The following is a 230,686-nucleotide window of genomic DNA, read 5'->3' as shown; positions in this document are numbered from 1 at the left end:
AACATTCATTTGGTCCCAAAATCACAAGATGCGAGATGCAACCGTCAATATCCGCGATCAAGGGTATGAGCGTGCACCAGTAGTCATTGAAGACGATGTTTGGATCGCAGCTCGATGTGTTGTCTTGCCAGGTGTTCGGCTTGCCAAAGGAACGGTCGTTGCTGCGGGTGCGGTAGTGACTCGATCGACTGAGCCCTATTCGATTGTTGCTGGTGTACCAGCAAAACAAATCGGCAGCCGTGTTCCATCCTAAGATCGTGGTACATCCAAGAGTGCATTCCTTTATCAACATCCTTGAACGAAAAATGACGAACAGTAAACAAATTGAAATCAATAATTCATAGCCTGGGTAGATCCTATCTCAAACGTGTCTGCCGCTCCGAATGGGAAGATCAGTCATTCTTCCGAGTCAACGAGCGTCCAGTTGAATTCTCGTTTGTATTCCGAAAGCTTGCAGAAATCAATCCGCAAACGGTGTTGGATGTTGGAACTGGCAGGACTGCTCTTCCTCATTTGATGCGTACCTGCGGATTCATCGTGACAGCGACCGACAACATCGTTGACTATTGGCCGCGTGGGATGGTGAATCGTCACTTCCACATAATTGATGATGACATCACAAAGACTAGAATTGACAAACGCTTCGACTTGATCACGTGCATCAGCGTTCTCGAACATTTCGAGTATCACGACGCTGGAATTGAATCAATGATCAAGTTGCTCAATCCAGGCGGTCATCTTCTGGTCACGTTCCCCTATTGTGAATCAGAACACGTCGAAAATGTTTATGACCTCGATGGATCTAGCTACGGGAAAAATGCGACCTATAAGACACGAGCATATTGCCGATCCGATCTCGATCGTTGGTTCAAGGCTGGCGAAAGCACCATCGTCGATCAGGAATATTGGCGGTACTGGGACTGCAAATTCTGGACAGTCGGAAACCAGATTTTGCCACCCGAAAAATCATCGGTTCAGGGTTTACATCAACATACCTGCCTACACGTGCAAAAAGCAAAATAGGGGATGTGTGGATGCTTTTCCATCGCACCTTCTCACTTTGATTCTCACTCGACAGATTCGCAAATCCCTCCGCCATACAAGATTCACGTTGCCCTGCTAGTGGTTCGTTATGACGTCGGTGGTATGGAACGCTACGTGGCAAAAGTTGCAAATGGTTTGGATCGCGAATTTTTTCACGTGAGTCTGATTTGTCTCGACAGAGTCGGTAACGCAAAAAGCTGGATTTCTAAAACTGACGTGGAAATTGTCGAACTCGGAATAAGAAGTGGAAATAGTTGGCGAGCAGTAAAGGCAATCGCCGGTGCGTTGAAAAGACTAGAGCCAGACATTGTTCATTCGCACAACTGGGGGACGCTGCTGGAAACCTATCTCGCTGTCAAACGCTATGGCAAAGCAGTGCACGTGCATGGTGAACGAGGATCTGTGCTGGGGTCCGATCGCTGTAGCCCCATCAAACGAAGGATGCGGGCAATGGTCATGCGTTGGATTTGCCGGCGGATCACTGTCACAACTAATTCGCACTGTGTCGCCAAGAAGGTTTGCTCCATCGTCGGAATAGATTCGTCAGCAGTTCATATAATCCCCAACGGTTTGGAGCGAAAGTTTCCGCCGCAGGAGTTGGCTAGGTTTCGCGAGGAAGTGCGGCTGCAGTTCGGGATGAGTGAGGGTAGCTACGTAATCGGCATAGTCGCTCGACTTTCCAGAGTAAAGAACCTGGGGTTAGTAATTCACGCCTTCAACGAATTACCTGAAGAGATGCAGCGAGCAACGCACCTTCTGATGGTAGGTGACGGGCCCTGTAGGAGCGAATTGGAAACCTTGGTCGAGCAACTCGACCTTCGTGATCGCGTACATTTCGCTGGTCATCAATCCAACACTTGGCGTTTCATGGCTGCCATGGACGTTTTTGTCAACTGCAGCGACAGCGAAGGCATGAGTCAATCGATGCTCGAAGCGATGGCGGCGGGATTGCCGATCATTGCGACGGACGTCGGAGATGCTGCGAGGACGCTGTTGACGCCAAATCCAGGCGGAATTGTGATCGCACCCAACGATTGCTGCTCGTTGACCGATGCTCTCGTCAAAATGTCGACAACTGAAGTCCGTCGGGCTTACGCTGCCGCTGCCTTAGCATGTCAAGGCGAACGGTATGGGCTCGACACGATGATTCGAGGTTACGAGAAGCTGTACCATGAACTCGCCTCATCCAGCCTAAAGAGTTAACGCAATTGCGCGGCCCAGATGATTGACAATAAAGTTCTTTTCCTTGCCTACAACTTCCCACCCGCGGCGAACGTGGGTGTGTTTCGTGCGTTGCGTTTCGTCAAGTATCTTCCAGCAGCGGGCTGGGAGCCGATCGTTCTTACCAGTGAACCTGAATCGCATCAGCGACTCGATCCATCACTCGAATCACAAATACCGGATGGGATCGTTGTGAAACGTATAGCCATTGCACGAATCGAGGATGTGGCTAAGCAGCGAATTCGCGGCGCATTGTCGATTTTCGGTTCGAATGCTCGGAACTCTCGAGACGATTCGACGTCCGTTGCCACGTCCAATACGAGTAAAACTAAGGAATCTGAGCACTCATTTTGCGATCAGATAAAAGAAGCCCTTTTTGCGATTCCCGATCGCAACATTGGCTGGAAACGCCCCGCAGTAGCGGCCGCGCTCGAACTCGTACAAAAACACAAGCCTGCCGTCATTTATGCCACTGCACCACCGTTTTCCACCTTGGTAACCGCTGCCGAAGTTGCAAAACGCACGTCGCTGCCCCTGGTGTTGGATTTTCGCGATCCTTGGACACGTGTGCCGTGGGGTCCAAGGAATAAATCGCGGTTCACGCAGGGCCGTGTGATTCAGCTTGAGAAGAAGTGCGTAAGTCAGGCCTCCCGAGTGATTCTAAACACAAGTGCGTTGGAATGCGATTTCGTTAATCACTATGGCGAGATTCCGCCGTCGCGATTCACGACGATTACAAATGGTTATGACAATGAGCTCAAGAAACAAGTCGAGAAAATACTGAGTGAAGCCTCGTCCGGTTCAAGTGAGCAGGATTTGACAGTACTCCATCCAGGAGGTCTTTACCGGCGTCGAGACCCCCGGCCAATTCTTCATGCGATTGCGCTGTTAAAGGACCGTGGCAAGCCCGTCGTATTCGAGCAGTTGGGACACTGCGACGCCGAATTTGGCGTTTCGGAGCTTGCGGCGGAACTGGGTATTACCGAGTCTTTTCGGCTCGACGCCGCGGTCAGTCACAATGAAATGCTTCATCGCATGGCAAGTGTCGATGCGTTTCTACTGGTTCAGCCCGACACGGCAGTGCAGGTCCCTGGCAAATTGTTTGAAATGATGCTTTTTCAGAAGCCGATCATCGCGCTGACGGGGGACGGAGCATTGGCTGACATTGTTCGCAATTACTCGCTCGGCTGCGTGGCCGATCCAAACGATCCCGCTTCGATCGCAACCGCTTTGGAAGAGCTACAAAAGACTCAGGGATCAGCAATGCACTTCGAAAAAGCTCTTCATGAGTTTGATGGCGAAAAACTCACGCACCGTTTGGCCGAACAGTTGTCAAGTGTTGTCACAACTGTCATTCCCTCCCGTCAAAAATGACGAATGTCGAATATGGAAAAAGTCAAATACCTGCATGTCTTCGCCGCCTTTAACCAAGGTGGAGCGGAACTGCGCGTTGCGAACATTATCAATCACACACCGCCTGGTTCGGGCCACGCCGTACTTTCCCTCAGCGGGCAAAGCAAAGCGGCCCACAAACTCGATAGGACCAACGGAACCCAGCTATTCGATGGACCACCCAGGACCAATTTTGTTCAGTGGCCCTTTGCAGTTTGGCGCCGGATTCGTCAGATCAATCCCAAAGTGTTGATCACGTATAACTGGGGTGCCACCGATGCAATCATTGGCGCAAAGCTGCATCGCTTTCGACCCGTGATTCACAACGAATGCGGATTGTCCAATGAAATTGACGGCAAAGCCTGGCGAAGGCGGACTGTCCGCCGCCTGGTGGTACCCGGCTGTTACCGGACGGTTGTCACTTCCGCCTCGATGCGTGCAGTAGCGATGGAGAGTTTCGGTGTACCGGAGAGCAAGATTGCGTACATCAAGACGGGAGTAGACGGAGAGCGATTTCAGCCGCAGAGAAATGACGAATTGCGATCGCAGATTTCACCAGGCACAAATGGCGTCATTTTCGGGTACGTCGGCAGTTTGAGGCCCAGCAAGAATATCCCCATGTTGCTAAGAGCCTACGCAAAGGCTTGTCGGCCAGAAGACCGCTTGGCGATTTTCGGCCAGGGTTCAGAACGCGCATCTCTGGAGGCACTGGGGAAGGAGCTCGGCATTCTGGATTCAATGAAGTTCATGGGGCACATGGAAGATGTTGCCCCCGCATACGGAGCGTTCGACGTGTACGTTACAACTTCAAAGTCAGAAGCCGCGTCGAATTCGCTTTTGGAAGCCATGGCGACCGGGTGTCCGGCGGTTTCGGCGGATATCGCAGACAATAAGCTACTCCTTTCCAAAGTCAACCGACAGTTTGTCTTCTCACATTCGGATCTGTCAGGATATGCCGCCGGCCTCAGAACAATGGCGGAGGACTCGCAATTGCGAGAACGGGTCGGACAAGCGAATCGCCACCGAGCCCTCGTTGAGTATCCACTGGATCGCATGATCAATGAATACATTCAGCTATGGGACGAAGCCGCACGCCATAGCGTGTAATAGCGGTTGCAATTTCGTTTAGTTCATCGAGAAAAGTAATATGTCGATAGCTTCAAAACCGAGTCATTTAGAATCACTTCACCGCTTGAAAGAAGGATTCCAAGCAGAGGATGGGCATTGTAATCCGCCCGGATATCAGCACTATCTAGAAGGGATTTTTCATGGAATCAATTTGCAGGGCCGACGTGTATTGGAAATTGGCAGCGGTCGTGGGTTGATTAGTTTGCACTGCGGTTTGTCCGGAGCCGAACGAGTCGTCAGTATCGAACCGGAAATGGAAGGCTCGACGTCAGGTGTCGTCGCAACTCAAGCAAAGCGAATCGAGCAGATGGGCTTGAGCAATATCGAACTGCGGAACGATGATTTTAACAAGATGGATTTTGGCGACCAGAAATTCGACGTCATTGTCATGATCGCGGTTCTCAATCATCTCTACGAGACACCATTGAATGCAATGAAAGACTCCGAGGTTTTTGACACCTATGTCGGCATCGGAGAAAAACTTCACGGCTTGTTGGCAAGCGGAGGCGTCGTCATTGCGACCGATGCAACTCGCTATTGCCTTTGGACTCAATTGCGTCGAATCGGCTATCCACGACAGTTCTGCTTGAGTCAACGAACGATCAATTGGAGAATTCATCAGCAACCGTCGGTCTGGAAAAAGATCTTTTCCAAGTCGGGGTTTGACAAAGTCGATATCGATTATCCGATTCCATATCGGTTTCGCCATTTTGGGTCAATAGTTGCAACGCCAGCAATTGACTTCTTCTTGTCAGGCGAGTTCATTCTACGCGCCTACAAATCATGACAACTTCATAACGCGACTCATCTTCGCAAAGAGTACAGCAGCACATGTTTCTACTTAAGCAAACAACGCACCGAATGTTGATGCAATACGACCAAGAGGTCGGGCATCGATTCGTTCCCAATTTACGCGCCAGGATTCCCAACGAAGACGGTGGCTATTATGTCGTCACGAATTCTCTTGGCTTTCGATCGGATTGGGAATTCCCGGAAAAGAAGAGTGATAAGACTCGTATCCTGATGTACGGGGATTCCTACACCGCCGGCGATAATGTTTCGAACTGCGACCGCTATTCGGATTTGTTGGCTGAAATGACCGGCGCCGAGGTATTTAACTTCGGAGTATCGGGCAGTGGCACCGACCAACACTTGTTAACCCATCGCAAGTTTGGCCGCCATATCGATGCCGATCTGGTTGTCATTTGCGTCCAGGTCGACAGCTTCAATCGAATCAAGGCGGAAAGTCGGCCATCGATCGATCGGGTGACCGGACGTAAAGTAGTCGTACCGAAGCCGTATTTCTCGCTGACGCAATCCGGTTTGGAGCTCAATAATGTCCCCGTACCGCGCGACCGACCCTTTGCAAGTGAGTCGGATGAAAAAAACGGCGACGAATTACTAGAGTGGGCGCACGACTTGTACGAGAAAGTGCCAGGTCTGAAAGAAATCCGAAATTCGTCGATGCTCAAAGACGTTGGCTCACGACTGATCACCGAATATAAAAAACTGCGCGGACATCATCCCTATCCCGATATCGTCTCGGACGATACTCAGGGGTGGCGATTAATGGAAGCGATTCTATTGCAATTCATTTCAGAAGTGAAACCGTTGCCGGTCGTTATCTTTCCAATTCCGACACAAGACTTTTATGTCGTGGGGATGGAACCGATTTATCAACCGCTGTTCGAAAAACTCGAAAAGAAGGTTGACAGTCTCCACGTCGGGGACGTTTCGACGCCCTTGGTGGAAATGCCGTTTGCAACGCGTCAGAAGCTAACCTACGAAGTTGGTGGTCACTTCACACCGTTGGCAAATCGTTTGGTCGCTGAAACAATGCACAAGTTCTTAGAGCAGCGAAACCTCGTTCCGAAGACGCCGCAGGTATCACGTCCAGTCACGACAAGCAAGATCCGCACCGATGCCGAAAAACACTATGTACTCGGTGTTTCATGCTTTTATCACAATTCTTCCGCGGCACTCATTTGCGACGGTAAGATCGTCGCCGCAGCGGACGAAGAGCGTTTCACTCGAGTGAAAAACGATCGCCGATTTCCTCAGCAAGCGATCAATTATTGCATGGAAGAAGCGGGCATCTCGCAACATGATTTGGCAGCGGTTGCGTTCTACGACAATTCGGGAATGACCTTTGAGCGAATTCTTCAAGGGATCATGGCCGTTGATCATGACTCAGCGAGTCGAATGTGGGCGAAAGCGGTTCCGGAATGGATTCGGATGAAGCTGCACTTTCCTAAGATCGTTCGGAAATTTTTAAATTATGACGGACCTGTGGTGTACGGTAACCACCATCGTTCGCATGCTGCGAGTAGTTTCTATCCTTCGCCTTTCGAATCTGCAGCCATTTTGACATTGGACGGAGTCGGCGAGTGGGCAACCGCTTCGATAGGTGTTGGGCGTGGGAACCGCACCGACTTAGTTCGCGAAATGCACTTTCCAAACTCGCTGGGACTGCTTTACTCGGCTTTCACGCACTTCACGGGATTCAAAGTCAACTCCGGTGAATACAAAATGATGGGTTTGGCGCCCTACGGGCGTCCGATCTACGTGCAGCAGATTTTGGACCATATCGTCGACGTAAAGGAAGACGGTTCTCTGCAGCTCAACATGGAGTATTTCTCATTCCTTCACGACTTAAGTACAACCTCGCCGAAATTTGACGAATTGTTTGGCGGGCCTCGCCGCGATCCTGAAAGCCGTATCACGCGCCGCGAGATGGACTTGGCTCGTTCGATCCAGGAGGTGACTGAAATCATCATTCTGCGGATGGCCAAGACGGCGCGCGAACTGACTGGCGAAAAACATTTGTGCATCGCCGGCGGCGTAGCATTGAATTGCGTAGCCAACGGACGATTGCTTCGCGAAGGCATCTTCGACGACATCTGGATTCAACCTGCCGCAGGGGATTCGGGCTGCGCATTGGGTGTTGCACTGGACGTTTGGCACACCTACTTGGGCAAACCTCGCTCTGGGCCGAATAGTAGCGAACAAGGCGGTTCCTACCTTGGGCCAGGTTATTCGTCAGACGAGATTCAGGCCTACTTAGACACGCATGGGTATCCATACCGTCACATGTCATCGGTGGAACGAAATAAGTTTCTGAGTGAGAAGCTGCAAGAGGGAAAGGTGGTGGGACATTTTTCAGGACGTTTGGAATACGGCCCGCGTTCGCTCGGGGCACGTTCAATTATTGGCGATCCACGGAACGTGGAAATGCAAGTCAATTTGAATTTGCGGATTAAGTACCGCGAGTCGTTCCGACCGTTTGCGCCCGCAGTCTTAAGCGAACGAGTTTCCGACTACTTTGAGCTCGACCGAGAAAGCCCATACATGCTGCTAGTGGCGCCGGTGAGTGAAGATCGCCGCATTCCATTCTCGCTTGAAAAACTGGATAGCGACGACGACATGCTGGCATTGGTGCGTCAGATGCGATCCGACTTGCCTGCGATCACTCATGTGGACTACTCGGCTCGCGTTCAATCGGTCAAACGCGAGCATCACGCGGAATTCTACGACCTGATCAAACAATTCGAGAGCGACACAGGGTGTGGCGTGGTCGTCAATACGTCCTTCAATGTCCGCGGTGAACCAATCGTCAACGAACCGCAAGACGCGTATCGTTGTTTCATGCGGACGGAAATGGATGTATTGGCGCTGGGTGATTATGTACTCGTCAAAGGTGAGCAACCGGAGTGGCCTGAGGGGAAAGGAGAAGGCTTAGAGAATGAAGACATTACCAAAGTTGCTCCAGTGGAAGCTGAGAACGAATTGAGTCGAATTCTGGCACAGTCATTTGAACGATCATTCTGGCCCCAGGCTGAGCAATTAAAGAATGAGAATGCGTTGCGGATCAACCTGCAAGAACCAAAACGGAGCACGACATGGCTCGAAGTCAAAAGCCTATCGGACGCTGATGAACGTTTTGTTACTGGCACAACTTCGGATCCAAGCTCCGCTCCGACCGCGAAGCAATTGACCGCAAGTATCCTTGGTACGTGGATGTCACGTGATGTTGCGGAAAAGCTCACTCCAGTCATCGAAGCAATTATCGGAGAGGGCTTAAAGCAAAGTCGATTGATGGATGTTGATGAACCAATTTCCGAATCGGTGTACGTGATGTTTTGATCCGAGGATCGGTGCAAACTCAAAGAAAAGTTCTACACACAATAATCGAAACCAATACATAAGTGAAAATACTCCATTTCTTGAGCCATTCCGTCCCACACTTGGATGGTTTTTGTGTCCGTAGTGCAAATATCGTCAAATTTCAAAAATCGTTTGGATGGGAGCCAGCAGTAGTTACGTCTACTCGCCAGGAACCAGTCCCAAGCGTGCCTGAAGAAGTCATTGACGGAATCAAGTACTATAGGACAATACCCAGGCGATCATTGCTTCCACTTTGGTGCAAAATACAGCCTTTTTGGCAAACAGAGCGGCGAATAGAACAAGTGTTGCGAGACTTTAGACCCCAAGTAATTCACGCACATTCACCAAGTATTTGGGCTCGCATTGCAGCCCGAGCAGCCCGACGATTTAACATCCCGTTCGTCTATGAAGTTCGGTGGATTTGGGAGGATGGCGCGGTCGACCAGAAGAGGATTCATCAACGAAGCCTGAAGTATCGGTTAGCGAAGTCATTAGAGAGTTCTGTAGCACGTAGCGCCGAAGCCTTGGTAACAATTTCGGATGGTCTGAAGCGAGATTTTTGTCAACGCGGTATTAAGGACATATTCGTGGTTCCGAATGGAGTAGATACCTGTCGTTTCCGGGACCCAGAGGATTCGCGGGTCAAGGATTCTCCAAACATAACGATAGGATACGTTGGATCGCTCTATTCCTGGGAGGGTGTTGAGGACTTGGTCAGTGCTGCGGCAATCGTGAGCCGATCATGTGAACATGTCTGTTTTCAGATTGTCGGTGATGGTGAAGCAATGCAGCGAATTGCGAGTCTTGTTGAAACGCTCTCATTGAGTAGTGTCGTGCAATTGGTTGGGCGCGTCCCACATAGTGAAATTGAACGCATTTACAATGAAATTGATATTTTGGTCTATCCAAGGCGCAGCAGCAGAACAACGGAACTTGTCACGCCATTAAAGCCGTTGGAAGCGATGGCCCTTGGAAAGCCGATAATCATTTCCGATGTCGGAGGGCACCTAGAATTAGCTAGCCCTGAGACTGCGGCGATCTACTCGGCTGGCAATTCAGAAGAGTTGGCCGAACAGTGTATCCGACTAGTTCAGGATCGCTTATTGCGGAATCGACTTGGTTCTGACGCACAACGACATGTACAAGAAAATAGAGACTGGGAGAGAATCATACAAAGGTACGAACCCGTATACGCTCATGCAGTCGCGAGGAGAAACATATGAAACCGTTAACGCATCTACGGGACCGCAAAGGAAAAATATGAGTAGCGAGGAACAAACGTCACGAATCGAATCGCAAGTAGCAGAGTTTTGGGATCGCGAATCGAGTAGTTGGGGCGATAAGTATGGCGTCAAGTCTTCATACTTCTTTCGGTGTCAGACCATTCATAAGTTCTTCACAGAAGTCGCCGATGAAGGTTCACGGGTGCTAGATTATGGATGTGGAGCTGGGGATATTACCTTTCCTCTACTACAATTAGGCCATCAAGTCGTCGGTGTTGATATAGCTGAAAAAATGGTCGAGAAATCGGCATTGCGCGCGAGGCAATCTGGATTCGAAGACACCAGCGAATACTTGCACATCAACGACGATACAATGAAGCATCTGAGAAATCGTGAATTTGACTTTGTGGTTTGCAGTAGCGTCATCGAGTACGTATTGGACGATTCCGCATTGCTGGATTTCTTTTATTCCATTTTGCGTCCCGGCGGTAGACTCATTATTTCGGTCCCTGACGTTAAGAGCTTGTTTTGTCAACTCGATCGTTTTTTGCATCGACACAGCGATTTTTTTGGCCGAATTATTCCCGTTGAGAAACTGGCGTACTTGGATATCCAACAACGCCAGTACAAAATTGGAAATTTTGTATCGCAGCTTTCTGAGCTCGGATTTGAACGAGAAAAAAGAAAATACAACAGCATCACAAAGCAGCGAGGAATACTGATGGAGAAGATCTCAAATGTGCCTGGTTTGGGGATGCTTTGCATTATGAGATTCAAGAAACGTTCATAGATTGAGCATGTGCAGTTGAAGCACTCGCCAATCTAGTTGCGATGGCAATTTCCGTGCTTTCGTTCGTTTACTCTTATCGATTTGGCAGTAGAGCGGTCACAAGATTTTTGATTCGTGCTATTTAATTCACTTCAGTATCTCGTCTTCTTGCCGTTGGTGTTTGCGATTGTTTTGGCGGTGCCCAAGTCGATTCGCTGGCTACCGCTCGTCGTTGCTAGTTACTACTTTTACATGTGCTGGCGGGCCGAATATGTCGTACTGATTTTGGCCTCGACGGTTATCAACTATTCTTCGGGCCTGATCCTCGCTCGTCCGGAGGATCCGATTGCGGCGAAGACTGTATGGCAGCCACGGCCATCGCATCAAAATCACGCTCCGAATAGGAGTTTTTCGAGAAAGTCGGTGTTCCAGCCGGCTGCTTTTCGCTTGCTCTTCAAACTCGACTTCGACGTGTCCTGCTTCAGCAGTGTAATTACAAACCGTCTGGTGAAGCTCAGGTTTTCAATTGCGTGACCTTCGCGAATCCGACTTGCATCTTCGTGAAACACCACGTCCAGCACCCAGTGCATACTCTCGATCGACCAATGACTTCGAACCGATTTTGCAAACTCATTTACCTTGGCGGATCGACTGCTCAGGAAGTAACGCACTTCACTCGACCAGGATTCGCCATTTTCGATACTCGTGACCGCTTGTCCGATGCTCTTGGCACCCATCCATTGGTCCGTTAACGCTCGAAGTGACGCTGGTATTTCAGTTATCCCGTAGAAGCGTTCTTCGTTTCGCCCTCGTGATTTTTCCTTGATGGCCTTGGAGCGAACATCTGACTCGACGAGGCCCTGTTCATGGCACGCCAGAAAGTGTTGCTCGATTGCCGCGCAGAGTGTGGGGTGATTGCCTTTGACTGCAAAAATGTAGTCACCCCCTGCTTCGATGATCTTCTTTGCAATCGACTTTTGGCATCCCAAGGCATCGAGTGTCACGATCGAATCACGTATATCGATCAAGTCGATCAACTCAGGAATGACGGTGATTTCGTTCGTTTTGGAGTCCACTGCGACCTGCCCCATGGCGAGGCCTTCTTCGGAAGCCCAAGCACCTACAATGTGCAGAGCATCGCTTTTGTCTCGTTCGGTGTAAGAGCCTCGTGAAGTCTTGCCGTCAATTTGCACTAACCGTGGACTGCCATCGTTCGATCGTCCTGCCCGAAGTTGATTGGTCCATTCGACGAGAGCTTGTTGAAACTGAATCGGTTTAATAACTGCAAGCACTCTGCCAATCGTATCGTGAGATGGGATTCCGTCTTCAATGTCAATAAACCTTTCAAGCCAATCCCGTTTTTGGATTGCGAATTCTTCGATCTCTGCGGGACCATCGGCATCGGCAATTGTTGCGCAGACAACAATAAAGAGAATGGAGTGGAGTGAGTGCGTGATTCGACCTTCGACTCTCGGGTCTTCGACGTGTTGGAAGCAATCGTGAAACTTACCAGCGACTTGATATGGCATTTGGAAATCCGTTTGTGCGTGCAGTGGTTTTGAAATCCGTCAAATGAAATCTTTCGCACCGACACTGGACTTAGGCAAGTCTGAAACGAATACTTGGTTAACTTTTGATGCGATGGCCGTGGTATGGCAGCGGCGAGCTATTTTATTTGCTTGCGTAACTAGCAATCTTGCAATTCTATTCACGTTCAAGTATTGGGATTTCTTCAGCGACAGCGTCAATTCAGCGTTCCAACTGGTCGACATTCCTGCGCAGTTTCCGGAACTAAATCTACTCCTTCCAATGGGGATCTCGTTTTATACGTTCCAGTCACTTAGTTACACCGTTGATGTTTACAAACGAGCAATCCCAGCTGAAAAGCACTTTGGGTATTTCGCGTTATATGTCGTGTACTTCCCGCAGCTGGTTGCCGGCCCAATCGAGCGTGCGGGCCATTTGCTGCCGCAATTGCGAAATCCGATCGCGTTTGACTACGACCGTTTCAGTTCTGGTATACAGCGAATCGTGTGGGGGATGTTCAAGAAGATTTTCATTGCGGATCGGTTGGGCAATTATGTAGATGTGGTTTACTCGTCCCCCGACGACTTTCATGGCACTGCAATTGCTGCGGCGACCTATTTCTTCGCGTTCCAAATCTACGCAGATTTTTCCGCATACTCGGATATTGCGATCGGGAGCGCTAGGATTATTGGGGTCGATCTGATGGAGAACTTTCGGCAACCATACCTGTCGGAAGATGTGGGTGAGTTCTGGCGGAGGTGGCATATTTCACTCTCGCAGTTTTTTCGTGACTACGTCTATATTCCGCTCGGTGGTGGACGTGATGGAGCACTGTGGCGAGCTCGTAATCTAGTCGTTGTGTTCTTACTAAGCGGGTTGTGGCATGGTGCGGCCTGGACCTACGTGATTTGGGGCTTGCTACACGGCTTGTTAGTGATCGGCAGCAGGCATCGGAATGCTGATAGCCGTTGGAGCATACAGCGATTGTTCCGAGTAGCGGTGACATTTCATTTGGTTTTGGCAACCTGGGTTTTGTTTCGAGCATCATCCTTCAACGACGCTACGATTGCCTTTCAAAAAATGTTCGTCGACTGTAGTCAGTCTCTTTACAACCTCGCGAATTTCCAACCTCGTTTTTATTACTGGGAAATGGTACTGCGCATTGGCATCGACAAGGAAGAGTTTTTGCTGTGTCTCGTTGCGATTGGCGTGCTTTTATTGAGCGACATGTTGTGCAATTCCAAGGGTTGGTTCGCAGCACTACAACGCCCCCGTTGGCGATTCGCGCGTTTGGCTGCATTTGATGCGATGATCGCCATCACGCTTTTGCTGGGTGCTTTCGGCAAAACTCAATTCATTTACTTTCAATTTTGATGAATCAGACTCGCTCTCGAGGAAGCAATTCGCTGCAACGATTTTTGCGAGAGTTCAGCATGCTTGACCGGCTTAACGCAGTGGGAGTATTTGTGTTTGTTGCTGGCATAGGTGTGTTCAACTTCCTGGTTGATCCCTACAACCTGCGAGGATCGCAAGACATTCCTCTGCGGCAACAGACGCTCGCCTTGGCTGAAAATCAGCGACTGTGGAAGCTTGCCGAGTTTCGACACGAACCGTGCCAGAACATCTTGATTGGTGATTCGCGAATGCGCTCGATTGGCGATGAAGTCGTGCGGCAAGTTACGGATGAACGCTACTACAACTTTGCATACGGCGGTGCGACCCTCGCCGATTCCATAGAAACTTTTTGGTTTGCGACTAAACAGACTCAATTGCAAAACGTCGTCATTGGAGTGAATTTTGACTCTGTGGACGCGGGGAAACAGTGGAACTTGGTGAAGCAGGAAGCAAACCGACTCGGTTCACCAGCGAAATACTACCTGAATCCCTCGATCACGATGGCTAGTTGGAATTTGGTTGCAGAAAGTGATTCTAAATCCGAGCGTCCACCTCTGGATCGAGATATTTTTTGGCGTGAAAAGCTGGCGGAGGGAGAGAGGACTTTTCATGATTTCGTGTTTGCCAAGCAGTTGATGGATCAACTCAGAGAAATTGGGAAGTTCTGTGGTGAAAACAGTATTCGATTGAATTTCGTGATCTTTCCCACGCATCAAGAGTATCATGATCTGATTGACACTGCGAACTTATCGCGTGAGTTCGATTCTTTCGTTTCGGGACTGAGACAGATTGCGCCCACCCGTAATTGGGACGTGCCTAGCGAGGTGACGAGCGACCGGGCAAACTTTCGCGATCCAGTTCATTTTATTACGTCGATTGGCAAAGAGGTGTTGGCGTCCGTCATTTGTTCGACCAAGCCGTTAACACCGAAGTCTGACTGAACGCTCCGAATCGTCCCATGATGGTTATCCTTTGGTTTTGTTGTTTCCTGTTTGCGTGTGTGATGCTTTTTCGCAGGCCAGTTTGGGGCATTGCGTTGTACATGCAGACATTCTTCGCTTTTCCTCCAATGTGGTGGTGGGGTGAATCTTTTGGCGATTACCGCTGGAACCTCATAGGCGGTATCGGACTGCTGATCGCTGCGTTGGTTTCCGGAACCATTTTCAGTCTTCCATCTCGATGCAAAGGGCTATCAAAAAACTCCTTTTGGCTGCTTGTCGCTATTGTCATCAATGCCACTCTGGTCCATTACTTATTGTCCGCCCAACCTGAGACCAGCGAACAACCGTATAACAACTTGCTGAAGTTCAGTCTTTTGCAGTTGTTGATTGCTGCAGTCATTCGCACACGAAATGATTTCATGATAGCGTTGGTAATCCTGGCAATTGCTGCCGGATACATTGGCTACGAAGTCACGATCAATGACCGCGGAAGTTTTCGCGAAGGTCGTTTGGAAGGAGTTGGAGCTCCCGGTGCGGCAAATGCTAACGAACTTGCATCGCTGATGATCACCGTGCTGCCATTGGCCGGAGCAATAATCATCGGTGTGAAGGGTTGGAAGCGTTTGGTGGGCATCGTAATGTCGCCGCTGATACTTAATGTCATTGTCGAATGCAGTAGTCGCGGTGCCATGTTGGGTGGCGTTCTCGCTTCCGGCGTGATGGTATTCCTAAGTCCTCGCGCAATTCGCAAACAAATCATCGGTGCCCTTGTGTTGGGCTGTTTAGCACTGGCCGTGCTAGCCGGAAACACTAGGTTAGTGGAACGATTCAATTCGATTTTCGTGGGCGAAGATGAACGGGACGCTTCGGCGTCAAATCGTCTGATTTTTTGGCGTGCCGGCTTGTATGTGTTAGCAGATCACCCGTTGGGGTCAGGCGGGGCGGCGTTCAAGAACGTTCATGGACGCTCGTATATCTACGACATCGAAGGAGAAGACTTCGGTAACAGGGCAATCCACAATGGTTACATTAACGAATCAGTTGAATGGGGGATCCAAGGCCTTACTTTGCATTTGGCAATGATCGGTATATGCGCGGTAATGGTGCGCAGGCAAATCCGAAGTTTTCAAGAGGCAGGTGATGTTCAGATGGGTATCCTTGGTTCCGCCCTGTTGGGCGCGATTGCGGCGTTCATGGTCACATCCATGTTTGGCGATAAGTTTGATGCGGAATGGGGCTACTGGTGTTGCGGATTAGCGATGGCTTACGGCAATCTGCCGACGGAGGGCGGTGAGGGACAGCAAGATGGTGTGCTGCAATGAGTCTTTCCGCGAAGCTTCGAAAGCTACGACGGGCAAGTCCCTTTGAAATAGCCTTTCGAACGCGTGAATTCACACACACAGTACGAGAGCGTATCCAGTCACGGCGTGCTAATACGTGTCTGTCGATCGCGGATAGTGCGTCAACATTGGCAAGTTGCCGAGATATCCTTTTCAAAGGAGACTTGAACCCGCTTATTATTGATTCAACTGAATGTGATCGAGTTTTGGAAAGTGCCGAACAGACCCTCAACGGCAAAGCTACCTTGTTGGGGATCGAATGGGATTTCACAGGCAAAGTGGACTGGCACCGTGCAGCCAACTATCAGGAAACATGGCCGCAAGTTTTCTATGCCGACGTTTTCAAGAGTAAGAACCGCCCCGCAACCGATGTTAAATTCGTTTGGGAAGCGTCACGACATCAGTTCTTGTTCGAATTGGGTAAGGCCAGTCGTCTGACAGGGAATACTGCGTTCTCTAACCGCGGGCGAGAGCTAATTCTGGATTGGATTGCCCACAACCCGCCATACATCGGCGTACATTGGACCAGCTCGCTGGAATTGGCGATGCGAGCAATCTCCTGGATGTTGTTTGTCGGTCTTTCAAATGAAGTGGACCATTGGGAACCACAGGACTGCGACGCGATTTGTCGCTCGTTATCAGAACACGCAGAGTATCTTTCACATCATTTGTCATTTTTCTCGAGTCCCTACAACCATTTAATTGGTGAAGCAACAGGACTCTATTTGATTTCGCTTTTGCTGGATGGTGTCGTTGCGAAAAGCAATCGGTGGAAAGACTTGGCTCTGTATGTTTTGCGCTCCCACGGGCCGAAACAGTTCTACGATGACGGATTCTGCGTCGAGCAAGCCATCAGCTATCACTTTTTCACACTCGGTTTTCTTTCCCTTGCCACATTGGCAGCGCGAAATAGAGGTAACGACCTGTCGATCTTGGCAAGTTCCGTAAAGAATGCGTTTCTTGCTGGAATGAGCTTTCAGACAACCGACGGAACATGGCCAGCGATTGGCGACCTCGATTCAGCGCGTGCAATTCCGTCATCGGTATCCGCTACATGGGATTTCGGTTCGCTTTGCAACTTCGCTGCAGTCTTGTTCGAAGAACCAAAGCTGAAGTGCGGTCAGATAGCAGGGGAAGAAGTCACTTGGTTCCTGGGCGATGCAGGGATAGCAAAATGGCGAACACTGAACCGTAAGGGCGAACTTCCGCAATCAGTCTTGCTTCGTGAGAGTGGTTACGCGATTGCTTCAATCAAAGACCACTGGTTGCTATTCGATGCGGGACCAATTGCAGCAGGTGTTCATTCCGACGCAACGCCGTCGGTCGCACACGGTCATGCCGACACGTTGCAGCTGCTGTACTGGTTCAAGGGACGCCCGCTCTTGCAGGACAGCGGCATCCCGTCTTATTACGCACCCCAGGACTGGGTCGAATATTTCCGCAGTTCGGCAGCTCACAACACGATCGAAGTGGAGGGTGCCGGGCCAGTTCGTTCGACTGGCAAATTGTCCTGGTCTTTTGCAGCGCCCGCTCCACAACTTGACGCATACTTTGCAACCGATTTTACCATGCTTTGTGGCTCGGCGAACTGGGGAAATGGGGTGCAAGTGGAACGCCATGTTTTATTGACTGAGAATTTTGGCCTGTGGATTGCTGACTATGTTAAGTGTGATGAGCCACGAAAGGTGAGCTGTTACTGGCAATTGGCCAGCGTGAATCTTGACGCTGCGACCCTGGAATCGGACGGACTGCATTTGCCTGAGGCGAGTGGTCGGTTCTACGGGAACTCGCCTTTCTCCCTTCGCTGGATTCGTGCCACCGAACGGGAACCATTTGCCAAACGCGCCCTTGAGTACAACTCTCTCGTTGACGCGGCAACTTTGGTCGTTGAATCGTCACGATCACCCGAGCACTTAATTGCACACCACTGGCATGATCGTGAGATCGATTTTGATTTTTCCATGGGAATGGGAGCGAGTTTGAGCTCGCAGTCCGTAGTACAATCGTCAACGATACATTTACAGCCGCAACAAGTAGGTTGGCGTTTGTTCGCCGATGATGCTGAACGGGTCTATATCGGCGTTGAGAATTCGAACTGAGATGATGATGCCGAGCGAGAATGTCACAGAAGAACGAGTACCAGACGGCACGCCATCTAGGCGGCTACGGGTGCTGGTGTTCACAACGTCGTTTCCGTCAAAGGTTCAACCTGAATTTGGGGTTCATGTTAAGGAACGTCTGCGTATTCTAGCCCAAACGTCAAACATTGAACTGCACATCGTCGCCCCGGCTCCCTACTTTCCGCCACTGAAGACGTTCAAGCGTTGGTACGCTTGGTCGCAAGTTCCTAACGACGAAATTGTTGATGGCCTCGTCGTGCATCGACCTCGATATCCGATGATCCCCAGAATCGGTGGATTAGTTCAGTCAAAGTTAATCTATCTCGCGTCGCTAAAGTACATCCGACAACTAAAAAAACGATTCGATTTTGACCTAATCGATTCGCACTTTGTCTATCCCAACGGCGTCGCCGCTGTTGACCTAGGAAAACGATTTAACAGACCGGTTGTCATCACGTGCCGAGGTGCCGATATCGCGGTCTATCCCCAACAGGCGTTCGTGGGAAAGCGGATTCGACAGGCACTGCGTTCGGCAGACCAGTTGATCGCACTTAGCGAGGAGATGCGTGGTCGAATGGTTCAGTTGGGAGCCGATGACAACCGTATTAATTCTATTCCAAATGGTGTTGATCTGGCAAAGTTTGAAATGCTGTCGCGAGACGATGCGAGAAAACAACTAGACTTGCCGCTCGATCGTCCGCTGATTCTATCGGTCGGTTATCGTCTGGAGCTAAAAGGGTTTCATTTGCTTGTTGATGCACTTGCCCAGGTCCGTCGCACCCATCCGCATGCCATGTGCGCGATTGTGGGTGGACAAACCCGTTGGGGGGCACCTGATTATTTGCCGGAGATTCAACGGCGAATTGATCAGCATCAACTCGCTGAACATGTCGTTATTGCGGGGACTCGGCCTCAGGAAGAACTGAAACTCTGGTACAGCGCCGCGAACCTTTCGTGCATCATGTCGTCGCGTGAGGGTTCGCCAAATGTAATGATGGAAGCGTTGGCTTGTGGTGCGCCCTTGGTATCGACTCGCGTTGGAAACGTTCCCGAGGTATTGGCAAACCCAGTCCTGGGTAGCATGATCGACAATCGTTCTGCGGAAGCAGCGGCGCCGGTATTGTCTGCTGCTCTGTCAAAGCAATGGGATCGAAACGCAATTCGCCAATTCGCCATCAGTCACAGTTGGGTAGCAGTCGCCTCGCGAGTGCGTGAAGTCTTTGATCGTGCTATTGAGGAACGTGAATAATCGCATTTTTTGGACCGTTCATAGCGACATCTACCAAGGTTTTCGGTTATTGATCCTGCGGACCGAAACGCCTGCGATGTCAGCTAAACGTCACTCGTGCCCACTACCTTTCTTTCCGCAGACCTGCCGTCCACTTACCAAACGATTTAGAGTAGCTACGTGAAACAAGTATTTATGCAAAAGAATGTGCTGCGTGCAGCTGCGGTTCACGCGGAGGAAGTTCCCGCTCCGCGATGTAATTCCAGCAGTGTGCTGGTCGCCAATTGTCACTCGATCATTAGCCCAGGAACCGAATCAACAGCTGTTGGAAGCAGCAAGCGAGATATGGTGGTGAAAGCTATTGGCGACAAAGAGATTCGCGATAGCGTGGTCGATATGCTTGTGCAAGATGGAGTTCAAAAGACATCGGAACGTGTGCAATATGAAATGACCAAGTGGACCCCGCTGGGATACAGTGGTGCTGGTATCGCAATTGAAGTTGGAAGCGATATCTCAGGGATTCGCCAGGGTGATCTGGTCGCGTATGCGGGGCAAGGGCATGCAGAGATCATTCACGCGTCGAAGCGACTTTGTGTGCCGGTGCCGCCGGGCGTAACTTCACGTGAAGCTTGCCTAGTTGCGATTGGCAGTATTGCCCTGCAAGCGGTGCGTCGGTCCCAGGTCAGTGTGGGTGATACGGTAGCTCTGATTGGCTTGGGGTTGGTGGGGCAGTTAGTTGCTCAGCTGCTTCAAAATGCGGGGGTAAGGGTGTTTGCGACCGACCTACTTCAATCTCGAGTCGATATTGCAAAGCAATGCGGCGTCGAAGATGCACGCATTGGAAGTGAATCTGCGACACGTGCCATCCTAGACGCGACGCGCGGAATGGGGGTCGATGGTGTTGTTATCTGTGCCGCAACCAGCAACCCATTGCTTCAGCTTGCTTGTAAAATGGCGCGTGAGCGAGGACGTATTACCATCGTTGGTGGGGGGCCGATCGAGGTTCCGCGGCACGATTTTTACATGAAGGAACTTGACCTAGTAATTAGTCGGTCTTACGGACCAGGCCGATACGATACGTCATACGAAGAATCGGGGATCGACTACCCTTACGCATATGTCCGATGGACGGAACAACGCAATATGGAAGAGTTTTTGCGTTTAATTCAAACGGGGAAAGTGAAGGCGGCTCCGCTGATCACACACGAATTTGAGCTGGAAGAGGCGAATGCTGGTTATGCGTTATTAATGGAACGGCCAAATGACTGTCTTGGAATCGCCCTCAAATACGATGGTCACCAACCGGTCGAGTCACCACCATACATCGGCTTGACACCTGCAACTGATACCGTAAGTGGATCAAGACTTCGTGTTGCAGCGATTGGTTGTGGTGCCTTTGCCCGTCAGTTCCATTTGCCCAACATTAAGGCAAGCAACCAGTATTCGCTGGAGGCATTGGTTGCCTCGACGGCTCAGAGCGCAAAGGAATTTGGCAATCTTTACGGTGCCTCAAAGTGTTCAACCGATGCCTCTAGCGTCTGGCAAGACGAACGCGTCGATGCGGCCATGATCTTCACACGCGATCTAACGCACGCAACCTTTGCGGAAGCTGCTTTAGTATCGGGAAAGCATGTTTTTTGTGAAAAACCATTGGCTGTTAACCGCGACGAGTGTCTCAGACTGCTGGCCACACCAAGTAACCTCGTCTGTATGACTGGGTTCAATCGTCGGTTTGCACCTATGATGCAGACGGTCAAATCGTTGCTTGAAGACAAACAGGGACCAAAACAAATCACGTATCGAGTTAATGCAGGTTCACTGCCAGCTACAAGCTGGGTGCTAGATCCAGGACAGTCCGCTGGCAGAATTGTGGGGGAAGCTTGCCATTTCGTTGATCTGTTTCGATGGCTGGTTGGCTGCGATCCGACCCGTGTATCGGCGATAACGACCGGAACCGCTGAAGCGGTTCATGCAATCCAAGATGTCACGGCAACTTTTGAATTTCCTGATGGGTCGACTGCGGTGTTGGTCTATAGCAGTCTTGGCACATCCAAGTTTGGGAAAGAAAGGCTTGAAGTGTTTGCGGGAGGTACCGCGATAGCGATCGATGATTTCCGAAGTTTAACGGTGCGAGGCGGCAGTGATAAAGATGTCAAGCACCGACGAATTGATAAGGGGCACGGACAGGAACTCAAGCATTTCGCAGATGTGGTCCAGGGCAAATCGAAGCCATCGATCCAATTACGAGATGGAATCCAAGCGACGATGTGCTGCCTCGCGATCCTAGAAAGCATACGAACTCGAACACCTATTGATGTCGAATTCTTAGTGACTTAGCAATTTCAGTTTCATAGTGCGGCGAAGCCGCAATGTGGGATAGGCTTCCAGCCTGTCGACAGCATGGATTGACAGGCTGGAAGCCTATCCCACATGAAATCACCGCGAAATAACATCAAACGCGGCGATCACTGATATAGGGCGGCAATGGAGCAGGGATTCCTTCACGGTTTGCAGTTCGTTTGATACCAGTTCTTCGGTGAATTTCACGTCTTCAATATAAAAATGGATAAGTCACATGCAGAAAGCCATCTTGTTTGGATGTTGGTGCATCATCGAAGGGATTTGTGCCGTCAGTAGTGCTCAGATCCCATGTTTCCCGGGTGCGGAAGGATTTGGCACGGATACTGTCCATGCCAGGGGAAAACAAGTTTTCCACGTTACGCGACTGGATGATGAGGACAAGCTACAGAAGCTGCATTATCTAAAACCGGGCCAACTACGGTATGCTTTGGCGCAAGCAGCCGAAGCGGGAGGTGGCTACATCGTTTTTGATGTTGCGGGCTCGATTAAGCTACATCGAATGGCGGAGATCCCATCACACACTTATGTGGCCGGACAAACTGCCCCAGGTAGTGGAATTGCCATCGAAGGTGGAGCATTGTGGATTGGAACCTGGAAGCAAGACCCCGCGGTCTATACTGCACATGATGTTGTCGTTCGGCACGTGAGGTATCGTGGCAGAGCCAAAGCGGGAAGCGATGCCTTCAACATAATCGGAGTGGGGACCAAGAATGTAGTGTTGGACCACGTGTCCGTTTCCTTCTTTCAAGACGGAGCGGCGGATATTGTCGATGGTGCAACGGACGTAACGCTTCAGTGGTGTCATTTTGGCGATGCAGCTGATAGTGGCACGGATGAGAGATACCATGGTCAACCTAATCTGATCACAAAAGATGCGAATAGAGTGTCGATCCATCACAACCTTTACACCCACACGCACTCACGCACACCGTGGGCAACATCATTCTTTCGCATCGAGGACTTTCAAATTGAGTTTTCAAATAACCTGGTGTACGACTACCGAAAGTACCCATCTGGATTCGATGCACCAAAAGGAATCGGAAATGTAGTTGGTAATTTGTATGTCCCAGGATCGTTCAGCCATGCTGATCAAGGAGGGCCAAGGCCCGTGATCGTCGGAGACAATGGTTTTCGCATTTATCTACGCGATAATTTGGCTCTAAGCGGAACTGGACACAATAATAAGGGAAGTGACGGCCAGAGTTTTCGGGGCAATGACCAGCACACACAGCGTGGAAGCCCCGGCGAGATTGTCGGCACTCGCCAAACGAGCGAGGAAGCGGAATCTGCACTCATGGGCAAGGGTCCAACCACTGGACCAATACGGGGTGTATTCGAGACTCACGACGAGCGATTTTCTAGCATCCCAATCGTTTCATACACTCCCGTGAAGAAAAACCTCAACCAAGTTGCCACCTACTTTGGCGCGTTACCACGGGACAATACAGACAAACGTGTACTTCGCGAGCTCAGCACTCGATCAGGTGGCTGGAAACTTGAGATTCCAGACGACAAAAATGTCTATGCGGGCGACGTACGACCCGATGCCGATCTGGATGGTATCGATGACCGCTGGGAAGCCAAAAAAGGCGGCGACCTCAATCCGCATGGGCACGAACTCGATCCGAACTACGAGAACATGGAAGTCTATCTCAATGATCTCGCTCAATCGTTGGTTGCCGATTGCGTCCCCGTCGATCTCCAGAATGCTGAGTTTTTTAAAGTCACAGCTAAACCCAGTTCAAAACCGCTTGACGTACGCCCATTCTTTCTGGGTTTCCTAGGCCTTGGAGCCGTATTTTTGGTATTTGGCTATAAGTACATCTATTCGCTTTGGCAAGCCAGAGCTTCTTTTTTGGCTAAGATTTATCATTCATGAATGTGTTGAGCGTCTGTCGAGATTTGCCAACAGATTCATCTCCGCAATGTGGATTATTTGTGTTTCGCCGTTTGGACGCGATGGCGGAACTCGCGAACGTTCGTGCTTTCAATCCACAGCCTTGGTTTCCATTCATTCGACCGCACAAAGCGCAGTCACCGCTACCCGCCTCTAAATTCAAGATCGATAGCGCTGGCATGTTTTATATCCCTGGCGTAGCGAAACGATTTGACAGCCTATGGATGCAGCGTTGTGTCGACCGTTGGCTTGACAGCCTTCCTGCTTCATTAGTCTCCGGCTCGATTTTAGATGCACACTTCGGATATCCTGAAGGCGTCGGCTGCTGTAATGTCGCAAAGAGACGGGGCATCCCTGTCTTCGTGACTTTGCGTGGATTGGAAGTAGATCTGTTTCAAGATTCAACGCGTGGTCCACAGCTGATTAAGGCACTAAGAACGACGACAGGTGTCATCGCTGTCAGCCATTCATTGAAGCATCTGGCGGTTAAATCGGGAGTTCCAGCGGAAATCATTACAGTTATTCCGAATGGCGTTGATTCTGAAACTTTTTGCCCGGGTGAGCAGTCGCTGGCTCGCCAATTGGTGGGCTACCGTTCGCAGAAGAAATTGGTGGTCTCCGTTGGGAATTTGAAACGCGTTAAGGGACACGACCTGCTAATTCGCGCCATTGCATCGATCAGGTGCCGCGTTGATCTGAATTTGGTTTGCATCGGCAGTGGTGTGACGTCTAGTTGGGGGGTTAAGTTACGAAGATTGGCTCAGGAACTTGGCGTCGCCGAACAGATCATTTTCCTTGGATCGAAGTCCCCAGCCGACGTAGCGAACTGGCTGCGATCGGCTGACCTTTTCGCCTTAGCCAGCCGCCGTGAGGGCTGTTGCAACGCCGTACTAGAGGCACTATCAACCGGACTTCCGGTCGTAGTTACCAATGCTGGGGACAACGGGCTGATCGTCAAAGATCCAGATTGTGGCCGCGTCGTAGCGATTGAAGACGCAATTGCTCTTGGCGAAGCCATTTCTGATAGTCTGAATTCGATCTTCGATCGTTCTAATATTAGCGTTACTATGCTTGGCCGAACTTGGTCAGATGTTGGAAAGCGAGTAGTTGATACTATTGTGGCGAAAACGGGCGTAGCTGACTACCGAATTGATCCGTGATAATACGTATAATAAACCAAGCATGAGTGTCCTGGAAACTATCTTCTGGCTAGCGGTGTTGGCGGTCGCGACTCCATTTGTACTATATCCTGCAGTGCTTTGCATGCTGTCGCGATTTCGATCAATAAGAGAGACCGGGACAGCAATACCAACAGTAACTTTGGTCATTAGTGCGTTCAACGAAGAAGCTGTTATCGGTGAAAAACTGGATAATGCCCTGGCTCTTGATTATCCCGCCGACAAGTTTGAAATCATGGTGATTTCCGATGGATCGGATGATCGTACGGACGGCATCGTTGCTGCATGTGATGATCCGCGAGTTCGTCTTTGTCGTCAGGTTCCTCGACTTGGGAAATCCGCCGGACTGTCTCGCTTTTGTCCCGAGGCGAATGGCGACATTCTAGTATTTACCGATGCCAATTCCATATTCCAACCCGATGTGCTTTGCAAACTTCTGCGACATTTCGATGACCCCACGATCGGGTATTCGGTAGGCCGGCAAAGCTACGCCCACGTCGATCAGTCGGCTTCGGCGGATTCCGAAAATCTGTATTGGTCGATGGAATTGTTGATGAAGGCATGGGAGAGTCGATTAAGCAGTGTCGTGGGGGCCGATGGTGCTATCTATGCTCTCCGAAAAGAATTCTTCGAGCCGTTGGCCGCTGAAGATATCAATGACTTTCTGCTTCCCTTGAAGGTCGTTGCCAAGGGATATCGCGGTATTTTCGACCCCGAGGCGGTTTGCTTTGAAGACGCCGCGCCCGATTTCAATGGTGAGTTCCGCCGTAAACGTCGAATTGTTAACCGTAGCCTTCGCGCCGTGCTTAAAGTACCCTCCGCCATGAATCCACTACGTGTTGGCTGGTTTGCGCCGCAACTTCTGGCGCACAAAGTCCTTCGCTGGTTCTGTCCCGTTTTCTTGATCATTATGCTTGTCAGCTCGTTTGTTCTGGCGCTTCGTGAAGCTTCCGGTTCCGGCTCGGTAAAAACCTACACGACCATTCTTTTTCTTCAGCTGGCCGGATATTCGATCGCTGCTCTTTACGTGATTCCGTTCTTTCGCAGCTTCCGAATCGTTTATGTCGCATACTATTTCTTGCTCGTGAACGTTGCTTCGGCTCTGGGATTGGGGCTATTGCTTTCAGGTCGTGCGATCGGCGTCTGGAAGCCGGAACGATGATCATCGTCTTTTGGGGCTCTCTGCTGCTGCTGTTTCACGCCCATTTTCTTTATCCCATGCTGGCCGTTTTGGCTCGCCGAAACCGAACATGCACGGAACCCGATTTCTCTCCGTCAATCAGTATGCTGGTCCCCGCGCACAACGAATGCGATGTGATCGCGGAAAAGATTGATAATTTTGAAGCCTTGGATTATCCCGCCGACAAATTAGAGCTTGTTATTTTCGACGACGGGAGCGATGACGAGACCTATGACGTCGCACGCAATCGGGCCACGAATCGCATTCGAGTCATCCGTGGTGACGTTCGTGCGGGCAAGGCGACTGCGGTGAATCAATTGGTTCGCCTTGCGACGCATCCCGTGCTGCTGTTGACGGATGCGAACGTGACCCTTGAAGCCGACGCGGTTGCGAAACTGGTCATGCACCTAACCGATGCGAGTGTTGGGGCGGTTACCGGGGAAGTGCGACTCGTTGGCAGCGACGAAGAGTTTCGCTCGGGCGAGTCGTTGTATTACCGAATGGAGCGCCAGATCCAACGAGCGGAGTCGAATGTTAGCAGTGTCATGGGAGTTGATGGCGCGATGTATGTCCTGCGACGTGAACTCTACAAGCCGCTTCCAACCGATACGATTCTGGATGATTTCTTAATTTCAATGAACGTCTTACGGTCACGCCGACGGATCGTCTACGAGCAAGCCGCAACGGCAATCGAGACGGGAACGCTTTCAGCACGCCAAGAATTCAATCGTCGCGTGCGAATTGCGGCCGGAGCGGTTCAATTGTTACGTCGTGGGATCGTTCCACACTGGGGCCAATGGGCGGTGTGGTTCCAGTTTGTATCTCACAAATTGCTGCGTTGGTGTTCTCCCATTCTGATTGCAACGCTGATTATCAGTAGTATCGCTTTGACTTCGGCGGCTACAATTTACATAGCTTTTGCCTTGTTCTTGACGCTGCTCGCGTCGGGTGTTCTGTTGACTCTTCTATTTCCCCGATTACGTCGTAGTTCCAGCGTTGCCAGTGTTCTTTTCTACTTTGGAATGAGCCAGATTGCGATGAGCGTTGGAATCGTTCGCGGTCTATTGAACCGGCAACCGCCGCAGTGGGAAAAGGTCAAGCGAACCGAAGAAGGCATTGAAAGCAATAGTACGGCAACGGGAAAGTGAGGTTGAAAATGGGTGGGCGGGTTGCCTATTGGTTTTTGAGTCATTTTTTTCCGCGAAGTCGAACCGTTTCGGATTCTCGCGGCGCACATTTGATCCGTTATCCACAACGGCTAAGAAAAATCATCGGTGACCGCCAATGGGATTTGTTGAAGTCCCAAAGGGTTGTTGACTTTGGCTGTGGCCATGGTGATGGTGCGATTGACCTTGCCATGGAAGGATGCCAAAACGTCGTGGGAATTGATATCCGTCATTCCGTTCTCGACCATGCCCTCCAGCGAGCTTCGGAAGCAGGCGTCTTGGATCGGTGTCAATTTGTAACGCACTTGCCAGCCGGCAGCGCGGATGTCGTGATCTCGATGGATGCGTTCGAGCATTTCGACGATCCCAAAGAAATCTTGCAAACGATCGCAAATTTACTCCCCTCCGGTGGTCAAGTGATCGTTTCTTTTGGCCCGACCTGGTACCATCCTCGTGGTGGACATCTTTTCTCTCCGTTTCCTTGGGCACACCTGCTGTTCTCCGAATCGTCTTTGTGTCGATGGCGGCGTGACTTCCGCGACGATGGTGCAATCACGTTCGCTGACGTGGACGGTGGACTGAACCAAATGACGATTGCACGATTTGAACAAATGGTTCATAACGGCCCGTTTGACGTTGAGCTGATGATCGCTCGTCCAATTCATCTACTTCGTCGATTGCATTGTCGATCGACACGGGAGTTTCTAACGTCCGTCGTTGATTGCATCCTCGTCAAACGATAGTTCTATGCGTCTCTCGTCTCTTTACGGCCAAGCTTTCCAATCCATCGCCCTTCCGGCCATGCTTGCGCCGACGCAAAGCAAGGCGACCTCGTTGGCTCGCCAGATGCGAAGACAACAAAGATGGCCCATCGCTCGGATCAAGGAATATCAGCTGAGCCGATTGACGGAACTGATGCGTTTGGCAGAGCAGGAATCGCAATTCTATCGCCAGCGGTGGCATCAACTGGGTTTGTCCGCTGACCGACTTCGCTGCCTAGATGACATTCGGCAATTCCCGATCACAAGTAAGGAAGATTTGGAATCACATTTTCCGGATGGGATTGCCGTGCAATCGCGCCGAAACGCCGACTGGCAGTATGTTGGCACACGCGGAACCACGCGCCGCGTCATGGTCATCCATGACTTCGAAAGACGCGATTACGAACGGGCTGCAATTATGGTCGCTCTTACCGAAGACAGCCCTTACCGCTATGGCACGCGGGAAGTATCGATCCCGCCTGATGCTTGCAGTGTTCATTGTGGAATCGAAAGCGACCGCGCTGTATCGGTATCGCGACAATTGCTGGCCTTAGCGACTCGGCGCGTCGCCTGGAATCGCGAATCAATCAGTGATCTGCGCGGCTTGGTCATGGACACCTGGATTTGCGCAAAAACAGTTTTACCGCCGTTGCCACTTGATGGTGACGATTCGGTACTACGTGACTGCGTTAGGAAACTGCGAGAGCAGCGTCCGATGCAATTGACGGCGCTGCCGGAATACTTGCGGGCGTTGGCCGACTACGTTCGCATTAGCGATGACCAACCGCCGCCGATCCCGGTCATTCGACCGATGGGAGCAAACTTCCCGACGTCCTGGAAGACCAGCATTGAATCGGCATTGCGTGGCTCGCTGCGTGAACACTATGGAAGTCGAGAAATGGGGCCGATGGCTTTTGATTGTCATCAAACCAATGGGATGCACCTGTTGATGAGCCAACATCTGATTGAAATCGTTCATGATGGGCAACCTGTTTTGGAGGGTGAGGTCGGCCGCGTGTTGGTTACGGATCTTCACAACCTTGCAATGCCGATTATCCGATACGACATTGGCGACCTTGCCCGAATTGATACTTCGCCTTGTCCATGCGGTCGCACCACCGCTCGGATCTTCCTGGAAGGTCGTGTCGATGACGCATTGGTTACAGATAGCGGGGAATTACTGACAGCGGAGGCCGTATCAAACTTTTTCTATGAACAGCCTGAAATCAAGGATTTCCAACTGACAGAGGGACGTGGTGGAAAGTTGACGTTGCGGATTGTTCCCGCAACCAAAACGGACTTCAACGAACGAGCAATTGAAGAACGTTTTTTGTCTTGGATGGGACAGTCCCGGTCAATCTCGGTACGCACGACCCAAGCAATTCGACCCGAGGAATCGGGAAAATTCCGTCACTGCAAGGCCCAGCCCTGGACTACTTAAGAGTTTGGGGTTGCATTGATTTTGTGTTTGCGTAAGTTTTCTTCCACCTCTCCCAACCGCAGAGGTCGTGTGGCGTTGCTTCACCCTCTTTTTTAAGGAGGGTCGAGCCTAAGCAAGGGGAGGTTCCGGTACTCAGCCCTCTCCTCGCTTAGGCTCGACTCTCCCAGAGAGGCTGTGAGTTTTTGTAGCGGAACTCGTCAAGAGCTTCGGCAGCGGTCAGATAGCCGCCAAAAAGCCGAAAGTCTTGGCGACTTCCGCTACGGTAATGCCCGATTTCTTCCCCGGTTTCTAAAAACTGCACGACCTCCGCAGAGGGAGAGTGAAGCTAAATGTGGTCGAAGAATAATGGATACTGAACAAATACGCCACGAATTTCCGATTCTGGATCGACAGATTGGCGGGGAGCCGCTTGTCTATTTGGATTCCGCAGCAACGTATTTAAAACCTCGTGCTGTTATTGATGCCGTCTGCGATTGTTACCGCCAAACGGCTGGCACGATCGGTCGCGGCGTCCATGTCTTGGCCGAAGATGCGGTGTCTCGGTTTGACGATGCTCGAGAAACGATTGCTGACTTCATCAATGCCGATGCCGACGAAATCGTTTTTGTCCGCAATGCCACCGAGGCGATCAATTTAGTCGCGTCCAGTCTGCCAGCAGGAACCAGCGTCTTAGGGTCGGCGGGCGAACATCATAGCAATCTCTTGCCGTGGCGACGTGGTCTGCGATTTCATGGGATTCCGCTTGCGGATGATGGGCACGTCAACTTGGAATCGGTCGAACCCTTGTTGCAGGCGGTAAATCCCAAACTGCTGACGACAAGCACGATCAGCAACGCGTTTGGGAATCTTCATCCGGTCGACCCATTGACGAGGATTGCTCATGCGGCAGGATGTGATGTCTTGTTGGATGCGAATCAGTCCGTTGCTCACCACCGAATGGACGTCCGTGCTTTGGACTGCGAGTATCTTTGCTTCTCCGGACACAAGCTAGGCGGACCAACCGGGATTGGCGTCTTGTACGCAAAACGAGATCGGCTGGAATTGCTTCAACCACGTTTGTTTGGTGGCGGTATGGTAGAAAGTGTCGATTCCGATGGATACGAATTGGCGGACCTGCCAATGCGACTCGAATCGGGAACGGCATCCTTCGAAGGAGTCATCGGATTGTCAGCTGCATGTGAATTTTTTGAAGCCATCGGACTTGAATCGCTTGCCGAACACGAGCGACAATTGACAAGGCAATTGCACGAAGGATTGACTTCGATTCCACGTGTGACCGTTCGTGGTCCAAAGCTGGGGACCGAGCGAGGTGCAATTGTATCCTTTCACATCCAGGGTCTCGAGGCACACGGTGCAGCCCGCATGCTATCCAATCGAGCCAATATTTGTGTTCGCAGCGGTTTTCATTGTGCGCAACTGGCACATGAATCTCGGGGGTGGCGACCAACGGTGCGGGCCAGCTTTGGTGTTTACAATACCAGCGATGAAGTCGACGTTCTGCTTAACGCTTTGCGTCAAATCACGCTCAATCTAGGCTAATGCTCGATGCGAATTCTTTATCATCACCGCACACTTGGCGACGGTGCCGAAGGCATTCACATTAATGAGATGGTTCGCGTTTTTCGCGAACTGGGGCATCAGGTTGAGGTGGTAGCATTGGTCGGCGACCAAACTTGTTCCACTGAGCACGCGTCATCGAGTCCTCAGTCTCGTCGCTGGTCGAGCGTCGGTCGTTTCCTGCCAGGCATTACCTACGAGTTGGCGGAAATCGGCTACAACGTGATCGGCAAGCGAACCGTGACTCGCGCTATCAACGGTTTCAAGCCAGATCTAATTTACGATCGGTACAACAGCTTTAGTACAGCGGCGATTGATGCTGCACGAGAAGCTAACATTCCAGTCTTTCTGGAGGTGAATGCGCCGGTCTCGTTTGAGCGAACCGCATACGAACGCCGCCCGCTTCGTCTAGCTCGACTGGCGACAAGATTTGAGCGTCGCATCTGTAATCAGGCTGATCACGTATTTGTAGTTTCGACACCGCTAAAAGAATTCCTGGTGTCGCAGCGAGGTATTCTGCCGTCGCGTGTGACGGTCATCCCCAATGGTGTTGACCCGGAAAAGTTTTCACCCACGCCGCCCGGTTCCCCAGCTAGGCGTCGGCAAAGGAAAAAGCTTGGAATTGATTCGGAAACCGTAATTGGGTTTGTGGGTATCCTGCGTCCCTGGCATGGGCTTAATCTACTGCTAGATGCGTTCGCCTCTTTGGTGCCGCAGCAACCGAACCTTCGCTTGCTGATTGTTGGAGATGGAGTGATTGAAGGCTCGCTTCGCGAAAAAGTCCTAGAACTTGGGCTAGAAAACCTCGTCACGTTTACCGGTCGTGTCGCTCATGAGCAAATGAAAGATTATCTTTCCGCGATCGACATTGCGGTCAGCCCGCAGGCGACATTCTATGCATCGCCGATGAAAATTCTGGAATACTTGGCAATGGGCATTCCAACGATCGCGCCCGACATGGCGAACATACGTGACATCATCCGCGATCATGAAAATGGAATTTTGTTTGAGCCAGAGAATGCGTCCGCGCTTCACGCCACGATCGAAGAGCTTTTGCATTCGCCCGAACTATCAACGAAAATTGGCCGAAATGGTCGGCTCTCGGTGGAACGCGAGCGAAATTGGCTAAACATCGCTCGGCAAGTTGTCCAAGCGGCAGAGAAATTGACAGTCGGATAGTTCGACTGTTCCATTTTGTGAGCCGACGGCACTAGCCGCGGGTATCGGTCGACAAAACATTAGAAACAAAAACCCGCGGCTAGCGCCGTCGGCTCACTCATTCGGAAAAACCAGCAAAATGGGACAGTCGAAATAGCAGACCTTAAGCGATCCGCTGCAAGAGTGTAGGACAATTGTCCTACCGCCTGTTCCGGCGTCCCCAGATAGGACAATTGAGACAATTGTCCTACACTCAGCACCAATCATAAAACTAAACTGTCAGAGCGTTTCAGAAAAGCGTGGTATGCCCCAGGCCACCATTAATGACCCAGTCGCTTGGGTCAGCGACGAGCGTGTCGTCATCGTCGCCGCCCCAAAGTTTATCGTGGCCATTATCTCCTTGCAGCCAATCGTTTCCACTTCCGCCCGACAGAACGTCATTACCCAAACCGCCAAACAGTTGATCATGCCCATCGCCACCGCCGACGAAATCATCGCCGTCACCACCTGAGCCGAAGTCATTGCCTGATCCGCCAACAATCACATCATCACCTTGGTCACCAAAGAGTTCATCATTGCCATCACCACCATCAATGATGGGATCGGAACCAAGACCACCCCAAATCTGATCATTACCTGACTCACCTCGCAACTTGTCCGCGCCTTCACCGCCAAGAATGACATCGTTCCCGCTGCCACCATAAAGCCGGTCGTCACCTCCTCTTCCTTCGATTCGATCGTCCCCTGCTTCGCCGAAAAGCGAATCGGCTCTTGAACCGCCAACAAGGCGATCATTACCGCCGCCGCCAAATGCCATCAGCTTGACTTGGGAATTGTTGACGAAAGCATCATTGCCTCCGGCGCCCCAGAAAATAACTATTGAAATAGCGTTGCTTGGGATACTGAACGCATGGGCACCATCGAAACGAAATTCGACCGTACCATCCGCTTCGTACACCTCTACCGATTCATCGCCATCGCCTCCCCGCAGGATAAGCCTTCCATCACTCTCACGATATTGAGTCGTCAGCGGCAAATTGGATGGCACCCCTGGAGGAGCGTCACTGGAAGTCGATCCGGGAAGGATCACGCCAGTTTCGGCATGCCAAACATTGGCGACCTGTTCGGGGAATGAGTTCGCGATCCGACCCACGTAGCTCGGTAAGAAGTCGATGTTTTCGTATCGAACTTTAATAGCATCACTGTCTTTGGGCATCGCGATGTTGATGTAATTACGTAACTTCGCACCAATGATTTGCGTGCCCTCAATACCCGATTTTAACGGCACGACGATTCCCGTGTTGACGCCTTCGACTTGGATGTTTTCCAAACGCAAATTGTGGTTTTCGTAGCTTGGGCTTCCAAACCACAGTCCCGTGGTGGATCTTGCGTCAAAGATCGTATTGCTACCCTCATTCCTATTTGACACTTGGGAATTTCCAATCACCGTCACTCCTGTGAACGTCAAATTGGCTTCGTGGTAGGCCTTGACGCCTTCGTGGGATACGTGCCAAGCCAAAAAGTCTGAAACTGTTTGCCGCTGATAGTTTTGAATTTGCGATTGCCCCTGAGACCACGTAAACCATAGCCCGCCTTTGCTGGATACGGTTTCGTTATTTGAGAATTCATCCAACTGACGAAACTCGAATTCTGAGTCGGCTGTCCGATAATACCCATTGAAATTAAAGCCGTAGCTGGCGGAATCATAGACCGTATTGCCAATGAAAGTGCCTGCACTGGCACGCAACCAAAACCCCGATCCATCGGCTCCGATCTCAATGAATCGATTGCCCTGTAAGTCACGCGCCTCGACCGCGCCAGCGCGAGCATCGAACGCTTGATGACCCCCGTCAACTTTCATCACGAGATTGTTGATGAATCGATTGTCGACTTCATTCCCATTCTCGGTAACGACCCCTGCTCCGTCGACGTCATAGACGATGCTATTTTGTAGCAGGCCATTGTTGGTATCGTGAATCGCGATCCCCCATTTCAGTCCGTCGTTGATGACTACCCCTTCAATCAAAAACGGGTTAGAAAGATGATGCAAATGGATTGGATAACGCCCCACTTGGTTCTCGCCAATCACGAATACAGAACCGTCAGTTTCGAAGAGGGTATCAGCAACTTGACTATCGGCGCTCGTGCGACCAAGCGAACGAAATTCGGCGTTGGCGATGTTGAAAGTGGCATTGCCGGTCGCTTGGACATGCCCCCGGACGCCGTCCGGATTCTCGCTCCTCAACACAACGTTGCGTGTTAGATTGGCAACGTGAGCTGATCGCTCAATGCCAAAGGAATTTTCGGTGATGCCAAAGTGGTTGTGCTTGAGTGGCGTCGACAAAGTGAGTTCACTGCCTGAAACATTCACAATCCGAGAGGTTTCAGTTTCATTCAAAATTACAGGCGTCTTTCGAATAACTGTTTGTGATGTTTCCGGCACCACAATCAAGTCTTCAGCCAGCCAGCCCACTGGTGTTCCATCAAGATTGACTATTACGCCCCCCCCCCTGATGTCTCCCACAGCCCGTACAAAGTCCGTCTTGTCACTGCCAACGACGTTTAGTGTACCTAGGACGATCAACCCGTTTCCGTATTGCGATGGATCGATCCCAGGTGCTGTGATGGATCCTGTTTTAAAATGGTGGCCCTCTGAACCTGGCGTGTCGGTGAATACGATCTCGGCCGTGACGCTGCCAGCGATGGGGGACTCGGCGGTCCCAATGGTAAGTGTGCCAGATGGCATCACGATCAATTCGTTTAGCCACAACGATGTGTCGACACTTTGGTCAAACTCCAGCTGGCCGCTGACTTCAATTACGTCCAGGCGGACATTGCTGTCAATGTTGTAGATGACCTCTACGCCATGCGGGATACTGGTGATTTCATCGGCATGCGGAACTCGATTTTCGCTCCAAGTCGTGGAGTTGGACCATAGCCCATTCGCGACTGCGATGTTAGTGGGGTTCGCACCGAAACGAGGGATCGTGTCGTGATGTGTAATAATCTGGGACTCGGTAACCTGAACGGCATGGTGTTGCATCAAGTCAGCGCTCAACAAACGGCGCCCTTCGAGTGTTTCTACCCGAAGCATTCGTCTTTGGATTTTACGGTGATGTGTGTGCGGGGGGGAGACGTTTGGTCGAACCATTGGAGCATTTGCCCTTCAGCAAGAGATGTTTGGATGAGTTGAAAAGATTGGTGAAAAGAAGTCCGTCGCAATTGGTCGCTTACTGCCCCGAAAGCAGGAACAGTAGGGGACGCAAGTGCGCCAATGCACGGTTGCCGAATGTATTATGGGGATGATGCTGAATGCGACAAGCGGATTTGAGGTCGCCCATCTTTTCCGGATCCATTCCCCCGGTATATCACCGCTCTTGGTCACTCTTCAGTTCAACAAGGTCGTGTTGCACGCTGATTCTGCTTTGTTCAATGCTATTTGATTGGGTTTCTTGGAATTCTCCTCGAAGGAAGTCAATGCTTTCACCCTGATGATCCAAAATCCGAACATTGCCCTTGGTCAAGAAAACAATTGTGGCGCTGGGGATCTTTGCTAGGCTCAGTGGTGTGCTATTTCGTTGTACAGTTCAAACCAGCCAGAAACCGATCCAACAACACTCCGATTCAATGGCGAAAAGGCGTCGTTTGTGTTCTTTTACGCCGTAGTGTTATGTGCTTTGCTCAGGACGTATCGGTATTGGAATGGCTATCGCTCATGAAAATTCGCCTCTAAGAATTCTAAGGAGTTTCGTATGATTCGCTGCACCAACTGTGTTTTGCCTAGTTGCTTCCCACAAATCGAAATTGACGACGAAGGAGTCTGCAACTACTGTCGTTCAGGTTATAAAAGCATGGCCCATCGGTACACCGACGGATTGGATGGACTCGTAAAGCGTCTTGAACGCTTGCGGCTTCAATACGTTCAAAACGACGACTACGATTGTGTTGTTGCGTTAAGCGGGGGGCGAGACAGTTCCTATGTGGCCTACTATGTGTCACGCGTTTTGAAACTGAGGCCTTTGCTGTTCGTTAACGACAACGGCTTCATGCCACCTCAGACGAGAGAAAATATTCAACGCATTGCCGAGACGCTTGATACCGAAGTCGTCGTGAAGTCCCATGACATGAGGCAGTTAGCAGGTAAGGCGATCGCCTGCTGGGTCAAAAAACCATCTGCCGCGATGATTGGAACTTTTTGCACTGGGTGTATGGTCGGCATCCATGGCGGGTTGATGAAGGTAGTTCGAGAATATAACGTTCGACTTGTGCTGCACGGAGGCGGCGGAGAATTGGCATCGCTTGGAACGACCTTTCCCCTTCAACTTCTAACTTCTTCAATGGAGTTTTCGAAAAGACGACTGCTCTTGGGATTTGCTCGTAATCTGGCTTCTAATCCTCGGTACGCGATGAGCCCCAAGTTGCTAGGCGGAGCGATACAAGAAGCCTACTATCGTTACTATTTTAGAAGTTTCAACAGAAAGGAATTGAAGATGGTATCTCTATACAATTTCGTCGATTGGAACGAAAAGGAAGTGACGGAGACCATCAAAAGAGAGTTTGGTTGGGAACGGCCTGAGTACTGTACGAACGATTGGCGAACGGATTGTCGTCTACACCGTGTCAAGGAATATTTGTATCTTGAGTCGTGCGGGTTTACGAAGAACGACGTCATGTTAAGTACCATGATTCGCAGGGGCGAGATTACACGCGACGCTGCACTGGAACGGCTTGAAAAGGAAAATGATGTCTCGGCCAAGTACGTGGCAATGATCTGTGACGACCTGGGGGTCGAGTTTGGCGATGTTCACGCTGCAGTGGAGAAACTCAAGCATCAGTCGGCACCCGAGCTTGTCCAAATCCAGGCTGATGAGCTAGAAAATTAGCTTGGCAGCGCAAACTGGTGAGCTGCAAGACGCTATCCCAATGCCCTGTAAGTTACAAAGCTTAATACATGTTAGCCGCAGCCATTGTGCCTTGATCTCCATCAATACCGTAGGGACCGGGTGCGAACGCACATCGACTGATAAGATTTGCCACTGGAATGGGTGTCAAAGAAACCGGATGAGAGTTAACACTCGGCGACCGGTAACCGTGTTTGAGTAACATATTTGCCAAAAGCTCAGCCCAGAAAGGGGCAATAGTCAGAAAAACGAACCAGTTAACGAACGTACTTTCTATTTACAGTTTTCCAATTCACCCATCAATCTTCTATCCATGTCTAACGCCGTCAAAACAATTACAACTCACCCGACAATCTGCGTCATCGGTCTCGGCTACGTTGGATTGCCGTTAGCGGTCGAGTTCGGCAAAAAGTTCCCCACGATCGGCTTTGACATTAACACCACGCGAGTCGACGAGTTGCGCACCGGCGTCGACGGCACTTTGGAAGTCGACGCCGCCGAACTGGCCAGTGCCAAGAAGCTCAACTTCACCAGCGAACTCAAAGACATCGCCGCGGCGAACGTCTACATCGTCACCGTTCCCACTCCCATCGACCGTCACAAACGCCCTGACCTTACACCGCTGGTCAAAGCCAGTCAGATGCTTGGCGGAGTCATCAAGGCGGGCGATACGGTAATCTATGAATCAACCGTCTATCCCGGAGCGACCGAAGAGGTTTGTATCCCGCTGATCGAGCAGGGATCGGGACTGACGTTCAACGTTGATTTCTTTGCCGGATACAGCCCCGAACGAATCAACCCCGGCGACAAACTGCACCGCCTAACCACGATCACCAAAGTCACCTCCGGATCCACGCCTCAAACCGCTCAATTCGTAGACGATCTTTACCAATCGATCGTCACCGCTGGCACGCATCGAGCCAGTTCAATCCGAGTGGCCGAGGCCGCCAAGGTGATTGAAAACACCCAGCGTGACCTTAACATCGCCCTGGTCAACGAATTGGCGTTGATCTTCAACCGCATGGGCATCGATACGCTCGAAGTCCTTGAGGCGGCCGGGACGAAGTGGAATTTCTTGCCATTCCGGCCCGGATTAGTCGGCGGTCATTGCATCGGCGTCGACCCTTATTATCTGACCCACAAAGCACAAGAACTCGGCTACACGCCCGAAGTCATCCTGGCGGGCCGCCGAATCAACGACTCGATGGGCCAATATGTCGTCGCGCAAGTCGTCAAGCGGATGCTCAAGCGGCGGATTCATGTCGAAGACGCAAACGTACTCGTCATGGGACTGACGTTCAAAGAAGATTGTCCAGATATTCGCAACACGCGAGTCGTTGATATTGTGCACGAGTTCCAAGATTATGGAGCCAACGTGGATGTTTATGACCCCTGGGTCAACGCCGCCGAATCGAAGCATGAGTATGGCATTGTGCCGGTCCCCGAGCCCGCCGCCGGTAAATACGACGCCATCCTCATCGCAGTAGGGCATCGGCAATTCAAAGAGCTTGGGATCGACGCCATCCGTCACCTCGGCCGCCGCGAATGCGTCCTCTACGACATTAAATCGGTCCTCCCAGCTGACCAAGTCGACGGCCGCCTTTAGTGCTTCGTCAGAATTTAAGGTTCGGTTGCTCGAGACACCAGAAACTGAGCCGATGGCACTAGCTGCGGATTGATGCAATTCCAGTTTTTTGTGTTAGCCGTTTGGTCGCTTAATCTTTGGTATTGACGCGGATTTTCTGTTTGCAGGTTTTATTCCGCACGATCCGCTTCTATCCCGAAGGGATCTAAGCCATTAGCCGGTGGTAAGCGAAACGCCACCACCGGGCCGCAATCCCTCGCGTTACCGCTGATCCCGATAGGGATCAAAGACTACGATCGTTAATCCAGATATTTCGGATTGTATTTAATACCTGCGACCTCCAACATTTGGATCAGTTCTTCACGATACGATCGTTTTCGATGGTGTTTGTATTGATTCGCAATATACTTTGCAACGGAGGGGCAGACGGTGGGACTTACCGAAAAAATTGCGTAGCCCTCTTGCCATTGGAACGGAGGAAACGTGATTTCCTCATGCACCCACTTACTTGTAGATTTTTTTAGCTCACGCATAAAGTCGGCGATCTTATGTACCGGCTTCAAGCCAATTAACAAGTGAATATGGTCCTCAACTCCGGCAATTTTTAGCGCACGCCCGTCAAGTTCATTCACGGTTCCACCAAGATAGGCATGCAATCGGTCGATCCTGTTTTGTTTGATCCACGGAGTGCGATGCTTCGTGGAAAACGTTACGTGATAGTTGAGACAATGGAATGTCGACATGTTTTATCCTTGCGTGGAGGATCGGTGTCGGTCTGTGATCCCTATCGGGATCAGCAACGGTTTGCCGTTTATTATCCGGTGGTGACGCTTCGCTTACCACCGGCTAATCTCTTTAATCCCTATCGGGATGAAAACTTGCGCAAATGCAGTCTGTCACAACCCCAAATATTTAGCGGCCCGGGCTAGCGCCTAATCGGCTAACTTAACCGACAGCCCGCGTGCCGACGCGGGCCACCCAACTCCAGAATTACCAAATTCGAAATCAGCTATGACAAAAACTATAAACCTTGCCTGCGTCGTTGGCGCTCGCCCGAATTTCATGAAAATGGCACCTTTGCTTCGTGCTTTAAAAGCGACGGGGCGGGCGAAATGCACGCTGATCCATACCGGCCAGCATTATGATAAGACTCTATCAGATATCTTCTTCGAGCAACTGGATATTCCCAAACCTGACGTATCGCTCGATGTCGGCTCGGGCACTCAAGCAAGCCAAACGGCCAAAATTCTTGAACGTATCGAACCGGTCCTCCAGGCGGGTTGTGGTGGCCAGCCGTTCGACTACCTAGTGGTCGTTGGCGATGTCAATTCAACAATGGCTGCCGCGATTGCCGCGGCTAAATTGGGCATCAAGGTCGCTCATGTTGAGGCGGGACTACGCAGCTTCGATCGGGCGATGCCGGAAGAGATCAATCGCATCGTGACCGATTCGATCTCAGATCTGCTGTTGGTGTCCGATCCCATCGGGATCGAGCATCTGAAGCGCGAAGGGCACCCTGATTCGGCAATTCATCTTGTCGGCAATCTGATGATTGATACGTTGTTCCACTCGCTAACCAAAGCCAAGGCGACGTCAACGTTGGCCGATTCAGGACTTGATAAAGGCGGCTACGGGGTCGTGACACTGCACCGACCATCGAATGTGGACGACAAAAATACGCTGACGGGTATTCTGCAGGTCCTACATCAAGTCAGTGACCAATTGCCGATGGTCTTTCCGATCCATCCTCGTACGCTAGCTCGAATCGAGAGCTTTGGGCTTCGGCCGCTGATTGACAATGCATCGGGGATCAAGGTAATGCCGCCGCTTGGTTATCTGGAGTTCCTGTCTTTGACCAGCAGTGCGAAAGTGATCGTCACTGACTCCGGTGGGTTGCAGGAAGAGTCGACAGTCTTGTCGGTTCCCTGTTTAACGATGCGAGAAAACACCGAGCGACCGATCACTGTCACGCAAGGCAGCAGCACGTTGGTCGGAAACGACGCCAAGTTGCTCGAGGAGCAATTACAACTTGTTTTAGAAGGCAAATATGACGTCGGAAAATGTCCTGAAGAGTGGGACGGAAAAGCGGCGGGGCGAATCGCCGCGATTCTAATTCAATCGCCGTAGGGGAAGTCGCAGGAACCTTGCTTTGTGTTTGTTCTTTTATGCTCGCAGGGAGTTTGTTTTGAGTTCACTACCGGCATTGATTTGCCAGGGAGTGAACATTCACGTGAGTGCGTTACTGCAGCGAAGTGGTTGTAAGGCAGTTTGAGGCGTTTTGCCATGACACAATCGCAGTGTCAAATGGAAGGTTACACATTTTGACGTACCAATCCGAAAATGCTCGCTTTTAGAGATATCTTCAATCGTTCAAAAAGTCTGAGAAGGATCTCCTGCTGTGATTAGCGTTAATTGCCGCAGATTAGTGTCCTCAAAATTCACGCTCCAAGCTGCCGTTTTCTCCAATGCCTAGGAAAATTAGGATTCTATTGAAGGCAAGTGTCCGGATGTTCATTTCGAGGAAGGTTTTTTATGTTTTTCTTCTTCAGAAGCTTGCAATCCCCCCGCACGACTCGTATATTTGATTTTATGCGACCTCAATTCCTTCTCGCCGTTCTTGTGGTTTTCGTGGCTTTCCGCTGCGCGGATGCTGGCGTGATTGTGGGTGAGTCGCCAGCGGAAAAGAACTTGGGTGCTTGTTCGGCGCAGATGCTTGCCGATTTAAAGGCAGCTCAAGAACAAGAGCTAGAGCGTGGCAGCATTGATCAGGGTGATGGTTCCGGAATGTCGGGCATTGCTGTCAGCGTCAATTGCTCGTTCAGTTCAACCGCACTTCTATTTGACGGGTTGGTTGCTGTACCAACTCCAATACCTCTGTGGGCAGTTGAGATTGCAAATGCAAACCTACCGCCCTGTCCAGATTTGGACGGTCTCCTGAAACCTTCTTAGGCCAATACGCACGCAAGTGTCTAAACGTGTGTTTTGTTTTAAGAATAACAGGTTTTTAGGAATAAGAAAAATGTTAAAAAAGTTTTTTGCCGTGATGGCAATTTTGGTATTGGCTGCGCCGGCACAGGCTGGAGTTCTCGGAAATTATCTCACCTTTGATGGATTCCGGGATACTGTGAAGGATCAGAGCGTTGGTATGGTGATTGATTCCGGCTTAGGTAACATTGGGGTGCTTGGCGTGGGTGATTTGGTGCAGGGTATGTATAGAATTGATACTGTTGCTGCATCGGGGAAACCTGAGGCCAATCTTGGATCGACTGATCCATCCATTTATGGTGTTTACTCGTTCGAGGTGAAAGCTGTTGGAAGCAGTGGTACAGACTCAATTTTGAAGTTCGGAACCGTCAGCGCTGCAAACGTCTCAAATTCGCTCAGCTCGATGCTTAATGCGTCGGGGCTTGCTGGCAGTGTCGCTGGTTTGACTGACAATCCTGCTAGCAGCTTGGTCGCCACCGATGCAACGTTTGCTATCGTCGAGAACTTAGCGAATGTCCCAGTGAGTGCTATGCAGACTGGGGCGGGGACGATGTTGAACGTCGGAGCAATTGGTGGGCAAATTTCTTCTGGAAATGGTTGGAATGTAGGAATGTTGATGGGTTTCGATGCGACAGACGATTTCCATGAAATCCGCTTCCAAACTGTGTCTGTTCTTGATGTTATCACTAACCCATTGAGTCCGTCACTTGTTTCGTTTACCGGAACCGAACTGCTTGACTTGACCAAATTGGCACAGGTTAATGTACTTGATGATGCGGCTGGAACTTCAACCAATTACGGTGATTTCAAGGGTGTTTATAGTGTAATTTCCCACAATTTTGGCAATGGAACCATTTTCTTGCCTCAAGTTGAAACGACTCTCAGTAATCCTATAGGTCTTGGATACGGAGATGTCTCCACAACCAGTCCTACCTCGGTGGGAACCGCTACTGCCGCCGAAACGGCAAACGGCTGGTTGTTTGCTGACACCGCGAATTTCAAAATCAACGCTGTGCCTGAACCTGCTTCGATCATTGGATTCGCTTGCTTAAGCGCGATTTTAGCAACTTCTCGCAAACGCAAATCCATTACCGCTTAGCCAGTTAGCCGCCTTTCTGGTTTTGGTGAAACGTGCAACGGGTGTTCTAGGACACCCGTTTTTTATTGAATGGAAATGTAGCGTCCAGGGCTTATCAGGTTCTTAGGGTCGAATGTTCGTTTCAACTGCTGTAACAGGCTTGCGTGGTTTGCAAGATTTGCATTAAATAAACGGCTCATCGTAAGAGTCCCCAAGCGGTATGGCAGACACCCAATTTGCTCGCCCTGTTTCCAAAGGGCTTCATAACAAGCTTGCGCCCGCTCGGTGGCACCGGGCTGTTCGGGGCGGAATAGGATGGGGACGGTCGAATCGAATAGTCGCTCGGATAGACTTGTGAGTGTGATGAGTGGTTCGATTCCATGCTCGGCACAGACTCTTTCGACCATGGCGACGTATTGGTGAACATCGGCAGATTTCATGGGGACTAAGGGACTGTACCAAATCAATCCGCAATTGTCTTGCGCTGGGTTCAGGTCTTCTTTGGTGGTGATCGCGTCGCCGCGAAGCCAATAGGCTAACGGTAATGCTACTCGTTGCGGGATCCCGTCGGCTAAGTCTAAGAGCGCTTCGATGGAATCAATCTGTTGCATAATTGATTGCTGGCCAATAGGCATTAGTCTGGTCGCGGCTTTGGCCCAGTGAACTCTCCAGCGATTCATATGGATGGGGCGTGAGAGTGATCTTGGCAATAAACGCTTCAGTTCTCGGCGAACGCTCTTTCGCATTCGGTACGGGCAATGGATCACACCGGCAGCGGTCCACGCCGTGATTCCGGCATTCTTAGTCATCTTTGCACAAAGCGCATCTGAAATAATCTCGCCCGGCCCGACTTGATCAACCGGGTAGCGACGCGACATCGACAGCACACGACGATCGTTCATCAGATTCACTCCCGCTACGGTCGCTCCGAGCGCGGACAAGACCGTTGGCAATTGATCGACCAGTTCGCCAAGTTGAGCTTCATCACGAATGCGAATAAAGAACGCCTCGACATGTTCGGGGCGTCGTTGGAGTGTAAAGGTCGCTTCCGTGACGATCCCGAAATTACCTTGACTGAAAAGTCCTTCGACATAAGGGCCGATCCCCCAGCGATGCGCCGACCCGAGCGTTTCCGCTCCCATGGCATGAAAGGGGGATTCGTACATCGATCCGTCCGCCAACACGGCGCGTAGTGATGTTAATGCGGCAAAGTGATCGGTCGTTGGTGTCAGCCCATAGCCTCGTTCCAGTGCGTTACCGAGGATGCTGCACGTTGGCCCACCGCCATGAACCGGAACCATCCAATCAAGTTGTTGCTGGGCGACAAATTCGGCTAGCATTCCCTGCGTCACCCCAGGTTGCAGCGACACAATTCCAAGTTCGGCGTCGACCACCCGGATTTTATGCAGTTGTGAAAGATCGACGACGGCACAGCCCTCGGTGACTGGCGATGCGGCACCGTACCCCCAGTTGCGTCCCGTGCTAATCGGATACAGTGGCACTCCATACTTACCTGCTATATCAACGATACGTTGAACATCGCTTTCGCTTTGTGGGCGCAGAATTGCGACTGATCGGATGGGGGATCCATATGCATTACGGCCATGGTCGGCTAAAGCCGATGGCTCGATTTCCACGGCCGATTCACCTAACACAGTGCGCCATGCTGCCGCTGCTTGCATTACTGAATCGGAGGAAGTGTTTTTGTTCATCGCTTCAGCCTGGATCACGATAGGGTTCGATGTGGATGGCGACGTGCTGAGAGCAGGCGATTGATTTGTCATGGTCAGAATTCAGAGGCAGGCGTGAACGCGAGAGTTAAGCCGGTAACGACGGTCGCTGAAAAAGGCTAGGTCACTCTGATTCGTCTGGGCGAGAAGATGTTCATGGCGAAGCCACTCGCATCAAGATAGCCCCTCCGATTGTTGCGATGATTACGATTGAGACAACCCTTCGCATAGTCCCGTTTCGAGAGGTTTTGCGATTTACCTCGTATGAATGGATTTTCGCGTCCCCTTGCCCAGCTCAGTTGCTGGCTGATTTGGGATTTTGATTCCCACGTGATTCCGTTACGTGTTTCGCGAAAAAATGTCTATCCGCTGCGGGAATTTGCGTCCGCGAGAGGTCGTTGTCGCTGTACGGGTTAGTGAAGTACCAATGGTGCCAACTGCTGATGACGAGGTCGGGATCGTCAATCGGTGCTGCGATCAGGACGGCGGGTTGGCCTAGAACTCCGCCGTGCGCCGCAACGTCACTGATCGTTCGAAAGCCCATCACTCGCTCGTAAATGCGGGCATGTCTGGGGTGGACCGTTGCCAGCAATTCATCCACTCCATGATGCCGAGCAAACGCGACCGCGATCGAAGTCAACTTAGCGAATGCTTCCGGTTTACAATGCGAGTTTGTTGGCGAGATCGCCAAGGATGACAACTCAGCGATTCGATGACCTGCGACTCGTTTCTGCTTGGCCTCGTCCGCAAAAACTTTCGCCAGCGGCATTCCCTCTCCTTCGTCCAAGACGATCGAAATGGTTCCGCATACGTTTCCCCCTTGCTCACAAACAAAGACCTGCGTTTCAGGACGTAAATGGAAGGGCAAGATCCGCATTTTTGATTGATGGTGAAGACACAGATCGCTGCGATGAAAACATTCATAAAGAGTGGCAAAACTCGCGGCGTAATCTTTCCTGCATCGAGCGGTTCGACACTGAGGTGAATCGTCACTCCGAGGATCGGTCGATTGACCAATGGGGCTGTTTGACTCCTGAGCGGCCGGCGGTAAAGCGGTGGTGGAGATGGGAAATGGCGTAGAGGAAGAATGAGACGTGAAGAGCATGAAAAGCCTCGCGGTATCATCACCACAGGAGATGCGGTGAATCTCTTATCTTCTCGGAAGCACTAGAGACTTCCGTTGGGTTGCCGCCTGGGTGTTCTGAGTCGCTACGGATTCCACCGAACACGACTCCCCGTTGATAGCGGCAAAAGCGAATATCGAAAGGACTTTCGCTTTGTGATCGCTAAATGGACCATCGCACTCGTAGGAAAACAACCGAGTACCACCAGTCCCCCCAGTTCGCGTAGTTGGGGCATTTGACCAGATGAGGAAAGTCACAGAGTGACGCGAGTGATCGCCGTACAAAAACGGATGGAAATCACGGCGTTCGGCCCACTATCGAATGCATCAGCCCGCTTGCTTGAATGCGGTGTACGTTTGAGCGGCGAAGTATTGGCGGTCCTGGTCGCTGATCGGATGTGCTGTTATGTCCTTGGACGTAAACTTTGCTTCGCATGCGAAGTTCGGTAAGCGAGAACGGTACCGCAATGAATCGTTGACCTTGATCGCCACGACAACTCCCGCGTTGCCCCGAACGGTTGAGCATCGAGCAATGTTGCTGATTTGCTCGGCACCTAAAGCCTTGCGGTAGAACTTGGCATGACGTGGATGGACCACTGCCGTTAAATAGTCCAATCCTTTCTCCATCGCGAAATGGCCCATCAGTCGATTTAATTGAGCAAAAATTTCGCCACGCGGTGCCTCTGAGGGTTCGATCGCTAATGACGTGATTTCGCCAACTCGCTCAGACCGATAACATAGAGAGTCAATCGCCTCGGGATAGTCCGCCGCCAACGGAAGCTTTGCAGCGGCATCCCAAACCAACGTTACCGTTCCTACGACTCGGTTGAACTTCACGGCGAGAAACACTTGCGAAACATGCGACAGATGATACGGCATGATTCGAAGTGCCGAATCCGCTGGGGATGCCAAACCTGCATCGGTATATCGCTGCTGTAAGAGCCGAAACGCACGCTCAAAATCATCACGTGATCGAGCGGTTCGGTAGTGAAGCAGGTCCAGCCGCGTGAACAAAACCTTTCGGCGCTTCGAACTGGAACTTGTATCGTTAACCGCTGTTTTTGACGCACGCAGGCGAAAAGACTTGGAGCTTTCCATCACACTATTGATAGCGAATTGATTAGGTTTGCTCCCCGAAGGAGCTTGTATTTCGACGTGTCATGATGGGAAATCTCGTACAACCTATATCATCGTTTTCACCCGCGTTGCTTGACAAAAATGCGGTTTAATTGATTTTGATTGGGGAAAAAGACAATGGGCGGGTGGCGTGTTATCGCCATGCTTTGCTTGTGTTTTCTCTGTTAGTGGGGGCGTTCTTGTTGCTGGTCGTACTCGGCTTGATGCCGGAACTTCCTTTGGTCGGTCCGGCCTACCATTAGCCGATCGGTTGGCGGTGGGGTTTTAGGATGGGACGAGTTTTTACGAGTCCCGGCATTACCGCAGCCGGTGGGAAATGACAAGTTGGGAACCGGTCCTGCCACTAATGGCCGGCACCCCATTCCGGGTTAAAAATCCGTTCTGTTTTCAACAGTCATGAGCCTTAACGATTAAAATCTACCAGGAACCCCATTTTCGGGTTTCGTTTAGTCTTCGCCCAACTCTCTTGCCCCTGGAGTTCCAATGCTGGCTAGATTGCCAGTTTTGCAATCGTGAATCAACTTGAACTACTCGATTGGCCTGCTCCATGGCCAAGTATTTCCAACGCATCGTTGCCGCAGCTCAATGGACACCGTGAGCCCTGGGTTGGCAGTGTCACGGAGGGGCTTGGCCATCGAGCGTATTTGTTGCGGATTAGCGATGGCGATGATGTAACGGGGGTCTTGCCGCTGGTTTTGGTGTCGGGGCCGATTTTTGGCCGCTTCCTGGTCAGCCTTCCTTACCTGAATACCGGTGGGGTTTGGGCTCGAGACCCTGACGTTGCAGGGCTATTGATTGACGGGGCCTGTGAGTTGGCAGATCAATTGAATGTGAAATACCTGGAACTTCGGCATGAAATCCCTGTTGACCATCCGCGACTGAATTACCAACGCACGGACAAGGTTCATATGCGACTTGAATTACCCGAGTCGGCTGAGGCGTTGATGAAGTCGTTCAAGTCCAAACTACGCAGCCAAATAAAAAAAACGGGCGAGTATGGCTTGGCCGTCCAGTTTGGTGGTGCGGAGTTGCTAGATGATTTCTATACGGTTTTCGCCCATAACATGCGTGACCTCGGTACGCCCGTTTTTTCTCGTTCACTTTTTTCGAGCATTCTTCAGCACTTCGAGGCTGATGCGGAGTTGTGTATCGTTCGCAAGGAATCGCGTCCAATCGCGTGTGGATTGCTAGTTCACTATGGCGGAGTGACTGAAGTGCCCAGTGCTAGTAGTTTGCGAGAATTCAATCGGACGGGTGCGAACATGTTGTTGTACAGGAATCTTTTGGAGCGCGCGATTGAGCGTGGTAGCCATACGTTTGATTTTGGCCGCAGCAGTGAAGGGAGCGGGACTTACAAATTCAAGGCTCAGTGGGGTGCCCAGCCGCATCCGGCCGTGTGGCAGTATTACGTCCGCAAGGGATCGCCCGATGAAATGCGCCCCGATGCGTCGGGCAACCAGCGAATGGTAAAGATTTGGCAACGATTGCCGGTTTGGCTGACGAAGGTCATCGGTCCATCGATCGTTCGTGGGATTCCATAGGCTGGCCTTTGTGTCCATGAAGCGGTTTGCACGATTCCTACTTCGAAGCTCTTGGCAAGTAACGCTACGAAAATGCGTTCTCGATAACGTCAAACGTTGTGACAACTGATACGCTAGCATTGCCAAAGATGACACTTTTTACAAACCCGAAACCGAGTCATTTATGAATCGATCAATCCCCTTTGTCGCCCTCCTCTTCCTTGCTGTGCTGACCGGAACTCAACTCGATGCGTTGACTCGTGGACAGGTCAGTGAATTGCGTTCCTCTGGCAATGATTCCGCTGTTGAAGTCGACAAGGGAGTGCCCGCTGAAGCGTTGAAGACCGAGGAGGGGATGGCCTTGGTGCAGCGACTTAGAATGCTGCGTCTTTCCGAATCCAAGCTTGGCAAAGCACACCCTTCGGTAAAGTCAATTCAGGCGGAAATCTCGGCAGTATTGAAACAGATTAAGTCCCTCGCACCCACCGCTGAAGAGAGTGCAGGACAATCGCGTCCACAGAAAGAGATCATGGCAATGAGTGAACGTGAGCTGCGTGAGTTGGTGCTACGGATGGCCGCGAGAATCGAAGCCCTCGATGCGAGAGTCGTTGTTTTGGAACGGCACCTGAGCTCTTTGCGTTAAAAGATAGCAATGGCTGGCGTTCGTAGCGTTCCGTAGGTGCCGCTACACTCAACCCACGGCTAACGGCTTTAACATTCTTCAATGTTGTAGTCTTGATCATCACCTGTCTGCATGCTCACTAAGCCCGCGAAGACTGATTTTGATGTGGGTTTTGGCTCGCGTTTTTTTTCCCTGGAGCCTCACCCCACTTCTTGTCGATAACAGCGAAATACGTTTTTAGGAGATCATTGGCCTTCCGATCCGTTAGAGTGAGCGGACAATATGCTTTGGAATATCGCTCTTCGAACGCTGCTGTGCGACCGCGGGAAGCTGCTTGCGGGCTTGATCGGTGTCATCTTTTCCGTGGTGTTGGTCAACATCCAAGGCGGGCTCTTTATTGGATTGATCAACAAGGCTAGCCTTTTGGTGGACCGCAGTGGTGCCGATATTTGGGTCGGTCATCGCGGAATGCACAACGTCGATTTCCCCCATAATATTCCTGAACGTTGGATCCATCGAATTCGTAGTGTTCCGGGGGTCCAATCCGCCGAACCCTTGCGTATTTGCTTTTCTGAAATTAGTCTGCCCGACGGCAATTTCGAGGGGGTGATGTTAGTGGGTGTCACCGAGGGGTCGGACCTGGGGCGGGCTTATGATATTGTCGATGGTCCCGCTGATGCGCTATCGTACGCCGACGGGGTGATTGTCGATCAATGCGACGATGACAAGCTTTTCGATCCCACCATCGGAGAGATTCGCGAGATTGGCGGTCGGCGTGCCAGGATCTCCGCAAAGTCTTATGGTGTTTTAAGTTTCTTGGTTACGCCATACGTCTTCACACACTACGACCGTGCCGTTGACTTTGCGGGGGCCGATCCCACGATGGCTTCTTACTTTCTGATTCGTGTAAAACCAGGGGTGGACTGCGATCAAGTGTGTGCCGCGATCGTCAATCGATTGGAGGATGTGACCGCAGTGCCAGCGGAGGACTATGCGGCAACAAGCATCAATTTTTGGATGACTCGCACAGGCATTGGGCTAAGTTTCGGCGCAGCGACTTTCTTGGGGCTTCTGGTTGGGTTAGTCATGGTCGCACAAACGTTATACGCGATGGTGCTTGACCGGATAAGCGAGTTCGCAACGCTGAAAGCAATCGGCTCGACCGAGCGAGAGATTATATTGCTTTTGGGTGCGCAGTCGACGGTCGTTGCAGTCGTCGGCATCAGTATAGGCATTGTCTTGTCGTTCGTGATCCAGGCGATATTTAGTACGCCTCGTGCAGCGATTACGATTCCGCTAGGACTCTATATTGCCAGTGCAGCATTGGTCTTTACGATCTGCTTAGCCGCTTCTGCGCTTCCGTATTTGCGAGTGCGTCGCGTTGATCCTCATTCCGTTTTGCAGGGCTAAAGCGAATGACTCACGATATTTCACTCGGCAATGCCGCTGTCCCTCCACCGCTTAGTACGAACGCCTTGGTGTATCCTGCGTTGCAAACTGGGGGAATCGCCAATTGCGTAAACGACAACGGGGCGGTTAACCAAGCGAGCAATGAAAATGGCAACAAAACGGGCAACCCGAAAACAAACATTGTTTTGTCTGCCACCCAAGTGCGTAAGTCGTACAACATTGGTGGGGAACGGCGCTGGGTCCTTGATGGAGTTGATTTTCAGGCCGCTTCGGGAGAATGTGTTTTTCTATCGGGACCGTCCGGCAGCGGCAAGAGTACGTTGCTATCCATATTGGGATGTCTGCTCGAAGCTGACTCCGGCGAAGTTGTCATTGCTGATCGCCGAGTCGACACATTAAGTGTTGCAGAGCGAACGTCGGTGCGACGGGACTCTATTGGCTTTGTGTTTCAGCGATTTCAGCTGATTCGCGGATTGTCGGCCGAAGACAACGTGGCTGTACCTCTCACACTGCAAGGTGCGACTTTGGCGGACGCCCGTGCGCAAGCCGGTGAGTTGCTCGGACGTGTTGGGTTAGCGATGCACCGCAACCATTTGCCGACTGCGATGAGTCCCGGTCAGTGCCAACGTGTGGCGTTGGCTCGTGCGGTGATCACATCGCCCAAACTACTGTTAGCCGATGAACCGACCGCTGCACTCGATGGCAAGTCTGGTATGGAGGTGATGGAACTTCTAAAGGAATTGGTCGGGGCAACGGATTCGGCAACGGTTGTGGTGACTCACGATCCCCGTATCTCAAAGTATGCTGACCGAATTTGTGAGATTGAAAACGGGCAATTCAAGTGAAAACGATCCTAACTACTGTCATCACGATTGCAATTTTCGGAAGTGTTTTGATCGTGCACGAACATCAACGACAATCACACTCCGTTGGCGCTCCGCCATTGGATGCGGTAAGTCTAACAGACGTTCTGAATAAAGAAACGATTCGCGCCGCAGGTCGAATCGAAGGGCGTACAGACGCGGTCGAAATTCGCGCTCGAATTGCCGAGCAAATTCATGAAATCCTTGTTGCAAGAGGTCAATGGGTATCCGCCGGCGATGTGTTACTCGTGCTGGATGCCGATCGGTTCGTCAAGGAATGCGACTTGGCAAATGCGTTGCTAGGCGAGGCCCTTGCGAAGAAAGAGCGGCTCGAGAACGGCTTTCGAGACAGCGAAATTGAAACAGCACGACAGGAATTCAATGCGACAATGGCAAGGTTAGCAGGTGCCGAGAAAACGTATACGCGTGCGATCAAACTACACGAGAAAGGTGCTGGAAGCCAGCAAGCACTCGACGATCTCTATTCGCAACTGACTTCGTTTCGTGCAATGACGGCTGCGGCAAAAGGCCGACTTGAAACTTTGGAACTGCCTGCGCGAGACGACGATCTATTGGCTGCCAGTGCTGCGGTGCGGGCAGCAGAGGCAAGGCATGAAATCGCGAAAATTAATTTGGATCGTACGAGGATCGTGGCCCCCATCGACGGCCAAATATTAGCGATTGAAGCCGAAGTTGGTGAGTTGACTGGGCCCGATATGCCCGGGGCACTAATTGTTTTATCTGATACCAAACGCCTTAAGGCGGTTGCGGAGGTCGACGAGTTCGATGCCTTGAAAGTGGAACTGGGCCAAATTTGTCAGGTCACTTGCGATGCTTCGGATCGAGTGCTTGCGACCGGTAAAGTCATCGAGATTGAACCGCAGATGAATCCCAAGCGGATGTACGGGCAATGGGCGGGCGAGAGAACGGATACCTATAACCGTCGCATTTGGGTTGACTTGCAACAGGAAACGGATTTGCCCGTCGGCTTACCGGTCGATGTATTTATCCAAGCGAATTAGAATACTGAATCAGTAGTATCTACCCTGTCCTTTGTCGTCTCTATCCAATGCTCTGAATGTGCCCATGAGCAAAACCACGCTCACACCAAAATTTTCAAGGCGACGAAGCCGTTGGCGGCGTCGTTGTTTTGCCGTGATCGGTCTATGGCTATTGTCGATGGTTCTGTTGTCGTTTCATAGTATTCGTGGTTTCGTTGCTTATCCACTTGTCGTACATGATCCCGAAGCATCGGGTGATGCCGCTTATGTGATGGCGGACGGGCACGCTTATTGGGAACGTCTTCATGCGGCTTCAGATCTTTTCCACATGAGGAAAGTGCCGCGACTGATCATTTTGGCCGAGAGCGAGACAGCTGGTTACAACTTTGTCCAGCAACGTTCCGAAACTCGACTAGAGAAAGCAATCGCCTATTTGGAGTGGCTTGGCGTCCCCGCCGAAAAGGTCTCGACCGTTTCCGTTGAGACTCCCGTGATGTTTGGATCGCTTAGTGAGGCACGCGCGGTTGCCGAGCAGCAACCGGGCCTCAAGAGCATTGTGGTGGTTACCTCTGCTCCGCATACACGGCGAAGTCGCCTTTGTTTTCGACGTTCGCTGTCAAAGCAAGTTAACGTGCAAGTCTATTCCGCGTCCGACGTTGGTGAGGGTTCCGAAATTGATTCACCGCTCTGGATCGAATACATCAAATTGCTTATTTATCTCTTTGTGGCGTAGGTTTTGCCTGCTTTTTTTGATTGATTGCTGTTTTCATCGGACGAATGATTTTTGAAACGTGATTGGCTTTGGTTGGACATGAATCGTCAATGTGATCCTTCGTTCAAGTATCCGACCTGAGTGTTTGCAACCGCTTCGTTGCTCTTCTTTTGCACTGGTCGTCCCGTTGCGTTTGAATACCCGACTTCGCCATTGTGTTCGGCGTTTCATAGCCAACCCTCGTATTGTTGAGCAGCAGTGTATGCTTCCCAAGCGTCACGTTGAGCAACGAGCGAAGTGAGCTCCCTGTCGAGTCCTTCTTCGTTCGCTTGCGACCGCCAGCCGATGCGGCAAATCGGATGCTGTTTGTAGTGGCTTCCGCATTCTTCGCCATAACCCTGTTCGCACCGCTTCTGTAACTCCACGGTTTTCAAATCGGATAATTCCTCACCGCCATCGTTCTGTTTCGTCTTTTGTAACGCCCGGCGACAATCACCACGCCAAGAGTGTAGAGACGTTCTGTGTCCGTATTTGATTTGTCTGTTTCATCCCGCAGCGATTCTGGTTTCAATCTGAAACCTGCGGTTTCAAAGACGTTCCTGACAGAGAGCGGTGGCGTGGCGAGACCATTAAGTCGCTTGCGTAAGCAATCAACGAAAATTTCGGAGACTCATACAGATGCCCCCAAGACTCGATTGGTTGCTTTGTGAAGACAAATGATCCCGCGAACAAGAATGGCGTCCACTCATGGCAACGGTGTCGACGGCGGGGCAACCGGCGAGCCCAAAGAAGATTGCCAACTTAAGAGAGTATCAGTCGCAAGGAAGGAATCACGGATGACGCAACCATTGCCACCTCCCGGAACTAACTATGCGAGAGCGATCACGCCTCCCATAACCGGAGCGGCAAAGTTTGTTCTCCGTTCGTCTTGACCGAAACCAACTAGGCAAGAAAGGAATCCCGAGCGAGCCAGATGCGAGAAAACCCAGATGCGAGAAAACCCAGATGCGAGAAAAAGTCGCCCCAAATTTCGAGATCTTAATAGCGATAGAGAGTGGCGAGACAATCTCACACCAAACCGGCGCCCTCCATCCGCCGGAATCACCGTTTGGAGCGTCACCGTTTGGAGCGTCACCGTTTGGAGCGTCACCGTTTGGAGCGTCACCGTTTGGAGCGTCACCGAGAAGATTCTCAAAACGCATCTCCATTTCGAGCCCGAAAGTTGATCCTGCGGGTCAGGAATCAAAGTGGGGGCAAGGTAAAGTTTAAACAGCTGTTCTCGGCAGATTGCCGGAATGGTTCTTACTTTTGAAATGGATGCCTAGCGGAGGTAAGATCCGAGAGAGCGGATGCCTTTTCGATTCTTTGTACATCAGTTTTCACAAGGTTGTGTGTACAAAGCCGAGTGCCGCAAGTCCTTTTAGCATATGGACTTAGAGTCGGGCCGAGAGGATTCGAACCTCCGATCTCCACACCCCCAGTGTGGCGCGATAACCAGGCTTCGCTACGGCCCGCGAGGTTGCTTTTGAGCATTCCTTCACGATTTCACGCAATGCTAATGCAATCGACGTTTCCTGGCTAGTGCGGGAGGCTGGGACACAAAGAAAAGACTATTTGCGGAGGATCGGTTTTGCTGAATCGAACGATTCGATAATGTATGGAGCTGAAATTCTATGTTTTCAAACCCGAACCCCCTCGATCCTACCCATGCTCGTCTCCTGGAAATGGCTTTCTCGCTACCTCGATTTGCCGATGAAACATGAAGACTTGGCCCTGCGGCTAAGTCTTTCGGGCCTTAATCACGAGGAAACGACTACCGTTGATGATGGTTCCTCGAACGGGGATGTTGTCATTGATCTCGAAGTGACCAGCAATCGCGGCGATTGCTTGGGGCACCTCGGCGTGGCTCGCGAGATCGGTGTGCTTTACGATTTGCCTGTCAACACACCCTCGATCGATTTGACGCCATCGTCAACCGATGTCCAGTCACTACTGCAAGTGGAAAACCAATTCATCGAGGCCTGTCCGCGCTACACGGCTCGCGTGATTGAAGGCATCAAGGTTGGTCCGAGTCCGGATTGGATGGCCGAATCACTTGCAGCGGTCGGAATCGGCGTGGTCAACAATGTCGTCGATGCAACCAATTACGTGATGTTGGAATGTGGCCAACCGTTGCATGCGTTTGACTATTCCAAGTTGGCGGGTGAGAAAATCATTGTCCGGCCTGCCAATAAAGGCGAAACAATCCAAGCGATCGACCACCGCAGCTATGCACTTGAGCCTGCGATGTGCGTGATCGCCGACGCGAAAGAGGCCAATGCCGTCGCGGGCGTGATGGGCGGTGCCGTCTCGGAAGTCGACGAAGCAACGACCAATCTCGTCGTCGAAGCGGCCATCTTCACTCCGCTATCGGTGCGGCGAACGGCGCGGAAGTTGAAACTTCATAGCCCATCGTCTTATCGGTTTGAGCGCCGTGTTGATCCCGTGGGCGTCGATTGGGCAAGCCGGCGCGTGTGCCAATTGATTCTGGAATCGGCGGGCGGAAAATTGGCGAGCGGTGTCATCGATACCGCACCCAACATTGAACTGCGCGAGCCCGTGGTGCTTCGGCTAAGTCAACTCGAACGAATCCTTGGCATTTCGATTCCTCGCGAAGAGGTCGAGCGGATTCTAGTGACGCTCGGCTGCGATTCCAAACCGGGCACCGATTCTTACGTTCCTCCCACGTGGCGGCATGACTTGACTCGTGAAGCGGACCTGATCGAAGAAGTCGCTAGGATTCACGGTTACGAAGAAATCCCCGAGGACTCGCCCATTCCGGTTGCACCAAGCAGCAAGCGTCCGTTCGATGTCGCGATGGAACGGGTTCGTTCCGTGATGATCACTGCCGGCATTTCGGAAGCGATGACACCAAGCTTGGTCACCAAACAAATCGATGCGTTGGTGAGCCCGTGGAGCGAACGCAAGCCGCTAAAAACGGAAACACCGATGCTAAAGGGAGCCCGTTGTTTGCGCCGGTCGTTGATCCCCAGTTTGCTTGAAGGACGCGGAAACAATTGGGCGATGGCAAGTATTCATGCGGACTTGTTCGAGATCGCCCATGTGTATTTACCTGGCGAAACCGATGCTGCGTTGCCGGACGAACAATACACGTTGGCGTTAGTTTCAGGCCAAGACTATTTGGAGGTCAAAGGAGTCATCGAGACATTGTGTGTTTCGATGGGAATTGCCGACCCGATACGAGTCGAAACCGTCGAGCGTCCCGGTTTGGCCAAGGGGGCGGCATTGGCTGTTCATTGTGGCGAAAGGCATCTTGGCTACATGGGAATTATCGATCCGAAGGTGCTCAAGACGTGGAAGTTGCCTTCGCCAGTGGTTGCGGCGGAATTGTCGCTTGTGAAACTGCTAGAGGCAGCACGTTTGGTGCCTCAACAGCAAAGCGTCAGCGTGTTCCCTTCGGTCCAACGTGATTTGAATTTCGTCGTTGCCGAGTCTGTCCGTTGGAGTGAGCTTGAGCAAGTTGTCCGATCCGCCGTGGGCGAGGAACTAGCTGGGGTCGCATACCGCGAAACCTATCGTGATCCGAAAAAGGACGGGGCAAACCGCAAAAGGATTCTGCTTTCGGTCGAATTGCAGCGACATGACGGAACACTCAGTGGCGAGCAAGCGGACTCGTTGATCCAAAAAGTAATCGGTGCATGCGGCAAGGAACTTTCGGCGGTATTGTTGTCCTAAGCGGGCGGCATGAACTTGGCTGCTGATTTTTGTGGTCGCCAAGACACGGATTGGGTATGCTGGTTGCATGCCCAGTACGATTCTGCTGGGTGAGTTCGTTTCGTTTGGTCCGTTTTTCTTTAACGGCTTGACCCTCCGCAGTTTCTTGTTCAATGGTGTTCGTGGTGAAGCAGCTTTCGATCGCGATTGTCATTGTTGTTGCTAACGCTTTGTCCAGTGCTTTTGCTGATGAGCAAGCCGTCAATTTCAATTCGGATGTACGTCCGATTCTGACGCGGTATTGCACGTCATGCCACGGCGGTGTGAAAGCAATTTCGGACGTGTCGTTTGTTAACGGCGCAAGCGTGCTGCCGCCCCACGGGTGGGTAATCCAACCCGGAGACGCTCAAGCATCCTTGATGATCGAGCGGATCGTATCGGACGACCCCGACATGCGGATGCCACCGCCCGAAGAGCACCCCGATCCAGTGCCGACCGAAGATGTCGATACGCTGCGCCGCTGGATCAACCAAGGAGCAATATGGGATCCAATTTGGTCGATTGGGTCGCTGCAACCGGGAACGCTCGATTCCGTGGCTCAAAGCGATTGGGCCAAACAGCCACTCGACCGATTCGTTGCGGCTCGGCATCGTCTCGATGGTATCAAGCCATCCGATGAAGCTCCGCCACGGCAGTGGTTGCGCCGCACGGCGTTCGATTTAACAGGCTTGCCTCCGACGAAAGAGCAAGCATCACGATTCGTTGATCAATTGCAATCGTTTGCGAACAACGCATCTGATTGTGAAGCGGCGTACGCTGACATGGTCGATGAATTGTTGGCTAGTCCTGCGTTTGGTGAGCGGTGGGCTTCGTTGTGGATGGATCTAGCCCGCTATGCGGATTCAAAAGGGTTCGAGAAGGATCCGCACCGTGACGCGTGGCCTTATCGCGATTGGTTGGTTGACGCCTTCAATGCCGACATGCCGTACGATGAATTTACAGTGGCCCAATTGGCAGGCGATTTGTGGTTGCAACAAAATCCCGACAAAGTTGACTCGGACGTTCTGATCGCAACCGCGATGCATCGCAATACGCTGACCAATACCGAAGGTGGAACCGATGACGAAGAGTATCGTATTGCCGCGATCATTGACCGGGTCAATACGACATGGACCGTGTGGCAAGGGTTCACGTTAGGCTGCGTGCAGTGTCACTCGCATCCGTATGACGCTATCGACCATGAAGAATACTACCGTGTCATGTCGCTGTTCAACAACACTCTCGATTGTGACTTGGATAACGATTTCCCGACGCTCGTCATCCCGAATGGGCCTGCGAAAGTGGATGCGATTGATAGTCAATTGCAATGGATCGAGAGCCGCAAACAGCGAAACGATTTGGGAGTCGAGGTTGCGGAGCATGCTCGTTGGCAAGCTCTCACACCCGAGAAGGCTGAATCGACCGAAGGCAGATTGAAGATCGAAGGAAACGAGATCGTGGCCGCTGGCGGAACCTTCCCCGTTGGTGTGCGATACACGTTGGACTATTCCACGAAACTCAACGCCATAACCGCACTGCGCACCCATTTGCTTCCCCTGTCAGACGACCCCACGGAATGGCCTGAACAGGGGTCGGTCATTTCAATGATGAAGGTGTTTGTGAAAAGCGAAGGCGGGGATTCCCGAACCGTTACTCCACAAACCGTCTTTGTGGATGCAATGACGGAGCCGAACAATCCCGAGGATGCGTTACAAGGGAATGCGGCAGGGGTTGGTCCCTACCCGAAAATGCACGGGCCTCGATGGGCCGTTTTCGCCTTCGACGCGCCTATCGAATTGGCCGATGGCGAATCGATCCAATTGGAAATCCATCAAAAGCAATCGACTTCAGGACAAATTTCGACACCAATCCGGCGGATGCGATGTGAAGTCAGTGACGATGTGAAGTGGTGCGAGCGGCTTGCATCGGACCAGTACAAAGACGCTGTGGCTAAACTCGCAGAGACATCGAAGAACGCCAAACTTATTCAAGGCGGAAAGCTGCCGGTGGTTGCATCGCGACCGCTGAGGCAAAGCCGCGAAACACGAGAGTTCATCCGGGGCAATTGGCTCGATAAGGGGGGTGTTGTTCCGCCAGGCGTCCCAAAACTGTTCAGCGCGTCGGGTGATCCGCCAAGCATTGTCAATCGTTTGGAATTGGCCGAGTGGTTGGTCAGTGATGATAATGCATTGACCGCTCGAGTTTGGGCAAATCGAATATGGGAGCAATTGTTCGGTATTGGGATTGTCGAAACTTTAGAAGATTTCGGCTCTAGCGGAGCGTCACCCTCTCACGCCGAGTTGCTGGAGCATTTGGCGATTAGATTAAAAGCGACACACCGTTGGCATTTGAAGCCGCTGCTTCGGGAAATCGTGTTGTCGGCGACGTACCGCCAAGATAACCGCGCCGACGAATCGCTCTACGAAAACGATCGAGCCAATCGATCGCTCGCCCGTGGTCCGCGAACCCGATTGACGGCTGAAATGGTGCGTGACCAAGCTCTAGCGGCGTCCGGGCTACTCAACCGGTCGATGGGCGGTCCGTCGGTTATGCCTCCTCAACCAGACGGCTTGTGGCAAACGGTCTACAGTAGCCAAAAGTGGAAGACGTCAGCGGGTGATGAAAAATATCGCCGAGCGATCTACACGTATTGGAAACGAACGAGTCCCTATCCAAGTTTTTTGACGTTTGACGCGCCAACACGCGAGGGGTGTTCGCCACGTCGAACGGTCACGAACACTCCGCTGCAAGCCCTGGTGACGCTGAATGATCCGGTCTTTGTCGAATGTGGTGAAGCGTTAGCACGATCGGCGATCGAGCACCATGCAAGCCAAAAAGACCGAGCGGAATCGATCGATTCGCCTGATGTAGAAGCCGTTATCGCGACTATGGTCGAAAACGTAACGCAGCAACCGGTCAGCGAAACCGATGCGTCCGAGTTGCGGTCGCTATACGATCAGTTGTGCGGCAACGATAAAACTGGGATTGATTTCGATGCGATGGCGATCATCGGCAACACCCTGCTCAATTGGGAAAGAGCCTTAACCAAATGAATGTTCCAATTCAACAAGCATTGATGCGGCAAGTTTTGCGCGGAGTCACGCGGCGGCATTTCCTGAGAGACGGTTCGTTAGGGCTCGCCGGGATGGCGATGGCCGACGATATGGGATTTGGCAAAAGTTTATTGGCCAGCGAGCAGACGGGCAAGATTCCTGCGAAAGCCAAACGTGTCATCTTTTTGCATATGGCTGGCGCACCGAGCCAATTGGAGTTGTTCGACTACAAACCTGACCTGAAAACGCTCGATGGACAGGATTGCCCCGATAGCTTTCTAAAGGGAAAGCGGTTTGCGTTCATTCAAGGGGTGCCGAAGATGCTCGGACCACAATTCGATTTTGAGCAAGTTGGCGACAGCGGTGCGTGGGTGTCCGACCGTTTTCCCCATTTCAAATCGGTTGTCGACAAGGTTTGCTTCGTCAAGTCAATGCAAACGACTCAGTTTAACCACGCGCCGGCGCAACTCTTGTTGCATACAGGAAACTCCAATTTTGGCGCGGCTTCGTTTGGAGCGTGGTCGATGTATGGATTGGGCAGCGAGAACAACAATTTGCCCGGATTCATCGTGCTGGTGTCCGGCGGCAAAACGCCGTCGGCCGGCAAGAGTGTTTGGGGATCGGGCTTCTTGCCTTCGGTTTATCAAGGCGTCCAGTGCCGATCGAAGGGGGATCCGGTACTGTACCTATCGAATCCCGAGAACGTGACGACGCAAAAACGGCGTTTGGCTCTGGATGCCCTCAAACGACTTAACCAAACTGTTTACTCCGAAGTCGGGGATCCAGAAACTTTGTCGCGAATTTCACAATACGAGATGGCGTTTCAGATGCAAACGGCTGCTTCAGAGGCGTTCGATCTGAAACAAGAATCCGCCGCGACTCACGAAGCGTACGGTACCGAACCAGGAAAAGAATCGTTCGCGAACAATTGCCTGCTTGCCCGACGATTGGCTGAACGCGATGTGCGGTTTATTCAATTATTTCACTGGGGTTGGGACTCGCATGGCGCTAGTGGCAGTGAAGCGATTAATGTTGGCTTCAGCGATCGTTGCCGCGAAGTCGATCAACCAATGACGGCACTCTTGAAGGACTTAGAGCGACGAGGTTTACTAGACGAAACCTTGGTCATTTGGGGAGGTGAATTTGGCCGCACGCCGATGCGTGAAAACCGTGGCGGTCGCGAAATGAAATTTATCGGCCGCGACCACAACCCGGCGGCTTTCACCATGTGGTTCGCTGGTGGTGGTGTGAAGCCGGGAACGACGATCGGCGCGACCGACGAAATCGGCTACGAAGCCGTCGAGGAACCAGTCAGTCCGCACGATTTGCACGCGACGCTGTTGCATGTGATGGGAATTGACCACAAACAACTCACCTTTATGAGCCAAGGGTTGCCGCAGCGTTTGTCCAACGTAACCAAGCCATCGCGAGTTATTCATGCGATGTTAGGTTGATCATGGGAACTCATTGAATCAATCGACCATTGCCGAATTTTTCCACGGCGGCATCCCTTTCGGACTCGTCCGTCACTTCGAAACGAAGCGTCACGAGACCCGCCTTTCAATTCCATATCTGCTTCGAGGAGTTGCCCGCAGATTGGCGATTGCTTTTGCGTTATGATGGCGGCACCCTTTTCCTTTTTTCTTTTTGGATTCACCGATGACTTACGCAGAGACAATTCTTCCAGAGTTTGACCAAGAGATGGCGAGCACTCGCAAAGTGCTCGAATCATTGTCCGATGATAAATTCGATTGGAAGCCGCATCCAAAATCAAACACAATCGGATGGAATGCGAATCACCTAGCTGAAATCCCAGGTTGGGTTGAAGGAACACTGAGCCAAGCGGAATGGGATATCGAAGGCTACGAAACGCCCACGCTGACTTCGCGAGACGAAATCCTTGCAGCGTTTGACAAGAACGTCGCATCCGCACACGCGGCGATAGAAAAAGTCGACGATGATGCAATGGCGTTTGTATGGTCGCTGACGAAGAGCGGCGTACCGTTAATGACGATGCCTCGTTCGGTGGTTATTCGATCGTTCGTGATGAATCACTTAATCCACCATCGCGCGATCCTTTGCGTCTATTTGCGACTCAACGACATTCCGGTCCCTGGTATGTACGGACCATCGGGCGATGAACCGCCGATGCAGGCGTAACGAAGAGCGTATTCAATATGCACTTTCTGTTTATCGAACCTTATTACGGCGGAAGCCATCGCGTTTTCGCCGATTCTGTGGTCCGGCATAGCCAACACCAATGGACATTGATGACGGGAAAGCCGGTACATTGGAAATGGCGAATGCGTTCATCGGCATTGGACTTTGCGAAGCAGGCGGATCGGGGTGCGAGTGAGGAGAGTCCTTGGGATGCCCTGGTTTGTTCGTCGATGCTCGATTTGCCAACATGGCGTGGTTTAACGAAACGAGTTGAGCTGAGTTGCTTGCCGACGGCGGTATATTTTCATGAGAACCAATGGATGTATCCCGATTCCCCCGATGCAAGAAGCGATCATCATTACGGTTACACTAACTTGCTAACTGCCATTGCCGCGGATGGTTGTCTTTTCAATTCGCGTTTTCACCTCGACGGGTTTCTCGACGCGGCGAAGTCCTTTGTTCGTCGGATGCCCGATTCAGTCGCGATTCATGATTTCGATTCTCTGAAAGAAAAAAGTCAGGTGATCGCACCTGGGTTCGATCCATGGACGATCAAGCGACAACAAGCGAATCAAGCTGGAACGACGCTGCGCATCGGCTGGGTGGCCCGCTGGGAATACGACAAACGCCCCGACCGATTTGTTGAATTTTTGAGGCTTTTGGATCGCGCCGGTGTGGAATTTAACCTCGTTTTACTCGGCAAACGTGGCAACCATGATGCGCCCGCGTTAACACAAATTCGCCAACATTTTGGTAACCGAATACTGTTTGACGACTTTGTCGAATCGGTGGACGAATACCGCAGTTGGCTTGAGCAAGTCGATTTCGTTGTTTCCACCGCAGACCACGAATTCTTTGGCATCGCCGTTTGTGAAGCAATCTGGGCCGGTGCCGTACCTGTCCTGCCGAATCGATTGAGTTACCTCGATTGGGCCGATGACGAATTTCGCTATGAGACGCTCGGCGAGGCTGTCAGTATCGTTCAGCGCTTAGCCGATTGGCAACAACGCGAACAGGCCGCGCAAAGAGCTCGCCAACGAATCGCTACTTTACAGACTCCCAATATCGTGACCATGTTCGATAAGTCGATGGAGGTGATGGCAGGGAAGCCAAACAAACCGTAGGGCCGTGCTACTTTGCGGCCGTCCGATGGTACATGTTTTGGATCGGTGGATCGAAAAGCCCAACTTGGTTGATAGGTTGGATCGTCATGCGAATCGTCTCAATGAAGGATTCGATTACCGAATGGTCTTTGATGCGGTCGCTTGCTTGGATCGAACGCAACTCATCCGTAAGCCCGCCCACTCGATCGCGAATGTCGGTTTGATCAGCTCCCAGGAAACCGGTGGGACGATCCGCCGATTGTGAGAAAAGTCGCTCGTAAGTCGTCACGACGGCAAAGTAGATCATGCTCCACGCATTGAACAATCGGAAATCTCGAAGCCCGACATAGCACCCCCATACCAAACGGTCGATCGTTTCAAATTCTTGCAGCACCGTATCGGAGTAGTGTCGAAGTGAGTCGCCCCGACTTTCGTTTGTTTCATTCAGCAAGATCTGGGCGATACGTTCGACTCCGCTTAGCGAGTGGGCAATCCCCGTGCTGTGCATCGGATCAATAAACCCGGTCGTGAACGGCATCGCTACCCAATCCTCACCCGCAGCAACGGAGGCTAGTCGCTGCAATCGTGGTGTGCGAAAGACTTTCCCTGGGAACGCACAGATGTTTGCATCGCTCATCCATTCATTGATGACAGGATGATCTCTCAACACTCCCTGCCAATCCGTTTGTTGAGCAATCGAAACGTCCCTATCCGATTCGGATTCGTCGAATACAAAACCAACACTGGTGCGACCATTTGCGAATTGCAAATGCCATAGCCAACCATCGCGGAACAAATGGTGTACCGCCGAATCCTCGGCTCGATACGGATAGTCATTGAGTGCTGCACCGCGGGCAGCAAGCCAATCGGTTAGTGGAGTCAAGTTTTCCCAGTGGCTGTAGATCGCCGATGATTTCGTCATGAACCGATCCGAAATATCCTGGATCCCTAGTCTCTTTGCTAGGCAACGTCCACTACCGGTTGCATCGACAATCATCGGCGCCGCAAGCTGACTCGTTCCCTGTTCACTTTGGATGTTCACTCGCCAATCATTCGGTGCGGCACGGCGAATCGATTCAATCTCGGTTTGCTCCATCATCGTGACACCGTATTTTCGAGCCACATCAGCGAAAAACTGATCGACATCGGCTCGATACCATTGGGTGTCAGCGACTTCATTCGACACACTGGCGGCAACCAGCAATTCATCACGATGATTACTTGTCGCTTCAAAGCCGCCGCTACGACCATGATCGAAATAGCTGAATCCCCGTTTACAACCGCACAGGATCTCGGGATGCGTTTTTCGCCATGAACCGAATCGAACCAAGGGTTGCAATTCCTCGATTCCGAATTGTGTCACGATGTGCTGAAGCAAAAAATCGGCTGCGGGAGTTGATGATTCGCCGATCGTGAACCGTGGATGTTTGTCACGATCGACAACCGCGATGCTCATTCCGCGTTTGGATAATAGCGTCCCCAAAAGACTACCGGCAAAGCCAGCACCGAGAATGATGACGTCAAAAACTTTAGATTGCGAACTCATTGTGTTCATCACTGCAACGTTAACAATGCGGGCACTCGATCGGTTCGAGTACCGTTTGTGTAAGATTCATTTGCCGCAGTCTCTCGACGCGTCGACTTCGGCAGTGGTCGCAGAGAAAGAAACGCTCGCAATCCCACAAGTCGATAAAGACGCGACCTGATTTTCGTTGAAGTCCCAACTCGGCGACCGTTTCAAGAGAAGCACTCGTTGGAAGCGAGAACTTGCCTTGCGAGACCAATGTTTCCATCATTCCGTTACCCGATCGAGTGGGGATCACCGAACAGCAACTGACTCCTCGATCCAGTGCATAATCGATTGAACGCAACGTCCAGTCGATCGCTTCATCCTTAGTCAAGTAAGGCAAGCTTTGCAGCAGAAACACGCGAGTGCGAATGTCGAGGTCGTGCAGTCGCCTGAGTGCTGAGTCAAAATCACTCAGTTGCATGCCTTTATTGAGGGTCTGCAACAATTCCGGGTGACATGTTTCGAGGCCGATTGCTATTTCCAGTTGTGCAGGGGCAATAAGATCGCGAAAGGTTTCGCAGGCATCGGAGCACAGTTTGGGGTGATTCTCGACAATCACCGTATCAAAGCCACGAACCAATGTTGCTATCTCTGCATAATCTTCTGGGGGAATCGCCTTTCGGTCAAAGAAGCTGCCACTGTTGTAGAGTTTGACCTCGCGAGCAGCCGGTAATTGATCCAATGCAAATTGGATTTGTCCGGGGATATCACCCTCCGCAACCGTTTCGGTGAGCGTGTTTTTCCAGAGATCGCACATCAAACAACGAAAAGGGCATTCTCGATTCGTTAGAAAGATGGTCGCAACATCGATCACTTCACCCGATGCGTTGCGTTCGGGTTCAACCAGCATCGCGTAAGGCTGCTTTGGCGATACGTCGATGCGATCGCCGCGCAAGCTAGCGATCTCGCTATCTGTGAATTGGGGAAACTGATCCGTCATGGAATTGATCAACCATACAATCGTGTGAATTCAGCCCGATATTCCGATTCGGATTGGGGAAACAGAGACTCGAAATCTTGTTTCGATGTGATTCCGTGTTGAAATCGACGTTTGGGGAATACGGGCATATCGATTTCCGTGACTGCCTTGATGCCTCGCCCTACGATTTCACCTTTTAATGCGTAAAGTTTGTCGTGTTGCCAATCCGTCAATTCGATAAAAGGGATACTTTCGGCGACTTCGATCACACTTGGCAGCGCGTAAGGACTAAAGCCAACGAATCCAAAATGGTGCCCCGGTGCGTAAGTGCGAACATGCCCGCGGCTTTGGCCGCCCGAATAGGTTTTAGAATGCTTGACCGCATCGACGCCCCAACCTTCTTGGTACAACATCAAGTTGTTCAAAACGCTACGGATCGTTAGTTCTGGATTGTCTTCGATCGGGTAGTCCTTCAAATTTTCGTCCCCACCGTCTCCGTCAACTAAATATTTCCAATCTGGATAACGCTCGCGGATTGCTTCGCACAATGCGTAACCCATCGTTGCGGATTGAATGTCGAGCGGCTTGTAATCTTCCACCGCCGCAATCGCTTTGCGATAGTCGATCGCCGAAACAGGTACATCTATCGTTTCGAGGAATATTTCCAGCCCCAATTTCTTGAGAAACTCGCGTGATTGTTCCGCATCCGCTCCGTCGCCATCGACTGCGAGCGTAAACGCTTTGAGCCGGCTTGGTGATTCCCCTCGCTGCAATAGTAAATGGTACAACACCAAGAAAACTGACCCGCTATCGATCCCGCCCGAAAACATCACTCCGATCGGTTCTTTGGGGTCAATTGTGTCGAGCCAACGATCGCATTGCTGAGCCAATTTGCTGATATAAGTGGTGCCGATCACATCCAAATCGGGCGGCAAGCTATTTTGCTTCGGAGTTAAGAAACGTTGGTAGCCTGGGTTGGGGTCAGGGCAACCGATTAGATGCAGTTCGAAAAGGTAGTGGGCGGGAACCATCCGTGTGTACGAGGGATGGAATTGGTCATCGAGCCCCTCTGATTCGAGGAACGCTTTGATTTCGTCAATCCGCTCTGCCACCACAAGACAGGGACCTTCGCTTCGTTTGGCGAGAAAAAATCGCATCGGGCGAGCGATCGACCGCGCCATCCGTACCACTTTGTCCTTTTTATGGATCAGTGCAAATTGGCCTTCGATTTGAGCAATTTGTTGGGGGTCGCCACTACCCACCGCCTCGGTGGCATCCTCGACGGACATGTTGAAAACTTGGTTCGCTTCGGGATCGAGCAAATTGACTAGGCGATCGATGTATTGGTGATTCGTCATGGCAAAAATCTTAGCTGCGAGAAACGAAGAAGATCAACGATGGGAGTATCGCACAGCCGAGGCGAAAGAAAAAGCCTTGCTCATTCCGATGTGGAATGCCCGTCAAATAATTCGGGTTTTTGCTCGTGAAGGATTTCAAGGATTGCTTGCCGCGTTTCGGGCGGTATGTGCGAGTAGGCATCCGGCGCATCCCGGTTTTCAAGAATGCTGCGCAGCTTCACAATCGTTTTTGTGCGTACCGCAGCGGGCAATTGATCAAACGCATCGCTGTCAATTAAAAAACTACAGGGATACCGAAACAGCCTTGTTCGCAGATCAAGATCGCGAAGCGAGCGTCCTTTGGAATCGCGTTTACCCGACTCGGAAAACTGATTCGCAAATGTACTTGTACCGTTGACAGAGCTCGTCAATGGAAACTCGCCGAGCATCAATAAATGCTTCACGACATTTTCAGCTGCTCGGTCGAGCCGCCGCTTCGTTGACTCGCTCTGGTAGTCAGCGGGACGCTCTAACAATTCGTTCATTTGCTTCGCTTGCTCTAGTGCCGTTCGCGTTTCGAAGCTGGCGGCTGCGATCGCGTTATGCATTTGGGTTTGGTGTTCAAGCACCATCAATGCGACCACATCACTGTGTTGACTTAGGTAAGGCTTGACATTGAACCGCCCGGAAAGGTCATGGTTGTTTGCTCCCGCTTCTCGGTCAACTTTGGCGTCGGAATCTTTGCCGGTGGCGATCTCGTTACCCATGTGTCTCATCTCGCCGTGCGAGCCGGTCACGTACCAACCGCCCCAGCGATCTTCGAATTTGCTGGTGTAATCGGTCAAAAACGTGCCGCTTCCGAATTTTGGATAGCCACGTTCGTCGACAAACATACTCCGTACGAGATATCCTGGCACATCTTGCGTCCGGCTGGATGCATGGCACGTCAGGCACTGCCCGCGATCACGGACTAATCGTGGTGATTCGTTTGGCGATTGCTCGATGGTGTAGAAAATCGCACCTTGTTGTGGATCGGTCGCCGCGATTTCTATGACATCGCCTTCTTGGCACCATCCCACGTATGTATCGTCGTTGAAATACAAAGCGCGAGGCGTTTTGGGAGAGATTCGATGCAATTGAAGGCTGGTTTTGGAAAACACCAACGTTTGTGAACTGACGGGAATCGCCAACGCCTCGAGCACGGATCTCAAGTAGCCATGACTGTCTTCCCAAACCAACGATGCTTCGTTGGCACGTAGTTTTTTGCTCAATAGAGCAGCGCGATCGTGCACCGGAGTGTCGTTGTAAAGAATCGGCGCCTTTTCAAAATTCATTGATTGGGCATAGGCAGAAACATCTGCAATCAACAAGCAAAGGCAAGCGAACAAGCACGCCAAACCGGCCATGCGGAATGCCGGCTGGTGAAAACCAAGTACGTTCGCAGTATGCGGATGACAGATTCCAAATGGAATCCTTCTCTTGGAATCATGTCTTGAAATACGCAAATCCTCTATTCCAATCACGCTTGTTGAAAAATCGTGGTTTGACAACCAATGATACCCTTTGACTTTCAACCGCGTGCTGCTTAGTTGCGGCCCACATCATTCAAACACGTCATTACTCGCACAGGTTGGCAATCGAAGACGCACTAATCAAAGACATCGGCGACAATCGAGGATGACTCATTATCGCTCGAAGACGCGGTCTGTCCAGTCAAGTGGTAGCGTTCAAGCAAGCGATAGAGTTTTCGACGATGAATTCCAAGCACTCTCGCACTCTTGGCTTTGTTGCCGTTCTCTCGATCGAGAATATACAAGATGTGGTCTTTGGCAATGTCATCGAGGCGATCGCTTGTGTCATCGCCTACCCCATGCCGATGTGAAATGCCTTCACCGTCATGCTTTCGGTCGTGATGAGTCAATTCACGTGGCAAATCGTCGAGCGTGATTTCATCGTTGTCCGCTAGAATCGTCGCGCGTTGGATGACATTGATTAGCTCGCGTACGTTGCCTGGCCAAGGATGTTCGTTCATCGCATGGCGCGCCGCAGCATCAATCGACCAACCGTCGGGCATAAAGTAATCAATCAATTGATCCACATCACTGACATGGTTGCGCAGTGGTGGCAAGTCGATTGGCAACACATTGACGCGATAGAAAAGATCTTCGCGGAATGAACCGTTTTGCACATCCTCGGACAAGTCACGGTTGGTCGCGGCGATTACTCGCACATTCACCTTGCGTTCCTTATGAGAGCCAATTCGCCGCATCGAACCATCTTCGAGCACTCGGAGCAATTTCGGCTGAAGCGACAACGGCATCTCACCGAGTTCATCAATAAACAACGTGCCACCGCTAGCCACTTCGAATAGTCCTGGTTTGTCGGCTGTCGCGCCGGTGAAGGAGCCTTTTTGGTGGCCGAACAATTCGCTTTCCACAAGCGTCTCGGGCAACGCGGCACAATTGATTGTGACGAACGGATTGTGCGACAAGTGACTTGCCCGCCAAATCGACTTGGCAACAACCTCTTTGCCCGTCCCACTTTCGCCTGTAATCAAGACTGGCTTATCGGTTGGGGCAATCCGTTCGATCCATTTCGCGACCCGTTTCATTTCCGGTGAATCGCCGACAAGCCTTGCTACGGTCTGGTTTCGCGACAAAATCGCTTTGAGTTGTTGGTTTTCTCGACGCAGCAAGCTGCGTTCGTGCGCCAACGCGCAATGGTGTTCAAGCTCTCCCAGTGGGCATGGCTTGGTCAAGTAATCACTTGCCCCCATTTTCATCGCTTGGACCGCCGATTCGATCGTTCCTTGGCCCGTCAAAATGACCACTTCTAAATCAATGTTGTCGCCTCGGATTCGTTGAAGCAATTCGATTCCCGACATCCCGGGCATATTCAAGTCGATCACTCCGACATCGAAATCATGTCGTTGGCAAATCGCTAATGCTTCTGCACCGCTGGCCGCAGCAACCACATGGTGACCTTTGCGTTGCATCCACCTTGCGCAGGAATCACGAAAGTCGTGGTCGTCTTCAACTAGCAGAATCGAGATCGGTTTTTCCATCACATTCGCCTCATAGTTACCCACGTTTGTCCAACGGGACATGACAGGCAGTGATTGGGATGCAGACCGAGTGCCAAAGTCACGTTAATCCTATAATAACCAATTTCCAGGTGTCCACGCATTGATAAACGGGCAAATCCGCACACCAAAGCTCGCTAATGCGTGCGGAACGGCGCGCCGGTAGCGTTTAAGTATCGGAAGTAGGGTTATCTTCGAATGTCGGATCTTCTTCGAATGTTGGATTAAACGTGCGAAGCATTTTGCGTCCTTTGTATAGATTGAACGCATCACCGGGCGTCAACGGTCGCATTCGACCTGCGGTGGGTTGGTCGATCGTTTCGAGCGCATCGGTGACAACGATGCAAGCGGTCCCATCACGGACCGCCGTCAACACACCCGCTTGTTCGTCGAGGAAAAAGCCTAACAGTTCCGGTTTGATCTCTTCGTATCCCAATTGATCGAGGTGCTTTTCGTAAATCGCCATTGCTCTTTTTTGTGCGACGTTGAACTGGTCTGCTGCAACCGTGAAAATTTCAGAATGCTCGGCATGCCATCCCGCGTAGATTGCGTAGATATCTTCGACTGGCAAATCGGCGACATCGGTGGACAATGCAAAGACAACCGGCCCGGTGATGCCGACGTTGCTATATTTTTTGTCGCCAAAGCTGTATTCGAACCGAACCAAGTGGACATCGATTCGGTCATTGAAGCTAGGCCAAAGCATCCGCCGCGATTCGATCACTTCGACTGCGGTTGGTGGAACCCCCATTTGTTGTGGTTGGGTTAACCAAAGGGCCATTTCCGCTTCGGCAGTCGCGGTGTCACTTCGCATCGCTTCATCAACTGAATCGCCCAACCCAAGTTCATCGGCATAGTGAATCGCCCGAAGCCGAGCCGCGGGATCAGCCGTTAGTTCAAGCAGACGTTTCTTGCCCAGATCATCATCCAATTTTGCCAATGCACCGGCTGCTTCGCATTGCACTCGGCGGTGTTTCAAATCAACGGTTTGGTTTAATTTTCCAATCGACGAAGGATCTCCGATCAATCCAACTGTATCACACAACGATACCGCTAATGCGACAGCCTCGCCTAACATGGCCTGGACAGTTTCCACATCGTCGCCAAATTCTCGCGGGTTTTCTTCAAATTTTCCAAGCCGGTTACTTACTTCACCAAGCAACATGTTCAGCATGTCAAGCTTTTCGGCAGCCGGATGTGGTGAGATGCCCCGGCTACGGACCAAATAGTTTGCGAGGTCTAACGTGGAAGCTGCGAGAGAAGGGTGCTGTAATGATTCGAGTAAACGAGGGAAGACCCAACCCATTTGCCAATCGGCGTGTTGCATCAGGGGGCTGATCGCTTGGGCTGCCTCCATCCACTTTTGCGGAGGCGACTCGATCAATCGCTGTACCATGATGGACAACGACACGTCGGATCGAATCATGGCCAAAAGATGCAGCAGCAGATAGGCGTTTGGCGTTTCGCTAGGCAAGCATTGGAGCAGTTTATCGATCTGAGTTGAATCGAGTTTCAGAAGCGATTGGCCTTCGGACTCTACCGCCTGGTCCATGATTAACTTATGAATTAGATGTAGCAGACCTCCCAAAATCGCTCTGTCGGATCGGCCAACGATGCCGGGGCCCTTGCAGAGTTCGTCAATGAGGTCGGCGCCGGTGTGTTGACCACTTTCGGCGATCTCGCGAAGCCGCCAACCTGCTGCAACGGGATCCGCGTCTGGGCCTAACAAGGAGGCGAGTGTGTCGTTTTCCAAGGGATTGGCCCATTCGTTAGGGAGTTTTTAGTTGGTTCAAAAGGAAACTTTAACGGCAATTCACGATTTTTGACACACCCAAAGCGAACCCGTGGGCGGCTGCAAAGCGTCGGGTTGTGAATCTTTCTACCGGATCGTCCAATTTCGAATTCAAGGCTACAATTCCCCTTTTGCGGGCCGATCCGGCCGTGTTTTTGGACACATACTGAGTTCCTTTACGCCAAATTACCCCCTGATTATCTAGATGACACGTCGAATTCTCGTCACCAGCGCCCTGCCATACGCCAATGGTCCGATCCATATTGGCCACTTGGTCGAGTACATCCAGACTGACATTTGGGTCCGGTTCCAAAAATTGCGTGGCAATCGCTGTATCTACGTTTGTGCCGACGATACTCACGGCACGGCAATCATGATCCGCGCTCGCAAAGAAGGCCGCAGCGAGGAAGCGTTGATCGCGGCAATGAGTGAGTCCCACCAACGCGATTTTGACGGTTTTGGAATCCAATTTGACAATTACGGCAGCACCCACAGCGACGAGAACCGCACCATCTGTGCCAAGATTTGGCAATCGCTGCGCGACAAGGATCTGATCGCTGAGCGTCCGGTAGAGCAATTGTATGACCCCGAAGCGGAAACCTTCTTGGCTGACCGTTTTGTTCGCGGGACCTGTCCTAAATGCGGCCGCACCGATCAACCGGGTGACAATTGCGTTTGCGGACATACCTATAGCCCCACCGATTTGATCGATCCCAAAAGTACGCTTAGCGGTGCAACGCCAATCCTGCGTGAATCGACACACCTGTTTGTCGAACTTGAAAAGCTGCATGGCTTTCTGGCCGATTGGATTGACACCAGTGATGCGCTTCAAAGCGAGACGGCTAATTATTTGAAAGGCCATTTCTTGGCCAACGAGCTTCGCGATTGGGACATTAGTCGACCGGGACCGTACTTTGGTTTCGAAATTCCCGATTCACCCGGCAATTTTTGGTACGTCTGGTTCGACGCGCCGATTGGCTACATCGCAAGCACTCAACAATGGTGCGATTCGAACGGTGAAAAGCTTGAAGATTGGTGGAACAGTGATTCGTGTGAAATCCACCACTTCATTGGCAAAGACATCACTTACTTCCACACTTTGTTTTGGCCGGGGATGCTCGAGTCAGCCGGGTTCCGTTTGCCAACCAAAGTCCGCATTCACGGTTTCTTGACCGTTGCCGGTGAAAAGATGAGCAAGTCGACCGGCACACTGGTTTCTGCTGAAACGTACTTGAAGTATTCAAATCCATCTTATTTGCGGTATTTCTACGCAACGAAGTTAACACCACGCGTCGAAGACTTGGATTTGGGGATCGACGAGTTTACGGAAAAGGTCAACAGTGATTTGGTCGGCAAAGTCGTCAATTTAGCAAGCCGCGTGGGCAAATTTGCGAGCACGACTGGATTGTCCAAACAGTACCCTGACGACGGTGGTTTGTTCGCAGCGGCAGCCAAAGCCGGAGACGAAATCGCGGCTGCCTACGAAGCGTGTGACTTCAGCCGGGCGATGCGGCGAATCATGGAGCTTGCCGACGCAGCAAATCCGTTTGTCGAACACGCCAAACCGTGGGAAATGAAGAAAGATGCTGAGAGACAAGGCGAGTTGCAAGACGTTTGCACTGTAGCTCTTAATTTGTTCCGCCAACTCGCGATTTACATTGCACCGGTTTTGCCTGATTTGGCAAAACAATGCGGGGATCTATTGGGTTCCCCGATTACTTCGTGGGATCAAAGTAAAACGCCCCTTGTCGGTATTCCTGTTGCAAAATTTCAACGTATGATGGACCGAGTTCAATCCAAGGATTTAAAGAAGATGATCGACGAAAGCAAAGAATTAGCCGCAGCCGATGCGGCGCAAGATAACGCGTCCCCAACGAACGATGCCGCGTTCAACGACAGCGACCAACCGCTGAAGGATGAGCCGATCGCAGATGAAATTTCAATCGACGAATTCGCGAAAGTCGACTTGCGAGTCGCACGCGTGGTATCGGCTGAGCATGTTCCCGAAGCGAACAAATTACTGAAATTGACACTGAGTCTCGGTGGTGACGAGCGGCGGCAAGTTTTTGCTGGAATCAAGGCGGCTTACGATCCTGAGAAATTGGTTGGCCGATTGGTAGTGATGGCCGCCAACTTGAAACCTCGCAAAATGCGGTTTGGTTTGAGCGAAGGGATGGTCACTGCAGCTGGACCGGGTGGCGAGGAAGTGTTTATCCTTGGCGTCGATGAAGGTGCACAGCCGGGACAACGGGTTCACTAGGGAATCATGCCTCGCCGACCTATCCATCGTTTTCGAAGCTATCTGCTCGACCGACTTGTGCTGCGTCCTTCGCGTGATCCACTTGATTGTGGAATACAGCGTCGGGTGATGATGACGTCGAAGCAAGGACCGCTGGAAACCTTCTTTCGTCAAAGTGATCCGACGAGAGAGCGGCCTGATTTATTGGTCCTCAAATTCCCCGGAACGGCAGGCCGCGCCGAGCGTGCGACTGCATTCCCGACCGAATACCTTAGCCCCGCTCAGAATGTTCATCTTTGGACATGGAACCCACCCGGTTATGGACGAAGCGCCGGGCGAGCGACCCTAAGAGGAATCGCAAAGGCAGCACTCGAATTTCATCGCCAAGTCACCGAGAAATATGCGGAAGAACAAGGCGAAGGAGTGCCGCCAATTTGGCTCAGCGGAAATAGCCTGGGGTGCGTCACGGCGCTACATGTCGCGGCGGCATCCGATCAAAAAGCATACGGGTTGCTGTTGCGAAATCCGCCACCCATCGATCTCGTCGTTCGCCGGATTGCAAAAAACTATCCGCTAGGCGCGTTGGTCAATCCGGTTACGGACCAATTGACCCCCGCGATGAACGCAATCCATACGGCCGAGAAAGTAACGGGGCCTGGATTGTTCCTGCAAAGCGAACGTGACACCTTGGTGCCTCCCGCGATGCAGCAATTGATCCGTAATGTCTATGCTGGGCCGCAGCGAATGGTCGAACTTAGGGGGCTCAGTCACGACGGATTGATTGATGAAGAGCACCAAGCCAGTGTGCGCGAGGCTGTTGAGTGGCTATGGAAACGAACAAGGGTAACGGGGCAATGCCACTCTCGTAGTGGTGCCTAGCCCATTCATGCATTAATGGAAACGCGATGCAAACTACCAATTCGCAAACCGCTGAACCGGCGATTCAAATTCGGCAAGCAACACCACAAGATGGCGAACAGGTTGCGGCGATCTACAATCATTACATTGAAATTGGCAGTGCGACGTTTGATGGTGCACATCAAACGACGAGTGCAATTTCAGCAAGGATCAAGGCACCCGTTCCTGATGGGTGGTACGTCGCCGAACGCGTGAAGGCGCTCGGCGACGCGATCGATGGATGGGCTTGTGCGCGCCGCTATAGCGAGCGGTACGGGTACCGGTTTTCATGCGAAACGGCAATTTATCTGCGGCCCGAAGCGGTTGCGCGTGGGGCTGCGGATTTATTGCAGGCAAGAATCGATCGCCATTGCCGTACCTGCAATCTGCATCACGCGGTCGCAAGGATTATCGCTACCAACGATCGCAGTATGCGATTCCATTATCGGCACGGATACGAAATGGTCGGTATCCAAAAGGAAATCGGCCGAATGAACGGGCGCTGGGTTGATGTGGCGATTCTGCAAAAAGTATTTTAGTTAACTCTTCTTCTTGGCTCGGTTATAAACGGTCGCTCCGCCGGAGAGATTCTTGACGCTGAAACCCCTCTGATGCAAAATCCGTGTGGCAATATGACCGCGAACTCCAACGGCGCATGCCACGACGGTTTCGGCGCTCTCGTCCAATTCACTCATCCGGTCTCGAAGTTCGTCCACCGGAATGTGGATCGCATCTTTCACCCCGGTAAGCGGTGCTTTTTCAATTTCGCCGCTAGTACGAACATCGACCACTTGCTTGCCGGTTAGGTCCGCGTCGAACTCGTAGAAATCACTGATACCGTCAAGTTGGTTGCAGGCTGCAAACGCTGCCATATGAACGGGGTCTTTCGCTGATCCAAAAGGCGGTGCGTAACACAAATCGATTCCCGTCAATTGGCGAACCGTTCCACCGAAATGCATCGCCGTTGCGATAATGTCAATCCGCTTGTCAACACCTTCGCCACCGACTGCTTGAGCACCAAGAATCTTCTCGGTCTTGGGATCGTAAACTAATTTCAAGGTCATCATTTCGGCGCCTGGGAAATAGCCGGCATGATTCTTAGCGATGATCGTTACGCTGTTGGCCGCCATCCCAAGGCGTTTGGCAAAGCTACGCGTTAAACCGGTGCTCGCTGCACTGCATCCAAAGACTCGTACAACGGAAGTACCCTGCACTGCGGGCATGGGATCGGATTCATCGGTTGCCGCATGCTGGCCAGCCAATCGACCCGCTCGGTTCGCGGGTCCGGCCAATGCAACTCGCATTCTTTTTCCAGTCGGCCCGTAAACGTATTCGCAAGCGTCTCCGGCTGCATAAATATCAGGATCGCTAGTCTGCATGTAGTCATTCGTCACAATCCCACCGGTTTCGCCAATCTTAAGGCCGGCGTCAGCGGCCAATTTTGTGTTCGGGCGAACGCCAATGCCTAAGATGACCAAATCCGTGTCGATCTTCGTTCGGTCACCTAAAACGACCGCGGTCGCACGGTTGTTTTCATCGGTGACAATCTCGGTCACCCCACGTCCTAAAAACAGCGACACTCCTTTGGCGACCGATTCAGCAGCGATTGGCTCAGCCATTTCCGAATCCAGAAGCGGTAGTACTTGCGGCTGCAATTCCACCAATGACGTTTCAATGTCACGCAAAACCAGCTGCTCGACCATTTCAAGGCCAACGTACCCGGCACCGACGACGACCGTTTTTGATGTCGACTCGGCATCGACAATTCTCTTGATCCGATCCATGTCGTCGAGGTTGCGCAAGGTCAGCACATTCGATGCGTTCGCACCCGGAATCGGTGGATGAATCGGCGATGCACCAGGGGCAAGGATCAATTTATCGTATTGGATCCAAAGCGTTTCTTTGGAGTCTCCGCGACGCACTTCCACGCGTTTGTTTGGCCGGTCAACCGCGATCACTTCATGATGGGTTCGCACATCGAGGCGAAAGCGGCGACGGAGAAATTCCGACGATGCTACCACCAAAGCAGACCGATCGGCGATTTCGCCACCAATATGGTAGGGCAGCCCACAATTGGCGAACGAGACATCCCCGTCCTTTTCCAGCAGGATAATCTCGGCCTCTTCATTCATCCGCCGTGCCCGTGTGGCAGCCGAAGCCCCACCGGCGACGCCACCCACTACCACAATTGTCCGTCGATCACTTTTTTGTGTAACCATTTTTGCTCGTCCTGTAGTTATTTGAATCTGCCTTGTGGCATCTTCGGTGCTTAATCTTAAACAAACGAAGGCCTTTGGCCGATATATCGCTATGTTTTGATATATCGATCCAATCGCTTTTTGGGAATCCCACCCGCCAAGAATTCGGTGGCGGTGCAATGTTTTGTCCCGGCCGAAGTTGGGCCTGCGCGTATCCTCTCACTATCGAGGCTTTTGGGTGTCGGGTCGTCCGTGATCGCGTGGGTCCTTCGCCAAAAATCGACTGTCACATCAGCAACATCCCCTCGGTGGTTTGTCTTGGGTGGTTTGTCTTGGGGGAAAGATGGCAAACCGCAGGCTAGCGTGGTTTGGACCGCAAGATGTCACGAGTGTCCCAAACCAATTGCATTACTTGTTCGGGACGAGGATCCGGTGCGACGTAGGTGAAGTAGTCATTGTCGATGCCCAACAATCGTCGTCGTTGGTTCGACACGCCGGGGTCGACGTCCAAGAAACTCTCGGCTAACTCATAATCACGGTCCCATAGAACCGCATCGGTTAAGCTTTCGATGAGTCTTTCCCAATGTTCCAAATCGTCCGAATCGATGGCTGGCAATCCGAACGGTTCCGAGTCCATATCATCTTCGGAGATATCGTTGAACTCCAATTGATTCCGTTCCGTTTGCTCTTCATTGTCAGGGATCTGATTGAGCGAAAGATAGGCGGCTAAGACCAGCATTCGCCATCGCAGCGAGTCGGTCTGCAGGCCTTCAATGGGGTTTTCACTATACAAATCAATCTCGATTGCCAATTGGTCGCGAACCTCAATATAGAGCGCCGCTATGGCCGCTTCCGTGGCCGCCGATAAGGACAATGTCTTTTCAGTTTCGGTCAACAAGTATCGTGCCACATCGTGTAGCAACCCAACGCGTTGCGACGCGGTTAAAACGTCGTACACGGCGATGCCCGATTGGCACTCTGGTGGCATGATCGATTCATCCTCTTCGTCTAGATGAACCAACAACGCATCAATCATTGTGTCAATTGCCAAACTGACCAACGATGCTTCACTCGAGATTAAAGTGCGATCCCCTCGGCTGGTGTGCCACATACCGCGACTACCTCCTTCGTCGGATGTTGCCTACGGTGCTTCAAAAAGAATAAACGAAGCAGCCATGAAGCGAAAAAAAAGATGACGACAATTTTTTAGATCGTCGCCATCTTAATCGCTAATGAAGTCGCTAGGTTGTTGGTTTTTCAAAAAAACTGAGCCAGCAATCGTAAGTCGTTTGCTGCGTGAGACCTAAGTTGATTTCGTAACGTTTTTTGGCTTGGTAAATCAGGAGACTTGGGAGAGTGATTCGGGATCCGTGCCACTGCGTATTGGACGAATCCGAGGACGTTGGAACAGAGCTTCATCTGTGGCGTCGGCGCGACGCAAATGAACGTCCATTTGTGGGTAGGGAATTCCAATATCCGCAGCGTCAAGTTGCATTTTGACTTCACGAATCAAACCTTCTTTTAGCCGGAAAAAGTCCTTCGATGGAACCCACATTCGCACCAACCAATCGACGCTACTGGCACCGAGGTTGCTAAGGACCACTGCCGAACCTCGGCCTTCACCTTGGACCATTTCTTGATCGAATTGATGGACGGCTGCTTCAAGTGTCGCACGAGTCGCATCGATCGAAGCAGCGTAGTCAACACCCACTGGTACTTCGACGCGTCGATGCGGATGGTGGCTGATGTTTTCAATGGTGCCGCCTGATATGGAACTGTTAGGAACAATGATGCGGCGATTGTCAGGCGTATCGAGCGTCGTTGTGAATAGATCGATTTCGTTGACTTTCCCAACGACACCTGCTGCATTGACCACGTCGCCAACTTTGAAGGGGCGGAAAACCAACATCAAGACACCCGATGCAAAATTGCTGAGCGTGCCTTGGAAAGCAAGACCAACTGCAAAGCCCGCCGCAGCCAACATCGCTGCAAGTCCACCAAGGGGGGCGCCCATCTTGGATAAAACGGCACCGACGACAGCGAACATGATGCAGTAGAAAACAATCTTGCCGACAAATTTGCCAAGCGTCTCGTCAACGCGGCGACAGACCGGTTTGCTGATCACGCGAGACAAGTAGCTGGCGACCAAATAGCCAATGAAAATGATGCCAAGGCCGAGCGCTGCTAGCAACAGCTGAGGGACCAAATGCAACGTTGCATAATTGGCGATACTTGCCACGTCGCCTTCGCCGTTGGTGAATTGATTGATCAACTGCTGGGTTGCATCACCGAACGACGTCATTGGTGTATCTGGGTTGCTTGGTGCAGTACTGGATGCTGCGTTGATTATGGGTTGGGTGCTATCAGCCACAAAGGAATCCTTTCACGAATTTGAATGTCAAACTTCAAAATGCCACAAACTGTGATCAACCACATGGGTGCGACAATTGTGTGGTATAGAAAACGACACTACCACGAGTAAAGGGGAACTTGTGAGACAACGAAAATGATGTCGTGAAACACGTCGATGTATCCACTTGAATGCCTATTCAGCTGCTGGCTTGGGCAACGACGGCTTTTGATTTTTCGAGACCTTCACGGGCGACATCCAAAGCGGCACGTTCCCAGTACTCGGGATTGAATAGTTCCAAAGAAAACGTGCCACAAAAACCGTTGTTCAACAGCTGGCGAATGATTGGCACCAATGGGCAAACGCCGTCGCCGGGGAAGACGCGGTCCTTGTCGTTGATTTGGCTTGGCGGCATCTCAGGATAGTCATTGATATGAAAGCAGTGCATCCGTGATGCTTCGATCATGCCCAAGGCGGCGAAGTCGTTTCCACCTTTGTAGATATGATAAAAATCGGGTAGTACGCAGGCGCTGGGGTGTTCGGTCGCAGTGGCAACGTAAACCAATTCTGCAAGCTTGCTAATCGTTGGCGAGAATCCCCAAAGTTCTAGCTGAGGCACGACGCCCGTTTCATCGCTGAGTTCAAGTAGTGCGCGAAGTCGACGTGCAATGGTCGCAAGTGGAGGTGAGGTTGCGCCACTCATGTGAGCGCCGATAGGTGGTGCAGCGATGAGGTTTCCGCCGATTTCCTTGACCATCTCCATGTCGCGACGAGCCTCCTTCAGACCTTCTGCGCGCTGGTCTTCATCGTCGACAATCCATTTAGCGAAACCGATAGCGCTTGAGACCTTCAATCCAGAGTCTTCAATTTGTTTGCGCAGGTCGGATAAGTCACCACCAGCCTGTACATAGCTGACCAGATCGCGAATCCAAGGCTCGATCCCATCGTAACCCGCTTGGGAGGCAACATCGATCTGCTCGGTGATCGACAAGTTTTGTCCGCGAATGGTCGACGCGTTCAACGAAAACTGAACCGGGAAGGATGACGGAATCCCCGCGGCTTCGGCATCGATTTCGGTCACCAGCGCAAGGCCCATCGAAGAGGCACAGCCGAGCCCCAGAAATTGGCGACGATTTGTCATGAGACACCTAAGTTGAGAAAAATGGATGGATAATCGAGGAATTCGACAGCCTAGCATGAAATGCTGGGAGCCATCAATTCACACAAACCAGCCAATATTTTAGTTGCCAAGTCTCAAATATTCCGCACAATAGGCAAAGTAGATTTTTGTCCATCGACCAATTGTCTCAGGAAACAATGACACGCGATTCTCTCGAATCGAAATTGTCGGATGCCAAAGCCAGCCTCGATGCTGGTGTCGGTGACGGTCTGCAATCAGGATCGTCCGAAGAGAGAATGCAAAGCATTCTGGACGAACGATCGGCACTTGAGCTTGAGTTGGTTCGCGTCCGTCGCGCCGGCGATGCCGCTCGGCTCGACGCGCAGGCGGCGGAGTTGGAATTGCGAATCCGCACGCTGACAACCCGGATTGCCGCTAAAGATAGCAGCGTTCGGTTGGATCCGAAGGTTCGGGCGGAAATTCAAAACGACGCCTTTACCGCATTGCGAATTGACTCGGCGCATGGACAAACGGGGGCACCACGTCGTTTTAGTGATTGGGACGAACTTCGCACGCTCCAACAGAGATTGGCTGAGACGCAGCAGCGAACTTCCGAATTCCAAGCGGAGGTTGGTAGCGACGTTGGCATACAGGAACGCGTTACCCGATTCGACTCGTCACAACCCTCGGTAGCGTCCCCCCATTTTGCGGCGTTTGAATCGACGGATTCACCGTCGATTGCCACGTCCGCACAAGACGGGCCAGTGAACGATGGGCCAGTGAACGACGGGCCAGTGAACGACGGGCCAGTGAACGACGGGCCTGTGAACGACGGGCCAGAAGTTCACGATCAGCTTTCTGTCGCGACCAAGGAATCATGCGAGGAGCCATCCGAGACGCCTGCTGATGAGACACCCGATGAAAGGGAACCAGCGTTCGAACTTTTTGCGCCGCGCACTGTTCCCGAAGAGGTCGGCGAAGTCGAGCTAGCGGTTCCAGAGGAGAACGCTGAAAACGATGATCGACCCAAGCGGCGGCCAGCTGCATGGATCGCTAGCGCAATCGTTCATGTGGGCATTCTTCTTGTGTTGGGACTCATTACCTTACAGACGCAAAGTCCACGGGATCAGGTTGCATTATCAGCATCCGCAACGTCGGAATCAGACATGTCGATGGAAACCTTCTCGATCGAATCGACGGAGCCGGAAACCGAACAAACTGAACCAACCGAGAGTGTTGTCGAGAATGAACTGACGCCCCTTGGTGAAGTCGTTGTTGCCTACGCTGATACGGCTGCATCGAACCCGCCGCCGAGTCCGCTCAGTTCGATGATGCGTAAGTCATCCGATGCGGCGTCGACGCTAATGAGTAAACCATCGAACTCCGATGCAAAGATGCAATTTTGTGGCGTCGATGGTGGTGGCAACCATTTTGTCTATCTGGTCGACAGCAGTCAAAGCATGGGCGACGCCTTCCAATCCGCTCGGTTGGAATTGTTGCGATCAATCAACCAGTTGAAGCCGGATCAAAAGTTCTACGTTATTTTCTATGACTCGAATCCCGACTACATGCGTCTGAGCAGTCCTGACAAGGATGAACAGAGAAGTGTTTATGCGACACCGCAGAACAAAGCGGCTCTGCAGCGTTGGGCGATGAGCATTAAGCCAAACCGCGGAAAGAACCCGAACGTGCTATTGGAGTTTGCGTTACAACTAAAGGCCGACGCGATTTTCTTGTTGTCCGACGGCGAATTTCCACAGTCAACCGAGGACCTTTTGAAGGAAAGGAACCGCAAACGCAATCTGTTTGGCGAAGGTGGCATCATCAGCATCATCCACACGATTGCATACTACAGCCGCGATGGCGAAACTCGAATGAAGCGAATCGCCGCTCAAAACCAAGGCCAATATCGCTATATTGCCAAGCCATAGAAATCACAAAAAAACGTGCCGTTCTATTGGGAACGACACGTTTGGATTGATCAACTAATTTGGCTCGCTATCAGTCGCGGTAACGACCTCCGCCGCCTCCGCCACTTGAGCGGCCGCCACGATCTCCTCCTCGGTCACCGCCGCGACCTCGGCCTCCTCGGTCGCCACCGCCACCGCCACCGCCACCACGACGTCGGCGTGGGCGATCATCGCCATCGCCTCCCTCTCGGTCGCCGCCACGGTCATCGCCGTCGCCTTCCACTGCGGCCGCCATTTCGTCTTCAACGCCTAACTCTTCAAGTGCTCGGCGGCGACTTAGTTTAACGCGATCATGTTCGTCGACGTCGATCACTAAGACCTTCATTGGATCGCCAACGGCAACCACTTTGTCGATGCTGCTGATGTAACCGCTGCTCAATTCGCTAATGTGACAAAGTCCATCGCGACCGGGAAGAATTTCAACAAACGCACCAAAGTCCTTGATGCTGCTGACAACGCCGTCGTAGATCTTTCCGATTTGAACCGTTGCGGTGCAAGCTTCGACTTGACGCATCGCTTCGGCAGCGGCTTCCTTGTTGGTGCTGGCGACCAAAACGGTGCCGTCGTCATCCACTTCGATCACGCAACCGGTCGTTTCTTGGATACTGCGAATGTTCTTTCCGCCTGGTCCGATCAACGCACCGATCTTATCGGCGGCGATCTTCGTACGAAGCAGTCGTGGTGCCGATGGTGCGGTTTCGCGACGTGGACGTTGGATTGTCGTCAACATCTTGCGAAGGATCTCGATACGAGCTTCACGCGATTGTTGAAGCGTTGCGCGAATCACTTCGTCGCTGATGCCGGTGACCTTCAAGTCCAATTGGATGCCGGTAATCCCGTTTTGGGTTCCTGCAATCTTAAAGTCCATGTCGCCGAAGTGATCTTCGGTCCCCAGAATGTCAGTCAACAAGGTGAAATTTTCACCGCTGGCATCTTGAACCAAACCGACCGAGATACCGGCAACAGGGTTGCTAATCGGAACGCCAGCGGCCATCAAGCCCAAGGTCGCACCGCAAACCGAAGCCATCGAGCTACTGCCGTTGGATTCCAAGATGTCACTGATCACACGGATCGTGTAGGGGAAATCTTCCGCAGCAGGCAGCACGGGTGCAACGCTTCGTTCGGCCAAACAGCCGTGACCGATTTCGCGACGTCCAGGGCCACGGATCGGACGACATTCACCAACCGAGAACGAGGGGAAGTTGTAATCGAGCATGAACTTCTTGCTGTACTCTTCTTGAAGTCCGTCGACGCGTTGCTCGTCACGTGCGGTTCCCAGCGTGACGGTGATCAATGCTTGGGTCTCACCACGTTGGAACAAAGCCGAACCGTGAACGCGTGGCAATAGGTCGGTTTCGCAGTAGATCGATCGCAGGCTCTTGCCATCGCGGCCGTCCGGACGAGTACCGGCGAGGATCAAGTCGCGAATGACTTTTTCTTCCAAGTCGTGCCAAACGCTCTTAAAGCGATTCACTTCAATTGCGCCGTCAGCGTTCGGATCAGGGATCACGTCGCCCATTGCGCGATCACGAAGGGCTCGAACAGCGTCAGCCCGATCTTGTTTCCCAGCAGTTTGCTGGGCATCGCGGAATTGATCGTAGTAGGCGTCGTTAAGACGCTGCATCAATCCATCGTCAGGAGCAGCAACATATTCCTTTTTCTGCGGTTGAACTTTTTGATAGAGTTCATCTTGCAGGTCGATGATTTCGCGAATCGTTTGATGGGCAAAATGAATCGCATCCATCATGTCATCTTCGGTCATCTCGTTGGCAAAGCCTTCGATCATTGCGACCTTTTCACGCGAACCACTGACAATCATGTCGAGTTCGCTTTCTTCGAGGTCTTCGAAAGTCGGGAATGCGATCAATTCGCCATTAACCTTGCCGACTCGAACCGAGGCAACCGGACCGTGGAACGGCATCGAGCTAATGTGCAATGCTGCACCCGCACCGTTCATGGCCAAAATGTCGCCGTCGTTTTGCATGTCGCTTGCCATGACAAACGCTTGCACTTGCACTTCGTCTTTGAAACCGGTTGGGAACAATGGACGAATCGGGCGATCCATCAATCGAGCGCTGAGGGTTTCCTTGGTGCTCGGCCGGCCTTCTCGCTTAAGAAAACCGCCGGGGAATTTACCTGCTGCCGCTAGACGCTCGCGGTAATCACATGTCAGCGGGAAAAAATCGAGTCCTGGTCTTGGGTCACTCGTTGCGGTGGCGACCAACACGGTCGTTTCACCATACTGCACAATTACCGAACCGGCAGCTTGTTTGGCCAATTGGCCTGTTTCGAACGACAATACGCTGCGTCCGATTTGTTTTTCAACACGAATTTTGTTTACGGTCACTTTTAAATTACCTTCCTTCAACCAACTACATTATCAATTACAACACAAAGAAATCACGCGAATCCCAAAAACTGCGTGGGAATAAGACGCGGGATAGACACACTACAAGCAAGGCAGCTTGCCGATTGAGAAGAGAGAGAAACGGTGCTGGGCGCGGGCATAAAGCCAACATTTTTGGCCCAAACAATCACGCGTTTCTCGTCAGCGCACGGCATACCGCCGTCTGCCACAAAGAGGTGCAAGAGAGAAGCAATGCTTGGTAACCGCCCCGTTGGGCGATTCTGAGCAAATTGCTAACTGTTCGCACCGATGTGGCGTCCAACCATGGGCTATTTTCGGATGCCCAATTTACCAATGATATCGAGATATCGTTGCGGGTCCTCACTCCGCACATAGTCCAGCAACCGTCGGCGACGGCTTACTAAGCCCAAAAGCCCACGTCGCGAAGCATAATCTTTGCGGTGAGTCCGCATATGTTCCGTAAGACCGTTGATGCGTTCGGTCAAGATCGCAATTTGAACTTCAGGGCTTCCAGTATCGCCAGAGGCCTTGGCGTGTTCATCAATGACTGCGGCTTTACGCTCTTTCGAGATCGTCATTCTTGTTTCTTTTCGTTTCTTTTCGTTTACTTTTTGTCTTTTCCGACAGCCTTCACAATATCGTTCATCTGTCCTCGGTTGGGGGTAGTTTACCGGCAGTTGACAATCACGCAACGGCAAATAGCCCTCCAATCCACCCCGAAACCGCGAAAACCTTCTGTGGGGGGTCAGTTAAAAGCAGGTCTACCGCCATTCTCAGAGGGATTCTGATCTCCCGCAGCCATCACCAATGGAGGGCTTTGTGCCTATCCTGTCGGCGGACGACCGTTCCTATCGATCCGCCGGGTAATCGCAGCCTTGCCAATTTGAGCAACTCCGGAGACGATTTCGGGCATGGATCAATCACACCAAGACGGCTGGGAAATCATCGTTCGGACACCTCGCCGTGAGGTGTGCCGCGAATTGCATGTGGTGCTCGAAGCCGTGGGATTCCACCATGAGATGATCCATCGCGATGGTCAATGGCACTTGATCGTTCCTCAGGATAACGCCGATGCGGCGATTGCCGAGATCGAAGCCTATCAACGAGACAACGCCGGAGAAGCGAATACCGAAGACCGCCGCGTCCCCATTTTTGGTGGAGCCTTTGTGGGTGTCGTGGCGTACATCGGTATCCTGGTTTCGATCGCCGTCGTTTCTTGGTCGCCCGAATCGGGGGCATTGTGGATGTCCGCTGGTGACATGGATGCGGGCGATGTCATGCGGGGGCAGTGGTGGCGGACCTTCACAGCGTTAACTTTGCATGCCGATCTCGCGCACTTGTTGTCCAATTTTGTGTTTGGCAGCGTGTTCGGTTTCATGGTGGGGCGGATTCTCGGTGGTGGAGTCGCGTGGTTGACGATCGTCGTCTCTGGGGCGTTAGGGAATTTCTTCAACGCGTTGATTCGCGAACCCGAGCACTCATCGATTGGCGCGTCGACCGCCGTCTTTGCAGCACTTGGCATGATGGTCGCGCATGCTTTGCGGCCTCGTTCGGCAATGCCGCCTAAACCGATGAGGCGGTGGAGTCCGCTTGTGGGGGGCGTCCTGATGTTGGCATTCACCGGTCTCGGTGGCGAACGGACTGATGTTGGTGCTCATGTGGCCGGCTTTATCGCCGGTACGATGCTTGGGTATCTCGCATGTCGAATGCCCGATCGCGTTTTAGCGAACGCTCGTGTTCAGGCGGTGTCGGGCGTGGTCGCAGCAACGTTGGTCGTGGTTGCATGGACAATCGCAATCGCAAAGTAGATGACGGTCGTGACCACGGCTGGCCAATTCAGCAGACGCCCTTGTTTGCAAAAAAAACGGCCAACCAAACGGTCGGTTCGTCGTCGCTGGTCGATTCAACACGATGCTTCGTGTGTGCAGTAATCAAAATGTGATCGCCCGGTCCCATCGGGGTCTGCTTTCCAGCTTCGAATTCCAACGTCGCGTGACCTTTCAAAACAATGACCCATTCAAGTTCTGGTTGGTCATACCAATACTCAGGCGGACTGCGGTGCCCCGTGGAAACAATTCGTTCGATACGAACGTGGTCGCCTTGCGCTATCGTGGTAACGAGTTCTTCAGCAAGCGATGCAGGTAAATCCGCATAGAGATTCGGCATGATGAGTTGCATGTAAGGCGGTGGAGCGTTGGGGAATGGTTCTCCCGATTGGTTTGACGCTGTTGGGCTTACAGGAACACTTTTCGCTCGATCAACGCCTGTAGCACTTCGGCGGCTTGATCCGAGGGAGTTGTTCCATCGCGATATTGCAAATGGATTTCGGCGTGCTTGGGTGCTTCGTACGGGTCGCTGATACCGGTGAAGTTCTTGATCTCGCCCGCTCTTGCTTTCTTGTAAAGACCCTTTGGGTCACGCGTTTCGCACACTTCGAGTGGTGTATCGACAAAGACTTCAAGAAAATCGCCGCTCTGACCTGCCGCTTCGACAATGGTTCGTACGCGGTCGCGGTCGGCCCGGTAGGGACTGACAAACGCGGTGAGGGTGATTAGGCCAGCGGACGCCATCAAAGCGGCGACCGATCCAATGCGGCGGATATTTTCTTCTCGATCCATCGCTCCGAATCCTAACCCAAATCGTTCGGCGAATGCTTCGTTATGCTCGGTCTTGAGTCGTTCGGGCGGAGCACATAATCCGTGGCGAATGTTGTCACCATCGAGCAACATCGTTGCACGGGATCGTTGATTCAATTGATGGTCAAGCTCGTTGGCAATCGTGCTTTTGCCGCATCCGCTCAGCCCCGTGAACCAAACAACCAAGCCCCGCTGTGCGAGATTTTTTTCGCGCGTCGCACGGTCCACGGTGTGGTCGTGCCAAACAATATCAGAAGGGTTTGTCATGGAATAATTGGGCTTGGGAAAGAAACGCTAAGGCCAATTGGGCGTTCGACGCTCAAGGAACGCCGCGACGCCCTCTTGCGCTGACTCAGTGGAACACGCCGTGGCGCTATCGGCAATTCCTGCTGCGATCTGAGTCAAAAGCATCTCACCAATCGTTTCATTCAAGATTCGCTTGGTCGCTTGGACCGCTTCGCGCGGGGCGTGCGAACAACGTGTGGCCAAGTCGGATGCGGCGACCCAAATTTGCTCTGTGGGGACTGGTTTTTCGCAAACTCCTCGACGGTATGCTTCGTCAGCATCCATCGTCTCGCCTGTTAACAACATTTTAGCGGCCGTCGCTGCGCCAGCTCGGAAGGAGAGTAGCGCCGCGGTCGCACCGCCAACCAATCCTCGCCGAACCGCTTCGGCCGACAAGGACGCTCGGTCCGAAACGATCATTATGTCAGCGGCCAGTGCTAACGCCAATCCGGCGCCCACTGCTGATCCGTCGACTGCTGCGATCACCGGCTTAGGGAACCGCAAAATGGTTTCGAGTAAGTCCGCGTAACGTCGCCATGCATTGAAGAATTCGTCGAAAGCCTGCGGGCTTGGCATCTTCGCTATCGCGTCAAGAACTGCTAAGTCGATGCCTGCACAAAAATGGTCACCTGCACCGGACAGGATAACTGCACGGACACGTTTCTCCTGATGGACGTCCCCAAACGCTGTTTGCAGGTCTTCGATCAAACGAGGACTTAACGTGTTGCGGCGATCCGCATGGTTCATCAATACGGTCGCGACGGGACCGTGAATTTTGACATCAACGTATTGCACGAAACTTTAGGTTCACTCGACTTTAGGTTCGCTAGGCTATTGGTTTTGTTGGATCGGTTGACCGGTTCCAAGCTGGGCCAGCACCTGCAAAACACCGTTTAGATGAGCCAACCGAGGCCCGAAGCGATCAACGAATTCGTTGAGCATGAATTCGCCTTCCATTAAATGCTCGTCGTTTTCCAGGATGTCTTCGGTCATCGTATCGAGGAACCGCGTCTGAACTCGACTCAGCGTTTCGGCTGCTTCTCGGCAAGCTCGCGACAATTCGGGGTTCGAGTCTTTCCATTGCTGCAATTCGCCGGCGCGTTGTTTTTGCATCGCCGCATTCTGCTGCATCAATTCCTGAAGCAGTCGGTTTTGCTGGCTTTGCCCCGTGACCAATTGCTGCAACAGTTCGACCACGACGCGGCTTTCCGGTGCATCCGACTCGGCGCTGGCTTGGGGGGAAACATCGATGCGAAACATGGGGGAGACGGATTCGTTGTCGTAAGACATGGTGATTTTTTTCCTGCACAGAACAAATGCGAAACAAAAAAGGACGTGAAACAGAGGGGAGACCTGCTTCACCGCTGGAACGTGATCCGTCAACCGATCCGAGCCCTGAGTATAACCGGCAAAAAACGAAGTTGTCGAACAAAGATGCGTTGCCAGCAAAATTTCCTAGTTGGCTACCCAATTTAACCATTTTACCGCTGGTTTTTGCCTTCCTTCTATCGCCCGATTGACCGCTAAAGTCGGAACAACCCGAACGCCGAATAGACCCAGTATGTCGGAATGCGTCCACGAACGGGCGTCATTTCGTTTTGCCAGCATTCGAACCTCCCCCGCATTGCTTTCTGAATGGCCCAAACGACCGAATTGACGATAGGTTACTTTACTGTGATTTTCGACGAGCACACCGGTTGGACCGGCGGGCTGTTGGTACTCAACCGTGGCGGTCGCCCGGTCGAATTCCAATGCACGCTTCCAGTCCGCCCCTCGCGAGCTCACGAAATTCTATTTGGCACGACGCTTCGCGATCACCTGATTGGCGAGGTGATCGGGCCAATTCTGATCAAAAAATGCCGCACGCCGTTATCGATGGTCTGTTGTGACCAAGCCGAATCGTTGTCGCTCAGTGCATCGGGTGGCGTCCCCGTTGCCTTGGTCGGCGAAGCAGCGGAAAACGACGAGGGGCCGATCACCAATGATATGCTCGTTGGCGCATCGCGAGTAAAGCTCGCTGGTGCGACGCTGCATGTTCCGATCGAGCATACCGAAACCGTGGAAGGGATCGCCGGCCGGTTTGTCGATTTGGTCGACGCAGTGGAGCCGTTCGAGAGGATTCGCGAAGCAATCAAAGAGGCACAGTCGCAAATCTCACGAGCAAGTTAATCGCATGTTTAATGTCCAAATTGATGAAGCGAACGCTTGGCATGTCGACGACTTGACGCCTTCGGGAACTTACGAATTGACGTTGCAGCGGATCGAACCGCGATCGCTGCCGATCCGTGTCTCGCCGTTGAAAGCTCGCGTTACCGGTTTCCTATTCCCCGAATCAAACAATTGGAAACCCGCCCCAACGGCCGCTCCGGCGAACTCACTTGCCATCGCCGAAGAACCTGAAGCCAAAAAGGTTCGCAAGCGTCCCGAGAGTCGGCATCGCATCAAACCACCGAGCGATGTCGTCAAGCTGCAGGACCGACTGTACTACCTCCTTCAACCGCCATTGGATCTTCTCGTTGGCGGCGGCCAATTGAATTTTCCGTTCGAACCGTTTCCCTATCAGCTTGATGGGATCGCGTACATGTTCCCTCGCTATGCATGCGTCTTGGCCGATGAAATGGGGCTCGGGAAAACAATGCAAGCGATCAGTACCACGCGGCTGCTTCTATGCAGTGGTGAAGTGCGCAGCATTTTGCTGGTATGCCCAAAACCCCTCGTTTCGAATTGGCTTCGTGAATTCAAAGTATGGGCACCCGAAATCCCCGTCGCTGCGATTGAAGGCAACGCGGCTAAACGAGAATTCCAGTGGCGATCTCCTAACATTCCCGTCAAGATTGCCAACTACGAACTTTTGATGCGTGACAAGGAAACGGTGCTCGAGAGTGGTTTGCATTTCGACCTCGTCGTGCTCGATGAAGCACAGCGAATTAAAAATCGCAACAGCACGACGAGCGAAATTGTTCGCGCGATTCCAAGGACGCGATCATGGGCGTTAACGGGAACACCTGTAGAAAATTCTCCGGATGACTTGGTCGGTATCTTTGATTTTCTGTCGCCCGGTTATTTACAGGTTGGCATGCCATTGGCCCAGATGGCGTCGGCAGCACGCGAGTATATTTTGCGTCGCACCAAAGACATGGTGCTCGAAGACATGCCACCGAAGCTCTATCGCGATGCTGAATTGGATTTAACTCCCGAGCAATGGGCGACTTACGAATCGGCTGAATCCGAAGGGGTGATTCAACTCGAAGAACTCGAAGAGATGTTGACGATCCAGCACGTCTTTGAGTTGGTGTTACGGTTGAAGCAGATCTGCAACTTTGATCCGGTGACCGGCACGAGTGCGAAGCTTGAGCGACTCGTTGCGGATCTTGAAGAGGTGGCGGCCAGTGGCAAAAAAGCGATCGTGTTCAGTCAATGGGTCAATAGTATTGATCAAATGCGTCCGGCACTTGAGCGGTTTGGTCCCGTCGAATACCACGGACGAATCCCACATAAAAAGCGGGAAGGCGTGATCGACAGGTTCAAGAACGATCCCAATAGCCACGTTATTCTAATGAGCTATGGCGCCGGTAGCGTCGGGCTCAATTTGCAGTTCTGTGAATACGTGTTCTTGTTCGATCGTTGGTGGAACCCCGCGGTCGAGGATCAAGCGATCAATCGAGCGCATCGTATTGGTGCTGCTGGTGCCGTGACCGTGACACGGATGTTGGCGATGAACACGATTGAGCAACGGATCGCCGATGTGTTGGCACAGAAACGCCAGATGTTCGATACGCTGTTCAGCGATCAAGCCGCGCCGGTGGGCGGTGGCAGCCTCAGCCGCGAAGAAATTTTCGGGCTGTTTGATCTGCGTGCGCCGTGCGGCAAAAAGGTCGCGTAGGGAAGTCGCGTAGGGAACCTGTGCAAATCGTTGCTTAACGCTGCACGCGAGCACTGCCACCTTTGGCGAACGCTTCGACTTCAGCGAGCGACGCGCGCGAAACATCGCCGGGGAATGTCGTCAACAACGCCCCGTGTGCCCAGCCCAGTCGCAGCGATTGTTCGGGAGTACGGCCGTTGAGTAATCCATAGACCAATCCCGAAGCAAAGCCATCACCACCGCCGATCCGGTCGATGACATCGAGTTTGGCGGTGGGAGCGACGTACTGTTTTCCGTCGTACCACAATACTGCACTCCACGAGTGACGGTTGGTGGAGTGGACTTCACGTAGCGTTGTGGCGACCGCTTTGATATTCGGGAACTTCTTGACCGCAGCATCGATCATGTTGAAGAAGTTGTCGGTGTTGAGCTTGCTGTCGTCCTTGTTTTCAACATCGGGGCCTTTCACTCCAAGACCTTTTTGAAGATCTTCTTCGTTGCCGATCAGCACGTCGACATGTTCGGCAATTTGAGCGATCATTTTTTGGCCTTGTGCCAAACCACCGATCGAATCCCACAATTTGGCTCGGTAGTTCAAATCGAACGAACGAATTGCGCCCGCTTCACCAGCCGCCTTCATTCCTTCGACGACCAATTCGGATGTCGTCTCGGACAAAGCTGCAAAGATGCCGCCGCTATGGAACCAGCGACAACCACCGGCGAAAATCGCTTTCCAATCAAAATCTCCGGGCTTCAGCATCGCGCCCGCTTCGTTGGCTCGGTTATAGAAGACCACCGGTGGACGGACACCTTGACCTCGGTCGCTGTAGACCGTTGCCATGTTTGGCCCGCGGACACCGTCATGTTCGAACGGTTTGTAGAAAGGTCGGACGCCCATGGCACGAACTTGCCGGCTGATCAATTCGCCAATGCCGTTGTCGACCATGGCGGTGGCGACACCGGTTTTCAGGCCAAAGCACGAGGCAAGATTCGCGGCACAATTGTATTCGCCACCTGAAACGTGGACGTCAAACGAGGCAGCCGTTCGAAAGGGGATTACACCCGGGTCAAGTCGATGAACCAGAGCACCGAGGGAAAGGAAATCAAGTTCAGCACCAGGGTTTGGGATAGGCAGCGATGTCATTAGTAGTTTCCGTAGTCGCAGGGGACCTCGTCAAGAGTTCCCTTGCAGTTGATTCAATCAATTCTTAAATGGTGACCGATGCAAAACCGCCGTCGATAGCGATGTTTTGGCCGGTGACAAACGAGGATGCTTTTCGAGAGGCAAGCCATACGACCGCGCCGGCCAGTTCTTCGGCTGTTCCAAACCGAGCCATCGGCGTGTGGCCGATAATTTGGCCACCTCGTTCTGTATAACTGCCGTCTTCGTTAAAAAGCAGTTTGCGGTTTTGTTCCGCGGGGAAGAATCCTGGACTGATCGCGTTCACGCGGACACCTGTGGTTGCCCATTCACGCGATAGCCATAGGGTCAAGTTGATAACGGCAGCCTTTGCAGCAGAATAGGCGACCACTCGCGACAGCGGAATCATGCCTGACATTGACGCGATGTTGATGATGCTGCCGACTCCCGACTCGATCATGTCGGGCGCGAATACTTGGCAAGGCAACAACGATCCGCCGACTAGGTTCAAGTCGAACACGTCTTTCCAGGCATCGAGAGGCAGTTTGCAGAAATCGCCTCCCGGTGGGATCGTCGCTTCGGGACGGTTGCCGCCCGCTGCATTTACCAAAACGGACGCGGGCGATCCGGCCCATGCTTTGATTGTGTCACGTGTTTCGGCAAGCGAATCAGCGTTAAGACTATCGGCAGCGAAAAACTTGGCCTCTCCACCAGCGTCGGAAATCGCTTTAGCTCGCGATTGTCCTCGCTCGGCATTGCGGCCAACCACGGCGACTTTCGCCCCGAAATTGCCCAGAGATTCGGCCATTAAGCCGCCAAGTTCGCCTGTTCCGCCAATCACGACGGCCACGTCATCATTGAGATCAAAAATTTTATTGTTCATAGTGCAAGACAATTTAATCGGTCACTGGCCGGCAGGCTAGGTGCGGCACAAAAGCCCCAGAACATCCTGATCGGCTCTTTCAATTCTGCATCTTCGCTCTAACCTTTACGGAACAAGTCCCCGCAGGAACCCTCGTGTCGAAATCCCATCACAAACCTGATTTTTCGTGTCCCCACTGTGGCGGCGATGTCCCCGGCCGCGCTAAGGCGTGTCCCCATTGTGGCAGTAGCGACGCGGATGGATGGCGAGACAGCACCGAGGGGTTCGGCGAAGAGGATTTGGATGACGCGTTTGACTACGATGACTACATCGCCAATGAATTCGGCGACAAACATGTGATTTCGCGAAAGCTGAAGCCGTGGCAAATCATCGTTACCGTGCTTATCCTGTTATCTTTTGTCCTCCTGCTTTTCTGATCGATGATTCAAACCACTGGCTCGCTCGACCCTACCGGATTGTTGGTCGCTGAACACATTCTGGAACAGCGTCTATGCGGATCCGTGTCCTATTGCGAGGAGTCCGCATCGACCAATTCGGATGCACTTGGCGATTTGCGGAAACAAGCGATTTCGAATGACCAATTGCCCCGGCTGTATTTGGCGGACCGTCAAACCAGCGGACGCGGACGACAAGGTAATTCGTGGTTAAGCGGCGCCGATTCATTGACATTCTCGTTGACCATCGATTTTGATTCGGTGCGTGAACCGAGTGCGAAGCTACTTTCCTTGGCTGCAGGCGTTGCCACAGCACGAGCGATTGAGTTCGAATTTGCCCCCGTCAAAACGATGTTGAAATGGCCAAACGATGTTTACCTCAGCGGCGGAAAACTGGCGGGGATCTTGATCGAAACTAGCCAAGCTTTTTCGGATCGTTTGGTGATTGGGATTGGCATGAATGTGAATGATTCGCCCACGCTCGATTCCTATGAAGTGGGTGCGAAACCCAACTCGCTTTATGCCGTAACCGGACGTCGATCGACCCGTTACTCATTGCTCGAACCGATCGTTGCGAGTCTTGTCAAAACCGTCGACCAGCTTCGCCAATCGCCGTCGATCATTTTGGGGGAATTTCGCCAGAGGTGCTTTTTGACCGGAAAGCAGATCCGGTTCAATCAATTAGGACAAGATTGCCAAGGCTACTGTCGAGGGATAGCCGACGACGGGGAGTTGATGATCCAAACGAGTCAGGGGCTTCGGCTTTGTGACAGTGGTGCGATTCGCATGGTGCGAGTGCAGTAGTATTCAGGTGTGCACGAAACGCCCATGGAGCGAGCCGCCACGCACGCTTTTTAAGTAGAGCGTGCGTATTCGCTCGGTAATCGCAGCTCGATATTGGTCGATAGCGTGAATTTCGCACGAAGATAGCTTGGCATAAGGAATGCACATTTTTGCGGATGTCGGATAGGATAGAAGACATTCGTTTACTGGAAGAAAGCGATCACCATGGACCAATCTTCAGACTCAATCCCCAGGAGTGCTTCGGGTCAGCCTTCGGTTTTGTGTGCAACCGACTTTTCGGCTGCCAGCGAGGAAGCGGTTCGGGTTGCAGTCGAAGAGGTAAAACGGCGTGACGCGATGCTTGATTTGATTCATGTTTGGTATCCGGTTGACCCGATCGCTGCGGATATTTCCTCAGTGGGTTTGCCAATCTGCAATACTGACACGCCCATGCAGTTGCGCCAGATGCTCGAAAAAATTCCGGTTCCTTTGCCGGAGGATCGCGTTCGACGGTACCTTGAAGTTGGAATCGCGAGCGAAAAAATTGTGGTGAAGGCGAAAGAGCTTGCGAGCGAAGTGTTAGTCGTGGGAACCCATTCGCGAGGTTCGATTATGCGATGGTTTGTCGGTAGCGTCGTGAGTGAAGTGTTGCGTCATTCACCGTGCCCCGTGTTGGTTTGTCGAACACCACCCAAAGCGGCATCGAGCGAAAACGAATCGGTTGATGAACGTGTGCTTCGCGACAGTCATGGTATGGCTCGTGAAGTGGAATCGTAGTCTCTATTAAGTAAAGGCGATGTAATCATGACAAGCGTGATTTTGGCAATTGACGGTTCTGAACAAGCGGAACAGGGAGCACATTTTCTGAGCCAACTTCCTCTTTCGTCGCCTCTTGAAGTAACGTTGGTGACCAACGTTTTTGTTCCGTCGCACGATTCCGAAACAGTCGATCCGCTGCTAAAGGATTTTCGAGATCATCAAGAGGCCGAAGCCAAAGGGTTCATGGGCAAGATTGAGGGAATCCTGTCGGAAAAAACCACTTCGGTGACTCAAAAGATCGTCCATGGTCATGTCGGGCATAGTATCGTCGAAGTTGCTGAAGAGACGAAAAGCAGTCTGATTGTGATGGGTGCCAAGGGACATTCACAAATCGCTCGAGTGTTGCTTGGTAGTACAAGTGATTACGTCGCCACGCATGCTCCATGCAGTGTGTTGGTCGTGCGCGATGCTCCGGTTAGTCCGTTGGATATCATGGTCGCCTATAATGATACCCCTGACTCCGAGCATGCATGCAACGAAATTGCGGAACTCGATTGGGATGAAGCCACGAAGATGCAGTTGTTGGGGATCGTTCCATTGTTGCAGACTTTTAGCCAGGATTTGATGCCAAATGTTGTTCAGTACCGCACCGAACAACGCGTCGCAGCGATGCATCACTTGAAACAAGGCCGCGACAAGTTTCCAAAATTGGCGGACAATATTTCGCTTGAAATCATCGAGTCGCCACATGTGGGTGAAGCGATCGTGAATGAGTGCACCAAGCGGCAATCCGATTTGATTGTCGTTGGCGATTCCGAGCGTGGGTCGATCAGCCGAATGTTGCTTGGAAGTGTTTCGCGGTTCGTCCTGCGCCATGCCCATTGCAGCGTTTGGGTATCTCGGTCGGCAAGCTAAACACGTTGCATGATGAGCGTGTTCGCGAACGGAATCATTTATCCGTCCTATTCCCAACGCCACAAAAGCTTGGCATCTTCTTGGGATGACTTGGATTGGACTTTCGGCGGTTTCCGCGATTCTGCTTGGCTTTTATGATGTCACGAAAAAAATGGCGGTGCGAAAAAACGCCGTTCCCATCGTGCTGCTCATCAGCGTTTCGGTGGGTTGCGTGTTGTGGTTGCCGTTTATCGCTTGGTCAGCAATCTCGCCTGAGACGGTGCCTCATCGGTTGCTGCGAGTCGATTCGCTTTCGATGGGTAAACATGTATTGCTGATCGCAAAAAGCATCCTGGTTGGCGCGTCATGGACGCTTGCCTTCTTTTCGCTCAAGCGACTTCCTCTTTCCATCGCCGCGCCAATCCGATCGACGAGTCCGGTGTGGACGATTGCCATTGCCGCGTTGTTTCTGCGTGAACGTCCGTCGGTGTCCCAGTGGATTGGGATCGTGATTGTCTTGATCGCGTTTTGGAGTTTCTCCGCTGTGGGGTTGCGCGAAGGGGTTTCGTTCCGCCGTGACCGTGGGGTGGCGATGATGATTGTGGCAACTATTTTAGGTGCCCTAAGCTCGATCTATGACAAATTCCTTCTCCAATCAGTCGGAATCACTCCGTCTACGGTCCAGGCGTGGTTTTCGGTTTACTTGGTTCCAGTGATGATTCCGATGGCCGTTTCTTGGTCACGCAACCATCGTGAACGGACGCCCTTTCAGTGGCGATGGATCAATTTGGCGATCTGCCCGCTGCTGTTGGTTGCTGACATATTCTACTTTACGGCCTTGGCGGACCCCGAAGCACTCGTCTCGATCGTCTCAGTCGTAAGACGCTGTAGCGTGGTAATTTCGTTCTCGTTTGGGATTCGAGCGTTGGGAGAAGCTAACTTTTGGCCCAAAGCAGCGTGTATACTCGGAATTTTGGTGGGAGTCGCCGTGTTGGCGTTGGGTGGATGAGGTTCGACGGAGGCTCTACCCCCAGCTTGAGTGTCTGACTAATACCTCTGGCGCGAAAGCTGGGCAAGGCTCATAATATGGGGAAAGTTCAATTCTCTTTTTGTGAGGTACCGGTTCGATGGAAAGTTCAAAAATTGATCGCGATGCTTTGAGAGCGAAGTTGCAGGTGGAGTTTGAAGCAACGCTCAACGCAGTCGCCGATTCCGTTGACAATGCGCGCGATGGCGTTTGGATCGAAGACAGCGAAGGCATCAGTCGTCAAGTACTTGATCGCTTCAGACAACAGGTTTACGAAGCAACCATGCAAGCGAAAATCGATGCGGCGGAAGCCGCTTTTTCCCCCTCCGAAGAGCACGACGGGAGTTCGCGCTCGGAATAAGGGTAGGCAACTTCGCAGCGTGTTGACCGAAAACGGTCGTGTACAATTCAAGCGAGTCCGATGGGCAATAGAAGATCAAGGATGTTCCGTTCCGATCGATGCTTTGCTTGATGAAGCTGAGAAAAGTTTTACACGCGGTGTGCGTGAGATGCTCTGTCGGTTGAATCAAAGTTCGTCAAGCTTTGCCAAGACGGCGGAGAATATGTTTCGTTTAGCATCGATCGACATCAGCGGAGAAAGTGTGCGTCAGATCGTGGAGTACGAGGGACGTATGATTACCAATCAACTGACCAGTGGCCGCATCGATCCTGGTTGGTCCTCGGCAGATTGTGTGATTGACGACAAGCCACTTTCTGACTTGGCCGTCGACGCATCAGAACGGGCAGAACAATCGGAAGCCCCCGGAAAACCTCGGAAAACTCGCGTCTATATTGGATGTGATGGTGTTAAAGTCCCCGTCGTGACTGACGCGGAAAAGAGAAAACGACGTGCAACAATCAAATTCAAACGAAAACGCAGTGGCAAGAAATGCCGCCCGCTACCAAAGCTTCGTAACGGATCGGATCAACAATACAAAGAAGCAAGAATTGTTGTTGCGTACGACGAACAACAGACGCATCGTCTTGTAATCTCGACGCGAGGTGACTGCGAAGTCACCGGGCGATTGCTGCAAACGTTGTCGACGACGATCGGACTGAATCAGGCCACTGAATCGATTGCCAATATCGATGGAGCTCCTTGGATACGCAATCAACTTGAGTTTCATCACCTTGTCGACGAGATCAACCTGGACTACTACCACTTGAAGGATAACGCCCAGAAGGCGCGTCGTGAAATGTACGGCGACGACGAGGCAGGAGCGAAGTGGCTTGACTCGTTGATGGACGTATTGATGAATCGAGGGATCGACTCGCTGCTGAGTGAGTTAGTCGCTCAGAAAGGTGACTGCCGCGGTCGCAAGCTCGAAGCGTTGGAACACCTAATCGGCTACGCTGCGGAGCGTCGAGCCATCATTCGTTACCGAGAGTTTCGCGAGCGGGGGATCCAAATTGGAAGTGGTCCTACTGAGGCACAGTGCAAAACGACGACTCAGCGAATCAAAGGTCGCGGTCGCCGCTGGGACTTTGCGAATGCCGAGTATCTGATGAACATTGCCGCCCTCGATGCGAGTGACCTATGGGAAAAGTATTGGGAAATACCTGCAAAAATCGCTGCTTAGAATCGTCCAGAAAGTTTGGTCAGACACCAGCTTGACGGCGTGCTTTTCAGTGAACGCGAATCACCGTATCCTATAGCGTGTGTTTTTTCCCTTTTTTCTCAAGTGGCGTGAAAGCGAGCGGCAACGAACGTTGCTTTTAGTTGATGAGCGAAATTCTGCTCTATTACAAACGTCCTGACCCAACCACTTGGGTTTACTTGTCGTCGTTTCTTACGATCGGCTTGTTCTTTGTCTTTCATCGTTTTTGGAGCATTCGCAATCTCGACATCATCCTCTTGATCTTGCTCGCGCCTGGATTGTTGATGGTCCATGAAGGTTGGCGCCGCCAGATCGACGAGATCGAATCGGAAGTCGTCGCCCAACGGCACCCCGAACCGGTGTTCCCTGACACCTCGCCACCACAAGACACGAATGAGAATGCGTCGGGTGAGAATAATGCCCCGATACCTAATCCGCTTAGCAGCGATGCGGCGTTGGGTGAATCGACACACGATTCAACGGTCCAACAATCCGAAATGTTTGTTTCGTTGTTGGGGATGATTCCGCAAGAGATCGGGCTTTCCCAAGAGCAAAAAATCGGGGCCGATTTGCCCGATACCGAAGGTTCAATACCGGTGGCAAATGCGAATCCTGGGGGCGATCACGATGATTCCCAACCGCACCGAACGGCGGTCGACCCGCAATCGATTCGCCGATTCGGATTCATCTATTTGTTCTTTGTCCAATTCTTGATTCTGATTCGCTTACTGCTCGACCCGTTAATGGTCCGCCGGCCACAACTCGATCCAAACTTAACGAGCGGTGGGTTGACCTTTATCGGCGTTTCGTTGTTCATCTTCATGATGGCCAATATTGTCTATAGCACTCCACGAATCCAAATCGAACAGGGACCCAAATTGGGGCCCGGTTATGCCTTGATGAACATGTTGCCGGCCATTCCGACTCGGCCCGTCACCGATGCTTTGGCTGCTGGGTCGCCAACCGAAGAAGCAAAGCTTTCCGAATCGCAAGCACATTTAGCAACCCTTGCGAAAGTGTTAGCGATTTTTGCCCACGGGGCGATTGTCGTTGGCATCGTTCTGATTGGAAACTGGCACTTTAGCAACATGAAAGCCGGTGTAGGCTGCGCGACGCTTTACTTGATGCTGCCTTATACCGCCCAGATGACTGGCCGAGTCGACCATGCGCTCCCTGCTGCGTTGCTGCTTTGGGCCGTCCTTTCGTATCGCAAACCGTTGCTGGCGGGCATCTTTTTTGGACTCGCATCAGGGCTCGTCTACTATCCGCTATTCCTGTTGCCGCTATGGATCAGTTTCTATTGGCGCCGCGGCGTATGGCGGTTTGTTCTTGGCGTCGGCGCGATGCTAGGTCTGTTGATGATTCTGCTTTCCTTTGCCGGTACCGAATCGATTATTGATCATTTGCGAGCGATGTTTGGTCTGTTCTTGCCTGAGCGAAAAGCAGACAACCTTGGCGGGATTTGGGGGCTTGGTTGGAACCCCATCTGGCGATTGCCGGTGATTGTTGCTTTTGTGATTCTCTGTTCGTTTTTGGCCGCGTGGCCGGCACAAAAGAATCTTGGCACGCTGATTGGTTGCTCTGCTGCCGTGATGGTGGGAGCCCAATTTTGGCATGGTTACGGTGGCGGCTTGTACATCGCATGGTTCCTGCCGCTTCTGCTGCTGACGATTTTCCGTCCCAACTTACAAGATCGGATTGCCACGAAAGTGGTTTCAGATACATCCATTTTGCCGTTTCGAAGATCGCCGATTGTACCGTCTTCGATTGCCCCCTCGCCAATTGAAGGTGAACCCGCTTGATCGACTCCAATGCCAATTCACCCACGGACGTCGGCAGCTCAAGCGAAGCCCACTCACGATATCGCTCACACCTTGCACGGATTGAAACGGATCGCGGCGAACTGAAACGACGTGATCGCACGTTTGGAACGATCCGCGTTGCGTTGTTCCTTTTGGCCCTCGTTTTTTTTGTCGTGGGTTATGCGGGCGACCTCCCTGCGGCAGGACCGATTGGATGGGTCACTTTTGCAGGTTTTATCTTGGCGGTCATCCTCAACGAACCACTTCGCGACCGTCTCGAATCGCTTCGCCGTGAACGATCCGTTGTTCGGCGTTTGATCGCGAGAGTCGAGCGAGATTGGGATCGATTGGCAACCGCCACGTTGTCTCGGAAACTTGCTGAGGTTGATCTTTCCGAAGATCAGCGTGACGTCGCGGGCGACTTGGATTTGCTTGGCAAGGCATCGCTATTCCATTTGGTATCGATGACCGCAACGACCCCAGGCATCCGTACGTTGGCATCCTGGTTAACCGGCGGTGCAATCGCTGCGGAGGCCACCCAACGGACTCGAGCAATCGATGCATTGGCCCCGCTTCGTGACGAACGTCTGCGATTTTACATGCTCTCACGAAAGGTCGCCGAAAGTAGCGGCGATCCCGATCGATTTGCCCAATGGGCGTCGGGGGATCGTTGGCTCGAGTCGCGAGCTTGGCTTTCCATATGGTCGAACGTCTCCGCCATCGCAGCGAGTGTCTTTGTGATTGGAATCGCTGGAGGTGCGTTGCACATGATTGCTGGGGACCTAGCCAGGGCAAGTTTGATGGGACTGGTCGCTTTGGGGTTTATCAACCTGATTGTCACCAGTGTCGTGCTAGGTCCAGCACATGGCATTTTTTCAATCGCAATGGCTAGCCGTAGCGCCGTGGCCGACTATGCCGAATTGTTTACCGCAGCGGATTGGTTGCCGACCGATTCGGGGCATAGTTCTGTGTCAATGCTTGGTCAAATTCGCAATACATTGCTTTCCGGTGAACGTTCCGCTGCCGAAGGAATGCGGGCGTTGCAAAAGGTTGCATCCGCAGGAGGGCTTCGTCAATCGGCCGCAACGTTCCTGCTGTATTTGCCCCTGCAAGCGTTTGGGTTATGGGATGTGCGGGTGCTTGGTCGACTTGAGCAATGGCAATCGCAATATGGTGATGCCGTCACAGGTTGGTTCGAGGCACTCGGCCAATTCGAAGCCCTTGTTTCGCTCGCAGCCGTGCGAGATGAAAATCCAAATTGGACGAAGCCTGATTGGCAACCGGTCAGTGAAGGTCATGCAAACCTAATCGCCACGGCGATCGGTCATCCGCTGCTTGGCGATGAAGTCCGCGTTGCCAATGACGTTTCGGTCGGTCCATCAGGGACGCTATTATTGGTCACGGGAAGCAATATGTCTGGCAAAAGCACGATGCTTCGCAGTATTGGCTTGAATGTTGCGCTCGCGGGTACGGGAGCCCCCGTTTGTGCCGAGGCCTTTTCGCTTCCCTCAATGGAATTGGCCACCAGTATCCGAGTTAGCGACAACCTGAGTGAGGGTGTGTCGTTTTACATGGCGGAATTGCATCAGCTCAAACAAGTGGTCGACCACGCACGCCGGTTGTCAACAAAGCCTGATCGTGTGCTGCTATTTTTGCTTGATGAGATTCTTCAGGGTACCAATAGTCGCGAACGCCAAATCGCGGTGGTTCAAGTGCTTCGCCATCTAGTGAATTTGAATGCGATCGGTGCGATTAGCACACATGATTTGGAACTGGCCGATGAGCCGGAGCTGAGTGCGATCGCCCAAACGGTGCATTTCCGCGAAACGATCATCAAAGATGACGCGGGCAACGACACGATGACGTTCGACTACAAGATGCGCCATGGCGTCTCCCCCACGACCAATGCCCTGCGGCTTCTCGAAATGGTCGGTCTGTAAGTATCAGGCTTTTCTCCAATGGTGCCCGTTTATAAAGCGGGTATCCATTCAATATGGCAATCGAACAATATGCAATCGAAGCCTTTTCGCGATTCCTGCCTGCGCACCGAGAACCACGCGATTGGACCCCGTGCTCTTTGCTAGGATGGGTACGGGTGAACACTTGGGTGACTGGTTTCTTTCATATTTAGCTCGATAATTGATTAAAATCTTCCAAAAATGAGTGTTTGCGATTGCTTTCTTCCAAAAATGACGGAAAACTATCATTATTGGAATTTGTGTGACTTAGGTAAATTCGGGGTTCGTTGGTGGGGAAACCACCGGCAATGATGAAATGGTGAAGACCAAATCGCGTCGCGAACGACTTCGAAGCCTGATCCAAACGCGTGGTTTTGTGGCGCTTGGCGAATTAGCCGAGTCGCTCCAAGTTAGCGAATCAACGATCCGGCGAGATTTAGAGCAATTGGAACATTCCGGCGACGCCCGCCGAACGCACGGGGGCGTTTTTTGGACCGGTAGTCCGTCGACGATGCGTGTGTTCGGTAATCGCCGTGACACGATGTGGGCAGCGAAAAGTTCGATTGGGCGAATCGCATCGGAATTGGTTGAAGATCACGACACGATTCTACTCGACGGCGGTAGTACGACATACGAATTGGCACGCCACTTGGTCAAACGACCGTTGCAAGTGGTGACGAACAGTTTGCCAGTCGCGCATTTGCTCAGTTCGAGTGAGTCGATCGATTTGATCATGATCGGAGGAAGTGTTCGTGGGCGGACTGCCGTTGCAATCGGTCCGATGGCGGACACTATGCTCCGCACGTTGAGTGTAGGAAAGCTATTTTTGTCCGTCGCGGGAATTACTGAGCGAGGTTGTTTTAACAGCGACATGATGTTGGTGGAAAGCGAAAAGGCGATGATCGCTGCCGCTGATCAAGTGATTGTTGTGAGCGACAGCAATAAGTTCGGAAAAGTCAGCTTGAGTCGGATTTGCGGATTGGGTGATGTGAACGCCCTCGTCACCGACTCAGGTATCCATTCTGAGTGGAAACAGCGATTGGAAACGGCAGGGGTCGGACTAGTCTTGGCAAAGGTCCCCGATGCGTCCAATCGAGAACAGCCAACCAAACCAGAACAGAAAACAAGAGACCAAAACTAAGATGACGCAAACTATTGACCGCAGTCAAATCGAAGCACTCGTGCGTAATGTGATTCGCGGAACGCGTGACGCGGCACCCGCGAAGGTTGCCGACTCGCTTTCGGGTTTTAGCCCTCCAGGATGGGTCGACGGCCAACCAAATTTGCGAGTGAGTATTTCCGCTCGGCACGTGCATTTAACCGATGAGCATGTGGAAATGCTCTTTGGTGCAGGCAGCAAACTTGAACCGGACAAAGATCTTTACCAAGACGGATTTTATGCGGCTAAGCAAACGGTCATGGTTGTTGGTCCTCGTCGGCGAATGCTGCCCAATGTGCGAGTCCTAGGGCCGACACGTCCCTTTAGCCAGGTTGAGTTGGCGTTAACCGATTCGATTTCGCTCGGTATTGATGCACCGGTTCGCCACAGTGGTCACATTCATGACACCCCTGGTTGTGTCCTGGTGGGGCCTGCCGGGACGGTGAAGCTTGATCATGGAGTGATTCGAGCCGCCCGTCACGTTCACATGAATTTCGCTGACGCCGATCACTACGGCGTTAAGAACAGCGAGAAAATGCAATTGGTGGTCAAGAGCAAAGAGTGCGGCGTCATTTTTGAGGACGTTTTGGTCCGAGCAGACAAAGACGCCAAGCTTGAAGTTCACATCGACACTGATGAAGGCAACGCATGTAACTTAGAAGCCGCGACGGAGATTCTCCTTCGCAAAGACTCATGCGGCTGCAAGAAAAAGTAGAAACCAACGGAAGCTCCTTGTGAGTTCCAGATAGCAAAATTTTGAATTCTCTCTTTTCCCTCTTTCCCTAAGGCAAAAATCCTATGGCAAAAGTAAGTGAAGCGCTCGGCATGATCGAAACGAAGGGCTTTATCGCTCTCGTGGAAGCTTCCGATGCAATGATGAAGGCCGCCAACGTCCAGTTCCTTGGTTGGGACAAAGTTGGCAGCGGACTGGTTAGCGCGTTTGTGACCGGTGACGTTGCTGCTGTCAAAGCAGCGACCGATGCAGGTGCTGCGGCTGCGGGTCGTCTCGGCGAAGTGATGTCGGTGCAAGTGATCCCACGACCTCACGACGACCTCGGCAAGGTTCTCAAAGTCGCTGCAGCGGCAGCAAAGAAATAAGCTGTTTCTCCCCTCCGAGTTCGAACTACCTCGATTACAACTTTTTTAATAGAAGATTTTTACTATGAACGATGCAATTGGTTTGATTGAAACCAAAGGATTGTTGGCACTGGTCGAAGCAACTGACGCGATGGCGAAGGCTGCGAATGTTCAAATCGTGAAGCGAGTCGACATTGGCGGCGCTTACGTAACAACGATTGTCAGCGGAGACGTCGGAAGCGTTCGTGCTGCGGTCGAAGCGGGCGCTAATGCGGCGGCCCAAGTCGGTGAACTTGTGGGAAGCCACATCATTGCACGGCCTGCTGAAGGTTTGTCACCTGCTTTTTTGGCATAACGCCGATTTCCGCTCCGGCGGATGTCACTCGTGATGATGCTGAAAAACAAACGGATTCCACGACTCAAACCCCAAGCGAAAACGACGTGCTTGTTCTCGTAGCCAACCTCGGTTCGACCAGCTTTAAGTATCGGTTATTCGACATGACGGATGAACGCTGCTTGGCGCGCGGTTCAGTCGAGAGGATTGGAGATGCGGAAAGCAAATGCAAGGCGACGATTGGCGATTGGTCCGATGAGCGAACGATGTCGATCCCGGATCATGGGGTCGCGGTTGAGGCTTGCTTGGCCCAGTTAACCGATCCTGAGCATGGTGTGATCCGTGATGCCTCGGAAGTAGCCGCGATCGGATTTAAAGCGGTTCATGGAGGACGGTTGTCGGGCGTTTTTCGTATCGACGACAATGTGCTTGAAGCGATGGCGGAAATGAATGCCGCCGCGCCAGCGCACAACCCGCCTTACATTGCCGCGATGAAAGCGATGCAGAGTCGATTTGATTTGCCACTTGTTGCGGCATTCGAAACCGATTTCCATCAAACGATTCCCAAGGCCCGCAAGGAATATGCGATCCCTCGGAAATTTGCCGATGAGTTCCACATTCGCAAATGGGGATTCCATGGTGCAAGCCATCGGTACATCGCCACGCGAAGTGCAGAAATGCTTGGACGTGATGATGCACGCGTGATCTCGTGTCACCTCGGTGGCAGTAGTTCCCTTACCGCGATTCACAACGGCGAAAGCGTGATGACAACCATGGGGATGACGCCGCAAACGGGGTTGCCGCAAAACAACCGTGTCGGTGACTTCGACCCATTCGCATTACCGCTGATCATGGAACGAACCGGGAAGACGCTCGATGAAACCCTTTCGCTGTTGGCGAGCCAAGGGGGACTATTGGGATTAAGTAACCGTAGTGGTGACATCCGTGATTTGCGTGAAGCCGCGGAAGCGGGTGATGCAAATTGCCAACTGGCTCTTGATGTGTTCGTCGAAGAGATTCGTCGACATCTCGGAGGCATGATGGTGGCTCTGGGGGGGCTCGATGCAATTGTCTTTACGGCGGGGATCGGCGAAAACGATGCACCGATTCGTGAAGCGGTTTGTGCGAATTTGGAAGAGTTTGGCATTGTGGTCGATTCGGCAGCGAATCAAGCATTGCAGGGTGAAGCTTCTTTCCATGACGACGTTAGTCGTGTGCAGTTGTGGGTCATTCCGACGAATGAGGAGATCGTAGTCGCTCGCCAAACCGTGTCTGTGTTGCAGAGTTAGGTCCTTAACCGTTACGCCAAAGAACAGCAGGCAAGCACATGTTTATCGCTCGAGTCACCGGATCGGTCGTCAGCACTCAAAAGGTGCAAACGATGACTGGCCATAAATTACTTGTTGTTGAGCCATATCGGCTCGACAACGTCCAGCGCCAATCGCTCGAATCAACCGGACGCACCTTTGTCGCCGTCGACACGATCGGTGCTGGCGAAGGCGAATACGTTTTGATTACGCAAGGAAGCAGCGCACGATTGACACCGGAAACGAAAAGTCTACCAATCGACGCAGTCATTATCGGAATCGTCGACACCGTACACATCGATAAAACCAGCGTATACAACCGAAATAATTAACCATGCAATTTGATGAATCTCTAATTCGTAGCGTTGTCGCCCAGGTTTTGGCCGAAGTGGGCCCACCTCCGTCGACGCCCAATGTTGACCCTAGTTGTGGTTGCCCGCTTCCAAGTGGTAACGCTGCATCGGCGTCGGACGCCGGTGGTCAATTTGGCATTTTCTATGATGCACCATCGGCTGTGGCTGCAGCTCGCAAAGCATTCGAAGAACTTCGCACGCGGACGATCGAAGAACGCAAAAAGATCATCAGCATTATTCGAAGTATTGCAATCGAAAATTGCGAAGAGCTTGGTTTGATGGAAATGCATGAAACCAAGATCGGGCGTCCAGCTCATAAAATAGAAAAACTGAAAACGCTTGGTGAGCTATCTCCCGGTGTCGAGTTCCTACAGTCACAGTGTTTCAGTGGTGACTACGGCTTGGCCGTGATCGAACGCGCCCCATTTGGTGTGATCGCAGCCATCACGCCATCGACGCACAGTTTACCGACCCTAACGGGCAACGCCGTCAGCATGATTGCAGGTGGAAATTCAGTTGTATGCAACCCGCATCCATCCGGTAAGAAAGTCGCTGTCGAAGGTGCTCGCCGATATAATCAAGCCATTTTTGAAGAAACGGGGATCGACAACTTAATCTGTGTGATCGCAGAACCAACGCTTGAAAGTGCTGATCAATTGTTCGCCGATCGCAATGTCGCGTTGATTTGTGTCACGGGCGGTCCCGCCGTAGGGCGTGCGGCGCTACGAAGTGGTAAACGAGCGATCGTCGCTGGTCCAGGCAACCCGCCGGTTGTGGTGGATGAAACCGCCGACCTCGACAATGCTGCACGTTGTATCATCCAAGGCGCAGCGTACGACAACAACTTGTTGTGTATCGCCGAAAAGGAAGTCTTCGTCGTCGAAAGTGTCTTTGATAAAATGATGACGGCAATGAAACGAGCTGGCGCGGTTCAGCTCAATTGCGAACAAATTGCGACTTTGACCAGCAAAGCCATCGATCAGGTGGGCGACGATAAACATGATGCGGCAGCAAAGGATTTTATCGGAAAAGACGCTAAGGTGCTTGCCGAGGCAGCGGGTGTTGCCGTCCCCGATGATTGCGAATTGATTTTCGGAGAAACCGACGAAAGCCATCCATTCGTTTCAGTCGAACAGATGATGCCATTCGTTCCGTTCGTTCGTGCTCGTGATGTGGACCACGCCATTGCAATGGCAAAAGAAGCTGAGCATGGTTTCCGGCACACTGCAATCATCCACTCACGCAATGTCAGCAACATGACCAAAATGGGCCGCGAGCTGGACACGACTTTGTATATCAAGAACGGACCCTGCATGGCGGGACTCGGACTCGGCGGAGAAGGTTACTTGTCGTTTTCGATCGCTGGGCCAACGGGTGAAGGTGTTACAAGTCCAGCCACTTTCACTCGCGAACGCCGCTGCAGTATGGTCGGCGAGTTACGAGTAGTTTAACCAATATGCAATCAGCCATTGTCCTCGGGTCAGCTCGCGCCACCATCAAGCATGAAAGCTTATCGGGCCAGCGTTTGGTGGTGATCCAACCGATCGGAATCGATGATGCACCAGACGGGCCACCCCTGATTGCCGTCGATGGCGTGGGGTGCAGAAAAGGTGACCGAATCATCGCAACGAGTGATGGGTCATACGCACGAGAAGTTACCAACCACACGAACACCCCGGCACGATGGAGTGTCGTTGGGATCATTGACTAACCAAATCATGAATCACCACGAAACCTTATCGCAGATCGACCCGGCCTTTGTGGCTCGGATTGTCCGTGATGTGGTTGCGCGAGTGAAGCAGGCAAACGCAAAACCGGCAGAGCTAGACGAAACCGCTGTGGAAAAGCTAATCACGGTCGCTTCGGTTGAACAAACCATCGCGGCTGGCAAGAAGGAAATTAGGATTGGAAGCAAAGCGATTGTAACACCTGCGGCACGCGACGAAGCAAAGCATGCCGGTGTCACGATCGTACGGACCGCCGGTCTGTGCACTAACGAAAACGCAGCCATCACAAAAACAAACCAATTCCAAGTCGCTGACACGCAAAATGCAGGACGAGACGTCCTGTTGTCGGAGCAGCTTGCCCGACGCAATGTCATCGGTTCGGCAACGATCGTGGTCAGCGATACGCCGGCTGCGGACGTCTATCGGCTTTGCTGTGAACAGCGCCGAGCAGTGATGGTTGCCGATGTCGCCTCGGTCGGCCGATTTGAAGCGGAACTGTCACCGGATATTTGGGTGCTCGACATGGCGAAATTGAATTTGATCGCTGCCGTGAACGTCGCGGCCCAGATTTTGAGACGGAACAAAGCAAACTCATGAAAATGGCTCGCACGATCGGCACTGTCACCTTGTCGCGATTCCATCCTTCGATGGGGGCGTCAAAGTTGCGCTGTGTTGAAATCGTCGAGTCAATCGACAAACTTGACACCTGTCCGATGGGTGGTGAAACGGTTGTCGCCTGGGATTTGTGCGGCACCGGCATGGGCGACTTAGTCGCGCTTGCAGAAGGCCCCGAAGCAGCACAGCCGTTTGCACCGGAAACGAAAGTCATCGACGCCACGATTGTTGCGTTAATCGACAATGTGGATCTTACATAAATCAACTAACCAATTTTAGAGGAAAGGGAATCATGCAGAATCTACATAAAATCAAACAAGAGATGTGCGACATCGGTCGTCGTATCTACAACCGCCAATTCGCCGCTGCTAATGATGGTAACATCACGGTCCGAGTAAGCGACAACGAGTTGCTATGCACACCGACGCTCCACTGCAAAGGCTTCCTTAAGCCCGATGATATTTCCCTTGTCGATATGACTGGGAAACAACTATCCGGTAGCAAACCGCGAAGTAGCGAAGCACTGCTGCACATTGAAATCTTCAAACAACGTCCCGATGTCAAGAGTGTCGTTCATTGTCATCCGCCCCATGCCACCGCATTCGCGATCGCTCGCGAAGCTATCCCGCAATGCGTTTTGCCGGAAGTGGAAGTGTTTCTTGGTGACGTGCCGATCACGCAATACGAGACGCCCGGCGGCCAAGCGTTTGCGGATACGATTTTGCCGTTTGTAGAGAAAACGAACGTCATTGTTTTGGCAAACCACGGGACGGTTAGTTACGGTGAAACGGTTGAGAAAGCCTATTGGTGGACAGAGATTCTCGATGCGTATTGCCGTATGTTGATGCTCGCAAAGCAACTCGGCAACGTCTCCTATTTGGGGCACGACAAGTCGCAAGAGTTGTTAGATTTGAAGCAGAAGTGGGGTTACAATGATCCACGCAATACGCCGGAGTACAAGAATTGCGACATCTGTGCGAATGATATCTTTCGACCATCGTGGGCCGATGCTGAAGTCGATCGTCGCGCGTTCCCCTCACCGCCCAGTCCAAACGCAGCGCCAACACCGAGTGCTCCCGAGAGTAACGGTGCTTCTACAGCGAATGCCGGCGGCATCAATGAAGAACAATTGGTCAAACTAATCACGGATGAAGTGGTCCGCCAAATGCAAAAGCAAGCGTAGCGAACGACGCATTGCTGTTCGGGGCGAGCAAACATATTCACCGTACGACAACTCTCTAAGAAGACAAACAATCGATTTCATGAAAGTATCAATTATTGGTGGTGGCGGACTCGTGGGTTCGTGTGCTGCTTTTGCTCTGCAATGCGGCGGTTTGACTCGTGAGATTGCGTTGTTAGATGTCAACCAAGAATTGGCGGTTGGCCAAGCCCTCGATTTACAGCATGGTGGTCCCAGCGTGGCTGACCAGACAATCGTCGGCGGTGGGTACGAGCACATTCCTGATAGCGACGTGATCTGTATCACTGCGGGACTTCGTCGCAAGCCTGACGAATCGCGGTTAGACCTGATCAATCGCAATACGGATTTGTTCGTGCAAATCCTTCAAGACATCAAAGCGGCCGGGCCAAAATCATCAGCGATCGTTTTGGTTGTCAGCAATCCTGTCGATATTTTGACCTATGTTGCCGCGAAGATGCTTGATTTGCCAGTGGACCAAATCATCGGGTTGGGAACACAACTCGATTCAATCCGGTTCTGCTCGCTGATTGCAGAACACCTGAATGCTCCTCCGACGCAAACGCGAGCATTGATTCTAGGCGAGCATGGCGAGTCAATGGTTCCGATTTGGAGCAGCGCGACCGTAGGTGGCTTGCCACTCGACAAGTTTTCAGGATGGAATCATGGCGTCGCGAACAAAATCTTCACTCGTACCCGTGGGAGCGGTGCAGAGGTGATCAAACGCAAAGGTGGCGCTGGTTTTGCCGTCGGGATTGCGATTCGCGATTGCATCGACGCGATAGCCCTTGACCGTCGCTGTATCTTGCCGGTGAGTTCGGTCCAGAGTGGATGTTATGGGATTCGTGATGTCGCTTTATCGGTCCCTACGGTCGTCGGTCGAACGGGGATTATGCAGCGAATTGAGCTCGATTTGTGGCCAAAAGAAATTCAAGGAATTCGGGCAAGCGGGTCTGCTCTAAGAAATACGCTTAATATGGTAATGGACCGGATTAAGTAGTCTAGAATCAAACCACAAACGCGATTCTAGCTCTATCGAATGTCTCGGGACGGGGTGATCAGGGTTAGTTGAGAAACGCGTGTAACGGCTGCGAATTCTTGTTACCTGTCACTCCTTCCCGGGACATTCACGGTGTTCCCGGGACATTCACGGTGTTCCAAAGGCGTCCACGGTACGGTTCCATCGTCGTACCAGGACTTTCCATGGATTGCGCAAGGTGTTCCTTCATCCGCCAATGCAATGCCAGTTCGGGTTGCAAGCGATTGGCAAAATGCAAGCACCTTCTTCTGCGTTGATTCCAAGGTTTTGGCATGGTCGCCGCTGGTGGCCAAGTACAACCGATAGCCCACCAGTCCAAAGTCGCTGCTGATAGCCAACAGCTTTCGTCCCACCATCCGATTTTGACTATCCAGTAGCACGAGCAATTGCTTGTTCGCGTCGAGGAAGTTGGGGACGACCGATTCGCAATAGATGCCACCGCGAAGGTCAAGACAGCTGTCAAATGGACGCCCCATCCACAAAACATGTTCTGCCAATGATGTAATCCCGATCGTCATCGGTTGGGCTGTCTCCTTGCCATCTTCGACCCAAGGGAGATTGATCGGCATCGATACAGGTTGGAGCCATTGCCCGACATCGACGTTGGATCGAGATGCCGTCTGAATCCATTGGGCATTGGCTTGGCCGATTGTTTTGTACCCTGTCTTTTTTCCGAAAGAAGCTCGAAGTCCAACGAGCAATAATTGGCGACTTGATTCGGGCAGCGTTGCGAATAGCTTGATAAGCTCAGCGGCTTTTTCGTGGCTGGAAAAGACTTGTTCGGAGGCGCCGAGTTTTCGCAAACACTCTCGGCGACGCTGGATTGTCCACTTTCGTGATGTCGTGTGTGATGCTTCGAGGGCAGCGACTTCGATGCGTTTGCGCAGTGGTTTTAGTGCCGGCAGTTTTGGCGCCGTTTGATGGCGCAAATATTCCAGACGAGCCTTGGATCGCTCGGTAAGTTGTTGAGCTTGCTCACAGGCTTCAAGGTACTGCAGTTCCTGTTGCCATTTTTCTTTTCGCTCAAGTCGCTGGCGAATTTGCTTGGGCCATTTGGTTTTCTCACGGCCGATGCGTCGAAAAACAAGTAGCGAATGGGCCACTCGTTTCGTTCGATGATCAGTGCGACACAGGGGGTTAATGTCAAGCGAATATTTTCGAGTGGCCCCATCGAGCGAACCGAGCCATCCAGACCATCGCTGCGACAGTCCCTTATCAAGACTTGCTAGATCGTGGATTTCGGACAGCAATCCGCTCCACGCGTCAACGCTTTCTTTGCTCCAAATCGAACGTGGCCATTGCTTGGCCCATTTACACCAAGCCCTATAGACAAGCGATTCTTGTTGGTCGTAACGACCCATCGATTGCCCCGTAATCCGGCGAGCTTTTTCCTGAATCTCGCTTCGTCGTGAACGAGGGCTAAGGTCATAGTAGTAGCCGCCCTGCAATCGTTTGAGCAGCTTTGGCATCGGTAGCCGGCTTCGGGCGATGTCGTACCAGCAATGAGTAGGAATTTCTTTGAACGTTTCGCAAACAGCAATCAATTTGGATTGTTGGTTCTCGGACAGGCCACCGATGACGCGAAAGAATCGATCAACGTGTTCGATCTTCCCATCCTCAAGCCAAGAATGAATCAGCCGCTCCGAAGATCGATTTGCGGTTTTGAGCGTGACCCAACATGCCAATGCCGCAGGTATGCAATGCTCGGTCGTATGCTCGACCAATTCCATCTTTTGGGTGATTGACTTGCGAAGTCGCTTGCCCCATTTCTTAGCCGTACGCCCCCCGTTCGTCAAATCGGGATACGTTGTGTCAATATCTAAGTGATAAGGGCTTTGAGCCAATTCAATGGCGTGCACGAAAACTCCGTGAGCTCGTTCTGCACGCTCGAATATTGAATACTTTGTTCGATCCTGGATGAATTGATCCAGCAAGGCAACACTTCGTCGGGCGTGATTCCACCATGTGGGGCGTTGCAACGTTTGGTGCAGTGATTCCATCCCCGCACGCCACTGAGTGATTGCCTGATCCCCGCCGAGCCATTGAACAAGTGGTCCCCACGGACTCGCGTTAGGCGATGTGTCCCAGCAGAGCAATTCCCACGCTCCGTTTTTCTGCGAATTGGTTTGCGAGTGCTCGAGATACGTTCGAAGTTGTCCGAGACGTTCGAGGCATTGCTCAGCCGTTAGCGAAGTAAGGCGATTCCATTCGCGACGTGCCATCGTGCAAACAGCACTAATCGCAAGATGCAACTCTTGGTTTGTCACACGCACCAAAGCCCCCGTTGGCACAGGAGACAAGCTGTTGGAGAAGTTTCGCGGTTTGCCTGATTTGCTCCAACGCAGCATCATGCGGTACAATCGATGCGCGTCGACCAACCGAGTTGCTGCATAGATATTGCCGTTGGAAGAGCGAACTAAACGTCCACACAACAACTCGATCAGTTTCGCACCACGTGGTTGTACGGGCGTCGGTTTTCGGATCGGTTCATATGTTGGTTTCATCATCCACATGGGACACGGAATCGGCGACCGGGTTCGCACGTTCGGTTTCACCGAAGAATTGAGTAGAGGATTTTTAAATGCCAGAGACCACTCCTGATGCTCCGGTGAAAGAGCCAGAGACGATTCCCCATCCACAAAAACCACGCCCGCAAACGCCGCAAAAACCAGAGCCATTTGAACCCGCGTGGCCCAAAACACGTCCTGAACCACAACCCAAAGCGGGTGTTGAGACGATTGTCAATTTTTAGCGTTGCCATTTGCAGCGGGAAACGTAACGGAAGCTGGCTCGCGAAATTTTCAGAAGCCGATGCATCACCATGACGCCATTGGAAGCCCAAATCAACAAGCGATTAACGTTGAATCTGTTGATTCAGGGTGCAGCTGCGCATGCCTTTGTCTCTGCTAGCCATTTGGTGCGTGATGAATTGGAAAGGATTCGCCCTGGTCTGACGGAATTGTATGACCGTTTTGCGATCAGTGGCCAATTGAACTATTGCATCGGTGATAACGCACTGTTTTTTGGTCGACCGAACCGGTGGTGGGGGCTCTCAGAGTCAAGTCAGAAACCCCTTCGCAACCATCGGCTGCTCGACAAATACGGCAATCAATTGGTGATCGAAGAGACCGCACATCTGCGAACACTGGCAAAGACAAAAAATGTCATCGGAGTTCCGTTTCTTCATTGGCTGCAATTTATGCCAATGGTTTTCCAAGTGTTGCGAGTCGAAAAAGGGCATGAACATGAGTTGACGGAGCTCGCGATCAAGACCGTCTCGGAGATCTGGGATATCCCCCAAGCACGACTCGACGGTTCGCTCACGCGTGAAACCGCGTTTGGGAATTTACACACCCCCAAAACCGCCCTTGGTCGAATTGCTCGCAATGGCGTGCTCGGATATGGTGGCGTCGAACTTCGAGGCGATCGATTTTTCGTCGTTGCGAAGGCGTGGGTCTATCCGCTTTTGGTTCATGAATTGGTGAAAGGAACGGTCGAGTTGATCTGTTTGCATGGGCTCAATGAACTCGATGATGCTACCTACGATGCCGTGACACGCGAGGCCGACCAGCTTGAGTACGAAGCATGGCTATTGCAGGCGGGACCGGCAATGTGGCGCAAGTTTATCGCCGTCACGCCGCGTGATATTTCGCTCGCCCATACCATTATGCATGTTGCGAGATTGAACCCCAAGCCGCTTGAAGAATTGATGATGCAAGTCATCGAGTCGCCTGATCACGCTCGTGACAATCTTGCTGAACTGATCCGGTCGAAAGAAAACGCCGCGAACGAAGCCGATGAGTTGTAAGCCTCGTCTCGGCATGGGCTCTGTGGCGTCAAAACCAGCCGTAACGCGTTTGCATCCGGTTTGCTTTGCGAGACGTGTACGTCGATTCGATATCAGCTATTTCCATACTCATCGACTGCACGAATTACTGGTACGAGCATGGCCACCGGTGAAATTATGCTTCCACGCTGGTTGCCGACGCGATGACTTGGGTTGGCGATTCCAATAAATATTCCTTCGCAACTCGACCAATCATCTGTTCGTCGATCGATTTGAATCGTTCGAGCAGTTCGTCGGTGCTGACGTAATTTTGTTGCGTCAAATAGCGGCTGCCGACACTAAACAATCGATTGCTTGGCCGTTCGCTTTGCATAATGCATCTGGCCATTGCTTTGTTCTTGGCTTGCTCGAGCTCTTCGGTGGTCACACCGTCGTTGGCGGTTCGCGTCATCACGCCTTCCATCAACTTCGCGTTGGATTTTAGTTTCTCCGGTTCACAAACGAGATAACTAAACCACGCTCCGCTATCGGCGAATTCTTGAGGCCAGGCGGTCGCCGTTTCGGCTCGGCCGGTATCGATCAATTCCCAAAACAATCGACTGCCACCTTCGTCGCCAAGAATTGAAGCGAGGATGCGCGAAGCATAGCGATCCTCACTGGCCATGCTTGGGCCACGATGGATGCGGACCAAGTAGGCTTGCGAGGCATCTTCGATTTCCAAATTCGCATCAATCGCGATTCCCTCGGGAAGCGAGCTTGGATCGTCTGATGGTGGTGCCGCAGGTTTGGGACGATCTGGCCATGATTGGGTCAATGTTTCCAACGATGCAATCAATCCATCGAAGTCGACATTGCCAGTCGCCGCCATAACTATGTTCTCAGGGCGATAGCGGCGATTAAAAAAATCTTGCATCGCTTCCACACGCATCGACTCGATCGACTCTTTTGTGCCGAGCACACGACGGCCCAAGCCGCGTGGCCCATAGTAGATTTCCATCACTCGTTCAAAGGCACCAAACGGTGGTTGGTCCTCGTATTTGGCGATCTCTTCCAAAATCACTTGCCGTTCGGTATCAAAATCGTCTTTGGCAAGACTGGGGCTGAGCATGTCGGTGAGCAGATCCACCAGGCGATCTTGGAACTTTGGTAACACCGTCGCGTAGTAAACCGTCTGCTCCTCGCTCGTATAGGCGTTGCTGTTTCCACCGAGTTCATCGAGTTGGCGATTGACATCTGCCGCAGTCCGGGTCGCGGTGCCCTTGAACATCATGTGTTCGAGAAAATGACTTAGCCCCGATTCCCTGTCGGTTTCATTTCTTGCGCCGGCGTGAACAAAATAGCCAATTGCTGTTGAATAGCATCGATGGTCAATTTCCGCTGCAACGCGAAGCCCGTTTGAAAGTGTGTGCGTTCTAAATTGTGCCATAGTGTCGTTGGATAGGGTTTGACTTTTAGCCGGATGGACTTGGAACCGCTTGGACTTTTAGCCGAATGGACTTGGAGCCGAATGTGCGAGTGGTGCAATGGACTCACTTACGCTTTGAGCGGATCAGGGCCGAGCGTGACGATTCGAAAATCTTTCGGTTGATGCGAATTCCAATAGTCGGCAATTTCCGACAGCGTCAACGATTCGATGATATTCTCTAATTCGACCATGCTATAGACGCGTCCAATTTGAAAAAAGTCCGATACGATTGACGAGGATCGCGACGCGCTCGATTCCTGCTCCATGATCAGATTGCTTTGGATTCGTACTTTCCATCGATCGAGTTCATCGACGGTCAAATCTTCGGTGAGGCGAGCGAATTCGCCAAGCGTGACGTCAAGCGTTTGCTGAGCCCGTTCGGGGGTCGTCCCTGCGTAACCGAACACCGCGCCCACTTTTTCGAGTGATTGGCAACCGGCCGATACCGTGTAGCAAAGGCCGCGTTGTTCGCGAACGCGGTCGAACAATCGGCTACTCATGCCATCACTCAGGATGCCGACAGCCGCACGCATTTTAAAATAGTCCGGGTGGCCAAAGGGAATCGCGTTAAACGAAAAACCGATGTGGGTTTGGCTCGATGGGGATTCGATGTGTTCGTACGATGGCTTACCTGTCATTTCAGCCGCAGGAACGACTTGGCCCATTTTCCAGTCCCCAAATTGTTCCGCAGCCCACGAGAACACATCGTCGGGGTTTAGTTTTCCTGCGACGGCTAAGATTGCACCACCCGCGTGGTAGTGCTCGGTGTAGAACTCTCGGACATCGTCTTGCGTGATCGCCATGATGCTCGGTTGCGTGCCTTGTTGGCTTCGTCCGAGTCGTTCGCCATATTGCAATTTACGTAGCCGAAGCATGACCCGTTGTGTCGGTTCATCTTCGATTGCACGCAATTCTTGCATCGCCATTAACCGCGCGTCTTCGAGTTGGTCGCTGGGTAAGTGGGGTCGACGTACAATGTCCGCGTAGATGGCGAGTGCCGGTTGCAAGGATTCGGCTGGCATCGCTGCGCCGAAGGAAACCGTCGAGGTCGCGACATTCGAAGACCGGTCCATGCCAAGGTTGTCTTGGACGGCAACCAAGTCACGGCTGCTGTACTCGCCGGCTCCACGTTCGACCATTTCGCAAACCATGGATGCCAAACCGGCATTGGACTGGGATTCGGCGTTGACGCCGCCGCGAAGGCATAGCGAAAACGCGGCAGTTCGCAACCATGGCATCGATTGGACCGCGACGACGATGCCATTATCAAGTGTTCGGATGCGGATGTCTTCGGTAGTAGAAGTCGTTGTACTCAATGTTGTTAATCCAGGGGGAATCGCTTTGAAGCTAATCGGTTGCTCAGGAATTAACTGAGCGCAGGGGCACCGATCGAGACGACGTCAACGGTTTGGACGCGTCCAATTAGCGTGTGGCAACTAGCGTCATCCACTTTCACGTTCAAAAATTGGCCTGCTTGGCGACGATTGCCGTCAAATGCAACGATGCGATCGCATTTCGTTCGCCCGGTCATTTGAACGACATGTGCATTGGGATCTGATTTTTTACCCACTTTGCTGGGGCCTTCGACGAGAACTTCGACGACGCTGCCGACCATTTTCAGGTTGTCTTCTTTGGCAAGCCGGTCTTGAACTTCGAGCAGTTCGTTATTGCGGCGCAGTTTGACTTCGCGTGGCACGTCGTCGGGGTATCGCTTCGCAGCGGTCGTCCCAGGACGCTCGCTGTATTGGAAGATAAAGCTGTTCTTGAAGCGGCATCGCTCAACCAAGCGAACCGACATTTGGAACTCTTCTTCGGTCTCACCACAAAAGCCTACGATGAAGTCGCTACTGACGGATGCTTCGGGCAAGATTCGCTCTATTCGCTCGAACATTTCCATGTAATCGCCGACCGTGTAGCCGCGTTTCATGCGTTTGAGCACTGCATCGCTGCCACTTTGTAGTGGCACATGCAGGTAGGGCGAACACTTTGGTAGATCACGTACGGTCGTCAACAATCGCTCGGTCATATCCTTGGGATAGTTGGTGACAAATTTGATTCGATCGATGCCGTCGATTTCATGTAGCTGTTCAAGCAGCCCGGAAAAGTCGGTCGTGCGATCGTCTTGCTTGAACCGATAGCTGTTGACGGTTTGGCCAAGAAGCGTAATTTCGCGGCATCCTTGTTCGGCCAAAATGCGAGCTTCCGAGATCACTTGTTCTGGTGGACGCCCTTGTTCGGGGCCTCGTGTGTTCGGGACGACGCAGTAAGTACAGAACTTGTCGCAACCGATTTGGATTCTTAAGTACGCTTGGAACGGTGTTGGTCGCATCGCGGGATCCCGCAGAGGATCGAAGGTCTCGTGGCTCCTCGCGATCACCGTTTGGGATCCGTCGGTGCGCGACAGCGAAACGGCCATTTGCCGACCTTCACCTTTTTCGATCTTCTGCAGTAGATTCGGAATCGTGTGCAATTGGCCTGGGCCGACGACCAAATCGACATAGGGAGCTCGCTTGAAAACGATCTCTTGATCCTTCTGGGCCATGCATCCCATCACGCCGATCGTCTTTTGTGGATTCCGTTCTTTGGCTTGACGCAATTTCCCAAGCGAGCTGTAGACCTTTTCTTCGGCGTGTTCGCGGATGCTGCATGTGTTGTACAACACGCAGTCAGCATTCTTGGGGGAATCGACGACCGAGTAGCCATGGCGTTTTAGGTCGGCGATGACCATCTCGCTGTCCAGTACGTTCATCTGGCAGCCAACGGTATGAATATAGACTCGTTTTGACATGCGTCGCTTGCTTAGGAAGAGGAGTTTTCGTGGGAGGATTCGGTTTCGCTATCCGATTGGATCGATGCCGTCTCCTCGGCAAGTGTTGGCCCCGTTTTCATTTTCGACCGCTCGGCTTCATCGTGCCGTGAAACGAATCCCTTCAACGCGTCGGTCAGTGCCGATCGGCGGCGATTGAGTGCGGAAAACAGTAGAATTGCAGCAAACGCCGAGAAGACCAACCACAACAGGCTGGTTGGCGAAAAGATCAATTGGCTGGTTTGGGCAATCATGCCCCTAGGATACCCGCACAGGGGTGGATTGCGGTAGTCATCTTTGGAAACGTGTGGGAAGTAAGTTCTGGTACCAATTTTGGGCTTCATCCGGTCTGAACGGTATCCGCAAAGCGTAAGACAGAACGCCCTAAATGCCCCCAGAAGGCTGGGGCAAAAAATTCTCCCTGCCGATCTCCTAATCGGGAGAACCCGAACAATCCGTAGCATCGACGTTTCTTTCTCAATCACGCTGGTTTATCGGTTCCTTTGCCGCCGCCACGAGATTAGTGGTGATCAACAATTCTGCGGAGCCCCTATCTATAGGTGGGGTGCGCTGTTTTCGTCTTGATTGCCCCAGAAAGCGAACCGCCGGTTTTGTTAAGAGAGTTCATCGCATCGTTGAGATTAGCCTTCGCACTTGTGTGCGTGGGCGTGAGTCTCATATTGGGTGGACAGTGGCTCGGATTAATTCCCGATGCGGACCAAATCAAGTCTCAGGGTCGGCAATCGTTGTGTGAATCGATCGCGATTAATGCGTCGGCTCATGTTCGCCACCAACAATGGGTCGATCTGACCACCATTCTGCGTACTCAAGTGGATCGCAACGAGGATCTGCTTTCCATTGGTCTCCGCAGCGACATGGGAACGCTCCGGCTCGACACCGGTCATCATGCGGAAATGTGGACAACGGAATCCGCCCCCGAACCTCGTGTCGAGGTGGTCCATGTTCCCATCACGCTCAACCGCCGTTTATGGGGAAACGTGGAATTTTGTTTCCAGCGTCCCGAACAATCGGCGTTGACGCCGCTTACCGAACATTCGATCTATCGCCTCGTCGGCTTTTTTGTGATCGCCGGATTGGCCTCCTATACGCTGTTTGTTGCCCGGATCATGGGCGTATTTAGCAAAACGCAAGTGGTCCCGGATCGCGTCCGGCAAGCACTCGACACGCTTGCCGAAGGCTTGTTGGTTCTCGACGAAAAAGGTCGTATTGTGTTGGCCAATCGTGCGTTCGCCGAAACCGTTGGAATGGCCTCCGAGGACCTTGCCTTTAAGACCGCGTCGGAATTAGCGTGGTCATCGCTTGAGGCCAACGAGACCGATCCGACTTATCCATGGATGAATGCGATCGAAGACGGTCAATTACAGAGCGAACAAATGTTGCGTTATCGTTTGTCCGATGGACGTAGCCGAATTTTCTCTGTCAACGCGGCCCCCCTCGGTGGCGAAGATCAACATCGTGGGGCACTGGCCACCTTCCGCGACGTAACGCATGTGGAAGAGCATCGTGAAGAACTCGAAAAAATGCTCGGAATGCTTCGCAGCAGTCGCGACGAAATTGAACGGAAGAACGGCGAACTCGAAATTCTGGCGACACAAGACGCATTAACAGGATGCTTGAACCGACGCGCATTCTTCGAACGGTTCGACAAGTTATGGAATCAATCGAAGGCGGATCATACGCCACTTGCTTGTGTCATGATCGATAACGACCATTTCAAAAACGTCAATGACACCTATGGACACCATATTGGTGACGAGGTGTTGCGTCGTGTATCAAAGACCATTCGTGAAATGCACGAAAACCATGGCTTGGTTTGTCGTTATGGCGGCGAAGAGTTCTGTGTCGTTTTACCGGGACTGAGCCTGCGTCAGGCTCTTGCTGAAGCGGAACGAACACGCGCAGCGATCGCAGGGATCACGTTTGAAGACCCTAAAGAATTGCGATTAACGGCTAGCCTTGGGGTTTCCGAAATGCGGTTTGACGCTGCCGACACGCAAGAGCTAATCAACCAAGCCGACGCCTGTTTGTATGTTGCAAAACGCGAGGGACGAAACCGTGTCATCTCATACAATGTCAATATGGCGAACGTTACTGAAGAAACAGAAAAAGAAGAAAAAGAAAAGAAGACGAAACGGCTGGAGATATCCTACCAAGCGGTTACCGCACTGATGTCTGCGTTGTCCTACCGCGATGCGAAGACCGCTGAACATAGTCGCCGCGTCGCCGATTTGTGTGCTCGCGTTGCCGCAAACCAATTCGATCCTGCCAAAATCTATCTACTCGAAATCGCGGCACTGCTTCACGACATTGGCAAGATCGGAGTCCCCGACAATATTCTGCTCAAACCCGGTGCGTTAACCGAGCAAGAATGGGAGGTGATGGATCGACACGATCGAATCGGTGTCGAAATCGTTACTGGTGCATTCGATTGTACGGAACTAACGAATATCATTGCGACCCATCAGAAACTGGGCCGAAAGCGGACCGCTGATGTTTCTGATATGCCGACCGACGAGTATACACTTTGGTGTGCGAAAATCTTGACGATCGCGGATAGCTATGACGCGATGTTCTCGGATACGGTGTACCGCAGAGGTCGTTCACACGCCGAAGCGATTGCCGAACTACGACGCTGCGCGGGAACCCAATTTGACGCTGATTTAGTAGAGCGATTTACGGCGGTAATTGATGAGCGCGCACCATTGGTAGCATCGGGTGCATTCGCTCTGGGCAAACAGGCGGCCATTCAAATTGGGCTCGACGTCGAACGATTGGCTGAGGCGGTCGAGAAACAAGATCTCGAAGGGCTTAAGCTGCATGTTGAATGCCTCGCAAAAACCGCTAACAGTGTTGGGGTCGATTCCATCGTTCGGGTTGCAAACCAAATCCAATCGTTCGCTTGCAGCGAGGAGATGCAGTGGAAGGCACTGTTGAGCGAGACCCACGAACTGCTCGATGTCGCCCGCGCCGCCCAATCCGATTTTCTACGAGAGTCGTTAGAGCTCGAGAACCACATTTCGTTTACCGAGTAACGCAGCACAGGTTTGTCAACCTTGCGCCCAGCAGCGGAACGACTAGCTCAACATCCAGGCAGCTTTATAACGCAATCCATGGTTCAAGATTTTTTGCAGCAGCATCTCATAAGTGATCCCGATCGTTTCCGCGGATTCGGAGAAGTCCTCGCCGTATTCAATATTTGGATTGGCGTTCGCTTCGATCACGAAAATCTCACCCTGGTCGGTCATCCGTAAATCCATTCTCGCATAGCCACTCATGTTGAGTGCTCGGTAGACACGCTTGCACAGCTTCGAAATCTTTTGCTCGGTCTGTTTGTCCAAACCTTTTGCTAGGCAGGTCGTAATGCCATGTTTCTCTTGGTACTTATGATTCCACTTGACTTGGCGAGTGGCAATTCTAGCAATGTCTTCTGGTAAACTACCAAAGTCCATCTCCCAAGCGGGAAACGTTTGTAGACGCTTGTTTCCGATGACGCCCACATACAGCTCGCGGCCTTCGACATACTGCTCAGCAATCACGTCGTCTTTCGTTTTCTCATGCAAGAACCGGACACGTTCCGCAAGTGCGTCATCATCGTGCACGATGGACGCTTGGGCGATTCCAAACGAAGCGTCTTCGATCACCGACTTAACAAATAGCGGAAACGACAGCTTCTTTGGTCGATGCACCGTCCGACCATACGGAAACACGGCGAAACGAGGCGTCGGAATCCGGTGATACGTCAGTACCTTTTTCGATAACGCCTTGTCTTTGCTGAGCAGCAACCCTCGTGGGTTGCATCCGGTATAGGGTTGTTGCATTAATTCCAAGTAACTAATGATCGCAAAGTCATAGGTCACCACGCCATGGAATTCCTCTAACATCATGAACGTGATATCAGGTTGGAATTCACCGAGGGCCGCCCGTATCGGAGCCAAGTCATCATAGACGCCTAATGGCAACACCTCATGGCCGAGAATCCGCAATGTCTCGCAGACATCGAACTCCGCCTTCCAATTGTCCAGCTCTTTTTCGGCAACCCCTTCAAGCGTCAATGGCGGAACATGGCCATCGCGTACTAAAACCATCACACGCAACGCGTTCATCGTCCGACTCCAACTCGTCCGATTCCAACATGAAACGCTAAAAACTTACATTGCAACACGGTGTCGCCCTTGGTGCAAAAAGTTGGTCGTTCGGACAGCCACTAAAATCATCGAATCCCGCTTCGCCTCTTCGGCCGAGCAAATCAGACGTAGGTTCAATTCGCGACATCGTTCGATCATTTCTTGGATCACTTGGTCAATCGTGTATGAGTACTCGCCCGTCCATCGCGCGACCGCAGTTCGCAACTCGTTCCGAATTCTGCTCAAAAACGCGGCCGCGGATTGATTCCGTCGATGTTCGAGTTCAGCAGAGAACAATTTCCGCAAATCAGCATCGTAGATGCTAGGATATTCGACGCCGTAATGCTCGCGTTTTCGTTGGTAGTGGGTTCGCAGCGTTTTTCGCAATCGATTCAGCGGGTCAACTTTTCGGCGACTCGTAACGATCGGTCGTTTTCCCTGAATCGACTTCATGAACTCATCCACGAACTCAAGTTTTTCGATCGCTGGCCAATCGCGGTAACGTGTCCGCCAACGCGATCCCGGTCGAAGCCATACCGCAAACGTCTCGGCAAAATCTTCAAGCGGATGCGCCTGAGCATACCACATATCGAGATGCAATACATAGTCTCGGCTCGACGGCGTTGGCTGATAAAATTCCCGATATGGCTTCGATGGCCGCCCAAAAAGCTTGTGGTAACGGGCTTTTCGGCGGATCCGGAATGCGGTGTCGATGGCATGGCCCGCCTCATGTCGCAGGATTTTCATGCACCACGGCTGGGTCCCACCTTCGACTTCCATCAATTGTTTTCGCTCCAGCCGCATCAGCCGCGAATGAGCCAAATAGAACGGAATTGCGATTCCCGGGATGTCGTCCGGCGAATACCAATCGTCGCTGAGCCAGCAATGAGGCCGGAATTTCAGCCCGCGAGTCGCAAGTTCATCGCTAAGTTGCTCAATTCGTGCGTGCAGCGGCGTCGACTCAATCGTCAAATTCAAGTCGCACATTCGCATGTCGAGCAATTGATCGTCGGTCGTCTTGGACAAATCAGAAGGCATCGATGTCTTGTTTTTTGGCTTTCGCTTTGTCATGTCGTCGTGGTGGACACGAGAAGAGGAATCTAAAAAGTTTAACAAGGACGTTGCGTTAGTCTATTCAACTTGCCAAATTTGTTACCCCTGAAACAGTCGTCTTCGTGAAAAAAGTACATCCTCGCAAACTGAGTTCGCAAGATCAAAGCGAATTCGATAAGCAATCGAGTCAATGAAAATGGATTCGCATCATTCGCCGCTCCGCAACCGGACAACTCGTCATGCTACTGTCTGCTCACGTCTTACAGGCGTGGGACGATCCGCTGTTGCCGTGATTGGTGTTCGTGGCTCCACTGCGATCGATGTGGTGATCGAGTGTTTTACCGCCGCTGGCACTCGCCAAATAAAGAGCGGCGAAATCCGCTATGGTGTTTGGCATGGCGGCGAAGCGGACTCAGGTATGGCGGGAGAATCAGTCGTCGTGATCCCTCGGGACAGCGAGAACATCGAAGTGCATTGCCATGGCGGAACCGCCGCAATTGAGCGAATTGTCAACGATTTGCAGCATTTAAGCGTTGAAGTGATCGACAGTGGCTCATCCCAAATTCGGTGGCATTCGTCATCTGGCGAAAGTCTTCTACAACGCGAATCACGCGAAGTTTTATCTTGTTGCCAAACCGCGCGGACTGCCGCAGTGGCTTTGGACCAAGTTCGTGGTGCTCTGTTGGATTGGGCAAATCGATGGCGAGAGACGTTTGACTCAGCAATTTCGGTAGCCGACGCGGACCCGGTAGCCGATTTGGAGTGGTTTCAAGCGGAGGTCCATCAAATGATCGACCGAGCGACATTTACGATGAGGTTGAGCAAGCCATTTCGCATTGTCCTATCAGGACGACCGAATGTCGGGAAAAGCAGCTTGATCAATGCGATCGTTGGCTTCGACCGGAGTATCGCCGCGCCGATCCCAGGAACCACTCGCGACATCCTTCATGCCGACACCGTTATTGACGGCATCCCGGTTCGATTAAGCGACACAGCCGGGATACATGAAAGTGATGAGCCGATCGAGCAAAAGGGAATTGAACGAGCCATGACCGAGGCGGCGCGAGCCGATTTGATCCTTTCGATTCGGGACCCTCACAATAAACCGATCAAAAACACGACACCGAACGTCCCTCGCATCGAAATTTTCAACAAGGTAGATCTGTACGACGAAGCAACCCCCGCTCCTTCTCTGGGATCCAAGTCGATCCAAACCGTTGCCACCACGGGGGAGGGAATCGAGCAGTTGTTTACCCGAATCACGGAGGTTCTTTGTGAGTACTTTCCGCCCAAGGGTTCTCCGGCAATCTTGACTCAACGCCAGTTCGTTGAACTTAGCCAATTAGCTAACAAGACAAGAATTGAGGAAATCGTTGACTTATTGACTCGTATTGTCTGTGACGATTAGTCAAGGATTGTTGAGTCAAGCCATTGTTTTATTTTGTCAAATTCAGCATTGCCCCAAACTTTTGGTGCCATCCTTTAGAGGGATTAACTACCTCTGTGGGTAGATTTAGCACTACGATTGAACGAACGGGGCAAAATCAATGTTGCAAGACACATCGAGTAAATCATTGGCCGAAAAAGTGGCCTTTCACTTAGAATCGCCCGCCGCCGCATCAACAAAAAATGCGGAACAAGATTCGGAACACGATCATCTTCAAATGATGGCGATTCTTCGTGAAGAACATGACCATCTAAAGCAATGCTTGACCAATATCCAAACGGATGTTGTCACGTCGGTCGATGTGAGCGAGTCAAATTTGCGCCTGATTGCCGACAGCAAAACGAAATGCAATCTACTATCCGAAGAATCGCACAAACTCAATCGCGATTCGCAGTTGCTTTGCGAAACCATATCGGTATCACGTGAGAAGATCGAAGAAACGGATAGCCGGCTAGCGGGCATCGCTGACATGGTCCGATTGATCGAAGATATTTCGGATCAAACCAATTTGTTGGCCCTCAACGCGACTATCGAAGCGGCGCGTGCTGGCGATGCGGGTAAAGGATTCGCGGTAGTCGCTCACGAAGTGAAAGAGCTCTCACATGCCACTCGAAAAGCAGTTGGAGACATTCGGCAACGAACCGCTGAAGTGACTGAAAGCTCCCAGGTTGCGACCGAGCAGTTACTGAAGACCGAATCGCAGGCCAAGGAAATGGGGCAAACGGTTACCAACCACATCGAGATTCTGGAACAGGTCGACGAGCTTTCGAACGAAATTGCTCACAGCGCCGATGATGCCAATTCGCAGCTTTTTTTGACTCTTGCGAAATTGGATCATGTCATTTGGAAGGTTTGTACCTACCACAGCCTGCTCGAAGACCGTCGGATGTGTAACTATGTCGACTCATCCAATTGTCGACTCGGTAAGTGGCATAGCGAGGGAGAAGGGCATCATCGATTTTCGCACACGCCATCGTTCAAAACGCTCAATGCCCCTCACGCCGTTGTTCACGACTCCGTCTTGGACGTATTCGAATGTATCGATCAATCGGATGAAGCGTCGCGAGATTACGACAAGGTAAAAGTTGCACTGGAACGCATGGAATCGGCCAGTTACGAAGTGTTCGATGCCTTGGACAATATGATGCGAGAAAAGAAGGTCTCGTAGGCGTCGTCCGAAGTCTTGGGTATAAAGAGCGGACTGCGGTGCTTGCATGTCGGCACGCCAACGCGTGTAATGGGGGCGGTTCCTGCATCCGTTTTTGCGGATTGCCCATTGCCTTAAACACTTCGGGTCGCCTTGATGAACGCTTATCGCCAAGTATGCCCTTCTTGCAGAAGAGAACTTGAATTGCCTGCCGATTCGGTTGGGCGGCTCGCGAAATGCCCTGCATGCGAAACCACGTTTCGCGTCGGGGAATCATCGTCGGCATCGGGCCAATCCGACTTGGGCCAATCCGACTCGGGCCAATCCGACTCGGGCCAATCCGACAGTGCCTCGTCTGCCGAACTGTCACCGACAAACCCGTTCGCAAAGCCGGTCGAGGAAAATCCAATGGGCGGAACGAGTGGGCCTGCACAACCATCGGGCCAGCCGCGGTCTGCAGGTGACCCATCCGTTTCGAACCCTTATCAGCCGGCGACTGCATTACCGCATCCGGTAAAGACAGTCGGCGCAATTGAAATTGTCCAACGACCGATCGAGGATATCTTTTCGCCTTCTTGGTCGATTTTCAAAGAACGTTGGTCTCCGCTGATCCTCAGCACGTTGATTATCATCGTCGCGGTTGGCGTTCTTACACTCGTCCCATTTGTCTTGTTGGGGATCCTGGCCAATGGTGGGAACGAGGTGTTGGGTGCGGCTTTCGTTTTGATCTTTATGCCGATCGCATTATTGATCGGTGCTTACACAACCGTCGGATTAGCCCGCGTTGCGTTGGCAGTTGCACGGAACGAGCCCGAACCAATGTCACAACTCATGCCGCCAATGAACCTAGTCGTTCGGTTGATTGTCGGTGGTGCCGCGATGATCGGTGCAACCATGCTTCTCTTCGGAGTGTTCGCTGCATTGGCGGTAGCACTTGCCGCCATCACCAACAACGAGGGTATCGCGTTTGGGGTTGGAATCCTTGGTGTCGGGGTAATGGTGATTTTGTCCTTCCTTGCGCAATGGTTGCTTTGGCCATGGGTCTTTGTCGTGAGCGATGGCAAAGGGACCGCACTGGGGTCGATCAACGCCGCGGTTCAGATTTCGTTGAACAACAAATTGACTTCCGTGATCGTCGTGGTTATCTCCGTTGTCCTTTCCATGGTTGGTTCGTCGCTTTGTTATGTCGGCCAACTGGTCACGACGCCGTTTACACTGTTGATTTTTGCAGTTGGTTATCTCGTGTTAACGAATCAACCGGTCAGCGATCCTGCTGCCTACCAACCTCCTGCAAACCAACCACCAGCCTCGCCATCATCACATTTGGCTTAATAAAGTTGCCTTTGGAGCATTTCTTATTGCGAAGGCCGGGTGCCTTGATCAATTCTCAGACTGCTTCTAGCTCTGCAATCCAGTTGTGCGAGACAATTTTCGCGAGTGTCGTTGCTGATCTCGAGTGAATTCTCTGCGTCTGTTATGGATGATCTGCGCAAATCACTTGTCCACCGCGAAACGTGTAGCTTGTCCCCGTCACGGGGCACGTGGGGAGCGTTCCGCCCGTGTACTGCGGCGTGGCGATCTCGCGGAGGCTCGGCGTTGGCATCTCGCCCGTGTCGTCGATGTAGGTTTCGACGTAGTGCTGAAGCATTTCGCAAGTCAATTCGCAACTTCGCCTCTGAGAACCTTGGCCGGATTGCATTAAATGCTTAATCCCTATCATCGCAAAGATTGACGAGATGACGAGAACCAACATCACTTCCAATAGTGTCATCGCATGACGTTGCATTTGGTTACTCGTTTGTTGCCGGCTCTGTTGGCGGCAGAAGTGTTGATCATAGGGACGCATTATTCGAGTACCTCAAACATGTGGAACATCGGCGTGTAAATCGATAACACGATGCCACCGATCGCGACCGCTAATAAGATCGTAAGCGTCGGTTCGAGTAATCCAACGGATGCATCGATTCGAGTTTCTAATCGCTCACGCAAATGTTCGCAGGCGCCATGAAGTGACTTCGCGAAGTCGCCGGATTGTTCGCCAACGGCTACAAGTTGGCACAACGTATTGGAGAAGAATTGGTCGTGCTCACCGAGTTGTGTGCTCAACCGCTCTCCTCGATTCACGTTTTTGCGGATTTGATCCACTGCTGCACGAACTTCTCGGTTGCGAACGCAATCGACCGCAACTTGGACTGCATCAACCGGCGTGTATCCGCATTCGACCATGGACGACATTGCTTCAATGAACTGCAAAATCGCGACATCCCGAAGCCACGGCCCGATGATTGGCAATTTCAATAACAACGAATCTGCAAGTCGAGCAAGTCGCGGGCGTGATCGAATAAACGAGATGAGTATCACAGCTAGAATTCCGAGCGGGAACACGAGCCACCCGTTTCGGATCACTTGGCGACTGATCCCTGTAACCACTTGAGTTACGAACGGCAAATCGACGCCGCTGCTGCCGTAGACCTTTTCGAATTCTGGCACGACGACAACGCACATGAAAATCATCAAGCCTGCACCAGCGACGGAGATCAGCACCGGATAGCTGACCTTTTTAATGATTCGTTTCCTCAGTGCGACGCTTCGTTCGAGTTGTTCGCAGACACGACGAAGCGCTTTTTCGAGTGTTCCGCTCTTTTCACCGATGCGAATTTGCTGCACTTGCATAGGGGTAAATGTCCGCGGGTAATTTTTCATCGCATCACTGAGCAACCCACCCGCTTCGATCGTCATCCGAAGTCGTGTTAGAACAGGCCGATAGCGTGCCGCAGACCGATCCGCCGCGAGCGACCCGAGTGCCTTGGGAAGCGATAAACCGTTTTCCAGCAGCATCAGCAGGAGTCGCAGCAAATCCGCCAGCGGGACCGGTCGGATTTTCGCTGGGTCGCCTTCCGTCTTTTTGCCGAGTTCGATCGAGTGCAGCTTGCGCATCCACCCCATTAAACCGCTAGTCGGTTTTGACTGAGCAGAGGACGTCGGTGTATAGGAAAATGCATTCGCCATAATTTGCCCTTAAATCAGTACGCCAATATCGGTTTCGCGTTGCCCACCGGCAAACGACTCAGAACTAACCTTTGGTTCTGCGCGACGCCGGTCACCACTGGTTTTGAAGTAAACTTCTTCGAGCGATGTGTTACCGTTCAGCGCTTGTTCGAGTCCAGCTTTAGACAATTCGACCATGCCCGCGGCGACAGCCATGTCATGTAATTTTGAATGCGGCACTCCGGCTTCAATTGCCATCGTGATCTCCGACGTAATCGGCATGATCTCGAAAATGGGCAGTCGTCCAGAGAACCCTGTTCCCAAACATTTCTTGCAACCGTCGCCTCGGAAAAAGTCGACAGTACGAGAGACTTTGTGATCGGGGTCGAGGGCATCGAGCAAATTTTCGTTCGGGCGAACGGGGCGTTTGCAGTTTTCGCATATGCGTCGTAATAGACGTTGTGCGACGCTTCCCAACAACGATCCGGCAATCTTGAAATTATCGACACCAAGGTCCGCTAATCGCTGAACCGCACCGACCGCATCGTTGGTATGCAGCGTGCTAATGAGCAAGTGCCCCGTCAGTGCGGCTTGGATCGCGGTCATTGCCGTTTCACTATCACGGATTTCTCCGACCATGATCACGTCGGGGTCTTGTCGCATGATGTATTTCAGGGCGTTGGCGAATCCCATCCCAAATTCGTTGTCGCTTTGGACTTGGTTGATCCCAGGGATCCGATATTCCACCGGATCTTCGACAGTAACGATATTGCGGTCATCACCATTGAGGTGCTGCAGCACCGCATAGAGCGTCGTGCTTTTTCCGCTACCGGTTGGGCCTGTGACGACAAACATGCCGTGTGGCTTGGTAATCATTTGACGCAGCGTTGTGTTGTCACGATGCATCATGCCAAGATTGTCGAGCGAGTAGTTCTTGCCACCTTCGTCGAGTAATCTTAGTACCAATTTTTGTCCATCGACGGTGGGAATACCACTCACCCGAAAACCAACTCGTTTGCCATTTTCAAAAACATTCAAATGGCCGTCTTGCGGACGTCGGTTTTCGGTCGTGTCCATATCGGCCATAACCTTGATACGGCTGATCACCGAATCTTCAATATGATTAGGAATCGTCATCACTTGTTGCAATTCGCCATCGACTCGATATCGGACTCGCATTTCGGGCTTGAACGGTTCCAAGTGAACATCGCTCGCTCCTGCATTTGCGGCTCCTGAGAGGATCGCCTGAACCAGTCGAACCACGGGGGCGTCTTCTTGTTCGACCGTAATGATGGACGCCGCGTTGTCCTCGCCCGTGACTTGCAGTTCCCGGAGTTCGGCCAATTTCATGTCGACAATCGTTTGCCGTGCGACTGCGCGATCATCATAAACCCGGCTGATCAGATCTTCGATGTCTTCGGCCATCGCGACGGCGGGTTTGATTTGGTAACCCGTCATCAATTCCGCTTCGGCGATCGTTTCAATATCGTCAGGCGCGACCATGGCGAGAGTTAATGTGCGTCCCTCGACTCTGATTGCACCCGATTGACGGGAGAGTGCGAAGTCCTCGGGCAGTAGGCGAGCGATTTGTGCGTCAACGCTGGTGACGTCAATGTCGACGTACGGGACGGCGAATTGTTCCGCTAACGCACGGCCGAGCTGACCAATCGTGAGCATCTTTTGGCTGACGAGCCAATCGCCAAGCAGCACTTCGCGCGGTTTTGATTCAAACGCAGCGTCCAATTGGTCTGCGGACAGAACCTTTTGTTCAATGAGTACGTCGCCTAGTCGTCGCATGGGTATTTCCGTTTTCTCGATGTGGGGGATCGTTATCGCCGCGCGGAGGTGGCATGCCGATTGGAAACGATTTCCACAATCTTGTTTTCCAAAGTGACCGGATCAAACGGCGTGATCAGGTAATCTTGGGCGCCCGCGTAGAACGCTCGTTCGACTGTTTCTAAGCTCGGGTCGAGCGAAAGCACCATCGCGGGGAGCCTGTCACATTTGAATTCAGTTCTCAGTCGTGCCAGCCATTCCAAACCGTCGCCGTCGATAAGCAACGTGTCAACGATCAACAGGTCAGGCACTTCCGCACGAATTTTCGTGATCGCTTCGCTACCTGTTTCGACCACTTCGATCGTGTAGCCAAGCAGTTCAAGGCGAAACGATGCCAAGTCCGCAAGGACGCGTTCAGATTCGACAAGCAGAATGCGTACGTTCGATGAGTCGAACATCTTGAGAGTCCTTTGCAGTGAATTGGGGGCTATGGCGTGTACGATGGTGAGTCTAGGGAGAGTCCGCCAAAGTCTAGGTCACAACTAATCACCTTCCCAATAAAGGTCGGCGATATACCTGTTCTTCCAACCGCTACAACCGACATGACCTGAATCGGATTTGTGGTCGAAGTGACTTCACCCGTCGTCTTTCAAATTTCTTGCACCTTCCCCCCCGAGGAAGTAGTCCAGAGTTGTAGTACATCGAATGACCATTCGGTTCGTCACGGGGGGAAACGAAACCGACTGCTTTACGAGCGATTTGCGGGATCCGCAAATCACGCTTTTGCAGTGAACTTGTCTCCCAAATCTTTGACGCACCTCCATTGCTAAAGCTTTATCTTGCTTCGCTGCGCATCGCCATTGTCGTCATTTGTGTCGGCATTAGCATCGTGCTTTGCACGAAGATCCTCGGCTTTGTTCCCGATCGTTTGCATGGCGATAGTCGCTCGATCATTCAATTCGTCGTGTTCTTGGTCGTCGCGGGTGTCGGCGCCTACACGCTGCTTGTCGCTCGCTTGATGGGATCATTTAAGGTTTCACAAGTCGTTGCTGATCGAGTGCGAAAGTCGCTTGATGCATTTTCCGAAGGCCTCTTGTTGCTTGATGAACGCCAACGCATCGTGGTTGCCAATCGCGCACTGAGTGAAACGATTGGAGTGAAGCAAGGCAGGTTGGTCGGTTGCAAAGTTCAATCACTAAATTGGGCAAAGAGTCCGGCTTCCGCCACCAACGGTTATCCTTGGGTTCGCGCGGCCGTTGAGTTGCAACGGCAAAGTGAGGCATTGATTCGGTATAAGCATCCCGAAGGTGGCTATCGATTGCTTGCCGTTAATGCTTCGCCGATCGCGGCATCGGAGTCGACACCTGGCGGTGTTTTGGTCACGTTTCGCGATGTGACGGTCGCCGAGGAACACCATGCTGAATTAGAACAAATGGTCGTGATGTTGAAGAATAATCGCGAGGAGATGCGTAATCGAAATCGCCAGCTTCAGGTTTTAGCGACGCTCGATGCGCTAACGGAGTGCCGAAATCGTCGCGCTCTTTTCGAATTTTTCGAACTTGCTTGGACCGAGCGACATCAAAAGGCGGGCGAGATTGCTTGCTTGATGTTCGACAACGACCACTTTAAATCGGTCAACGATACCTACGGACACCAAGTGGGCGATATGGTTCTGCAACGTGTCGCAAATGTTCTGAAAGACTCGTTTACAGACTCCGCAATCGTTTGCCGCTATGGAGGCGAAGAATTCTGTGTGGTGATGACCAATGCTAACGCTGGGAAAGCTTTCGAGGCTGCAGAATTGGCAAGGCAACGGATCGAGGAATTGCGTTTTGAAAAGCCTGCCGATTTAACGGTGAGCGTCAGTATCGGTGTTTCGATGAGTGGCTATGGCGCAGAGGATCCGCAAGAGATGATTCACCAAGCCGACCGTTGTTTGTATGTCGCAAAAGAACAGGGGCGAAACCGTGTCATCATGTTCAGTGATGCGGTCGACAAAACGACTCAATCGCCCGACTGCGTCTGTTCGACAGAGACAAGACGAACCGAACGGATCAAAAAAAAGGAAACCGTTCGAGGAATCGTTGCGCTGCTTGATGTGATGGAAGAGAATGCATACTCATCCAAAATGTAGTCGTTCGTATTTTGTGGTCCGTGGCTGATCCGCAGTACGCGGCTTGGGCGATCTAATGATGGGCCAGAGTCTTGTTGTGCATGTGGTCGGAATGTAGCCGGTCGCTGATTACGAAAGGTACTGGGTTGGGAACTTCCACGGCGCGCGGTAAGTGGGACGTGCCAAGCGAACGGCTTCGTCGTCGTCAACGATTTTTTCCGTTGCTGAATCAAAGCGTACGGAGCGGCCTAGTTTGTAGGAAAGGTTGGCCAGAGTGAGGGCAAGATCTACCTTGTAATGATAATTCACGCCACAACTGGGCTCTTTGCGAGTTTTCACCGAATCGATCCATTCTCGCTCGTGACCAGGCGATGCCTCGATGCTTTGCGGTGGCGATGAATTGTCCTCGAGTAGCCCGCCTTCGGCCACAACCTCGTGCATACTGTAGTCATTGTAAAGCGTGCCATTGAGAGCATGGAAATAGGTGCCAATGCGTCTCGCCGGTTCGCCACGACCGAAATCGAAAGCGAAGCTGTTGCACGTGCTCATTGACCAGTGCATCGTAAGATTGGGATATTGCCAGATCACTTCCTGTGTGTCTGGTGCATCGCCATCACCGCCGACCATGTAGCGACCGCCGGAGCAGCTTGTCACCGTCGGCACACCCAACTCTAACGCCCAGATAGGCAGGTCAATAATGTGCGGCGCCATGCCGGGTGTCCAGCCACCGGAATAATCCCAAAACGAGCAATGGTTGTAACTATCGGCGGCGAGCAGTGAGTTGTATTCAATGGCAGGTGCCGGGCCTAACCAGCGTTGCCAGTCGAGATCGCTGGGGGCATCCTGCTGGGGAGCGTGACCGATCCCGTTGGGACCTTGATTCATGACGTTGAATGTACGTACCACGCCCACGGGGCCGAGCCTTCCCGAACGAATCCACTCCACGACTCGGCGATAGTTGCTGCTCGCGTGAATCTGGGTGCCAATTTGACTGATCCGGTTGTGTTGGTTAACGGCATTGCGAACCGCCAGCGTTTCGTCGGGATAGAGTGTCATTGGTTTTTGCAGATAGATATCTTTGCCAGCTTCGACGGCTTCGATTGCCATCAACGTGTGCCAGTGTGGCGGCGTGGCAATAATGACCGCATCGACATCCTCGCGCGAGAGCAACTCGCGATAGTCGGTATGACCTATGGCGGTCGCCTTGTGCTGCGCAACGAGCGGATCCATGCGCCGTCTCCATACGTCGCAGACGGCCGTTAGTTCGACATCCGGATATTGCAGGCACGCTCGAAGGTTGGCCTGGCCCATCCCGTTGGTGCCAATGATCCCCAAACTGATTCGCTCGCTGGGCGCGGGTTTCCCATCAAGCCCCAGAGCAGACGCGGGAACGAAGTACGGTGCCGCAATCGCGGTCGCAGCCCCTGCTGTCTGTAAGAATGTTCGGCGAGTGTGCGTTGCTGGTTTATCGTGGGTGTCCATCGTGTTCTCCGGAGTGTGATTAAGGTGTAGAAAATCGGAATTGGATCGTTCGATAAATGCTCGGAATTAGTTCGGGCCAGTAGAAAGATTCCATTCTCGCCAATGCTGGTCATATGCCTGCTCGTCAGTACTCCCATCGCGGCGGATCCATAGACGGTACTGAAGAACCAACGGCTTCCCCCTTTTCAGCTCAAATCGCTCTCCCGACAAAGGGAAGGTGGTTTGAAACCAGGGCAGTTCGGGGTACTCAACATAGTCGCCGGGATACTGAGGGTTGGTGGTTTTCTCGAACAGGGCTACTCCCACCGGACGAGACCCGCCGGCGCGAATGCCGATCGAATCGGACCAACTGCGAAGCGGATTTATCGTTGGCGAATCTGCATGGTGTAACAACTTAAGGTTTTGCACCGCAGATAAACGGATATTCAAGCCGCCGTACGACGTGGTATTGCGTCGTGCGATTGCTACTTCGTCGACCAGTGCGGTGAACGCGAATTTCAGATCGACAAAACGGCCGTGTTCACCGGCACGATGCGCGACGATCGTTGCCACTTCGCGGACGATCGGTGTCGTGTCCTCCCACTTCCACTCGTTTTCGGCCTTGATCTGCGCAACATCCTTGTCACTGGTCAATTGAATGTTGCCTGTAGGGCGAGCGAAAACGTGTTGCAACGCATGAAGGTCGCCCCGCTGATGGCCAAAATCAACTTCAGGCCACGCCCAATAGATTCCGCGATGATGCGGATGATCTCGCGACCAGTCCAAAGTTAGCTCTTCGCCGTCGGGGCCATACAGCGGATGAATATAGTTGCTGCGTGGCACAGCATACTTTCGATTGTTAGCATGAATGTCTTCAAGATAGCCTGCCGGTGGTTCAACGGTCTGGTAGTTGTACCGTAACACCGGGGCATCTCCTTCGGAGACCTCGATCTGTCCGCTGCCGGGGGCCTTAACCGCTCGCATCGGAGACTCCGCAGCGATCGTTAGGTTGGTGGTGAGGATCCAGACGGTCAGAAAGATCAAATTGGTGAGGGGCGAGTGCGATACGAAGGGCCGTAACCACTGGCGGAAGCAAATCATGGCGGGGATTTTCATTGGAATTCTAAGCAGGTGGGACTGACTGTAAACGAGTTTAGCAAGATGTCGGTAACGTTGCGTTCGGATCGGACAGTCGAAAGCAAAAAAATTGAAACCGATTTGGGATTGCGGCTATTTGTCCCATGGATCATTCCCCTTTCTGGACTTTGCACCGTCCCTGGACTTCGCACCGTGCTTGGATTTCGCACACCCATTCATGGAGGGGTACTTCGCGTTCTAGCACAGCGATTCATGCCGTATGATTTTTATACGCAAGTTCGAAAAGATGGGACTTGCGTGATACGAAGGTCGCTGAATTCGCTAGACTCTGAAGACATGCTGGGCAAATCCAAACCTCAGCGAATGCGACGACGACAGTTGCATCCCTCGTGTTTCCTACCAATTCGATTCCAAAGAGACTTTGACATGAAACGTATTTTCGTTAGTGCTTGCTTAATGGTCGCACTCCTATCCACCGCCTCAGCCAAAGATGGCTCGGTGTTCGTTGATCTATTCAACGGCACGAATCTTGACGGTTGGACTCAGCGAAACGGTACGGCGACTTACCAGGTCGAAGGTGATGTGATTGTTGGTAAAACCACCGAAGGAAGTCCAAACTCGTTCCTCTGCACGGACAAACTGTACGGAGATTTTGAGCTGAAGTTTGACGTCAAGGTCGACAGCCGGCTGAACTCGGGCGTTCAAATTCGTTCGCAAACGAAAGGCGGGACCCCCAGTGGTCGTGTGAATGGGCCCCAAGTTGAGATATCGATCGACAAGATGGCGGGTTACGTTTACGGTGAAGCCGCCGGTGGTTGGATGACGCCGGACGCCGATCGCAAGCCGCATGATAAATTCATCGACGGCGAGTGGAATTCGTATCGCGTGTTGGCAAAGGGCCCGAAGATTGAAACGTGGATCAATGGGACGCAAATTTCTGGTTTAACACACATGGAACGTTACCAGTCACACCCTAAGGGCTTCATCGGTTTGCAGGTTCATGGAATCGGTGCTGGCCAAGGTCCGTACGAAGTCCGTTGGCGAAATTTGAAGCTTCGCGAACTGTAACGCGGTACAACCCGCCTAGCGTTCGTTTGATTTTCATTGGCGATGAGTCTGTGCCGCAAACCACAAAAATCCATTATGCGACCTATCGTTCAAATTTCGCTCGACTTGACAAACATCGACGAAGCTCTCGAAACAGCGCATGTTGCGATGCGAGCGGGGGTTGATTGGCTCGAAGCCGGTACGCCACTCATTTTGGCTGAAGGTATGCATGGCGTGCGTGCGCTGCGGGCCGCGTTTCCTGAGACGCCGATCGTTGCCGACTTGAAGACGATGGATGGCGGCTATTTAGAAGCCGAGATGATGGCAAAGGCAGGCGCGACGCACGTGGTCGTGATGGCTCGTGCTCACGAAGAGACGATTCGTTGTGTGGTAAAAGCAGGGGCTGATTTCGGCTGCAAAGTGATGGGTGACAACATGGTTTGCGAAGACATGGTCGCCGGTGCGAAATGGCTCGAAGACCTCGGTTGTGATTTTGTGATTCACCACATCGGCTATGACGAGCGACGCGGCATCGCAGCCCGTGGTCACCGAATGCCCAGTCCGCTCGATCAACTACGTCAAATCGTTGATGCGGTGAAAATTCCCGTGCAGGCCGTGGGTGGTCTTTCATTGCAGCAAGCGATTGCATGTCCAAAATATGGTGCGCCGCTTGTCGTGCTAGGTGCCCCACTGACCATCGATGCGGATGCTTTCAAGACAGCTGATGGGGATTTGGAAGGCTCTCTGCGTATGATTTGCGACGCGGTTCACGCGCAAGACGTTTCCTAGGAACGAAAAAATGAAATCTGCTGCTGTTGTGAATTTTGCTGCCGAGCAGGGATCGGTCGAGATTCGTGAGGTCGAGAAACCATCGATCGGGCCAGGCGACGTGCTACTTGAAGTCGCTAACGTGGGCGTTTGCGGTAGCGATTTGCATCAATGGGCAGCCGATCATTCTTGGCCCGTCAATTATCCCGTTGTGCTCGGCCATGAATTCGGCGGGCACATTGTTGAAATTGGCTCAGCGGTGGATGGTTGGAAAGAAGGCGACCGCGTTGTCAGCGAAACTGCGGCGATCATTGACCAGCGGAATCCGATGTCACGTCGTGGACTCTATAACCTCGACCCGACTCGTAAAGGATTCGGGTACGGCGTCGACGGCGCGATGACAAAGTACGTTCGCGTCCCGTCACGGATTTTGCATACGGTTCCTGATGCCTTGCCGTTTGAACACGCTTGTTTGACCGAGCCATGTTGTGTCGCCTATAACGCCGTCGTCCGCAATGCTCGCATCGAGCCCGGTGATCGAGTGGCCGTATTGGGTCCGGGAACGATCGGGATTCTATGCGCCGCGATGGCTCGGCTTTGTGGCGCGGAAGTGGCTCTGGTTGGCTTGGAATCGGACCAGCGTCGCCTGAAAATTGCTAAACAGTATTACGGTTGCGAGGCAGTGATTGGCGACGCGAGTGATTGGGCACGGCATCGAGATGGATTGGGTTGTGATGGTGTTATCGACGCTGCCGGTGTGACTGCGACGCTGAAGGTTGCTATTGATATAGTGCGACCGGCCGGCTGGATCAGCAAGGTCGGGTGGGGGCCGCAACCGCTTGGCTTCAACCTCGACCCGCTTGTACAGAAGAACGTCACGCTGCAAGGCAGTTTTAGTCACAATTGGCCGATTTGGGAACGCGTGTTGGCGCTACTCGCAAGCGGCCAATTGGATGTCAAGCCAATCATCGGTGGCGTTTGGTCTATTGAACAGTGGCGTGAAGCGTTTGAGAAAATGCACAAAGGCGAAGTCGTCAAGTCAATACTAAAACCGGTTTGAGCTTTGAACGTGTCTGCAAGATCGCAACCTCACCGGCACAACGATTTGTAACGCAATCTGCCCAGTGACCACACAGCGATTCCTGCCAAGCTTCCTGCAAAGTAACGATTCCCACCAAGTAAAGTGAAATAAACCCATGCCTAAACTCGCTGCTTTTCCAAAAGCTTACATGCAAGCCCTCTGTAAAGATGGCACGATGAAACTTGCCGAGTGGTTTGAGCTTGCGGCGACATTGGATATCGATGGGTTGGAGTTTTACGCGGGCTTCCTCGAAATGGCGGATGAAGCGAATTGGCCGTTTTTTCGGACACAGGTCGAAAACCTCGGTATGACGATTCCGATGCTGTGCTGTTCGCCTGATTTCACGCACCCTGATGCAGCTTTTCGCGACAAAGAAATTGTAAAGCAAAAACGTTGGATCGAGATGACACACGCGCTCGGCGGTCGGTATTGTCGAGTACTCAGTGGGCAACGCCGACCTGAATTGACGATTGATCAGGGCGTCAAGTTGGCGGCCGACAGCATCTACGCTTGTTTGCCGTACGCGCAACAGTGCGGCGTGACGTTGATTCTGGAGAACCATTACAAGGACGACTTTTGGGAGTATCCAGAGTTCGCGCAGGCGATGGACGTATTCTGTGATCTAGTCGCCGCCATTGATCATCCGAATTTTGGCGTCAACTATGATCCGAGCAACGCGTTTCTTGCTGGTGACGATCCGATCGAGTTGCTTAAACGCGTGTCGCACCGTGTTGTCACCATGCACGCGAGCGATCGTTACCTGATCGAAGGAACGATTGAAGATCTCCGTGCCGAAGAAGGCGGATCGTTGGGCTACGCGAAACGGCTCCGCCACGGCGAAATTGGCAAGGGTTTGAACGACTACGATGCCATCTTCAGTGAACTGAAAAGGAACGGTTTCGACAATTGGATCAGTATCGAAGATGGCGTAGACGGAATCGACCAACTCCGCCGCAGCGTCGACTTTTTACGCAGAAAAATTGACCAGCACTGGACGTAGAGAAACGGCCGCATGATTGTGCTGTTCCCTTGGTTACGATTGCCATAGTGCGCTGCTGAGTTTTGAATCGAAAGAGACGTTATGAATTGGAATGCTTTGCATTGTTGTTTGGTTCCTGGTTTTCTAGTGGTCAGCGTCCTGATACCGAGGGAGATGGTACGAGCAGAAACGGCTTCACAGGTTGTCGACGTGGCCACGTTGAAGCCGTTTTGTGTTGTTGGCAAAGAACGCCGTGACCTCGATGGTTATAAGGAGGCGGAGCTCATGCGGCATTCTGGTAAAGGGTGCCTGACCCATATGTGGTTCGGCGGCGATTGGCCAGGCTATCATCAAACTCGCATCCGCGTTTATGTTGACGGCGAGCAAGAAGCATCGATCGACATGGAACTTGGACTTGGGCACGGATACGGTTTCGGGGACGATGCAGCACCATGGGGCGGCACAAAATTAGGAAAAACGGGAAATCCCAGCGGAATCTACAACACTTATAAAATTCCCTACGGAAGTGAAGTTCGGGTTACTGCTCAACGCTCCAAAGACTCGCCGGAAGCGTCGCCGTTTTGGTGGATTGTGCGTGGGACAGAAAACTTGCCCGTCACCGTAGCGGGGGTGCGGTTGCCCGATAACGCCCGGCTGAAACTTCACAAACTCGTTGGGCACATTGCCGAACCGCTCGAAGAGTTTTCGCTCTGTGACGTGAAAGGGGCTGGGGCACTGTATCAAGTCACGATGGTTGGTGATGGGCTTCGAGACACGGGGGACTGGAAAGACATTAGCTATTTGGAAGCGATCGTGCGGGCCTACGTAAACGGTGTACCGCAAGCGATGCAGTTGTCGTCGGGGTTAGAAGACTATTTTCTTGGCACCTATTACTTTAACCGGGGGCGATATGCCAACGACTTGGCCGGATTGACGCATCTGGATACCAAGACGAATACCTTTTCCGCGTACCGGTTTCATGACGTTGATCCGTTGTTCTTTCAAGACGGTTTTCGCTTGACGTGCCGCTGTGGCGAGGAGTTAGAGGGCAAGAAACTTCACGATCCACCGGACACCAGCTTCACCACTTACACATGGATCTACCAGTGGTGAAAATCCGAGGAAAAAGTGGTCTATGTCGAGACGAAACATTCCGAAACCGCACTAGGAACGATAGTCGACTGTGACTATGATATAATTCGCGATCGAGGCAATTGTCCGGTGGCCCCCGCCACGAATGGCTTGTGCTTAAGCCGTTGCGAAATTCGCAGAAGTTTGTGTGAGAGGTTTGATCCAAACCACTCTCTTCATTTTGTTCTGTAACATCGCTTAAGTGCACACCATCCCCCCCCATTTTATCCCAACCTGAGCCTGCGAGAATGCAGCAGATGCACTGGCTGATCGGGCAAGCACTTTCGCGTTGCATTTGTTGTGCGCGTTGCCACGATGATAGCGGCCCGCTCGCATTTGTTTGGTTCGCGTTCTTCACTCGTTTACGGGCGGGAACGATACGATGGTCGCCATCACACTCGATCAGCAGGATACTTGCTCAAGACCGCTCAACGCCTGCTCTCGCCGGCCCGCCCCGTAAGAGCAAATTTGCCCAATGCTGCAGCGGAGCCTTTGAGACGCATTGGCACCACGGGCCCGAATGAACTGAGAATTTACGACTTATAGGAACACTTCAATGAATCCTACGATGAACCGAAATCTTTTTGCGTTGGCATTTTTGAACGCGTTTGTCGTGTTTGGACTAACGGCCAGAGCTGCGGATTCAGTGGCGCTTCCAAGTTCGATTGTTCGGTCACCCATTTGCATTGCGGTATCAACGGATTCGGAGGTCGCCTATATCGCGGATCGCACTGCCCGTTGCTTGTCGGTGGTTGATTTACAGACGAATGTGCTGGTCGGCGAAATTCCACTTCGTGGAATGCCTCAAGGTCTCGTTCTATCAAGTGATGGCGGTTTGCTTTACGTGACCGAACGCAGTCCAGGAGTCGGGGCAGGAACGATCGCAGTCATTGACACAAAGTCGCGTGAAGTGACCTCGCGAATTCCCGTAGGTCATTGGCCCACGGACGTTGCGCTTTCCTATAACGATACGCGTTTGTATGTAGCCAACCAAGACAGCCACACGGTATCGGTGATTGACCTATCGAAGGGTACCGATGCGGCAATTTGTAGCGTCCCGGTGGTTCGTGAACCCTACTCGCTTGCCGTATCGCCTGATAATCGAACGGTCGTTGTTGCGAATCTGCTGCCATTCGGTGCAGGAACCGATGTCGGCTTTTCTGCGTCTGTCAGTCTGCTTCGCTGCACCGATGCAGATGCTATTCCCACAGCCACCCATCTCAAATTGCCTACGGGATCGTCATCGGTCAAAGGCGTCTGCGTCAGCCCCGATAACCAATGGGCCTATGTCGTTCACAATTTAGGACGTTTCAATTTGCCCGTCACCCAACTCGAGCGTGGCTGGGTCAATACAACCGCGTTAACCGTGATTGATCTCCCTCGCGGGCGGCTCGCTGCGACTGTGTTGCTCGATGAATTGATGCAAGGGGCTCCCGACCCAGACTCAATCGTATGCACGAACGACGGCCACACATTGTGGATCAGTCACAGTGGCGTTCACAAAATTTCGCGGTTGGATGTGGGGCAGCTGCATCAAATGTTGGCAGGCAATTTGTCACCCGAACTCGAATCGATTAAGGACGGTAGTCAGGCCAATATTTGGGTGAAAATCAAAAATGGCAATGCGCAGGTCGCTGATTTAGCAAACGATCTAACGGCACTCTACATTTCAAAAATCCTGACGAAATTCCCCAGCGGAGGGATTGGGCCACGCGGGATCGCCTTAACCAAGGACGATTCGAAGGTGATCGTTGCAAACTATTTTTCGGGTAGTGTCGCGGTGATCGATACCAATACGGGCGAATTACTGAGCACAATCATGTTGGGCGACGCAGTGGAACCCGATTTGGTGCGGCAAGGCGAGATTGCGTTTCATGACGCTAGACTCGCGTTTCAACAATGGCTTAGCTGCGCGAGTTGCCATCCGAATGACGGACGCACTGATGCGCTACGTTGGGATTTTATGAGAGATGGGATCGGCAATGCCAAGGACACACCTAGTTTGATCCTCGTACGTGAAACACCACCTCTGAACCGCCGGGCTACCCGAAAAACAGTTCGCGAGTGTGCAAGGACTGGCGTGATGGTGAGTCACCGGATTATGCCAACCAGCGCTGAGGTCGACGGGTTGACGGCGTATTTGAATTCATTGGAACCTGAGTCAAACCCAAATTTGACGGAGCAAGGAAAGCTAACTGACGCAGCAGAGCGGGGGAAAGCGATTTTTGAGGGCAAAGGGAGTTGTCTCTATTGTCATCCTGCGCCGTACTATACCGATAAGCAAATGCATAATGTGGGCACTCCTAGTCCACATGAACCCGATGGACAGTACGACACTCCCAGCTTGATTGAACTGCATCGTACGGCACCCTACTTGCATGACGGCAGAGCGGCAGAAATCAGAGACGTCTTCACCGTACATGACGAACAGGGCGACCATGGAAGTACGAAGGAGCTAAGCGAGTCGGAACTCGATGATTTGATTGAGTATTTACGGTCTCTTTAAATGTAAAGTTACCTGCCAAGACAAGGGAATCGCTCATGTATCGGTGTGCTACGGAACTGCGGCATGGAATGAGACTAATTTTGTTCGTTCTTGCCGCTGTTGTTGGTCTCTCTGCCAACGCGGAATACCAACCTGGTCCACTGCTCACGCAAATGCTCGATGGAAAATTCGCGGGATGTGAAGAGATTGTCTTTGCCACTCGCGTTTCTGGGCACGATCACTGGTACGTCAACTTTGGATACTACAGTTGCGATTATGGCGATGGGCCAAAGTTGAACTTCGGCACGTATCCCGATGGCGAGAGTTTACGCGGCTATGGCGATGGCGGGCGGTTGTGCAAATTGAACTTGCGTACCGGTGAGTTAACTCTCTTGATCGACGATCCAGTAGGCGGTGTGCGTGATCCGCAAATGCACTATGACGGTCAAAAGGTTCTTTTTTCTTATCGCAAGGGTCGCTCGGCAACGTACCACCTCTATGAAATCAATATCGACGGTACTGGCTTGGTTCAACTGACCGATGGCCCCGATGATGATATCGAGCCAACGTATTTGCCGAGTGGTGACATCATGTTTTGTTCCAGTCGGTGCAGGCGTTTTGTCAACTGCTGGTTCACTCGAGTCGCCACGTTGTACCGATGTGAGGGCGACGGATCCAACATTCGCATGGTCTCAAGCAATAACGATCATGACAACACCCCGTGGGTAATGCCTGATGGTCGGGTCTTGTACATGCGGTGGGAATATGTTGACCGCAGTCAAGTTCACTACCATCACCTTTGGGTTACCAATCCCGATGGTACTTCCCAAATGATTTACTATGGCAACCTGCATCCCGGCATTGCCATGTTGGATGCGAAACCGATTCCGGGAACCGACAAAGTCGTTGCCTCGTTCTCGCCGGGGCACGGAATCCCCGAGCATCTTGGCTATGTCACGATTGTTGATCCGAAAGCGGGACCCGATGTTGTCTCTGCTGTGCGTCAAATCAGCAAGCCAAAGGAATTGGTGCGAGACCCCTATGCCTTGAGCGAAGATTGTATCTTGGTTGCCAATCGTCGTGGAATATTCGTGATGAACGGCCAAGGCGAAAAAGAACGGATTTACGAATTACCTGAATCGCTGCGGCACATGGAATGCCACGAACCACGACCCATTCGATCGAGACCGCTTGAACCAAAGCTTGCGCCACAAGTTGATACGACTCAGACGCACGGTGAACTTGTTTTGACAGACGTTTACAATGGGCGAAACATGGAAGGTGTCAAACGGGGCGAGATTAAGAAGTTGTTGGTGTTGGAACAGTTGCCCGAGCCTGTCCATTTTTCGGGAGGCATGGAGCCGATATCGATGGGCGGAACTTTCACGCTAGCCCGCATTCTTGGTACCGTCCCGGTTGAACCCGACGGGTCGGCATTTATGAAGTTGCCGGCTTTGCGGTCGCTGATCCTTGTTGCACTCGATGATAAAGACATGTCGGTGAAGCGCATGCAGAGCTTCGTGACGCTGCAACCGGGCGAACGAACGAGTTGCGTTGGATGCCATGAACAGCGTTCACAAACCGCTTCCGTTTCGCTTGATTTGGCGGCTCTTGATCATCCACCGCACTCAATTACCCCCGAGTCGGACGTGCCGGATGTGTTCGATTATCCTCGCGACATTCAGCCGATTTTGAATCGACGGTGCATAAAATGTCACAACACAGACAGTCGGGAATCAGGAGTCGATTTGTCGGGAGACCGGACGCCTTTGTACACAAACAGCTACTTTACGATGTTCACTCGGAATTTGGTTGCCGATGGGCGCAATCAACCTCGCTCGAACTTGCCACCACGGTCGATCGGAAGTTCGGCGAGCCGTTTGATGCATTTTATCGACGGTAGTCACCACGATGTGCATTTAACCGAACGTGAACGCAAGATGATTCGGTTGTGGATTGATTCAAGTGCCGCATTCCCAGGCACCTACGCAGCACTGGGCAGCGGAATGTTTCCAGTCTCGTTGCCATACGGGCAGTTGGGGAAGAAATGTTCAACTTGTCACGGTTCAGCCGATGTCGAAGGGACTGCAAAGCCAAGACTTGGTGGTTGGATCGAGAAACACATATGCAATCTGGATCATCCCGAGAAGTCGTTTTTGCTTCGCGCGCCGCTCGCAAAGAGCGCCGGTGGATTTGGCAGTTGCGGCGAAGGCGTTTTTGCGAATACAAGCGACCCGGTATACATTGCAACGCTCGATGCGATCAAAGCATCTGCACAACGTCTCCAAGACGAAAAACGCTTCGACATGCCTGGTTTTCGTCCGAATAGGTTTTATGTCCGCGAAATGAAACGATTCGGGATTCTGCCCTCCGACTTCAGTGACACGGATCCAATCGACGCCTATGAAGTGGACCGTGCCTATTGGAGTTCGTTCTGGTGCAAGTGATTGTGTGTGGGGGAATGATTCGCGTCACGGATCATGGAGACTCGTCCGGCGTAGACGTTCCGTAATATAGAGAGGATGGTTGCGCTGTCAGTAATAGCGGTCATTCGTCAAGCGGTTGATACCACAGCGATTTCCAGTACTCACGGTCGAGTTGGTATACGTCAAACGGATCGGTTTTTGGGTTGAAGGATTTCGGCAGGATACCGTACTGTTTCATTTCTCGGAAATACTCGTCGCGAGGCCGAAAGTTCGGCATGTCGAAGCGTGTCACTTTGGTTTCCAAGAATTCTTTCCCTGCTGCGATGTGCGCCAGCAGACTCTGGTAATCGGCGTCCTGTGTATCAGTGAACACGACCTCACTGCAAAGTCCAAGACCACCTGCTTCTTTCGATAAGGCCCCGAGCAGGAATCGTGATTTCTCTGGCTCGGAAAGATTAAACATTCGATGCCGCGAAAACTTAAACCGTGGATCGCTGACCTCAAAATTCCAAAACGAGATCCCGATTTCGTCGGACATCGTTGTGGGGGTAGGTAAATCCAATTCACGTTGATGGCACTCAGTGCATCGCTGCGTAATCACTCGTGAGAAAGCCTCCCTGGTTGGCCAATCTTTGTCTTCGTTGAATTGCTTGTTCTGCTGGTATCCGCCGATCGAACCGTGCCCGAGTGCCGCATACGTTCCGGGGTAGCAGGCACCGGTTTCGATCCAATACCGGATCATCTTTTGTTCGTGTGGCGAGAGTTTGACATCGTAGTGTTGGCCGTCAAGTTTTTTCATCAGCGGGCTCGCAGTGGCTCCGATGGTGCGCGGCGCATAGTTGCTCTTGGGGAGATTTCTACCGTCGATAAATTGTTGGTGTATCGTCAAATTCACGTAACTATGTGAAAACATCGGACCACGGTCGCCCGTTAGTACGACGTCGCCCGCAGGCTCGGTTTGGTTGTGGCAACTACAGCAATGTTTATCAAGCAGCGGTTGAATATCGCGTGGGAAATCGAAGACTTCCGGAATATCGTCCATCGGTTTCGGCACACTCGCCGCCCGCTGCAGTGCCATTAGCCCACCAGGATCGATTGAGTATGATGCTGCGGTTCCCCGTTGTTCGTGGCAACCAACGCAACTTTGCACCTCGCCGGGCATCACGCTCAAGAAACTCTGCATTCGCTTGACCGAGTGGTCGTTTTTGTCGAGTGCAACAAAAAACAGTGAGCGGTTCGCTGGTAGTTCAAGGAAGGCAGAGCCATCGGATTCAACAGGCACCGTTCCCAGGATGCGCTCCATCGTGAAGCTTCCCCCGTACGTCAGCGGGTCCATGCCTCCGGTGAAGTTGATTGGCTTTGGGAGCGATTCAAGCACCAATAGTTTTTTGATTTCGCCGGGTTTTACATCGTCCATATTTCGTCCCAGTGAAACGTCTTGCAGAATCATTAAACCCGTCGTCTTAGCGGGATCGATGTGAGTAGCGATCACTTGCTCTCGCTGGCGGCGAATCACCGGTCGCGGTTCCTGAAGTCTCACGTCCTTGTCGAATGAATCTGGCAGCGCGAAGATGGAGGTGCTGTTGCCGTGACCGTTCATCGCCAGGATTTGCCTGCCTCTGGCGACAAGGAACAGGTCACTCGAAAGTGGCCATGGGTCGCGGAAGGTGGCGTCATCGGACAGGTTAACGAGTGCCCCTTGATCGTCGGGGCCGCGGTTGCTGTCGACGATAGCGACATGGCCGCTATGTTCACGGCTGCCATGTCCCGGCGAGTTGATGAAGACCAAGTTATCCGAGTTGGGAATGGGGCGGGCGTCAATGAACAGACCACCAGGGTGAAGGTTCCCGAAGTAAATCATTTGGTTTGTACCATCAGGATTCATGGTCCATAGATGATGGTAGTTCACTTGCGAGCGGTCGATGTATTCCCACCTCTGGTAGACGATTCGGCCATCGGGTAAGACCCAAGGAGTGTTGTCGTGTTCGATGTTCGCCGACAACTGCGTGATGTTCTTGCCATCGCCGTCGCAGCGGAATAGGATCGCTACTTGAGTCAGCCAGCAATTGACCCATCGTTTTCCTCGTCCCGATACAAAGATGATTCCGCCATCGGGCAAATAGCATGGTTCGATGTCATCGTATTCGCCATCGGTGAGCTGTGTGATGTTCTCGCCTCGCATATCACACTCATACAAATGGAACGTCCGGCTGTCGCCTTGCCGCCATGAAAACAAAATCTTCTTGGCGTCGTAGTGGACGACCGGATCGCGAACCGTACCCTTGGGATCGTCAATCAGCGTGACTAGTTCGCCGGTTTCGATGTTGAGTTTGCATAGCCGACCGCCTCGCCCATAGAGCATGTCGTTTTCGTCGTACGACCAATAGCCGATGTTCGCGTACCAATGCCCGTCCTTGCCATCTTCACGCGTAGCGAAAACAACTTCCTTTACGTCATGTTCAGCTAGTTGGGTTCTTGCCTCCACGACCGACATCACGGGACCCGCTTGGAGGAGGTGTTGTTTGGCCGCTACGAGAAGCAGTTCGGTAATTTGCGGGTTGCTAAAGGTGATCTCCCAAATCGAAACATGCTGATGCGCATTGCTAGCTTTCAAGCAGTCGATGCGGAAGAAGCGTCCTTTGCCACTTAGGTTCTTCAGTCGGTCGATTCCGCCACGTCCGTCTTGCTGGTGAAATAGCGTTGACCAGCTTTTTCCGTCCTCGGACGTTTGGATTTGAAAGTCCGACGAATAGGCGTGTTCCCAGTGGATGGCTAATTCATCGATTGCCACGGACTTGCCAAAGTCAAGCGTGAACGTTGTCCTGTCCGACGGTTTGCTAGCCCATCGCGTTTCGTGACTACCGTCTACTGCTTTGATCGCCTCGTAGTCGCGCGAGTACACCGACGAGGGGATCACCATCGAATCAGCGTAGCCGACTGAAAATAGACTAAAGAAGCTAACGAAAGCAAAACAGGCAATGTCCGCTGCAGATCTGATGCCACGCATGTGCGATCCCTATCAGTCGGTGGTGGGGGGGAGAACGGAGGCGGGAGGTAGAGTCATTTCGACTTGGGTTCGTTTGTCATTGTAGACGAAATTGGCTGGAATTGGTAATCGCCGTGAGTGTTTGGGGGCCTGTTTTTGCGGATCGTGGCCGTTGGGTTATGCCGTGTAGAATTGGGCAATGGCAGTGACGAACGCAAGCGGCAAGACCAAAAAGTCGATCGAAATGACAGGGGTGACACAGCGTGCAGTGTGCGGCGTGTTCGTACCTCGCAATTCGCGTCGCTAGTCACCGTGTACAAAACCAGCGTTTAGCCAATCGGCATGGTCGGCGGCGATACCGTCTCCGCCGTCTTCGACAACCAGATGCAATTCACGCAGGCGATCATCTAACGCGACATTAAAGTGCCACAAGCGACGACCACCGTTCCGCAACACGGGGCTGCGAGCCAATACGATCGGCGGTTCCCCCATCTCTAGAACGTCACCGACAACCTTGAACACCACACTGCTGCGTGGGTCGGTGCTCTTTTCGTCATCCAGGCCTACCGACGCAACAAAATGGTTTGCTCCTTTGGGAATTCGATAGACCAGTGTGGACGTCGCATGCACCCCCATGCCCTTTTCATAGACCTTTCCTTCGACGGTGAGCGGCCGTGCCATGCACGACTGGTCGACACCGATCGAGCCCCAGCCACTAGAAGACTTTTTGGGGTTTAGGTCGGAGCAAAAAATTTGAGGCAGTGGAGGTGTTGTGGGGATCGGCGGCTGGTTAGGCATGGTCACCGAAACTTCGGCCGTCTCACTCCAAGCATCGGTCCAACCGCGTGCTTGCACCGTGTAACGATATGCTTTTCCCCATTGGACCGTGGTGTCCCGAAATGTTATATCCGATAACTCGGCCATATCGGATCCATCTCGCTGAACTCGATAACCGTAGGCTTCCGACGGATTCCATTTCAGATTGACCTGGTCCAAGTCGATCGTTGCACTCAATTCGCTTATGGCAGATGGCGTTTGTGCTGATATTTCTGCAGGCTCGAACCGCGCCGACCAAGCGACCTCGCAGTCTGAGTTGCTGGCAATTTTGATTCGGATTGTCGGGCCGGTCTGCACAAAGGAAACGTTGGCATTGTGTGGACCCTCTTTCAATTGAACCTCCATCAGTCGCCACGATTCCTTGCCGGTTGGAACTACGACGCGAATCTCGTAGTCATCATCACCAACCAACTGACTGCGGCCGCTCAAGGTCGTCTCCGCCTGTTCCCAACGTTCATCACTCAAGTCGACCACACCTTGTGTTAAATGCCGAGACGTGCTGACGACTTGTGGATGTTGCCTGGTTGGTCGTACCGAGAGTATTGCGCAACCGCCCGGCGGCAAGTCAGCAGCAATGGTATTGGAGAATGGCGGTAGGAAACGATTCGCCCAGAAATCGAAGCCTACGTATTGATCTGCACTTTGATTTGCATCTTGATCTGCACGGGGTAAATCAACGCGATGCAGCGGATACTCGATGCTGGCCGAATGGGTGACATCCCAGTTAAATAGGCCAATCACGTCCTTGCGTATTGGATCGCGATCGTCAATTAGTTGCCATACTTGTGCCGGGTCGTTCTCTAGATAGTCGATCGGGCGTACCGTTTTCAGCGAGTGCGAAGGCAAGCTGCGTTTTAGAATCTCTAAGCGTTCCGGCGGCAGTTCAGAATAGCTGTAACTACTCGAATGCAACGATCCGGTCAGGGCAGTCCAGGAGACCGACGTTTGTGCCATCTGCTTTGGAAATGATGGTCGCACATACGCGGGATCGGGATCGTTGAACCAGACACGTTTGTTCAAGAAAAACACTCGCGTAGAGAACAGCGGGCCACGGACCAATCCGGATGGTCGAGCACCATTGTCGGGCCCGACCCGCATCGCATCGACTCGACCAAACGCTGGACCAAGAGATCGCATGTTCTGCGGCGCACAACACCCCAGCAGGAAGACGTCGCGACCAGCAGCGTCGCGTACTAGGTCCAAACCTTTCGCATAGGCTTCGATCGGAGTGATGAGAGGATTGAAACGTGTGGTTAGACCCAGGTCGTCATCTTGGTACGAGGAATTAACATACTGAAGCCGAGTTCCCGTTCCTGTCCATAAACCATCCATTTTGAAATATTTGTAGCCCCACTGATGAGCAATCCGTTCGACAATCGATTTCAGATACTCTTGCGTCTTGGGGTTGGTCATGTCTAGACAGGTGCCGCCCCAGCGAGTAACAAACGGAGCTTGACCCGCCGGGAAATCGGGACGCGTGCCACCGTTGGTCTCGCTGATGTAGTTGTACGGCGAACTTCCCTCTTGGTAGAAAAGGTCTTGTTTGTCGGCCCAGTAGGGATCGTTCCAGGTTCCGGCAAACGGCATGAACCAGATACCCGGAGCCAAACCTTGCGAGGAAATGTAGTCGGCTGTCTGTTTCATTCCCGATGCATAGGGTCCGCCGGCTCGGATCGTCGAAAAATCCTTCTCGGGCCCGTTTTTGCTCTGTCCGGCTTGCCATCCATCATCGATTTGCATCACTTGGAGACGATAAGACGCCAAGTGATCGCGGACAAAATCGGTGTTGCGAGCGAGCTTGCTTTCGTCCGAAGCGCCGCCGTGATACCAAGTGCAGTAGACGCTCGGTTGGGCGGGCAACTGTATCTTCCGTTCCGTAGCAATTGCCTCGCCGTACTGTTCCAGTCCATTGCGGATATCGTCAAAACAACCAACGAGAAGCTTTTCGGTTTTGACTTGTTGTTGCGATTCAATACGCAAATCGCCGTAGTCGATATGAGCCTTTAAATTGGCCGTTTCTTGTTCCCCGTCTGCTAGAACAACCCCTGAGCCTCGTTCATGAGTGAGCCATCCACACACGATTCCGCGGTAGCTAGCAGGATCACCAACCGCCATGAACGCATAGCTGCCAGGACGGTCGGCCAAGTCCAATAGGCCCGCTGTACTGATTGTCTTCAATTCAGACGGTGGTATTTGCAAGTCCACTTTGCCCGCCAACATATCCTGCTTTTTGACGATGCGCTGCAGGTCGCCGTCGTTTCTCAGGGTGCGTTGCCAAACGGCAAATGGGAGTTCCGCGAATAAGGATACCTGCAGTCGATCACCCGTTGATGACTCAAGCAAAATCGCTTGCCCCTGTCCCCAATTGGGATGGGCTAATTTCTGTACCGTTGCCGCTGCACCACCGTCTTGGACACGGATGTCATGAACGAGAAACGGTGTATCAGCCGGTGACCTGCGCATATGCAGCGCATTGTCTTGCCAAGTAATGTGTAAATGCGGGTTGGAGATTATCAACGGCTCGGCACTTGTAACTCCCGAAAGGGAGCACAGTATCAATCCCGCCAGAAGACTTGTTGGTTGGTTACGACGCATGCGATTCATTGCCAATTAAAAAGTTGCCAGTTCAAAAGTTGCCAGTTCAAAAGTTGCCAGTTCAAAAGTTGCCAGTTCAAAAGTTGTTCCATTTGCCGCAGGCTAAGCTGAACGTTTGAAGGTAGTCTCGAATGATCCGGGTCGCAAGCGAACGTCTACGGCCTCCTCCACTCCCTGTGAAAGGGTATGCGTGCCAAAGTTCGAAGGTGTGCATCGTGTTGTGCCGTGACGACGACTTGCGCGAAAAATTAATGCTTGGCAAGATTTGCCTGGTCTGCTGCCGGGGGGCGAAGCCGGTCAGTGTCACTCACCCAGGCTGCAAACCGATGACGTTTGTGGCTCTCATGATTTAAGTCAAGAATATCGATGCAATTGTCAAACGTCGATATTACGAAGGCACCTTCGTCACGTTAAAGTAGCAAATCTGCCGTATGGAAATGCTGAAATTATCATCCCCGCGGCCGCAGGGTTTTAGATAGAATGTGCGTTACACATGATTCACTGTAACGAGACTCTTTAGAGAGCTCTGGCAATTTTCATTGTGTCCTAGCCCCTCCCCCACCCCCGTTTTTTGGGATTGCCCGCCTCATGAGACTCGCCGTACTTACTGCATTGCTGTTTTGCCAAACCGCTTGGGCTCAACCGCCTCAAATCGCTGATGGCCCTTTCAAAGGTAATGAAGAATCGCTGGAACAGTACCGGTGCCCAGATTGGTTTCGAGATGCAAAGTTCGGTATCTGGTCTCACTGGGGACCCCAAGCGGTTCCAATGCAAGGTGATTGGTACGCCAAGCATATGTACGTTCAGGGGCATCGCCAATACGAACATCATTTGAAGACGTATGGTCATCCATCGGAACATGGCTACAAAGAGATCATCGATCTTTGGAAGGCGGAAAAGTGGGATCCGGATCAACTGATGGATCTGTATAAAAAGGCGGGGGCACGCTACTTCGTCAGCATGGGGTCGCATCACGACAATTTTTTCTTATGGAATTCAAAAATTCACAGATGGAATTCTGTCAAAATGGGGCCGAAGCGTGATGTGGTAGGCGATTGGCAAAAGTCGGCAAAGAAACACGGTTTGCGTTTCGGTGTATCCGAACACTTGGTAGCTAGTTTCACATGGTTCCAACCGAGTCACGGAAGCGACAAAAAAGGCCCAAAAACCGGCATTCCCTACGACGGTGCTGATCCAAAGCTTCAAGACTTGTACCACTTCCCCGCCAAGCCGGGTGATACAGGTTGGAACAGCAATGACCCGCGGTATCACAAAATTTGGTTTAACGAAATCAAGGAACTGGTCGACAATTATCAACCTGACCTACTTTATTCCGACAGCCACATGCCGTTTGGCAATGAGGTTGGCGCGAGTCTAATCGCTCATCTCTACAACACCAACGAAGCACGTCATGCTGGCAAGCTGGAGGCGGTTTATACATGCAAACAAAAATCCGAAGGTCGCTGGGTTGAGGATCTTGAACGCGGTGTGATGCCCAAGATCAATCCCCATCCATGGCAAACCGATACGTCCATCGGCGATTGGTACTACAACGAACATTGGAAGCCACGGCCAGTCAGTTGGACGATCCATATGCTAGTGGACATTGTCAGCAAGAACGGCAATTTACTGCTGAATGTTGTTCAGCGTCCCGATGGTTCCATTGACGATGACGTTCGCCAGTCGCTCGAGCAATTGGCCGATTGGATTGCGATTCATGGCGAAGCGATTTACGAGACACGCCCGTGGCTCGTCTATGGCGAAGGCGGCGTGCGATACCGAGGCGGCAGCTTCAAAGAAGATTTCAATTATAGCGCCAGAGACATTCGCTTTACGACGAAGGGGCCGTCACTTTATGCGGTCGCGTTAGGTTGGCCAGACGATGGCAAGCTATTGGTCCGTTCGCTGGCATCCGTCGCTGGCAAAATCAACACCGTCAGTCTGTTAGGATACGACGGCAACGTCGATTGGCAGCAGACCGATGAAGGACTTGTTGTGACGGTGCCAACCAAGGCAGTCTCGGAATACACGTGTGCACTGAAGATTACAGGCGAGGATCTGAAACCCGCACCGATTCCGAAGATTATCATCACCGTTTCACCTGACAAAGCTGGTAACTATGTATTGAAGCCTGACGATGCTGAGCTTAACGGCGACCAGATCAAAATTGAAAACAAGGGCGGTCAACCAAATGTCGGCTACTGGGATCGCGCAGACGAGTCCGTTGCCTGGACGCTCAGTGTCGATAAACCTGGCAAATTCAACGTGAGTGCGTTAATCGCTACTGCGCATGCAGATGGAGAATTCGTTGTCGATGCTGCGGGTCAAAGGCTAGTTGGCAAGCCAGCGAAAACGTCTGGTTGGGAACACTTTCAAGAAACACAACTTGGCAGCATTCGAATCGACAAGCCTGGTAAACATGTTCTCACGATGCAAGCTCGCGATGCGAAAACTTGGAAACCGATTAACGTGCGGCAATTAAAGTTGGTACGAGATAAGTAAAATCGTTGATCCAGCGTTTCCTTGGGATTTGAAAGTGGCATAAGCATCCTGCTTGCCAATCATTCAAGTCAATAAAAATCGCGAGCTGGAATTTTACGCCAACTTGCGATGTCCCGAACATTAGAAGCTCTCGGTAACATTATTATCCTCGCAAATGACCCTGCCTCCATGACCAAATCCAGATATATAACTTTCACAACTCTGTTCCTAGTTGTTGTTTCTGCGTCCATGGCGTTTTCCGCCGAAGAAGGCTACCGTCTCGACGACCGTTCGTCGCTGTACGTCGCTGGTCCTGACAAACAGCTCGACCTCATTGACGACGTGACCTTAGAAGCTTGGGTCAAGGCGGACGCCATGAGTCAGGCTGGCGGACGCATTCTCGACAAATCGATCAGCGGCACACAGTTGGGCTACATGCTTGACACGCATCCCGGCAATTCATTGCGGTTCCTTAACGCAAAGGGGATGGCGACGTACTCAGCGAAACTTACCGGCGACCGCTGGACCCACGTCGTTGGTGTCTATGGCTTGGCTGAAAAAGTGATGAAACTATATGTTGATGGCCGTGAGGTGGCTAGTCTTTCGGGCGAGTTTCGACCGATGACTCTCAGCAAGGCTCCGCTGGTTATCGGTGCTGATCCTAGTGGTGGTAACCGCTTTCACGGACGCATTCTAAGGGCGGCGGTTTACAAGCGGGCACTCAAACCAGAAGAAATTGCCACGCGAGCTGCATCGATGCGAGCGGCATCGACCCAACCGAAGCCGCTCGAAGGCGTGCTCGGTGAATGGGTTTTTTCGAGTGAGCCAGGCCGAACGATCACACCCGTGGCAGGAACGCTGGCACTTCGCCGCACCCAGCGAGGCACTACCGCCATGCGTCCCTTCAAGGGAGCTTTCATCGGGGAAGCAGGTGCACCCGAGAGCCCACGATGCCTTTGGTACACGCGACCTGCCGCCAATTGGAACGAGGCATTGCCGATCGGTAACGGCCACATCGGAGCAATGGTCTTCGGCAATGTGAACCATGAACGGATTCAGTTCAACGAGCACACGGTATGGACCGGTCAACCGCATGATTATGCCCATGAGGGCGCCGCAAAGTATCTGCCGGAAATCCGCAGCCTGTTGCAGGAGGGCCGTTCGTTGACGCGAGAGGCTTTGGAACTTGATCCAGAGCGTCGAAGCGAACCATCACGTGAATTGGCGAACAAAGCCCGTGCTAAGCAACGCGAGGCTGAAAATCTTGCGGGCCGCGAATTCATGAGCATTCCTTTGGGCCAAAAGACGTACCAGCCGTGCGGCGACTTATGGATCGAAACGCCCGAACCCCAAGAGGCGAAGGAGGTTAAGCAATTCCGCCGCTGGCTTGACTTGCAGACGGGCATGGCTTCGACCGAGTACGGGGTGGGCGACGTGACCTATCGTCGTGACGTTTTCGCCTCGTATCCCGACAGGGTATTGGTGACTCGTCTGACTTCCGACAAACCAGGTCAGGTCGACGCGCTGTTGCGTCTCAGTAGTCCGCACCAAGGCGAGACTCTGGTACAAGGCGATACAATCATTTTACAGGGTCAGGTCGAAGACGACGGCATCCGTTTCGAGGCCCAAGCCAAGGTGTCGGCCGAGGGAGGCACGCTGGCTGTTGAGGGAGATACCGTGCGCGTCACGGGGGCTGATGCAGTGACAATCCGCCTAGTCGCCGCAACTAATTTTGAGAACTTTCGTGAACTGACAGCGGATCCGAGCGCCCGCTGCCAAGAATTGCTGGCGAATGTGGCGGACAAGCCGCTGCACCAGATCGTGCAGAGTCACTTGGCCGACCACCAAGACCTTTTTGGCCGCGTGACGATCGACCTTGGACGCACCGACGCCGCTCGCCAACCGACCGACGTTCGTCTAGCTAATTTTTCCAAAGGAGGCGATCCCGATCTCGCCGCGTTAGTGTTTCAATACGGGCGTTACTTGCTTATCGGTTCGAGCCGTGCCGGTGGTCAGCCGGCCAACTTGCAAGGCATCTGGAACGAATCGCTACGTCCACCGTGGGACAGCAAATACACATGCAATATCAACACCGAGATGAACTATTGGCCAGCCCTGACCACGAACTTGGCCGAATGTCAAACGCCGCTCAATGACGCGATTGCTGACTTAGCGGTTTCGGGCCAATCCACTGCGAAGCAGCACTACAATGCATCGGGATGGGTCGTCCATCACAACTTTGACCTGTGGCGGGGAGCGGCCCCGATCAACGCGTCAAACCATGGCATCTGGGTCGTCGGTGGAGCATGGCTGTGTCAACATTTGTGGGAGCAGTACCTGTTCACCGAAGACGAAAAATTCCTCGCGGAGAAGGCTTATCCTGCAATGAAGGGATCTGCGGAGTTTTTCGCTGACTTCTTAATTGAGGACGAGTTGACAGGGCATCTTATCAGTGGCCCTTCGAATTCGCCCGAGCAGGGCGGCCTCGTAATGGGGCCGGCGATGGACCACGACATCATCCGTAGCTTGTTTGCGAATACTGCCGATGCGGCTCGAGTGCTTGGTGTTGACTCGCAATTGGCAACGAAGCTCGACAGCCTTCGAAACCAGATCGCGCCAAACCAGATCGGCCGAGCAGGCCAGCTTCAGGAATGGATGGAAGATCTTGATGACCCGAAAAACCAGCACCGCCATGTGTCGCATCTGTGGACCGTTTTTCCCGGCCGTGGTATTACCTGGCACGACAAGGATATGTTCGCAGCGGCCCGCCAATCGCTGATTTATCGCGGTGATGCTGCTACCGGATGGAGCATGGGTTGGAAGGTAAACTTGTGGGCAAGGTTCCTCGACGGCGATCACACCTATTTGATCTTGAGTAACCTGCTCAACCCAATCGGCACAGTCAAGGGCCAGGGGGGGCTGTATCCCAACCTGTTTGACGCGCATCCGCCATTTCAGATCGATGGCAACTTTGGCGCTACGGCCGGTGTCGCCGAGATGTTGCTGCAGAGCCACACAGGCGAATTGCATTTGCTGCCAGCGTTACCCAAGGTATGGGCGGACGGCAGCGTGCAAGGTCTCTGCGCTCGTGGCGGCTTTTCCGTCGACATCGCTTGGAAAGACGGTCGGCTCGCCTCGGCAACGGTGACTTCGCAATTGGGGAATCCTGTGAAGATTCGTTCGGGAGACCGTGTTGTGAGCTTCAACACGACGAAGGGGCAAAGACTGGTCGTCGATGCGGATCTGGATCTGCAAGCTCGCCCATAGTCGTTTCGCGAAATGCTGCTATAAGCGGTCGCCAGTCAATGGGGGCGCCAGTCCATTGGATTCGGTAAATAGCACCGTTGGGTCACTAAGTTCGTCCCCTACACGCCTGTGCGGGACTGTACGAAAAGCAGTGGTCAGCCGATTATCGGTTCACGGATTCTCTGCAGCGAAGCGAAACAATGTAGAAACGACGAAGCGGCTCAGTTGACTTTGATACGTGCGAGGCGAAAAAAGTCGTGGGAACGATGAGCGGTATTTCGCCAAGATTTTCCTCGGATCCCTTCGTTTGCTTCCAAGGGGGCTTTAAAGGTTACTACAATGACAGGCTGCTGTAAAAAAAGGCTCATCCTCGAATTGCATAGAGAAGATGAACAACGAACCCGCCGCCAATAACTCCCGCTTGCCACGGCATGATGATTTGTCGCTGTGTCATTCCATTTTTGGTGACCAGCTATTTGGGTACGGTGTTGGTTGTGTCTGTTTTGAAGTGGACACAACGGCAATCGTTTGCGCTAATTCTTCATTTTTACAGTTCCTGGGTTTGAACTGCGGCGAGGCGATTGGGCATCCGTTATCAGGTTTTCTTCCGCGACAAGATCGTCAAGCTTTTGCGGATGATATTCACGTTTTGAGTAAAAAACCGGAGTCGACGCTGCGCCGAGAATTCCAGCTTGAGGGAAAGACGGACACTGAAACTTGGGTACAATTCAACTTCATCGATCGAAAGTCCGGGAACGACGCAAAGCCAACTATCTCAGCAACGGCATTAGACATTTCCGAGCGGAAACGGCTGGAACAGCAACTGGTGCTATCTATCGCTCGATTTGAGATGGCACAAGAACATTCAAAAGTCGGCAGTTGGGAGTTGGTTGACGGTGCAGTGGAAGGTTGGTGGTCAAAGCAGCTTTATGAACTGCACTGTTTTGATCCGGCGCAGGGACCACCAATGCTTGGTGACTTTCTAGGGCGTGTTCATCCCGAGGATCGTGCAGGCGTCATTGGTGCCATTGCGTCACCATTGCAGCCAGGTCGTGAAATTAGGCTCGAATTCCGAAGCGATCCAGGGCTTGGGCCAATGAAATACTTTGCTGCAACCATCTACACGACGGAGAAGAACGGGAACCTTATTTGGAACGGAGTAAACCAAGATATTACAGAGCAAAAACGGTTGCACGCTGCGCTCGAGGAAAGTGAGCGGAAATATCGTGAGATCGTCGAGTCGGCCGCCGAAGGGATTTGCGTCGTTAGCCCAGGCGGAATCATTCTTCAAATCAATGAGCAAGCCGCCAATATGTTGGGGTTTTCTCCAAGCGAGTTGATGGGGACGAGCATTCTCGAATGGAAAGACTCTAAATCCGTCGAGTTGCCTCTAAATGCAATTGAAGAGGAAAATTTTAAGTTCGAACAGGTTTATGAGACCAAGCTCAAACACCGTAGTGGGAGTGATGTTTGGGTTCTCGTTTCACGATGTCCGTTGCTTGATGAACGTGGTGAAATAGTAAGGGTCAAAGGCACCTTGATTGATATCACTCATCGTAAAAAAATCGAAGAGCTAACGAGAAATTCTGCAATCGCGAAAGCCAAGCTTGAAATGCTTTCGAAGCGAGAGAGGCAAGTGCTGGAAGAAGTTGTGGCGGGACGAATGAATAAAGTGATTGCAAAGAATCTCGACATCAGCGAGAAGACAGTTGAACGACATCGGTCCAGAGTGATGAAGAAACTGAGTGTCCAAAGCGTCGCGGAACTCGTACGGATTTCTGTGATAGCCGAGAGTATTGTGCAGTAGGCGATGTTTAGGGGCGTGTTGCGATGTTAACGAATTAACAGTGTGGACTAGTCATGAATCGTCGTTCTGACCGAAAAAGTCGAAGCAAGCTCGGCCGACTTTTCAAGCAAGTGTTCACGATATTTCGTGGAACAAATTCTGGACCGACCGAGCTTTGCTTCATGCCCCGTTATCTTTTTCGGTCAAAAACTCGTTTTCCAGGATGCCGATTTTCGAAATGAGGGGTATCCCCCAATCGAAATCGGTGTTCCGATCAGCAGTGAACCATTACTCTGGGTGGAAACGCCCATCGCGAAAGGTCGTGATGCGGATTTCGTGGAGAGTTGGATGTTTGGTGGTTTGAGTATATGTGTCAATCTCATCACCAGTTTTTTTTCAGTAACGGCAAGATTGTGAATTTGGCGAGTTGTTGCGGATACTGTTTTTTCAATGGTTTTCACTGTGAATTTAGTTTTGGTTGATGCTTTGAGGATTCGGTATTTCCCCCAATCAGAGGTGGTTTCGGTGACAAGAAAGATTGTTTGTTGAGGCTGGTCGCATTCGTCGTGCTTGCATGTTCCGCTGCGGGGCGTATTGTCCGATCGCATGGCACTGCAAACCTGTCCCAACGGCATCGGACTAAGCGGCCGCCGATCTCGGTGAGCAAGATGGCTCTGAAATTTGCAGGCCGAAGCATATTTCGATCGTTGATGGCGAGAGGTATTTCGGCCGAATTCGGGGGATGTTCCGGCTAATGCCACCACGGCATCGATTTTGGGTTTTTCTGTGGCAACCCAAAGGCGGGCGACCGCAGCTACGCTAAAATCATTCGGACCGCTTGGGTTCTCCCATTCTTTACTTCTGCTAATTAATCCTCCACTTAATCGTCTAAAAATGATATTTCAACTGCTTCGCTATTTCATGCCGACTCTGGTGCTCGTCTCCTTGTTACTGCCTGCGGCCGGCGGCGAGCCAGTCTTCAACCGAGGCGATCATGTTGTCTACATCGGCAATACGTTGGCCGACCGGATGCAGCACGATGGGTGGTTGGAAACGTATCTTCACGCACTGCTGCCACAGCATGAGCTGACATTCCGAAACCTCGGGTTCTCAGGGGACGAAGTAAAACTTCGCCAACGTGCTGATAACTTTGGAGACGCCGATATGTGGCTGACCAAGTGCGGTGCCGACGTGGTGTTGTGTTTCTTTGGCTACAACGAAGCGTTCAGGGGTGAAGCAGGACTAAAGGGATTTACAGACGATTTGGCGGCAATGATCGACCAGATGCGTGCGCAAAAATATAACAGCAAGTCCGCACCGAAATTGATTGTCTTTTCGCCGCTTGCCCACGAAGATCTCAGGAGTCCTCATTTGCCTAGTGGCTCTGAGAACAACAAGAACCTGCGGATGTATACCGACGCGATGCGAGACGTATGCAAGTTGAAACAGGTTCCGTTCGTTGACTTGTTTCAGATTTCCCAAAAGCTTTACTCTGAAGCTGGCAAGCCACTGACCATGAACGGCATCCATTTGCACAGCCATGGAAACCGTGCTCTTGCACAAGCTATTCTGACGTCGTCCGATACACCCTTTGCCGGATTGGTGAAGCAATCACTGCCTGCTGATTCCGAAATGGAGATACTCCGAGAGGCCGTGCTCGATAAGAACTATCATTGGTTCAGCCGGTATCGCGTGGTGGATGAGTACAACGTCTTTGGCGGTCGATCCAAACTCGCTTGGTTCGGCCAATCCAATGCTGATGTGATGATGCGTGAGATGGAAATTTTCGACGTGAAGACCGTCAATCGCGACCACCGAATTTGGTCGATCACGCAGGGTGGCGACTTGGATCTTAAGGACGATAACTTGCCCTCCGAGTTGGTCGTGAGACCGAATAAAGCGGGGCCGCTCGAAGGTGGTGCGTTTCCGTATTTGGACGGCGAAGAAGCCATTTCGCAGTTGACCGTGCAAGAAGGCTTTGAAGCCAACTTGTTCGCTTCGGAAAAGCAATTCCCGCGGCTTGTTAATCCTGTCCAGATGGCGGTTGATACCGATGGACGCTTGTGGGCATCGGTATGGCCTTCGTATCCACATTGGAATCCAGTCGAGCCTCGTCAAGATGCGATCGTGATTCTCCCGGACGAAGACCGCGACGGCCGAGCAGACGAGTGTATTGTGTTTGCCGATGGACTCAATAGTGTGACGGGCTTCGAGTTCTGGGGCGGTGGTGTGCTAGTCGCTGCACTGCCGGAACTTTGGTTCTTGAAAGACACCGACGGTGACAACCGTGCCGACTTGAAAATTCGCATGTTGCAGGGGCTGTCGAGTGCCGACACGCACCATAGTGCCAATGCGATGTTGCTCGGCCCTGATGGTTGGTTGTATTGGTCGCGGGGGATCTTCAATGTGGCCGCGATTGAAACTCCGACACACACCTATCGTTCGGGTTTAACGGGCGTGCATCGCTTTAACCCACGTACGTTCGAAATCGAGTTTCACTATCCAATTGGTCCGAATCCACATGGCGATGTCTTTGATCGTTGGGGGTATCAATTTGCCAACGATGGAACGAGCGGAACGGGCGGTTACGTCAGTATTGGAAAGGGGCAACGTCCGGGGAAACGCCAGTGGTTCAAGAAAGAGTGGCGGCCGGTAGCAGCGACGGGATTGCTTTCGAGTAGTCACTTTCCCGAATCGAGTCAAAATAATTTCTTGGTCTGCAATACGATTGGGTTCTTGGGTGTGTTGCAATATGAAGTGCAATACAACGGTGCGCAGATTACGGCAAACCGGACTGCTGATTTACTTCAATCGTCCGACCCGAATTTTCGACCGTGCGATATCGAAGTGGGTAGTGATGGAGCGATTTATGTTGCCGATTGGCACAACACGTTGATTGGACATATGCAGCACAATATGCGTGATCCAAATCGCGATCATAGTCATGGTCGAATTTATCGCGTCACTGCAAAAGGACGCGATCCGCTGACGCCAGTGAAGATGCAGGGTAGACCGATTGCGGACGTCTTGGAAAACTTTTTCAGCAAGGAAAATGGCGTACGCTATCGAACGCGAATCGAACTGAGCGGTCGCAACACAGAGGATGTCGTCCGAGCCGTCTTGGCATTCACGGGGAAATTGGATCCCAAGCACTCCGGTGTCGATCGTGATGAGGCTCAGGCTTTGCTCGAATGTTTATGGGTCCATGAAGAACATCGCATGCCGAACATGGCGCTGATTAAAAAGACGTTCCTCGCCGACGAACCGCGAGTCCGGGCAGCTGCGATACGAACACTCGGTCACTGGGCGAAGCATAAAATCGGTGGCCAAATCTTGAGGGACCATTTGCCCGGTTGGGAAACGGTTTTGTTAGCGGCTTCCAAGGACGATTCGGCGCTTGTCAGGGCCGAAGCCGCCAAGTCGGCGGTGGAGTTCGGTGGTTTGTTGTCCGCTGAGGTGATTTTTGAAGTAGCGATGCGACCTACGGACCCAGAACTCGTTGACGTCCTCAACTACGCTCGCCAAGAGCTCAACGTTGACTCCATGATTGCGGAAGCAATCCGCACCAAAAAACCACTTTCGCTCGCAGCCGAAGCGTACGCGTTCGCCAACGCCGCGCCGGAACTGTTGCTGCAGATGAACAAGTCGGCTGCGGTTTATGAGTCGCTGTTGTCACGTGATCAAATCCCCCAAAAGTTCCGACTCGAGGCGGTCGATGCGCTTGCGGCAGCGAACGCTTGCTCGCCGCTCGAGCAGTTGTTAACCAGTATCCGTAGCAGCGAGAAGAGTGCCGCGAGTAGCCTCGGTGACCTAGCTGGCATGCTATCCTCGATCGCCAAGAACACGGCGACCGACCATTTGCTGTTGGAGCAAATCGCCAACGAAACTCATTCCTCTGTAGTCCGCACCGCGGCTTATGCAGCGTGGTTGAAGTCGGGTGATGCCAGCGAAGTTTGGCAACACGCACTCAGTTCACGTGACAAACTGCATGACGCATTAGCATGTATCGGAACCGTTAAGGATGTGACGAAGCTTGCCGAACTTTTTCCGCAAGTCCGGCAGCTGATGTTTGACTTGCCTGAGTCACTTCGCAGCGAAGCGGAAGACACGACGGTGCAATCGGGGCTCTCCGTCGCGTTTGAATATTATCAACCGAATCCTAGCAACGTACGGGTGGAAACGCTCGACAAGTTGCGGCCTCAGTTGACTGGATACATCGATCAATTCGAGACATTTGTACCCGGCGGCGCCAAAGACGCATACGCGACGCGGCAAACGGCGTCCATTAATGTTCCGGTCACCGGCGTTTATACCTTCTTCATCGCGTCCGACGATGGCTCGCGTCTATACATCGATGGACAAGAAATCATCGATCACGATGGGCGTCACGGGATGTCAGAAAAACGTGGCAAGGTGAAACTGGATGCTGGCCTGCACAAAATCGTCGTAACGTACTTTGACAATGGTGGTGGCGATGGTTTGAAGGTCGCTTGGAAAGGCCCTGGTATGAAAAAACAGGACGTCGACGCGTTCGTTTTACAGGGTACTAATGGCGGAAACTTGAAGCAACAAGCATTGCAGACAATCGCGGATTGGCCTGGACAGCTCGATGAAAAGATTAGCGACTTTGCCGAACTTGTGAGGCAGGATGTGTTGACGGAGTCGGCGCTCCGTGCGCTGGCATCGCTGCCGAGCGAAACCGTCGCGAACAAGCTTTCCAAAACGGATTCACCCGTCATACTCAAGACGTTGCTTCAGTACGCCAATGAAGCGACACCGGTGGAACGTCAAAGTGGCGAGTTCACGAAATTGCTGCGATTAGGGACGAGTTTGGCCGTTTCGTCGGGAACAACCGTCGCCGGTGCCGCTAAGCAGTTGAACGAGCTGCGATTGAGTATTCCGGTTGAGGCAGATCCGAAAACAATGCGACTCGGGGCAGAAGTCTATGCACGCGAGAGTCATTGTGCGACGTGCCACCAAGCGAGCGGTCAAGGTTTGCCGAATTTGTATCCGCCGATCGATGGAAGTTTGTGGGTAACTGGCAATGAAGATCGCTTGATCCGCATGGTTCTAGATGGAATGCACGGCACGATCGAAGTGAAAGGCAAGCGTTATAGTTCACCACCGCTACCGCCGATGACCGGTTTTCGCCAGTTACTCAATGACGAGGAGATTGCGGCCGTATTGACATACGTGCGCAACACTTGGTCCAACCGCGCCAATCCGATTGACGAGAAACGCGTTGCCAAGATGCGCGCGATTGACCGAGGCAAGGATGCGACGTTCTGGAGCGTCGTTGATTTGCTTGAGGAGTATCCGATGGAAGACGGTAGCGTGGCAGTTGCTCAAGCGTCCAACGATGGATGGATTCCCAAATTGGTGAAAGAATGGAACGCGAGCGATTTCAGCGAATCCGACTTGGTTGCTCGTGACCGATCGTTGGAATCGGGGGCTTTGGCGTTTACTCGCATCGGTTGTATTCAATGCCACAAAATCGGAAACGATGGGGGTGTTTTTGGCCCCAACCTCGCTGAACTTGACAAAAAAAATCGCAATGCAGCTTACATTCTCGAGGCGATGCTCGACCCGTCCAAGACTATCGAAGATGAATATGCGATGCGAACCTACCTGACAGACTCAGGCGAAGTTGTTTCAGGGTTTGTCGTCGAGGAGACCGCAACCGAAGTCCACATCAAATCAGACCCGTTGGACCAAGACGCACCGACAGTGGTGATGAAGGACGAGATCGAATTTGAAAAGAAAAACGAAAAGTCCGCCATGCCCAACGGCTTGCTGAACTATTTCACCAAAGAAGAAATCCTTGATCTTGTCGCTTACGTTATCGCAGTTGGTGACAAGACCAGCGAGGCAAATGAAAAGTAGAGCGTCAGCCGTGATATCGCTCACGGTGCCAAACGGATTCACATCCTCGGTTCGTCGATGGTGACCGCCCATGATGGCAATACCCTGGTACCGTTGCTGGACTTTGCTGGTGTTTCCATCGGACTGTTTTCAACAACCGTTGACGTGAAACAACGATTGAATGTCTAGAACGCAGGCAGAACGGACTTTCCGTCAGCCCTGCTTCTTATGTAATTCCAACCCATTCTTACTATAGGGCTAATCGTGTATCGATTTGCATTCGTCGTTGTTCTCGTAACCGCAATCTCAGTTGAAACGCTGCAGGCACAATCGGTGTCTCTCCCTCGCAGCACGCCGGAGTCGCAAGGGGTTTCCTCAGCCGATATTTGTGAATATATCGAGGCAGCAGATCGAGAAGTCAACTCGATGCACAGCTTCATGTTGGTGCGTCACGGTCACGTGGTCGCCGAAGCATGGTGGGCCCCTGAGTCGGCCGACAAACCGCACGTTTTGTGGTCCCTTAGCAAGAGTTTTACATCCACCGCCGTTGGGTTGGCCGTGGCTGATGGGAAATTGAGTATTGATGATCGGGTTTTGGAATTCTTTCCTGACGATGCGCCTGCGGAACCATCCGCGAACCTCAAGGCGATGCGAGTTCGTGACTTGCTGACCATGTCGACCGGCCACCAAGATGAAGTCGATTGGCTTGAAGCAGAGCATTGGGCAAAGGCATTTTTGACGCATCCCGTTCCGCATAAACCTGGAACCCACTTCCGATACAATACGCCGGCAACCTACATGTTGTCCGCGATCGTCCAGAAAGTCACTGGTGAGACGGTACTCGCTTACTTGAAATCCCGATTGTTTCAGCCGTTGGGAATCGAGGATCCACGTTGGGACGAGAGCCGGCAAGGCATCTCCATCGGTGGCTATGGGTTATTTCTTCACACCGAAGACATTGCTAAGTTCGGGCAGCTCTATCTTCAGAAAGGCAAGTGGAACGGAAAGCAACTGCTGCCCGAATCGTGGGTCGATCAGGCAACATCAAGACAAGTTTCCAACGGTAGCGATCCGAGTAAGGATTGGGATCAAGGCTACGGTTTTCAATTCTGGCGTTGCCGCCACGATGCCTATCGCGGCGACGGCAAGGATGGGCAATTCTGCATCGTCTTACCTGAGCTCGATGCTGTCGTCGCCATCACCGCGAACTCAGGCGACATGCAGGCCGAACTGAATGTTGTGTGGGACAAATTGTTGCCAGCCTTTGGTGATGAGCCATTGGCCGAGAACCCTGATGAGCAAGCAAAACTCAATGCGATCACGGCAAAACTAAAAGCTTCGAGGTAAATCCCGATTGTGGTCTATTTAGCCGTGTACGTTAAATTTCAATGTTCTAAGCAACGATCGATGCAATTTTCGGTTCGGGCTGCTCGTCCACTGAGTCATCGGCCGGGACCGTTCAAGACGCCAATAATGGATCGGCATCCGTAGGACAAGATTCTATTTAGCATCCGCCAATGTGAAACCCAAAGTCGGCATGGATGTTGCTTCGTATGGATCACTTACGGAGCGAGATGAAGCTTAAACCAATTCACCATTTCTTCGGTTGATTTTCTGGCATCCTCGCCTTGGAATCCGTGTCCGGCGCCGGCGACTTCAATGAGTTGACTCTTGACTTTCGCCGCTTCAAATGCGGCTTGAATGTTGCGGCTGTGCGAGATCGGAACGAGGTCATCTTTGTCGCCAGCGATTAATAATGTTGGTGGATCGTCGGGCGTAACGTGAACAAGCGGGGAACCGGCTTTCGCACTTTCCATGTCCAGGTTCAACGCAGGAAATCGATCGTAAGCAGGCAAGCGGTTAGGATTATGGTTGACCATGATTCGCAAATCGGTCGGTGCAACAAATGCGACTACGGTGGCGACACGATCGGATACCCTATCGAGTGGGTCTTGTGCATTCTCATCTCCCTCGTCCGAAGCAGTGCCAAGCATCAACGAAAGATGTCCGCCGGCGCTGTAACCGTAAACCCCTAATCGCTCGGGATCGACTTTGAACCGTTCTGCGTTGCTGCGTAGGAAGCGAACACTACGACGAACGTCCGCGACCGCCTCAGGAATCGAAAACTTTGGGCTACTGCCGTGTCGAACAGCGAAGACGGTAAAGCCCTGATCGGTTAGCGGCTTGAACATGCCCTGCGTTTGTTCCGGAGGAGACCAACTTGAAAACCAACCTCCACTAACCATGAACAACACGCCGGCACCATTTGCATTGTCCGTCGGGCGGAATACATCGAACGTCATCGCCAATCCAGACTTATGGCCATAAACGACGTCAGGCGTGATTGTGATTTCGGCATGCAAGTACGATGCACATGGAATGATCGCAATCGTGATGCAAAGTAGGATACGACTAACCACAGGATTCTCTTTGGGGGGGACGGGGAGGGAACTGAAATTTGGCAGGCAAGCGGCCGGTTACGCCCAAATTATAGCGAATTATGACGTGTGCTACGCCATACGCTATTTCAAAAATTTGCCTTCGAGGCGAATCCTGGACATGGCTTCGGACATCAACCCCACTCGATTCACGTCGTAGGTGATTGGCCCATCCGGTTGTATGAAAGGTAAGCCGGTTGCGGTAAGTTGAACAGAAAACGGTTCGCGGAATATGACTAGCAGCGGCCTCAATCAAAACGAAGTCGAATTTGTCCAACACTCATTCTTTTCATCGATACAGAGCATCCACACCGCATCGCTCGGCTCTTGAGGCAAGTTCAAAAGCGTCTCCAATCCTAACAAGGTTGGATCGTCGAAGCGGCAATACTTCGAAAGGAGATCCGCAATATCAATCACCCATTGTATTGACGGAGAGCTCATTGCATTGAAAGGGCCTTGCTGGGGCCGCGAATCACCACAGAAGTTCAGTGCCCACGGTAATGCCAATAAAGCTTAGCGAATCATCAATGGGACTGTCGCCACTGAGACCGCTGTCAGGGCCTGTAAAGACGCCCGTTGGATTCGGTCCGCCAACATTTGTGAAGTGCTGGGCCTCGAAAGCAACTGTCAACGACATCCAGTTACTCGGAGTGTAACGTATGCCGATCTGCATTTCAGCATTGCTCGACAACGTGTCGCCGCCATCGCGGAATGACCTCAAGTCGATATCTCCAATCGATTGCGTAAGGTTGTTGGCATCGTCAGCTACCGAGAACTTCTTGTGTCCAAACAGTAGGGAACCGCGGAGTTCCGTGAATAGCGACAATTGCTTCAGCGCCAGATTGTGCTGTAAACGCATCGCCACGGTCGGACCAATGCCGCGAAACTCAGAAATCGAGTTTGCATTGCCTTGGTCCGTCATCGCAACATACGTTTGGGCGAGTTTCGCGTAACGAATTCCCGCGTAGACGTTGAGCGGGTCAGCGAGCTGACGTTGCATTTCCCAATCGATCACATCCGTACGAATTTTGCTCCTAAACTCACCCTCCTCAATGAACGCCAATCCAACGGTGATGTCGCCGTCTTCGCTAAGGTAGCCGACCGTCGCTTCGTTGCCTAAAGGGATCAACCCATTCGCATCATTCGCAACGAAACCTTCCGTATGCCGGAATTGCCAGTACCGAACACGCCATCCTAGGGAATCGTCCAAGCTTTGTTTGCCAAATTGGACTCTCGGAGAATGTTCCATCTGCCATGGAAATGCGATGTGAGAATAGCCGCTATCGGTCTCGATAATTAGGCCGGTCGTGTTGTTTTGGATCGGTTGGGCAATGACGCTTTCGTAGGTCGCAAACCATTGATTACCACTGTGGGCCATCTTCTGTGTCAATGGTGTTTGCAGTTGAGATCGTAAAGAAGCGATCTCATACTCTTGGGAATTAACGAGTTCCCTCAACTCTGCGACCTGAGTCCAAATGTCAGCGTGGGGTTGCTCGGCGACTTCGTAGCCCGTCTTCGCTATCGCGGTTTCGGCAATCGGATTTGGAGCGGAGGGATCCGAGGCATGCTTCGAATTGCCAGTAAGCAACCCCGCGAATTCCTTGGATGAATTGGATGAGGGTCCGTCTTGCGCAAACGCAGTGGAGGACACCAGGATCAACGCGATAAACGCGACGCGATTTAGCCAAAATGGTTTGTCTCGAAAATTCGAAAACGCCCATGGCATGTAGTGCAAGCCAGTTGTGTTAGGTGACATATTTGACAGCCCTCCATCTTGGGATTGTTGTTCAAGGCGGCAGAACGAGGTGTGACCAATCGATGCTGTGATTTTCGTCGAGAACTTGGTGCCGACGCGTTGTTGACGAACTGAATGTTCCGAATTGACGACACTCTTGTTGTTTGTTTCCATCCCCCTAATAGCATGTGTGCGATTTTGTCACAAGAGTGATCGGTTGCAAAAAATATTGCGTAAATCACGTTGGTTTTTTACCCATAGATGTCTAGCGGTGTGCCACCCGTTCGACTATTTATCCGCTAGTAACATTTACGGGATTTGTCGAAATTGGCCTCAAGTTGACGACGACATTTGCCGAGAACTGTCCCGCCACAATTTCTGGGCGTGGGCGATCACCCCGAATGGATTTGGGACTTTTCTGAGATGAATATCGACCTATTGCTTCAGCAACTGCGTTTCCGACCAAGCAATTCAACATCTCGCAAGTCATCACCAAATCGGAAGACGCGCAAGCGAAATCGTGTTAGTAGTCGGCGATCAAAGTTTGAGTCACTGGAACTGCGTCGATTACTCGCCGCGGATGTCACGCTTGCTTCGGATACTTTGGTGGTGGCGAGTCAAGCCTCAACCAATGATGACTTCACCGTTGAGATTTCAAGCGGGAAGTTTGTCATCTCCAGCGACAGCGCGATAACGGCGAGCGGGTTTACGGATCTAGATGCGGATCCAAAGATCGTCTCGGTTGCGGTCGGGACAATTACGGGAGTCGACGTTGATGCCGCAGGTGGCAATGACACGATCACGCTGAAAAACATCGCAGGCAAATCGGCGACGTTGCGCGGTGGGGCTGGCACGGACACCTTTGATCTGCACGACGCATGGGGTAATGCGAACATCGTTGATGCAGGTGGCGGTGCTGTTGATCTCTCCATATTCACTGGCACACTGTCGATCAGTCAATCGGGTGGCAGCACTGTCATCCAAGGAAGCGATGGTAGTCAAGTCAGCTTCGATACTGCGAGTGCGTTTGAAGTAACACCAACCGTCTTTGATTCGTCCAATGGGAAAACGGCACTCAATGATGGTCTTGATGAACTGAGTGTCCTGGGTGATGAGCTCACTGGACAGGACCGATCGGGCGAGAAATTGACTTTGTTGGCGGGGCAGTCGGTTGGTGATTTTCTGCCTATCGGCGACATCCTTGACGAGGCGCTGGCTCAACCTGTTGCGGGCTATTTGGCGAGTCCGGGAACAAGCCAACCAGGCGTCGTGGGGCTTGTGAATACATTGAACTCACTCGATGGCAGCAGCTACACAGGTCCCGGAAATCTTACTTTCACGGTTGACGCATCGGGGGTGATCAGCGGCGACGTGTTAACCGTCGACCTGAACGTGACGGCGACTGTTACTCATTCCGGGATCGAACTTGAGTTGGGTGACACCGTCAACGGTCTTGATGGACAACTCGATGAATTGCTCACGTCTCCATCCATAACGGCTGACCTTATCGCGGGGTTCCAGTGGGACTTCCATCTCGGTATCAACGCAGCGGGAACGCCGTTCTTCTTTGCTGATTTTACAGATGATATCAGTGTTACTGCCGAGATTGACGACACAAGTTCATCATTCGAAATGGAGGCTGGATTGCTCGGTTTGGACGTCGGAGCTTTCGGACCTGGTTCATCACCTAGTCGCATCGGATTGGACTTTGATGCGACGCTCGACACTAGCGAGTTAAATTTGCTGGATGGGACCAATGGTGGAGCGTTGGACGGAGTCCTGCGGTTAAGTGAACTGCAGAATCCCAGCCGTTTGAACGGCTTCGTCCAAGATGCGTCGGCAACCGCGTTGGTTGATGTTGATCTTTATGCCAATGCGACCGGCGTATCGGGCGTTACGGATAGTGCTGCGGCACACATCAACTTTAGTGACGACGTCTTTGATGCCACTGCACCGATATTCTCAGAAAATCTAACATCGCTCGGCATTCCCGATTTCTTCAACCTTAATGCTGCGTCCGTCTTGCAGGTCATGCAGCAGTTTGGTGGCTATTTGGATGTGCTTAGCCTAAAGTCGCTTGACAATGAACGACTGCTGATCGGTGAGTCGGCAACCATTGGTGACCTTGTCGATGTGGACGGTTTGTACCAAGACGAGTTTTTGAGACGGATTGAACTGCCGCCGCATACCGGGACAACCTTGCTAACTGAAATCGTGGGTCAACCCGAGTCAGGCGACACGCTGAGCACGTTGTTAGGTACGAGCGATAGCACGGGTCCTGAGTTTACGATCACGTTACGGGACGGAACTTCGTTTGACGTGAACGTTGATGGCGTAACCACATTGGGTGCGGTGACCGATCGAATCAAAACCGCTTCACCGGGAACCTCAAAGTTTGATGTGGTCGTAAACGCAGACGGTTTGCTGACGATGATCGACAAAACCGTCGGTGCATCGGATAGTGACAAATTCCACGTGACGCCAAAGCAAAACGGTTCCGCAAAGGACTACACCGCCGCCGCTAAGCTTGGGCTGACCGCCGTTGCCGAGGAACGAGACGCGTTGTCAGGTGGCGGTAAGGTTTACGCAATTGATGTTGCTCCGAATCCAGGTGCGAATTTTTCAACGCTGCAACAAATGCTCTCGCTTCCAACCGGCGGTGGCGTTCCGCTGACGACGGTTGGCCCAATGAGCTACGACGCTGGCACGTCCACGTTCAGCTTCTCGCTCGACATAACAAAAGTGTTTGCGGATTCAAACGATACACTGTCTTTGCCTGACTTTGGTGCGCTGGGTGATCTTGTTACGGTCGATACGGTTGATCTTTTGAATCCAACCGTGACCATGCATCTACCGTTTGAGCTTGAGTTGACGAAGGTAGGATTCAATACGCCACTGTCGGAAACGACGAAGCTTTCCGATCTGAATCTTGGTACCGGAGTCGCGTTGGTCGAAGGTTCCGATGACATTCGCGTGCATGTTGCAGATGGAACAACGTTCGCAGTCAATTTCGACTCAAACCTTGCTGACATTACACTCGCAAGCCTCCATGGTGGTGCGGGTGTGCCGACGTCGGGCGATAGTGCAGCGGAGCTGACAATAACCGTCAACGACGGAACGGTTTTCGACGTCGATCTGGATGCAACGATCGATTCAACCGGGAATCCACCCGCGACGTTGGGCGATTTGGTGGAAGCGATTCAGACCGCTGCTGATCTGGCGGCATCGATCACGGGGACTGTCGCGGCAGGGGCAGCGAGCAATCAGTTGATCGATTCATCGTCGCCGTTTGGAGTGACAGACCGCTTGGTCGGACGTCAAGTGGTTGTGGGCGACGAGATCCTTACGATCACTGCCAATACCGTTGATACGCTAACGCTCAGTGGCGATTGGATTGCGGTGCCCAATGCCGGAGATCGCTATGAAATCCAGAGTCATTTGGGCGGGCTCGTAAGCCTAGACAATGCACGTGGCACGCTAAGCCTGACCGATCGCATTGCCCCGGTCGGTGTTCCCACTTTTGCAGTGACGGGCTCAGCGGCTGCTGCACTTGGAATCAATGACAGTGCTGAGCAACGAACTGCCAATGGCAACGAAACTTATGTAATCGAAAACTCTCTTATCACGCTTGGTGATCTAATCACGAAGATCGAAACAGCAGCTGCGGATGCGGGGCTGAGCCTATCAACGTCCAATTCCTTTTCAGACGCATGGGACTTTGGTGTTCAGATTGCGGATGCGGGAATCGTCCTGGTCGATCGAACTTCGACTGCACTCGCGATCACGGGGACGGCGGAAACCGGAGCGGCAGACGACGAGTGGAAGGACACCGGTGTGTTTGCCACCTTCGATCCTGATGCCCTGATCGGTCGTGTGGTCGAGATCACCAGCGGCACGGGCACTGGCCAAACTTTGAAGATCATTGCCAATACAGCGGACATTCTCACACTTGAGAGCAAATGGGACACTGCACCCGATGCGACGTCCAGCTACAAGATTGCTAACGGATTAATCGTTGCTTCGCTCAATGATTCCGGAGCCCGAGTGGGGCTCGGCTTGGCATCGACTGCCATCGATCAATCATCGATTTCGAGTGCAATGCTTTTCGATGGTGAAAGTGGCATCGTTGTTCGCACCAATGGAACGTCAGCACCAGACATAAACGTGAAGCTGAGTGGTGCTACGCCAGCATTCGGAGTGGATCTCGATGGTGCAGGAACGCCTGTTACGATCAAGGATTTCACCGATCGGATTGCCGCCGCGGCGCAGTCGGCCGGACTGACGACGGCACAATTTGAAGTGTTTACCGATTCTGGCACCGGAGTGGTTTCTCTGATTGACCGGTCCGAAGGTGGTGCAGTTTCTACCTTCTCTGTGTCGAATACATCCGGCAGTTTCGCGGCCACGGACCTTGGTCTGGGAAATGGGGTTTCGAAGAACGTTGATTTCAGTACGCCTGTTGGAAGCGAGTTGGATCCTGAATTCGTGATCGAATTGAAGACTCCAGTACAAGTCATTGGTGGTGATCCATTGCATGGCGACACTGCAGCAGCACATCTGCATTTTGTCTCCAATGTGACCCCGACTGTTCAGTTTGACGTTGATTTGGAAGCGTCCGGTGGCAGCGGCAGTGGACTATACGGTCCGATCACCGTCGATTTTTCCGGTCTGGCGATCAACCGTCCGACCTCCAACGTCGAGGCCTCTTTGACATTGGATTCGGCAACGCTGCACCAATTGTGGGGCGGGCTCGGCAATCCTTTCCCTTGGCTGGTTGGCGATCGCGTGAACTTCAACAATTCGCTCGACCTAAACTTGAATCTGAAACCCGAACCGTCGATCACCGGAGTCAACAGCACGCTGACGACAGCGTTTGATGTCGATATTACCAATCTGTATGACGTGCGTGATGGCGTTGAAATTGTGACGCCTGTGATGGCGGGCAACGATGACGTGAAGAGTTTGTTGGTCGCAGTCGAAGAGTTGACGATTTCGGATGTCTTTGACTATCTCGATTCCGTCGGTGACTACCTACATACGCTGCAAACGCAATCGAATTTGGCGGACCGTTTGCCTGGGCTGTCGATGAGCATTGGTGAACTATTCGGTTTTGGAGACGCGTTTCAAAGCCGAATCGAAGAGCTAAGGGATTTGCCCGATGCGCAACGTCCGGAGTCACTGCAAGCGTTGAGTGCTCAGCTTTCGGCGCCTTTGACATCCGCATCACTGGTCGCTGCTCTTAGTTTTGACGCGGCTGGCAAAGACTTGATGCTTGATTTGCATCTTGATCTCGACGCGGTCCACGAACAATTGCCCGTGACACTCGATCTAACGGCATTGGGATTGGACCTTGATTCGCAGGGGCTGCAGAAAGTCGCCGCGATCGTCGACACACTCAAGACGAGTCCGTTGGATGTCGACGCTGATGGAACCATTGACGTTCTTTTAGGCATCGACTTGTCAAATCCCAGCGCGCCGTCACCCTATCTTTCCGGTGCATCGGGGGCGGGTTCCGGTACCGAGGCATCCTTTGATGTCCGCGCCATCAACGATGATACATTGAGTTTTACTGCTCTATTGGGCAGTTTGCCAGTGGAAGTCATTAGCGGATCGTTCGTGTTGGATAGTGACGGCTCTGGGGCGTCCGCGGTGCCCGCCGCCTATACCGTTGATTTGCAGGCCGACGCGAACTTAACCACTCCGGCACAGATCACCGCTGCGGCATCCGATACATCCACTGCCGTACACGTCGCCGGTCAGATGAATGCCTCGTTTGACCTAGCGTTTCCTCAGCAGGTGGTTCCAACCGATGCGCCAAACACGGTTCCATTCATCACCGTTGGTGTCAGCGATGTGGACGTCCCATCCACAAGCGGCATCAGTTCCCTTTCAACGAATCTAATCGGTGGCGTGGGTAACTGGCCGACGTTTGACGTGCTGACTCAGAACTTCTCGCTCGCCGATTCGATGGAGGGATTCAAGCTTGGGTTCCACGACCTGTTTACCAAACTGGACAACGTACTAGACACTTCGCTGTTAGGTCAAAAACTTCCGCTCGTAGGCGATCAACTTGCCGAGGCGGCTGACTTCTTGCTGCAGATGCGAGATTCCGTTGTCGACAATTTGAATCTCTACGGGAAATCGATTTCGGTTGATTCCGTTCGCCAGGGGCTGTTTGATGCTTTCGGGCCAGGCGGTTTCGATTGGCTGCAGAATGATCCCGCGTCGGGTGATACCGTGGTCAACATTGAAGACGTCAAGCTTGTCACGCAAACGATTACCGTCAACGGTCGTGAATTGGTCGTTGGCGTTGAATATCAGTTGGACTTGGTCGCTCCGCCCGAACTGCTTCAGGCACCGGTTGATCTTGATCTGCTGCTTCCCGGATTGGGGTTGAAGATTGATGCACTTGCAGATGTCTTGTTTGGCTTCAAACTTCCACTGTCGGTTGGTGTCAGTATTGCGGATGGTGTTTACATCGATGTCGAACGAGCCAACGATTTAGAAATTAGTCTCGAAGTAGCGTTGCCTTCTGCTACTGTGACGATGGCCGACGATCCACGGTTAACCTTCACGAATCCCGCAAACGCAGCACCGAAAATCACCCGCGACCGCGGGAATTGGATTTTGGATGGATTCCGCGTCGGTCACATCATTGCGGTGAACGACTCGGATGGGAACGACGGCGACTACGTCATCAAGACGGTTGATGCGACTGGTTTGGAACTCACGCTTGAGTCAACCGACGCAGCCCTTGTTCCGACGTCCACTAGCAACGACCGTGTGGTACCCGAAGGCCCAAATAGTGGCATTCGCATCGCAGTTTACGACGTGTCCCAAACGGGAGCCCCGACGCTCACGTTTACCAACGTTGTTGAGAATCGCACGTTCTCCTACCCTGCCTTTACGGAGATTCCCGACGCTCACTACACGATCGATCTACGCGACGAGATTTCGAGAAGTACGGGCAGTTGGCTTGAGGACGGATTTGTGCTCGGTGATACCGTCACTATCACTGGCTCAAGTTCAAATAATGGCGATTACACGATCCTTGCCATCGACCCCGCCGGGCTAAAAATCACGGTGGACAAGGTGCTGACCAATGAGTCCACTGCCAGCGCTTTCGTGCGTAGGGAAAAGCCGCACGGCCTCAGCGCACACATGGGTGTATTGCCTTTCCGAGTTTGGGATCAGACGCCTAGCCAGTCCGAGTTGTCGGGCACGTTTGTCATTGATTTGCTTGATCCGGCGGTCATCGGGGGTAACCAGCGATTGGCTCTCAACGACCTGATTGCGGCTGGTTCTTTTCCAGCGGTCCCTGCCGCCGGTTTCACAAGTGCGCCGCTTCCCGATTTGTTGACGATCACCGAAAAGGCTGGTCATGAGTTGACCGTCAATCCGATGTCCCTGCTGGTTGAAACGGACTTGCCGCCGGGTGCCGCGTTCCCGCCGTATCGAATGCAGCTTGACGTGACGAACTGGGATTGGAACGTGGTCAATTCGTTGGCGACGGAGAACAGCACACCGTCGATTGCATTCAACGATGTTCAGTTCGAATTGGTCGGTTTTGTGAGAGATTTCCTCGGCCCATCCATCACTCGGATGAGTGTGGCACTTGAAGCAGTCGACCCGTTGTTAGTGTTCCTGCAAAGCGAGGCGATGCCGATCGTGTCGTTGCTCTTTGGCAAGACTTCCTACGTTAGCGCTCCGGGCACGTTTGGCGGTGAAACGGAGATGGGAGACTTCACCGGTGCGGCAACAGCCCTGAGGGCATTGGCAAACGGTGGACAACCCTTTGAACGCGATACGGTCAGTGAGTTTGTCTCAGACCTTTTCTCGAGCAAAGAATTTGACGACATCACGTTACTGCCGATCATGAAGCTGACCGGCGAAGCCTGGATCGATTTGGGGCGGTTCGTGGTCAATGGAGCGGTTGCTCGCGGACAGACGGGCGATCTGTTTGACTCCGACGCAAATAGCGAACGAGCGATTGGGAAAATCGATGATGCGCCGTTACGATCAACTGGCAGTCCCGACCTTGAGTTCACCGGTACAACGATTAGCCGCCAGAATGTATCCATTACGAAAAACCTCTCATTTTCGTATGGTCTGTTAAGCGGGGTCACGATCACGGGAACGGGTTTCGACACTTCTGGGTTTGTCAAAGGTGATTTTCTTAACGTAACCGCTGCCGGCAACTATAGCGGCGCCTACAAAATCACCTCCGTGTCGGCCAACAGCTTAGAGGCCCAGCCCTCTTTTGCGATCGGTTTTCCTGGGGCAGCATCACACAACGCAACATTGATTGGCAACGTCCAAACGTGGGAATCAGCGGGCTTCCAAGCCGGCCAAACCATCCGCGTTACCGGTGGAGCGAATGCGGGAACCTATACCGTTGTTTCCGTTTCCGACACGGTGCTGGCAATTAGTGGTGCAACGTTCCCAAATACCGGGACGACGGCGAAAAGTGCTGGCGTCGACATTGCAGTGCAAAATGCGGACGGCACACGTTCAGGTTCAATTCTAGGCCAGATCGCTGCGATTGCCCGCGACCGAAATGGCACCGCTCAGAATGCGGCTCAGAGTTTTGTCGCAACCCAATTGTTACCGGGTAACAAAAAGGTTGAGGGTATTGGCGGACTGACGAACAAAATCATCAACGCCGACCACTTCCAACAGGGAACCGGTCGGACCGTTGAAGCGATCAAGTTGCCGATTTTCGAACACTCCTTCGGTTTGCTGCTCGGCGAGACGAGCTTTGATGGTCGTGGCGAAGAAAACAGCCATCTGATGAGCTACAGTACGCCTGAGTTGACGTTGATTCTCTATCACCTTCAGCCGCTGACTTGGGAGAGCACGATCGGCACGCTGGTCAATAAGGCCGTCGCAAAGGTTGTTGGCAAGCCGCTCGATGCTTACAAGTATGCCCAACCGTTTATCTCGCTCTCGTTCGAAGCTCGCGCCGACTATGCGATGGCCTTTGACACAACCGGTTTGGAACGTTTTGGGTATACAGGAAATCCCGACGACATCGTCGATGGTTTCTACTTTGATGACTACGAAGGTGTGGACCCGAATCCGAGCGCCATTGGTAACTTGAACGTCGGAGCCGGCAATCAATCGGGAGCCGCAACCGGACTGGGGTCGAAGTCGGCTAGCACGCGAATGGATGAGGCTCAAGTAAGGATTTTGGGCGGCGTCGGTCTTGGTGTCTTCGTCGATCCGTTCTTGGTGATCGCGGGCGGAGCACTGAAGGACTTCATTCAAGCTCGCGTCGGTTTCGAACTATCTCTGTTCCTAGGGCAAGACCAAAACTTCAATGACCCAAGCGGTGACGGACGTGTCCGCGCCAACGAGTTTGATGTTCTCACGAGCTTCACCCAAAACTACTCCGCTGGGACCTACGCGGGCGATGGAACGGACGCATTCGATGACGGGCTTCGGATCGAAGTTCGCGCCGATGTCTTTGCTTCGGTGAAGGTCGGTATCTTCCTCAGCCACGGGCCTGGTGATTTCCCTCTGCTGCCAATTGGATTCAAACTGATCGACATCCGAGTGAACCTGATCACGATCGGCTTCACAATCCCAGTGGCGTCGACTGACTTCAATCCACCAAGTTTGGGGTCCGTTAGCGGAGGAGTTCTAACGATCGCTTTCCAGACAGGCAACAACATCCTTTACATCGGTGCTTCGAGTGCGCCCGATGCAAGCGGAAGGCAAAATATTGTCGTATCAGGACACCATTTCCATCAGGAATTCTCGAACGTTTCCAGCATTACTGGGACGGGTGGATCCGGTAACGACTACGTGTTTGTCATGGAAAACGTGCTGCTGAGTGTCACATTGGACGGCGGTGGGGGCAATGACATCCTGGTCGGTGGTGCGGGCAATGATACGTTGATCGGAGGTGCGGGCAACGACAGCATCAATGGCGGTCGAGGCAACGACGTGCTTTGGGGTGATGACATTGCTGGTTTACTCACCGGTGCAGACATTTTGTTCGGCGGCGACGGTCGCGACCACATTAGGGGTGGGGCGGGACCCGACGTGATCCGTGGCTGGCGCGACGAAGATGAAATTGAGGGTGGTGAGGGCAACGACCTGATCGATGGTGGTACAGGTAACGATGTGATCAATGGTGGTGTGGGTATCGACATTATCCTAGGTGGGCTTGGGCGAGACACGTTACGAGGTGATGAAGGCGAAGACCGGATTGAAGGTGGCCGAGACGCTGATATGATCGATGGTGGCGACGACAGCGACGTCCTTTTAGGTGGCTTTGGCAACGACACGATCGACGGAGGCGCCGGCGAGGACGTTTTGCTTGGCGAGCGACACAACGACTTGTTACAAGGTGGCAGCCAGAACGACACGCTTGACGGTGGCGAAGGGAGTGACCAAATCAAAGGCGGTGACGGCGACGATCTTATCAAGTCGCGATCAGGCAATAATATTCTCGATGGTCAGAAAGGCGATGACACTTACCAAGTAGTCTTTGTTAATGGCAAAGCGGTTTCACTGACGAAAGTGGTCGAAAGCGGACCTGCGGAGGATACCGACGTTTTTGTCGCCACGGGCACCCTAGTTGCGGACCACTTTCTGCTTCGCGCCAGCGTCAGTGGCTCGAATGCTTTTGTTGCCATGCTTACTGATCCTGATCATACGAAAACCGATCCTGCTTACGACCCTGCGGTCCAGCGGATCAACTACCTTGGCGTCGAACGGATCGTGGTCAATGGCGGTCTAGGCAACGACCATTTTGCGGTCGACGACACGGCAGCTGAAATTACGCTCAATGGCGAAGATGGCAATGATTCGTTCCAGTTCGGGCAACTATTCCGCAGTGAACGTAACGAAGTCGACGCCAACGTTTCAGTGGACGACGTTTTTGCAACCATCGAGACAACACGAGGATTTTTGTCTAATGGAATCAGTTCACCAATGACCGTCAACGGTGGACTTGGTAACGATCGTTTTACTGTCTTTCATAATAAGGCAGTGCTATCGCTTAACGGAGACGCTGGTGACGATCAATTCGAAGTGCGAGCGTTTGCACTCGTTGGATCGCGTGAGCCGGAACGAGCCCGCACGGATATCACCGGTGGCGCAGGCGCAGACCTTGTCCAATACGCCGTTAACGCACCAGTCAACATTAACGGCGGCGACGGTTTCGATACTTTAACGGTGATTGGCACCGAATTTGGTGACGATTTTGTCGTGACGAACTCGGGCGTTTACGGTGCTGGGTTAACCATCGATTTTACGAACATCGAGTCATTGCGAGTCGATGGTGCCGAAGGCAACGACCGCTTCTTTGTTAAGAGTACGAGCGTTACGTTCTTGACGGAACTGTTCGGCGGACTTGGTGAAGATACCTTCAATATGTCGGGCGATACGCCACCGGTGGTCAGTAATGATTTGCTTGGACACAGTGGCATCATCGCCAATGACGTCAAGTTTTCGAATGACCTGCGTTATCAAGATCTCAAGTTGTTTGGCGTCTCTGCAAACGTTGCTGACAACGATGAACCCTACGTTGTGATCCGGACGAGTGGTGGTTCAAGTATCATCAGCGAGACTTCCGCAACGGATTCATCGCTAATCGACTATTACGATGTCGTCCTTTCTCGGGCGCCGCTATTAGGTTTTGACGTGTTGGTCAAAGCACTTGCACCGCTGCCGAGTCCCGATCGCCGCGAACTGGGGGCGTTGGCATTCCGATTGACCAGTCCCGCGCGTGGTTCGGAAGAGAAGGCCGACGGTTCTGCGGTAACGTTACGTTTCACGGCTGAGAATTGGACAATTCCCCAGCGAGTTGAAATTCGTGCTGATGGTGAGACTCAAACCGATACAGGGTTGCTCTTCACACGTCCTGAACTATCCGAAGGCGTTTCCTTTACCTACAACGACGGAGCTTTCGAAGGAAAGCAGTCGGCGACCATCAACCACCTCGTCGTGTCGGCTGGTGCGACCGTGGAAGGTCAACCTCTTGCAGTTGCTGAGAGCCCCACGATCACGATCGCGACGAATCGAGCCTTCTATGAATTTGTTGGCGAGGACATTCGTGTCACGCTTGCCGATGGCATCACGATCCAAGATCGTCGGATTATCGACGCTCGTTTGGTTGACGGGAACATGCAATTGACGGTGGATCGTTCATGGTTGGCTGGGAACCAGGTGCCCAGTTCATCTAGCAGCTATGAAATGGACCTCGATGGAGTTTCCGTAACGGGGAATCCGCTCGCCGCAGAGAATGCAACGATCGCAGTTACCGATCCTCTTGATCCGACCAATCCGTTTTTGGACTCTGTCGATGATCTGTTAGGACGCCAAGTGACCATCGTCGACGGTTTTGGAACCGGTCAAAGCCGATTTATCACTGGGGCCGACTCGGTGATTGGTCTTTCCGGTTCGAAGACAGGATTTTATGCGCCAGGCACGGCATCATTCCCGTTCGACTTGACACAAGCCAATCAGGCAGTCGACGTTACCTCAGGTGGGACCCTTCACTTGGTTGTCAAAGGCGACTTTGACTACTCAACGGAGTATCTCACCGTTGCCATTGATGGCGTCAACGTCCAAACGCTTTTTAGCGGACCCGAAGGCAGAGTCTATTCGCCGATGCGTGCCTCGATTGAGCTTTCGCAGACTCAGTTGCAGACTATTCTCAACGATGGACAGCTCAATCTGACATTCACTCCGTCGGTCGAGGTTAACAACTTTGACTCATGGTATGGTGCATCCTCACTCTCGTTCAATCTTGAGTTTACCGCCGATGCAACGAGTGCGACGTTCAACAAAGGCGTCTTAGGTGACATGCGTCTGACACTTGATCGTGGTTGGAATGCCGGAGACGCGCCGACGGTCGACAGCAAATACCAAATTCGGATCGATGATTCGCTGATCGGCAAGGTCACTGCGATTGATGAGATGCCGGTTAGCCTGCCGATTGACCCAAGTTTCCCGACCGCCCTTGATACTCGAACCACTTTTACGGACAGCACCGCCTCATTCGATGCCGCTGAATTTGGACCGGAAGGATTGCGTGGAGCGACGATTGAGATTGTGGGTGGACCGGGTGCAGGACAGCAACGCTTGGTTCTTGGTGCTCTCAATAGTACCACGTTGATTCTCAATGGTGATTGGCGGACGAATCCTGTCGCCGGAGAAAGCCTATACCGAATTGCTCGCTACGACGGTTTGGCCGTTGCGAGTGTTGGCGTTGAAATTAACGATAACGACGAAGCGGGTCTGATCGTCGACGAGACGAAGGGGCTAAATACGACGATTTCGGGTTCGGTCGTGGACGACTTCGACACAACCACAGCGGTGATCGAAGGTGGTGATGGCGATCAACTCGGTGAGCGAGAAGTGGTCCGAGTCAAACTCGCGCGTCAGCCGAGCGCCGCCGTCAATGTGAGTTTGCAATTCGATGGATCTCAGCTAGTCCTACAGCACGTCAACGGCAGTCCGGTAAGCGGCAATTCACTCTCGTTCAGTACAAGTAACTGGAATACATTCCAATCGGTTGTGGTTATTGCTTCGCATGACTTGGTTCGAGAAGGGTTCCATACTAGCTTAATCAAGCTTGTCACCACCTCGGCAGACAGCGACACCGCGCTAACTCGCACGGATGATTTTAAAATTGCAATCAACGAACCGGTTGAGTTCGTAGGGTTAAGCCAATTGCCAGCCAGTATTTCGAGCGTGACTTACAATGGTCAAACGCTGGACGAATACGACCCGCTCGTGCTTGCTGGAACGATTGGCAAGCCGGTTTGGCAATCGGTCAGCAACAAGATCGTGTTCCATGCCGGAGACGATGTGACGACCGTTTTAGGCAATGACCTTCACGTGACTTACACGTACACCAACCCGGGCTTCAACGATGTCTTCACGCAACCTGTGTTGGTTCGTATCAGTGATGCTGACGCGCCAACCGTTTTGGTGCGTGAAAGTAGTGGCTCGACTGATGTTGTCGAAGGCGCCGCATCGTTTCTGACGATCGAATTCAGCGGAGCCTCGTATGCCGACAACAGCCTAATTGATCGAATCGTTACGGTCGCCGGTGGGACTGGCGCTGGCCAAACTGCAAAGATCATCCGAAACACATCGACAACGTTGACCCTGGATCAGACATGGAGCGTGCTTCCTAATAACACCAGCACACTGACAATTTCAAATGAGTCCGATAACGGAATTTCCGTGCCGGGAAACACTACTGGCAACGTCTCTTATGTTTACGAACGTGATGCTCATTCAATCCACTTAGTGGCTGGCACGAGCTACACGTTTGATCTCGAGGGCTCACCGACAGGAAGCGGCACCATCTCGGATCCCTATTTGCGACTGTACAATGACGCGGGACAGCTTATTGCTTCCGATGACGACGCGGGAGTTGGCTACAACTCGCATATCGTCTTCACGCCAAGCGTCACTGGGAACTATGTATTATCTGCGGGCGGATATTCAAATCGCACAGGAACCTACACGCTCAAGACCAATTTTAGCGCTGACATTCCAGCGACAACGGCATCTCCGGCGAGACTATACGCTCCAGGATCCGCTGTGAGTTCGGTCGACAGTAACGGCGATCAGGACTGGTTCAAAGTAATGTTGTCCGTTGGAAATCACTATACCTTTGACCTCGAAGGGACACCGACGGGTAAGGGAACCCTTAGCGATCCCGTGCTATTGTTGCTCGACGATGATGGCGTATTGATCACAAGTAGTGACGATATTGATGGAGCAGCGAACCGTAATTCGCGAATCACCTTCACACCCACCGCCACGAGTTTCTACTACCTCTCAGCGCAAGGCTTTAGCACCAACACAGGGACCTATGCGCTTGCTGCGACGGTCACACCAACCGTGCTGACAACGGTTTCGACGACGGTTGAATCGTTCGAGTCTGACAGTTACGAGCTAGTTCTTACGACTCGCCCCGATGATGGCACCGGATCGGGCACAGGTGTAGTCCAAGTGACCGTTACACCAGAAATCACCAAGACAACTCGCACCGGCGGCGTCCGCACCGATGCGAAGCAAGTTGCAATTTACAACCTCGATGGGTTGCCCGCTTCGCGTGTGATGGTGGATCCGACGAACAGTGACAACTTGATTGTAACTTTTAACGAAACGAACTGGGATCAACCGATTCACATTGGCGTGCGAGCGCTCGACGACGCAAAGGTCGATGGCGGGGACACAAAGGTCTTTGCCAATGGACCCAATACACTAAGTGAGATCCTCGGACCCGTCGTTGTCGATGGCGCGGGTGGTGACGGCTCATTGGTCGGCATCGGCCCGCCTGAAATGCTTTCGCATGAAACCAATGTCAAACAGAAAACGGGTGACGTGGAATCGGTGACGGGCTTTGATGTTAAGTTGCAAACACTGACTGCGGATCAGTTGGCTGCATTGGGATTGGCAGCCGATCTGAGTAACGTTGATGAACTCGTTGGCAAGACAATCGAGGTCGTTGCGACTCGTCCCACAAGTGACTGGTTGGCTACGTTTCCTTCCGCGATGACAGGCAGCCCGAATGATCCTGTTGTTGGCCAGTTCCGACTAATCACCGCTGCATCACTGAACAATGGCAAGGTGGTTTTGACCATCAATGAGCGGTTCGGCGTTGGTGATGACAACGTGGGGAGTGTGACACCAGGAGCCACCTCGGACGTCGAAGTGATGTTGTCGCGAGAGCAGCGATTGAAGCTAGGAATCAGCGATGCAGACGACTTGCTTGGCCGACATTTGGAAGTGACCGACGCGACGGGCGCGAAAATTGGCGAGGCGGAGATCCTTAGTGCTACCGACGATGGTAACGGAAATACGACGATCACGGTTGATGGTGATTTTTCGGGCATCGCGGGCGCAATCGACGGGTTCTTTATCCGCTCGGATGATCTGATCAAAAGTTATGCGATCACCTCCGAGAGTCTGAACTTCTTCGTTAACGAGACGACGTCGGTTGATTTCATGTTCATTCATGATGAGGACAGCCCAGCCGATAGTACTGGATATTTGACGGCGAATCGCTTGTGGGGCCTGAATATGGGACCCGACATTACGATTGGCGGTCGGATGCGAGCAGGCGGTATTACTTACGGCAACCTCGAAGTGCTGCAATTGGATCTCGGTAGTGGCAATAACGACTTCCATGTGCTCGGTACCCATAGTCGTCCCGATGATTTGGCCACGACGACGGACGAGACCTTCCAAACATGGACCTTCCTAAATACCGGTAACGATGTTTATTGGCCCGCAACGAACCGCCAAGGCGACTTCGTTGATGTGGCACTCGACAAAGATGATGTTACCGGGATTGTCGCCGGATCGGTCACAAGTGGCGCAAATCCAACGGAGACTGAGTTTGCAAAGATCGTCGATAATACATCACCATTCGGCGCGGCAAACAGCCTCGCCGGATACAAGGTGACCGCGAACAATGCCACGGGAAGCGTGCAAACCCGAACCATTCTTGGCAACACGGCCGATACCATTTTGCTCGATGGTATTTGGAGTGATATCCCGGCGAACGGTGACAGCTATGAAATTACGAATCCAGCCGACGGTGCCTTCGCTGTTAACACGCAAGACGGCAACGACACGCTTAATGCCAGTGCATCGACGCTTGGAATCGTCGTCTTTGGTGGACTTGGAAACGACATTATCACCGGTGGTAGCGGCGAAGACATTCTGTTCGGCGATGAAGGCCGCGTTGATTACTTTGGCGATGATGATGGCAACGGAAACCATGCGATCGTGACTCGCCTAGGAACCGCTCCCGTGCCGATTAGCGGCAAGGCGACCGGTGACTTTGGCAACAGCTCTATCGTGCTCGATGCGAATGCGACGTTCCCAATCGCAGACGGCTTTGACATTGGGTTGCAAGGACTTTATGTCGACATCAACAATGGCACTGGGTTTCTGCAAACACCAAGGCTCATCACTGGAAACACGGGAACCTTGCTGGATATCACACCGGACTTCACGGAAACGCTTGATGCCACCAGCGCCTATCGCATCTCCACTTTCCCAGAAGACCAAACCGATGGGGTCGTTCGCGAGGCAAATCTCATTTTGACGGTCAACGATCTGGTCGGTGGCAACGACGTGATCATGGGCGGACTTAGCGAGGATCAAATTTTCGGCGGCGCAGGCGACGACGATATCAGCGGCCAACATGGCGATGACATTCTTTTCGGCGATACAGGCGTAATCGACCGCATGCCAATGCCAAATTTGAATCCGTCAGAAAAGATTGTGGAAAGTCTTGTTGATCTTGTCCGCACCAAATCACCGTCATCCGGCGGTAGCGATTTGATCTCGGGCAATGATGACGACGATATCATTCTCGGTGGCTTTGGAACGGACTATGTCAATTTCGACCGCGCGGAAAACCCGCTGATTGGTGAAGCGGGCAATGATTTGATCCTGGGTGACAATGGTTTTGCCGATTTCGATCTAACGACCAACGCGTCCGTCTTGGTGCGAATCGAAACGAACGAACCTTCCGATGGTAGCCAAGACTTCATCACAGCAGGCGATGGCCAGAAAATCATCTTTGGCGGTGCAGGCGACGATTCGTTGTTGGCCGGCAGCGACAACCTTCCCGACATCGTTGTTGGAGACGAAGGGTTCGCGATTTTCGATGCAGTGACCGGAATCCGAACGCATGTCTCGACGACGACTTTACCGGTCGGTGGCAATGACACCATCACCGCTGGCAACGCGTTGAATCTGCTGTTTGGTGGCAGTGGTTCCGATAACATTACCGGTGGCGATACGCGTGACATTATCATCGGCGATAATGGCGAAGCCATGTTTGATGCCGCTGGAAACCAGTTGCTAATTCAGACGACGGATTCCGCCGTCGGCGGCGATGACACGATCCATTCCGGTCGTGGCGATGACGTCGTACTCGGTGGTGCAGCCAACGACATGATTGACGGTGGAGCCGGGCTCGACTCACTGCTCGGCGACAATGGCAAACTTGACTTCGTCGTATTCGATAGCGATCCGACGACACTTGACCAAATTATCACGGTCGATCCGACAATCGGTGGCATCGACACGATTTTCGGGCGAGAAGACAACGATATCATCATTGGTGGGACCGCAGGCGACATTATCCGTGGTGGTAGTGGTTACGACGTCCTGTTTGGTGATCACGCCGAAATTGACTTCTCGCGACCCGTGGATCGCAACGTCATCAGTCGTTTCATCACCGCGGCCGATGGTGGTGGTGACGACAACATCGATGGTGAGGACGACGATGATTTCGTCTTCGGCGGACAAGGTAACGACACGATCAACGGTGGTGCTGGGCAAGATGATCTAGTCGGTGGTCACAACGTCCCCTTCGGTGCCGATGGCGATGATACAATCGACGGTGGTGATGATGAAGATGTGATCCTCGGCGATAACGGGATCATCACGCGGACGTTGCTCAGTGCCCAACTCGGCACATGGGAAACTTACCTTGCACCGTTCGACTCAATTGTTATCCGCGACATCCAACCGTTCGACGATCGAGACCTGATCAGCGGCAACGATACACTTTGGGGCGGCGGAGCAATGGATATCATCCGTGGTCAACGCGGCAATGATGAAATTCATGGTGGCGACGACGATGACGAGATCATTGGGGGGCTTGGTAGCGACGATATCTTCGGCGACGCCGGGCAAGACTTCATCCTCGCTGATGCTGGTCAAATCTTGCGAGATTTCAACGCCGATGGAACACCTCAGTTCAACAGCGACGGTACATGGCATCGCGACCTGCTGACCGAGGAAATCGGCCGAGTTACCGATATGATCCCGATGGATCCAGCGGGGCTAGAGAATCCGCCCGCCGACTTGGCTGCCCGATTGCTGGCAGCGGATCGAATCGTATTATCTAGCATCCAATTGCCCACCGGTGAAAAGAATGTCGATTATGATAGCGGCCAATGGCAGACGGTGGCCTTGCTGGTTGACCTAGTCGACGCAGACGATGACATTGTCGATGCTGGTACTGGCAACGACATTGTCCTGGGTCAACGCGGCAACGATACCATTCGCGGAGGCAGCGATAACGACACGCTCATCGGGGATCATGGCATCAATATGGCGCCGATGGAAACGGATCTTCCTCAAATGGTCGACTCCATCCGGCTGATCGGGGTCAACTCGGGTGCAGATGCCTTGTCCGGCATCGAATTAGACCTACCTGGATTTGGTCAGGTGATCGTACCAGAGCTTGTCGCGGAACCAGGTGATTTAGTTGCCCAGCGACCGCGTTGGGATCGCGTTACCACGGTGAACTCGAACCTTTCGGAGATCGCCAACTTGGACCAGATTAAAACAACCGATGATTTGCGACTTGTCCCAGCCATTTCTTTGACACCGCATTTTATCGGACACGTTGGCGAACTCGATGGCAGCGATACACTCTTCGGGGACGCGGGTGCCGATTTGTTGTTTGGCGATAAAATGCTTGTCGCAAGTGAACTTGCCACTGGATTGTCGCCCATCAACGCAGCAACGGATTTGGCAACCGGCGCGGTCGCAGGAGTGATGTACGCTTTCGAAGGACTGGCGCTTGATCAAAGCGTTGTACGCTTCGAAATCGACAACTTGGCAAACACGCAACAGAGTATTGAAATTGGTAACGACACACTCGAAGGCGGCGATGGTGAAGATACCCTCGTCGGAGACAGTGCGACCTACGAATTGCCTGTTGTTCGAAACGTTCCCGGTGCTGGGACGATCGCCGAGAATGCCGCTGTGTTGCAGCAACACTTGGTGGATCTGGAAACCATTGCAGATGACGCTTCGCAACTGGTCACGATAGCACATCTTGGCGTGATCGATCGACTGCTTGCTGATGCCCAAGCGACTCGACCGTCACTTCCCGCGATTAGTGGTAACGCGATCGATTATGTTCAGCACCACAAACTTGTTACTGGTAAAGATGATTTGCGTGGTGACAATGGCGAGGACACACTCATTGGTGGCGATGCTGTCATCGTGGCCCCGCTTGTTACCGGCACGACCGCTGATTTGCCAGATACAAAGGTCGTTCTTGGAATGACTAGCGATGAAGTTGAAATGCTCGAAATTCAACTTATCGAAGATGCGAGATTACAGGCCACCGATCTGGCCGATCGACGCGATGCACGCATCTTTATGATTGATGACGAGCTTGCGAATCGAACGCCACTTGACCGAATTGCGTATGTTCCTTCGCTTGATCGGGAACTCGACAATGACAAGATCGCGGGTGGTGATGGACACGATGTCGTGGCAGGTGACTTTGCTGTCCTGGCAACACCACTAGTGCTTAATGCACCGACGACATCTCGCGAATTGCGGGATCTCGATATTCATGTCGAACTGCTGCTTGACCAAATTGCAAATGGTGATCGTGATAGTGTGCCAAGTAGCTTCGACACACATGTGGGGCGCGTAAGACACGCTGAATCGACGTCCGACGCGTTGTCGCCTGAAGCCCGACATGGTTCGATCGATGGACGATGGGAGTTTGGCGAAGACGAGATCAGTGGTGACGCAGGCAATGACATGCTGCTTGGTGACAACGTTTCGATCGTTACGCCGATTATGGTGAATAACGTTTCTCAGCAAGTCACGCTTCGTCGGTCCGCTTACCAAATCGGCTATCGTGATGATGCCATGCGAACGTTTACCGACAACGTGGCACTCCAGAAAGTCAGCATGGATATTGCAGGCGACGAAATCGATGGTGGTACCGACGACGATTTACTAATGGGCGCTGTTGGCGATGATGATCTGGACGGACGTGATGGCAACGACACTCTGCTTGGCGGTAACGGTCGTGACATTTTGCGTGGTGGAACTGGGAACAACGAACTTCGTGACGATGGCAGTGACTATCCGCGACTCGATGTAAATGAGTCGCTCGGCGAATTCGGATTTTCGACGATGACGCCGACGACAACGCAATTGCTACTCGACGCCGCTGCTGGTGCAGAGTCACCCGCAGGTTGGGGAATTGGAGCCAGCACCACCAATCCCAGTGGTGGCGGAAACGGTGATCCTGATGCTCCAACGCCGCCGGTACCACGAACGCTCGCCGCGATGGGGCAAACGACTGCCGTGACCGGTCAACCGATTATGCTCAGCGGATCGATCACTGACTTGCCCGTCGGCGCAACACCACGATTGCTTTGGGAAGTGAAGGACGTTGGTGGTAACATCGTCGCGGTCGGAAGCGGTTCGACGTTCGAGTTCACGCCCATGACACCGGGGACTTATGTTGCAACGGTCATCGGCAGCGACGATGCCAACGGCCAAGGAACCACGAGTTTGTCGATTGACATTCAAGAGACTCGCGTGATCCCTGACGTCGCAAACCCAGGAAAGTCGATCCTAGTCGTGGGCGGAACAACACTTCGAGACAATATTCGGCTGAACGATGTCCGCCGCAAACCAAACTCGGTTGAAGTGCGTCAGCAAGCTGGGAAGGGCAATTGGGTCAAGGTCGTCTATGACAACATTAGTCATATCGAAGTGTATGGTGGCGATGGTGACGACGACTTGACTGCGGATCGAAAACTTTCGATACCGGTCCGACTGTATGGTGGAGCCGGAAACGATAAATTGCGTGGAGGAACGGGCAACGACTATCTTGATGGCGGTGCCGGAGATGACCGTGTCTTTGGAGAGACTGGTAACGACGTTCTGATTGGTGGTCTTGGTGCGGATCGACTTGATGGTGGTCGTGATGAAGATCTGCTGATCGGCGATCAATTGGGCTTCAATGACGCTGAATCTTTACTGAGTCGTTGGTCAAACGCCGGCACTTCGGTCGCCGATCGAATGGCAGATTTGATCGGTGATCTGTCCACGGCCATTACATCCGATGGAGCCTACGACGATTTGGATGGCGGCAAAGGTAACGATTGGTTCTTCAGTCAACTGAGTGACCGAGTCCGCACAAATCGTCGCGATCAAGACGTAACCACACTTTTCTAATTTGAGCACGAAATGGACCTCGGCTCAGAATATTTGCAAAGTCAAACGACGAGTGAGGCAATGTGAGGACTAGGCACAAACCAACGCAGGGCAATGGCCTTGCGACTTGGGACGCGGTCAGGGGGTTGCTCCGGTGGACGAATTGGTCAGTAGTTTGGCCAGGGTTTCACCAAACAATTTGGCTGAGTTGTCGTCCTCGCCAGTAATGATTTTTCCTTCGACCAGTACGTCATCGGCTGACGTACTCGGGTCGCCGATGGATCGTATCGGTGTTAGTCGGGCTCCATTGACTTCGGCGTTCCACCGTGACAGCGGCTGGCCTTGTTGTCCGTTATAGACCCCAGCAGGACTTTGTCGAGGTGAGCCGACGCAGCGCCGGCCAGCAAGCAGACTCTTGCCATTGACTCGAGCCCACGCCAGTACGGAAACACCATGACACAGAGCTCCGACGTACTTGTCCTGTTCGATGAATTCACCAAGCAGTTTGTTCACAGCCGCTTTGGTGTTTCGGTCGCCGTTATAGGATCTGTTGCGATAGGAACCTTCGAACGCATATTGGTACATTGATGATCCCCAGCCACCAGAAAACATAATGGCGTCGTATCGGGAGGAATCGATATCCGCAATGGCAAAGTCTGGCATCACTTCGCCGCTGCCCTGTTGGCCGGAGTTTCCATGTGGCCGACATCTCTGTTTGCGGCCTGCCGCAACATCAACAGCAATGCCAGCTCTTTCAAATGCTCGTTTCGGGTCATGGTATTCGCGGTAAAAGAAATCTTGATTTGCAATGACGATCAACACTCGTTTAACGGTGTCTACTGCGTGAGGAGTCGGCGAACGAGATGGTCTAATACGTGTTGTTGACGCCGTTTCCAAAGCCGGACGCATGGGCCGAGAGCTTTGAGGTATTGATGGTACCTCTGCCTGCAGTATCATCCCATTGGTGACCGGTCGGACCTCGATAGCGTGAAAGGTTGTTGCGGATTCATATGCACCAATTCCCAGTGCTCGGGAGTTGGGCATTTCCCAAAGATCAGGAATTGTTAGATCAAAACCGTCGGTTATATATTCGGAAAGCAATTTGCCATCGAGCAGTGCTCGCACGCGATCCTTCCTTACCTGCACCTCCGCGGTGTAAGTGCGGCCGTTTTTCAGCATGTGATTTTCGGATCGAGTCGGATTGTTTTGCAGTGTTTGGCGATTGACCATCTGTAGGCCCGCAAGATGTTGCCCCCAGGCGTCGATTTCAAACGTCGCCTGCCCAGAACCGGTTGCAAACATCAACGCCACGGAATGCACACCGCTGGTTCGAGTGAATTTGACTCGGAAATCGTATTCCTCATTCGGCTGATATGGCAATGTCAGTCGCGAACTTCGAGCGGCGTCAGTCGTCAAACCCTCGCTCGATTTCCGCCAAACACCAGCAACCGTGTTCTTTGAGACGTCAACCCGTTTCGAAAGATCGATCCATTCACTGGACTCGTCTGCCGCGAGCAAAATGCCCGGAGTCAGAATAGCAGGAGTCAGAATAGCAAGAGTCAGAATAGCAAGAGTCAGTATGAATCGATTCAGCTCGGTCGCATTCATTCGTTGAAACCGTGATTAGAAAAGTCGAGTACTGAAGAGACGAAATGGAGATACGAATGTGAACAATCGCCGTAGTTTCCGGCGATACACGTGCGGTCTAAGAGTCCACTTCAGGCGTGGGCGGATTCAATTCATCTCGCGGCGAACGACATTGCCAGCACACGTCAAAGGATGCATCGTTGGTTTCGCCACATCGGTCGCAAACCCAGGAGTCTTGTGTTAATCGTTGTACTTGATCTTGCTGCAGAATCTGCATGGCCTGCTCGAAATCTTCGCTAGCCACCTCGACTCGCACGATAGCCTCATTCACTCCTCCACCGCTCATCGCCATTGACGAGACAGCGTCGTCACCTTCGACGAACGCAGTGACGCCCGCTGCGGCAAGCCGAATGCGTATCGTTTCAGCCTGGATGCGATCAGCACAACGGTAGACTTCGGACACTTCATGGCTCATTGTTTGTCTCCTTTTGCCTTCACCATACCTGCTTTCACTATACCAACTTCGCAAAGGTGAATGAGGCTCCAAATTCAAAGCGGTTCGTTTGGCTACTACCCGTCCGTTGTCATTTCTGTGATCAATTCGCGGGCAAACACGGCATGAAGCACTTCGGCTATTCCAAGCGGATAATCGGTTTTTCGTTCCACGAATCGCGATTCTCGGACCGTCTCCGTGATATTTCGCATCCCCAAAATCATGCCAACCACAACCGGGCCACCGTTAGGCGAACGCAGTGACCGGTGAATGACGGGGCCACCGCTGTCACCTTTCCACGTCGTTGCGTCGACCAGAAACAAGGGGTGATTTTTGACGGGGGTGATGGGGAAACTGGCTATGTTTCCGCTACGTAAGATTGGGAAGCCAGCACCATTGGCCTCGGTTCGTTCCGGAAAAACGGCAAACGACAAGCGGTCACCGACGTCGACCATCGACATTTGCTCGTTAGTCGCTAGGGACTCGAAAGGAAGTGCGTCAACCTGAATCGAATCGGCTAACGGAAGAATCGCAAGGTCATGATTGCGGTGTTTGTTCCACAGCGGTTTGTTGCTTTCTCGAATGAAAACCTGTTTCTCTTTACGCTGGTAGGACCCGTCATTATTGCGAGTGCGCGATACCAAAATGCACGAATCACCTTTCATTTGATCAAGAACGTGGTTGGCCGTTACAACGAAATATCGCGATTCCTCGTCGTTGATCTCACAGCGAACCACTAATCCCGTTGCGGTTGATGCACCGTTAGAAAGTTTGTAAGTCGACAAAACCAACCTCTCTGCTGCATCGTCGCATCTGGCGAACTGTGGTGAATACACAACAAGGAGAGCCAGGATAATCATGAGCGAGCGTGTCATTGAGTTGAGACTCCACATAACAATTTTTGGGTAGGATGCGATCGATTCCATTTGCGCCCAACGCGTCCATCTTCGTATTGGAACGCGGATGCAAGAACTAGCGTAGTTGAAGAGTCTACAGTCGTCACGCCGTTACGAATGAGTCGTCGTGTTGTCGCGACATCATGTCTCGTTTGCTGCGATGTCACCCGGAGGTACAATGTCGGGTATGCCGCGACGTTAGCTTCGTTCGTTGCTGCGTCGGAAAAGCCTTTTTGTCAGGCAGGGTGCGAATGAAATACGGCGTCCTCTTTTCTGTGCTATCGCTTCTGGTTGTCCTGTGCGCAATCTTGTTTGGCGGTTGGTTTCTGATTCTACTTTGGCCCGGATTTAGTTTTGGCGTGCTTGGAATGGGCTACTTGACTCTGGGGCATCGCGTGTTTGGCAAACTTCCCGATGGATCGATGCACTCTGTTTCCGTTGTGGTGCTGCTTCCCTATTTACTTTGCCTTTGGGGCGTTTGGCATCTTGTTCGTTTGATTTCACGCGAACCTGCCTACGATGAATTAGCCGATGGTGTTCTTATCGGCAGGCGTTTACTAACCCACGAAGTCCCGTCGGGCACACAAACCGTGGTTGACCTCACATCCGAATTTCCTGAGTCATCGGGATTGCGGTCTGTTCCCAACTATGTCGCTGTCCCAATGCTTGCGGCGTCGATCTTGCCGCCACAAATTCTCGCAGATCTTGTCACTCACCTTGCAACGATGGACACACCAATCTTCATTCATTGTGCACAAGGACACGGTCGCACTGCTTTGATTTCTGCGCTCTTCTTGGTTGCGCGTGGCGACGTCAGCGATCCTGATGCCGCCTTGAAACTCATTCAGGGTTCTCGGCCATTGGCCGGCCTCAACCACCTTCAGCGATCTGCGATGATCGACGCCGCTTCCCTGGTTCCGTCGATCACGCAGTGATCATCAACATGGTTTTGCAGTGGAGACGCTCCGCGAAAGACTGCTACTTTTCCACGATCCAGATGTTGCGAAATGCGACGGGATTGCCGTGATGTTGTAAGAACAATGAATCGGGCTCGGGACCCTCGCCATGAAATCCAGGCGTGCTATTAGGAAGTTCCAAGTCGTTGTGAATCATGGCGCCGTTGTGCTTGATTGAAACACGTGCGTTCTTGATTTTTTTGCCATCGTCATCGTAACGTGCTGCAGTGAAGTCAATGTCGTACGTTTGCCACGATAGTGGCGGCAGGCACATGTTCACGATAGGCTTAGCAATTTTATAGATGCCGCCACATTCATTGTTCTTGCCGTCTAGCCCGAACGAATCGAGAACCTGCAATTCGTAACGGCCCTGCATATAGACGCCACTGTTGCCTCGTCCCTGTCCGCGAGCGTTCGGCATGAATGGCGTGCGGAACTCGATATGCAGCTTATGATCGCCAAATTTTTGTTTCGTGAAACAATTCGTCGAGCCTAGCAAATTGCCTTCGACCAACTCGCCCTTTTCAAATTGATCGGCAGATGTGCCGTCGAACAGAACCGTGGCGTTCGCGGGTGGCTTTGCTCCGAGGGTGGGACTCTCTCGCTGCAATTTTTTGAGTGTCCCGATTTGATTTCCATCAACGAAAACGGCAATCTCTCCGTCGGCGATTTCGATCTTGGCCTCACCGATGTCCGCAACAATTTTACCGTCAACACTCTTCGCTTCCACCGAGTTCTGTTTGTCGCCGCGTTTCCATCCTTCACCGGGTAACCCACCGTAGTGCCCGACGATTTGGAACCGGTTTTTACCAAGCGCGATCACCTGGCCTCCGAAATCCATGTCACCGTCTTCCGTTTTTGCAGTGCCGCGATATTCGCCTTGCAAAGCAAAGTCGGGGCTAACTGATTTTGTATCCGTGTACGCCTTGCCTCCCGCGTCAGCAAAAACGTTTGCTGGAAGATGGATAGCCAAAATTGCGAGACAGAGAGCGATCGATTTAAGTTTCATTATCATGTCTATGGGGATTTGAGGGGAAAACGAAATGGTTAGTGTAATGGAACGACGTCGACAGTCGCACAGTCAAGCTGCTCATTTCGCAGAGTTTTTGACTTTGACCGTTGAATCACAAAATGGGATTGGTCGACACCGTTGGCTTTGACCACAACATACTCGCACCGAGTTGGCATGCGAATCAGCAAGGCCAGCGGTGCAAGTCCGTCTCTCATTGCGGCACTCCAAGTCAATGGCAGCGCTTTAGCGATCGAAATCGAAAATCCTAGCTTGAACTGAATGCCACCATGATTTGATAAATGGGTGCCGACCTACAAGTGAGTGTCTACTTCATTGGTTTGACATCGATTCGATCGATACCAAACATGTAGCCTTTCTGTGCCTTGGGATTGGCTCCGACGATCTCGACCGCAAGTGTATGTTGGCCTTCTGTCAAATTGAATGTACCGAGTGAGATTAGGCCGGTTGACACAACGCCGTCATTGAACAGGTCGATCGGCTCGCCAGCCTTGTTGTCGTCGACGTAAAGCTGGACGATGCCATAGTCAATCGCCTTGGTTAGTTGAACGACCACTTCGTAATTGCCCGCTGACATCACCGGCATCGCTAAATGGAGTTTGTCACCCGGTTTCGCCCCCGTCCACCAGAGTTGTCTGTTGTTCTTCCATTTGCTTGTGTTGTATTGGCCCATGGTTTGTTCGTCCAGCGACCCATTTGGTTCATTCTGAACACGAATACCAGCGTAAACAGGGTCGCGTTTGGCGTAATAGCCATCACGCTGTTCCGCAGGAATTGGATCGTAGTGGTCAATGCCACCGGGAGCCAAATACCATTGTGTGGTGAGTGCGTACAGTGTGCCGTTGTCGTTCTTGAAATATTTTTCGATATAGGATTCAAACGACTTTTGGAATGGGATGTTGTCAACCAAATGCCAGCGAAGAACCGATTGGTGTCCTTTGTTTTTCTGGTCCATCGTTTGGCAATGGTATGGTTTTTGGAACAGGTTTGGGTTGCACCACGCGTAGCCAAAATAGTCTTCCGATCCAGTGCCGAAGGTGGAAGGGAACTTCTCGCCGTCGACGTACAGTTTTTCGTCGCCTTCGCCCCACCATCCGCCACGAGGATTCCATACGTGAAGCATCACGCCACAGAATCGACCACGCCCTTTTGTGTTTAGCATTTCCCAATCCAGCCAACGGTCCTGTGGCATCGGTGACAAATCACGGTGCCACTTGCAGTGAAAATGGGCGAGTCCTTCGAACGGTCGATCAAGTGGCGCGTGTGTGATTTGGAATTCAATTTCGCGAGCCTGTTTGCCATCGTTGACAAGTTCGACGATCGCACTCTTTCCGAAAGGCATATAGCGGAGCGAATACCAACCATCCTCGCTCATCCCGGTGAGCAAGGACTTGTAATGGTTCACACCCGGAGCCGTTCCAAAGAAATCGCCGAGCGGGCACCAAACGGCGGGTTTCGCATCACCGTCCCAGGTGATTTGAAGTGCTAGGTTGCGCGTTGCGGCAATCTCATCTTGTCGGTCTGTAAAGTTTGCTTTCACTCTTATCGCCGAGATCGCTTGCGGACCTTTCAAATCGGCAACCAAAACGGATTCACCGGCATCGACGTGAATGGATTTCATCAACGTCTTCTCGCCATCTCGTTTGCCAGCCGGGTCCGTGCCTAAGTCGTTTGTCAGGTACGTGTTGACCGCTCGCAACTGCTTATCATATTTGGCAACCAAAGCAGAGCTGAAAGTTGGCAGTTTGGTCCCCTCAGGATACGTCATGTAGTTGAACTCGAAGTATCGGCCCCACCCCTTGTCGGCGACGATTTTGCATGATTTTTGGTAGGGAATCGGCATATACAGGTTTTGCCCGCTACAGCCATCTTCGTTCAAGTTGTAGGAAAGGGCCGGATAGTCAAACGGTTGGTGTTTTCCATCGAAGTAGTCTGCAAACGGCTGATCAATGACGGGCTCTGCTTGGTCGTCCAAGTAGATTTTCACATGTCCTTGTTTGGCATCGGCGGACCAGATTCGCCAGATGCAGCCGGGGCCTTGCATTTCAGCCATCACGACCTGATCGTTTTCGGTTCGTATGACTCCGTTGCCGTCTCCGTTTGCGTCCCAACGAATGTACTCGCCGGTCGCAGCATCGTATTGGCTGGCGCGGTCATAGCTGGACCATTGCTTGCCCGTTTCGCCCACCGCAGGAAGCACTGCGGGAGTTGTTAAATCGGTCATGCGACGAACGAGATCACCGTAATCCAAGCTGTCTTGGGATCTTGCCAGAGAGGGAAGTGATAGAAGGGATAGTAAACAGAAGCCAATCGGCAATCGAGGCGTCAACATGGTAGGGCTCTGCGATCGAGGGAGGTGGGAAAGCTTTTTACGCCAGCTTAGTGGATTTAATATACCGTCAAATAGGTTGTTGTGGTTTTGTGGGCGGCTAGTGTTATGCCATTTTGATCGATCACGATATTGGACGGAAAGCCACTGATGCATTTGTGGTTTGGAAAGATGTAAGATGGAAATCAAATTAAATCTTGCGTCACCCTGATCATCGATCCTACGTTCCTCTTAAAGAGAGTGCTATAATATGTCCAACCAAGGTCGTTGTTGTGGCGGACGTTGTCATGTTGCGCAGCCCGTTGAACTGAATCGCCGAGAGTTCCTAGCCAGGGTTGCGGCAGGTTCTGCCGCGATATCCATGGCTGGTGATATGACTTGGGCCGAGCAAGTCAGACAAACGGATCACTTGGTCCCGCCATCGGCTGATGCGGTTGGTGCTTATCCAATCAACCCGGCACGTCTCTATCAAGGTGCATCGCTCGAAGCAGTCGGGATGCCGGTCGGAGGAATTGGTACCGGTAGCATTTGGTTGGACGGTGAAGGCAAACTCGGTGTATGGCAGATCTTCAACAACCTCAGCGAACCACGGATTCCAGATAGCTTCTTTGCGGTCAGTGCGCGAACCAAAGGTGGCAGGCACGTAACGCGAGTGTTACAGACACAAGGCGAAGGTGAACTTAAGAGCATCGAGTCGCTGACCTTCGAAGGTGGCCATCCGATCGCACGCCTCGTTTTCGACGACCCAGAGCTTCCGGTTCAGGTTCAACTCGAAGCGATGAATCCAATGATTCCGCTGGATACTGCGAACTCGTCCATTCCGGGCGGATTGTTTCGGCTCACCGCCACGAACCCGAGTGAATCGCCCGTGGAGGTGTCTTTTGGTGCAACGCTACAAAACGCCGTTGGCAGCGGTGGTGCTGACGGGATTCAAGGAGTCCGATTCGCGGGATACGGAGGCAACCGGAATCGAGTCGTTCGACGCGGAAATCAAACCACAATCAGCATGGAACGTTCCGCTGATCCCGTTCCCACTGGTTCCGTAAAAATCCGCCAAACCAGTGGGCGAGAGGTCGAAGGTCCGGAAATGCGATGGGTCGCGGGTGCGCCCACATTCTCAGAGGAATTGGCCCAATCGATATCGCGAATTGCAGACGAAGGTGGTCTGCTGCTTGTGGAGGATGTCGGACCTGATTTTTATCGTGTGCTCTCTCGAATGCGAGCAGCTGGAAATCAGATGGAAGGAATAGCAACGGTCTTTGATGACTTCGAGGGCAAAGCATACGAAGGCTGGCAAATCGATGGGCCTGCGTTTGGTGACAAACCATCGACGGGAACCGAAGCGGGGCAACAACGAGTCGCCGGATTTGCTGGTCGTGGGTTGGTCAACACCTTCCAAGGTGGTGACGGTCCACAAGGAACTGCGACCTCAAAAGTGTTCACGATCCATCGACGATACCTTGGCTTTCTGATTGGTGGCGGTAACCTCAAAGAGCAAACGTGTATTAATCTTCGTGTCGATGGGAAAGTCGTCCGAACGGCTGTTGGAAAGAACCTGGAAACGCTCGAACCGGTCAGTTGGGATTTGGCCGAATTGCAGGGCAACCAGGCCGTGATTGAAATTGTCGATAAGAGTTCGGAAGCTTGGGGGCACATTAATATCGATCGAATTTTGTTCTCCGACATACCGCCGGAACCATTCCTTAAGACCGGCACGGCATTAGAAGCTGCAGCAGCCGCATTGAAAATTGAGCACGAATCGGCTGAAACGGCGACCTCCCCAGCTGATCAGGCAGGTCACATAACGGAGGACGCACCAGAGGCGTTGGGATTGGTTCTGGGCGATTGGCAGGTTGGCGATTACACGCGTCTAGTTGGTCTCGATTGTGCTGCCGATGGGTATCGCGTTTTGGCGACGACGGCAAGTGGCGATCCGCTTTTGATTGAAGGTCCGCTCGGAAAGGGACGAATTATATTGGCGATGGCTTCGGGCTTACCGTGGAGTGTGGGAAGTCCGTTGTTGTTGGCATCACGCAAAACGCCACTTCAATCGAACGAGCGGATCGTTCCAGGGGCCGAAGCTTTGGGGACGATGGCACTTTCGGTGCTCGATGCCAATGCGAACGTGCTACATGCGTGGACCGAAAGCGAACAGGTTGTCGATTTACTTGAGAAAACCGATAGCGTCCAAGAGGAAGTCGGCGAAGCAACCAGTCATTCGGGACAAACGATCAACGCAGCCCTTGCAGCGCCAATGAAACTTCAACCAGGTGAATCACGCTCGGTCACGTTCGCTATGGCATGGCACTTTCCCAATGTTCAACGGTTTCAACACACCGGGAATCTTTACAGTCGCCGTTGGTCTGATGCGACTGCTGTGGCTGACTATTTGGCCGATAACCTCGATGCTTTGTGGCGACGCACCGAGTTGTATCAGCAGACGCTATACCAATCGAATTTGCCCGAAGAGTTCTTGGATGCGATGGCCACTCAGACAGTCATCTTGCGTGGACCGACCTGTTTCTGGTCCGAGGATGGTTACTTTGGCGGTTTTGAAGGCAGCTACGGTTGTTGTCCTCTGAATTGCACACACGTTTGGAATTATGCTCAAACCCATGCCCGTCTGTTCCCCGACGTGGGCCGGAACATGCGAGTGTCGAATTTCGTCACCTTCTTGCATGAATCAGGCGAGACGTCACACCGCGAGCATGGAAGACACGGAGCGTTTATCGATGGTCACTGTGCCTGTATCGAAGCAGCATATCGCGAACATCAATTGAGTGCGGACGACAAGTTCCTGCGAACGATTTGGCCAGGAGTGAAAAAATCGGTCGATTGGCTAGTCGAAAAAATCGATCCCAATGGACGCGGTGTGCCCGAAGGGCATCAAGCGAACACGTACGACACATCTGTCTCGGGTGCAAACACATTCATTGGCTCACAGTACCTTTCTGCTCTAGCTGCCGCCGAGAAGTTGGCGTTAGTGATGGACGACGCCGCAAGTGCCGAGCGTTGGGAAGCGATTCGTAAAAAAGGCATGAAACGTCAGGACGAAACGCTTTTCAACGGCGAGTACTACATTCAAATTCCCGAAGCTCAAGCTGCGCGAGACTACAATACGGGCTGCCACGCGGACCAATTGTTGGGCCAATGGTGGGCGCATCAATTGGATCTTGGTTACTTGTATCCCGCGCCGCGCGTAAAGAGCTCACTTCAAGCCGTTATGAAATACAACTTCAAAGAGAAGTTCGCAGGAATCGAGCAGACGCCCCGTCGTTACGTACCGGATGACGAAGGCGGATTGCTAATGTGCACATGGCCCAGCGGTGGACGGCCGAAATCATTTATTCTATATGCGGATGAAATTTGGACCGGAATTGAATACTCTACTGCCTCGGCGATGATCTATGAGGGGTTGATTGAGGAAGCCCGTAGTGTCGTTCGGATGGCTCGCAGTCGCTACGACGGATGTCTTCGCGACGGCCTGAACTCGGGGCCTGGTGGAAATCCTTACAATGAATTGGAGTGCGGTAAATTCTACGCCCGAGCGTTAAGTAGTTGGTCATTGTTGGTCGCATGCCAAGGGCAAATCGTGGATGGACCCAATGGCGTTTTAGGCTTCAAGCCCAAGTGGCAACCCGAAGATCATCGTTCGTTCTTTTCCGGTCCCGAAGGCTGGGGGTTGTTCATCCAGAAACGAACCGGGCAAACACAAACGCAATGCATTGAGTTACGTCATGGGCAACTGCGGCTAAAGACATTGGTGTTCTCCGTACCGTTGTCGGTTAGCCCTGACTTCGTTGTCACCGTCGGTGGCAAACCGGTGGACGCAACCTTACAACAAATTGACGGCGAGATTCGGATTGATTTGTTGGAAGAGGTGGTCGTCCTCGAAGGCTCTTCGATTGAAGTAACGTTGCCGTATCGAAACGGCAATTAGAGCATTTCTACGTTGGATGTCGGATAGAACCCGCCCTGGCATTGCGGTGCCAGGACGGGGCTAAATCTACCATGATTCTACGTTGATGAAAGTCAATGATGACTATGCTCAAGCCCATCGCGCAGGATGGGCTTGACGGAGCATGGTTGTTTTCTTGATCGATCGAATCGTGAATCAGAGGAAACTCTACTATTTAGCCTTGGTTTTAGTCTTTGCGTCTTTGCCTTTCTTCGTTGGCACGCGGGGTTTGCGGACGGGTTGTGTATCTTCGGGAACGTCGTAGAGGACGCGAAGGCGTTCGAGTTCCGATTCAAGCTTCTTGCGGATCACAGCGTACTCGGGATTGTTCGCTTCGCTCTTGAGTTCGTTGGGATCCTTGTTTAGGTCAAAGAGTTCCCAGGTATCAATCTCGCCACCGTCGTGGTTAGGGCCATAGTAGTGGATCAGCTTTTGCTCTCCATTCGTGACGCCGAAGTGCCGGTTGACGCTGTGGGCACCTGGGAATTCGTAGTAATGGTAGTAAAAGGACGTTCGCCAGTCCTTCGGTGTTTTGCCTTTGAACAGTGGCACGAGGCTCGCACCCTGCATGTCCGAAGGCACGTCCGCGCCAGCCAATTCGAGGAAAGTTTCGGCAAAGTCAAGGTTAGAGGTGATGTCGTTCTCGTTAACGCTGCCGGGCTCAATGACGCCGGGCCAACGTGCCAAAAGCGGAGTCACGAGGGACTCTTCATACATCCAGCGTTTGTCGAACCAACCGTGCTCACCCAGGTACCAACCTTGGTCGGACGAATACATCACGACCGTGTTCTCTGTGAGGTTATTCGCATCGAGATAGTCGAGAACGCGTCCGATCTCATCGTCGACCGATTTCACGCAGCGGAGATAATCCTTGGCATAGCGTTGGTACTTCCACTTGATGATTTCCTTTTCCGTCATCGATTCGCGTTTCGCCAGGTAGGCTTGATTCTTGTCGGTGTAGGCAGCGTTCCAGGTTTTGAGTTGTTCCGGAGTGAGTCCTCTAGGTTGGGTAAGCTTCAGGTCGTTGTCGTTCATATGAGTCGCGATCGTCATGGCCTGGTTGGCCGCCGGTGTTTCGCGGCCCGTATAATCGTCCCAGAGCGTTTCCGGTTCGGCAATTTCGACGTCATCGAGCCAGTTGAGGTATTTCGGCGCCGGCATCCAATTGCGGTGCGGAGCTTTGTGTTGAAACATCAGCATAAACGGTTTGTCTTTGTCGCGGCCTTGTTCCAACCATGCGAGGGCTTTGTTGCCAATGATCTCGGTCGTGTATCCGGTGTGTGGCTTGGTGACGGGTTGGCCGTTCTCGTCGCTGGTGATCATGGGTGGGTTGTAGTAAGGCCCCTGGCCCTTGAGGACGTCGTAGTAGTTGTAGCCCTGGGGTGTGGATCCGAGGTGCCACTTACCAATGACGGCGGTCTGGTAGCCTACTTTTTGAAGAAGCTTGGGAAAGGTCTGCTGATCACCGTTGAAGACATTTCCGTTACGGATGAACCCGTTGGCGTGGCTGTACTTGCCGGTTTGGATGACGGCTCGGCTCGGGCCACAGATGCCATTGGTCACATAACATCGATTGAAACGCATGCCTTCTTTGGCAATGCGATCCATGTTGGGAGTCGAGATGCGACTGTCGTCATAGGCACTAAGAGCCTGGATGCAATGGTCGTCCGTGAAGATGAAGACAATGTTGGGACGGTCGGCGGAAAACGCCGCACCGGAAGCCACAAACACGCTAAAAAGAATGGAGAGAATCGCGAGTTTTTTCATGAAAATTCGTTCACAGGTAGGGGCGTTGTAGTGAGTAATGGAAACGTGTTTTACCATGCCTGAAACCCGATTGGGCGCGAGACACGCTGATCAAACGGTGCTGAGTGCTTTGTTAATTCTATCTTTCGAGGTCGTCGTAGTGGACGAAGCAACGAATCCTTCGCGGCATTGCTTGTTGATTTTAATTACTTTTCGATAGCTCGTGTATGGCCGCTGTGTCGATCTGACGAGCGTCAAGATTGGATCGTGGATATTGGTATTTTCTGTCCTAGTGAAATGTGGAATTTGCACATTGACATGTTGGCTGCCTTGGACTGGATCCACGATGTCTTGATGCATCCAATTGCGTTTCGGCTATTTCAAGTTTGCACGACACTGTTCCAGCTTCTTCAATACCTGCGCCGATTGACGAGGCGTTTTGGAAAGTTCCATTGCGACCTCGAATGCTCCGATGGCCTTATTGAATTCTTTGCTGCGGATTAAGTCGTTACCCGCCTCTATCGCTGCGGAATAGGACGTAAAATTTGGAAGTGTAATGTCTCCCCAATTCATTGTCTTGGCAACCATTTCGGCGATCTGTTTGCTAATCACAATGGAACCCTTCTGCGAAAAATGAACGTTCACTGGATTCTGAAGCTCTTCGAGGCGGTTTGCTGTAAATGCATAGAGGTCATTCACCAACACCCCGTTTTGCTTCATGACTTCCAATGCGGCTGCATTGTATTTCACTGCGTCTTCTGGCAGACGGCAAGGTTTTACACCTGCGGGATAGGCGGTGGTTGAGGCAAAGATTAGCCTTGCACCGGTTGCTTTCATCTTGTCAATGACGATCTGCAAGTTCTTTTTATAGTCCGTGATCGCAACTGCCGGCGGTATCTCTGGGCCGGTCTTTTTGCCGTCGATGCGTTTGAGGTCGTGAAGTCCCCAGTTGAAGTGAATCACATTCCACTTCGGCGCGATGGCCAGCCAGCGGTCGATATTGTCAACCGCTTTTGCGCTGTCGCCACAGTTCTCTGGGCCAGCGCCGCTTAGCGGACGATAGACGTTCGCTTTTCCTTTTAGAAATTGTCGAACGGGAAGTGTGTAGCCGATGGAAATCGAATCACCCAAAATCAACATGTTTGGCATCTTTGGATCGGCTTTCACCTCCCACGAATGTCTTGCTGCTTTTTTCTCAAATGAACCGGGTTCAATCGTAGGTTCCTTTGCCTGTGCTCCAGCGACGACCAGGACCAACAGTGCACTCATCCACATTTTCATATTCACCGTCTCATTTTCTTGTTAAGTCGTTTAATCAAAATGTCTCTGATACTTTTCAATCACTGATTCAATTTTTTAGTCTTCTGTTTTCGTTGGGCTTGTTTCGAAGGTGTCTTTTTGTTTTTTGCGTTTTTCCCTTTTCGCTGATGATCGAAGGCACGCAATTCAGTGGCCACTCCCTCGTCGCCCTGGTCTATCATCCACTCGTCGAGTTTCTTAGATAATCCCATGATGACTTGAGCAAATTCTGGGTTGTCGGCAAGATTGTTCATCTCCAACGGATCCTCTTGAACATCATAGAATTCAATTGCGGGGCGTTGTTGATAAGCATTGACCAACTTACGTGCCGTGGCGTCACCGGCGTCAGCCTTTGCGACCATTGATTGGAAATCGGCCGATTTGGTGTAAGCATTGGTGAACTTGGATTCGTGGTTAAGATTCTTAATCAGTTTGTATTTCTGACCGCGCACCGAGCGTATGGCATAGGCGTCCGAGCCATTGATGATGCCTCGCGTTGTCATGATGCCGTAGGTGAATTCTTTGTGCCTATCCGTTTTACCTTTGAGGACTGCCGAGAAGCTCTTGCCATCCAACCCGTCAATCGGTTCGCCTCCTGCAGCGTCAATAAATGTCGGAGTAACGTCGACATATTCCACCATCGCATCGGTCACCGTCCCAGGCTTTACTTTGCCAGGCCATCGCACAATCATCGCCGATTGCAGCCCATTGTCGTAGCAGGTCCATTTGGCAAACGGAAAGGAATTGCCTTGCTCGGAAACCACCATCAACAATGTGTTATTGGCAAGCCCATGCTTTTCCAACATCGCGACGATTTCGCCGACCTGAGAATCATAGTAGGTGATTTCCGCGAGATAGCGACTGAAGTTCTGTCGCACATTAGGAGTGTCAACGATATAGGGTGGCAAGTTGATGCTCTCTGGTGGATAAACTGACGCATCGCCCTTGTTCCATGGCGAGTGTGGCTCGTTCGAACAAGCAAACAGACAGAACGGCTTTTTGTTTTCAACGGACTCGGCGAAAAGAGTATCGATTACGTTCATGTCCGGATTGTTCTGGTTGCTTGAGTACTCAAACGGAAACTGCTCGCGAGGACCAATGTGTGTCTTCCCAGAAAGTGCCACGCGGTAGCCCAAGGGTTTCAAGTATTGAACAATGCTCTTTACGCCTGGATTGGCATGCGTATGGTTCGGGTATGCACCGCTTTTGACTGGATAAAGACCGGTGTAGATGTTGTGCCGTGTTGGCGAACACATCGGTGCGGCTTGAAAGCACCTTTCAAATTTGATGCCTTCGCTGGCCAATTTCTCAATATTCGGTGTATGAGCTTGTCCACCATAGACACTCATGTCCCGGAACGTGCAGTCGTCAGCGATGATGAACACCAGATTTGGTTTTTCAATTGTTGCCGTCTCCGTTTCGTCGAATGAGAAAGCGGAAACGCTACTGGACACGACTGCCAACAATCCAACGATTGCACGCTTAAAATTCATGATGTACTGCCCTAAAAGTCTTAGGTTGTGTAGTGAGTGGAGGTCGTAGGGTAGGCGGCTGATAGAAAGTCAGGTGTGCAAAATTCGCACATGCTTACTGCTTTAGTTTGGTAGGAAAGCAGTCCAGCATTCTATTACAGTTCCATGTCATCGTGGAGTTTCGCTGTCCGCTTTCTGAAATTTTGGTGGATATCACAGGGCTTTTTATCCCAGGACATTTCATTGCGTGTCTTCACAGACGCTTGCGAACAGGGGTTCCCGGTGGCCTGTTGGTGTTCGTTTTCGCTTGAGCCTTGATGTCTGTGGCGCAGTAGATTTTCGTTTGTGTGCGAATCAGCAGTTTGCCGCCAACAATGCTCGGGGTTGCAATGCAGAGCTCGTTAAGTGGGTTGGTTGCTAAAATCTCAAACTCTGGCCCCGCCTTGATGGCGTACGTCAGTCCATTTTCGCTTAAGCAATACACTTTCCCGCCGTATGCCCAAGGCGAAGCGGTAAACGATCCTTTGGGCGCAAAACGATGCTTGCCGTAGACCTCTTCGCCGTTCAACGCGTTGTGACACGTCATAAAACCCTGGTCATAGACCGTGTAGAGATAGTTGCCGTAGACGATTTGTGTCGTGTTGTAAGGCGATGTTTTTGGTTGATACCACTGGATGAATTCGCAGTTTTCAAAGTCGCCTTCAGGTGCAATTTTACCCTTCGCACCCGGCCGAAGTGCGAAGGTCGGGCGATGCGCGTCACCAACGTAGCCCGAAGAGATGTAACACATGCCATGTGCGGCAAACGGCGATGGAATTACCAACACCGACATGTCACCATCGAAGCTCCAAAGCTCTCTGCCGTCGAGCGAATAGCCACGGTTGAATCGTTGACCAGGCACGACGATCTCCGTTCGTTTTTCGTTCTCCCAAACAAACGGAGTCGCCCACGACATCCTTTCATTGCGAATCGTCCGCCAACGCTGTTCGCCCGTCTTGGTATCAAACGCCGCCATCCAAGATTCTTCGATGTTATCGTAAACGACAATCACTTGTTTGTTATATACCACGGGGGATGCAGCGGCGCCGTAGTCCATGTTAGTCTTTTTCGGCTCGATCATTTGCGACCACAAAAGTTCGCCATCAAGGCTGTAGCAGTACAACCCAAGATCGCCAAACAGCACGAACAATCGCTGGCCGTCGGTTGTTGGCGTCTCGGCCGCGTATGAACTCTTCGGATGTCGTGGAACCAAGGGCCGGCCGGTATGAGATTCATGCTTCCACAGTTGTTGCCCCGTCCGCAGATCAAGACAGTAAACCATCCAGTGGTGAATACCCTTGGCTGGATCACGCACGCCTTCTCCTAAATACAAACCACCTCGCGGTTTGATGTTCTCCTCATCCGCCACCACCGATGACACGAAAACACGTTCACCGACAACGATGGGACTCCCCCATCCTTGCCCAGGAACGTCGGCGACCCAAGCGATGTTGTTGGTCTTGTTCCACTTGGTGGGCAAGGCGGGATGGTCGATTGCGACGCCCGTTGCATCCGCACCGCGAAAGCGAGTGAAGTTGTCATCGGCTGACGTCGTACCGATCATTACTACGAAGGGTAGACAAATTTGAGTCAACAATTTCATCGTCTTTCCACTGCTGCAATTTTGGGGGATCGATAATCGTCCCCTGAGCATAACGCAACGCGAGTGGTGAACCAACTATTTTGCGACGTGACCAATTCTCAGGGCTGTTTTGATCGTCGACTTAGGCGTATCCGCAGCGTTTTTCGCAGCTAGCTCCAAAGTGAATTGGTGCGGTGAGTGTGTAGGCAGCACGCTCATGTTGCCTGGCTCGCAACAGCTGGGAGGCGGCCGGTTGTTGAATCGTTGAGCGGCGGCGCGTGATGGCAGAGTTCAGGTTCGTGAAGTGTCGTTAATTCGGGTTCCGGTCGCGTTCCGCGGCAAGATTGTGCAACATTGCAACTTGGCGGATATAGGCTGGCTTCGGTTTCAGGTTCTCGTCCAACATCAACGGGTGACCATCCTTGCCATCGGCTTTCCATGAGTACCGGTCGGTGAATCCCCATGTCTTGAATGATTTTACCGCAGGCGACTCAATCGCGTGTTGAAGGATTTCAGCGAAATATTTCCCCTGCAATGCAAAATCCTGCTCCGTGGGATTCGGGCCAAGATGGATGTCGAATTCGGTGATGTGGACTTCAATGCCAGCCTGTTCGTAGAGTCTGAGCATCGCATCGAAGGCATCGAAATCCAACGGCTGTTGGTTAACCCAGCCATGAAGTTTTCCATTCTTCAGTCGACAATGGAGTTGCACGCCGGCGCCGTCAATCGGAATGCCTTCCTCTTGCAATGCCTCAATCAGACCTAAGAAAGGCATGCCACGTGGACTTGTTGTGGTTTCGTTGTCCCATTCATTGAGAATTAGTTTTGCGTTTGGCCCGCCCGCTTCTCGTGCAAGACGAAACGATTCAACCAAGTAGCGGGGGAATTGGTGTTTCTTTCCCTGATACATGCCCAGCGTTTTCATCCATACATGATCGTCACCTCGGTAGGCCTTCTCTTGCCACATAAATTGTCCGTCGGTCGTTCGTCCTTTTCCTGTGAGAGCTTCATTGACAACATCCACATAATCCACCCTGCCGTGGTAACGTTTTAGGATCGTGGTGATCCGGTCACGCATGATTTGACGCAGTTTCTCAGAGGAAAAGTTGCCATCGTTGACCCACTTGGGCGTGTATACTGCTCCACCGATCAGCGGATGTAAGTAGACTTTGATGTTATTTTCATGGGCAAAGTCGATCAGAGCATCGGTCTTCTCGAAGGCAAATCTGCTCGACTTTTGCTGCATCCCCGTCATGTAAACACCCACCGTCATGATGTTGAAATTGCGGCGGAAAAAATCCAAATGCGCGGGGTTGTCGTTTCGGGTGAAATCAAGGCCGTGAGCAAATGACCCGAGGAGGAAATCGGGCCGAACTTGCTTGGCTAGTTTCACCATCGATTCCGAGTTTGCTTCGGCGCCTAACAGATCTGATTTCGCAACGAGCAATCCAGCCGTCGCGAGCGGTGTGGCTTTCAGAAGTTCGCGACGTGATAGATTCGAATTCCGTTGGGCATTCATGTTCATCTCTTGCGTTTTAACGCTTGTGGAGTTGGCGAACGGGAGCGAAGTCGAGCCGGTTCCTACTGACCAATTGTAGTTCTGTCGAAAATGAGAATGTTGTTGCAGACCGAATTGAGAATAGCGATGTAGCGAACCTTTCCTCGTGCATCGCTGTGGCCGTGGCTATCGCGGATCTCCGTTGCAGGGCGTACCGTTCGCTCGATTCTTATCAATTTGAAATACACCGTTTCACCACGAAGTCACCCGTTTGGGCACCAACATTTCGCCCGATGACCTGGCATTTTATCATCATCAGGAAAAACAGGCGGGAGTCGGTTTCGTTCATTAACCCTTCGTAGTTTCCCATCCCTTTTGAGACGATCAGATCGGCGGAATTATAAACCTCTAGAAACTCTTTACTGACTCGGTGCAACAGGGTTGAGGGAGCACCATCTCCATTCGAAATAAGCTTGGCCACTTTGGGGATTCCAACTTCAATGGCTTCTTTTTCGGTAGCATCGTTTAGGACAGGCTCGTTGCGTACTGCAAACCACAGGTTCGGGTGGTTTATTGTTTCAATGAACAGTTTGTCGAGAACCACCTCACCACAATTGTCGCCAAGGTAAAGAATGGTTTTTGCACTGGCTATTTCGGCTCTTAGTTGTTTCGAATCGTCAATCGCAAAATCGCTGCTCAGAACCCTGTCAATGGTTTCTTCTATGTCCCATATATGGTCCGGGCCAAAGTCAATGATGTTTCCGGCAATGGCCAGACGCAATGCCGCGTCGAAAGAATCATGAGCCTGATTGACCATACCTTTGAACTCACTGTAACGACCCATTAGTTCACTGTTGCTTTCCTGTTTCTCGTTCGCATAAGGGTCAGCAACATTCGAGTTGATGATCAGTCTTTCCAAAAGGCTGCGCGTAACCTCCGGCGAGGAACTACTGTCGAGATCGATGGCGGCAATATCCTGAATCAACTCGCTAACCAAACCATTGCGTTTTTCCTCGGCAATCTCGTATTTGTCCATGCGTTTCTGCAAGGCATTCATTTGACAAATAAGGCATTCGTAATTCATCTAAAAAAGAAACCAAAAAGGGGGGGATGCTGTTCGGCACGATATTTGGGCACTTGATTTTACCATTCTTGGAAAGCCAGTGGTGTCAGTCAGCCCGGCGACTTGGGGAGCGTCTTTCCAGGTTAGATTACGATGGTGGGAACTCTCACCGGTCTTCGTGATTCGGTGCATTGAAAAGGCAAGCCTAATGTTATCACCTGTTTAAGAATATGGCAGGAGAAGCCATAAGACGCCCACCCATAAGTGCCTCTCGCATTATCCGACTCTAACTCGAGACCGTCGGTTGTGTTTCGCTCTTCTTTTTGGCGACGTAGAAGTGGTCGCTTGCGAGGATGATAGAAGTGATCGACGTTGCCTTATCACATCATTCTAGAAGGGAAGAGTATGAGGCTTGAGCACGGTGGAAATTGATGTAGGGACCCGGTAGACCCTGTGGGGAAAATGGACTCGTCGCCGCCTGGGGAATATCCGAAAAACACATTTCAGTCGTGTAAACCGTTGCCAGCCATGTTAGACTCAGCGATGAATCGGTTGTTTACTATTCGCAGAGGAACGAGGCTATTTCCTTTCGGATGAGTGCCCCGTTTTGGATTGCCCATACAGTCCCCGACATGGTCTCTCGCGATGCGATTGAATTATTTTTACCGTGTTGTGGCAGACGACTATCACTTACGAAGGATGAACTGATGAAACGGTACAACGCAATTGCCATTTTCGTAATCACCGCTGGCCTCGCCTCGGCTTGGGTTGTGACTCCGCCAGCTTTAGCTCAGCAGCGTGACCGTGATCGGGTCGAGCAGCACATGCGAGAAATCGAAGAACGGATTGAACGGGCAATGCATGAAGGCCGTGAAGGAGAGGTCGAACAGTTGCGTCGTGAGCAAGCGGAAATTCACGAGCAACTTGAGCAGCGAGAACGACAAGAGCGTGACCGTGACATCGATGCACGGCGGCACCGTGAAGAGTTAGAACGCCGTGATATGTTAGAGCACCGTGAAGAGTTAGAGCACCGTGATATGGAGATGAAGCGGCATTCGATGGAGATGAAGCGGCGAGAAATGGAGTTGGAACGGCGAGAAATGGAGTTGGAACGGCGAGAAATGGAGTTGGAACGGCACGCGATGGAGTTGGAGATTCGAGCTAAGGAGATGGGCGTGGAGATGCACCAAGTCGAGCTCGAGCACAAGAAGATGGAGTTGCGCTCCAATCCGATGTACATGGCGATCAAGGCGATTGACGCAGCAAGCGAACGACTAGACCCCAATGAAGCCGTCGAACTGTTTTCGACGTTGTTAGAAGAATCCGAGCACTACCCCGTGCAAATGCATCTAAGAGAACGCATTGTTGAGTTGTGCTTGAAGCTTGATCGAAGAGAAGACGCGATCGAGCATCTTCGAAGGATTATCCTGTGCGAAGTCGAGTGATGCCGAGAAAATTGCAGCCACGTGCCGCGACTATTCAATCTTCATCTTTTTGATGGCGTCGGTTTCGTATGCTTTTTCGCAAAACTCTGCCAATAGCGATCGGTCGTCAGCCGTGAAACGGGTTTGCCCGGACAGCGTGTCGATATTCGCATCAATTTCACTCTTCAATCGCATGCCTATCACAAGCATGTCGATGCGGTCATCATCCAGAACAAATCGCATCGCCGCTGCTGGCAATTGCTTTAGACGCACTTTATCGAAGCCAGGGACGATGTAGTTGGACCACGATCCGAGCAAGCCAGCGCCGATCACCTTCATCGCAGCGATGCCCATGTTTAACTCGGATGCTTTGGCGATACAGGCGTTACGTTGTTCAATCCCATGCGCAGAAAAAATCTGATCGTACCCGCGTGGAATGTAACCATACGACAACATGCACAAATCGAAACCACCGGTGGATATCAATGCCAACGCCTTGTCGAAATAGGAATGGGCTGACAAACCGATTGATTTCACGATCTCTTCATCACGCAATTTGACTAGCTCTGCGTGAATATCCATCGCCTGGGGGACCGTCATCTGTTCGATGCCGGGAGTGCCATGGATCAGTATCGTGTCAAGATAGTCGGTCTGTAACTCCTTGAGCGACTTTTCAACCGCGACTCGCACCATGGTTGGATTGGTCGTTTCCACTTTCGTGACCAAAAAAGTCTCTCTGCGTACATCCTTTAATGCTTTGCCAATGATCGATTGACTTTCCATGTAATTGCCGGCCGTGTCAAAGTAGCGTATGCCACGATCGAATGCATAGCGAACTAGTTTGACGCGATCTTCGGTCGAAAGCGGATTCCCCCACACCTTCGGCAATGCAGCACCACCATAGCCAAGAATTGGTAGTTCCGCTTTTGTTCTTCCAAGTACTCGAGTCGGAATCGTTTGGTCGTTTGCCGTCTCGGAATTTTCCGCGTCCGCGTTTGAGGCTAGAGCGGTCGTTACCGCGATACCGACAGTCGTGCGTTTTAAGAAGTCGCGTCGATCGAGTTCTTGGTTCATACCGTTTACTACTTTGGGGTGGCTTCGGTGTGAGGGTATCGGTAGTCCGCGTTGTTGTTGGTTGAAACTTGCTTTGTGGAACCATCTTTGAGTGTGTATAGAAAAAGCTTGCCTTTGCCGGTCTCGTTGGCGTGATACACAATTGCTTTCTCGTCTTTGGTCCAACGGGGATATGCAAACCATCCTGGGTTCCCGGCTTCATTTGCAAATGCTTTGGCATTAGCTATTGTTCGCTTGTCTGAATCAAAGTCAGCGATGTAAAGCGTGCGCCCCGTGTTTTTGTGCTTAAATCCCGTTTGGTACTCAAAGCAAACCTGCTTCTCGCTCGGTGAAATGCTTACACGGTCCAGTATCCCTTTGGTGGCTAGTTCACAATCGATTCGCTCATAGCGTGGTTGATGGTCGGCACTCGGAGTCATCAGGAAATAGCCCCAGCCTAATGTTGGATGTGCCGATTGGACCAAGATCCTGCCATCGGTAAGGCACGTGTATGCCCATGTGTGATAATGTTTGTCGGTAAGTGAGACTTCCTCACCCGGAAGGCCACCCACTTTGCTCTGCATCACATGAAAGCTTTTCGTTTCGGGGTTCTTTCGATTCCAAATTGGCGTGTTTGTTGCGTCTCGAGTCCAAGTCTGATTGAATTCGGTATGAGTGCCGTCGGTCAGTTGGTGGAAGCCGGTGCCATCAACGTTGATAATGCATATCGCAGTGATCCAATTGGTCACCACCGGATCATTCTTAAGCCTTCGAAAGAACACAAGCATGTCGTCGGTCTTGGACCAAGACGGCTTGAAATCATGGTGCCCCGTCGTCAAGGGTTTTCCTTCAGGCAATCCGTAAGTGTTGACGTGTATTTCACCGTTTACAAAATAGGACCCTCGGTACGTTGGTGGCACCGGCTCATCGGCAATGCTACCGCTCGCAAACACCGCTGCAACGATGACAAGATTGGTGAAAAGACACTTCATCACTAAGCTCCCGGAAAATCTGTCGGCATAGTCGACCGCGTTGTTGAACACTCGCTTGCGTTAATTGTCTCACAAACCGGCGGGTTTGTCATTGAATGAAACTGCAGTCGTTGGTGATACAGTCTATGTTTCCACTATTGCCTTGGTTGGCTACCGGCGAGTTCTTGCGCCGGAGTTTGAGCTGATTCCATTAGGCTCGCTTCGATCACCGGTTCGCTCTTGCTGATGCGAGTTCGTTTCCCGTTCAGCAAAGTACCGATCGGTGTATAACGCACGAGCCAATGATAACTGACTAGCAAAATCCCCGTGGTGATAAGACAGACGAGCGGAAATTTGACGAAGGATGAAATTTCGTATTCGCGTACCCAGTATTGGACGAGAATGATCAGTGGGATATGAGCCAGGTAAAGCCAATAGGATGAGTCCGACAGATAACGCATTGTATTGCTTTTTGTCGGAAAGTAGCGGCCGAACACGCCCATTAGGCCGAACGAAAGAAGCCATGCATATGCCACTTGAACAAAGACGTTTGTCACTCGGCCGATGCCTTCAAGATGTTGGGCTGTTGAGAGTCCGATCGGAAACAGAACCAACAGGCAAAACGGAATTGTCACCGCCCAATGACGGCCCATTTGTCCCTGATCATCGGCTGCGTCATAGTAGATTGCTCCGAAAGCAAAGAAGATTGCGTAGTACGCAAACACCGCCGGTATCGGCAACAAGCCGATGGAAGTGTCAGGACCAAACCCCAATCCCTGATCGCCCATGAATGATTGTGGAATCATTGTAATCGGAATTAGCCATAGGCAACTCACCCATGACCGTGATTTCGCTATCAGCGCCGAATAGCCACGTGATAGTTGGGGCCACGAGATCAATTTACCGATCGGGACGAGAACGGAAAAACCGATCACGAACCAACATAGAAACCACAGAAACCAGAGGTGCCCAAACACCGGAATGTAATACAACGCAGCAAGCAATCCGGTCATCCCCGCTTCAAGCGGATCGGTCTCGATTGCTTCTGATTTTAAATCGACGCCAGTGAGTTCGCCAGGCGGCAACATCAAAGCGATTTCAATGCGACCTTGTTCAACCGCCTCTCGGGCCAGGTCAATATCCAACAGGCTGCCGATCCACTCCGTCAATTCGTAGTTGACGTGAAGCATCATTTCGACCGTCTCTCCCTTCTTTGTTTTCGCAGAGACATTTGCTCCTCGGTCGATCAGTAGTTCCGCGGCTTCGGATCGTCCAAACAACGCAGCCAACATCAACGGTGTTGTTCCCTTGTCGTCGGTCGTGTCAACGTCGACGCCTTCGTCAAGCAACTGCTCAATCCGCCGAGAGTTACCCATCGCCGTCGCCATTAAGACATCCGCGTTCTCGATCTTGGATGACGTTGACTCGGATGAGTTTACCTTCGAGTTCACATAAGCCGAGACGATCCATGTCGCCGGAATGATCGTGAAAAGCCCAATCATCATTGGCAAGAAAATTCGCTTGAATCGATGCACTAGCAGCGACTTTATCCCACGCTTGCGAAATAGCATCATGGTGAAAAAACCGCTGAGCAAAAAGAAAAGCGGCATCCGGAAGCCATGAATGGCTCCCAGGAACAATCCGAAGACTTCGCTCGATTGCGTGTCTCTGACAACCCACACGTTGGGGCCAGGTATAAAGGAAAGCGTTGCATGCAGAACAATACCGAGCAGCATCGCGACGGCACGCAATGCATCCAGGTCATGGCGACGAGAATCGTTGACAGGAGCGGCCAGTGGCATTTGGATCCTACTTGGTTTGGTTCATAGCAACGAGTTGGCTGTCAGCAGAATGCTTGAAACTTGCTGCGCTCGCAGGGGGCGTGGTTAGATGTTTGTGTTTGGCAAATCCACAGGATCAATCGTGGCTGCGTCGGCCAACTTCACAGCCGTTCCAAACGCCAACATCTCCGCTGCACCGCCCATGATCACTGACGTCGAAAATCGAACTCCGACGACAGCGTCTGCACCAAGTTGTTGCGCTTCCTTGGTCATTCGGTCGAGAGCTTGTTCGCGAGCTTCGCCTAATAGTTTTGCGTATTCGTGAATCTCACCACCGACAATACCACGTAGTCCAGCGAGGATGTCGTTGCCGATATGCCTGGCGCGGATCGTATTTCCGCGTACCAAACCAAGGGACTCAGTGATTGGCTGCCCAGCGACTTGTTCTGTTGTAACAACAATCATTAGATCTTCACCTTGTTATATCTGTCTGTTTTGTAGGAAACCACTCGCTGCCAGGCGACAGAGAGAAAAAGGAACAACATGCCGAACCAAACAGCCCCAATGGGCAATTTTACAATCAGAGGAACATTATCATCGATTGCGAATTCCCAAATTGCGACGCTTACTATCCAAGCGAACCCTGCGATTAGTAAGGTCCATCCAATTCCGCGACTTGCCTTGGCGGGTCGATTGTTCATGATTTTCTCCCATCTTTCTTCTTCAAGTTTAGATACCACACAGGCACTGGAAACGGCCAGTTGAAGTTCTCTCATTTCGGTTGCTGTCTTCTGACATTGTTCGCATGACCTCAGGTGCACGCGGACACGCTGTTCATCTTGTTGGGTCAATTCATGATCGATAAACCCTGAAATCAATTCATTTATTTGTTGGCATTGAATCATCGTTCTTTCGCTCCTGTGGTAGACATCACCAAATCGCGAAGGCGTTTTCTAGAACGGTGAAGTCGAGACATGACTGTTCCAGATGAAATTCCGAGTACGTTTGATATTTCCGAATAGCTCAAAGCATGAAAATCTCGTAACAAAATGATTTCTTTGGCATCTTCTGGTAGTTTGTCCAACGACTGGCGAACCAAATTGTGAAGTTCACTATTAGCCGATTGTTCCTCGGGCAACGTCATTGACGGGTCGATTGGGTCGAACGCTTCGCTTGCCGACACAGGACGAGATTTTCGTTGCATATCAATGCAGCGGTTTCGAACTGTTTTTAGGAACCATGACCGAAGTGTCCCACGATTTGGGTCGAATCGTACTGGATTTCCTAACCATTTCAGCAAGGCATCCTGGACGGCATCGGCAGCATCTTCGCGGTCGCAAAGCATCCGTAGCGCTAACGTAAACCCCTGGTTACCGAGAGCTTTAAGGTCGTCGTCATTCAGAATGTCATTGCTTCCGGTCAAGTTGTCAGCCATGTTCGTGATTTCCCGGCAAGTAACCGTCGTTATCTAGTATTACGAATCAAACCGATTTCTATTCCCCGAAAAAATGTTTTGACCGATACGGATAGACAATTCGCTACACTAAACCATAGCAGGCGAGCATTTGTGGCGTTCTGCTGGTGGTTTCTTTTTTTGCTCTCTGAAATGCGAGATGGTGATGAGCCGAGCTTTGATTGTGATCGATGTGCAGCGTGAGTACTTTGACGGCGCGTTGCCGGTATCGTATCCCAGTGGGCACTTGGATAAGATCCTTCGGGTGATGGACCAGGCAAACAAGGCTTCCGGAAAAATTCCAGTTGCGGTGGTGCGACACCATCAAGCCGATCCCGAATCACCGATCTTTCGATTGAATTCAGACATGTGGCAGTTGCACGCGGAAGTCGAAGATCGCCCCCGTGACTTACTGATTGATAAACAGTTGCCGGGAACTTTCACAGGGACGGAACTGGATCGTTGGCTTAGGTCCCTTGGTGCCGACACCGTATCGATCGTCGGTTATATGACTCACATGTGTTGTGACACGACCGCGCGGCAAGCGTTTCATCGTGGTTACAAAGTCGAGTTTCTCAGCGATGCCACCGGAACCTTGGACGTCGATAATGAGGCGGGATCGGCAACCGGCGCAGAGCTACAAAACTCGACCTTGGTGGCCCAACAAATGTTTATTAGCGAAGTGATTTCCACCGACCAGTGGCTGGCGCGAATCGAGTGAGGAGGCTCCGAAGTCAACAAACATCCTCTAAGAAAAATTTGCGAGTCTTGCCTTTTTGGTTGGCCTGCCAAACGATTCGTTGATCGACGTCGAGGCAGCTCAGCCAACCGTCACCGGACTTACCGTCGCCGTAGACTCGGGTATCAATACAGATGGAGTTTTCATTGCGGCGAGGATAGCCGGAGGCTTGCGAGGTGTGCCCGCAAATCACCACTTTCCCCGATTGATGTCGAGATGGATAGGCGAATTTTTCCCAGTAGAGGACATAGTCGGGTTGATCGTCCATTGCCATGTCCGCGTAATAGCTGGCGTGAACGAAGATGAAGTGTTCGGTCTCGTAGTAGGGCAACAAGCGGTCGGTTATGAATTTCCAATGGCTTTCGGGGATCTGTCGCCAAGTTTCATCATCCGCCTCGCCATGGTCCTCGTACGAACATAAGGTTGAGTAGCCGCCGATAGCGATCCAACGATCGAAATCGGCTTGCTTGTTGCGAGCCGCAGCCATCATCACTTCGTGATTGCCTCGCAGTGGAAACAAGTGATGCGTCTGATCGAGACGAATTAACCAATCAAGAACCTGCCGACTTTGCGGACCGCGATCGACATAATCACCAAGAGTAACAAACGTATCGTCGTCGCAGAGTGAAACGAAATCCGTCAGCGTCACGAGTGCGTCATAGCATCCGTGAATGTCGCCAATTGCCAAGAGTCGTTTCATGTTTGTTATTGGCCCGAAAGAAGTTTGCGAGTCACTCCATCGCAAAGGTTTGCCGAATCCGCATCGCTGCTTTCAGGGGCCATTACAGGGCGACCCATTCAGCAGCAAGCTGAGTCCACATAATCGAAGCATCGCTTCATTGCTGTCCTCGTCTGCTCAATCCCGATGATGGGGATCCGTTATCCGGAAGTGTCCGATCCACCACTAGAGTCATTGTTCGACTGCTGTTTTCAGGGCGCGGTAGGTCTCGATGCTCTCGATCACGTCGGCTTGCCCACCAGCCTCTTCGACGTGATGAATAATCACCAACAAGTTGTCGGCGCTGCCCGCCGCGGCGACGGCAGCGGTTAGATGTTCGAGCTTGTATTCACTCGGCATGATCGAGCCTTGTTTTGCAGCCGTTGCCTTCGGTTTCTTAGGGCGGGTTGCCGGGGCCGGGCTCTTTGGATTTTTGCTTGCCACTTGACGCTTCTTTTCGGTGGGCTCCGTGGGCTCCGTGGGCTCTACTTTTTCTTGCACTTTGGCAGACGTTTCCAGTTTGGCAGCGTCGGTTTGCCCGTCTGTCTTACTGGTTTGCCCGTCTGTCTTACTGGTTTGCCCGTCTGTCTTACTGGTTTGCCCGTCTGTCTTACTGGTTTGTTTGCCGCTTTGTTGTTTCGCCATCGATACCCTTTGTCGTGTTGAACTGTCGTTTAGGCAAATTTACCAAAGGACGACCCGTTCTTCAAACCATAGGGTATCTCGTTGCCGGTGATTTCCTAGCAAGTGTTGTAGATGTTGGCGGCGTCAATGAATATGAATTCGCGTTCTATTCGTCGCCAACAAGCAGGTGAGTCAAGGAATTGGATCGATTCTATTTCTTTGAAAAGACCCGCTTGAGCTCGTCGAGGCTGGTTAGTCCACGTGCCACCGTTAGGACTGCTTCGGCTTGGATGCCTCGGTGCCCTTCGGATTTGGCGACACGGTGCAGCTGCGCGATGTCTTGGGTTTTTAAGATCGCATCCCGCAATAGCGGCCCGGGGACCAAGAATTCAAAAATTGCGATCCTTCCCAAGTACCCGCGGCCTTCACAAACGTGGCACGGCGTAATTGGCGCGGGGCGACCGTTTTCGTCCACCTGCTGCTCGATTGGTGGTGGGATAAAGGGTTGGTAAAGCATCGCAACGCGGCCCGCGGGGATACCAAGTTGTTGCAACAATTGCGGAGGTGGTTCAAAACCAAGTTTGCAATTGTCGCATAATCGGCGAACGAGTCGTTGGCTGAGAATACCGCCCATGAATTTGGCGATTTCGGTGGATGAGTCTTTGTATTTGCTGACCAATAACGAAAAAGCTTCCATCGCACTGGGCGCATTCATCCGCGTGTAAATGCTCTTTTCCAGCTTGCTCGCTTGCGCTAGCGAGAGCTTCAACGATTCGTCTTCGGGCAGTTCAGGAAATACCAACACATCCGGTTCTTTCAGGATCATTCGCTTGAGCATGTCAAGCTGAGTCATGTCGGTGTCGCCACCATAGTAGTTGGAGCTGATGTTGATAATTTCGGGTTCCGGTTTGGATTGTTCCTCGAACGATTGAAAGTCTCGAACGAATTTATCCGCTGCGTCGACCGCGATATTCCATGTCGATGTCAAGCCTTCACCCTTGGGGGCTGTGACCACGACAATGTTTGCATGAGCGTTCAGTTGGCCCTTCACGGCTTCGATCATTTTGTCTCGCATGCCGAGGTCCGCTAGTTTTTCAAACGGCAGTTTTTCGGGCTCCACTTTTGCAAGGACGCGTTCGCCGGTCGGGACACCTTGGGATTGAACGTTCAGTTGGAATTTGCTCTTGCCCATCTTTAGGCCAAGCTTACCCGTTTGGGCACTTCGTCGGTCGGCCGGATTCATGAGGCAAAGCTGCTTTAGGGCATACAGCATCGCATCACCGGTTTCACGATCTAAAGGCGGAAGCTGTTCCCAATTGCCGTCGATTTGGTAGCGGATGGCACAGGCGTTCTGAGAGAAGTCCATCAGCAAGTGAGTGGCTCGCGAGCCGATCGCGTGGGCAAGTTGCCCACCGATGATTTGGTAGCCTGCGCCTTGCCGTGTGGAGATCAAAAGGGCTTGGGACTCGGTTCGGTCCTTCACGTGGGGAACGAATTCAACGGGAACGACAGTTTGCCAGAGTTGGATTTCAGTTTCTTGTGCCATTGTGGCTTCGATTTTCAGATAGGATTTGTGGTTGGTCAGGATGCAAGGTTACTAAATGATACCGGGCGATTTCACATCGATTCCCTTCAGTGCCATTTTCAACGCGTCTTTGTTTGGGGCGACAGCGAACGCAGTCGGACGATCGATCAATTCGTCATCGATCAATTGCTTTAAACTCATCGTGAAGTCTTGCATTCCTTCTTCGGCACCGATGCGGATCGCGTCGGGGAGTTTGTTGTCTTGGCCTTCGAGAACCAATTTTCGAATCATCGGAGTAAACGTCATCACTTCGCATGTCGGTACTCGCGAGACACCCGGCTTGATACTGCGAAGCAGTTTTTGCGCGACGATGCCTTTCATGTTGAACGCGATCGCTGAGCGAATGGCGTTGTGCATTTCTTCGGGAAACAAGTCGAGAATACGACCGATCGTGGTCGATGCACTGGCCGCGTGAATCGTCCCAAACACCAAGTGACCGGTTTCAGCAGCATGGATCGCCGTCATAAAAGTTTCTTCGTCACGAAGTTCGCCCACCAGAATAATATCGGGGTCTTCGCGAACCGCGTGCTTCATCCCGATCGAAAAGTCCTTGACGTCTTGGCCGACTTCACGTTGGTTAATCAGACTCTTGTCTTCGGTAAAGATAAATTCAATCGGATCTTCGAGAGTTAAGATGTGTTTTCGATAGATGCTATTGATGTAATTGAGCATCGAGCCAATCGTTGTACTTTTACCCGATCCCGTTACACCTGCTAGCAGCACCATCCCTTGATCGAAATGGCAAAGTGTTTCGATCGATTCGGGAAGAAAGAGTCCACGAAAGTCAGGGATCCAATTGCTAATCCGGCGAGCGACCAATCCGATGTTGCCGAGCGATTTGAGCGTATTGACCCGGAATCGCCAACGCGTGCCATCAACGTCGCACATGTGTGAAAAGTCAGCACCCCCTTCCTCTTCGAAGATCCGCAGGTTGCGGTCATCCATCATCGGGATCAGCAGGTTGACCATTTCCTCATTATCGATCGCGGGGCGATTGAGTGCTTTGAGTTCGCCACCGACGCGGACCATCGGAGGCTGGCCAACTTTGAGGTGAAGGTCGGAACCCTCCAATTTGACCAGAGCGCGGAAAATCTTGTCAACTTCGAGTTCTTTCCGTTCATGCAAAAGACTCGCTTTGAGTCGCGCCATCGTCACTTCGCGTGAGTTATCCGCAGCGGCTTGTGCGGACGGTGGGATGGGCGAGGAGGCTTTCTTGTGAGACATATGCGTGAGTTTTCAGGAACGACGGAAGGAAAAGGGAGAGCCGAGAGAGAATTGTAAGCCAGAGGGGGCAAGATGGTGTAGTCCGGGACGAAATGCCCCAGCACTTTGTTCCTGTGCTTCGCCCCATCAATACGCGCCATTGCAATGCTCAAAAAGCCACTCGCCCTATTTTAAGTGGTTTGCAATATGGCTCAATGAGTATTTTGTGGTTCGGTCGAACGATCGGCTTTCGGGAGAGTCTAGAAAGCCGGTTTTTGCGGCAAAACCGTATTTTCCGGCGAATCCAGAATGGGGAGGGACTAGGAATTCGCGAATTTCCTAGGATCGATTCAAAGAATTCAGCGGCAATGCTCTTTCCGAATTTTTCCGATTTTTGTTAAAGCTCGGTGATCGACTCCATTTCCTTCGATTTCCTCGGTATTCGACATGCGACGATTCTGCCTCGGAGCTTGCACGCTTGCGATTGTTTTGACCCTTACGGGATGCCGCCAACCCATTGGTACGACTTCGGGCAGCCCGCTCACGCCTATCGGTCCACTCGCACCGGTGGGGTTGGCCCCGATCGGAACCCCTTCGGCAAGTGCCTCCTCGGCAATGGGGGCGTTCAGTGCTCCAACGCGCGTTCCGCCGCCACCAGCAAATTCCACCAACACACAGGCGGGGGGCTTTGTGCCCTATGGGCAAACGTTCTCAAGCGGGGCTCCAACGAACGCCCGCGCCGATAGCTTTGCCAATAGTCCTTCGACTTATGCACAACCGTCGAGCGATTTGCGGGATATTGGTACGCAACCGATCGGATCGGGCGTTGCGACCGTTGGATGGGCCGAAACGACGACCGATTTGCCAAGTTCGTCGGTCGCCCATCCACAACCAGCTGCTGGGCCGACCAGACCGCAGTTGCGGTTCAATGGAATGCAAGTCAACGACCTAACCGGCGCTTCCTCACAGCCATACATCTATAATGCTCCTGCAGTGGCTCCCGCGGTCGCTTCGGCGCCGAACGGATCTTCACTAAGCCAAGGCTATTACCCGCCAACGGTTGATCTACGGGGCAGTCCAATGACCACTCCAATCGTGACGAGCGGTGTGCCCGTCGGCACTGGAAGTCCTCAGCCTTACGTGGCTCCTATGCCATCGACCGAACCAGTCGGCCAATTGGGCGGTGTACCGTCTAGCGATGCTTTGCCTTGGCGTCGTCCAGGAACAGCGTTTTGATAATGGTGGAGTTCAGTCACTGAGCTGATTCCCCAATTTGATTTCCCCCTACTAGTCGCGGCTGAGAACTAAGATCGCCGTATCGGCGTTCAAATTGGGATCGTTGTTTGGATCGATCAGCTTTCGCGTGTCTGTTTCGATGAAGACCGAATGGTGAATCGTTACCTTCTTGACACGGCACAAATCCTCGACATCGGCGATGCTTGGGAAACGTCGGTTCGGAGTGTTGTACCAATCATAGTCAAAAACACCCGGCGCTCGCGGTGAGCGACCTCGTTCGACATAATCCTCTCGTAATTCACGGTAGGCAAAATTCGCAAAGCTAACGATAACGCGTTTGCCGACGCGTAGCATTTCGTCGAACAAGGCTTCGACATTTGCAACCGCCTGTAGCGTCGCGCTAAGGACAACGACATCGAATTGCTTGTCAATGAACGCAGACAAACCATGGTTCAAGTCGTAGTCGATCACGTCAAGCCCGCGAGCGGCGGCCGCGAGGATTTTCTCTTGAGCCACCTCGACACCCACGACGCGGTCCTTGCCATGGCGTTTTAATGCCGACAACAGCCGCCCACTGCCACAGCCTAAGTCGAGCACCGATGCGGAATCGGGAATTAATTCCAAAATCAGTTCTTCCGCCGTGTTGATTTTCGGTTCTTCGGCATCGATTCGTCCTAGCTTCGCTTGGACCAACGGCCCATACTGGTCGATGCATTGATCCATCAAAAACGAATCGTGGCCAGCATTGGAAGTGATTTCAGCGTAGGTGACTCGTTTGTCGAGTGCCGTTAACGCATCGACAATGTCACGCGATTGGCCGGGCGTGAATAACCAATCGCTACTAAAACTGACGATAAGAAAATCGCACACTGACTCGTCAAAGGTCTCCATCAATGCAAGCCGATTTGCCCCGAGGTCAAACAGGTCCATCGCCATCGATAAGGTGACGTAGCTATTCGCGTCAAACCGCGTCGTAAATTTTTCGCCTTGATGTGCCAAATAGGAACCAACGCTAAACCGCTGTTCAAAACTTGACACGATTTCGCGAGGATCGTGCCGATCCGGGTCAAACTTTTGCTCCATCGCTTCGCTGGACAAATAAGTTACATGACCAAGCATTCGAGCGATTGCCAAGCCTGTATCGGGGCGGTTTGGCTTGTCGTAGTATTGGCCGTCCGCAAAGGCGGGGTCCGTTTGAATGGCGTTGCGGCCGATCACATCGAATGCGAGCGCCTGTGCCGTCAAACGGGGTGAAGTCGCGATCGCCACACAGCACTCAACCGATTCGGGATACCGGGAAACCCACGTTAGTGCTTGATGGCCACCAAGAGATCCGCCCACGATGGCACGCCACTTTTCAATCCCCAGTTCTTTCGCCAGCAACCGTTGGATGCTGACCATGTCGCCGATCGTGATGCGTGGAAACTCGGCTCCGTAGGGATGTGCATCCGGTTCGCGGTTGGGGGCAATGTCGCTCGGTCCGGTTGTGCCTCGGCAGCCGCCCAGCACGTTGGGGCAAACGACAAAGAAGCGATCGGTGTCGACGAATTTTCCTGGGCCGATCAAGCGGTCCCACCATCCCGGTGCGTCGTCGGGGGCATGTCGAGCGACATGGGAATCGCCCGAGATCGCATGGCAAACCAAAACGGCGTTGGACGCGTCTTCGTTAAGCGTGCCCCACGTTTCATAGGCGCAGCGGACCATCGGCAGTTCACCGCCAAGTTCCAAACGGATCGGGCCATCGAACACAGCTGCCTTGGCATGTGGAAGTGGCGAGGCAGTGCGAGTGTCGTCGGTACTAGCAAATGGATCAGGCATTCGTTGCTTTACGCCTGAGCCAACGCTTGCTTCAAGTCGTCAAGAATATCATCGATATCCTCTATGCCAACCGAAACACGAACGTATTCCGGTTGAACGCCAGTCTTCTGTTGCTCTTCGGGGGACAATTGTTGATGCGTCGTGCTGGCGGGATGAATCACCAACGTCTTTGCATCGCCAATGTTCGCCAAATGCGAACACAACTCGCACGCATTGATGAATCGCTTGCCTGCTTCCACGCCGCCTTTGATTCCGAATCCAAGGATTGCACCTTGTCCGTTGGGCAAGTACTTCATCGCTGCGTCGTGGTGTTTGTGCGACTTGAGTCCAGGATAGTTCACCCATTCGACTTTGTCGTGAGCTTCAAGGAACTTGGCAACCGCCAACGCGTTTTCACAATGACGCGGCATGCGCAGGTGCAGCGTTTCGATTCCTTGCAAGAACAGGAATGCCGCAAAGGGGCTCATTGCCGCGCCGGTATCACGAAGCCAATGCGTGCGGATGTGTAGGTTGTAAGCGATGTTGCCCATCGGTCGAAGATGCTCTTCGAAGACAGCGCCGTGATACGATGGCGAGGGACCGCAGAACTCGGGCCACTTCTCAGGTTGATCGGCCCATTTGAAGTTGCCGCTATCGACGATCGCACCGCCGATGTGGGTTCCATGGCCGCCGATAAATTTAGTTGTGCTGTAGACCACGATATCGACGCCATGCTTGATCGGTTGCAACAGCATCGGTGTCATGACGGTGTTGTCACAAAGGACTGGGATTGCACCGCAGGGTGCCGAATGAGCCGCGTCGGTAATCGCTTTGAAATCGGGGACGTCGTTCTTGGGGTTCCCGATACTTTCCATGTAAACCAGACGCGTGTTCTCGTCGACCAGATCGTGGATTTGTTCGGGATGATCGGCGTCGAAGAAACGGACTTCGATGCCAAGGTTTTTAAAGGTTTGCGTGAACAGGGTCCACGTGCCGCCGTACAGCGACGTGCTGCTGATAATGTTTTGGCCACTATGAGCGATCGTCAAAATGGATGCCGTAATCGCAGCTTGCCCCGAGGCAAAACACAAGCCGGTCACGCCTCCGTCGAGCGCCGCGAGTCGTTTTTCAAGAACGTCGACGGTTGGATTCATCAGTCGGCTATAGATATTGCCAAACTCGGTCAAACCGAAAAGAGCTGCCGCGTGGTCGGTGTCGTTAAACGTGTAGCTAGTGGTCGCATAGATCGGTACCGCCCGGCTGTTGGTGGTCGGATCGGGCACTTGTCCAGCGTGAAGGGCGAGAGTAGCGGGACGGTAGTTTTCGGACATAGACGGTATTCCAGAATTGGATGTGGGTTTGATGATTTCGTTAGATCAGCAGCATAAATAAAAAAACGCCGCATGGCGACTACTCCCCCTGCGGCGTTGTGATCTTTGACAAAAACTCGGAAAACGCTTAGCTGTTGGCCGTTTCTCGCATTTCGATCTCGTAACCTTCGCGGTATGGACGCGCCAAGAAGCTATTTGCTTCTTCGTCGCCGACGATTTGTTCAGACGAGTCGTCCCATTTTAAATCCCGTCCAAGGCGAGCCGAGATGCCTGCCAAGTGGCAAACGTTCAACATTTCCATGTGCGAATGAACATCGGAAATGGGCTCCTTTCGTTCACGAACACAATGCAAGAAGTTAGCCCAATGAGCCTTCCGCTCGTTCAATTCCATCGGCAGCCCTTTGTAGACCTTGGACAACGCGTCCTCGGGCAGCGGATTGTCGGCCAAGTCTTCGACCGGTTTTCCAGCCAACTTGCGACGATTGACAAAGATTCGCCCTTTGTCACCCGTGATCAACACTCCATTGTCGGTGTCGTTGCGGATGATCATTTCGGTGTCACCAGGATATTTCACTGAAAAATGAAAATCAGTGGTGGTGTTGTAGCGGTCATCTTGCACAGGAAAACCATCCTTGAATTCGACTGGATGTTTTGCCGCGCCGCTGATCGAAACGGGGCCTTCGGTTTGCCCATTGAGTTTCAATGCCCAATTGCAGATATCGACATGATGCGCGCCCCAATCGGTTAGTTTGCCGCCAGAGTACTGATACCACCATCGGAATTCGTAATGGCAGTTCGTGTTCGGACGCCCTTTGCCTTCTCTCGCTAAAAAGCGATAGGGGACTTTGGGGGCGGGGCCGAGCCAGCGATCCCAATTTAATTCGTCTGGAACTGCGGCAACCGGAATGGATGGGCTCGTCGGTGCGCCACCGATCGCAGCTTGGACTTGTCGAATTTTTCCAATGCGTCCGTCGGCAACAATCGCCATCGCTTTGACGAACAAATTAAACGTGCTGCGCTGTTGCGTTCCCACTTGGACAATGCGGCCCGTTTCTTTTTGTACTTTGCGGATCAACTTTCCTTCATCAATCGTGAGGGTCAGCGGCTTTTCGCAGTAAACATCTTTACCCGCAAGCATCGCTTCGATCAGTGGTTTGGTGTGCCAATGGTCGGGCGTGGCGACGTGGATAAGATCAATATCATCACGGTCAAGGATTTCACGGTAGTCTTCGTACTCATCCGCTTTCCCGTCGGAGAATTGTTCGCTAAAGCTTGCGGATCGCTTTGAGTCAACATCGGCGACTGCAACCACGTCAACCCAATCCCGGGCGGCATTGATGTTGCCGTTTGCCATGCCGCCGGCACCGATAACTCCGATCGACATCTTGTCGTTTTTCGAACTCGTTCCTTGCGCGAAGCTGCGGGTGCTAGAGAGGAAATAAGGGGTCGACATTGCCGCACTGCCGACAAGGGTCGTTTTCAGAAAGTCACGTCGAACTGTCTTTTGACGATTCATTCGCTTGGAGCCTCAAGGGGTTATAGGAGGAGAACTATCGGTGGGAAATGCATTTTGAACGAAACGCATTATAGCCAACGTGGTTGACGTGAACATGCGATTTTGGTCTCTGCGTAACCATCCCGTGTGAAAAATCAGAATTTGATCGTGAATTTGGCTCCTCGCTACATTTTTCGCTCAGGGTAGATGCGTGTCTGTAGGCTTGGTGACTCTCACGCCAGTTTTGGTACACTGGTAGTCATTGATGTCGCGTTTTGTGGCCTTCATTAACATTTCTTCCAACCGAGCATGCGTTTATGGCTTCCGAATCAAACAACCACGCCTTGGATGCCGCGATAGCTGATCGCGATGTGTCAAAGATCCGTACGTTGATCCTCGGACTTCAATTTGTGTTGATCAATATTGATGACGACGAAGAAGACGATGAAAGCATGGGTGCATTGACGGCGGAAGTCGAAGAAGAGGAAGTTTTGGTCGCGTTCACATCAGAGGAACACGCTGGCCAATTCGTGGAAGA

At 52.2% G+C, this 230,686-nt stretch carries 163 protein-coding genes, 1 tRNA gene and 1 pseudogene (2 of these 165 running past the window's edge); 95 read left to right on the top strand and 70 right to left on the bottom strand.

Annotated elements, in window-relative coordinates; all coding sequences use genetic code 11:
- From CA13_RS12010 to CA13_RS11970, 10 genes and pseudogenes are all read left to right on the top strand, one after another.
- Positions 1-253, top strand: partial view of an acyltransferase gene (locus tag CA13_RS12010; RefSeq protein WP_146396892.1) — the 3' end only. Its footprint begins 257 nt before the window's first position; the window shows 253 of its 510 coding nt (coding positions 258-510); its start codon lies beyond the left edge, outside the window; the stop codon is at positions 251-253.
- A gap of 263 nt (positions 254-516) precedes the next feature.
- A pseudogene (locus tag CA13_RS35020) lies at positions 517-696 on the top strand (hypothetical protein); the annotation flags it as partial.
- Between the two features lie 12 nt (positions 697-708).
- Positions 709-1,023: a hypothetical protein gene (locus CA13_RS35015; protein ID WP_419195181.1), complete on the top strand. Its 315-nt coding sequence runs from the start codon at positions 709-711 to the stop codon at positions 1,021-1,023.
- Positions 1,024-1,026: 3 nt separating this feature from the next.
- Entirely contained in the window at positions 1,027-2,247 is a 1,221-nt protein-coding gene (locus CA13_RS12000; RefSeq protein WP_146396886.1) for a glycosyltransferase, read from the top strand.
- Positions 2,248-2,265: 18 nt separating this feature from the next.
- Entirely contained in the window at positions 2,266-3,639 is a 1,374-nt protein-coding gene (locus CA13_RS11995; protein ID WP_146396883.1) for a glycosyltransferase, read from the top strand.
- A 3-nt stretch (positions 3,640-3,642) separates the two neighbouring features.
- A complete protein-coding gene (locus tag CA13_RS11990) occupies positions 3,643-4,764 on the top strand; it encodes a glycosyltransferase (RefSeq protein ID WP_146396880.1) in 1,122 nt (373 codons plus the stop codon).
- 40 nt (positions 4,765-4,804) lie between these two features.
- The gene (locus CA13_RS11985; protein WP_146396877.1) at positions 4,805-5,572 is read left to right on the top strand and encodes a class I SAM-dependent methyltransferase; all 768 of its coding nucleotides are present in this window, start codon (positions 4,805-4,807) and stop codon (positions 5,570-5,572) included.
- Between the two features lie 44 nt (positions 5,573-5,616).
- A complete protein-coding gene (locus CA13_RS11980) occupies positions 5,617-8,928 on the top strand; it encodes a carbamoyltransferase N-terminal domain-containing protein (protein ID WP_419194226.1) in 3,312 nt (1,103 codons plus the stop codon).
- 62 nt (positions 8,929-8,990) lie between these two features.
- Positions 8,991-10,172: a glycosyltransferase gene (locus CA13_RS11975; RefSeq protein ID WP_146396874.1), complete on the top strand. Its 1,182-nt coding sequence runs from the start codon at positions 8,991-8,993 to the stop codon at positions 10,170-10,172.
- Entirely contained in the window at positions 10,087-10,962 is an 876-nt protein-coding gene (locus CA13_RS11970; RefSeq protein ID WP_146396871.1) for a class I SAM-dependent methyltransferase, read from the top strand. The genes CA13_RS11975 and CA13_RS11970 overlap by 86 nt, the downstream gene beginning before the upstream one ends.
- Positions 10,963-11,330: 368 nt before the next feature.
- Here the strand turns inward: CA13_RS11970 and CA13_RS11965 are convergent, their stop codons facing one another.
- Positions 11,331-12,470, bottom strand: a complete 1,140-nt coding sequence (locus tag CA13_RS11965) for an ISAs1 family transposase (protein WP_146396868.1) — start codon at positions 12,468-12,470, stop codon at positions 11,331-11,333.
- 43 nt (positions 12,471-12,513) lie between these two features.
- Here CA13_RS11965 and CA13_RS11960 point away from each other — a divergent pair, with 43 nt between their 5' ends.
- From CA13_RS11960 to CA13_RS11905, 12 genes are all read left to right on the top strand, one after another.
- Entirely contained in the window at positions 12,514-13,842 is a 1,329-nt protein-coding gene (locus CA13_RS11960) for an MBOAT family O-acyltransferase (RefSeq protein ID WP_146396865.1), read from the top strand.
- Positions 13,842-14,804: a hypothetical protein gene (locus CA13_RS11955; protein WP_146396863.1), complete on the top strand. Its 963-nt coding sequence runs from the start codon at positions 13,842-13,844 to the stop codon at positions 14,802-14,804. The genes CA13_RS11960 and CA13_RS11955 overlap by 1 nt, the downstream gene beginning before the upstream one ends.
- Before the next feature lie 17 nt (positions 14,805-14,821).
- Complete coding sequence (locus tag CA13_RS11950) at positions 14,822-16,126, top strand: O-antigen ligase family protein (protein ID WP_146396860.1); 1,305 nt, start codon at positions 14,822-14,824, stop codon at positions 16,124-16,126.
- A gap of 182 nt (positions 16,127-16,308) precedes the next feature.
- Positions 16,309-18,243 (top strand): heparinase II/III family protein, encoded by a 1,935-nt coding sequence (locus CA13_RS11945; RefSeq protein WP_419194225.1) that lies wholly within the window; start codon positions 16,309-16,311, stop codon positions 18,241-18,243.
- Positions 18,227-19,513, top strand: a complete 1,287-nt coding sequence (locus CA13_RS11940) for a glycosyltransferase (RefSeq protein WP_419194224.1) — start codon at positions 18,227-18,229, stop codon at positions 19,511-19,513. The genes CA13_RS11945 and CA13_RS11940 overlap by 17 nt, the downstream gene beginning before the upstream one ends.
- A 159-nt stretch (positions 19,514-19,672) precedes the next feature.
- A complete protein-coding gene (locus CA13_RS11935) occupies positions 19,673-21,829 on the top strand; it encodes a bi-domain-containing oxidoreductase (RefSeq protein WP_146396851.1) in 2,157 nt (718 codons plus the stop codon).
- Positions 21,830-22,067: 238 nt separating this feature from the next.
- Positions 22,068-23,732 (top strand): hypothetical protein, encoded by a 1,665-nt coding sequence (locus CA13_RS11930; protein WP_146396848.1) that lies wholly within the window; start codon positions 22,068-22,070, stop codon positions 23,730-23,732.
- A gap of 59 nt (positions 23,733-23,791) precedes the next feature.
- Positions 23,792-24,910 (top strand): glycosyltransferase, encoded by a 1,119-nt coding sequence (locus tag CA13_RS11925; protein ID WP_419194223.1) that lies wholly within the window; start codon positions 23,792-23,794, stop codon positions 24,908-24,910.
- 22 nt (positions 24,911-24,932) lie between these two features.
- Positions 24,933-26,090, top strand: coding sequence for a glycosyltransferase family 2 protein (locus tag CA13_RS11920; RefSeq protein ID WP_146396842.1), 1,158 nt, complete (start codon positions 24,933-24,935; stop codon positions 26,088-26,090).
- Complete coding sequence (locus tag CA13_RS11915; protein WP_146396838.1) at positions 26,087-27,256, top strand: glycosyltransferase family 2 protein; 1,170 nt, start codon at positions 26,087-26,089, stop codon at positions 27,254-27,256. The genes CA13_RS11920 and CA13_RS11915 overlap by 4 nt, the downstream gene beginning before the upstream one ends.
- Positions 27,253-28,017, top strand: coding sequence for a class I SAM-dependent methyltransferase (locus CA13_RS11910; RefSeq protein ID WP_146396835.1), 765 nt, complete (start codon positions 27,253-27,255; stop codon positions 28,015-28,017). The genes CA13_RS11915 and CA13_RS11910 overlap by 4 nt, the downstream gene beginning before the upstream one ends.
- Before the next feature lie 4 nt (positions 28,018-28,021).
- Positions 28,022-29,476: a phenylacetate--CoA ligase family protein gene (locus CA13_RS11905; RefSeq protein ID WP_146396832.1), complete on the top strand. Its 1,455-nt coding sequence runs from the start codon at positions 28,022-28,024 to the stop codon at positions 29,474-29,476.
- Positions 29,477-29,624: 148 nt separating this feature from the next.
- On the opposite strand, the gene CA13_RS35010 is transcribed toward CA13_RS11905, so the two are convergent.
- A complete protein-coding gene (locus CA13_RS35010; protein ID WP_419194222.1) occupies positions 29,625-29,777 on the bottom strand; it encodes a hypothetical protein in 153 nt (50 codons plus the stop codon).
- Between the two features lie 44 nt (positions 29,778-29,821).
- Here CA13_RS35010 and CA13_RS11900 point away from each other — a divergent pair, with 44 nt between their 5' ends.
- Together CA13_RS11900 and CA13_RS11895 are read left to right on the top strand one after the other, a co-directional pair.
- Positions 29,822-31,015, top strand: a complete 1,194-nt coding sequence (locus CA13_RS11900; protein ID WP_146396830.1) for an aminotransferase class V-fold PLP-dependent enzyme — start codon at positions 29,822-29,824, stop codon at positions 31,013-31,015.
- A 6-nt stretch (positions 31,016-31,021) separates the two neighbouring features.
- Entirely contained in the window at positions 31,022-32,212 is a 1,191-nt protein-coding gene (locus CA13_RS11895; protein ID WP_146396827.1) for a glycosyltransferase family 4 protein, read from the top strand.
- 268 nt (positions 32,213-32,480) lie between these two features.
- Here CA13_RS11895 and CA13_RS11890 read toward each other — a convergent pair whose 3' ends face one another.
- Positions 32,481-35,285: a G8 domain-containing protein gene (locus CA13_RS11890; RefSeq protein WP_419194221.1), complete on the bottom strand. Its 2,805-nt coding sequence runs from the start codon at positions 35,283-35,285 to the stop codon at positions 32,481-32,483.
- Positions 35,286-35,943: 658 nt separating this feature from the next.
- On the opposite strand from CA13_RS11890, the gene CA13_RS11885 reads away from it, so the two are divergent.
- Both CA13_RS11885 and tviB read left to right on the top strand, forming a co-directional pair.
- Entirely contained in the window at positions 35,944-37,074 is a 1,131-nt protein-coding gene (locus CA13_RS11885; protein ID WP_146396821.1) for an adenine nucleotide alpha hydrolase family protein, read from the top strand.
- A 331-nt stretch (positions 37,075-37,405) separates the two neighbouring features.
- A complete protein-coding gene (gene tviB, locus CA13_RS11880; protein WP_146396818.1) occupies positions 37,406-38,698 on the top strand; it encodes a Vi polysaccharide biosynthesis UDP-N-acetylglucosamine C-6 dehydrogenase TviB in 1,293 nt (430 codons plus the stop codon).
- A gap of 278 nt (positions 38,699-38,976) precedes the next feature.
- Here tviB and tnpA read toward each other — a convergent pair whose 3' ends face one another.
- Positions 38,977-39,420 carry an IS200/IS605 family transposase gene (gene tnpA / locus CA13_RS11875; protein WP_146396815.1) on the bottom strand — a complete coding sequence of 148 codons (444 nt, stop codon included), beginning with the start codon at positions 39,418-39,420 and terminating at the stop codon, positions 38,977-38,979.
- Between the two features lie 268 nt (positions 39,421-39,688).
- On the opposite strand from tnpA, the gene wecB reads away from it, so the two are divergent.
- The 3 genes from wecB (at position 39,689) to CA13_RS11860 (ending at position 42,761) form a co-directional block, all read left to right on the top strand.
- Positions 39,689-40,804, top strand: coding sequence for a non-hydrolyzing UDP-N-acetylglucosamine 2-epimerase (wecB, locus tag CA13_RS11870; protein WP_146396812.1), 1,116 nt, complete (start codon positions 39,689-39,691; stop codon positions 40,802-40,804).
- A gap of 405 nt (positions 40,805-41,209) precedes the next feature.
- Positions 41,210-41,626: a hypothetical protein gene (locus CA13_RS11865; RefSeq protein ID WP_146396810.1), complete on the top strand. Its 417-nt coding sequence runs from the start codon at positions 41,210-41,212 to the stop codon at positions 41,624-41,626.
- Between the two features lie 70 nt (positions 41,627-41,696).
- Positions 41,697-42,761, top strand: coding sequence for a PEP-CTERM sorting domain-containing protein (locus CA13_RS11860; RefSeq protein WP_146396807.1), 1,065 nt, complete (start codon positions 41,697-41,699; stop codon positions 42,759-42,761).
- 62 nt (positions 42,762-42,823) lie between these two features.
- Here the strand turns inward: CA13_RS11860 and CA13_RS11855 are convergent, their stop codons facing one another.
- The 3 genes from CA13_RS11855 to CA13_RS11845 all read right to left on the bottom strand — a co-directional run bounded on the left by CA13_RS11855 (position 42,824) and on the right by CA13_RS11845 (position 46,691).
- Positions 42,824-44,452 (bottom strand): FAD-binding oxidoreductase, encoded by a 1,629-nt coding sequence (locus tag CA13_RS11855; protein WP_419194220.1) that lies wholly within the window; start codon positions 44,450-44,452, stop codon positions 42,824-42,826.
- 313 nt (positions 44,453-44,765) lie between these two features.
- Complete coding sequence (locus CA13_RS11850; protein ID WP_419194219.1) at positions 44,766-45,575, bottom strand: N-acyl amino acid synthase FeeM domain-containing protein; 810 nt, start codon at positions 45,573-45,575, stop codon at positions 44,766-44,768.
- A 345-nt stretch (positions 45,576-45,920) separates the two neighbouring features.
- A complete protein-coding gene (locus CA13_RS11845) occupies positions 45,921-46,691 on the bottom strand; it encodes an N-acyl amino acid synthase FeeM domain-containing protein (RefSeq protein WP_146396800.1) in 771 nt (256 codons plus the stop codon).
- Between the two features lie 551 nt (positions 46,692-47,242).
- Here CA13_RS11845 and CA13_RS11840 point away from each other — a divergent pair.
- From CA13_RS11840 to CA13_RS11815, 6 genes are all read left to right on the top strand, one after another.
- Positions 47,243-48,271: a FemAB family XrtA/PEP-CTERM system-associated protein gene (locus CA13_RS11840; RefSeq protein ID WP_146396797.1), complete on the top strand. Its 1,029-nt coding sequence runs from the start codon at positions 47,243-47,245 to the stop codon at positions 48,269-48,271.
- Positions 48,272-48,434: 163 nt separating this feature from the next.
- Positions 48,435-48,893, top strand: a complete 459-nt coding sequence (locus tag CA13_RS11835) for a hypothetical protein (RefSeq protein WP_146396794.1) — start codon at positions 48,435-48,437, stop codon at positions 48,891-48,893.
- Between the two features lie 261 nt (positions 48,894-49,154).
- Positions 49,155-50,282: an ABC transporter permease gene (locus tag CA13_RS11830; RefSeq protein WP_146396791.1), complete on the top strand. Its 1,128-nt coding sequence runs from the start codon at positions 49,155-49,157 to the stop codon at positions 50,280-50,282.
- Positions 50,283-50,287: 5 nt separating this feature from the next.
- A complete protein-coding gene (locus CA13_RS11825) occupies positions 50,288-51,127 on the top strand; it encodes an ABC transporter ATP-binding protein (RefSeq protein ID WP_146396788.1) in 840 nt (279 codons plus the stop codon).
- Positions 51,124-52,167 carry an HlyD family secretion protein gene (locus tag CA13_RS11820; RefSeq protein ID WP_419194218.1) on the top strand — a complete coding sequence of 348 codons (1,044 nt, stop codon included), beginning with the start codon at positions 51,124-51,126 and terminating at the stop codon, positions 52,165-52,167. Before CA13_RS11825 ends, CA13_RS11820 begins: the two co-directional genes overlap by 4 nt.
- A 64-nt stretch (positions 52,168-52,231) precedes the next feature.
- Complete coding sequence (locus CA13_RS11815) at positions 52,232-52,879, top strand: YdcF family protein (RefSeq protein WP_146396782.1); 648 nt, start codon at positions 52,232-52,234, stop codon at positions 52,877-52,879.
- A gap of 206 nt (positions 52,880-53,085) precedes the next feature.
- On the opposite strand, the gene CA13_RS11810 is transcribed toward CA13_RS11815, so the two are convergent.
- A complete protein-coding gene (locus CA13_RS11810; protein WP_146396779.1) occupies positions 53,086-53,292 on the bottom strand; it encodes a hypothetical protein in 207 nt (68 codons plus the stop codon).
- A gap of 555 nt (positions 53,293-53,847) precedes the next feature.
- Between CA13_RS11810 and CA13_RS11805 the strand changes: the two genes are divergently transcribed.
- Positions 53,848-54,084 carry a hypothetical protein gene (locus CA13_RS11805; protein WP_146396776.1) on the top strand — a complete coding sequence of 79 codons (237 nt, stop codon included), beginning with the start codon at positions 53,848-53,850 and terminating at the stop codon, positions 54,082-54,084.
- Positions 54,085-54,297: 213 nt separating this feature from the next.
- Here the strand turns inward: CA13_RS11805 and CA13_RS11800 are convergent.
- Positions 54,298-54,372 (bottom strand) — tRNA-Pro (locus CA13_RS11800).
- 193 nt (positions 54,373-54,565) lie between these two features.
- Between CA13_RS11800 and pheT the strand changes: the two genes are divergently transcribed.
- The 5 genes from pheT (at position 54,566) to CA13_RS11775 (ending at position 62,948) form a co-directional block, all read left to right on the top strand.
- Positions 54,566-56,593: a phenylalanine--tRNA ligase subunit beta gene (pheT, locus tag CA13_RS11795; RefSeq protein WP_146396773.1), complete on the top strand. Its 2,028-nt coding sequence runs from the start codon at positions 54,566-54,568 to the stop codon at positions 56,591-56,593.
- A gap of 161 nt (positions 56,594-56,754) precedes the next feature.
- Positions 56,755-59,664: a PSD1 and planctomycete cytochrome C domain-containing protein gene (locus CA13_RS11790; RefSeq protein ID WP_419194217.1), complete on the top strand. Its 2,910-nt coding sequence runs from the start codon at positions 56,755-56,757 to the stop codon at positions 59,662-59,664.
- Complete coding sequence (locus CA13_RS11785; RefSeq protein WP_146396767.1) at positions 59,661-61,118, top strand: DUF1501 domain-containing protein; 1,458 nt, start codon at positions 59,661-59,663, stop codon at positions 61,116-61,118. Before CA13_RS11790 ends, CA13_RS11785 begins: the two co-directional genes overlap by 4 nt.
- A 205-nt stretch (positions 61,119-61,323) precedes the next feature.
- Positions 61,324-61,824: a DinB family protein gene (locus tag CA13_RS11780; protein WP_146396763.1), complete on the top strand. Its 501-nt coding sequence runs from the start codon at positions 61,324-61,326 to the stop codon at positions 61,822-61,824.
- 17 nt (positions 61,825-61,841) lie between these two features.
- Complete coding sequence (locus tag CA13_RS11775; protein ID WP_146396760.1) at positions 61,842-62,948, top strand: tRNA-queuosine alpha-mannosyltransferase domain-containing protein; 1,107 nt, start codon at positions 61,842-61,844, stop codon at positions 62,946-62,948.
- Between the two features lie 7 nt (positions 62,949-62,955).
- On the opposite strand, the gene CA13_RS11770 is transcribed toward CA13_RS11775, so the two are convergent.
- The 6 genes from CA13_RS11770 to CA13_RS11745 all read right to left on the bottom strand — a co-directional run bounded on the left by CA13_RS11770 (position 62,956) and on the right by CA13_RS11745 (position 71,588).
- Positions 62,956-64,473 carry an NAD(P)/FAD-dependent oxidoreductase gene (locus CA13_RS11770; RefSeq protein ID WP_419194216.1) on the bottom strand — a complete coding sequence of 506 codons (1,518 nt, stop codon included), beginning with the start codon at positions 64,471-64,473 and terminating at the stop codon, positions 62,956-62,958.
- A gap of 19 nt (positions 64,474-64,492) precedes the next feature.
- Positions 64,493-65,437: an archaeosine biosynthesis radical SAM protein RaSEA gene (locus CA13_RS11765; RefSeq protein WP_419194215.1), complete on the bottom strand. Its 945-nt coding sequence runs from the start codon at positions 65,435-65,437 to the stop codon at positions 64,493-64,495.
- Positions 65,438-65,445: 8 nt separating this feature from the next.
- Positions 65,446-66,774, bottom strand: coding sequence for an asparagine synthase-related protein (locus tag CA13_RS11760; protein WP_146396754.1), 1,329 nt, complete (start codon positions 66,772-66,774; stop codon positions 65,446-65,448).
- Positions 66,775-66,854: 80 nt separating this feature from the next.
- Positions 66,855-68,087: a hypothetical protein gene (locus CA13_RS11755; protein ID WP_419194214.1), complete on the bottom strand. Its 1,233-nt coding sequence runs from the start codon at positions 68,085-68,087 to the stop codon at positions 66,855-66,857.
- A 314-nt stretch (positions 68,088-68,401) separates the two neighbouring features.
- Positions 68,402-69,859 carry a sigma-54-dependent transcriptional regulator gene (locus CA13_RS11750; RefSeq protein WP_146396751.1) on the bottom strand — a complete coding sequence of 486 codons (1,458 nt, stop codon included), beginning with the start codon at positions 69,857-69,859 and terminating at the stop codon, positions 68,402-68,404.
- Between the two features lie 145 nt (positions 69,860-70,004).
- Entirely contained in the window at positions 70,005-71,588 is a 1,584-nt protein-coding gene (locus CA13_RS11745) for a HEAT repeat domain-containing protein (RefSeq protein WP_146396747.1), read from the bottom strand.
- A 244-nt stretch (positions 71,589-71,832) separates the two neighbouring features.
- On the opposite strand from CA13_RS11745, the gene metG reads away from it, so the two are divergent.
- Genes metG through CA13_RS11730 form a run of 3 tightly spaced genes read left to right on the top strand, consistent with a single transcriptional unit; the run spans position 71,833 to position 75,302 of the window.
- Positions 71,833-73,887, top strand: coding sequence for a methionine--tRNA ligase (gene metG / locus CA13_RS11740; protein ID WP_146396744.1), 2,055 nt, complete (start codon positions 71,833-71,835; stop codon positions 73,885-73,887).
- Between the two features lie 6 nt (positions 73,888-73,893).
- Positions 73,894-74,745 carry an alpha/beta hydrolase gene (locus CA13_RS11735; RefSeq protein WP_146396741.1) on the top strand — a complete coding sequence of 284 codons (852 nt, stop codon included), beginning with the start codon at positions 73,894-73,896 and terminating at the stop codon, positions 74,743-74,745.
- A gap of 26 nt (positions 74,746-74,771) precedes the next feature.
- Positions 74,772-75,302, top strand: coding sequence for a GNAT family N-acetyltransferase (locus tag CA13_RS11730; protein ID WP_146396738.1), 531 nt, complete (start codon positions 74,772-74,774; stop codon positions 75,300-75,302).
- Here the strand turns inward: CA13_RS11730 and CA13_RS11725 are convergent, their stop codons facing one another.
- The 4 genes from CA13_RS11725 to CA13_RS11710 all read right to left on the bottom strand — a co-directional run bounded on the left by CA13_RS11725 (position 75,303) and on the right by CA13_RS11710 (position 80,452).
- The gene (locus tag CA13_RS11725; RefSeq protein WP_146396735.1) at positions 75,303-76,982 is read right to left on the bottom strand and encodes an FAD-dependent oxidoreductase; all 1,680 of its coding nucleotides are present in this window, start codon (positions 76,980-76,982) and stop codon (positions 75,303-75,305) included.
- 337 nt (positions 76,983-77,319) lie between these two features.
- A complete protein-coding gene (locus tag CA13_RS11720; protein ID WP_146396732.1) occupies positions 77,320-78,072 on the bottom strand; it encodes a hypothetical protein in 753 nt (250 codons plus the stop codon).
- A 228-nt stretch (positions 78,073-78,300) separates the two neighbouring features.
- Entirely contained in the window at positions 78,301-79,263 is a 963-nt protein-coding gene (locus CA13_RS11715; RefSeq protein WP_146396727.1) for a mechanosensitive ion channel family protein, read from the bottom strand.
- 247 nt (positions 79,264-79,510) lie between these two features.
- Positions 79,511-80,452 carry a sugar phosphate isomerase/epimerase family protein gene (locus CA13_RS11710; protein WP_419194213.1) on the bottom strand — a complete coding sequence of 314 codons (942 nt, stop codon included), beginning with the start codon at positions 80,450-80,452 and terminating at the stop codon, positions 79,511-79,513.
- A 176-nt stretch (positions 80,453-80,628) separates the two neighbouring features.
- Between CA13_RS11710 and CA13_RS11705 the strand changes: the two genes are divergently transcribed.
- Positions 80,629-82,362, top strand: coding sequence for a vWA domain-containing protein (locus CA13_RS11705; RefSeq protein ID WP_146396724.1), 1,734 nt, complete (start codon positions 80,629-80,631; stop codon positions 82,360-82,362).
- A 70-nt stretch (positions 82,363-82,432) separates the two neighbouring features.
- Here the strand turns inward: CA13_RS11705 and pnp are convergent, their stop codons facing one another.
- Together pnp and rpsO are read right to left on the bottom strand one after the other, a co-directional pair.
- Positions 82,433-84,748 carry a polyribonucleotide nucleotidyltransferase gene (gene pnp, locus CA13_RS11700; RefSeq protein WP_146396721.1) on the bottom strand — a complete coding sequence of 772 codons (2,316 nt, stop codon included), beginning with the start codon at positions 84,746-84,748 and terminating at the stop codon, positions 82,433-82,435.
- Between the two features lie 329 nt (positions 84,749-85,077).
- Positions 85,078-85,347 (bottom strand): 30S ribosomal protein S15, encoded by a 270-nt coding sequence (rpsO, locus tag CA13_RS11695; protein ID WP_146396718.1) that lies wholly within the window; start codon positions 85,345-85,347, stop codon positions 85,078-85,080.
- Between the two features lie 333 nt (positions 85,348-85,680).
- On the opposite strand from rpsO, the gene CA13_RS11690 reads away from it, so the two are divergent.
- Positions 85,681-86,577, top strand: a complete 897-nt coding sequence (locus tag CA13_RS11690) for a rhomboid family intramembrane serine protease (protein ID WP_146396715.1) — start codon at positions 85,681-85,683, stop codon at positions 86,575-86,577.
- Between the two features lie 28 nt (positions 86,578-86,605).
- Here the strand turns inward: CA13_RS11690 and CA13_RS11685 are convergent, their stop codons facing one another.
- The 4 genes from CA13_RS11685 to CA13_RS11670 form a co-directional block, all read right to left on the bottom strand.
- Entirely contained in the window at positions 86,606-86,935 is a 330-nt protein-coding gene (locus CA13_RS11685; protein WP_146396712.1) for a cupin domain-containing protein, read from the bottom strand.
- A gap of 68 nt (positions 86,936-87,003) precedes the next feature.
- A complete protein-coding gene (gene cysC / locus CA13_RS11680; RefSeq protein ID WP_146396709.1) occupies positions 87,004-87,672 on the bottom strand; it encodes an adenylyl-sulfate kinase in 669 nt (222 codons plus the stop codon).
- A gap of 27 nt (positions 87,673-87,699) precedes the next feature.
- Complete coding sequence (locus CA13_RS11675; RefSeq protein ID WP_146396706.1) at positions 87,700-88,485, bottom strand: enoyl-CoA hydratase/isomerase family protein; 786 nt, start codon at positions 88,483-88,485, stop codon at positions 87,700-87,702.
- A gap of 36 nt (positions 88,486-88,521) precedes the next feature.
- The gene (locus CA13_RS11670) at positions 88,522-88,980 is read right to left on the bottom strand and encodes a hypothetical protein (protein WP_146396703.1); all 459 of its coding nucleotides are present in this window, start codon (positions 88,978-88,980) and stop codon (positions 88,522-88,524) included.
- A gap of 345 nt (positions 88,981-89,325) precedes the next feature.
- Here CA13_RS11670 and CA13_RS11665 point away from each other — a divergent pair, with 345 nt between their 5' ends.
- Complete coding sequence (locus CA13_RS11665; RefSeq protein WP_146396700.1) at positions 89,326-89,859, top strand: hypothetical protein; 534 nt, start codon at positions 89,326-89,328, stop codon at positions 89,857-89,859.
- A gap of 4 nt (positions 89,860-89,863) precedes the next feature.
- Positions 89,864-91,573 (top strand): DEAD/DEAH box helicase, encoded by a 1,710-nt coding sequence (locus CA13_RS11660; protein WP_146396696.1) that lies wholly within the window; start codon positions 89,864-89,866, stop codon positions 91,571-91,573.
- Between the two features lie 34 nt (positions 91,574-91,607).
- Here CA13_RS11660 and CA13_RS11655 read toward each other — a convergent pair whose 3' ends face one another.
- Positions 91,608-92,696, bottom strand: coding sequence for a sugar kinase (locus CA13_RS11655; protein WP_419194212.1), 1,089 nt, complete (start codon positions 92,694-92,696; stop codon positions 91,608-91,610).
- 64 nt (positions 92,697-92,760) lie between these two features.
- The gene (locus tag CA13_RS11650; RefSeq protein ID WP_146396693.1) at positions 92,761-93,576 is read right to left on the bottom strand and encodes an SDR family oxidoreductase; all 816 of its coding nucleotides are present in this window, start codon (positions 93,574-93,576) and stop codon (positions 92,761-92,763) included.
- A 134-nt stretch (positions 93,577-93,710) separates the two neighbouring features.
- Here CA13_RS11650 and CA13_RS11645 point away from each other — a divergent pair, with 134 nt between their 5' ends.
- The 21 genes from CA13_RS11645 to CA13_RS11545 all read left to right on the top strand — a co-directional run bounded on the left by CA13_RS11645 (position 93,711) and on the right by CA13_RS11545 (position 111,601).
- On the top strand, positions 93,711-93,992 hold the full coding sequence (locus tag CA13_RS11645) for a hypothetical protein (RefSeq protein ID WP_146396690.1): 282 nt from the start codon (positions 93,711-93,713) through the stop codon (positions 93,990-93,992).
- A gap of 3 nt (positions 93,993-93,995) precedes the next feature.
- On the top strand, positions 93,996-94,814 hold the full coding sequence (locus CA13_RS11640; protein WP_146396688.1) for a biotin--[acetyl-CoA-carboxylase] ligase: 819 nt from the start codon (positions 93,996-93,998) through the stop codon (positions 94,812-94,814).
- A 204-nt stretch (positions 94,815-95,018) separates the two neighbouring features.
- Positions 95,019-95,570, top strand: coding sequence for a universal stress protein (locus CA13_RS11635; protein WP_146396685.1), 552 nt, complete (start codon positions 95,019-95,021; stop codon positions 95,568-95,570).
- A 27-nt stretch (positions 95,571-95,597) separates the two neighbouring features.
- Positions 95,598-96,467 (top strand): universal stress protein, encoded by an 870-nt coding sequence (locus CA13_RS11630; protein WP_146396682.1) that lies wholly within the window; start codon positions 95,598-95,600, stop codon positions 96,465-96,467.
- Between the two features lie 85 nt (positions 96,468-96,552).
- A complete protein-coding gene (locus tag CA13_RS11625; RefSeq protein ID WP_146396679.1) occupies positions 96,553-97,455 on the top strand; it encodes an EamA family transporter in 903 nt (300 codons plus the stop codon).
- 118 nt (positions 97,456-97,573) lie between these two features.
- A complete protein-coding gene (locus tag CA13_RS11620) occupies positions 97,574-97,834 on the top strand; it encodes a hypothetical protein (RefSeq protein ID WP_146396676.1) in 261 nt (86 codons plus the stop codon).
- A gap of 202 nt (positions 97,835-98,036) precedes the next feature.
- On the top strand, positions 98,037-99,053 hold the full coding sequence (locus tag CA13_RS11615) for a hypothetical protein (protein ID WP_146396673.1): 1,017 nt from the start codon (positions 98,037-98,039) through the stop codon (positions 99,051-99,053).
- A 143-nt stretch (positions 99,054-99,196) separates the two neighbouring features.
- Positions 99,197-100,873 (top strand): hypothetical protein, encoded by a 1,677-nt coding sequence (locus CA13_RS11610; RefSeq protein WP_419194211.1) that lies wholly within the window; start codon positions 99,197-99,199, stop codon positions 100,871-100,873.
- Positions 100,870-102,813 carry a MutS family DNA mismatch repair protein gene (locus CA13_RS11605; RefSeq protein ID WP_146396670.1) on the top strand — a complete coding sequence of 648 codons (1,944 nt, stop codon included), beginning with the start codon at positions 100,870-100,872 and terminating at the stop codon, positions 102,811-102,813. The genes CA13_RS11610 and CA13_RS11605 overlap by 4 nt, the downstream gene beginning before the upstream one ends.
- Positions 102,814-103,150: 337 nt before the next feature.
- A complete protein-coding gene (locus CA13_RS11600) occupies positions 103,151-103,972 on the top strand; it encodes a DeoR/GlpR family DNA-binding transcription regulator (RefSeq protein ID WP_146403610.1) in 822 nt (273 codons plus the stop codon).
- Between the two features lies 1 nt (position 103,973).
- Positions 103,974-104,705: a phosphate propanoyltransferase gene (pduL, locus tag CA13_RS11595; RefSeq protein ID WP_146396667.1), complete on the top strand. Its 732-nt coding sequence runs from the start codon at positions 103,974-103,976 to the stop codon at positions 104,703-104,705.
- Between the two features lie 83 nt (positions 104,706-104,788).
- The gene (locus CA13_RS11590) at positions 104,789-105,088 is read left to right on the top strand and encodes a BMC domain-containing protein (RefSeq protein WP_146396664.1); all 300 of its coding nucleotides are present in this window, start codon (positions 104,789-104,791) and stop codon (positions 105,086-105,088) included.
- A 64-nt stretch (positions 105,089-105,152) separates the two neighbouring features.
- Positions 105,153-105,422 (top strand): BMC domain-containing protein, encoded by a 270-nt coding sequence (locus CA13_RS11585; RefSeq protein WP_146396661.1) that lies wholly within the window; start codon positions 105,153-105,155, stop codon positions 105,420-105,422.
- An 86-nt stretch (positions 105,423-105,508) separates the two neighbouring features.
- The gene (locus CA13_RS11580) at positions 105,509-106,690 is read left to right on the top strand and encodes an acetate/propionate family kinase (protein ID WP_146396658.1); all 1,182 of its coding nucleotides are present in this window, start codon (positions 105,509-105,511) and stop codon (positions 106,688-106,690) included.
- A 38-nt stretch (positions 106,691-106,728) separates the two neighbouring features.
- Positions 106,729-107,040: a EutN/CcmL family microcompartment protein gene (locus CA13_RS11575; RefSeq protein ID WP_146396655.1), complete on the top strand. Its 312-nt coding sequence runs from the start codon at positions 106,729-106,731 to the stop codon at positions 107,038-107,040.
- A gap of 2 nt (positions 107,041-107,042) precedes the next feature.
- Complete coding sequence (locus CA13_RS11570) at positions 107,043-108,512, top strand: aldehyde dehydrogenase family protein (RefSeq protein WP_146396652.1); 1,470 nt, start codon at positions 107,043-107,045, stop codon at positions 108,510-108,512.
- Between the two features lie 5 nt (positions 108,513-108,517).
- Positions 108,518-108,772: a EutN/CcmL family microcompartment protein gene (locus tag CA13_RS11565; protein ID WP_146396649.1), complete on the top strand. Its 255-nt coding sequence runs from the start codon at positions 108,518-108,520 to the stop codon at positions 108,770-108,772.
- A 7-nt stretch (positions 108,773-108,779) separates the two neighbouring features.
- On the top strand, positions 108,780-109,385 hold the full coding sequence (locus tag CA13_RS11560) for a hypothetical protein (RefSeq protein WP_146396644.1): 606 nt from the start codon (positions 108,780-108,782) through the stop codon (positions 109,383-109,385).
- Entirely contained in the window at positions 109,382-109,663 is a 282-nt protein-coding gene (locus tag CA13_RS11555) for a EutN/CcmL family microcompartment protein (RefSeq protein ID WP_146396641.1), read from the top strand. Before CA13_RS11560 ends, CA13_RS11555 begins: the two co-directional genes overlap by 4 nt.
- 32 nt (positions 109,664-109,695) lie before the next feature.
- Complete coding sequence (locus CA13_RS11550) at positions 109,696-110,586, top strand: class II aldolase/adducin family protein (RefSeq protein WP_146396638.1); 891 nt, start codon at positions 109,696-109,698, stop codon at positions 110,584-110,586.
- Positions 110,587-110,665: 79 nt separating this feature from the next.
- Complete coding sequence (locus CA13_RS11545) at positions 110,666-111,601, top strand: lactate/malate dehydrogenase family protein (protein WP_146396635.1); 936 nt, start codon at positions 110,666-110,668, stop codon at positions 111,599-111,601.
- 101 nt (positions 111,602-111,702) lie between these two features.
- Here CA13_RS11545 and CA13_RS11540 read toward each other — a convergent pair whose 3' ends face one another.
- A complete protein-coding gene (locus CA13_RS11540) occupies positions 111,703-114,147 on the bottom strand; it encodes a hypothetical protein (protein WP_146396631.1) in 2,445 nt (814 codons plus the stop codon).
- Positions 114,148-114,221: 74 nt separating this feature from the next.
- On the opposite strand from CA13_RS11540, the gene CA13_RS35005 reads away from it, so the two are divergent.
- Both CA13_RS35005 and CA13_RS11535 read left to right on the top strand, forming a co-directional pair.
- Entirely contained in the window at positions 114,222-114,392 is a 171-nt protein-coding gene (locus CA13_RS35005) for a hypothetical protein (RefSeq protein ID WP_419194210.1), read from the top strand.
- Between the two features lie 69 nt (positions 114,393-114,461).
- The gene (locus CA13_RS11535; protein WP_146396628.1) at positions 114,462-115,448 is read left to right on the top strand and encodes a hypothetical protein; all 987 of its coding nucleotides are present in this window, start codon (positions 114,462-114,464) and stop codon (positions 115,446-115,448) included.
- Between the two features lie 154 nt (positions 115,449-115,602).
- Here the strand turns inward: CA13_RS11535 and CA13_RS11530 are convergent, their stop codons facing one another.
- The 4 genes from CA13_RS11530 to CA13_RS11515 all read right to left on the bottom strand — a co-directional run bounded on the left by CA13_RS11530 (position 115,603) and on the right by CA13_RS11515 (position 120,042).
- Entirely contained in the window at positions 115,603-116,853 is a 1,251-nt protein-coding gene (locus tag CA13_RS11530; protein ID WP_146396625.1) for a M16 family metallopeptidase, read from the bottom strand.
- Between the two features lie 107 nt (positions 116,854-116,960).
- The gene (locus CA13_RS11525) at positions 116,961-118,208 is read right to left on the bottom strand and encodes a M16 family metallopeptidase (RefSeq protein WP_419194209.1); all 1,248 of its coding nucleotides are present in this window, start codon (positions 118,206-118,208) and stop codon (positions 116,961-116,963) included.
- Positions 118,209-118,258: 50 nt separating this feature from the next.
- Positions 118,259-119,680, bottom strand: a complete 1,422-nt coding sequence (miaB, locus tag CA13_RS11520; protein ID WP_146396623.1) for a tRNA (N6-isopentenyl adenosine(37)-C2)-methylthiotransferase MiaB — start codon at positions 119,678-119,680, stop codon at positions 118,259-118,261.
- 11 nt (positions 119,681-119,691) lie between these two features.
- The gene (locus CA13_RS11515) at positions 119,692-120,042 is read right to left on the bottom strand and encodes a hypothetical protein (RefSeq protein WP_419194208.1); all 351 of its coding nucleotides are present in this window, start codon (positions 120,040-120,042) and stop codon (positions 119,692-119,694) included.
- A gap of 324 nt (positions 120,043-120,366) precedes the next feature.
- Here CA13_RS11515 and CA13_RS11510 point away from each other — a divergent pair, with 324 nt between their 5' ends.
- On the top strand, positions 120,367-122,751 hold the full coding sequence (locus tag CA13_RS11510) for a diguanylate cyclase (protein ID WP_419194207.1): 2,385 nt from the start codon (positions 120,367-120,369) through the stop codon (positions 122,749-122,751).
- 42 nt (positions 122,752-122,793) lie between these two features.
- Here CA13_RS11510 and CA13_RS11505 read toward each other — a convergent pair whose 3' ends face one another.
- Both CA13_RS11505 and CA13_RS11500 read right to left on the bottom strand, forming a co-directional pair.
- Complete coding sequence (locus tag CA13_RS11505; RefSeq protein ID WP_146396617.1) at positions 122,794-123,822, bottom strand: D-alanine--D-alanine ligase family protein; 1,029 nt, start codon at positions 123,820-123,822, stop codon at positions 122,794-122,796.
- Positions 123,823-123,867: 45 nt separating this feature from the next.
- A complete protein-coding gene (locus CA13_RS11500; RefSeq protein ID WP_419194206.1) occupies positions 123,868-124,881 on the bottom strand; it encodes a putative zinc-binding metallopeptidase in 1,014 nt (337 codons plus the stop codon).
- Positions 124,882-125,086: 205 nt separating this feature from the next.
- Between CA13_RS11500 and CA13_RS11495 the strand changes: the two genes are divergently transcribed.
- The 3 genes from CA13_RS11495 to CA13_RS11485 all read left to right on the top strand — a co-directional run bounded on the left by CA13_RS11495 (position 125,087) and on the right by CA13_RS11485 (position 128,822).
- A complete protein-coding gene (locus CA13_RS11495) occupies positions 125,087-126,304 on the top strand; it encodes a GTPase (protein ID WP_419194205.1) in 1,218 nt (405 codons plus the stop codon).
- Positions 126,305-126,443: 139 nt separating this feature from the next.
- Positions 126,444-127,511 carry a methyl-accepting chemotaxis protein gene (locus tag CA13_RS11490; protein WP_146396611.1) on the top strand — a complete coding sequence of 356 codons (1,068 nt, stop codon included), beginning with the start codon at positions 126,444-126,446 and terminating at the stop codon, positions 127,509-127,511.
- Between the two features lie 135 nt (positions 127,512-127,646).
- The gene (locus tag CA13_RS11485; RefSeq protein WP_146396608.1) at positions 127,647-128,822 is read left to right on the top strand and encodes a zinc ribbon domain-containing protein; all 1,176 of its coding nucleotides are present in this window, start codon (positions 127,647-127,649) and stop codon (positions 128,820-128,822) included.
- A gap of 142 nt (positions 128,823-128,964) precedes the next feature.
- On the opposite strand, the gene CA13_RS11480 is transcribed toward CA13_RS11485, so the two are convergent.
- From CA13_RS11480 to CA13_RS11465, 4 genes are read right to left on the bottom strand one after another with little or no spacing between them, the layout of a single operon-like run.
- The gene (locus tag CA13_RS11480) at positions 128,965-129,336 is read right to left on the bottom strand and encodes a type II secretion system protein (RefSeq protein WP_146396605.1); all 372 of its coding nucleotides are present in this window, start codon (positions 129,334-129,336) and stop codon (positions 128,965-128,967) included.
- Positions 129,336-130,499 (bottom strand): type II secretion system F family protein, encoded by a 1,164-nt coding sequence (locus tag CA13_RS11475; protein WP_146396602.1) that lies wholly within the window; start codon positions 130,497-130,499, stop codon positions 129,336-129,338. Before CA13_RS11475 ends, CA13_RS11480 begins: the two co-directional genes overlap by 1 nt.
- 9 nt (positions 130,500-130,508) lie before the next feature.
- Positions 130,509-132,275: a GspE/PulE family protein gene (locus CA13_RS11470; RefSeq protein ID WP_146396599.1), complete on the bottom strand. Its 1,767-nt coding sequence runs from the start codon at positions 132,273-132,275 to the stop codon at positions 130,509-130,511.
- Between the two features lie 32 nt (positions 132,276-132,307).
- Entirely contained in the window at positions 132,308-132,712 is a 405-nt protein-coding gene (locus CA13_RS11465; RefSeq protein ID WP_146396596.1) for a response regulator, read from the bottom strand.
- Positions 132,713-133,077: 365 nt separating this feature from the next.
- On the opposite strand from CA13_RS11465, the gene CA13_RS11460 reads away from it, so the two are divergent.
- Positions 133,078-134,388 carry a GGDEF domain-containing protein gene (locus CA13_RS11460; RefSeq protein WP_146396594.1) on the top strand — a complete coding sequence of 437 codons (1,311 nt, stop codon included), beginning with the start codon at positions 133,078-133,080 and terminating at the stop codon, positions 134,386-134,388.
- A gap of 108 nt (positions 134,389-134,496) precedes the next feature.
- Here CA13_RS11460 and CA13_RS11455 read toward each other — a convergent pair whose 3' ends face one another.
- Positions 134,497-135,849 carry a Gfo/Idh/MocA family protein gene (locus CA13_RS11455; protein ID WP_146396591.1) on the bottom strand — a complete coding sequence of 451 codons (1,353 nt, stop codon included), beginning with the start codon at positions 135,847-135,849 and terminating at the stop codon, positions 134,497-134,499.
- A 66-nt stretch (positions 135,850-135,915) separates the two neighbouring features.
- Positions 135,916-136,944: a DUF6807 family protein gene (locus CA13_RS11450; RefSeq protein ID WP_146396588.1), complete on the bottom strand. Its 1,029-nt coding sequence runs from the start codon at positions 136,942-136,944 to the stop codon at positions 135,916-135,918.
- Positions 136,945-137,352: 408 nt separating this feature from the next.
- Between CA13_RS11450 and CA13_RS11445 the strand changes: the two genes are divergently transcribed.
- The 7 genes from CA13_RS11445 (at position 137,353) to CA13_RS11415 (ending at position 146,864) form a co-directional block, all read left to right on the top strand.
- Positions 137,353-137,994 (top strand): 3-keto-disaccharide hydrolase, encoded by a 642-nt coding sequence (locus CA13_RS11445; protein WP_146396585.1) that lies wholly within the window; start codon positions 137,353-137,355, stop codon positions 137,992-137,994.
- A gap of 75 nt (positions 137,995-138,069) precedes the next feature.
- A complete protein-coding gene (locus tag CA13_RS11440; RefSeq protein WP_146396582.1) occupies positions 138,070-138,762 on the top strand; it encodes an orotidine 5'-phosphate decarboxylase / HUMPS family protein in 693 nt (230 codons plus the stop codon).
- 10 nt (positions 138,763-138,772) lie between these two features.
- Positions 138,773-139,801 carry a zinc-binding dehydrogenase gene (locus CA13_RS11435; protein WP_146396578.1) on the top strand — a complete coding sequence of 343 codons (1,029 nt, stop codon included), beginning with the start codon at positions 138,773-138,775 and terminating at the stop codon, positions 139,799-139,801.
- A 136-nt stretch (positions 139,802-139,937) separates the two neighbouring features.
- Positions 139,938-140,822, top strand: coding sequence for a sugar phosphate isomerase/epimerase family protein (locus CA13_RS11430; RefSeq protein ID WP_146396575.1), 885 nt, complete (start codon positions 139,938-139,940; stop codon positions 140,820-140,822).
- An 81-nt stretch (positions 140,823-140,903) separates the two neighbouring features.
- A complete protein-coding gene (locus CA13_RS11425) occupies positions 140,904-141,914 on the top strand; it encodes a DUF2961 domain-containing protein (protein WP_146396572.1) in 1,011 nt (336 codons plus the stop codon).
- Between the two features lie 586 nt (positions 141,915-142,500).
- On the top strand, positions 142,501-144,438 hold the full coding sequence (locus tag CA13_RS11420; RefSeq protein WP_419194204.1) for a beta-propeller fold lactonase family protein: 1,938 nt from the start codon (positions 142,501-142,503) through the stop codon (positions 144,436-144,438).
- 68 nt (positions 144,439-144,506) lie between these two features.
- A complete protein-coding gene (locus tag CA13_RS11415; RefSeq protein ID WP_146396567.1) occupies positions 144,507-146,864 on the top strand; it encodes an HzsA-related protein in 2,358 nt (785 codons plus the stop codon).
- Positions 146,865-146,964: 100 nt separating this feature from the next.
- Here CA13_RS11415 and CA13_RS11410 read toward each other — a convergent pair whose 3' ends face one another.
- Positions 146,965-149,850, bottom strand: coding sequence for an HzsA-related protein (locus tag CA13_RS11410; RefSeq protein WP_146396564.1), 2,886 nt, complete (start codon positions 149,848-149,850; stop codon positions 146,965-146,967).
- 282 nt (positions 149,851-150,132) lie between these two features.
- Positions 150,133-153,261, bottom strand: coding sequence for an NPCBM/NEW2 domain-containing protein (locus CA13_RS11405; protein WP_419194203.1), 3,129 nt, complete (start codon positions 153,259-153,261; stop codon positions 150,133-150,135).
- 588 nt (positions 153,262-153,849) lie between these two features.
- On the opposite strand from CA13_RS11405, the gene CA13_RS11400 reads away from it, so the two are divergent.
- From CA13_RS11400 to CA13_RS11390, 3 genes are all read left to right on the top strand, one after another.
- The gene (locus CA13_RS11400) at positions 153,850-155,763 is read left to right on the top strand and encodes an alpha-L-fucosidase (RefSeq protein ID WP_146396558.1); all 1,914 of its coding nucleotides are present in this window, start codon (positions 153,850-153,852) and stop codon (positions 155,761-155,763) included.
- A gap of 168 nt (positions 155,764-155,931) precedes the next feature.
- Positions 155,932-159,009: a glycosyl hydrolase family 95 catalytic domain-containing protein gene (locus CA13_RS11395; protein ID WP_419194202.1), complete on the top strand. Its 3,078-nt coding sequence runs from the start codon at positions 155,932-155,934 to the stop codon at positions 159,007-159,009.
- Positions 159,010-159,376: 367 nt separating this feature from the next.
- Entirely contained in the window at positions 159,377-160,795 is a 1,419-nt protein-coding gene (locus tag CA13_RS11390; RefSeq protein ID WP_146396552.1) for a PAS domain S-box protein, read from the top strand.
- Positions 160,796-160,977: 182 nt separating this feature from the next.
- Here CA13_RS11390 and CA13_RS11385 read toward each other — a convergent pair whose 3' ends face one another.
- Positions 160,978-161,235 carry a hypothetical protein gene (locus CA13_RS11385; RefSeq protein WP_146396549.1) on the bottom strand — a complete coding sequence of 86 codons (258 nt, stop codon included), beginning with the start codon at positions 161,233-161,235 and terminating at the stop codon, positions 160,978-160,980.
- 433 nt (positions 161,236-161,668) lie between these two features.
- Between CA13_RS11385 and CA13_RS11380 the strand changes: the two genes are divergently transcribed.
- A complete protein-coding gene (locus CA13_RS11380) occupies positions 161,669-166,657 on the top strand; it encodes a PVC-type heme-binding CxxCH protein (RefSeq protein ID WP_146396546.1) in 4,989 nt (1,662 codons plus the stop codon).
- Between the two features lie 243 nt (positions 166,658-166,900).
- Entirely contained in the window at positions 166,901-167,983 is a 1,083-nt protein-coding gene (locus CA13_RS11375; RefSeq protein ID WP_419194201.1) for a serine hydrolase domain-containing protein, read from the top strand.
- A 215-nt stretch (positions 167,984-168,198) separates the two neighbouring features.
- Here the strand turns inward: CA13_RS11375 and CA13_RS11370 are convergent, their stop codons facing one another.
- Together CA13_RS11370 and CA13_RS11365 are read right to left on the bottom strand one after the other, a co-directional pair.
- A complete protein-coding gene (locus tag CA13_RS11370; protein ID WP_419194200.1) occupies positions 168,199-169,056 on the bottom strand; it encodes an alpha/beta hydrolase in 858 nt (285 codons plus the stop codon).
- Positions 169,057-169,546: 490 nt separating this feature from the next.
- Positions 169,547-170,830, bottom strand: coding sequence for an Lpg1974 family pore-forming outer membrane protein (locus tag CA13_RS11365; RefSeq protein WP_146396543.1), 1,284 nt, complete (start codon positions 170,828-170,830; stop codon positions 169,547-169,549).
- Positions 170,831-171,232: 402 nt separating this feature from the next.
- Between CA13_RS11365 and CA13_RS11360 the strand changes: the two genes are divergently transcribed.
- Positions 171,233-192,811: a calcium-binding protein gene (locus tag CA13_RS11360; protein WP_146396540.1), complete on the top strand. Its 21,579-nt coding sequence runs from the start codon at positions 171,233-171,235 to the stop codon at positions 192,809-192,811.
- A 117-nt stretch (positions 192,812-192,928) separates the two neighbouring features.
- Here CA13_RS11360 and CA13_RS11355 read toward each other — a convergent pair whose 3' ends face one another.
- The 3 genes from CA13_RS11355 to CA13_RS11345 all read right to left on the bottom strand — a co-directional run bounded on the left by CA13_RS11355 (position 192,929) and on the right by CA13_RS11345 (position 195,745).
- Entirely contained in the window at positions 192,929-194,398 is a 1,470-nt protein-coding gene (locus tag CA13_RS11355) for a DJ-1/PfpI family protein (protein ID WP_146396536.1), read from the bottom strand.
- A 97-nt stretch (positions 194,399-194,495) separates the two neighbouring features.
- On the bottom strand, positions 194,496-194,852 hold the full coding sequence (locus CA13_RS11350; RefSeq protein ID WP_146396533.1) for a putative signal transducing protein: 357 nt from the start codon (positions 194,850-194,852) through the stop codon (positions 194,496-194,498).
- A gap of 95 nt (positions 194,853-194,947) precedes the next feature.
- A complete protein-coding gene (locus tag CA13_RS11345) occupies positions 194,948-195,745 on the bottom strand; it encodes a S1 family peptidase (protein WP_419194199.1) in 798 nt (265 codons plus the stop codon).
- Positions 195,746-196,017: 272 nt separating this feature from the next.
- Between CA13_RS11345 and CA13_RS11340 the strand changes: the two genes are divergently transcribed.
- A complete protein-coding gene (locus CA13_RS11340; RefSeq protein ID WP_146396528.1) occupies positions 196,018-196,701 on the top strand; it encodes a protein-tyrosine phosphatase family protein in 684 nt (227 codons plus the stop codon).
- A 43-nt stretch (positions 196,702-196,744) separates the two neighbouring features.
- On the opposite strand, the gene CA13_RS11335 is transcribed toward CA13_RS11340, so the two are convergent.
- From CA13_RS11335 to CA13_RS11325, 3 genes are all read right to left on the bottom strand, one after another.
- Complete coding sequence (locus CA13_RS11335) at positions 196,745-197,731, bottom strand: 3-keto-disaccharide hydrolase (protein WP_146396525.1); 987 nt, start codon at positions 197,729-197,731, stop codon at positions 196,745-196,747.
- Between the two features lie 38 nt (positions 197,732-197,769).
- The gene (locus CA13_RS11330) at positions 197,770-197,949 is read right to left on the bottom strand and encodes a hypothetical protein (RefSeq protein WP_146396523.1); all 180 of its coding nucleotides are present in this window, start codon (positions 197,947-197,949) and stop codon (positions 197,770-197,772) included.
- Between the two features lie 110 nt (positions 197,950-198,059).
- Positions 198,060-200,084, bottom strand: a complete 2,025-nt coding sequence (locus CA13_RS11325; protein WP_419194198.1) for a DUF2961 domain-containing protein — start codon at positions 200,082-200,084, stop codon at positions 198,060-198,062.
- Positions 200,085-200,331: 247 nt separating this feature from the next.
- Here CA13_RS11325 and CA13_RS11320 point away from each other — a divergent pair, with 247 nt between their 5' ends.
- Positions 200,332-204,021 carry a GH116 family glycosyl-hydrolase gene (locus tag CA13_RS11320; RefSeq protein ID WP_146396517.1) on the top strand — a complete coding sequence of 1,230 codons (3,690 nt, stop codon included), beginning with the start codon at positions 200,332-200,334 and terminating at the stop codon, positions 204,019-204,021.
- A 189-nt stretch (positions 204,022-204,210) separates the two neighbouring features.
- Here the strand turns inward: CA13_RS11320 and CA13_RS11315 are convergent, their stop codons facing one another.
- From CA13_RS11315 to CA13_RS11290, 6 genes are all read right to left on the bottom strand, one after another.
- Entirely contained in the window at positions 204,211-205,806 is a 1,596-nt protein-coding gene (locus CA13_RS11315) for a sulfatase family protein (RefSeq protein WP_146396514.1), read from the bottom strand.
- 354 nt (positions 205,807-206,160) lie between these two features.
- Positions 206,161-207,054 carry an SGNH/GDSL hydrolase family protein gene (locus tag CA13_RS11310; RefSeq protein WP_419194197.1) on the bottom strand — a complete coding sequence of 298 codons (894 nt, stop codon included), beginning with the start codon at positions 207,052-207,054 and terminating at the stop codon, positions 206,161-206,163.
- A 71-nt stretch (positions 207,055-207,125) separates the two neighbouring features.
- Positions 207,126-208,577: a sulfatase family protein gene (locus CA13_RS11305; protein ID WP_146396511.1), complete on the bottom strand. Its 1,452-nt coding sequence runs from the start codon at positions 208,575-208,577 to the stop codon at positions 207,126-207,128.
- 232 nt (positions 208,578-208,809) lie between these two features.
- Complete coding sequence (locus CA13_RS11300; protein WP_146396508.1) at positions 208,810-210,198, bottom strand: outer membrane protein assembly factor BamB family protein; 1,389 nt, start codon at positions 210,196-210,198, stop codon at positions 208,810-208,812.
- Positions 210,199-210,487: 289 nt separating this feature from the next.
- Positions 210,488-211,696, bottom strand: a complete 1,209-nt coding sequence (locus CA13_RS11295; RefSeq protein WP_419194196.1) for an endo-1,4-beta-xylanase — start codon at positions 211,694-211,696, stop codon at positions 210,488-210,490.
- A 211-nt stretch (positions 211,697-211,907) separates the two neighbouring features.
- Complete coding sequence (locus CA13_RS11290) at positions 211,908-212,759, bottom strand: damage-control phosphatase ARMT1 family protein (RefSeq protein ID WP_146396502.1); 852 nt, start codon at positions 212,757-212,759, stop codon at positions 211,908-211,910.
- 686 nt (positions 212,760-213,445) lie between these two features.
- Between CA13_RS11290 and CA13_RS11285 the strand changes: the two genes are divergently transcribed.
- Positions 213,446-214,183, top strand: coding sequence for a hypothetical protein (locus tag CA13_RS11285; protein ID WP_146396499.1), 738 nt, complete (start codon positions 213,446-213,448; stop codon positions 214,181-214,183).
- A 30-nt stretch (positions 214,184-214,213) separates the two neighbouring features.
- Here CA13_RS11285 and CA13_RS11280 read toward each other — a convergent pair whose 3' ends face one another.
- The 6 genes from CA13_RS11280 to CA13_RS11255 all read right to left on the bottom strand — a co-directional run bounded on the left by CA13_RS11280 (position 214,214) and on the right by CA13_RS11255 (position 219,402).
- On the bottom strand, positions 214,214-215,236 hold the full coding sequence (locus CA13_RS11280) for an aldo/keto reductase (RefSeq protein ID WP_146403604.1): 1,023 nt from the start codon (positions 215,234-215,236) through the stop codon (positions 214,214-214,216).
- Between the two features lie 8 nt (positions 215,237-215,244).
- Positions 215,245-216,207: a TolB-like translocation protein gene (locus tag CA13_RS11275; protein ID WP_146396496.1), complete on the bottom strand. Its 963-nt coding sequence runs from the start codon at positions 216,205-216,207 to the stop codon at positions 215,245-215,247.
- 134 nt (positions 216,208-216,341) lie between these two features.
- A complete protein-coding gene (locus tag CA13_RS11270; RefSeq protein ID WP_146396494.1) occupies positions 216,342-217,988 on the bottom strand; it encodes an acyltransferase family protein in 1,647 nt (548 codons plus the stop codon).
- An 84-nt stretch (positions 217,989-218,072) separates the two neighbouring features.
- Positions 218,073-218,432, bottom strand: coding sequence for a YbjQ family protein (locus CA13_RS11265; RefSeq protein WP_146396491.1), 360 nt, complete (start codon positions 218,430-218,432; stop codon positions 218,073-218,075).
- Positions 218,432-218,872 carry an anti-sigma factor family protein gene (locus tag CA13_RS11260; RefSeq protein ID WP_146396488.1) on the bottom strand — a complete coding sequence of 147 codons (441 nt, stop codon included), beginning with the start codon at positions 218,870-218,872 and terminating at the stop codon, positions 218,432-218,434. The genes CA13_RS11265 and CA13_RS11260 overlap by 1 nt, the downstream gene beginning before the upstream one ends.
- Entirely contained in the window at positions 218,869-219,402 is a 534-nt protein-coding gene (locus CA13_RS11255) for an RNA polymerase sigma factor (protein WP_146396485.1), read from the bottom strand. Before CA13_RS11255 ends, CA13_RS11260 begins: the two co-directional genes overlap by 4 nt.
- A gap of 184 nt (positions 219,403-219,586) precedes the next feature.
- Here CA13_RS11255 and CA13_RS11250 point away from each other — a divergent pair, with 184 nt between their 5' ends.
- Positions 219,587-220,141 (top strand): cysteine hydrolase family protein, encoded by a 555-nt coding sequence (locus CA13_RS11250; RefSeq protein ID WP_146396484.1) that lies wholly within the window; start codon positions 219,587-219,589, stop codon positions 220,139-220,141.
- Between the two features lie 13 nt (positions 220,142-220,154).
- Here CA13_RS11250 and CA13_RS11245 read toward each other — a convergent pair whose 3' ends face one another.
- From CA13_RS11245 to CA13_RS11230, 4 genes are all read right to left on the bottom strand, one after another.
- Positions 220,155-220,859, bottom strand: coding sequence for a metallophosphoesterase family protein (locus CA13_RS11245; protein WP_146396481.1), 705 nt, complete (start codon positions 220,857-220,859; stop codon positions 220,155-220,157).
- 210 nt (positions 220,860-221,069) lie between these two features.
- Positions 221,070-221,522 carry a hypothetical protein gene (locus tag CA13_RS11240; RefSeq protein WP_146396478.1) on the bottom strand — a complete coding sequence of 151 codons (453 nt, stop codon included), beginning with the start codon at positions 221,520-221,522 and terminating at the stop codon, positions 221,070-221,072.
- A 190-nt stretch (positions 221,523-221,712) separates the two neighbouring features.
- Positions 221,713-223,047 (bottom strand): ATPase, T2SS/T4P/T4SS family, encoded by a 1,335-nt coding sequence (locus CA13_RS11235; RefSeq protein WP_146396475.1) that lies wholly within the window; start codon positions 223,045-223,047, stop codon positions 221,713-221,715.
- 51 nt (positions 223,048-223,098) lie between these two features.
- Positions 223,099-224,310 carry a type IV pilus twitching motility protein PilT gene (locus CA13_RS11230; protein WP_419194195.1) on the bottom strand — a complete coding sequence of 404 codons (1,212 nt, stop codon included), beginning with the start codon at positions 224,308-224,310 and terminating at the stop codon, positions 223,099-223,101.
- 426 nt (positions 224,311-224,736) lie between these two features.
- Between CA13_RS11230 and CA13_RS11225 the strand changes: the two genes are divergently transcribed.
- A complete protein-coding gene (locus tag CA13_RS11225; RefSeq protein WP_146396462.1) occupies positions 224,737-225,525 on the top strand; it encodes a hypothetical protein in 789 nt (262 codons plus the stop codon).
- 51 nt (positions 225,526-225,576) lie between these two features.
- On the opposite strand, the gene metX is transcribed toward CA13_RS11225, so the two are convergent.
- The 3 genes from metX to CA13_RS11210 form a co-directional block, all read right to left on the bottom strand.
- A complete protein-coding gene (gene metX / locus CA13_RS11220; RefSeq protein WP_146396458.1) occupies positions 225,577-227,343 on the bottom strand; it encodes a homoserine O-acetyltransferase MetX in 1,767 nt (588 codons plus the stop codon).
- Between the two features lie 8 nt (positions 227,344-227,351).
- Positions 227,352-228,653: an O-acetylhomoserine aminocarboxypropyltransferase/cysteine synthase family protein gene (locus tag CA13_RS11215; protein ID WP_146396456.1), complete on the bottom strand. Its 1,302-nt coding sequence runs from the start codon at positions 228,651-228,653 to the stop codon at positions 227,352-227,354.
- Between the two features lie 127 nt (positions 228,654-228,780).
- Positions 228,781-230,169 carry a Gfo/Idh/MocA family protein gene (locus CA13_RS11210; protein ID WP_146396453.1) on the bottom strand — a complete coding sequence of 463 codons (1,389 nt, stop codon included), beginning with the start codon at positions 230,167-230,169 and terminating at the stop codon, positions 228,781-228,783.
- Positions 230,170-230,465: 296 nt separating this feature from the next.
- Between CA13_RS11210 and CA13_RS11205 the strand changes: the two genes are divergently transcribed.
- Positions 230,466-230,686: the 5' portion of an SseB family protein gene (locus tag CA13_RS11205; RefSeq protein ID WP_146396451.1), read on the top strand. The gene runs 172 nt beyond the window's last position; the window shows 221 of its 393 coding nt (coding positions 1-221); the start codon lies at positions 230,466-230,468; the stop codon falls past the right edge of the window.

Source organism: Novipirellula herctigrandis (genome assembly GCA_007859835.1).
GTDB classification, from domain to species: Bacteria; Planctomycetota; Planctomycetia; order Pirellulales; family Pirellulaceae; genus Novipirellula_A; species Novipirellula_A herctigrandis.
The sequence above is the reverse complement of the archived record's forward strand: the minus strand, read 5'-3'. Positions and strand labels throughout refer to the sequence as shown.

Bases quoted from the DNA above. Each gene is read 5' to 3' on its own strand.
- CA13_RS11905 (WP_146396832.1), top strand. From the start codon at position 28,022: ATGCGTCTCTCGTCTCTTTACGGCCAAGCTTTCCAATCCATCGCCCTT.
- CA13_RS11610 (WP_419194211.1), top strand. From the start codon at position 99,197: ATGAGCGAAATTCTGCTCTATTACAAACGTCCTGACCCAACCACTTGG.
- CA13_RS11380 (WP_146396546.1), top strand. From the start codon at position 161,669: ATGATATTTCAACTGCTTCGCTATTTCATGCCGACTCTGGTGCTCGTC.
- rpsO (WP_146396718.1), bottom strand. From the start codon at position 85,347: ATGACGATCTCGAAAGAGCGTAAAGCCGCAGTCATTGATGAACACGCC.
- CA13_RS11425 (WP_146396572.1), top strand. From the start codon at position 140,904: ATGAATTGGAATGCTTTGCATTGTTGTTTGGTTCCTGGTTTTCTAGTG.
- CA13_RS11415 (WP_146396567.1), top strand. From the start codon at position 144,507: ATGAGACTAATTTTGTTCGTTCTTGCCGCTGTTGTTGGTCTCTCTGCC.
- CA13_RS11575 (WP_146396655.1), top strand. From the start codon at position 106,729: ATGTTTATCGCTCGAGTCACCGGATCGGTCGTCAGCACTCAAAAGGTG.
- CA13_RS35015 (WP_419195181.1), top strand. From the start codon at position 709: ATGATCAAGTTGCTCAATCCAGGCGGTCATCTTCTGGTCACGTTCCCC.
- metX (WP_146396458.1), bottom strand. From the start codon at position 227,343: ATGCCTGATCCATTTGCTAGTACCGACGACACTCGCACTGCCTCGCCA.
- CA13_RS11660 (WP_146396696.1), top strand. From the start codon at position 89,864: ATGTTTAATGTCCAAATTGATGAAGCGAACGCTTGGCATGTCGACGAC.
- CA13_RS11225 (WP_146396462.1), top strand. From the start codon at position 224,737: ATGCGACGATTCTGCCTCGGAGCTTGCACGCTTGCGATTGTTTTGACC.
- CA13_RS11455 (WP_146396591.1), bottom strand. From the start codon at position 135,849: ATGGACACCCACGATAAACCAGCAACGCACACTCGCCGAACATTCTTA.
- CA13_RS11895 (WP_146396827.1), top strand. From the start codon at position 31,022: ATGCGAATTCTTTATCATCACCGCACACTTGGCGACGGTGCCGAAGGC.
- CA13_RS11320 (WP_146396517.1), top strand. From the start codon at position 200,332: ATGTCCAACCAAGGTCGTTGTTGTGGCGGACGTTGTCATGTTGCGCAG.
- CA13_RS11390 (WP_146396552.1), top strand. From the start codon at position 159,377: ATGAACAACGAACCCGCCGCCAATAACTCCCGCTTGCCACGGCATGAT.
- CA13_RS11395 (WP_419194202.1), top strand. From the start codon at position 155,932: ATGACCAAATCCAGATATATAACTTTCACAACTCTGTTCCTAGTTGTT.
- CA13_RS11465 (WP_146396596.1), bottom strand. From the start codon at position 132,712: ATGTTCGACTCATCGAACGTACGCATTCTGCTTGTCGAATCTGAACGC.
- CA13_RS11420 (WP_419194204.1), top strand. From the start codon at position 142,501: ATGAACCGAAATCTTTTTGCGTTGGCATTTTTGAACGCGTTTGTCGTG.
- CA13_RS11245 (WP_146396481.1), bottom strand. From the start codon at position 220,859: ATGAAACGACTCTTGGCAATTGGCGACATTCACGGATGCTATGACGCA.
- CA13_RS11770 (WP_419194216.1), bottom strand. From the start codon at position 64,473: ATGAGTTCGCAATCTAAAGTTTTTGACGTCATCATTCTCGGTGCTGGC.
- CA13_RS11860 (WP_146396807.1), top strand. From the start codon at position 41,697: ATGTTAAAAAAGTTTTTTGCCGTGATGGCAATTTTGGTATTGGCTGCG.
- CA13_RS11865 (WP_146396810.1), top strand. From the start codon at position 41,210: ATGTTTTTCTTCTTCAGAAGCTTGCAATCCCCCCGCACGACTCGTATA.
- CA13_RS11275 (WP_146396496.1), bottom strand. From the start codon at position 216,207: ATGAAGTGTCTTTTCACCAATCTTGTCATCGTTGCAGCGGTGTTTGCG.
- CA13_RS11430 (WP_146396575.1), top strand. From the start codon at position 139,938: ATGCCTAAACTCGCTGCTTTTCCAAAAGCTTACATGCAAGCCCTCTGT.
- CA13_RS11505 (WP_146396617.1), bottom strand. From the start codon at position 123,822: ATGAACGCGTTGCGTGTGATGGTTTTAGTACGCGATGGCCATGTTCCG.
- CA13_RS11330 (WP_146396523.1), bottom strand. From the start codon at position 197,949: ATGAGAGACGGACTTGCACCGCTGGCCTTGCTGATTCGCATGCCAACT.
- CA13_RS11405 (WP_419194203.1), bottom strand. From the start codon at position 153,261: ATGCGTCGTAACCAACCAACAAGTCTTCTGGCGGGATTGATACTGTGC.
- CA13_RS11585 (WP_146396661.1), top strand. From the start codon at position 105,153: ATGAACGATGCAATTGGTTTGATTGAAACCAAAGGATTGTTGGCACTG.
- CA13_RS11995 (WP_146396883.1), top strand. From the start codon at position 2,266: ATGATTGACAATAAAGTTCTTTTCCTTGCCTACAACTTCCCACCCGCG.
- pheT (WP_146396773.1), top strand. From the start codon at position 54,566: ATGCTCGTCTCCTGGAAATGGCTTTCTCGCTACCTCGATTTGCCGATG.
- CA13_RS11670 (WP_146396703.1), bottom strand. From the start codon at position 88,980: ATGTCTTACGACAACGAATCCGTCTCCCCCATGTTTCGCATCGATGTT.
- CA13_RS11545 (WP_146396635.1), top strand. From the start codon at position 110,666: ATGAAAGTATCAATTATTGGTGGTGGCGGACTCGTGGGTTCGTGTGCT.
- CA13_RS11480 (WP_146396605.1), bottom strand. From the start codon at position 129,336: ATGCGTCCCTATGATCAACACTTCTGCCGCCAACAGAGCCGGCAACAA.
- CA13_RS11435 (WP_146396578.1), top strand. From the start codon at position 138,773: ATGAAATCTGCTGCTGTTGTGAATTTTGCTGCCGAGCAGGGATCGGTC.
- CA13_RS11495 (WP_419194205.1), top strand. From the start codon at position 125,087: ATGAAAATGGATTCGCATCATTCGCCGCTCCGCAACCGGACAACTCGT.
- CA13_RS11620 (WP_146396676.1), top strand. From the start codon at position 97,574: ATGGAAAGTTCAAAAATTGATCGCGATGCTTTGAGAGCGAAGTTGCAG.
- CA13_RS11755 (WP_419194214.1), bottom strand. From the start codon at position 68,087: ATGAATTTTGAAAAGGCGCCGATTCTTTACAACGACACTCCGGTGCAC.
- CA13_RS11265 (WP_146396491.1), bottom strand. From the start codon at position 218,432: ATGATTGTTGTTACAACAGAACAAGTCGCTGGGCAGCCAATCACTGAG.
- CA13_RS11295 (WP_419194196.1), bottom strand. From the start codon at position 211,696: ATGAATGCCCAACGGAATTCGAATCTATCACGTCGCGAACTTCTGAAA.
- CA13_RS11760 (WP_146396754.1), bottom strand. From the start codon at position 66,774: ATGACGAATCACCAATACATCGATCGCCTAGTCAATTTGCTCGATCCC.
- CA13_RS11765 (WP_419194215.1), bottom strand. From the start codon at position 65,437: ATGACGGATCAGTTTCCCCAATTCACAGATAGCGAGATCGCTAGCTTG.
- CA13_RS11785 (WP_146396767.1), top strand. From the start codon at position 59,661: ATGAATGTTCCAATTCAACAAGCATTGATGCGGCAAGTTTTGCGCGGA.
- CA13_RS11805 (WP_146396776.1), top strand. From the start codon at position 53,848: ATGCGAGAAAACCCAGATGCGAGAAAAAGTCGCCCCAAATTTCGAGAT.
- CA13_RS11890 (WP_419194221.1), bottom strand. From the start codon at position 35,285: ATGCTTCGGGTAGAAACACTCGAAGGGCGCCGTTTGTTGAGCGCTGAC.
- CA13_RS11630 (WP_146396682.1), top strand. From the start codon at position 95,598: ATGACAAGCGTGATTTTGGCAATTGACGGTTCTGAACAAGCGGAACAG.
- CA13_RS11260 (WP_146396488.1), bottom strand. From the start codon at position 218,872: ATGATTCAATGCCAACAAATAAATGAATTGATTTCAGGGTTTATCGAT.
- CA13_RS11270 (WP_146396494.1), bottom strand. From the start codon at position 217,988: ATGCCACTGGCCGCTCCTGTCAACGATTCTCGTCGCCATGACCTGGAT.
- CA13_RS11285 (WP_146396499.1), top strand. From the start codon at position 213,446: ATGAAACGGTACAACGCAATTGCCATTTTCGTAATCACCGCTGGCCTC.
- CA13_RS11535 (WP_146396628.1), top strand. From the start codon at position 114,462: ATGACGCCATTGGAAGCCCAAATCAACAAGCGATTAACGTTGAATCTG.
- CA13_RS11850 (WP_419194219.1), bottom strand. From the start codon at position 45,575: ATGCTCTTCACGTCTCATTCTTCCTCTACGCCATTTCCCATCTCCACC.
- CA13_RS11900 (WP_146396830.1), top strand. From the start codon at position 29,822: ATGGATACTGAACAAATACGCCACGAATTTCCGATTCTGGATCGACAG.
- CA13_RS11300 (WP_146396508.1), bottom strand. From the start codon at position 210,198: ATGAAATTGTTGACTCAAATTTGTCTACCCTTCGTAGTAATGATCGGT.
- CA13_RS11345 (WP_419194199.1), bottom strand. From the start codon at position 195,745: ATGACACGCTCGCTCATGATTATCCTGGCTCTCCTTGTTGTGTATTCA.
- CA13_RS11835 (WP_146396794.1), top strand. From the start codon at position 48,435: ATGAATCGATCAATCCCCTTTGTCGCCCTCCTCTTCCTTGCTGTGCTG.
- CA13_RS11965 (WP_146396868.1), bottom strand. From the start codon at position 12,470: ATGCCATATCAAGTCGCTGGTAAGTTTCACGATTGCTTCCAACACGTC.
- CA13_RS11230 (WP_419194195.1), bottom strand. From the start codon at position 224,310: ATGTCTCACAAGAAAGCCTCCTCGCCCATCCCACCGTCCGCACAAGCC.
- CA13_RS11360 (WP_146396540.1), top strand. From the start codon at position 171,233: ATGAATATCGACCTATTGCTTCAGCAACTGCGTTTCCGACCAAGCAAT.
- CA13_RS11450 (WP_146396588.1), bottom strand. From the start codon at position 136,944: ATGAAAATCCCCGCCATGATTTGCTTCCGCCAGTGGTTACGGCCCTTC.
- CA13_RS11825 (WP_146396788.1), top strand. From the start codon at position 50,288: ATGACTCACGATATTTCACTCGGCAATGCCGCTGTCCCTCCACCGCTT.
- CA13_RS11915 (WP_146396838.1), top strand. From the start codon at position 26,087: ATGATCATCGTCTTTTGGGGCTCTCTGCTGCTGCTGTTTCACGCCCAT.
- CA13_RS11830 (WP_146396791.1), top strand. From the start codon at position 49,155: ATGCTTTGGAATATCGCTCTTCGAACGCTGCTGTGCGACCGCGGGAAG.
- CA13_RS11690 (WP_146396715.1), top strand. From the start codon at position 85,681: ATGGATCAATCACACCAAGACGGCTGGGAAATCATCGTTCGGACACCT.
- CA13_RS11845 (WP_146396800.1), bottom strand. From the start codon at position 46,691: ATGGAAAGCTCCAAGTCTTTTCGCCTGCGTGCGTCAAAAACAGCGGTT.
- CA13_RS11555 (WP_146396641.1), top strand. From the start codon at position 109,382: ATGAAAATGGCTCGCACGATCGGCACTGTCACCTTGTCGCGATTCCAT.
- CA13_RS11235 (WP_146396475.1), bottom strand. From the start codon at position 223,047: ATGGCACAAGAAACTGAAATCCAACTCTGGCAAACTGTCGTTCCCGTT.
- CA13_RS11725 (WP_146396735.1), bottom strand. From the start codon at position 76,982: ATGGTTACACAAAAAAGTGATCGACGGACAATTGTGGTAGTGGGTGGC.
- CA13_RS11410 (WP_146396564.1), bottom strand. From the start codon at position 149,850: ATGCGTGGCATCAGATCTGCAGCGGACATTGCCTGTTTTGCTTTCGTT.
- CA13_RS11640 (WP_146396688.1), top strand. From the start codon at position 93,996: ATGATTCAAACCACTGGCTCGCTCGACCCTACCGGATTGTTGGTCGCT.
- tnpA (WP_146396815.1), bottom strand. From the start codon at position 39,420: ATGTCGACATTCCATTGTCTCAACTATCACGTAACGTTTTCCACGAAG.
- CA13_RS11500 (WP_419194206.1), bottom strand. From the start codon at position 124,881: ATGCCTTCTGATTTGTCCAAGACGACCGACGATCAATTGCTCGACATG.
- CA13_RS11990 (WP_146396880.1), top strand. From the start codon at position 3,643: ATGTCGAATATGGAAAAAGTCAAATACCTGCATGTCTTCGCCGCCTTT.
- CA13_RS11970 (WP_146396871.1), top strand. From the start codon at position 10,087: ATGTACAAGAAAATAGAGACTGGGAGAGAATCATACAAAGGTACGAAC.
- CA13_RS11715 (WP_146396727.1), bottom strand. From the start codon at position 79,263: ATGACGTCGTTCGGTGATGCAACCCAGCAGTTGATCAATCAATTCACC.
- CA13_RS11985 (WP_146396877.1), top strand. From the start codon at position 4,805: ATGTCGATAGCTTCAAAACCGAGTCATTTAGAATCACTTCACCGCTTG.
- CA13_RS11445 (WP_146396585.1), top strand. From the start codon at position 137,353: ATGAAACGTATTTTCGTTAGTGCTTGCTTAATGGTCGCACTCCTATCC.
- CA13_RS11335 (WP_146396525.1), bottom strand. From the start codon at position 197,731: ATGAAACTTAAATCGATCGCTCTCTGTCTCGCAATTTTGGCTATCCAT.
- tviB (WP_146396818.1), top strand. From the start codon at position 37,406: ATGTCTAACGCCGTCAAAACAATTACAACTCACCCGACAATCTGCGTC.
- CA13_RS35005 (WP_419194210.1), top strand. From the start codon at position 114,222: ATGCCAGAGACCACTCCTGATGCTCCGGTGAAAGAGCCAGAGACGATT.
- CA13_RS11215 (WP_146396456.1), bottom strand. From the start codon at position 228,653: ATGTCCGAAAACTACCGTCCCGCTACTCTCGCCCTTCACGCTGGACAA.
- CA13_RS11530 (WP_146396625.1), bottom strand. From the start codon at position 116,853: ATGGCACAATTTAGAACGCACACACTTTCAAACGGGCTTCGCGTTGCA.
- CA13_RS11290 (WP_146396502.1), bottom strand. From the start codon at position 212,759: ATGAATTACGAATGCCTTATTTGTCAAATGAATGCCTTGCAGAAACGC.
- CA13_RS11815 (WP_146396782.1), top strand. From the start codon at position 52,232: ATGAGCAAAACCACGCTCACACCAAAATTTTCAAGGCGACGAAGCCGT.
- CA13_RS11310 (WP_419194197.1), bottom strand. From the start codon at position 207,054: ATGAGTGCACTGTTGGTCCTGGTCGTCGCTGGAGCACAGGCAAAGGAA.
- CA13_RS11240 (WP_146396478.1), bottom strand. From the start codon at position 221,522: ATGGCGAAACAACAAAGCGGCAAACAAACCAGTAAGACAGACGGGCAA.
- CA13_RS11515 (WP_419194208.1), bottom strand. From the start codon at position 120,042: ATGAAGCCCAAAATTGGTACCAGAACTTACTTCCCACACGTTTCCAAA.
- CA13_RS11440 (WP_146396582.1), top strand. From the start codon at position 138,070: ATGCGACCTATCGTTCAAATTTCGCTCGACTTGACAAACATCGACGAA.
- CA13_RS11960 (WP_146396865.1), top strand. From the start codon at position 12,514: ATGAAATCTTTCGCACCGACACTGGACTTAGGCAAGTCTGAAACGAAT.
- CA13_RS11955 (WP_146396863.1), top strand. From the start codon at position 13,842: ATGAATCAGACTCGCTCTCGAGGAAGCAATTCGCTGCAACGATTTTTG.
- pduL (WP_146396667.1), top strand. From the start codon at position 103,974: ATGACGCAAACTATTGACCGCAGTCAAATCGAAGCACTCGTGCGTAAT.
- CA13_RS11730 (WP_146396738.1), top strand. From the start codon at position 74,772: ATGCAAACTACCAATTCGCAAACCGCTGAACCGGCGATTCAAATTCGG.
- CA13_RS11650 (WP_146396693.1), bottom strand. From the start codon at position 93,576: ATGAACAATAAAATTTTTGATCTCAATGATGACGTGGCCGTCGTGATT.
- CA13_RS11625 (WP_146396679.1), top strand. From the start codon at position 96,553: ATGACTTGGATTGGACTTTCGGCGGTTTCCGCGATTCTGCTTGGCTTT.
- CA13_RS11655 (WP_419194212.1), bottom strand. From the start codon at position 92,696: ATGACATCGCTGCCTATCCCAAACCCTGGTGCTGAACTTGATTTCCTT.
- CA13_RS11570 (WP_146396652.1), top strand. From the start codon at position 107,043: ATGCAATTTGATGAATCTCTAATTCGTAGCGTTGTCGCCCAGGTTTTG.
- CA13_RS11400 (WP_146396558.1), top strand. From the start codon at position 153,850: ATGAGACTCGCCGTACTTACTGCATTGCTGTTTTGCCAAACCGCTTGG.
- CA13_RS11485 (WP_146396608.1), top strand. From the start codon at position 127,647: ATGAACGCTTATCGCCAAGTATGCCCTTCTTGCAGAAGAGAACTTGAA.
- CA13_RS11685 (WP_146396712.1), bottom strand. From the start codon at position 86,935: ATGCCGAATCTCTATGCGGATTTACCTGCATCGCTTGCTGAAGAACTC.
- CA13_RS12000 (WP_146396886.1), top strand. From the start codon at position 1,027: ATGTGTGGATGCTTTTCCATCGCACCTTCTCACTTTGATTCTCACTCG.
- CA13_RS11355 (WP_146396536.1), bottom strand. From the start codon at position 194,398: ATGAATGCGACCGAGCTGAATCGATTCATACTGACTCTTGCTATTCTG.
- CA13_RS11855 (WP_419194220.1), bottom strand. From the start codon at position 44,452: ATGAACAAAAACACTTCCTCCGATTCAGTAATGCAAGCAGCGGCAGCA.
- CA13_RS11250 (WP_146396484.1), top strand. From the start codon at position 219,587: ATGAGCCGAGCTTTGATTGTGATCGATGTGCAGCGTGAGTACTTTGAC.
- CA13_RS11720 (WP_146396732.1), bottom strand. From the start codon at position 78,072: ATGTGGCACACCAGCCGAGGGGATCGCACTTTAATCTCGAGTGAAGCA.
- CA13_RS11705 (WP_146396724.1), top strand. From the start codon at position 80,629: ATGACACGCGATTCTCTCGAATCGAAATTGTCGGATGCCAAAGCCAGC.
- CA13_RS11340 (WP_146396528.1), top strand. From the start codon at position 196,018: ATGAAATACGGCGTCCTCTTTTCTGTGCTATCGCTTCTGGTTGTCCTG.
- CA13_RS11490 (WP_146396611.1), top strand. From the start codon at position 126,444: ATGTTGCAAGACACATCGAGTAAATCATTGGCCGAAAAAGTGGCCTTT.
- CA13_RS11750 (WP_146396751.1), bottom strand. From the start codon at position 69,859: ATGTCCCGTTGGACAAACGTGGGTAACTATGAGGCGAATGTGATGGAA.
- CA13_RS11305 (WP_146396511.1), bottom strand. From the start codon at position 208,577: ATGAATTTTAAGCGTGCAATCGTTGGATTGTTGGCAGTCGTGTCCAGT.
- CA13_RS11350 (WP_146396533.1), bottom strand. From the start codon at position 194,852: ATGAGCCATGAAGTGTCCGAAGTCTACCGTTGTGCTGATCGCATCCAG.
- CA13_RS11470 (WP_146396599.1), bottom strand. From the start codon at position 132,275: ATGCGACGACTAGGCGACGTACTCATTGAACAAAAGGTTCTGTCCGCA.
- CA13_RS11255 (WP_146396485.1), bottom strand. From the start codon at position 219,402: ATGGCTGACAACTTGACCGGAAGCAATGACATTCTGAATGACGACGAC.
- CA13_RS11775 (WP_146396760.1), top strand. From the start codon at position 61,842: ATGCACTTTCTGTTTATCGAACCTTATTACGGCGGAAGCCATCGCGTT.
- CA13_RS11210 (WP_146396453.1), bottom strand. From the start codon at position 230,169: ATGAATCGTCAAAAGACAGTTCGACGTGACTTTCTGAAAACGACCCTT.
- cysC (WP_146396709.1), bottom strand. From the start codon at position 87,672: ATGACAAACCCTTCTGATATTGTTTGGCACGACCACACCGTGGACCGT.
- wecB (WP_146396812.1), top strand. From the start codon at position 39,689: ATGACAAAAACTATAAACCTTGCCTGCGTCGTTGGCGCTCGCCCGAAT.
- CA13_RS11710 (WP_419194213.1), bottom strand. From the start codon at position 80,452: ATGACAAATCGTCGCCAATTTCTGGGGCTCGGCTGTGCCTCTTCGATG.
- CA13_RS11665 (WP_146396700.1), top strand. From the start codon at position 89,326: ATGGCCCAAACGACCGAATTGACGATAGGTTACTTTACTGTGATTTTC.
- CA13_RS11540 (WP_146396631.1), bottom strand. From the start codon at position 114,147: ATGATGAAACCAACATATGAACCGATCCGAAAACCGACGCCCGTACAA.
- metG (WP_146396744.1), top strand. From the start codon at position 71,833: ATGACACGTCGAATTCTCGTCACCAGCGCCCTGCCATACGCCAATGGT.
- CA13_RS11590 (WP_146396664.1), top strand. From the start codon at position 104,789: ATGGCAAAAGTAAGTGAAGCGCTCGGCATGATCGAAACGAAGGGCTTT.
- CA13_RS11615 (WP_146396673.1), top strand. From the start codon at position 98,037: ATGTTTCGTTTAGCATCGATCGACATCAGCGGAGAAAGTGTGCGTCAG.
- CA13_RS11885 (WP_146396821.1), top strand. From the start codon at position 35,944: ATGATTCGCTGCACCAACTGTGTTTTGCCTAGTTGCTTCCCACAAATC.
- CA13_RS11325 (WP_419194198.1), bottom strand. From the start codon at position 200,084: ATGTTGACGCCTCGATTGCCGATTGGCTTCTGTTTACTATCCCTTCTA.
- CA13_RS11315 (WP_146396514.1), bottom strand. From the start codon at position 205,806: ATGAAAAAACTCGCGATTCTCTCCATTCTTTTTAGCGTGTTTGTGGCT.
- CA13_RS11565 (WP_146396649.1), top strand. From the start codon at position 108,518: ATGCAATCAGCCATTGTCCTCGGGTCAGCTCGCGCCACCATCAAGCAT.
- CA13_RS11635 (WP_146396685.1), top strand. From the start codon at position 95,019: ATGGACCAATCTTCAGACTCAATCCCCAGGAGTGCTTCGGGTCAGCCT.
- CA13_RS11280 (WP_146403604.1), bottom strand. From the start codon at position 215,236: ATGAACCAAGAACTCGATCGACGCGACTTCTTAAAACGCACGACTGTC.
- CA13_RS11920 (WP_146396842.1), top strand. From the start codon at position 24,933: ATGAGTGTCCTGGAAACTATCTTCTGGCTAGCGGTGTTGGCGGTCGCG.
- CA13_RS11475 (WP_146396602.1), bottom strand. From the start codon at position 130,499: ATGGCGAATGCATTTTCCTATACACCGACGTCCTCTGCTCAGTCAAAA.
- miaB (WP_146396623.1), bottom strand. From the start codon at position 119,680: ATGTCAAAACGAGTCTATATTCATACCGTTGGCTGCCAGATGAACGTA.
- CA13_RS11560 (WP_146396644.1), top strand. From the start codon at position 108,780: ATGAATCACCACGAAACCTTATCGCAGATCGACCCGGCCTTTGTGGCT.
- CA13_RS11365 (WP_146396543.1), bottom strand. From the start codon at position 170,830: ATGTCACCTAACACAACTGGCTTGCACTACATGCCATGGGCGTTTTCG.
- CA13_RS11550 (WP_146396638.1), top strand. From the start codon at position 109,696: ATGCAGAATCTACATAAAATCAAACAAGAGATGTGCGACATCGGTCGT.
- CA13_RS11950 (WP_146396860.1), top strand. From the start codon at position 14,822: ATGATGGTTATCCTTTGGTTTTGTTGTTTCCTGTTTGCGTGTGTGATG.
- CA13_RS11930 (WP_146396848.1), top strand. From the start codon at position 22,068: ATGCAGAAAGCCATCTTGTTTGGATGTTGGTGCATCATCGAAGGGATT.
- CA13_RS11980 (WP_419194226.1), top strand. From the start codon at position 5,617: ATGTTTCTACTTAAGCAAACAACGCACCGAATGTTGATGCAATACGAC.
- CA13_RS11780 (WP_146396763.1), top strand. From the start codon at position 61,324: ATGACTTACGCAGAGACAATTCTTCCAGAGTTTGACCAAGAGATGGCG.
- CA13_RS11735 (WP_146396741.1), top strand. From the start codon at position 73,894: ATGCCTCGCCGACCTATCCATCGTTTTCGAAGCTATCTGCTCGACCGA.